Genomic DNA, 230,686 nt, shown 5'->3' with positions numbered 1-230,686 from the left:
ATCCTATTATGTATTTTCGGTATTATCGCACTCATTACAATGTTTGATTTAGCAAGACGTGAAAAACGTGAACGTCTTAGTGTAAAATAATAGTTTAGCAAAAGAGTTGTAAAGCAATCGATCATGTGCTTTACAACTCTTTTTTTAGTTATGAGAGGAAATGCGTTTTGATGATGGTTTCAAGTATTAACGGTAACTCTTCATAAGCACTTTTTTGATGAAGACGTTCGGTTACTTTATGCGCATCTTTACCAATAGGACCACAATTGATTAATGGTGCTTGAATACGTTCGATGGCTTCAAAAGGGATCGTATACGTTTGATTGAACACAGGTGTATTCTCTTGGTAGGCATCAAATTGTGAACCAGCTGGTGATGGTCTGACATAGCTAAGGTCACTAATCCCGTTAAAGTAATGTATTCTTTTTGAGGTGCGATTAAACTGATCTTGAAGTGTCTTTTCAATGGTTTGTCCGATAGACACAATTAACGGATGGGAAGATGTATTTGTTGCCGGATAATAAGGTGGTGCGAAAAATGTCACAACAGTAGGTCCAAGGTCACGGCATAGTTTCATGAGTTGATCAACAATACTAATTGATTGTAGATGTGGCTCATGCTCAACCGTTGTAGCATGATGTATGATGTGGTGAACTTGGGAACTAGAGTAGTGGTTGAAAGCGTATGAAAGGAGTTCATGATAAGTCATGACATTGATGTTAAACTGTGGTGTGATCCCTTCGCTATGCAGACGTGTTAAATAGGCGTTGAACCCTTTATCAACTGCCCGTTGAACGGCTTGATTAAATTGGGCGAATATCGCATTCGCATGTTGTTTAAATAAGAAAAGATTGAACAAAGCGACAGAACGGAAGGGAGTTTGGACATCATAGTGATGCTTAATATCCTGAACTAACAGACTCACAGGAAACGGCGTTGATTCACCGTCAAATGACTCCTTAAATGTATCGCTGTATTCAATTTCTTGTTGGATAAAACTTAAAATATAGTTTGAACTTAACCCATTTGCAGGTGTACCTACATGTGTTTCTTTACCATAAACTAAAACACCGGGCATAATTTTACCAATAGACCCTGTATAGTAGTAATGATTCATGTCATTACCGGCTTGTTGAAATGTCGGTTCACTATTAAGGTGAAGTTTAATGTCTAATTCATGTGTGTTTCTTAATCTATCTAAGCAAGCTACCGCAGCTAACATACCTTGAGAATTTACTTCTTCATCTGGGACGGTCATCAATACTAAATTAATATCCCACTGCTCGATGATCGCTTGTTCAAGCAATGACATATGTAACATAAGGCCGGGTTTCATATCCATTGCCCCACGTCCAAAAACATAGTCACCGGACTTTAAATCCTTAAGTGCATCTTCATTTAAATAAGCTGGGTGATTGCGAAAGGTATTTGTAATCTCCTCCATATTAAATGCGAGGTGTTGATAAGAACCATAATCCTCAACGCCAACTGTATCGTAATGACTGATTAAAGTGATAGTTTGTTTAGAAGTAGGCGCTTTGTACAGTGCGACTACAGCGTGACGTTCATCTTTTGTTGGAGCTAATTGAAGGTGTTCAGGGTGGTGTTGGAAATAGTCCAACGTCATTAACTCATCTTGAATCATATAAGGAAATGTTTTTTCACCTGATGAATGTGTGATGCTTGCATGAAGTACTAATTGCTTAAGTAGTTGTTCTCGAGTAGATGCTGATTGCCATTTCTTAGTCATGATTTCTCTCCTTTATAAACATGATTTGGATGGTTCTTTTTACAATTGTAAGGGCTTTCATATAAAAGTGCAACTCAATATAAAAATATTTGAATATGACGGTTGTGTGACGACAATTCCTCTTTTATTAGAAATCCTCCATTTTATGATAAGATGAGAAAAGTAAAGATCTTGATTTGGAGGCACAATACACATGCTAAAAAAAATACTTGGTTTTATCTTAGTTGCAATTGTTTTATTTATTTTAGTTGCAGCCGGCTTTTTTGGATTTAAAGCATTTCAAAAAAATCAAAATGTAAAAATGATCGATCAATATATTTCAGAAAATAAGTTAGAAGATAAAATCATTGAAGAAAAAGTAGACTATGACAATCGTAAAGGTATTTTTTATAAAGAATTAACGTTAAAAGGAGATAAAAAAAATACGTATATTGCGCAACCATTGAGTTTAAGAAAAGGGTTCTTTTTACAAGGGTTTGATAGTGAATCAAAAGAAATGGACGACGATGCGCCATATAATTTCTTTGATGATAAGTACAAATTAAAATAATAGCATAATGAGATGTTAGGTTATTCAAAGAGTGAGAAGTTCGAAGTGGATTTCTCGCTCTTTTTTGATAGGGAGAAGGTAAATTTGTAATGACGTTATACAATCATATTTTAAAAGAGAAGTGCCAATCACGACATTAACGGTGAAAATTTGATATTATAGTATTAATTTGAAGTGAAGGAGGAGAATCATGGTGAAAGATGCAAAACAATTATTAAAACAACTTACAGATATTGATGGAATTGCTGGACATGAATATGACGTTAAACAAACAATGAAATCATTGCTTGAACCTAACAGTGATGAGATGATTTATGATAATTTAGGAGGCGTATTTGGCAAGAAAACATCCAATACAGGTCAACGATCCATCATGATTTCTGGGCACCTTGACGAAATTGGCTTTATGGTAACTAATATTACTAAAAAGGGTTATTTACAATTTACGCCTGTCGGTGGTTGGTGGAATCAAGTGATGCTATCTCAAAAAGTAACCGTAACCACAGATGAAGGGCGTAAAATAAGAGGGATTATTGGCTCAAAACCACCTCATGTTATGAGTCAAGAAGTACGTAAAAAACCAGTTGAAATTAAGCATATGTTTATTGATATTGGTGCAAAAGATAAAGAAGAAGTTGAAGCGGCAGGTATTGAAATTGGCAATATGATTACACCATATTCAGAGTTTGAAACACTACTGAATGAGGATTATATTAGTGCTAAAGCAATTGATAACCGTTATGGTTGTGCGTTAACAGTGGATTTACTTGAACGTATTAAACAAGACAATTTAGATATCGACGTTTATGCCGGCGCAAATGTTCAAGAAGAGGTTGGCTTACGTGGTGCAAAAGTAGCAGCACACAAAATCAAACCAGATTTAGCTATTGCTGTAGACGTGGGTGTGGCATTTGATACGCCAGATTTAGAAAATGAAGGCAATGCAGTAATTGGCGATGGCCCTGTCGTTTTAAATCTTGATGCTACAAATATTGGACATGTGGGCTTTATTCGTCATATTAAACAAATTGCGAAAGCACATAATATCGACATTCAATTTGATTCAATGCCAGGTGGCGGTACAGATGCTGGATCCATTCATACGTCATTAGATGGCGTGCCTTCTGTTGTGATTTCAGTGCCTTTACGCTATATGCATTCAAATGTGTCTGTTATTAGCATTAAAGACTACGAAAAAGCAGTCGAATTAGTGACAGAAATCGTTCGTTCATTAGATGATGAAACAATTGATCAAATTATTTGGTAATAAGATTGAAAGAGTGGGGCAAAACAAGTGGATACGTCAATACTAGATTATGACGTTTGGGACATTTCAGTAGGTCCCACTCTTTTTTATATGGGCTGGTATATAAAGCATTAATGCATTGGGAAACCTATTAACGGTGTCCCAAAAGCAGGATTTTCGGCAGAAAGTTCACGATTTGCCAAAATTTGACGGATTATAAATGATCAAATGTGCTTTGATACATTTGTAAGAACGACTAACTAAACGAAGTCGTTCTGTATTTCGTTTACTTCTGCTCAAATCCTGAACGCTGTTGTTCCAACCGCTTTAAGTAACGTTTGGTAGAGTAAGGCAACAAAGGATGGTGAAGAAAATGAGTCATTCTAGAAGCATACATAAACGATGGATTGGTTACATATTGGTCATTATTGGCGCAACATTCTGGGGAATTGGTGGCACCGCTTCTCAATGGTTATTTCAATACGCCAATCTTGATGTAACTTGGTTTGTCTCTGTCCGTTTAGTGATATCTGGTTTGTTATTAATTGTGATTGCGTTCATTACTCAAGGGAAAAAAGTATTTATCATTTGGTGGGATAAACACGCAAGATTAAAAATTATAATATACGGATTATTGGGGATGTTAGCGGTCCAATATACATTTATGTCCTCAATTAGTCATGGTAATGCAGCGGTCGCGACGTTATTACAATATTTAGGGCCTATATTGATAATGCTCTATTTAGTCATCACAAAAGTTACAAAAATGGGACGAAAAGAAGTGATCGCTGTCATTTTAGCATTAACAGGCACTTTCCTGTTATTAACTAATGGTCATATTGCTAACTTACAGGTTCCCTTATTGGCACTCTTATGGGGGCTGGCTTCAGCTGTAGCATTAGCTTTTTATACGTTGTACCCAGTTAAACTTTTAGCGCGATGGGGTTCCTTAAATGTTGTGGGATGGGCAATGCTCATTGGCGGACTAGTTTTATGCCTAATTCATCCACCATGGCAAGTCGATTTATCTGTTTGGACATTGGAAACACACGTTTATTTTTGGTTTGCAATTATTTTTGGCACGATGTTTGCCTTTTGGTTTTATATCGAAAGCTTAAATTATATATGGCCTCATGAAGCGGCGCTATTAGGCACACTCGAACCTTTAATGGCACTCTTAACGTCAATTATTTGGCTGAATGTTTCATTTGGATGGTGGCAATTAGTAGGTGTGCTATGCATTATTATGATGGTTATAGTGTTGTCAGTCATGAAAAATAAAGATGGATGATATTGGCAGAAAAAGAGGTCGGGGACGCTATTTAATACATTTAGCATAGCCCAACCTCCTAAATGGGTTTAATGAGACATGTCCATATCGTGAATTTTCATCATTAAACCATGTGGAATGTCGTCGTGCTCGACAACTTCTTTTTTAGTATAGTTATTGTCATCGCCTTTATTGGCTACTAATTTTACAAAATCACCTTTTTGAGGTTGAAACTGATCATCAGTAGGGATTGTGACATTTTCTTCAACTTCTTTTGAAGATTCACTAATCACTTTCTCTGCTGTATTGTGATCTTTCATATAACCGTAATATGTTTCTTTTTGCCCAGACATTGCAATGGCAATCACAATTCCGATTGTAATGACGAGCATCACAACAATTAAAATGATGCCAAGTGTTTGTTTTTGTTTCATATTATTCGGCTCCTTTTTTATAAGTTGAGTTTAGTTTAATAAATTCTGATACATGATTGAAGTCATTTCCTATTAAAAAATGTGACAGATTCATGTCGATTAGCCGTATGCTATTAACGGTAGGACTGTGAGAGCGGTTATAAAATGTTAAAGGACGTCTTTATGAGTTGAAAAAGTACGCGTGAGGAGTGATGAAATGGAGAATTTGCATCAAGACTATAAAATTCAACATAATTGGTTGCTTGTGATTGGTATTATTTTAATTGCCTCAACATTGCGAGCACCTTTAACTGCAGTGGGACCAGTTATTGATCAGATTAAAACGGATTTAAATATTAATAATGCCATTGCGGGTATGATTACTACGATACCGCTTATTATTTTTGGGACAGTATCACCCTTAGTGTCGAAAGTCATGACCCGTATTACGATGACACACATTTTATGCTTTACACTCATTTTAACGCTGATTGCACTTGTTATAAGAGTTTCTGGAGGAACAGCATTCTTTTTTATAGGGACAATTTTGCTAGGTATTTCAATTGCATTTGCGAATGTGACACTACCTGCTTATGCTAAGTGGCGTTTTCCTTTACAAATTGGCATTATTACAGGCATTTATAGTGCTGTGATGAATTTGACTGCTGGTTTAGGTGGTGGTCTAAGTTATCCATTATCCACGATGACACCAATGAATTACCGCTTATCTTTAGTGTTTTGGGGTATATTCGCACTCGTTGCGATTGTAGTGTGGTTACCGCAATTAAATAAGACGAAAGAGAAAGAACAGGAGACAGAACACACACGTACAAAGGTGTTTACGTCAAAAATGGCATGGGCCGTGGCTTTAACGATGGCATTTCAAAGTATGATGTTCTATAGTATTGTCGCTTGGTTTCCATCCTTACTCGTAAGCAAAGGGATAGATCCAGAAACAGCGGGGTATTTTTTAATGATCAATCAGTTTGCCCAGTTACCGATGACCTTTACGTTTCCGATTTTAGCCGCTAAAATGAAAAATCAACGTATATTAATTGTTATCATTATTGCGCTAATGATTAGTGGCTTTGTTTTACTATTTAGTACACAACATTGGATATTAATTGTATCAATGATTTTAACAGGGATGGGTGTAGGCGCTTGTTTTAGCTTGTGCATGACACTGTTTTCGATTCGCTCACGTACAACGAAAGGCAGTTTATCGTTGTCAGGATTCGGGCAATCCATAGGCTATTGGATTGCTTCGATAGGCCCATTATTACTAGGATTAACGTATGATTTTACCCATTCATGGAATATAGGTATTGGCTTATTTATTGCAATGGCCATTGGATTATGTATTGTAGGTTTATATGCCGCGCAACCAGCCTATATTGAAGATAAATAATTTCAATTAAAAAGGCACATCACAATCAGGTTTGAACACTGGTTGTGATGTGCTTTATTCTTTTAAAGAAGTAATTAGTGTTGGTTTGATTGATAGTCGTCTAATAAATCCGTCATATATTCTGCGATAGCCTCTTTCATAGAAGGATCTTTTAATGCAAAACTAAGAGTGGTCTTCACAAATCCAATTTTTTCACCGACATCATAGCGTGTGCCTTCAAATTGATAAGCGTAAACTTGATCGTCTTGATTTAAACGTTCAATGGCATCGGTAAGTTGAATTTCTCCACCTGCACCGATTTCTTGGTCATCTAAGTAGTTAAAGATTTGCGGTGTGAGAATATAGCGTCCCATAATGGCTAAGTTAGATGGGGCTGTGCCAGCTTTTGGCTTTTCGATAAATTGATTTACTTCATATAAACGTGAACCTTCGCTTTTAGGTTCTACAATACCGTAACGTTCAGTTTCATCGTATGGCACTTCTTGAACGCCTATAATGGATTTTCCGGTTTGTTCATATTGTTCCATCAATTGTTGAATAGCAGGTTGGTCAGATTCAACAATATCATCACCTAGAAGGACTGCAAAAGGTTCATTGCCGAAAAATTGTCTTGCTGTCCATATGGCATGGCCTAATCCTTTTTGTTCTTTTTGACGGACGTAAAAAATATTAGCAAGTGAAGCGGAATGTTGAACTTTATTGAGTAGCTCTATTTTATTTTTCTCTTTTAGTGTCGTTTCTAGTTCTTTTTGATTGTCGAAATGATCTTCAATCGCCCGTTTATGTTTCCCCGTTACAATGATAATGTCTTCAATTCCTGCTTTAGAAGCTTCCTCTACAATATATTGAATAGTAGGTGTATCTAAGATAGGTAACATTTCTTTAGGCATTGCTTTTGTAGCTGGTAAGAATCGTGTGCCAAGCCCTGCAGCAGGGATGATGGCTTTTTTTATTTTAGACATTCAAAAAATCCCCCTATAAAAGTTCAATGTTAAGCACATTATAATATAAAATAGCAATAATTTCTAAACGTGTCGTAACATCGACTATGTTAAAGGAGAGAACGAGGAGGTTAATCGATGGTCCTGTCTCGTTCATTTATCCTTACGATTCTAAATCGTATCGTAAAATGGCTTTATCTTTATAAATTTTTAATAGTTTAATATCGCCTTTATTTAAAGAGATTGTTAAAGGCGTTTGGTTGAAATGATGAATATTCAATTGCAACTGTAAATGATTGGTTTTATTCACTTCGTCGATATGTTGACTAGGAATATAATAATGCTGCACATCTGACGGTATAATATGTTCGACATTAGATAATGTGCGATGATAATGATAGGTTGCCACGATATTTTCAGAAAGTGACTCGGTTGAAAGAATTTGAAACTGCATTTTTTGTGGGTCAGGCCACTCTTTTTTCATAATCGATGCATAAGGCTCAAACAACAAAATATGGTAAGCGTTTGATGTTTCATTAATCAAGTATTGATTTGTTTGTAATATGAAATGATTTTCAAATGGTTTAAAAAGTTCAAAAATTAAGTTTAAAGATGTTTTATTACCATACTGATTATAATATGACAGGCCATAATGTTCTGTCATAAATGGTAAAGCAAACCCATTTATAAGATGATTAAACTTAAATAAAAAGTACATAAATAGTTCAGGATGTTTTAAAAAACGTTCTTCAAATAATGTATTAAACACTTTTTCAGTAATATCTGAAAAAATAACTTTGCTTTTTTGATGTTCTGAAAGTGTATTGATAAACGTATTAATCATTGTATATAAACGCTCTAGGTAAGTAGACTGCGTCGTTGGTTGACCAAGTTGACTAAAATCAAGTTCTTTAAAACTCAGCATAAAGTAATCAAACGTGATGCCTAAATCTTGAAGTTGATGTAACGTTTGATAAGTATGGTTTTTAATCGGTAATGGAATCAACAAGGTATACTGACAACTAGGTAACAACAAAGATAAATGATGTTTAATATAATGAATATCGTTGATTGATAATGTATTCATATCAAGGACGATATTTAAATTGAGTATTGAGTGACTAAGATAAGTTGTTTGGTACGAAATGACTGAAATCATAGGCTTTAAAAAATCATTTTCAAAGCGTTTGAACAGCGACAATGAATCAATTTTAAAAGCGAAACGAATCGGTTTAGATGAAATCTGTTGATATAGCCAATCGATTTCACTGATATCTTTAAATTTTAAACTCATTTGAGTGAGCTCATTAAAATAAAAATAAGCGGTCTCATCACTTGTAAAATCAGGTAATGACGCTGTGACTTGTAGCGCCTGAGTAATTGATTTGAAATGCGATGATTCTAAAAAGAGTTCAGTTGAATGAATATAGGTTGTATCTTCTAAATAATTTAATCGTATGGTCGTTTCTTGATCATTTGTCGTTGAGTTCCATTGCGTCATCAAATATTGATGAAAATGGGTTTGATCGTGATTTTGAATTTGAAGCGGTTCGATAGGTAATCGTTGTTGTTTCCGAAATTCTACTGGGCTCGAACCCACGAATTGTTTAAACAATTTCGAATAGTTACTGTAATGCGTAAAACCAAATTGAACTGCAATATTTTGTATGGTTTCATTTGAAATTAGCAACTTTTTTAATGAAAGGTTAATTTGCAATGAAACGATGAACTGTTTGAAATTAATATCTATATATTTGTTGAATAGAATAGAAATATAAGATTGTGAAACAAAAAAATGTGCAGCAATACTTTTAAGCGTAATTCGTTCAGTATAGTTACGATTAATATAGTCAATCACATGTGTTAATAAAGTATTTTGTGAACTAACCTCTGGAATATAAAACTGTTCGGTAGGGACATATGCTTCTTCATAAAGGATGGCAATCATATCATCCATTAGTATATTTTGTTTTTTGACATTATCTTCTATAAGCATGCTACGAATCAGCATTTTAATATGTTCATCAGACGTTAATTGATCTCTATCAAAGTACCCTAAAAAATAATTACTTTGATATTTCGAGAAAAAATGTAACGGAATATGAATAATAACGACCGATGTGCCATTTAGACCTTTAACAATGTCATTTTGATTCAAAATCGCGATTTTATTATAAAAATGTGTGCTTTTGCCATTAATTTTTAACTGAAGTGCATTTTCATATGAAAACACGAGTTGCACTTCATTAAATATGCGGTGAGTGTTTGTTTGATAATGTTTCATTAATTCAATTGTGACACCTTGCATAATAAACCTCTTTCAATGATGTGCTTTACACTGTCATGTAATAATTTGAATCAATTATAAAGTTTGAGTTTGCTTGAGTACAATGGGGCTGAGGCTTTTATAAAAATAGTGGGATAAGAACAAAATAAATGTGATTTTAAATGAAATAAGATTGATAAAATTAAGCATATAGATAAAAAAACAAGATAAACGATTAAAGAATAACCATATATATAAGAGGGTGTGTTAAAAAATGAACATATTACTCATGCATATTAAGGGGATATCTTTTTTGGCTTTAGAGGTGTGAATGTTGGATTCAGTGGGTGATATATAGGGGTGTATTTTATATTAAGGATTGTCCAGCCCTTTGACAAGCTACAATTGTATTGAGCTTTTCTATCAAATTGATTACAAATGTGAGCGGATAGAAGTAATTCTTTAAACTTTCAAATGGGCTTCGGAATAAAAGAGTGACATATCAAAAAAAGCTGGCGCTCACTTGTAGGAGCCCCAGCTTTGGATGTAATGCGTTTATAGTTTTTTACTACGCCATAAAAATGTGAACATAATAACTACAAGGACAAATGAAATAACGAGAATAATCAACCAAGATAACATGCTTTCTGTATCAATAGGTAAAGGTACGTTCATCCCAAAAAAGCTGAAAACGAGTGTTGGTAAAGTCAATAGTACCGTAAATATCGTCAATGTTTTCATAGTTGTGTTTAACTGATTTGACAGCAATGACGCATAGGAATTGGTCATACTTTCTACGATACGCAAATAAAGGTTGGTCGTCTCTACGGCTTGTTGATGTTCATTTTGTAAGTCTTCTAGTAATTCCTCATCTTCGTCAAACCGTTTAATAGCAGGTAATCTAAATAAACGACGAATCGTGGAGGAGTTCGTTTCTAAAGAAGCTAAGAAATACACTAAGCTCTTCTCAATTTCACTTAATAAATACAATCGTTTGTTCGTTACACGATGCTGTAAATTATATTCCACTTGTCGGCGTTCTTTATTTAATAATCTCAAACTGCGGTTATATTGTGCAGCCATATCGTACATTACATTCAGTGCGAACTGACTTTTAAATTTTAAATTAATCCGTTGTTTTGTAAGGTGCTCAAAGTAATGAAAATCAATAGCGCATACTGTCACAATAATGTCTTTGCCAATAATTATACCAAGTGGCAAGGTCGTAAAACTTTTAAGCTTGTAGGTGCCTGATTTGGTGATAGGAAAGTCACTAATTATCAGTGAGTACCCACTATCGTCATCGTATTCAATACGCGAACTTTCTTCACTATCCAAAGCATCTTCTAAAAAGTCTTTAGGGAAGCCATAAGTTTGAATGAGGTCGTTAACTTCTTCTTGTGTGGGTTTAACGACATTAAGCCATTGCGCCGCTTCCCAATCATCTATCGTTTGTACGTTTAAATCTTGATCATTTCGGTATGCAGTAATCAACGTTTTTCTCCTTCGTCAATATTGTGTTTTAAATGGTGAATATCTTTATAACCCTGGCGATATGCGGCGAAACCTTCCATAATATCGTACCAATCTGTGCCTTTTGATTCTTTAATCTGATTGAAAAGTTCACTTTGGGCATAATTCAGTTTTTGAATTAAGGCTGTGCCTTCGCCGGTAGGAAAGAGACATTTTAAACGTCGATCATTTTCATCTGGACGTTCATAAATATACCCTTTTGCTTTTAATAATTTTAATGTTGCATGTGAACCTTGTTTGGAAATTTCTAGGTTCTCTAATAATTTTTTAGTAGTAATCCCTGGTAATTTATTGATAAAAAATAAAAAGCGGTGATGTTGTCGGCTCAAGCCATATTGAGCGATAATGTCATCAGCTGTTTTAGTAAAAGTTTGATAAGCGTAATAGAATAAAAACAATTCATAATCATTATTTTGAGACATATGACAACTTCCTTTAAACTATTGTTTTTATTATTATAATAAACAATACCCATTGTGTCATGGGGGGATAACAATATTATAATAATAATGATAGAGTAATCATTTGTAAATATTGATAAGCGGTAATAAGTGTTTTAAAATAAAACAAGAAAATTAATAAAGCGTTAGATAAGGTGTCGTAATAAATAAAGCGTTTACAGTAAAGAAAATTAATCTTTTCTTAACATTAAATTTACATTTATACTTCATAATCTAAAGTGAACTCATTTGAATATGGGGATGGGACATGAAGATGGAATGCCCTAGGAAATCGATAAGCGATAGTCCTAAGTAAGATTTTTAACAAAAAATTTACAAGTGTGTTTCGTTTGCATACATAGGAACGATTAACTCACTCGAGTTTAAATGTTTCCTACATGCCTTTGTCTCAGCCTCTTCACATACATTAATTGAGGTGAAAAAATGGACATGTCAGTGACAGAGATCGTTTTCTCATTTTTAGGTGGTCTCGGTATTTTCTTATACGGATTGAAAGTAATGGGAGACGGTCTACAAGCTTCTGCAGGAGATCGGCTTAGGAGTATATTAAATAAATTTACATCTAACCCTATATTAGGTGTTATCGCAGGGATGGTCGTAACGGTTTTAATTCAAAGTAGTTCCGGTACGACGGTCATTACCATTGGTTTGGTAACTGCAGGATTTATGACGTTAAAGCAAGCAATTGGCGTTATAATGGGGGCAAACATTGGTACAACAGTAACGTCATTTTTAATTGGTATTGAATTAGGCGATTATGCGATGCCAATTCTTGCGTTAGGTGCCTTTCTGATTTTCTTCTTTAAACGTTCGCAAATTAATAACATCGGACGTATTTTATTCGGTTTTGGTTCTTTATTCTTTGGATTAGAATTTATGGGTGGTGCCGTTAAGCCACTCGCTGATTTGCAAGGATTTAAAGATATTATGTTAGATATGTCTTCAAATCCACTTTATGGTATTTTAGCTGGGGTTGGATTAACAGCATTAGTACAAAGTTCAAGTGCCACAATCGGTATTTTACAAGAATTTTATGGCCAAGGATTGGTTGATTTAACAGGTGCGATTCCTGTACTGTTAGGTGACAATATTGGGACAACAATCACAGCGATTCTAGCGTCTCTTGCTGGCTCAATTGCTGCCAAGCGTGCTGCATTTGTACACGTGATTTTTAATGTGATTGGTGTTATTATTTTCGCTCTCTTCTTACCAATTGTTATTAATTTAGTAGAATGGCTACAAGATGCATGGAGCTTGAAACCAGCTATGAGTATTGCATTTGCACATGGTGCGTTTAATATTACGAATACATTAATTCAATTACCATTTGTAGGCATACTCGCATGGATTGTTACAAAATTAGTTCCTGGTAAAGATGTGACTGAAGATTATAAACCACAACATTTAAATAAAGATTTAGTTTATCACGCACCAGGTGTGGCTTTACAAGAAACACAAAAAGAATTACAAAATGTCGGACAAATTGTAGAGTCAATGCTGAATGATGTTAAAAATCCAGCACTCATTGACAAAAAGTTATCAAAAACATTAGAACAAAAGCACCAAGCAGTTGAAACGATTAACGATAGTATTAGCAACTATCTAGTTCGTATTTCAACTAAAGATATCAATAAAAAAGATGTCGAGCGTCTTGCGGTAATGTTTGATGTTAACCGTTCAATGCTTAAAGTGTCAGATTTAATACGTGAATATTCTAGACTGATTGAACGTAAAAAACATAAACAAATTGAATTAACAGATGATGCATTACGTGGTATCGATAAGTTATTTAATTTTGTCGATGAAACGTTTAATAAAGCGCTCGAAACATTAGACGTTTATGACACAACGAAGAAAGATGAAGTGGCTGAACGCAGTCAACAAGCGTTTAATATTGAACATAAGTTAAGAAAAGGCCACATTAAACGTTTAAATCGTGGAGAATGTTCAACAGACGGTGGTTTGTTGTACATAGATGTCATTGCTGTATTAGAACGTATTGGGTACAATGCGCGTAACATCTCAGAAGCAATGGTTGGATTAAATGATGATGTGTCTACAGAAGAGGAAGAAATTGTATAGAGGGTTGAGTCGCTGTTAATCGGTTGCTTAGCGCATTCATACTAGGTCTCAACTCATTGGATATAAGCTAAACTCAAGTAATTATTGAGTTTAGCTTTTTTTTTTATAGTGCGCCCGGCATGGGTAACATCTTGACGGTGAAAGTCCGTTACAGGCTTGTTAGTAGGAACTGTTAGCGAAGGACAAGGGTGTCCACTGCGAAGTGGAATCTGAAGGAAGTCGGACGCAAACACTCGCACTGACGAACAGAAACATCATACTAAGGCTATGTAGAATGGATGAATCTGCTATACAAGATAAAGTCCTATACTACCCGAGTTCTATATAGTAAATGATGTGGTGACATGAGTGGAAAGAGGTTACACCTTACCCGGGGAGGTCTCATAAGCGATTCGTAGAATCGTAGTAACAACGAATTATGAGAAATCAGCAGAAGTCATAGTAGGTATAAACATATCGAAGGACTGAACAATATTAAATACAAAGTAAAGAATGGAGGTTATAGATTTACGGTGTGCAGAAAACGGTTTATACCGGCAACTTATAGAAAGATAAGTAGTGGAACGAAAAAAGGATATATAAGTGTGTACAGTAAATCTTAGGTGAAATGAAAGAAATGTATCGTGAGTCTCCATCTTTGATGGAACTTGTTGTAAGACCAAACAACATTGAAAAAGCAATTAAGAAAGTGAGAAAGAACAAAGGTGCACCTGGAATTGATGGTATGAGTGTTAGTGACTTGAATAGGCACTTCTCGCAGTACTTTCCTCAAATTCGAAAGAAACTGCTTGATGGTACATACAAACCACAAGCAGTAAGGAAAGTTGAAATCCCAAAATCAAATGGGAAAAAACGAGTGTTGGGTATTCCTGTCGCAAGAGATAGAGTTATCCAACAAGCCATTAAACAAGTCATTGAACCTAAAATTGACCGTACATTTTCAAATCACAGTCATGGTTTCAGACCAAATCGTAGTACAGGTACTGCATTGAAGCAATGTGCATTATACTATGAAGAAGGTTATTCAGTCGCAGTCGACTGCGACTTAAAACAATGTTTTGATATGTTAAATCATGACAAGTTAATGTATCTATTTGAGCGTCATATCCAGGATAAAACTATTTCTAAGTTCATTCGTAGAAGTCTACAAGTTGGTGCCATTGACCTCAATGGTAACTACAAGAATAAAGAAATCGGTGCACCGCAAGGTGGCGTTATATCGCCGCTATTATGTAACATCTATCTGCATGAATTAGATAAAGAACTGGAAAAACGTGGACATCGTTTTATTCGCTACGCTGATGACTTCGTCATCTTTGTGCGTTCAAAACGAGCAGGCCAACGTGTTATGGAGAGTGTGACAAAATTCATCGAAAAGGATCTTAAACTTATTGTAAATAAGGAAAAGAGCAAGGTAGGTGCAGTCACACGTTTAAAGTTCTTGAGTTGTCTAATGACCAAAGTAAATGGCATTTATCGTTTCAGACCGACTATGGAAGCAAAAAGAAGTTTAAAACGCTCCTTAAGACGTCTAACGAAACGAAATAGACCAGGTACCTTCAGACAGATTATAACAGAAATCAATCAAGTGACTCGAGGGTGGATAAATTATTTTGGTAGAGGGTTTATTAAAGGCTTTTTAACAAAAGTACAATCATGGTTAAACCGTCGTATTAGACAACTGATTCTTAAAAGATGGAAGAAAACGAAAACAAAATACAAAATGTTACGTAAATATGGACTTGACCATGATAGCGCAATGAGAGTTTCACAATCACGTAAGAAGTATTGGCGACTCTCAAGTGTAAAAGAAGTCCATCGTGCGCTTACAACAAAACAACTCTACGAGTGGGGACTAATACCTTTAGTCCACCTCGCAGAGCTGGCTTACGCAAGATATTGAACTGCCGTGTACGGAACCGTACGCACGGTGGTGTGAGAGGACGAATAACCAAATAATGGTTATTCTCCTACTCGATTTATCAGGTATAAAAATTTAACTTTGACAATTATTTGACATTCAAACAGTTGTATTGTTTTTTGAACGCTTTTTGATATCATTTTTTAATATGAATATTATGGAAAGTAGAGGTGTTTTTGGTGTTCAAAGTGAAATATGGGGTATATCTCACTTTATTATTTGTTATTATTGGGAGTTTATTTGGTGCGCAGTGGAACGAAGCGTCAGCGCATGCGACGTTACAAGCGCAAACCCCTGCAGCTGATAGTACCGTTCAAGAAGTGCCAGATGCGATTGAGTTAGAATACAATGAGCCCGTCTATACGGAATATACAACGATAACCGTATTTGATGATGAAGGCAACGAAGTCGACACGCTTGAACCAAATGAATCGGGTCAATCACAAAAACTTACGTTTGATTCAAGTAGTTTAGAAGATGGTACATATGCTATTCAGTGGGATACAGTGTCTTTAGACGGCCATAATATCAGTGGAGATTATCAATTTTCAGTCGGGGAAAGTACAGCAGGATCAATTGATATGTCTACACCTATTTATGCACAACCCTTTTTCTGGTTTGGCTTAATTCGTTTTGTTTTTCAAGGGGCATTGCTCATATTAACAGGACTATTTATTGTAAACCGATTTATGTCACGTAATGATGCACCGACATATGAATTGATTCCAAAATATCGGAGCGCGTTATGGCTATTAGTAATGACAGCTTTTTCAGCAGGTATCGTTTATTTAATGACTTTACCCAATGATGTCATTGATAAAGTGCTTAGCCTAGATTTTAGTATTTGGATACAATTTCCATTTGTCATTTCCGCTACCGCTATTATGGTTGTACTGATTTTAATGTCATTAAGAAATATGGAATCGATCTGGTATGTATTAATGGCGATATTGCTCTTTGTAGGATTAGCTGTTTCAGGTCACGTATGGACGCAATCTGTGCCAGTTTATTCAATCATTATTCGTACATTACATTTAGCGGGTATTTCTGTGTGGTTAGGTAGTTTTGCCTATTTAGTCGCATATATATTTAATAAGCCCGACTACCATGCTAATCTTACAACGATTAAACATACGATATTTAAATTAAATGTGACAGCGGCCATTGTTATTATCGCGACTGGATTATTAATGTCTATCGATGCGACAACCATTACAGCTATTGTGACACAACCTACGACGTACACCTTCTTATGGTTCAGTAAGATCGCTTTAGTGATTGTGTTAATGTTGTTAGGCGCATATCAAACTTATCAAGCCATGGGCAAAAGACAAAAAGTTAATCGCAGTATTTTATATATTGAAGTCGTGTTGGGATTATGTTTAATCTTAGCTGGCGTCATTATGAGTCAAATTGAAATCCCGTTATAAAAAGAAAGGAAGAATCATTATGACAGTTAAAAAATTAGTGTTAAGTTTAGTAGCTATGTTTGCAATGCTCAGTGTAAAGTACACGGCTGATGCACATGTCTCTTTAAATCCAGATAGTAGTGAACCTGGTTCAAGGGAAGAATATAATGTGCGTGTCCCAGTCGAACAAGAGGATAATACCGTAAAAGTAGAATTAGAAGTGCCAGATGGTGTCAACGTTGCGAATGTACAACCAGTAGCTGGCTTTGATAATCAATTTGAAAAAGATGACCAAGGTAATATCACTAAAATTACTTGGGAAGCAACGGAAGATGGCATTGGACCTAATGAATTTATGAACTTCCCAATTACAGTCAATAATCCTGATGAGGAAGGGTCATTTAAGTGGAATGCAATTCAAACATATGACAATGGCGACGTTGTAGAGTGGACAAGTGACGATGAAAACAGTGACACACCTGCACCTGTAACAGAAGTTAAAAAAGGTGCCGGTGACACAGAAGGGGATTCAACCTCATCTGGTAGTACGACTGCTTTATGGATTGTAAGTATTGTGTCATTAATTATTGCGTTAATTGCATTATTTAAACGCAATGTTCCTAAAAAAGACAAATAAATCGCATTGACATCTATTATTTAAATCTAGATAATAAAGTAGATTTGAATAATTGATGGAGTGTGAATGATTGTGAAACGAATTTTATATGCTTTTATTGTTTATACGTCATTAGGACTTGTAAGTGGTTTTTTATATCGTGAACTCACGGTGCATTTTAATTATACTGGCGAAACGCAAATGAGTGTGATGCACACCCATTTATTAACATTAGGGATGTTTATGTTTTTAATGTTAATCCCTATAGAGAAATTATTTAAAATAAGCAGCTATTACTTATTTAATTGGTTTTACATCGTTTATAATGTGGGTGTCGTTGTAACGATTGGAATGCAGTTTACAAAAGGATATATGCAAATTGCAGGCCAATCTATCTCACCCTCTATAGCTGGTTTTGCCGGTATGGGTCATGTGATTATCACAGCTGGATTTATACTATTATTTATATTACTAAGACAAGCCATCATTAAAAATCCTAGATAAATAGAGTCTAGGTAATTGCTATTGATGTCTGACAAAGCGTACAAAAAGACGGTTACCCGAAAAGGGAACCGTCTTTTTAATAATTTATCAAGTTTATGCTTTGCGTTTACGTAAATCGGCTTCAATTTCTTCTAAGCTTCTACCACGTGTTTCTGGTAAGAATTTAATCACAAAGATTAATGCGATAATACCGATAACTGCGAAAATAAGGAAGACTTGTTGCACTTTTAAAACTTCGACTAACATAGGGAATAATTGAGCGACAAGTAAACTTCCGATGGATAACACAAGCGCTGCAATACCTGTTGCGGCACCACGCGCACGCATTGGGAATAGTTCTGGTAACATTACCCATAATACAGGGCCCCATGAGATACCGAAGAAAATAATAAATGCTGATAAACAAATCATTATAATCCATACAGCACTATTCACACCGATTAACCAAATCAGTAAACTCATCAGTAGTAATGAGGCTACCATACCGATGTTACCGATGATGAGTAATTTTTTACGATCAATTTTATCGATAATGAAAATCGCTACAATTGTAACCAATACGTTGACCGTACCGATACCGACCGTACTTAAAATTGAAGCGGAATCTTCTAAGCCAGCTTGGGCAAAGATTGACGGTGCGTAATAGATAATGGCGTTAATCCCAATTAATTGTTGTAATAACGCAAAAACACTACCGATGATAATAGTTGATAAGAGCCATGGTGATTTTAAAACAGTCCATGTACTTTCTGAAATATCATTAATATGTTTCATATGACTGATTTCATTGTCGATTTCATTTTCAGGGTAAGTGAGTTTCATCACTTTACGTGCAGCTTTTTCACCACGTTTTTCTAATAACCAACGCGGACTTTCTGGCATAAAGATAACACCAATCATTAAAATAAGTGATGGTACTACAGCTAAGCCAAGCATCCAACGCCAACCTTCAATTGGAGCAAAAGCAGAGTTTACTATATAAGACGATAAAATACCAATTGTAATCATAAGTTGATTTAGTGAACTCAATGAGCCACGTGCTTCAGTTGGTGCAAGTTCTGATAAATAAACTGGCACAATAGCAGTTGAACCACCGACAGCTAATCCAATAACGAGACGTCCTATCACTAATACTTCCATTGTTGGTGCGAATGCTAAGATTAAAGCACCAATGATAAAGATAATAGAGATGACGAATACGAGACGTCTTCGTCCAAATTTTTCGGAAAGTGGGCCACTAAAGCCAGATCCGAAAATGGCACCAATTAGCATAGATGATACAACTAAGCCTTCTGTAAATGCAGTGAGTGGGATATCTTTTTCTAAGTATAATAAAGCTCCAGAAATGACACCCATGTCATACCCATACAGTAGGCCCCCAAGTGCACCAATGAAGAAAATTAATTTTTTATTGATTTTCATTAGGGAAACCTCCTCAATATATTGCACATTTAGTATACGCTTTCATGAATCATACGTAAATAAAAATAAACTGTAAATATTGTGAACAAAATTTAAATTAAACGCAAAAAATTGCTAGATTTGATAGGTGACAAATCTAGCAATCAAAGCATTTGTGGGTAATCACGATAGAAAGTTATTCCACTTCCATATCGATAATAATTCTGCCACGATGTTGATTGTTGTGAAGCATTTCAAATCCTTTTTCTAAGTCTTTGAATGGAATGACAGTTTTAACATCATGTAATTGATCCGGCTTAATATCAGTCGCTAAACGACGCCAAATATGCTGACGACGTTTCATAGGGAAGTAAGCAGAATCTACCCCTAGAAGACGTACGCCACGTAATATAAATGGGTATACAGTAGAAGAAAATGTTTCTCCACTCACATTACCACTTAATGCAATTGCGCCTTGTGGTTGAATATATTTAACTACATCGCCAATCGTTTCCCCACCTACAGGGTCAACCACTGCTTGCCAACGTGTCTTTTCCAGTGGTTTTTGGCTATCAGAAATACGTGGAATGACTTCATCTGCGCCAATAGAGGTTAAGTAATCTTTTTGGTCTTGTTGTCCCGTACTAGCAATCACCTTGTAACCGATTTGATTTAACATCATTGTAGCCATTGAACCAACGCCACCAGTGGCGCCTCTAACAAGGACTGGACCATTCGTATTGGCAATTTTGTTATCTTCTAAAAGTTGTATTGATAATGCAGCTGTAAAGCCAGCAGTACCAATAATCATGGATTCTTCTAATGTTAATCCTTCCGGTAATGGAATCAGCCATTCACTTTTTAGACGGATGACTTCGCTATAACCACCGAAATAATTAACCCCTAAATCGTAGCCAGTCGCAATCACTTTATCGCCTTTTTCAAAAGAAGGGTTATCAGAACTAATCACTGTACCAGCAAGGTCAATACCAAGAATCATAGGATAAGAACGGATGATTTTATTGTTCGGTTTTGTAGCTAGATAGTCTTTATAATTCATACTTGAATAATGAACACGAACTGTGACATCGCCTTCTGGTAAATCATCTAAAGTTAATTTTTTAAAGTCAACATGAAATTCTGAGTCTGTTTGCTGTGCGAAATAAGCGTTGAATTGTTCCACAAACGTAGACCTCCTTATTTATAATATGTAGTGTAAAAAGAATAGCAATTGTGGAAATATGTTTGCAACTTTTCGGATTAGATTGTAAGAAAAAAGGTATATGATTAAATAAAGGAGGCCACAATGTATCAAATTCAACATGTCGATCAATCTCAAATTCAAGCACTTAGAACAATAGGTAGGGAAACATTTGCGGTGAGTTATCAAGACGATTATGACCCCACTGTACTTGAAAACTACTGTCAAAATGCATTTAGTATAGCAACATTAGAAGAAGAACTCTCTGATGACAATGTATATTACTATTTTTTAAAGAAAGGCTCTGAAATTTGCGGTTATTTTAGATTAAATGTCGGTGAAGCGCAAAGTGAGCCATTTGATGATGATTATGCAGAAATACAGCGACTTTATGTATTACCGCAGTTTCAAGGTCAAAAACTGGGAGAATTAATAATTCAAAACGCATTTGATATCGCTAAGTCATTAGGGAAAACGAAAGTTTGGTTAGGCGTTTGGGAAGAAAATCATGGCGCTATTGCTTTTTATAAAAAACAAGGACTGGTCGAAACAGGGGACCATGAATTTGTAATGGAAGGCATAGTAGACCGAGATTTAATATTTGAAAAACATTTATAAAGCGATCACTCATTATTTATATACGATGTTTATAAAATGGAGAAAAGTGAATAAAAAAGTAAATCCCATTGTAAAATAAAGTTATAAAAAATTCACAATCTTAGTAACGAATATGATACGATGAACTTGAGTCTTGTATCATAAAAAATAAAAGGAAGTGAATCGCATGAAAAAATTATTTGCAAGTATGTTAATGTTTAGTATTGTTTTATCAGCATGTTCGGCTAATAACGATTCAAGCGACAATGGTCAAGATGAAAGTAACAATGATTCACAAACGCAACAATCGAAAGATAACGAACAGAAAGATAAAGATCGTAAAAGCAATGACTCAGACTCAAAAGACAATGACAAAGCATCTAACGACAAAGCATCTAATGACACAGATTCAAATGATGATGAAGCAACTCAAAATGACTCAGCATCATCTTCAGAGCAAAATGACAATCAAGACGGAAATAACGCTAACATGGATAACCAAGCCTCATCTGCAGGAAATAATGATCAAGCATCAATGAATAATGAAGGCACTAATAATCAACAAGTAGCAGATGGTAATCAACAAGCGACAATGAACGGTGGCGCAAGTAATAATCAAAATGCGACAAATAATCAGGGATCATCTCAAGCTCAAAATAATGTCGCAATGAATGATCAAAGTAATAATGTTGACTCAACACAAACGTCATCATATGTTGCACCTTATCAAGGTCAGAATGTCGTACCTGTTGCACAAAATCTTGCACGCCAAGAAGTAAATCAACAAACTGCATTGCAACAATTACCTAATTTTGAAACATCTTTAGAAGCGGCAACTGCTGAAGCTAATCAATTAAACGGAGCGAATAATCCGTACAATGATTATGCTATTCAAGGTGAAGATGGTAACTACACATATATGTTTAGTTTTATTAATCAATCTAACCCTGGCACATATATGCTTGTAACAGTAGATTATACTGGTCAAGCCAAAATTGTGGATCCAGCTTATCAACAATAAACGCAATATGAAATAATACACTAGAGGTTGAGACAAAAGCGCTCAGGATTTAAGCAGAAGTGAACGAAATAAAGATCGACTTCGTTTAGTTGGTCGTTCCATTTATCATCCGTCAAATTTTGACGAATCGTGCACTTTCTGCCGGACATCCTACTTCTGGGACACCGCTATTCGGTTTCCTAGAGCATTAATGCTTTAAGTCTCAACCTCTATTTTTTTGTGTATTAGAAAGCCTCGTCGTAAGGTTTACTTAAAATGTTGTTTTTAATGTGAAGTTTTTCACTATTTATTGAATTAAACGGATATTGATGGTACTATTTATGTGAAATAAATCACAATATCAAGTGGTTAATTTGATAAAAAATTGAAAGTAGTGAAGAAGATGTTAGTAACAAGTTTTGACCCCTTTAACAACATTGCAATATCTGCACTTATTGCAAGTATTCCTATTATTTTATTTTTGCTATGTCTTACGGTTTTTAAAATGAAAGGGATTTATGCTGCATTAACTACTTTAGTGGTAACTATTTTAATTGCGGCGATTATCTTTAAACTACCTTTAAGTATTGTTACTGGAGGTATTGGAGAAGGATTTTACCAAGGTATTTTACCAATCGGGTTTATTGTTTTTATGGCGGTTTGGTTATACAAAGTGACAGTGGCTACTGGCCAATTTACAGTGATGCAAGATAGTATTACCTCTCTATCTGAAGATCAACGTATTCAATTATTATTGATTGGCTTTTGCTTTAATGCCTTTTTAGAAGGTGTAGCCGGTTTTGGCGTACCTATCGCGATTTGTGCGGTTTTATTAATTCAGCTGGGCTTTGAACCTCTTAAAGCAGCGATGTTATGTTTAATTGGGAATGGGGCAGCTGGGGCATTTGGTGCCATAGGTTTACCTGTTTCAGTGATCAATACATTGAACTTATCAGGAAATATTGAAGTGCTTGATGTTTCACGTGCAACGAACCTTAGTTTGCCGATATTAAGTATTTTAACACCGTTTATATTAGTATTTATTTTAGATGGATTGAAAGGGATTAAAGAAACACTACCATTTCTTTTAGTAGCTGGTATTCCTTTTGCGATTTTACAGATTATTTTTAATCAAATATCAGGGCCAGAGCTAGTGGATGTCATTCCACCTTTAGTATCTATGGCAGCATTAGCGATCTTTTCGAAATATGTTCAACCTAAACATATTTTCCGAATACAAGGTGATGAGCAACCGACATCTACTACACCTAAACATACACTTAAAGCAATTTTATACGCATGGAGTCCTTTTGTGATATTAACCATTTTAGTATTAATTTGGAGTTCCCAATTCTTTAAAGGTTTATTTGCAGAAGGTGGCGCATTATCGTTTATGAATGTTACATTTAGTCTCCCTGGTACAGAAAATAACGTCACAGGCGAGCCAATTATATTGACTTTTAACATTCTCAACCAAACAGGCACTGCTTTATTAATTGCCGTTGTTATTACAGTCATTATGTCGCGCAATGTGCACTTTAAAAAAGCTTTGAGCTTATTAGGTGAAGCATTTAAAGAACTATGGTTACCGATTTTAACGATTTGTTTAATTTTAGCGATTGCTAAAATAACAACATATGGTGGTTTAACGAATGCGATGGGTGAGGGCATTGCTAAAACAGGTAGCATTTTCCCATTATTATCTCCTATCTTAGGATGGATTGGTGTCTTTATGACAGGATCAGTAACGAACAACAATGCTTTATTTGCACCAATTCAAGCAACAGTAGCACCTCAAATTGGCACAAGTGGTGCCTTACTCGTTGGCGCAAATACAGCAGGGGGTGCAATTGCTAAATTGATTTCACCCCAATCTATCGCAATTGCGACCGCTTCAGTTAAACAAGTAGGTAAAGAATCAGAATTACTTAAAATGACGTTAAAATATAGTATTGGTTTACTCGTCTTTTGGTGTATTTGGACATTTATCTTATCGTTTATTGTTGGAGCATAAGGATAGTAAGGAAAATAAGAATCAAGAGGGTTAGGGATATAGCATGATGCCTAATCCTTTTGTTATATTTAACAATAAAAAATCGAACCTATGGCATGCATAGGTTCGATAAATATTAAAACGATAGGTTGGATTTTAGTTAAGAATTTCTTTTGCTTTGTCATCTCTAACAAGTAAGAATACTTTACCTTCATCCATTTTTTCTTCATATTCAGAAGCTTCTTCTTGTGTTAAGCCGATTTCTTTAAGTTTGTCTCTAAGTTCGTCACCTTGTTTGTCATATGTTTTGCCAGTATCTAGGTTATTATAATCAATTTTGTCGTAATCAGTGTTTTCTACAATTCTAGCTGTACGGTCATCGTCGTGTGATAATACAAAAACATCAGATGCTTTAACGCCTAAATCTTTTAATTTGTTAACATCATTTTCTAAAGTTTCATCATTATTAAAACTTTTTACTACAACCATAAAAAACTCTCCTTATTTTTTAGTATTATCAAATGAATGTACATTAATCTATACCACCAAATTTTAGGAGTAAACAAAAATTAGTTAGTTCTACTAATTATTTTTGGGGTTGTATTATTCAAAAGTTGTTTTTATATGCTCATGATGTGATGTAAAGTGTCCTTACCGTGTTGGTATGATAGTTATATTTATAATGTTTCTAACATGTTGTTAAATTGGCGATAGATATCGTCTGGTTCATATTGAGATACAGTTTGATAGGCTTGTTGTATTATTTGTTTGATTTCAGGTGAATGACTGTATTCTACAATGTCTAACAATTGATGAGCGAGTGCTTCTGGATGTTGATGGGGTACTAAAAAACCATTGCGTTGATGGTTAATGAGTGATCTTGGTCCGACGTTACCATCAAAACTTACAACGACACTGCCTTGATTCATTGCTTCTAAGATGGTCATACCAAATCCTTCATTTCGTGAGGGCACACACGTGATTTTACTTTCAGCGAGTAAAATACCGACATGTTGTGTGGCAGGTTTAACAAATACTAAATCCTGTAAACGAAGGATGTTAATTTGTTGAATGAGTGCTTCTTTTTCGCGACCTTCTCCGTAAATTTCTACAACGTATCCATAGTCTCGTAATTCCTTTTGTATCTGATTAATCGCTTCAATTAATAAATCAAATCCTTTTTCATATTCAAAACGGCCCACAGCAATAATTCTTTTTTGTTTCATGATGTGGTAACGCTTTTCGTCAATCATATTTGGGAGAAGTGATACAGGGATGTTAAGTTTGGATTGATAACATTGTTGATCTTCGACAGTTAATGTTGTGACACCATTGAGTTGGTTGTAATACTTTAAAATATCTTCTTGTAATGGTTTAGAGTGAGCTGTAAAGTTCATATGTTCCATACCTACAGTAGCCTGGTTAGGTGATGCAAAGCGCGCAATTAAAATATTATGACTTGCTCGTGTACCAATTAAAACATCGGAAGTTTCGCTTTGAATGGCACGGATAATATAACGTTCAATGTAGCTAGAATATTGCTTAATACCTGGTTCGTGCTGTGTGATGTATTTTGGTTTTAATAAAGGGGTATATTTACGGATGCGATTGGCACTTAACGCGATCCCATTGCGTAACTTTATGCGATAATCAATCAAGTGTTCGACCCGGATACGTTCATCAATATGAAAATAAGGTGCTTTTTTCGTTTTGAAAATGGAAATAAGTTTAACTTCATGACCTTGTTTAACGAGTTGATTCGCTAGATTAGTAATGGTTTTAACTGTCCCCCCGACAGCGTAGATATTATGCATTAAAAAGGCGATTGATTTCATAATAAATCCCTCAATATAATCTATTTTTAATAATTATAGCATTCTTATGGAATGAATGTTTAAAATTTGCAAGTAAGCATAGTATTGTCATCCTATCATAAATCATGAACCTATGTATGCGCTTTTAATCTCTTTATGAAAACGTTTAAATAATTGTCATGAAATCCCTTTTTTATTATGAGATTTAAGTATATAATTAATATGTTACACATTTTGGAAAGTATATACTTCGTCAACGCAAAGGGTAATATCCCAATATTGACAAGCTTTAATTTGAAAAGGGGGACTGTATTGTTATGAACAATTTACATAACAAGACAGATGTTGTGCTTATAGGTGGCGGTATCATGAGTGCGACATTAGGCGTATTATTAAAGGAATTACAACCAGAGTGGGATATCAATGTATTTGAAAAACTGGATGCGTGTGCTAAAGAGAGTTCTAACGTGTGGAATAACGCGGGTACTGGGCATTCAGCGTTGTGTGAATTAAATTATACTGGTGAAAGAAACGATGGCTCTATAGATATTACTAAAGCAATTAATATCAATGAACAATTTCAGGTTTCAAAACAATTTTGGTCTTATTTAGTTAAAAACGGTAAGTTACCAGAACCTGAAGCGTTTATTCATTCAGTGCCACATATGAGTTTTGTGACTGGTGAGCAAAACGTCAAATTCTTAGAGGCGCGTGTTAAAGCTTTAAGAGAAAATGTGCTTTTTAAAGGCATGGATTTAGCGAGTGATGTTGAAACTTTAAAAAAATGGATCCCGTTAATGATGGAAGGTCGATCTGATTCAGATGAGCCAATTGCGGCGACACGTGATCAATCTGGTACAGATGTTAACTTTGGTGCGCTGACACGTCAATTAATCAATCATTTAGATGAGCAAGGTGGCTCTATTTACTATGAACACGAAGTTATCGACTTAAAACAACATAAAGATGGTTCATGGACGGTTAAAATCCGTGATTTAAAAGAAGATAAGGTTTTAACGGTTGAATCAAAATTTGTGTTTATTGGCGCAGGTGGGGCAAGCTTACCACTCCTACAAAAAACAGGCTTACCTGAATCTAAACATATCGGAGGTTTTCCAGTCAGCGGCTTGTTCATGGTTTGTAAGAACCAAGAAGTCGTTAATCAACATAAAGCGAAAGTCTATGGTAAAGCAGAAGTAGGCGCACCACCAATGTCAGTGCCGCATTTAGATACACGTTATATTGATGGGGAACGTGCATTATTATTCGGTCCTTTCGCAGGCTTCTCACCTAAGTTCTTGAAAACAGGTTCATATTTAGATTTATTTAAATCCGTTAAGCCAAATAATTTAACAACAATGCTTGCTGCAGGCTTAAAAGAAATGGATTTAACAAAATATTTGATTTCTCAATTGTTATTATCTAATGATGAGCGTATGGATGATTTAAGAAAGTTTGTTCCAGAAGCGAAGAACGAAGATTGGAAGGTCGTTGTAGCAGGACAACGTGTCCAAGTTATTAAAGATACTGAAGCAAAAGGAAAAGGCACATTACAATTTGGAACAGAAGTGATTACATCTAAGGATGGCACAGTAGCCGCATTACTTGGTGCGTCACCTGGTGCTTCAACTGCAGTGGCAATCATGTTAGATGTTATAGAGCGCGCTTTTCCAACGCAATTTAAAGAATGGGAACCTAAAATTAAAGAGATGATTCCTTCATTTGGCGTACGATTAACAGATGAAGTAGACCTATTTGAAAAAGTAAATAAAGATGTGTCACGTCAACTAAAACTAGATAACGATGGTGCATTATTAAGTTAATCAACTTAATTGAATCAATAAAACGCTGAAAATGAACTCATTTTCAGCGTTTTTTTAAATTATTTAAATGGATTTTTAGGTAAGGTAATTTGGAATATAGTCCCTTCATTAACTTGACTCTTCACGTCAATCGTTCCATGATGTCGTTGGATAATGGATTGTGAAATGGCTAGACCTAAACCATTACTATCGGAGGATTGGCTATGTTTATAAAATCGCTCAAATATGTGTTTAACGGTTTCTTCAGACATTCCCGGACCATCATCTTCAATCGTAATTATGATATCATCGTCATTTTGTTGTAGCTGAACATTGATCATCCCATAATGCGGAGTATATTTAATCGCGTTACGTATAAGATTGCTAATCGCTTGAATAAGTAATCGCGCATTTCCTATAGACGTTACAGGTGCTAACTCATAGACGACGGTTAAAGATTTAGAATCAATCGTATAAGCTTCCTCATGTAAAATATCTTGAATGAGTTGATCTAAGTGACATGTATCTTCAAATTTTAAATGTGCATCGTTATCAAGCTCAGATAATAGTAGTAATTGTCTGGTCAATTGACTTAAACGATGCGTTTCACTGTAAATTTGATCAATATACTCTGTACGAAATGATGGAGGTAACGTCCGTTGTAATTGGGTTAATAGATGATGTATATGGGTTAAAGGTGTCTTCATTTCGTGTGATACATTTTGTACAAAGTGTTGACGCATATCATCAAGTTGTTTTAGTTTGGATCTCATTGTGTCAAAGTGTTGTTGTAATGCACCGATTTCATCTTGACGTGTCACTGCGATAGGGGTATTGAAATCGCCATTCATCATGCGTCCTGTCGCGTGTTTTAATTGTTGTACAGGTTTAACAAGGGCATACGTAGACCAAGTCACTAACCCAATTGAAATAATAATTAACAAGCCTAATAATACCAGTAAAAATAATCTAAATTCGCCAAAAGCATGACCGATATCTGGTCGCATAAAAACTGCATATGTGCCGTTATCAGTATTGAATGTAGTGCCGACTGTATTACGTGTTTCATTATCAAAAAAACCTGTAATAAAAGGGTTGAACGGGCGGTTGCGAATGCCGTGATAATTTTGACCTGCTAATACATCATCAATAGCGTCCGCTTTTAAATTGTCTTTGCGAAAAGATTGACCATAATAAGATGGGTGATGCTGTTCATCATAAGTGACGACTTGAAAATTCAAATCACCTAAAAGTTTCATATATTGTTCGAATGATTGTTGATCTTGTACTGAATGATAGGTTTTAGCTTTTTGCAATGTTTGCATAATCTTTGTATCATTACGTTCTTTCAATTCAAAGTGATAATATACATTGGTAATGAGAAAGCTGATTATTGCACTTAGGGCCATGACAGTAATAGTATAAATAGCTAGACGAGAATAGAGTGTTTTAAACATAGTCTGTCACCTTATACCCAACACTACGTACTGTTTCAATTTGAATCGTGGCACCTAACGTTTTAAGTCGAGCTCGTAGACGTTTGATATGAACATCTAATGTGCGCTCATCTCCTTCGTAATCAAATCCCCAAATTGATTCTATTAAACGATCGCGTTCAAATACTTGGCGCGGATAAGTGAGTAACAAAGATAATAAAGCAAACTCCTTATTAGGTAACATGACCCCCTTATCGCCAACTTTCATTTCAAGTTGAGCTTGGTCCACAGTCACATTACCAAGTGTCATCGTCGTTGATGTTTGAATTTGGTATCGTCTTAAGACGGCTTTAATACGGAAGATGAGCTCTGCTACTTCGAATGGTTTTGTCACATAATCATCAGTGCCAGCTAAAAAAGCTCGCTCCTTATCACTGAGTGCATCTCTCGCTGTAAGCATAATCACAGGGTAGTCATAATCGTATTTTAAAGTTTGACATAGCTCGAACCCATCCATGCCTTGCATCATAATATCGACAATCGCAATATCAATGGTGTGTGTCTTAAGATAATCTAAAGCGTTCTCACCACTAGATTGTGTAATTGCATCATAACCCTCTTTTTGAATACGTGATGCTACATACTCCAAAATGGTGGGGTCATCATCCACTATGAGACAACGAACTGTCATAGGCTAACACCTCTTCTTTGGTTAATAATAGATTAGTTTCATATTAACATAGCATATAAGATTTAAGTTTTAAAAATGAACACGAGTTCATATTCAGTTCACATTGGGCCTTTATGATATAGACAATGAATCAATGAGAAAGGAGTTACAACAATGAAATTGGCATGGAGTGAACTGAAATTTTATAAATTCAAGTATTTGTTAATTACATTTATTGTCATATTGTTGGCTAGTATGGTGCTCTTTATTACAGGGTTAGCCAAGGGATTAGCGCGTGAAAATATTTCGTTGTTAGATCAATTTAACTCAGAACAATTTGTGATTCAAAAAGACGTGGATCAACAACTTGAAAAATCAAATATTTCACCCAAAGCGCAACAACAAATAGAAGATATTATAGATGGTCAACCGCTTAAAATGACGATGGCTACAGCAGAATATAAAGATCAAAAAGGAGATTTATTATTTGCTGATATTCCTAAAGGGGAACGTCCTGCATTAGAAGAAGGGGAATTGCCGACTACAACACAAGAGGTCGTATTAAACCAAAAACTTAAAGGTGAAGGCGTGAAACTGGGAGATACGATTCAACTTAAAGACCAAGATCAACAATTGAAAGTCGTTGGCTTTTTCGAAGATGCCATGTATTCTCATACCAACGTTGCAATGTTGACGTCAGAAGGTCTAAATGAAGTGACAGACGGCAAAAGTGCTGTTTCAATGTATTTCTTAAAAAATACGTCACAACAACAAAAAGACGAGTTACAGCAAATAGATGATGTTGAAATAGTGAATATGCAAGATTTAGAAGATGCAATACCAAGTTATCAAGCAGAACAGGCACCATTGAATATGATGATTGTTAGTTTATTTGTCATCACAGCGATTGTGCTCACTGCCTTTTTCTATGTAATGACGATACAAAAAACATCTGAAATTGGTATTTTAAAAGCGATTGGTATTAAAACAAGTCATTTATTAGGCACATTATTATGTCAAATATTATTTGTGACGATTTTAGGTGTCCTTATTGCGACAGGTCTCATCTTTTTACTATCAATGGCTTTACCGTTAACAATGCCATTTCATCTGACAGGTACGATGATGTTACTAGTTATTGTTGTTTTCATGATTGTAGCTATTATTGGGGCGTTACTTTCATTACAACGTGTCTTTAAAATTGATCCGATAGAAGCAATTGGAGGTGGCAACTAATGAGTTTAATTGTGAAAGATGTGTCGAAATCCTTTGGTAAAGGAGAAGCCAAGACGAACGTACTTAATCATATTAACTTTAATGTAGAACCAGGGGAGTTTGTGATATTAAATGGGGCCTCTGGGTCAGGTAAATCGACGTTATTAAGTATCATTGGTGGCTTATTAACACCAAGTGAAGGCGTGATTCAACTTGGTGACGAAGATTTAAGTGGTTTAAGTACAAAGGCATTAACAGAAAAACGATTAAAAGATATTGGCTTTATTTTTCAAGCCTCTCACTTGTTACCTTATCTTAAAGTTAAAGATCAATTGATTTTAGTTGGAAAAGAAGCGGGGATGTCACGTAAAGAAGCAGACCAACGTGCAGTAGCATTGTTAAATAAGATTGGGCTTAATCACCGTATTGATGCTTATCCCCACATGCTATCAGGCGGAGAAAAACAGCGTGTCGCTATTATGCGTGCATGGATGAATGCTCCGAAACTATTACTAGCCGATGAACCTACTGCGAGTTTAGACGCTAAACGTGCGATTGAAGTTGTTAAAATGATTAAACAACAAGTTGCTCAAGAACAGACAATCGGTATGATGGTTACACATGATGAGCGTTTATTTGAATATGCTGATAAAATGCTTTATTTAGATGAAGGACAATTAACCACACGGTACAATGATTAATTTAAATGATATTAAAGGAATGGGTCATATTTAAAAGTGACAATTTCCATAAAAAGACGATTCGACAGGCGTAACTACCTAGCTTGTCGAATCGTTTATTTTATATATACATCAAGATAATAAAGATACTATAAAGAATCCATGTGATTGGGTATTGAAAAAGAATGCCGCAATAATCTCTAATGAGCGCACGCGCACGAAATGAGAAAGGCGAAAGGGAACCGTACCCAATGCTTTTAATTTGGGCTCGTTGCGCAAGGCGTAATGACCTTAATACATGAAAATCACTTGAAACAATGACAGTGTGATAAGTAGATGGTAAATATGACTTAGAATAATGCATATTTAAAGCGGTATTTGTCGATTGATCTTCCATACTAATTTGTTCTGGTGAAATACCTTGTTTTAGAAGATAACGTTGCATCGCTAAAGCTTCTGGAATGGGTTCATCAGGTCCTTGGCCACCACTGACAACAAAATGAATAGGATATGCTGATTGTTTTGAGAGATAAAGTGCCGCATCTAAACGTTGTCTTAACATAGGTGTCACCTCTTCAGTGAAAATGCCAGCTCCTAAAATAAGCAATGTGGTTGGCTTTGTCAGTTTTGGAGGGACCCGTGTAAGTTGTGTCATTAATAAGTAAATCACCCAATTAGCTAACCAAACTAATGCTAAAAATGTAAGTAGTCTAAAAGGAAGGATAATCGGATAGGGCATAAAACTCCCAACGATATAACTCCCAACTGTTAAAGCAGTCACCGATAAGCTATAAGTAATGATTTGTTTTATGACTTTAAAATGTTGCTTCATGGCCTTACTTATTATTAAGATGATTGTTAACAAATGGGGGATAAGTACCCATGGAAGTAATTCGAAGTGCCAAACAAAGTGTAAAGTTAAAAATAAAGCCATATTTATGATCATTAAAATGTAAAATGTATTAATATGGTTAAAATAATTTGGAAATAGTTTTAAAGATAATATTAAAATAAAATAAAATAATGTTAGAATTATCAGTGTAACCATGACGTATATCCTTTTCTCATTTCTTTTGTATATCAATCATACTAGAAACTTTACTCATTTTCGCTTAAAATGGTTATTTCATTCTATTCAAAGAGTTGGTATGATTAAGTGGATATGAAATAGATGGATGTGAAAGTAATGAATGAATCAAATTCTCAAAAGGTGAACGATCATATTAAGTTTATGGGCGAGTTTTTGACTAATATTAATGCTTTAACCACGCGTTTATTAAGAGATTTGCGTGCAAAATATGGCATTTCAAATGAGCAATCAAGCGTTATGTTGATGCTAGCCCATGAAAAAGCGCTCACGCTGACTGATATTACACTACTTCAAGGTGTAAATAAGGCGGCTGTTAGTCGTCGCGTAAAAAAATTGGTCGAACTTAATCTTGTAAAGTGGGTTAAAATGGACTATGAAAAGGATAGACGTTTTAAATATATTACGCTCACTGAAAAAGGATTGGAATATATTGTTGCGTCTAGAAAGTTAGTTGCGGATCTTGCGACAAAAATGTTATCGGATATTTCGGTACAAGAATTAGATAATACTGTCGAAGTGCTCGAACAAATTGATCAACGAGTGACACAACAGCTCAAACATCTTTAAACCAACGCGGAATCTCCAACTTACGAATGATGAGATAGCCTATAAATTAATTTAACATTAAGAGAAAAGGAATGTATTGATGGCAATATAAGGAGGTGCGATTGTGAATACTTGTCCCTATTGTAAGCAAAAGTTGAATGACTCACAGTATTGTCAGTCATGTCGTATACAACTATCTTACGCTAAAGAGGCCAAAAAACAACCTAAAAATACAAAAACACAAAGTTCAAAACAATGGCCATTGAAAAAGATTATCCCATTAGGTATTGTGGGGTTTATTCTTATTTTGTTAATCATACTATTTTTATTATTGAGAAATTATAATTCTCCGGAAGAACAAGCGCAAATCCTTGTAAATGCCATAGAAAATAATGATAATTCTCGTGTTTCAACCATTTTAAGTTCCAAAGACAATAAGGTAGGTACGAAAGAAGCGGCGACTTACATTCAATATATTAAAAACGAGATTGGTATGAAGACGTTTGATCAAAAAGTAGAAGATACCGTTAAAAATCTTGATCAAAAAACGTCAGTCGCAAGTTATGTAAAAACCAATGATAACCAAAATGTATTAAGAATTAGTAAAAATGGACGACGTTATTTATTTTTTAGTAATTTAGGCTTTCAAGCGCCAACGAAACAAGCAGAAGTGAAACCTGATGAAAGGGCCACTTTTGAATACAAAGTAGATGGTAGTACTAAAAAAATTGTAGCTGACAAAGGACAAGCAGTATCGCTCGGTAACTTTATACCAGGCACGTATGCTATTGATGCTAAAAAGACAACAGAACGAGGCACATATAATGGCACGTTAAAGTTTGATACGACAGCAAGTAAAAATAAAGTCATGAAGGTGACTGAGGATTTTGAAGAAGCTGCTGTAAAACCAAATCTGAAAAATACGGAAGGTTTAGATGAAGACAGTTTAAAAGTCGTTATAAATGATGAATCCCTGGATTATTCAAGCGGAAAGACTTATCAACCATTTCCATTTGATCAAGATTTAAAAGTGTATGCAACAGGTCAAACACATGGAAAAACATTTAAAACGAAAGAACAAGTCATTTCTAAAAACGATATTCAATCAACAAATAGCGTGCAATTAACATTTGATAAAGCAAAAATCGATGCCTTTAATGAGGAAGAAGAAAAAACGATTTTCAGTAAAGTGGGCGACTTTGTGAAAGAGTATGTTTCTTCTTTGAATAATGCGACGGAAAATAAAAATTTTGATTTAGTCTCTAAATATTTGGGTGATAACTCGCCGGTAAAGTCGTTATTGCAACAACAAGTAGAACAACAACAAACGACTAAATACATTAATACAGAAGTGACCGACGTTCAACAAGATGATCAGTTATATTATATTAATGCGGAAAATGAAACAGAGGATAACATCATCAAAAATACACAATATGTGATTCAAGGTAATGATGATGGTGAACAGTTGAAAATAGTGAATTATGCTAATCAATAAGTCGAGAGATGAGAGGTTGGGACAAAAGCGTTCGGAATTTGAGCAGAATCGTGAACTTTCTGCCGAAAATCCTGTTTTTGGGACACCGTTAATCGGTTTTCCAGAGCATTAGCGCTTTATGTCTCAGTCTCTTATATTTTAAGTTTGAGCAATACTTTATCTCGTGTGAATTAGATGAAGTCGAATATTAAAATTCAGAATTTTTCAATAGGTTTGTTATGCTATGTTTTGTTTTAAATAACTTAACAATATTTACGATTGTTTGCGTAAAATAAAGCGGTTGAATTTTAAATTTATATTGTAAATGAATTTAGAAATAGATTATAATTAAATTGATTTAAGGGGAGATATCAACTTAGTGCAATCACCATTTTTTGAGAAAGGTGACATATTTGTATGGATAAACAAGATTTACGAATTAAGAAAACACTCGCTAAACTAACACAAGCACTTTTAGAATTATTAGAAAGAAAGTTTTTAACTAAAATTACGGTTAATGAAGTTTGTATTCACGCTCAAGTACATAGAACGACGTTTTATAAACATTTTAATGGAAAATGTGATTTGTTTGAATATGCATTTCAAACAGTTTTAACACCTTTTTTCGATTTGACGTTCCAATCGCGTGTGCAATCTCCTTTTAAATGCATTGAAGCCACGTTTACAGATCAAATGTTCAGAGTTTTAAATTATCAAAAAGATGATCCTGTATTTTACGATATTGCGCTAAATCTATTTTCAAAGATTTTTTCGGAAGAGCTATATGAAAATAAAGAGGACTTACCATTTGAGGACTCATTACCGATTGAATTATTGAGCTTTGTTTATGCGTCGATGATTAATGCGATGAATCAATGGCGGGTGGATCATGACGTGAATTTTGACCCACCGATGTTAGATATGTTTTACCAGTCAATGTTAAAAGCGAAAATGATTTCACATTAATCACGAATCCTTGAATGTATGATTAAATCATGTCATTGTAACAATAAGGAGGAATGATGATGGTTAAATTTACAGATCGATTATTTGAACGTGTGAAGCCTATTTGGGACAGCTATTTGGAACATCCATTTGTAAAGGGGATTGGACAAGGCGATTTAGACTATGAAAAGTTTAAACATTGGTTGAAACAGGATTATATTTATTTAATTGATTATGCACGATTATTTTCTGTCGGTGCCTTAAAATCTGAAAATCTTGAAATGATGACAATGTTTATAGATTTAGCTTATGGTACCTTACATACAGAAATGGAACTACATCGTAACTATGCTGCTCAGTTTGGTATCTCAGAGGAAGCATTAACAGCCACTAAGCCAGCTGCGACTACAACAGCCTATACGAGCTACATGCTTAATCTTGCACAACGTGGTGGTATTGAAAATGTCATTGCAGCGGTATTAACATGTACATGGAGTTATCATTATATTGGAGAAGCATTGAATAATATTGAAGGTGCCAGCCAACATGAGTTTTATGGCGAGTGGATTCAAATGTATAGTTCAGAGGAATTTGCGTCATTTAAAGAAGACGTCATGCATATTATGAATCGTATTGCAGAAGGAAAGACTGAGGCACAACTTCAAGCTTTAGAAGATATTGTAGTATATACAAGTTATTACGAGTATATGTTTTGGGATATGGCAGAAAATTTAGAGACTTGGCCAGTGCCCCATGAATAAGGAAATATGGTCGTTAAACCTCATATCGATTTAGTTGACATTCAACCTATGAAGTAAAAATGCTCTGGACACGATTAAGGTAGTGTTCAGAGCATAAAATTTAGCTGACCTATTTTTTAAGAATTGAATATTATTTAATCTTTGGACGACGATTACGGAAAAATAGTGATACTAAATAAAGTACCGCTGCAATACTTGTGAAGATAATACCATTGTGGATGGCATTAGATTCAACCAAGATCGCAGTGGGTTCAATTTGTCCAAGAAACTGAGATAGTTGTGATGAAACTTGTGACGCTACTTCGCGAATAATATATAGAAAACCGACTGGAATAGCCACAAGTACAATCGAAATGATAAAGTTAATAACTTTGATTATTGTACGATTAAAAATTAAGGTAAGAATACTTAATATAATATTGATAATACATAGGATGAAAAAGACATTCAGTACCATTAATAGTTGTGATAAGCGTTGTTCCAAATCTGATAAATCGATAAACGACTGACTGCTTAACTGCTCTGTGAAGACTTTAAATTGATCATATGTAACATTTTGATCTAAGAAAACAGTTGAAAATAGACTTTCTGTGTACATGCTATAAGCGGCAATAATGATGAGCACCATAGCAATGAATGTCAAAATAAAGCTAACCCAAGAGCGTTTCTTTTTACCGTAGCGCTGGCCACGGTGAACCGTTTCGTATTTGAATTGTTCTTCAAATTGTGGTTGTGTCGCATGTGATGATTCCATATGTAACTCCTTTCAGCAGGGAAATAGTGGGTATAACAGTTGAATTTTAAAAATAAACATGTGACCATTGTAGCCATCTAAGTTGTATATTTAACTTTTTAACAATAGATGCTAATAAACAGATTATATTATATGTCTAACACTTTTCAAAGAGGTAATATTTTTAATAGGGAGATAGAGCATGGTACATCAATTATCAAGTCTTTCAGAATTTAAAACATTGATTCACACGCATCCATTAGTCATCATTCAAGTATCTAGACAATCCTGTTCAGTCTGTCATGCGGTTTTACCTAGAATGGAAGCATTAGTACAACAATATCCTGAAGTGAAAATGGGTGTAATAGATGCAGAGGCAATACCGGAAATCGTGGGTGAATTATCTATTTTTACGGTGCCGGTCGATATCATATTTTTTGAAGGAAAAGAAATGCATAGAGAAGGTCGTTTTATCGATTTTCAACAATTTGAATCACAACTTCACAAAATTTATGAAAGCATTTATGGGTAAAACGTATTATAATATGATTCTCATTTTATTAAGTAACAAAGTGAGGGATAGAGTTGAGACGAAATGTCATGAGCCATCTTATGGGACGTTATTTATCACATCAGCGTCATATTAAGTTTAATTCACAAGAAGAAATCAATACATTTTTAGAAAAACGTCGAGCTTTAAATAAAGAAAAACATAAACAACCTGAACAAATTAATGTGAAGTCTAATTTGGTGAAAGATTCATTCGATGAAATGCAAGTTTTTCGATTTAACTTTGGGCATCATATCAAAAATAAAATTATTTATATTTATGGTGGTACATTTGTATTACAACCCTCTTCTTTCCATTGGAGATTTATGGATAAGTTAGCGTATGAAACGTTACATGAAGTGGTGTTACCGATCTATCCTAAAGCGCCAGAATATACTTATATCGAAACACATGATGCCATTGAACGTGTCTATAGACGGCTACTTAAAGAAACGGAAGCTTCAAATATTGTCATTATGGGGGATGCTTCAGGTGGTAATATGGCACTGAGCTTTGTACAATCGTTGATGCAACAAGAAGAATTGCCGTTACCAGGTAAAGTCTATCTTATCTCCCCTTGGCTGGATTTATCTTTATCGAATCCAGATATCACGGATCAAGTACAGAAGAAAGATCCAGTGCACAATGTCTTTAGTTTACAAAGCATTGCTAAAGTATGGGCTGATGACTTAGAGATGAAAAACCCTAAAGTTTCACCGATGTACGGCCCATTAAGAGGACTACCACCTGTTTATATGTTTGGTGGTACGAGTGACATCTTTTATCCAGATATGTATAAATTAGTCGATTACTTTAATGCTGAGCAACAGCCTATTCATTTTTACGAATATAAAGATATGGTGACATCTTTTCCACTTTATCCAATTGTCGAATCTCGTAAAGTATTGAAAAGAATTCGCAAAACAATATCAGATGAGTAATGACTCTAGTAGAGAGGTTGGGACAGTTATGCCCGAAGCGTATGTATCATGTCTCAATCTCTTTTTGTATTAAAAGTACATTTTGACTTCCCTGTATTAAAGTCATTTGTTTATTTCAGAGATACAATTAAAAATGTTAAATCACGATAATCATAATAGTTGAACAAAAAATATTTTAAATATTCAAAACTCATGAACGCTCACAATGAACAAACTTTAAAAAATTATAAAAGTTCCGTGCAAGATAGTTTGTATTTTAGTAAAATTGAAATTGAGTTTAATTTTACTATTGAGTGAGTTATTCTAAACAATTGGAGATCTTTTCATCCATTGAAAAGACAAAGGGGTTGTGAGAATAACAGGAAGGGGATTGAAATGGATTTAATTATAGGTACAGTTTTTTTATTACTGGTACTCGTTGTTTTTACACTTTTTACATATAAAGCGCCAAACGGTATGCGTGCCATGGGTGCTTTAGCTAACGCAGCAATAGCGACATTCTTAGTAGAAGCCTTTAATAAATATGTCGGTGGACAAGTGTTAGGGATTAAGTTTTTGGAAGACTTAGGAGATGCAGCCGGTGGTTTAGGCGGTGTGGCCGCTGCTGGATTAACGGCTTTAGCAATCGGTGTATCACCAGTGTATGCGCTCGTTATCGCCGCAGCATGTGGTGGTATGGATTTACTGCCAGGATTTTTCGCAGGTTACATCATCGGTTATTTGATGAAATACACTGAAAAATATGTACCCGACGGTGTGGACTTAATTGGGGCTGTGATTATTATTGCGCCATTATCACGTCTGATTGCATTTGGACTTACACCAATCGTTAATAATACATTACTAAAAATTGGGGATATTATTCAAAGCTCAACGGATACAAATCCAATTATCATGGGTATTGTTTTAGGCGGTATTATTACTGTAGTAGGTACAGCGCCACTAAGTTCAATGGCCCTTACAGCTTTATTAGGTTTAACGGGCATTCCTATGGCGATAGGTGCAATGGCAGCCTTTAGTTCAGCATTTATGAACGGTATGTTATTCCATAAATTAAAACTTGGAGAACGTAAAGATACAATTTCAGTAAGTATCGAACCCTTATCACAAGCAGATATTGTATCAGCGAACCCAATACCAATTTATGTGACAAACTTTTTGGGCGGTGCCACAGCAGGATTAATTATGGCATTATCTGGTATGATTAATGACGCGACAGGTACAGCAACACCAATTGCAGGATTCTTAGTGATGTTTGGATTCAATAATTGGACGACGGTAGTATTATACGGTGTAATCATGGCAATTGTTGGACTTGTTTGGGGCTTCTTAGGCTCTATTATCTTCAAAAAATATCCAATTGTAACGAAGAGTGAAATGCAAGCAAAAGGTGCAACAGATTAATGATGCATTTTAATTGAATAAACGATCAAAAAGATTGGGAGACCGATAGCGTATAGGTCTCCCAATTTTTTTATGATTTAGGAATGGCGATACGATGGCCAAGTTGTTGAGGCCATTTTCTTTGTGGCTGTGAATCATAATACGTTTGGACAGATTGGTAAATATCATCAGGATAAGGTGCAGATTTGCCAGTTTGACGACTAATCCCCATCATCATTGTCTCGGCAGTTGCAACACAGTCGTTCGTGTGCTCATTAATCAATTCTAAGAAAAAGTGCGTTCTTTTATAATCAAGTTGATAGATTGAAATTTGCACTTTAAACGGCGTTTTAGCTGGCAATTCTTTTAAATAACTAATGTGTGTTTCTAAAGTGAATACAGTATACGCTCTTTGGTCTCGAGCTTCATTAGTAAGACCGATTTGATCATGAAACGCATCAATCGCTAAACTGAAAACACGCGCATATTCTGCATCATTCATATGCTGATTACGATCAATCCACTCATCGTGCACAGTATCGGTATAAAAATAAGGAAATGTGAGCATGAGCGGTACCTCCTTTGTTTAATAAATTGTATACACTTTTGTATCATAACATGAGATATGAATAAAATACTTTGAAAATGTGGTATAGTCAAAGTAATAAGATGAAAAAGGGGAATAATTATGAGTCATAAAAGAGAACAACGAAAAGATGAACATATGTCTTTAGCATTAAATCAACGTCAAACGGTGCAATCAGACTTTGATCGTGTTCAGTTTGTTCATCATTCTATCCCTTCAATCAATGTTGAAGACGTTCAATTAAAGTCTTCATTTCCTGACCTTGAGGTTCCGAATTTAATCTATATTAATGCGATGACAGGCGGTTCTAAATGGACAGGTAAACTGAATGAAAAGTTAGCTTATGTGGCGAAAGAAACGAATAGTGCGATGGCGGTTGGCAGTATGCATGCAGCCATTAAAAATCCAGAAGTAAGTGACACGTTTAAAGTAACACGCCAAGTGAATCCAGAAGGGCAAATATGGGCGAACGTCGGAGCGGATGTAGAAGTGGATCAAGCTAAGCAAGCAATAGACTTGATTGAGGCCAATGCGCTGCAAATTCACGTAAATGCGCCACAAGAGCTAATTATGCCTGAAGGTAATCGTCAATTTGATCATTGGCTTTCTAATATCCAAACCATAGTGGAAACTGTAGATGTGCCAGTGATTGTTAAAGAAGTCGGTTTTGGGATGAGTTATGAAACCATCGAGTTATTAAAACAGTGCGGTGTTAATTATGTGGATGTTAGTGGCAAAGGTGGCACTAATTTCGCGATGATTGAAAATGCAAGACGCCCTGCGCATGAGATGGATTACTTGTATGAGTGGGGACAATCTACAGCAGTGTCCCTTTTAGAAGCTAGAAACTTATACAATCAAGTCCATATTTTAGCAAGCGGCGGTATTCGTAACCCTTTAGATGCCATCAAAGCTTTTCGATTAGGAGCTGAAGCGGTGGGCATGTCTCGTAATGTTTTATTAAAAGTACAAAATGACGGTGTCGAAGCGGCGATCAAGTATCTTGAAGACTTTAAAATGCAAATGAAAAAAATCATGACAATGTTAAATGCGACATCCATTCGTGATTTGCGTCAAAGTTCGATTGTGTTAGATCGGGAACTTAAAAATTGGATGGAGCAAAGACAATTGTAAATGTGAGAGGGTTGAGACAACATCTAGTTTAAAGTCTCAACCTTTTTGTTATATATAAAAGCATTAAAATTAGTCATTGCAATGAAAAAGGAAAATAGTATATACTTTAAATCGTAATAATTTCGATTTAAAGGAGAGGTATTATGTCTAAAATTCCAGTAACAGTATTAAGTGGTTACTTAGGGTCAGGGAAAACGACATTATTAAATCATATTTTAAATAATAGAGAACATCGTCGCATTGCGGTCATTGTTAATGATATGAGCGAAGTCAATATTGATAAAGATCTCGTTGCTAATGGTGGTGGATTATCACGAACTGACGAAAAACTAGTGGAATTATCAAACGGATGTATTTGTTGTACATTGAGAGAAGATTTATTAAAAGAGGTAGAGCGCATTGTAAAACGAGGAAGCATAGACCACATTGTAATTGAATCGACAGGAATATCTGAACCTGTGCCAGTCGCACAAACTTTTTCTTACGTTGATGAGGAACTCGGTATTGATTTAACTGAGTCATGTCGCCTTGATACGATGGTGACAGTCGTAGATGCTAATCGTTTTATCAAAGATTACCAGTCAGGTGATTTGTTAAATGATCGGAATCAAGGGGTCAGCGATCAAGATGAACGTACGATTGCAGATTTATTAATTGATCAAATTGAGTTTTGTGATGTCCTTGTATTAAATAAAGTTGATTTAGTATCGACAGAAGATGCAGATCGTTTAGAAGCCATGTTACGGAAGCTACAACCTTCAGCTCAAATTCTTCGTACTGTAAATTCGGAAGTGAATTTAGAAGATGTATTAGATACTGGACGATTTGATTTTGAGACTGCGAGTCAGTCTGCGGGGTGGCTACAAGAATTAGAAGCAGGCGGCCATGCAACGCACACGCCAGAAACGGAAGAATATGGTATTCGTTCATTTGTCTATAAAAGACGTTTACCGTTTCATGCTACACGTTTTAATCAGTGGTTAGAAGAAATGCCTAATAATATTGTACGTGCTAAAGGGATTGCTTGGTTAGCACAGTATAATGAAGTGGCTTGTCTCGTCTCACAAGCAGGAACTGCAGTCGATATTCATCCAGTAACGTTCTGGGTGGCTACGATGCCTAAAGCGGAACGTGCAGCTATTTTACAAGAAAGAGCAGATGTTAGAGCGGATTGGGATCCAGAATACGGCGATCGTCATACACAGCTTGTTATCATAGGTGTTGATTTAGATGAAGCAGCAATCACAGAAGCATTGGATCGTTGTTTAATCAATAGTGAAGAAATCAATCAAGATTGGGCCCAGTTAGATAACCCATATCCATGGCAGATTACAAAACAAGTTTAAACAAAACAAAAGCGTTTGAGCCTTGATTATTGGGCTCAAACGCTTTAATGTTTTTAACTAAAAATATTAATGAAAGTTGTAATAATTGGTACACCGAGTAAGTCGACCAAAAAGGCACCTACAATCGGTACTACTAAGTAAGCACGCGGTGAGTTACCAAACTTTTTCGTAATAGTATCTAAGTTGGCCATCGCATTTGGCGTTGCACCTAATCCGTGACCGATAAAGCCACCAATCATCACTGCGGCATCATAGTTTTTACCGAGCAAGCGGAAGACGATAAAAATTGAGAAAAGCGCCACGAAGATAATTTGACAAATCACGATGATAAGTAGTGGTAAAGCTAAGTTATAAACTTCTGTAAGTTGAATACTCATTAACGCAATTGATAAAAAGATACTTAACGAAATGTCACCGATTTGATTTGTTAATTTTAAGTCAATTAAATTTAAATTTCCAAATTCTGAAATATTTCGAATGATCACCGCGATAAACATAGATGCGACATATAACGGGATATTAATTCCAGTTAAGTCACTAAAGAGATTACCTAAAAATGTACCGAGCGCCATACAGAATAAAATGATTGTGATTTGAATAAAGAATACTTCATTTAAAGAAAAGTTTTTCTGTAAACGTTTATTCACATCAATTTCAGAGTAATCTTTTTGTTCAGATTGCGCATCAATTGGTTTTAAATCATATTTTTTAATTAGAAAACGTACAATTGGACCACCAATTAGCCCACCAGCTACAAGACCAAGTGTTGCAGCAGCTAACGCAGCAGTGACTGCAGAATCAATACCTAAGTCTTGAATTGTTTGACCATAAGCTGCAGCATTACCATGTCCACCTTCCATTGACATCGCACCTGCAGTAAGACCTAATAATGGATCGATATGTAATACTTTGGCTAAAGAGACGCCGATTACGTTTTGAAAAGTTGCGAGTACACCACATAAAATCCAATAAACAATTAAAACTTTACCGCCTAATTTTAATAATTTAAAAGAGGCACCTAAACCAATTGTGGTGAAAAAAGCTAACATAAAGAAATCTTGAAAAAACTGACCATCTAATTCTATTTTTAATACACCTGTTGTAGATAAAATAGCTGAAATAATCGCAAAAATAAGGCCGCCGATAACAGGTGACGGTATACTTAAACGATTGAAAATACTAACTTTGTTTACAATGGCTTGTCCTATGAGTAGTAATAAACAAGCTAAAAATAATGTAGTAACACCATTTAAAGTAATCAATGATTGCTCCCCCTTTAATCATGATATAAGAAAGGGTTTCCATTCCCCATATTATCCCATTATACTTATTTTATCACTAAAAAGCCATATATATTTAAAATAATTTCTTCAACCTTTTATCGGTTTGTTATTTTTGCGGTATTGCGATACAGAAACTCCATAATACGCTTTAAACGCTTTTGAAAATTGTATGGGATCTTTGTAGCCTACTAAATAAGCAATTTCTTGGCTTTGTTTAGAGGTTTCTTTTAAGCATAACGCAGCGTGATACATTCTTAAATGAACTAAATATTGTTGAGGAGATTGGTCTACATGTTTGATAAATAATTTATATAGATAACTTCGACTCATATTAACATGGTCTGCAACGTCTTGAATTTTAATTGGATTCATGTAATTTTGATTCATAAAGTGAATGGCTTTACGAACATTAGAATAGATCTCATTTTCAACCGGTTTAAAGGGTTTAGGAAACGATTGATGAAGCAGATAAAAGAGTTGGTATAATTCTTGCATATGCACGATATCGTCGGATGCATGAATGTCATATGAAATCGAACGTTGACACATTTTATAGATGAGTTTTGTAATCTCTGAAGTATCACGATTTTGAACAATGGGGTGTGCTTCAAGTGTGGTACGTTTTAAATAATCATTTGCTAACTTGCCACTAAAGCCTACCCAATAATATGTCCACGGGTCTTCAATAGCTGAGTAATAATGTACATCCATCCCTCGTTTTAATAAGAACAGATCCCCTTGGTTAAGATGATAGGTTTGATGATTATAGACAATTGTGCCAGTCCCTGTCATGACGACATGTAAAACATACGGTTTAGTCACAACGTATTGGTAGCCTGATTGTGGGGTCCCGATTTCAATACCGCATTCATCGATATTGGCTTCTAATTGGGCTTTTTTAAATATTTTCCATAGTAATTGCATGGTATGTGCTCCTTCGACTTGAGTTGGAAACATTTTACCATGTTTTGTATTCATAAACGTATAACAACTAAAAAAATAATATGATAAATTATCAATAATTATAAAAATTATTGATAAAGGAGAAAGCAACCAATTGGAGTTAGCAATAAATGAAAAATTTATACCGTTTTCAAGTCAAAAGGAGTATCAGCAGAGAAGAAAACCGCAACATCTTCATGCGATAACCCCTTTAAACAAACCAATAATAAAAAGTTGGTGTTCATATCAGTCTCAAAATATGAATGATGAGGCTTTACGGTCAAACAACCCATTCCACTTTTTAATGACACCCTCACTACTGATACCGTCTTATCAACAGACTTATTTGTATCGCTGGGATGTGTTGTTTACAGATTATGATTTTTCAAAAGATTATTTTTTATGTGTAGGGTCTATTCATGGAACTTATAGCATTAAAGTGAACGGCACCTTAATAAAGGCAAATGATAAAAAGCCCTTATCTCGTTACGATATTACGACGTTATTAACGGGGAAGGACGACGTCATTGAAATATACGTTCATTTACAACAAGGAGCTGTGCATCAAACAATGAATGCGCCTTATATCATTGAACGCGCAAATGATCGCATTGAAGATTTTAGTATTCATTTAAGGTATTGTAATCAAAAGCAGTTAGCAGAAGTGGAAGTAGAGATTTTAAATATTGAAGGAACGCCATTTATTGCTTATGAATTAATAGATGAGAAAGGGTATGTAATGACATCTGGGATTATCGCTCACGATGAGCGCAATCATATTTCGTGTCAGCATAGTCCTGAACATAGTCCTTACATTTTATTTTTAGAAACTGAGGATGAAACAATAGCACATCTAGTTAAATAATGATTGAAAGAGGTTGAGATATCGAGCGTTTTGCTTTATATCTTGGCCTCTTTTTATAAATGCGAAAAACAGAACGACATTTAACATAGTACCTTGTATTATTTAGTACCGTATTATATACTCTAGTTAAGTATTATACATTAAACAGTAGTGAATTTATTTATGTGAGGTGAATCAATGAATATTCAATTTAAAAAAGGGGCCCTTGAGATGATTGTGTTGTTAATCATCAAAAAGGAACCACAATATGGTTATTCTTTAGTTCAACAAATTTCGAATCGAATGACCATAGCTGAAGGAACGGTTTATCCCATTTTACGACGGTTAGTCAAAGACAACGTATTAAGTACGTATTATCAACCCTCTCGGGAAGGTCCTGCACGTAAATATTATGAATTAACGACAGAAGGAGAAGCACGTTTAGCAACATTAATGAAAGAATGGCATGAATTTGCAGACATAGTCACGTTATTTATAAAGGAGAGTGAAATGTGATGACTAAAAAACAATATCTGCAAACATTATATTTGTATTTAAAACATTTACCTGAAGCAGAACGCAACGATATTGTTGGAGAATATGATCGACATTTCATTGAAGGTATAAAGGATGGACGGTCAGAAGAAGAAATTGCACATATGCTTGGTGATCCCAAAGCACTCGCACGAGATATCTCGGCAGAAAATGCAGTGTACCATGCTGAGGTCAATCAAAGTTCGAATAACTTGTTTAAAGCAATATTGTCAGTCTTAGGATTAAGTATATTAAATTTTATTTTAGTGATGGGACCACTAATCATCTATATTGGGATTCTTATTGGATTACTGTTTACGACTTTAGTAATGCTAGCAGCGCCTATTTTACTATTGATCAAACAAGCTAATCCTCAATGGGGAGAAGTCGTAATGACGGATTGGTTTGCTGCTTTAGGCTATATCGGTGTAGGTTTAATGCTTATCGTGATTACGATACTTATCATCAAATGGGGTTATATCGCAATTGTGAAATATCTAAAATGGAACGTTAAAGTTGTTAAAGGGAGTGTTCGATTATGAAGAAAGCACTTTTAATTTGCTTTATCATCGGATTATTGTGTTTTATCGTTGGTGGCGTTGGCACATATTATTATACGTTTGTAGATAATCAATATGAGGAAAATCAACAGAAACAACATACATTTGATGATCAAAATATTAAACAACTTGATATTAATGCTAAAAATATTGATTTAACGATTCGAAAAGGTGATCAATTAACATATACAGCCGATTTTGAGAAAGATGGCGTGACACTGAATCATGATAGTAAGTCTGGAAAAGCACAGATTAATATGAATAATAATAACGAAAATAAGCCAGAAATTAATTTGAATCCCGTCCGTCCCCTTGAGAAAAATAGATTGGTTGTTGAAATACCAGAACAGTTATTGTCACAACTTAAGATTAACGGAACACGTGTTAATGCGTTAGTTGAAGATATGTCTGTAAAACAACTGAACACAACACTTATAGATAGTAATATAATGCTAAATGATAGCAGTATAGATGAGTTGAGTGGCCAAATTGAAAACGGAAATTACGAACTATCGGACGTCCAATTAAAACAGGTGAAAATGAAAAATAAATGGGGGTATATTGATATATCAGGTATTCACAATGATATTCCTATGACATTAGATAATCAAAACGGCACAATTTATATGGAGTATAACCCGACACTCAGCAATACTAAATTCAATGTGACTAATCAAGAAGGAACAGTCGATTTAGACGGTGTTGAAGAGTTAGATGAAATGAGTCACCAAGTTGGTAACGGCGAAAATGAGGTAAAGATTAATAATAAAAAAGGAGACATTACAATCATATCTGGCATAGAAGGTTAAGTAGGTAGGAAGTGGGCGATTGTTTCTTTAGTGATTAGCGTATCTTATAATGAATTTGAGTAAACATCTTGTCAAATTGTTTTTAGCGTGTATAATTCATATAACGATACTAAGAATTGAGGAGACCGAATTATGTCCGAAGATTTAAGAAGTCAAAAACACTATGGGGCTTTAGCTTTACTTCCTTTACTTATTTTTCTTGTGTTGTATGTTGGCGTAGGATTATTCTTTACATTTCAAGGTGCGGACGATGCTTTCGATAAGTTACCCCGACATGTGGCTATTTTCGTAGCGATTATCATTGCTTGGTTAGCTTATGATCGTAAAACACCCGTAACACGTAAAATTAAAATATTTACAGAAAATGCGGGTTCTTCTGGTATTGTTCAATTAGGATTGATTTTATTATTAGCAGGGGCATTTGCTAGTGCAGCTTCTGCAATGGGCGGTCAAGAGGCGATGGTCAATATGGGGCTATCGATTATTCCACCTAGCTTATTGATTCCTGGCATATTTATTATGAGTGCGTTTGTCGCAACATCACTAGGGACTTCAACTGGAACACAAGCTGCTTTTATTCCAATTGGGGTTGCCGTAGCACAAGCAGCTGATTTAAATGTTGCTGCTGCCGCTGCTGCAGTGATTGCAGGGGCTTATTTTGGAGATAACTTATCCATTATTTCAGATACGACAATTGCGGCAACAACAGGTGTAGGTGCCAAGATGAAAGATAAGTTTAAAGCGAACTTTTTCATTGCACTGCCTGCTGCGGTGATTACCTTTATTATTTATGCAATCATTGGTGGTACAGGCAAAATTAAAGGCGATTTATCGTATAACTTTATTGATTTATTACCATATTTATTTGTATTAGTCGCTGCTATTGCTGGAATGAATGTGATGCTCGTCTTAATCTCTGGCATTGTCCTAACTGGTATTATTGGCTTATTAAGAGGAAACATTTCATTTTTCGAGTGGACGACAGAAATTGGAAATGGCATGGAAGATACTTTTATGATTTTCTTAATCGCCTTTTTAGTGTCTGGATTAGTGGCGTTAATTCGATATTATGGCGGTATTGATTGGATTATTGAAACGCTCAAGAAAAGAGCGAATGGTACAACGAGTGCAGAATACTCTATGGGGATATTATCAGGTATTTTATCAGCAGCTCTTGTACATAATGTTTTAGCAATTATTATTTCTGCCCCAATTGCTAAAGAGATTGGTGATACGTATAAAATAGCACCAAAACGAATGGCAAGTTTACTTGATATTTTTGCAGCTAGTGCCTTAATGGTCTTGCCGCATGATAGCGGAATGTTGATGGCTGAACAATTTGGTGATGTATCATACCTTGAGGTATTAAAATATTCATACTATCCATTGATATTAGTGATTTGTACAATCATTTCAATTCATTTAGGTATGTTTAGAAAACGAAAAACAACTGAAATAGAATAAGCATGAGGTAGAAGTGCGTTAATTGGCTTTTCAAAGTATTAAAGTTTTGTAGCTCAACCTCATAAATAACAACCCCCAGCAGTTAAAAGTTATCATTTAACTGCTGGGGGATTTTGTATAGATTTAGTGCGTGATTTGTTGCTAAGGAAAGGTTCGCCTGCTCACCTTCGTTCGCATGCATAACGTACACTACCTCACTTTGTTCGAAGTGTACGTAACTTTTTATTGCCATGTTTGTTCTTGTGGTTGTCTGTCTTTGACGCGCATGTGTGAGACGTATGGGTTGCCTTTGACTGTAAATCTGAGGGGTTCTGTGGTCCATGTGCCTTTGTTTGGAATGCCGATGCGTTGGCTTTCGACAATTTCGCGCGGGTATTTGCGTTGTGTAGTGTCGATTTTGAGCGCGCCTTCATTAATTTTTAAGCCATCTATTGAACGTGGGATGTCCATTGCGATGGTTAATTTTCCGGGGCCATTTGTAACTTCGTACCCAGTTTTGCCTCGGTTTTCAAGCATTTGTTCAAGACCTTCTTCAGGTTCAATTGCTCGAATTAAAATGCCTTCAGGTTCATCTTGTTTTTGAGTGACGAAATTAATCAACAATTGACGGTGCATCATATGACCATAAATTGTGCCACCTTCTTGATAAAGTGATTCAACGCGAGGTGTGCGTTTACCATTAAAACTATGCGATGCTTGATCTTTAACGCCTAAATAAGCTTCTGTTTCAACAATATAACCTGTGTATATTTGTGAATCTGATTCATAAATTAATTTCACACCAAGTAAATCTTTAGCAATTTCGGGTGTGGGACGGTGTATAAAATCCATAGTTACCTCCATACGTATACATTCATTTTATCATTATATTAGCATTGATACTTTGAAACATCCAAACAGTCTATAATTTAATAATAAAATTTAAATTTGGCTTTCAAATAAGGTGGAATATGATACACTGAGAAAAAATACAATTAAGGAGGCTGAAAGATGTACGAATTACCTAAAGTAGGATTTTTAGAAGCTTACATATTATTTTGGAAAAATTATATTAATTTTAAAGGAAGAAGTCGTCGAAGTGAATACTGGTGGACAGTATTATGGCATGTCATTGTATTGATGGGTGGAAGTATTGTCTCTATTTTATTTTTATTTATTCCAATAATAGGGCCAATTATTACAGTCATCGGCATGGTTACCGTATCGTTGATTTATCCGCTTGCGACCTTGATTCCTAATTTTTCATTACTCACACGACGTTTTCATGATAGAGGGTTCTCAATGCTAGTTCCTCTGATTTCATTCATATTAAGTATTTTAATGTCAATTTCAAGTGTTGTAACACAAACTCAAACCATCATGGAAAATCCAGAAAGTAATGTGACGGTGTATGAAACAACAGGTTTATTTGGCTTTTTACCAACATGGTTAGTGGTCATAGTTGGTTTAATATCACTCGCTTTAACTATTTTTTCATTTATCATTACGTTACTTAATAGTAAAAAAGAAACAAACAAATATGGTCCTTCTCCTAAGTATATAAGTAATCAAGCACAACAACCTATACATGAGTAAGACAATCAATAGATTTGTAGGAGTGAAAGTGTCTATGAAATGCACTAAAGAGCGTACAAGTAATATAAATAAGAGAAAAGCACAATACTTTATCTTTACTTATATTGTCTTGATTTTGATAAGTTTGCTGTCTGTTTCGCTAAATTTTCAAGAGACACAATTATCGTTGATATCAATTGGCGGTCCTTTATTAATAATCATCATTGGGATGCGTTTGATTACGGTTCTTGGTGGTGGAGATTGGCAAAATCGGAAAATAAAAGTAGGTTCACATAGAGAACTAAAGAAAATGACGCGATTTTTATTAATACGTCATATGATAACCTACATTATCTTTATCCTATTATTTGTTTTAGTGGTGTATTTCATACCGCTATTTATTTTAGATAAACCATTAGCATTCCCTTCCTTTGGTCGATTGATTAGCTTATTTGGAATGATTTTACTAGGATTCCTGTATTTATGGTTTGTGACACAACGTAGTGTCGAGTTGGTCAATGAGGGGGAGACTGATGCGTAATTATAATTGTTTAAACATCTTAAATGGTGAAATGTACAAAACTAGTTCAGAAATACAACACTCAAGAAAGGAATTAGGGAAAAGTCTCTCTTGGCTTTTTTGGGGGACATTAATCGTGTTGAATATATCTATTTGGTTCAAACTATTAATGAACCAAACGATGATGATTGAACTTATAGCTATGATCATATTTTTAGTGTTAAGCGTGATAGGTGCGATAATGATACCTCTCAATACAAAAGGTCGACGGTATATTTTTTGGCTATTATCAGCGATGGTTAGTATTGTAATTGTCGCGATGGTGTTAAGCCTATGGAATGGGAAGGTTACTTGGATAGCTATAAGTGAAAGCATGACTACTGCATTTAGTAGCATTTCAGTTTTATGGACACTCCTTTATTTTATAACTTCATCTAGAGTTTAAGTTTAGGCGGGAAAGACAATTTCGTTAGTAAGAGGTTGTCAATTCCCGCTTTTATTATTGCTTAGTATGTGTATAATAGAAGTATCTTAAAAAATCAGTATTTTCAGAAAAAAAGGGGATTAATTATGAAAAGACTAAAACATTTAAAGATGCCGCACACATACGCTTTATTGATGATCGTCATCGTTGTTGCGAGTGTGTTAACTTATGTTATACCATCAGGGGAATTTGATCGTAAAGAAGAAAATGGACAGACGATTGTAGTTCCCAATTCTTATGAAACGTTTGCTTCTGAACCGGCACACTTTTTAGATATTTTTAGAGCAATACCTGACGGACTGATTAGTGCTGCAGATATTGTTTTTTATGTATTTCTAGTTGGTGGTGCATTTGGGATTATTCATCAAAGTGGTGCTATTGAAGCTTGTGTCAATAGTGTGATGAGACGACTAGGTCAATTTAAAATAATGATGATTCCATTAACAATGGCAGTATTTTCATTACTTGGTTTTTCGATTGGTTTAGCTGAAGAAGTGATTATATTTGTGCCGATTGGTGTTATTATTGCAAGAACATTAGGTTATGATGCGTTAACAGGTGCTGCTATGGTCATCTTGGGTGCAGCAAGTGGGTTTATTGGAGGAATGCTCAACCCTTTTACAGTAGGAGTGGCGCAACAAGTTGCTGAATTACCACTATTTTCAGGTTGGGGTTTACGAACACTGATTTATTTGCCTATTCTTTTCGTTGCAATCGTACTAGTCATGCTTTATGCATTAAAGGTTAAAAAACACCCGCATAAAAGTATTGTTTATGAATTAGAGCGTCAAGAAAAAGATAGCTTTCAGCCTGCAGAGGCGCAACATGCTTCTAAAAGACAAGTAGCGAGTTTAATCATTTTAGTGCTAGCCATTGTGTTTAATGTATTTGGCATTTTTCGATACGATTGGTCTTTTAATGAAATGAGTGCGAATTTTTTATTAGCAGGAATTATTGCGGGTTTTGTGGGTGGATTAGGTTTTAATGGCACATTTGATGCATTAGTTAAAGGGATGCAGAAAATATTATTTGGTGCGATGATCGTTGGATTTGCCAAAGGGATTATTGTCATCTTAGAAAATGGAAAGATTATTGATACAATTGTATTTGTGATGTCTTCATTTTTAGAAGGCTTACCACCGCTTATTACAATTATCGGCATGTTTGTCTTTCAATTTTTTCTTAATTTTTTTATTCCTTCAGGTTCGGGCCAAGCATTAACAACAATGCCGTTACTCGTACCGATATCGGATTTATTAAATATTAATCGTCAAATTACTGTACTAGCGTTTCAATATGGCGACTCGATTAGTAATAGTTTATTCCCGACATCAGCTGTGTTGATGGGTGCGCTTGCCGTAGCAAATATTTCATACATTCAATGGTTAAAATTTGCATGGCGTGTCATTGCGTTATGGGTGGTTATTTGTATGGTAGCGATGTCTATTGCTTTTTTAATTGGTTATTAATATAAAGTGCTAATGCTATGGAAAAGCGATTAATGGTTCCCAACCTCTTCTGAGTATGAATAAAGGGTTGTTTTTAATTTTTTAGTGCTTAATGAAAAAATGATTTTATAAAATATTAGGAGAAATCGTGTTCCATTTAACTGTTGAATAGATTAGAATAAAGAAAGAGCATGTTTTTAAAAATTAAGAAGAGGTGTTGGGATGACATTAAAAGTTAACGCCGTCTCCAAACGTTTTAAAGATTTTTATGCTGTAAAAAATGTTACGTTTGAATTAGAAAAAGGCAAAATGCTAGGTTTCTTAGGACGAAATGGAGCGGGAAAAACGACCACATTTAGAATGATTTTAGGCCTGATAGAACCAACTGAAGGCACGGTGACATTTGAAGGTAAACCGATTGATGACTCAAAGTACAATCAAATTGGTTATTTACCTGAAGAAAGGGGTCTCCATCCTAAGTTAACCGTCGCTGAAGAATTAAAGTATTTGGCTACATTAAAAGGGATGAAACGTTCAAACATCAATCAAATTATAGATGATTGGTTGGCGCGTTTTAAAATAACAGAAAATAGAGATAAAAAGATCGAATCCTTATCAAAAGGGAACCAACAAAAAGTTCAATTATTAGCAAGTATTATTCACGAACCTAAATTACTTATATTGGATGAGCCATTTAGCGGCTTGGATCCTGTTAATGTGGAACTACTCAAAAAAGCTATTATTGATTTAAACCAACAAGGTGCTACGATCATTTTTAGTTCTCATCGTATGGAGCATATCGAAGAGTTATGTGATGATGTTTGTATTTTAAATCACGGTGAAATCGTAGTACAAGGGCCGATTGGTAAGGTTAAATCTCAAGTTGGCTATAAACGTGTCGTTATCGATGCAGATTATGATGTATCGGATATTGGTACATTAGAGGGCATTCGTCAAGTCGAAGAGATTAAAGGACAGACTTACTTTACAATAGAAGAAGAAGCTGTAGCCGAAACAATATTTGAGAAGATTCAGCAACGAGGATTTGTGAAGCGATTTGAGGTAATGGATCCTACTATTAATGAAATCTTCATTCAAGAAGTAGGTGATATTGATGAGTAAATTTTGGGCCACATTTAAATTAACTTATAGTAAGAAAGTAAAAGCAAAAGCATTCATCATTACGACAGTATTAATGATATTAGCGATTTTATTAGCGGCTAATTTAGACAAAATTATCAATATGTTTGACGACGATAATCGTGAAGTGGGTATCGTGGTTCAAGATAATAATGTTTATAAAGCGGTTAAAGCGCAAAGTGAACAGTTAAATGATGATGTTACATATGAAAAAATGAGTTTGAAGGAAGCTGAGAAAAAGGTTAAAGATCAAACCATTGACCAAGCTTATATCATTTCAAAAAATGATGATGATGGTTTATCTGCTCAAATTTTAACTCAAGATGAAACCTCATCTACAGATAAAGCAGAATTAAGCTCAATTTTAACACAATTGAATATTCAACAAGTGGCTGATACGTTAGGATTAAATGGTAATGATCTTCAAAAGTTACAAGCACAAAGTAATGTAGAAGATAAAATCGTAACGGATGATTCAGAAGCGAACCAATCATTGAGTAGTGAAGAGGACGTTATAAGCAAAGTGATTGTCATGGCAGGAACATTTGTTATGTTCTTTATTATTATGACGTATGCCCAACAAATTGCTATGGAATTGGCTACAGAAAAAGTCTCACGCGTATCAGAGATGATTATTACAAGTGTGAAGCCAACGATGCACATTATAGCTAAAATTTCAGCAGTGTTGGCAGTTGCAGTAACACAAATGGTTATTTTAGGTGTTACGATAGCCGTTGCATTTTTCGCCTTTGATGTAGGTAATCAATTTGAGGGCTTTAGTTTCGAGATGACACCATTCCTTATTCGATTAATTGTATTTGGCGTTATTCTCCTTATTTTAGGCATATTAGCTTACGTTATTTTAGCGGCTATTTTAGGTAATATGACATCTCGTATTGAAGATATGGCGCAATCATTGATGCCAGTGACGTTATTATTAATTGCAGGATTTTATGCAGGGTATTTTGGTGCCTTTTCACCAGACCATGTCATTCTGAAAATATTAACGTATGTGCCTTTCTTTTCACCATTTGTTACGTTTACGCGTTTATCATTAGCGAGTACACCACTTATTGAAGGTGTTATCGCAGTAGTGATTCATATTGTCTTAATTGGTGTTTTATTATGGATTGCTGCGCGTACTTATCAGACAGCAGTCTTAACATTTGAAAAAGGCATTATTCCATCAATTAAACGCACATTTCTTAAAAAAGGAAAGTAAGTGATTATGACAGCAGTTTAAGTTTGCAGCATTTAAGGGGGTTAAAGTTGCAAATAATTGCTTTAAATGAACCGTATCCGTGCATACGGAAATTTCGAATTCTGTAAAAGTGATGGTATACTATGTATATTAGGGATGCAATAGGTTGTACTATCAATAGGGGAAATCGGGAGTGTTAAAGGAGTTAAAACAATGAACATCAACATTGAAAAACAAACAAACGGTATCGAACTAATCAAAATTGAAAATACTTCTAGCAAAATCGTATTTACGAACTATGGTGCACGCATTGTCAGTTGGAAATTGGGAGATAACAACATCGTATTAGGGAACGAAGTTGAAGCGGATGAATTTTATCCAAACAATCCATTCTATTTTGGCGCGACAGTTGGACGTTTCGGCGGTCGTATCCAAAATGGACAATTTCAACTAAATGATAAAACAATACAACTTGAAACGAATGATGCGCCTCATCATTTACATGGGGGTGTAAATGGTCTGTCGTATCGCTTATTTGATTATGATATTGAGGAGCATGATCAAGAAGTCAAAGTTATTTTTCAAACAACCTTGAAAGAAGCGGATGACCATTTCCCAGGTAATATGGAGGTTAAGGTTGTTTTCACATATGATGAAACAAGTACGTGGGCGATCGAGTATTTTGCGAAATCAGATAAAGATACGCTATTTAACCCTATGAATCACGTGTATTTTAATCTTAATAATGACAATAAGGTGATCGATAATCATGTCCTATCAAGTGACAAATTACAACTATTTCCATTAGGTGATGACCAATTACCTGTATTGAAACCTATTGATTTAATTCAAACTTTTGGACAAAAAGAAATTATGCTTAAAGATCTTTTTAATGTAAAAGAAGGTCCATTAGCTGATCAAATTCATTCAACTCAAGGATTAGATCATCCATTTGAAGTTCAAGATGGGGCGTTTACGTTATCTAATGAAGCATTAACATTACATGTTCAAACGGATACACCTCAAGTCGTTATTTTTACTTTGAATGACACAAGTGATTGGGATAGTCCTATGAATATTTATAAAGCACATTCAGGTATTACTTTGGAAACACAAAGTATGCCAAATGATATTCATCTATTCGGTGATCAAGCATATTCTATCTTAAAAGCGGATAAACCATTTTATTCTAAAACAACATATCGCATTGAATCACACTTGCAATAACCACATACATGACTATTTGACAATGGGTTGGGGCTAAAACTTGCTGTTGTAACATCTCTTTTGAGACGTTCGACATATATAGTTTAAGGTCTCAACCTTTTTGTTATTTCTTCTATTTATTTAATGCCATTTAATGTAAAATGAGAGTGAATACTACTGAGGTTTTAAACTTAAAGGTGGGGAAAATCATGGATATTCAACAGTTAAAACAGAATACGATAGAAGATGCCATTCAATATATTAAGGATGGTATGACGCTTGGCATTGGTACAGGAAGCACGATTGAATTATTGGTCCCTGAAATAGGTAAACTGATTAAAGATAAAGGCTATCAATTAAAGGGTGTGTGTACTTCTGAACGCACTGAATATCAAGCAAAATCTTGGGATATTCCAATAGAACATATCAATGATGTCTCAAAAATAGACCTTGCCATTGATGGGGCAGACGAAATTGACCCTAATTTGAATTTAATTAAAGGTGGCGGTGGTGCGCTATTTAGAGAAAAGGTAATTGATGAATTCGCAGACTATTTTATCGTATTAGCAGATGAAACAAAAATGGTGAATCGTTTAGGTGAAGGATTTAAATTACCAGTTGAAGTGGATCGTTTTAATTGGTTACAAATTGCCAAAAAGATCGAAGCTTATTTTAAAAATGATGTACAAAGACGTATGGTTGAAGATACGCCTCTAATTACAGATAATGGGAACTATATTTTAGACTGTGTACTACCATCAGATGTCGATCCATACCAAGCACATGAATATTTAATACATTTAACAGGTGTCCTTGAAACAGGGTTCTTTTTAGATAGTGTGGATAAAGTCATCGTAGGTACAACGACAGGCAATAAAATCATTGAGGCATAGAGGTTGGGACACCGTTAATCGGTTTTCCAGAGCATTAACGCTTTATATCTCAGCTCTGTTTTTGTAACGAAACTTGTATTAATAAAGAACGGTGAAGCCTACTATTCAAGTAGTGTGCTTCACCGTTCTTTTCATTATTTTGAGTCATGATTTGATTCAATTGAGGATACATCAGTTTGTGCATCTGACGTATGAGTCATTGTGTCTTTGTCACTCTCTGAAGGAAATTCAGATACATCGTCTGTTGTTTCCGGTGACGCTACTTCTTCATTGGCAGATGATGGGATGCCTTCTTCTGCTTGAGTTTCAGCATCAGTTTCTGTCGTATCCATGAAGATTGGTGTATCATCATCTTCACCTTTACGACGTGGTGTGAAGATACTGATTAATAATCCTAAAACAATGACAACAATAGCTACACCTGCAGTCGCATAAGCTAGTACTTTCATTGAAAATACATCGCCGAGCTCTTCGCTAAAGAAAAAGACCTTAGCAAATGTCATGGCTGCGTGGAAAATAGTAACAGCGTAAATAGCACGACCGCCTGTTCCTTTGACAAGTTCTCCTGCAATCATTGAAAAAGAGAAAACAAAGATAGCGCTATACATAGTGTATGGCATACCGAAAGCTGTATTAATGTCCCAAACTAAATAAAGCACACTGACGATAATATTAGCGAATAAATGTGGCACTTTTGATTCCACAATGTTAAATAAGTAACCTCGGAAACCAAACTCGATGAAAAAGGCCATAAGTATGTGACCAATTAAGATTGCCCAAATAGTTTCTGATAAATCTTTAGCTTGTAAAAGAATGAAACTATCAGAATACGTATTGAAGGCGTACATACCAATAATAAAAATCACTAATGGAATGATTAAAGCGAGTAAGATACGCTCAATAACCTTTAAATTAATCGAAAATTTTAAACCAAAAAGTTGTTCGTTTTTATGTTTGAAAAAGAGTAAACATAAAAGTGCTGCGATAAACGGTCCTAAACTATTTAATGAAAAAACAAAAGATTTTAGACCGGATGTTTCTTGAAAATCTTGTAAAATCAAAGGACTAGCATAGGATAAAACAAAAAATACAAAAATTGTCATAGCCCATTGAAACCCTGAAATGCGTGTCCGATTCATAACTCATCCTCCGTAGTTTGCAAAAGTTCTTAACATATGACATATTGCGTTAATTAAGTATGTTTTGACAAAGTTCACTTATATTAACTGTATATGGTCTCATTTTATATGAATTATACGCCCTATTATAACGAGATATTGAAGATAAATAAATTGATTATACGAATTTATAATGTAAATGTAATAAAACGTCATATCTAGACGGTGACATAAAAACATGATTCACTTTGTGTTCACAAAATTTCCTAAAAGTTTGTTGATGTCATTTTAGGATATAATGTATAGTGAAAAATGAACTCACATGAATTGATTAGAGAAAAATGCGTGATGTGATTAGAGGAGGAAAATTATGTATATTCAACCAGATGAGTCATTATGGTCAGGACGTTTAGATAGTGAGACAGATCGTGCATCTTTTCGTCACTTTCAAACAATTCAATTGGGAGATATTAATAAAGTAGAAAACAACCCTAACGGGATTGCGATGCTAGGCTATGCCATTGATAAAGGTGTAGAATTAAACCAAGGAAGAGTGGGCGCAAAAGAAGGCCCTAATGCGATTAAACAAGCTTTCGCTGGTTTACCTGCAGCAACTGAAACGAATATTATTGACTATGGTAATGTCGAACATGATCATGAAGCATTAATAGACACGCAACGTGAATTTGGTCAATACGTATCACAATTATTACAAAACAATCAACGTACATTTTTATTAGGAGGCGGCCATGATATTGCTTATGCACAATATTTAGGTGTGCGTGAAGCCAACCCTAATCAATCCATTGGTGTAATTAATATTGACGCTCATTTTGACAATCGTAAAGAAGAATCATCTACATCTGGTACAAGTTTTCGTCAAATGTTAGAGCAAGATGATCAATTAGATTATTTTGTATTAGGTATACAAAAACCAGGCAATACACCAAACTTATTCGATTACGCTAGAAAAACAGGCACAGAATTTGTTTTAGCCGAAGAAATGATCGATAACATTCATCCACGTATTAAAGATAAATTAGATCAATTTATTAACCAACATGATATTATTTTATTTACAATTTGTATGGATGTAGTAGATAGTGCCTATGCCCCTGGTGTAAGTGCTAATGCAGTATTTGGTTTAACACCATTTACTGTTTTAGAACTAGCTAAACGTATCTTAGAATCTGATAAAGTAACATCAGTCAGCATCGCCGAAACAAATCCAAAATATGACATCGACCAACGCACAGCCAAACTCGTCGGCCACATGTTAACCCACTTCATACACTATCTATAAAAAGTGCGGACAATTGCGTTCAGGATTCGATGTAATACCTAGGGACAAGCGAAAATCGCTCTTTGATTTTAGCGCGTCACGTAGTATTATCGAGAATCCTGCAATTGGGAGCCGGATTACAATAGAGTGCGGAAGAAAGCGCTTTGGCCCCGAGCAAAATCGCCCAGGAGGCAAAAATTGGTTTTTCAATTTTTGTGACCTGGGCGTTTTTTATGATTTAATATGTTGCCAATAATGTTGACATAGTTTAACTAATTCGAGAACTTGTTGGTTGTACTGACGTTTACGTGAATAATTAATATAAATTTGGCGTTTCATATTTGGGCGAATTTGAATCGCATTTAAAGCATTCGTGTTAAACGATTGATAATACACTCTTGGAATCACTGCATAACCCATGCGTTGGCGTACAAAGTTGGCCGCCACTTCAAACCGTTCCACTTCCATAACAATATTGGGTCTAACATTTAAACGTGTAAAGTAATCATCGATATGTTTGCGCACTTGATAACGACGATTAGGAACAATTAGTGGTAAGTGTTTAATGGAAATGGATTTTTGGTGTTGATACTCATCTTTCGGTGTAAGTAAAACGTAATCTTCTTTATATAATGGGACCGACACAATGTCTTCATGTTTGATTTCATCATTTGATAACCCAATATGAATATCAAAATTCACTAATCGTTGCGTGAGTTGTTGAGGGTCTAGTATTTCAAGAATTTGATAGTGTTGATCAGGATTATTGAGGTTATGCTGTCTGATTAACACAGAAACCCAATGTGCTGTTGATTCAAGAATGGACATTTTAATTTTAGGTGTTTGACTTAATTTTAAATCGTACATTTTTTCAAGCGTCTGGTGATACTGTTGAACGAGATCGACGGCATGATTATAAAATTGAATGCCTTTTTCCGTAATTGAAATTTCTTTTGTCGTACGTTTTAACAATGGATAACCTAAGTCTTCTTCCATTTTTTTAATAGTCGCTGTTAGAGATGGTTGACTAATATGAAGTGCGTTGGCTGCTTTAGTAAAACTATTATGGTTAACGACTTCGATAAAGTATTCTAATTGGATGATTTTCATAGGATTCCCCTTCATTTATAACTTGAAACTATTAATAATTAGTTTATTTATATTGGTTAATAATAGCATATCATATTATAATAGAAGTGTTGATGGACAACGCTTCATCTAACGTGTTAAAGAGATGGGAGAAAGAAACATTGGATGATGGGGCATTCAATGTGAACGTTGCACGGTGAAAATTGAATAACAGTGTATGGCCAATAAATATGTATTATTTATACGATTAATTATCAGTTTTTTCTAAATTATTAAAAATGAATTGTGGACGGTTGATTCGTTTCAACAATGAAGCACGACAACCGAACACTATGACACATATTTTATTGGTTTGAACTAAACAAAGGGGTGTTCAAATGACATCACAAGAGAAATCAATTAAAGGTAAAAATATGTGGCAATTTTGGCTTTATAGTGCTTTAGGGATTATTTGCTTTTTTGTGCCTGTGACGATTAACGGGACAAACACAATTCTTGTTGATCATGCACATTTAGGCATTAGGGCAATGTTAGGCGCGGCTATGCCATATGTTGCACTATTAATGATAATATTCGGTGCAGTTTTACCTATCATACGTCTTGAATTTAAAAAATCATTTACAGACTGCGTTATTGTGATTTTTAAAGTGTTAGGTGCCATTATTGGGTTTATGTACGTATTTAACATAGGACCTGCAATCTTGTTTAATCCTGATTACGGTCCATTCTTATTTGATAAGTTAATGTTACCATTAAGCGTCTTAATTCCAATTGGTGCGATCGCTTTGTCCCTATTAGTTGGTTATGGGCTATTAGAGTTTATCGGTGTAATTATGGAACCAGTGATGAAACCTGTGTTTAAAACACCAGGGAAGTCTGCGGTAGATGCGGTTGCATCGTTTGTAGGTAGTTATTCTTTAGGATTGCTCATTACCAATCGTGTCTATCGTGATGGTATGTACAACAAAAAAGAAGCGGTGATTATCGCGACTGGATTTTCGACAGTGTCGGCCACTTTTATGGTCATTGTTGCACGTACTTTAGATTTGATGGATCATTGGAACTTGTATTTTTGGACTTGCTTAGTCATTACCTTTGCTGTAACAGCTATTTCGGCGCATATTCCACCGATATCACTTGAATCTACAAAATATTATGGTGGACAGGAAGGTCAAAAAGAAGTCCAAATCGAAGGGAGTCGCCTTCGAGCAGCGTGGGATGAGGCTAAAAAACAATCTCATCAGTCTTTACCTTTACTTAAAAATATATGGGTAAATGTGAAAGACGGATTGGAAATGACGATTGCGATATTACCGTCAATTTTATCAATTGGATTTATAGGATTACTACTCGCAAATTATACGCCAATTATTGATTGGGTGAGTTATATCTTTTATCCATTTGTATATATTTTTCCAATTCCAGATCAAGCTTTATTGGCTAAAGCTTCGGCTATTTCAGTTATTGAGATGTTTTTACCATCATTACTTGTGGCTCAAGCGGCTATTCAAGTTAAATTTGTGGTCGCGATTACGAGTGTCTCAGCAATCATTTTCTTCTCGGCATTGGTGCCATGTATTTTAGCAACAGAAATTAAAATACCAATTTGGAAATTGATTGTGATTTGGTTCATTCGTGTCGCAATAACATTATTAATTGCTATACCACTTAGTTTATTATTATTTTAATCGAAGGAGCGATGTGAGATGTCTAGAGAAATTAAAGCTAAAAAAGGGTTAGAAATTGAATGTAAAGGATGGGAACAAGAAGCGGTTCTAAGAATGTTATACAATAACTTAGATCCAGAAGTAGCAGAACATCCTGATAAACTTGTCGTTTACGGCGGAATTGGTAAAGCGGCACGTAACTGGGAAGCGTTTGATGCCATTGTGGATACGTTACGTCGTTTAGAAGATGATGAAACAATGCTTGTGCAATCTGGTAAACCAGTTGCGGTATTTAAAACACACAAAGAAGCACCACGTGTATTATTATCTAACTCTGTCTTAGTACCAAAGTGGGCAAATTGGGAACACTTTAATGAACTAGATAAAAAAGGATTAATGATGTACGGTCAAATGACAGCTGGTAGTTGGATTTATATTGGTTCACAAGGTATTGTGCAAGGTACATACGAAACATTTGCAGAACTTGCTAACCAACATTTTGATGGTTCATTAAAAGGAACAATTACATTAACTGCTGGTTTAGGTGGTATGGGAGGTGCTCAACCACTTGCTGTAACGATGAACGAAGGTGTTGTAATCGGTGTAGACGTTGACCCTTCAAGAATTGAAAAACGTATCGAGACTCGTTACTGTGACATCATTACACACTCACTTGATGAAGCGTTAGAAAAAGCTGAAGAAGCTAAAAATAAAGGGGAAGCATTAGCGATTGGTTTAGTAGGTAATGCTGCAGAAGTACATCACGAAATCATTAAACGTGATTTCAAAATTGATATTGTAACAGACCAAACGTCAGCACACGACCCATTAAATGGTTATGTTCCTGAAGGTTATTCTTTAGAAGAAGCTGACAAATTACGTGAAGACAATCCAGAAGAATATGTGAAGTTATCAAAAGCATCAATGAAAAAACATGTTGATGCGATGTTACAACTTCAACAAAAAGGTGCGATTGCATTTGACTATGGTAATAACATTCGTCAAGTTGCTTTCGATGAAGGTTTAGAAAATGCGTTTGATTTCCCTGGTTTCGTACCAGCATATATTCGCCCATTATTCTGTGAAGGTAAAGGACCATTCCGTTTTGCGGCATTATCAGGTGATCCAAAAGACATCGAGCGTGCTGATGAATTAATGCGTGAACTATTCCCAGAAGATGAAAAGTTAAATCGTTGGTTAGATATGGCGTCTGAAAAAATCTCATTCCAAGGTTTACCATCACGTATTGCATGGTTAGGTTATGGCGACCGCGCTAAAATGGGTGTAGCACTTAACGAATTAGTACGTAAAGGTGAAATTTCAGCACCAATCGTTATTGGTCGAGATCATTTAGATTCTGGATCAGTGGCGTCACCAAACCGTGAAACAGAATCAATGAAAGATGGTTCTGACGCTGTAGGTGACTGGGCTATCTTAAACGCATTAGTGAATACAGCAGCAGGTGGCTCATGGATTTCTGTACACCATGGTGGTGGTGTAGGTATGGGTTACTCACTTCATGCTGGTATGGTTGTCGTTGCAGATGGTACAGATCGTGCAAAAGAAAGATTACAACGTGTATTAACGACAGATCCGGGTATGGGTGTAGTAAGACATGCTGATGCAGGTTATGAGACAGCGATTGAAACGGCAAAAGAAAAAGGTGTCGATATTCCAATGATTACAGGTAAAGGTGATGAAAAATAATGAATGATTTATTGATTCAAAATATTAAAGAGTTAGTTTTACCCAAATCCACAGATCGCCCATTAAAAGGGGATGAGTTGGATGAATTAAATATTGTTGAGAATGGAACAGTAGTCGTAAAAGATGGAAAAATTGTTTATTCTGGTCCATATACAGACGAATATGAAGCAAAAGAAACAATTGATGCTTCTGACAAAGTCGTGTCTCCTGCGTTAGTTGATGCACACACGCACCTTGTCCACGGTGGTTCACGTGAACACGAAATGAGCTTAAAACGCCAAGGGGTATCTTATTTAGAAATTCTTGAACAAGGCGGAGGCATTTTATCAACAGTAGAATCCACTCGTAAAGCAAGTGAAGATGAGTTATTTGAAAAAGCTGAACATGATTTACTAACAATGATTCATCATGGTGTCCTTGCAGTTGAAAGTAAGAGTGGTTACGGCTTAAATAAAGAAAATGAACTTAAACAATTACGTGTGTCACGTCGATTACAAGACAAATATAATTTAGATATGCGTCATACTTTCCTAGGGCCACACGCTGTACCTAAAGAAGCAGAATCAAACGAACAATTTTTACAAGATATGATTGATTTATTACCAGAAGTAAAAGAATATGCAGACTTTGCGGATATCTTCTGTGAAACAGGTGTATTTTCAATAGAAGAATCGAAATGCTATATGGAAGCTGCTAAAGAACAAGGATTCCAACTTAAAATTCACGCTGATGAAATCGATCCTTTAGGTGGCTTAGGTTTAGCAATTGATGAAAATGCGATTTCTGCAGATCACTTAGTGGCATCTAGTGACGAAGACAAAAAGAAATTAGATTCATCTAATACAGTAGCTGTACTATTACCAGGAACAACATTCTATCTAGGTAAAGAATCTTATGCAGATGCAAGAGGCATGTTAGACAACAATGGTGCCATTGCATTGGCAACAGACTTCAACCCAGGTAGCTGTGTAACAAACAATTTACAAATGGTAATGGCGATTGCAGCACTTAAATTAAAATTATCACCAAATGAGATTTGGAACGCGGTCACTGTTAATGCAGCGAAAGCAATTGATGTCGATGCAGGTACAATTAATGAAGGTGACAAAGCGAACATTGTTGTATGGCATGCACCAAACCATGAATATATTCCTTACCACTATGGTATTAATCATGCTGAAAAAGTAATTAAAGATGGTAAAGTGATTGTTAATCGCGACTTATCACTTTCATAAGTCTTAGAAGAACTATAATAATAGGTTGAGGCACAAGTGCTCATGCTTGATGCCTCAATCTTTTTTTATGCGTAGCTTGTCAAACAAGTAAAGACATCCTACACTAAAGGTATATTAAAATAATTTGAATAGTATGACAAAAGGGGAGTGGATGATAATGGCAGATTTAACTGAGCAACTTAAAAATTGGCGTCGTGAATTTCATCAAACACCTGAAACTTCCATGAATGAATATCATACGACGACTAAGCTAAAAGGTATTTTAAATGATTATGATATTAATATTTTAGATGCACCTTTAGAAACTGGATTTATCGCAGAGATTGGTCAAGGGGAGAACATGGTCGCCGTTCGTACAGATATTGATGCTTTACCGATACAAGAGGCAACGGATTTATCATTTAAATCACACAATGAGGGTGACATGCATGCTTGTGGACATGATATACATATGGCGTCAATTCTTGGTACCGCAATACGCTTAAAAGCACAGGAAGAACGATTGAACGGACGCGTGCGTTTTATTTTTCAACCAGCGGAAGAAATCGGTTATGGTGCCGTTAAATTAGCAGAAACAGGTTTATTAGACGGGGCTAAAGCGATTATTGGTTTTCATAATGATCCGGATTTAAAAGTGGGTGAATGGCGCGCAAAATCAGGCCATATGACCTCCAATGTAGACCGTTTTACAATTAATATTGAAGGTGTAGGGGCACATGCTGCAATGCCACAGGATGGCAACGATCCACAAGTGGTCGTAGCACAATTGGTTTCAGGATTACAAACCATTGTGAGCCGTAATATTGCACCATATGAAGAAGCGGTAGTTACCATTGGTCGTATTGAAAGCGGTCATACATGGAATGTTATACCGCAATCAGCTGTTTTAGAAGGGACAGTTCGGTCATTTGAGGCCGGTGTAAGAGATAAAATCGAAGCACGTATGGAACGTATTTGTAATGGGATAGCCCAACAATATAATGTAGACGTTCAATTGAATTATCAACGCATTACACAATCAGTCGAAAATGACGCAGATTTGCAAGAAATGGCAATAGATGTCGCGAAATCAGTGGGTTATAATGCTGAAGTACTACCACGTGCGCTAGCTATTGGTGAAGATTTTTCAGGGTATCAGAGCGTAGCACCTATTCACTTTGCGATGATTGGTTCAGAAAGTGACTATGCTTTACATCATCCAAAATTTAATCCCGATGAAGCGATATTAGATAAAGTGCCAGATTACTTTGTAACATTCGTAAATCGTTTATTAGAAGATGCTTAAAGTGTTTGACGCATTGCATGTTTTAGTGTAATGTTTGAATAGTATAATCAAATACTTCATATCAAGAGAAGTGGAGGGACTGGCCCGTTGATACTTCGGCAACATGATAAGCGTGTGCCAATTCCAGAAGTAATCATTATTTTAAAGGATGGTTACTGAAGATAAGAAGTGATATAAACCGAGATGCGAATTGAGGTCTTAACTTTTTAGAATGGAATGGTAACGCATTAATCTAAGAAGTAATTGATCTCAATTTTTTTATAAGGAGTCATTTCATGTCAGTTCAGAGCGAGAAAGAAAAAGGTCATGCATGGGGGTTAATTCCCTTAATCGTATTTATAGGTATTTTTTTAGGAGCAGGGATTATTACACAAGATTTTACGTTTATGCCGTTAAACGTAGCAGCAATTATTGGCGTTATTGTGGCTTTATTACTTAAACCAAAAACAAAATTTACAGATAAAGTGGAAGTATTTGCTAAAAGTGCAGGGCACCCTAATATCGTATTGATGATGTTAATTTTTATTTTAGCAGGTGCCTTTTCTCAAACAGCTGAAGCGATGGGTGGCGTCACATCTATCGTAAATTTAGGATTATCATTTATCCCTCAAAACTTTTTAATTGTGGGTATCTTTTTAATTTGTATGTTTATTTCGATCTCTATGGGGACTTCTGTTGGTACTGTAGCAGCGATTGCACCAGTAGGCTTTGGTATTAGCCAAGCAACTGACATCCCATCTGCATTAACAATGGCCACAGTAGTAGGTGGTGCGATGTTTGGCGATAATTTATCAATGATTTCAGATACAACCATTGCTGCGGTTAGAACACAACAAACAAAAATGAGCGACAAGTTTAAAGTGAATTTTCGAATTGTCATCCCAGGTGCGATTGTGACAATGGTGATTTTATGGTTTTTAACATTTAATAACCATATGGACACAGCTAAAAGTTATGACTTTGATATTATTAAAGTCATTCCGTATTTACTCGTTTTAATTTTAGCGATTATTGGTATTAATGTTATCTTAGTATTGCTGGGCGGTATTTTCTTATCCGGTTTAATTGGCTTATTGAAGCATGATTTTAATTTAGCCGAATTTTTAAAAGCGGCTTCAGAAGGTATTATTGGTATGGAAGATATTGCCATCATTGCTTTGTTAATTGGCGGTATGATTGGTTTAGTTGAATATTACGGTGGCGTAACATGGCTGCTGAATTTTGTTAAAAATCGTATTCAAACTCGTCGTGGTGCGGAACTTGGTATTGCGGGATTAGTCAGTGTAGCAGATATTTCGACTGCAAATAATACCATTTCAATATTAATGACTGGCCCTCTTGCGAAAGATATAGCAGAAGAGTACGATATTGATCCGAGAAAGTCGGCAAGTATTTTAGATATTTATGGTAGTGCATTTCAAGGGTTTATTCCGTATAGTCCTCAATTAATTGCGGCTGCGGGTGTTGCAGGCCTTTCGCCAGTTATGCTGTTACCTTATTCAATATATCCAATTATCCTTGCAATATGTGGTTTGGTCGCAATATTTTTTAACCTTCCTAAGTTAAAACGCTCAAATCAAAAGACCGATAACGTTAAATCATAAAGGATCTATGTGAATGTGCGCCAATAAATAATACGCTTGTACTGCCAAATGACTAGATTTTGCGATACAATAGTTATAACAACTTTTGTAAAGAACTGAGGTGAATACATTGCAACCTATGGATAACGAATGGGTAGAAATTAATATTGTTCGATTAATGAAGGCAGCTCCTTCTCAAGTATATAATGCATGGCTAGAGCCGGCTTATTTAAAAACGTGGTTTATGACTACGCCTAGAACAAATCAAACAGCGCATAGTGACATGAGCGAAGGTGGCCACTACAAAATTGTTGATCAAAGAAATCATAAAGAAATTGTTATTACTGGAACTTATGCTTCATTAATACCAGATTTTGAAATTATTAAAACCATTCAAATGCCGGAATTAAGTGACGAAGTGGATCAAATTGAAGTACACTTTGAAGAAAGAAGTCCTGGCATTACTGAAATGAACTTTACTTATAGAGGCGTTATACGTAAAGAGCGACGTTTAACTAACCTAGAGTATAAACAAAAGAAAAAAGAATATCATGACCATACCGCTCATGGATTTGAATTGATGTTTGATCGATTACAACATCAACTTGAATCGAGCGAAGAAGAGGTTTAAAAAATAAGGTGTTTCAATGATAGAATGCAGAACATGCATGCTACAATGAAACACCTTTTTTAACATGATAAAACATTATTTTGGAACCCTCTTAATGGCAGACTAGCGTGATAAATATCAATATGGCTAGTTGCAAGTTTTTGAATCAATAAACCGAAAGTCTTAGGTTCTGTAGTGACTTTTAAAACATGATTTGAAAAGCTATATTGAATCTCTCTATCTTTAAAGCTATTTAAGACATCAATCACTTTATCTTTAATAAATAGATCACTTAAGCCATCAATCAAAATGTCAAAATGCTTCTCAAAGCTATTGAATTTTGAAGAAGATAACATTTTGCGCTCATGTTTCGTTAATATGATTTGATTAAAAATGAAATTATGAAAGCTTAAAAAACTAATTAAGTAAGGTAGTGCTTTTTTAGGCAAATCAACGCGTAATAAATAATATGTTTGAACTTTAATAAATTCAGCATTGAAATGAAATTGTGATTTAAGTTGAGCAAGTAATTTAAGTATTTTTCGGCGTGTAAAAAAATGAGCAGCTTGGTCAATATGTAACGTATAGGATTCTAATTTATCAATAATCATTATAATTCCTCATCTTAAATTTTTGTTATATATATCTTATCACTAAGTACTAAAAAAAGCAGTAGGTCTTAAGATCGAAATACCAATAAAGTGTGGACAATTGCGTTCAGGGTTCGATGTAATACCTAGGGACAAGCGAAAATTGTTTTTTAATTTTTGCGCGTCACGTAGTATTATCGAGAACCCTGCAATTGGGAACCGGATTAAACAAAGTGCGGAGTGCTGCGGTCAGAACTCGAGCAAAATCGAGCGCTGAACTCAAACCGTTCTTTGGTTTTAGTGAAGCGTCTCATTTTGTTGAGAGTTTTGCAGCACGTAGCCGGATTATAAACAAAGTGTGGACAATTACGTGCACTTCGAACGCAGAGAGTTAGTGCACGTTATGCATGCGAGCGAATAGCGAGCAGGCGAACCTCAATTAACTTCGAACGCAGAGAGTTAGTGCCCGTTATGCATGCGAGCGAATAGCGAGCAGGCGAACCTCAATTAACTTCGAACGCAGAGAGTTAGTGCCCGTTATGCATGCGAGCGAATAGCGAGCAGGCGAACCTCAATTAACTTCGAACGCAGAGAGTTAGTGCACGTTATGCATGCGAATGAAGATGAGCAGGCGAACCTCGATTAACTTCGAACGCAGAGAGTTAGTGCCCGTTATGCATGCGAACTTTTCGTTTTGAACGATTACAAAATCGTTTAAAACGACTATTTTCTATTATTCTTTAAAAAGGATATTGCTACGACTAACTAATTATGTTAATATTCAGATTATTAAGAAAATGGGAGTGTTTCAAATGCTTGTTAAAGTCAGTCAATTTGCATCGAAAACATTTGTGTTATGGATGTTAGTCGTTAGTGTTTTTGCATTTTTAGTGCCGAGTACATTTGTAAGTTTCGGACCATTTATTCCGTATTTACTAGGGGTCGTTATGTTGGGAATGGGCTTAACAATTCGGTTAGAGGATTTTAAGTTAATACTAAAGCAACCTAAGCCGGTAGTGATCGGCGTAGTTTTACAATATACGATTATGCCTTTATTAGCGTTTGGTATTGCTAAAGGGTTTCAACTTCCTCCAGAGATTGCGATAGGAGTGATGCTCGTAGGATGTTGTCCAGGTGGTACGTCAAGTAATGTAGTATCTTATTTAGCAAAAGCGAATGTCGCATTGTCGGTTACGGTTACCTCTGTCTCAACAATGTTGTCACCGATTCTGACGCCATCATTAATGTACTTATTCGCAAATCAATGGATGAGTGTCTCATTTTTAAGTTTGTTCTCATCTGTTATTAAGGTAGTCATTGTACCGATTATCATCGGACTTGTGATTCAAAAGATTTTTAAAAAAGCTGCTGAAAAGAGTGAGGATATTTTACCTATTGTATCAGTCGTTGCGATTTCTATTATTTTAGGAGCAGTGATTGCTGGTAGTAAGGAAATGTTATTTCAAACAGGCGCATTAATTTTTCTAGTTGTGATTTTACATAATCTGTTAGGTTATTTCATCGGTTATATTTTATCGCATGTCTTTAAGTTAAATACGTTTGATAAAAAAGCAATTTCCATTGAAGTGGGTATGCAAAATTCTGGCTTAGCAGCGTCTCTAGCCACAGTTCATTTTAATCCGCTAGCAGCAGTTCCGGGGGCAGTCTTTAGTTTTATTCATTGTATTAGTGGTCCGTTACTCGCTAAAGTTTGGACATCAAACCTATTTCGTAAAGCTCGTAAAGAAACAGCATAATTTTTTAATAGCGCAAGGGGCTGGTATTTAAAGCATTAATGCATTGGGAAACCGATTAACGGTCTCCCAAAAGCAGGATTTTCGGCAGAAAGTTCACGATTCGCCAAAATTTGACGGATTATAAATGATCAAATGTGCTTTGACACATTTGTAAGAACGACTAACTCAACGAAGTCGTTCTTTATTTCGTTCGCTTCTGCTCAAACCCTGAACGCTTTTGTACCAACCTCTTTTTAACGTGTTAATTTACAGTTGGGTTAGGTTGTGCGAAAATAAAGTTTAAAATAACCATTTTAAATTTAAGCGTACGGTTAAAAAGGGGAGTTAACATGGCGAAAGTTTTAAATCAATACTTTATGACAGTCGTTTTAGGGGTAACTTTACTGATTTTATCTGTAGGTTTCAACACAGCTTATCATTTTCATTTCAGCTTTATTATTACGTTAATTCTTTGTGTCACTTTATTTAATTTTTTAATTGAAACGAGCCTACAACGTCTACAGCTTTCTATGTTAAAACGTCATTTAATTCAAAGTATTATTTTTCCTATTAATATTGGTCTAATTGCACTTATTTTAGGGGTATATTATCTATGTGTTTAATGTTAAGCAAAAAGATTGAACATTAACGGTATAAAAATTATACTTAAAACTATAAAAATACGTTTAAAGGAGAGCATTTATATGACGCATATTACAGGACATCATCATATTTCAATGTATACAAAAGATGTAGATGAAAACAAAGCTTTTTACATGGATGTACTTGGTTTGAAGCTGGCAAAAGAAACAGTCAATCAAGATGACGATCAAATGGTTCACTTGTTTTATGGCGATAATCGAAGCTCAGTAGGCACATTACTTACATTTTTTGAAATTCCTAACGCTGGTATGATGCGTAAAGGCACAAATATGATAGCACGGATCGGTTTATTGGTTCGAGATGAAAATGCGTTAGATTACTTTGAAAAAAGATTGCAAGATAAAGCGCAAAATATAGAAAAAGGTTATTATTTAGGTCAACCCGCACTTTATTTTGATGATCCAGAATCTTTATCTTTTGTGCTGATAGCTAATCAAGATGCTACTATACCAGAAACTTGGGAAAACCCTACGCAAAGTGACATACCTGAGGCGTATCAAATCTTAGGCATGGGGCCTATTGAAATACACGTTCAAGATCCTGCAAAAACAACGACTTATTTAACAGAAGAACTGGGCTTTAAATTAAAATATAAAGATGACGAAACGGTCTATACACTTGATGAACAAGGGTATTACTCTGATGTAGTAGTTATTCAAAAAGATGGACCAAACGTAAGACCTGGTAGAGGTTATGTGCATCATCATGCTTTTGCGACAAAAGATGAAGATCATTTAAATCAATTAGTCCAACTTCATGATCAACTGCCAGGTAGACATTCAGGTATGATTGATCGTAAATGGTTCAAATCTCTGTATTATCGTCAAAATAAAATTATGTTCGAATTTGCGACGCTTCAACCGGGTTTTGAATAATTTCAATGAATTGCTCAATAAGATTTGATACACTAAGGGCAATTCGCATCTTAGGAGGTCAAATCATGTATCGAGCAGCCATTTTTGATTTTGATGGTACGATTATTGATACTGAACAACATTTATTTGAAACGATTAATCAACACCTTACTGAGGATGGGCATGAGCCGATTACGATTGAATTCTATCGCTCGAATATCGGTGGACGTGCATTGCCATTGCATAGATATTTAGTTGATTTATTAGGGGAAGATCATGTTTCCCGAATTTATGAAGCACATCATCAAAGTGCTGCCCATCTACCTTTACGTCCAGGTGTATTAGAGTTATTAGAGACCTTACATGCTCGACATATTCCGATTGCGGTTGCTTCAAGTAGTAGTCGTGAGCAAGTCCAAAAACATATTGAATCATTAGGGATTGGTTCTTATATTTCTGTCGTTAAAGGACGTGAAAATGTGGAAGCGGTAAAGCCTGCACCAGATTTATATTTAACAGCGGTTCAAGCATTAAATTATAGCCCAGCTCATTGTTTAGCGATAGAAGATTCAGTAAGAGGCGCTACTGCAGCGGTAACTGCAGGATTAGATGTTATTGTTAACACCAATGCAATGACACAAGTTAATGATTTTTCACATTTACCAATTAAAGCAAAGGATATCGATTTATCTACTGTGGTTTCTCGATATTTTAATGGGATGTAGTTATGAGTAGTGAGATGATTGTATTATTTATCGTTGGCCCACTCATTATTCTGTGTGGCAACCTTATACTTGCGCCACGTTTTCAAAAACACATACCGATGAAAGTTCATATTCGTTCGGCAATCATTGGTGTGGTGTTGTATTTATTAGGTGCAGTACTTGTATATTACTTTTTTCTACAAGGTAAAATATAACAAAAAAGTAGCATTGAGTATTAAATGACTCAATGCTACTTTTTATTCATCGTTTTAATAATGTGCGCTATAACATAAAGTAAAGGGCTACTATAATAAGAACAAGTAAAATACCATCGACACCGACCATTAACTTATAGCGGGTATTTGGTACGCCTTCTTTAGTGGCTTTGTATGCCATGATTGCGTTAGGTATAAAGCTGATTAATAAAATAACAATAATGATAATGCCTAAAGTTAAAGTATTCATAATAAGCTCCTTTATTTACGACCACGAATATAGCCTATCAGTAAACCAATGACGATGCCAACTAATGCGCCAATAAGTTCTAAGTTTAACCAAACCCCTGCCAAAATCCCAAGAATGACACAAATCATAAGAGGCGGTCCATATTGTAATTTACGTTGTTCAGAACTTAGTAAACTAAATACTAATACATACAGTACAATAAAGACAATCGCAATTAAAATAGATTTGGTAATTAAAGGCATAAGCGGTGTGGTTTGACTCATCCAATTCGCGAAGAAAAAGATGAGCCCTAAACATATTCCGATAAATAGGCCTTTGATAAGACGTTGTTGAGTCATAAGTCGCTCCTTTTTAAATTAATGACCTTATTATAGCATATTAGATTTCTTATTTTTCTTAATCAATTTAAATTGTCCATGGTCATTGAGATAAGCATAAAATAATCCGATCACTAGACCCCCGCCTATATAGTTTCCGATAAATGCGGCGATAATATTTTTAATGACATGACCCATTTCAAGGGAAGGCAAATTATAAAATAATGTGCCAATAAATAAACAAGCGTTATAAACGACGTGTTCATAGCCCATAAATGCAAAAATCGTTACACCAAACATCATGACAAACATTTTAGCGAAGACGTCATCAATTTGCATAGCAATAACTAAAGAAATGTTGATAAAGAAATTGGCAAAAATAGCTCGAACCAATATATTTTGAAAGCTAAACGTAACTGATTTCGTATGCACAGTGTCCGTTAACATATTAATCATATCTGGTGTCATCACGTTTGTTAATCGCATTAAACCAAATAAAATAACGGCACCTAAAATGTTGCCGAAAAAGCATAATAAAAATATTTTAAGAACACGGCCTGGCTTTATGAGACGATAATATAATCCTACTGTAAAATACATAAAATTACTTGTTAATAATTCGGAATTAGTGAAGAGAATTAACACAAGCGCAAAACTAAATGCAATTGAGCCCAATATGTTCACTAATCCAGGTGGTAAATCAGGTGCTAAGCTTGATTTAACCATTAATACAAACACGGTAATGATGCTAATAATAAATCCGGCCATCATCGCACGAAAAAGATAACGTTTGAGATAAAAACTTTGTAATACATCCTTTTTATTAATTGTGTCTATAATATTCGCAACCCATTCTCTCCCATAAAAAATACTATCCCATTTAATGTTCTTATGTTCCATAACTCGATATTTCCTTTCTAACGTAATATATCTATTATAAAAAAGGTGATATTTATTGTGAATAGATTCACAATAAATTTTTATGACTATATTATGACATTTTTCAGCAAATATAAATATTTCCTTCATTACATGAAAAATGCGGTGATTCAACAAGAATGATGTAAATATAAAATAATATCTTAATTAATTTGGAAAGCGTTTACATTTTTTTACTGAAAATGCTTCTATTCTTTTCGATTTGTAGTATAATAGCGCCATGTAGTTTTAATATTTTGAATAGGGGTTCAATAAGAGATGGAGGATTGTTATGGAAAACAATGAATTACACAGAGGCCTCAGTTCACGTCAGATTCAAATGATTGCACTTGGCGGCACAATTGGTGTTGGCCTATTTATGGGGGCATCAAGTACAATCGAGTGGACAGGTCCATCAGTTATTTTCGCTTATTTAATAGCGGGGTTATTTTTATTCTTAGTGATGCGCGCGATGGGAGAGATGGTTTATCTTTATCCAACAACAGGTTCGTTCGCTAACTATGCAACAGACTACATTCATCCAGTAGCGGGGTATATTACATCTTGGGCGAATATATTTCAGTGGATTGTAGTTGGTATGTCTGAAGTTATTGCAGTTGGAGAATACATGAAGTTTTGGTGGCCAGAATTACCGTCTTGGGTACCAGGTATTATCGTTATAGTATTATTAACAGCAGCTAACGCGATTTCAGTTAAAGCATTTGGTGAGTTTGAATTTTGGTTTGCAATGATCAAAATTGTCACAATTATTTTAATGATTATTGCTGGCTTCGGTTTGATTTTCTTCGGATTAGGGAACGGCGGAAATCCAATCGGGTTAAGTAATTTAACTGAGCATGGTGGCTTTTTACCAAATGGTTGGATTGGCTTTTTCTTTGCGTTATCTATTGTTATTGGCTCATATCAAGGGGTAGAGTTAATAGGGATTACAGCTGGAGAAACGAAAGATCCACAAAAGAACATTAAGAAAGCGGTAAACGGTGTTATTTGGCGTATTCTTATTTTTTACATAGGCGCTATTTTTGTCATCGTTACAGTTTATCCTTGGAATGAACTACAAGATATTGGTAGTCCGTTTGTGGCAACATTCGCTAAGGTAGGTATTACAATCGCGGCTGGTTTAATTAACTTTGTTGTGATCACTGCAGCGATGTCAGGATGTAACTCAGGTATTTTCAGTTCAAGTCGTATGATTTTCACTTTAGCTCAAAACGGTCAATTACCAAAAATATTCACAAAAGTTATGAAAAATGGAGTACCATTCTACACAGTTCTTGCAGTATCCATTGGTATCTTTATAGGGGTTATTTTAAATATTGTGTTACCAATGATTATTGAAGGATCTGAAAGTATTTTCGTTTATGTATACAGTGCATCAATCTTACCAGGTATGGTACCGTGGTTTATGATTTTAATCAGTCATATTCAATTTAGACGTAAATATCCAGAAAAAATAGAAAATCATCCATTTAAAATGCCAGGAGCGCCGTTTACAAACTATTTAACAATTGTCTTTTTACTACTTGTATTAGTAGGGATGATTATTAATGTTGAAACACGCGTATCTGTGATTATCGGATTTATCTTCTTAGGATTTATGTCAGCATTTTTCTTTATGCGTGGTTATCATAAACGCGATAAAAAAGATTTAATGTTATAAGTTAGAGCCTTTAGAGGTTAAGACTAAAAGTACGTTGAATCATGCAAAGCTTGTACTAAGCGATGCATATCAATGCGCTAAGTCTTAACCTCTATTTATTTTGAAAAAATTATTGAGAGAGTGAAAGGTGCTGCTGTGCGGTTTGTATCACTGTAATATATCCGCGATTAACGAGGGATTGATTGCCATAATCAATACGAATGAGAGGGTTGTGATAAAGATTGTCTAAACATTGATAGTACGCTTCATAAAAATAGGGTGGTGTGAAGTTCAATGTATCAGGACGGGGTGCTTGTTGATAATAACTTGAAACAAGCTCGTGAAGTTGATCGAGTGCAGCGCGATCATCAAATGATGTTGATAAATAGTGTAAATCAAAAAAAGTAGCTTGATGCAGTAATTCAGCTAAATGCTTTATGGCTTCAGAATAAGTAGGAATAGAGTGTAGATTCATAGTTGTCATCCTTTCGATTAATATATTATAGTATAACACATGAGATAGAATTTTACTTAATTATCTGAAAGTTAATATATTAAAGGAGAGTGATTTTATGACAGCTTATCGTTGGAGAGATATAGCGTGGAGAGATTTATGGTTAATTCCGATTGTGCTTGTCTCACAATTTGTTTTAGCGTTTATCTTTTTCAGTATATCTATTGGCACCACACTTATAAATGGTGGTGAGATAACAGAAACTAGTTTAACATATGGCATCGTACTAACGATGGTAGTTTCTGTAATAAGTTATTTACTTGTTATCCTGAGTTTTTGGTTATTACACTTAAAAACGATGAAGACACGTTTTTTAGCAGGTATAGAAGGCATTAAAACATATTGGAAATGGATTGTGGGTGTGTATATTATTACATATGCCGTTTCAGTACTTTACAATGTTTTAAAACCATGGTTGCCTGAACCATTTCAATATGCCGAGTCTGAAAATGAAATGATTATTAATGAAATGATTAATAATACAGCATTGCTTCCATTAAGCTTTGCATTTATCGTCATTTTAGGTCCAATTGTTGAAGAAATCTTTTTCCGTCATATACTTATTGGTGAACTTGGCAAGAAATTCAATTTTAAAGTGATGGCGGTTATTTCGGTTGTGGGCTTTGCGGCTTTACATATTTTAGGGGCGCAGTCTCCTTTTGAAATAATTGATTACCTTATCTTAGCAGTCCCTATCGTATGGCTATATTTAAAAAGTGGCCGTAATTTAGGTGTGACAATCGCCTTCCACGTATTGAATAACTTTATTTCGTTTTTATTAACCTTAATATTTTAGAGAGAAAATATGTTGTTCCGCGTGAGCAGGTAAGCGAAGACCACAAAATAGTTTTAAATTAAGAAAGAAAAAGTTTTAGAAAGCGTTTACAATTATTTTAAGGTGTGGTATAGTTAATTTAGTTGCTAGGGGGATGGTACGATATCTATTCAAATGAGGGGTAACTATCATGGCGATAGTGTTTGAAATGGATGAGTTGTACTAGTTCTAGTTTTAACATCTTCAATATTTATTACTTACTTTCCTTTCTATACCGGTTGACTCGAGTCATCCGGTTTTTTTATGATTGTTGGTTATTATGTATATCAGTATAATATAATCAAATGGAGGAGAGATGTTATGATTTCAGACAATCAATTACATAATATTGATAAACAGATTCATGAGTGGCTTAAAACATTAGATACACTCATCCCAGAATTAATGAATACTTTAAAAACAGACAATAAAGGCAATCGTTTTGACCTTGTGACAAATGTAGATGAAACGATAGAACAACAGTTTGAAACATTTTTAAACCGCTATTATCCAGATCATCAACTGTACGGTGAAGAGTTTCATCATGATACCGATACATTAAAAACAGGACACACTTGGTTAATTGATCCAATAGATGGGACTGCTAACTTGGTAAAACAACAAAATGATTTTTGTATTATTATAGGTTATTTTATCGATAGTGAACCTGTCCTTTCATACATATATGATTATCCACGAGGTCACATTTATAAAGCAGTAAGACATCACGGTGTATTTATGAATGACCGAAAGATAGCACCACCAGCAGTGCAACCATTAAAAGATGTCATGATTTCCTTTAATAATAAAGTGATGAACGACCACACGATTCACGATTTATTAGATGCTTCATTCGGCTTTCGTTTGATGGGGGCTTGTGGTTTAGATTCTCTAAGAGTCATTACAGGACAATTTGGTGCGCACATTCATACAAACGCAAAACCTTGGGATATCGGTGCACAATTTTTATTTGCAAGCGAGCTTGGGCTCAAAATGACTAATTTTGATAAGGAACCGATTGATTTTACAAAAGGTGGTCCTTTTATTATTAGTAATCCAGGCTGCTATGAAGAAATATTAACAATTTTAAATAAAGATGGCGGTTACCAAAAAAATTAATTTGCGTCTTAAGGCGGATTTCATTTTATAAAAAATTGGATAGAATATAAAAATAAAAGAGTAGGGGTTGAGATATCAAGCATTAATGCTCTGGGAAACCGATTAACGGTGTCTCAACCTCTCTTCACACACGTATGGCATATTGACTAGCAAATGAGATAAAGACAATAACTTAATGTAACGCATTGATGTTGAAATGACTAACAAGCCATAATTAAGGCTTCCATCGACGTTAAGTGTAGTGTCTTTCTCTTTGATAGACACCTTATAAAGAATGGAGTGGGCTGTGTGGAATATAAAAGAGTAAAGCAAAAGAAAAATCCGATTGTTAAAGCTTTATTATGGATTGTAGGTATTTTATTTATTTTAGCAATTATTGCGATCGCTTATTTGGCTTTTAAAATTTTTGCAGTAGGTGGTGCAATTCATAATCCATTAGATCGCAACTATTCAGAATTACGATCTAAAGAGGTGGATTTAGATAAAGGAGAACCTTTCTCTATTGCATTATTTGGTGTCGATTCGGATTCGGTACGTGAAAGTGAGGGAAGCGGTGAACGTAGTGATACAATTATGCTATTATCTGTGAACCCTAAAACGAAAACGACTGACATGATTAGTATACCGCGTGACACACAAGCAGAGATCGTAGGGCAAGGAACGACTGAAAAAATAAATCATGCCTACGCTTATGGTGGTCCTGATATGGCAGTAAAATCATTAGAAAGTTTAATGAATGTACCTATAGATCATTATGCGACAGTGAATATGGATGGTCTAAAAGAAACTATTGATACGTTAGGTGGCATTGATGTCGTTAGTAATGCAACATTCTCAGTTAATAACCATCAATTTAATGAGGGTGAACAAGTGCATTTAGATGGTGAAGAGGCCATGGCATTTATTCGAAGCCGTAAAGAAGAAGGGGCCGGTGGAGACTTTGGTCGTCAAGAGCGTCAACAACTTGTACTACAAGGGCTTGCGAATAAACTTTCTGGCGTTTCTTCTATTACGAATTTCAATGCATTAATGGACCAACTTGGCAACAATGTAACGACAGATTTATCACTAGGAGAACTTAATACCATTCGCAGTAAGTATAAGGATGCGAATGATACAGTAAATCGTCATACACTAGAAGGTTCTGGTGGTATCCAAGATGATGGGGTATATTACTTCATCCCTGATGAAAATAATAAACAAGAATTAGTACAAATGTATCGAGATAATTTAGGTATTTAAAACAAAGTGCGGACAATTGCGGTTAGGGTTCGAAGTAATACCTAGGGACAAGCGAAAATCGCTCTTTGATTTTTGCGCGTCACGTAGTATTATCGAGAATCCTGCAATTGGGAGCCGGATTATACAAAGTGCGGAAGAAAGCGTTTAGAAATTGAGCAGAATCAAGCAAGAAGCGAAGATTGTTTTTTTAATCTTTGCGCCTTGCGTAGTTCTGTTGAAATTTCTGCTTTCTGAAGCCGGATTAAAAACAAAGTGTGGAAGAAAGCGGTTTGGCCCGAACAAAATCGCCCAGGAAGCAGCAATTGTTTTTCTAATTGATGCGTCCTGGGCTTTTTTCGGGCGTTTTGCAGCACATTAGTGTCACTTTTTTAGTTTAATTAAGCAATAAATTCATCCATTAAATTTAAAATTTTAAGATTATTCCAACAAATTTGGTATTTATTATTGTATGATAATGACACAAGGGGGGATTTGATGGAATGGCTTAAATTAATAGGTATTGTCATTATCATATTAGGATTTTATTTTAAATGGGACACAATCGGTACAGTGCTTATTGCTGCAGTGGTAACTGGACTTGTCTCTAATATGAATATCATGAACATCTTAGATACATTAGGAGGTGCGTTTGTAGATAGCCGCATGGTAACCCTGTTCATATTGACATTGCCAATGGTGGGTATGATTGAGCGTTTTGGCTTAAAAACGCAAGCAACCCGATTGATACATAAAATTCAAGGCATCACAGCAGGGAGTATTATGTCGCTCTATTTATTGATTCGCGAGATTGCTGGTTTAGCTTCTATTCGGATTGGAGGACATCCTCAATTTGTCCGTCCATTAATGAATCCGATGGTGCAAGCTGCAGCGAAAACAAAATATAAACAGAAGTTGGAAACAAAGGATGAAGAAAAACTAAAAGCACATATTTCTGCGATGGAAAACTATGGTAACTTTTTTGGTCAAAATTTATTTGTCGGTGCGTCGGGTGTATTACTCATTGTTTCAACCTTTGATTCCTTGAATATGGATGTGACTGCCGTTCGAATCGCATTATATTCTATACCGATCGCAATCGTTACTTTAGTTATCGGGGTCGTTCAAAATATTTTATTCGATCGTCGACTAGCCAAAAAATATGGTAAGAAAGTAGGTCGAAATGATGAGTGAAATGACAATTAATAAGATATTAGAACTGTTTTACATTTTAATCGGATTGCAGTTTTTTTATACAAGTTGGCGTGTTATTCGATTGAAACAAAATGATAAGCGTATCGGTACTGCGCTATTTTGGTTCATACTTGGATTTACGTTTATCGCTGGACCTTACATACCTAATTGGGTGAATGGCGTATTGGTTTTAGCGATGGGGTTTTTAACGATCACTAAAAACGTGAAATTAGGTCGTATTGTGGAAGTTGATGCGGAAGAAGAAGCGCAACATGCTTCTAAATATGGACTGAAGTTATTTATCCCAGCTATTGTATTGGCTTTAGCGGCAGTATTAATTTCAACATGGACTCCGCTTGGAGGAGCCATTGGTATAGGCCTTTCTTCTGTCATCGCGTTGTTTGTCGCTTATCTAGTATTGAGACCAAAACCGAAAGTAGGATTGTACGATAGCGATAGATTAGTGCAGCAAATTGGAACGGTTGGGATTCTACCCCAATTTTTAGCAGCACTTGGTATTTTATTTACAGTGAGCGGAGTAGGCGAGACGATTTCAAAAGGGATAACAGGCTTATTACCTGAAGGCAATGCCTTAATCGGTTCAGCGGCCTATATTATTGGTATGGTTCTTTTCACGATGTTAATGGGGAACGCCTTTGCAGCCTTTACCGTTATAACAGCAAGTATCGGTGTACCTTTTGTCATTGCAATTGGAGGCGATCCGGCAATTGCTGGTGCGTTAGCGATGACAGGTGGCTTTTGTGGTACGTTATTAACACCAATGGCCGCTAATTTTAATACATTGCCTGTCGCTTTATTAGAAATGAAAGATGAATTAGCAGTGATTAAAGCACAAATACCTATGGCACTTATTTTAATAGTGGTGCATATTGTATTGATGTATCTTTTAGCATTTTAAATAAAGGGGGAAGAACAATGAAGGTATTAGTAACAGGTTTTGATCCGTTTGATGGAGAGACAGTGAATCCAGCGTGGGAAGCGGTTAAACATTTACCATCCAACATTGAGGGGCATGGAATCGACAAATTAGAAATTCCAACGGTTTTTGACGAAAGTATTGAAGTGATTAAAGCACATCTCGCTAAACATCACTATGATATCGTCATTGCAGTAGGACAGGCTGGTGGAAGATATGGTATCACACCAGAGCGTGTGGCGATTAATATCGATGATGCACGTATTCCAGATAATCAAAAGCAACAACCGATTGATGTACCGATTCAAAAAGATGGTGCTGCGGCCTATTTTTCAAAGTTACCAGTGAAAAGAATGGTGGAAGCGATACGTGACTGTGATATTCCAGCGAGTTTGTCCAATAGTGCTGGAACGTTTGTATGTAATCATATCATGTACCAATTGGCATATCTTGCTGAAACGACTTATCCGCAGTTAAAAACAGGGTTTATTCATGTGCCATTTGCGCCAAAACAAGTAGTGGATAAACCTGGCAAGCCATCGATGTCTGTCGCATTGATGACTAAAGGGTTAGAAGCAGCCATTAAAGTATGTTTAAAGTTTGATGAGGATAATAATATTGCGCTCGGCTCAACCCATTAAATAAGGAAATTAACCCTTTAATAGGCAAAAAAATACTATATTTAAAAAATAATTAAACAAAAATGGTTAACAATTTGAGAAAAAGGGTTTAGAATGATAAGTACTAAGAATGTGCGGGCATCCTTAGGCATAAATTTGTTAAGGGGGAAATAAGATGCAGGAACATCTAGTTGTTACTTTAGATGGTAAAGATTATCTTGTAGAACCAGGAAAAAACTTGCTCGAATTCATCAAAGAACAAAATACGTTTGTACCTTCTATTTGTTATAACGAATCATTAGGACCAATTCAAACGTGTGATACATGTGCAGTAGAAATAGACGGAAAAATTGAACGTGCGTGCGGTACAACAATCGATCGCTCAATGGTCGTGAATACACAAGGCGATGACGTTCAATCTTCTCAAAAAGAAGCATTAGACCGTATTTTAGAAAGACACCAATTATATTGTACGGTATGTGATTATAATAATGGTAATTGTGAGATTCATAACACGATGGATCAGTGGGGGCTTGAACATCAAAGCTATGAATACAAACCAAAACCATATGAAGTAGATTTTGGACCTTTCTACCGTTATGACCCAAGTCAATGTATTTTATGTGGTCGTTGCGTAGAAGTATGTCAAGACGTCCAAGTTAATGAAACATTAACAATTGATTGGGAACGTGAACAACCACGTGTTATTTGGGATAATGACGTTTCAATCAATGAATCATCTTGTGTAGGCTGTGGTCAATGTGCAACAGTTTGTCCATGTAACGCAATGATGGAAAACAATATGGTTGGTAACGCTGGTTATATGACAGATATTGAACCAGGTTCATTAGCTTCAATGATTGACTTAACTAAAAAGGCAGAAACAGGTTACGGCCCATTATTTGCTGTATCTGACTCTGAAGCTGCAATGCGTGAAGAACGTATTAAGAAAACAAAAACAGTTTGTACATATTGCGGTGTTGGATGTAGCTTTGATGTATGGACAAAAGACCGTGAAATCCTTAAAGTACAACCATCACATGATTCACCAGCAAACAAAATTTCATCATGTGTTAAAGGTAAATTCGGTTGGGACTATGTCAACTCAGAAGAACGCTTAACAAAACCATTGCTACGTCGTAACGGTCAATTTGAAGAAGTAGAATGGGACGAAGCGATTGCTCATGTTGCTAAACGTATGGGGGATATTAAAGAACAATATGGTCCTGAAGCATTAACATTTATTTCTTCTTCAAAAGCAACAAATGAAGAATCCTACTTAATGCAAAAATTAGCTCGTCAAGTTATTGGTACAAATAACATCGATAACTGTTCTCGTTATTGCCAAGCACCAGCTACTAAAGGTTTATTCCGTACAGTAGGTCATGGTGGTGACTCAGGTTCAATCGAGGATATCGGTAATGCGGACATGGTTATCACAGTCGGAACAAATACTGCAGAAGCACACCCAGTTATCGCCTCTCGTATTAAACGTTCTCATAAATTATTTGGTCAAAAACTTCACGTATTTGATATTCGTAAACACGAAATGGCAACACGTGCAGATGAATTCTATCAACCACTACCAGGTACTGACCTAGTATGGTTATCTGCTGTGACAAAATATATCATCGATCAAGGTTGGCATGCACAATCATTTATCGATGAATGGGTAGACCATTTCGATAAATATTATGAATCATTAAAACCATTTACAATGGAATTTGCGGAAGAAACAACAGGTATTCCTAAAGAACGCCTTATTAACTTAGCAAAAGAAATTGTAAGTGTAGATACAGTTGCAATTTGTTGGGCAATGGGTGTTACGCAACAAGAAACTGGTTCTGACACTAGTACAGCAATTTCTAACTTATTACTTGCAACAGGTAACTACATGAAACCAGGTGCTGGATCATATCCATTACGTGGTCACAACAACGTTCAAGGTTGCTCAGACTTCGGTAGTATGCCAGACAAACTTCCTGGTTATCTAGGCGTACAAGATGATGAAGCACGCGGTAACTATGAAAAAGCTTGGGGCGTTAAGATTCCTAGCGAACCAGGTTTCGACAATCATCAAATGATGGATCACATCCATTCAGGTGAAGTGCACAGTATGTTTATCTTAGGTGAAGATACTGGTATCGTGGATTCAAACATCAATTACGTACAAGCTGCATTAGAAAAAGTTGACTTCTTAGTAGTACAAGATGAATTCTTAACATTTACAGCAGAATATGCAGATGTTGTATTACCAGCGAGTCCATCATTAGAAAAAGAAGGTACGTTCACAAACACTGAACGTCGTTTCCAACGCTTATATCAAGCATTAGAGCCACTTGGTGATTCAAAACCTGACTGGCAAATCACACAAATGATTGCGAAAGAAATGGGCTATGATTGGGGTTACACTCACCCATCAGAAATTATGCATGAAGCTGCTTCATTAACACCAATGTTTGCTGGTGTACATTATGACCGCTTAGAAGGTTATAATAGCTTACAATGGCCAGTTAATGCAGATGGTACAGATTCACCATTATTATTTACAGAAGGCTTTAACTTTGATAACAATAAAGCGAAATTCTATGCTTTAGAATTCAATAACTTCTATAAAACAAATGAAGAATACGATTTACACATCAATAATGGTCGTGTGCTTGAACACTTCCATGAAGGTAATATGACTTACAAAGTACCAGGCTTACAATATAAAATGCCAACTGCCTTCGTTGAAATCTCACCAGACCTTGCTGAAGAACGTGGTATTCACGAAGGTGCAGCGGTTAAGTTAATTTCTGAAACTGGTGAAGCGACAGTACATGTGCATATTACTGAACGTGTGAAAGGTAAACAAATCTATTTACCATTGAACGATAGTAGTGAAGGTGCAATTAACTATCTAACAAGCAGTGTGACTGACCCAGATACGCATACACCTGCTTATAAATCAACATGCTGTCGTATGGAAGTATTAAGTAAACGTGGTAAATCACCACTTAACCCAACAAACTTCCGTAACCAAACACGTAATCCGCAATATAGTGTTGCAGTTGAGAAAAAATGGGCAAGACCTGACTATGTCTTCCCAGGGGATCAGGTGATGAAATAATGGCAGAACGTATTTCTAAAATTAAACGTATCGAAAAAACAGACGCAGAGCTCAAAGCAGAAAGTTTAAGCGAAGTGACAGATGCAATTGCGGAAAATAAAGACAGCATCTTAAAAGCCATCAAGCTTATTGGCACTTTAGATGAAGCTAAAATTTTAGATGCTTTAAACGGTGCAGTGAAGCAACGTGGTGCTATTACTGAAAAAGTTGTGAGTGAAATTAACAAAGAGCAATATGCTGGTATTATTCACAACATGGGTCAAATGTTATTCTTATTAGGTTCTTTAAACACGGAAGAACTTAGTGTTTTCCTTAACAAAGTTACTAAAGGTATACATGTAGCTAATAGAGCAAACCCAAATGCGCGTTCCTCTGTTTCAGGTTTAATCAAAGTGTTAAAAGACGATGAAATTAATCGTAGTTTAACGTACTTCTTAACTATGTTAAAAGGAATGTCTCGTTAAATTGCCTATTAGTGAGTGAGGTAGCATGAGCTGCCTCACTTTTTTCATGTCAAAATGAGATAAGTGTTAGTAGGGAATATGGAAAATGACAGTGATTACATTGTGTTTTCATGATAAAATGTTAGCAGTATAGGTGGTGAAACGACTTGGATTCAAAGCAAATTAAAAAAGTAAAAACATTAGGTATTATTTCAAATATCATTCTTGTATTAGGGCTTATATTTTTATTTATGATGCCAATTGTCTCACTCATCTGTTTTATCGTTACATTAGGAATGAGTTTGATTATATTTAACATGATTTTCAATGGGAAAAAAATTATTCGTATTGCAGTGAATATCTCTTATGTCATCGTATTGATTTTGATCATTGCAGTCATGTTAAGTTTTAGATAAAGCATTAAGGGGAGCGTCGATTCATGCAATGGATAAAAAAGAAACCATTAACTACACTGGTTATTGTTCTTTTAATCATCATTGGGGTATTGTTTATTGTTAATGAAACACGGTTATTTACAAATGATATTAATTATACATTTAAAGAAGCCGTTCAAAAGCAGACAGCAGGAGATGCATTACATACCAAATCAGAGGGGCCCAAATTTGTGGAAGCTTCTAAAAACGACATTGCTGATGCAATGAAAGTTGAAAATGATGATTCAGATTTGGAATATATGGATATTTCTGAACCGGTTAATATGTCTGAAGAAGAAGTCAATGAAATATTAAAAGGTAAAGGGATTTTAGAAGATAGAGGTCAAGACTTTTTAGATGCACAAGATAAGTACGATGTGAACGTGATTTATCTTATCAGTCATGCAAATATTGAAACAGGCGAAGGACAGTCTGAACTTGCTGAAGGATTGAAAGAAGGTAAGAAACGGTATTACAACTTTTTTGGTATCGGTGCGTTCGATAGCAATGCATTAAAAACAGGCTCTACTTACGCACAACAAGCCGACTGGACATCTCCTAAAAAAGCAATACTTGGTGGGGCCAAATTCATCAGACAACAATACTTTGATAACCATCAAATTTCGTTATATCAAATGCGTTGGAATCCAAAAGAACCCGCAACCAATCAGTATGCCAGCGACATAGACTGGAGCGCCAAAATCGCCAGTCAAATGGAAAACTATTATGACCACTACGGCCTCAAAAAAGAAAACATTAGAAAAAATTATTACAAACACTAAGAACGAAAGTGAGTTAGTGTTTGTTATGCATGCGAGCAAATAGCGAGCAGGCGAACCTTTCCTTAGGAGCAAAATCGAGCGCTGAACTCAAACCGATCTTTGGTTTTAGTGAGGCGTCTCATTTTGTTGAGAGTTTTGCAGCACGTAGCCGGATTAAACAAAGTTACAAACCTTACGAACAATCAGATGAACCTAATAAGCAATAAATAGTCATTTGTGCTTTTTATAAAGTTAGTAAAGGAGTGAATAATGATGAAAATTGGAATTATTGGTGCAGGCATTGGTGGATTAACACTTGCAACAATGCTTAAAGATCAAGGCCATCAAATTGAAGTATTTGAAAAGAATCCAGCAATTCAAGAAGTTGGTGCAGGTATCGGTATTGGTCACAATGTTCTTGATAAATTAGGAGACCATGATCTTGCAAAAGGTATCAAAAACGCAGGCCAAATCATAGAGGGCATGCATTTCTTGGATGATGAAGGCCGTCAATTAAATCAAATGACCATGTCTTCGAAACAAACAAATGTTACTTTACTACGTCAAACTTTAGTGGAGTTGATTGCAAGTTATCTCCCAGAAGATATGATTCATTTTCAACATGAGGTTAAACAAGTGGAAGTGAAAGATGAACAAGCGTTTATTCATTTTGAAAAGCAATCCTCTCGCCATTTTGATTTTGTAGTTGGCGCGGATGGTGTTCATTCAAAGGTTAGACAATCAGTTAATCCTAAAGCTAAAGTATTATATCAAGGTTATACTTGTTTCCGTGGCGTTGTTGATGATATGGAAGAACTACCGCGAATTGGAATGGAATACTGGGGCAGAAAAGGGCGATTTGGTATCGTTAGCTTATTGAATGGGAAAGCCTATTGGTTTGCGTCAATTAATGCTAAGGAAAATGACTTACACTTTAAACAATTTAATAAACCTTATTTACAGGCGTACTTTAACCATTATCCGGACCCTGTAAGACGTGTGTTAGATAGACAACCTGAAACAGAAATATTACATCATGATTTATATGATATGAAACCATTAAAAACGTTTGTATATCAACAACGTGTTGTATTGTTAGGTGATGCTGCTCATACGACGACCCCTAATATGGGACAAGGTGCAAGTCAGGCTATGGAAGATGCTATAGTATTAGCCAATGTGCTCAATAAATATGAGCGTTTAGAAGATGCCTTGAAACGTTATAATCAATTAAGAGTAAAACATGCTGCAAAAGTGATCAAACGCTCTCGCAAAATTGGTAAAATCGCGCAAAAAGATGGGCGCATGAGTACTAAATTACGTAATGCGTTCTTCAAACGATTACCAAGTAAGATGTTAAGTGGACAAACGAAATTTTTATTTAAAACTAAAAATCAATAAAAAAGATGACCTATGCGGGAATCATTTAGAATGTCATGCATAGGTCATTTATTTTAGTAATCTATTTATTGACGATAAAGTCAGGTGTTTCACCATTAGCTTTTTTAATTAAGTTATCAGCTACGATATCTGCCATCATATCACGCGCTTCAAATGTTGCGTTACCAATATGAGGTGTAATGACGACGTTATCAAGTGATTTTAAACCTTCCGTAATGTCTGGTTCAAATTCGTAAACGTCTAAAGCAGCACCTTCAATTGTTTTATTTTGAAGTGCTTCCAGTAATGCTTCTTCATGGACAATTGGACCACGTGATGCATTAACTAAGTAAGCTGTTGGTTTCATGCGTTTTAATGCTTTCGCGTCAATCATGTGTTTCATATCTGGATTATACGCAGCGTTTAATGTGACAAAATCTGCTTCTTCCAGTAATGTGTCTAAATCGACGTATTTTGCACCTAAAGCTTGTTCTTTATCTTCTTTACGATGAGGACCTGTATATAAAATGTCCATGTCAAATGCCTTAGCTCTTTTGGCTACTGCACTACCAATTTCACCAAGACCTACAATACCAATTGTTTTACCAGAGACTTCACGGCCTCGGAAGAATAACGGTGCCCAACCATTAAATCCTTCATGGCGCATAAGTTGGTCACCCTCTGGAATACGACGTGCAACAGCTAATAGAATCCCCATAGTTAACTCAGCTGTGGCGTTTGTAGAAGCTTTTGGTGTATTTGAAACATCAATATCTTTAGAACGTGCATAATCGACATCTACATTATTAAAACCAGCACCATAATTGGCAATGAATGCTAATTCTTTACCACTATCAATGACTTCTTGATCAACATTTGTAGAAAGTAAACTGACAAGTCCAAATGCATCTTTAATAGAAGATTTAAGTGTTTCTTTGTCGATAATACCGTCGCCTTCGTACATATCAACTTCAAAATGTTCTTTTAATTTTTTAAGACCAGTTTCAGGAATAGGACCGGCTACAAATACTTTTTTCATCGTTACATTCCCACCTTTCAATACAAGTATAGGAAACCCCTTATTAAAACTCAAGAACTCTAATTACACAATGAGTTTGAGACCGACAACTGAAATAATAATTAAGAAAATAAAAAACACCCGGGAAATGTGTTTTGATTCATTATAGACAATCATGCTCAAAATGGTACCACCCGCTGTACCAATACCTGTCCAAACCGCATAAGCTGTGCCCATTGGAATAACACGCATCGCAAGTGATAAAAAGGCTAAACTTAAAGCGAATGTAATTGCTAAAAATACAATAAATCGTTTTTGAACTTTGAGGGCGTATTGATTAAGCCAATGTACTCCTAATACTTCAAAAAGCCCTGCTATAATAAGTGAAACCCATGCCATTATTGAGCACCTTCTTTCTCTGAAGTAAGTTTAAGTCCAATCACTCCAATTAATAGTGTTACAATTAAAATCAACTTCAGTATACTAACCGGTTCGTTGAAAAAGATCATGCCAACGATGACTGTACCTAATGTGCCAAGACCTACGAACACAGCATACACTGTCCCTACAGGTAGATAGCGTGAAGCAGATAACATCATCCAAAAGCTAAAGATAATACATAGTAGGGTGAGTAACCATTCAAACCAGTTTGACGCATGTGTAATGCCGATAACCCATAAGACCTCTACAAGACCTGCAATAAAAACTTTTAGCCACTGTCTACTCATAATGACCTCCTTTAAAAAAGTCCATAATGGCTCCATTATAATAGTTTTCTTGAAAGTAAAAAAGAGAAGGTGCTTATAAAAATAAAAAAATAGCGACTAGGTTCAAGAAAGCAATCACATGGAAGCTTTCCTTTATACCTAGACGCTAAATAGAATGAATATTTGATTTATAAGTGAATGTAGTTGTATGAAGATGCTTCAGAAGCTGAAATTGTACGTTCACTTACTGAGAATGGTCCACCATTATAGTTCATTTCAGATACTGTCACTGAACCGTCAGAACCAACAGATTCAACGTATGCAACGTGACCCATTGCACCCATATCAGATTGTAAGATAGAACCTTCTTCAGGTTTGTTATTTACAGTGTAACCATCAGCCATTGCTGCGTTATCCCAGTTGTTTGCGTTACCCCAAGTTGAACCGATTTGACCGCCAACTTTGTCGTACACGTACCAAGTACATTGACCAGCTGTGTATAAGTTACCTGCACTTGTTGAACCAGATGATTGTGTAGAAGTTGAAGTTGTTGTTGTGTTGATATCATTTGAGTATGTTTGACTGTTTTGTGATTGGTAAGAATAGTCTGTATTACCATTTGCGTTTGTATTGTAGTTATATTGATAATTGTAGTTATATTGTCCTTCTGCTGCGTCAGCTTGATTGTGGTCTAATCCTAAGTAAGCCACTCCTAATCCTGCTGTAACTGAAGTGATTGTAGCAATTTTTTTAAACATAAAAAAGTTCCTCCTTAGTAATTTGAACACTATATATAAATTGTTTTGATTTTCGATTTCCATAAGTCTTGTTTTCAACGACAACGACAACACTATCAGAAAATGAGTAGTTTGTGGGGAATGTTACAACTTTGTAATTGAATTAAAAAAGCGACGCATCATCTTGTAATAAGATGACAAGCCGCTAAGTAAAATAAAACGATAGTCATAATCCGTTTTTGAAATAAGCCCGTATATCAAACGAGATTCAATATATTACATCAATTGTAATAATTAGAAATCCAAAATAAATCATAGGTTGTTTAATGCATAGATAATATATGAGTCTTACTACTACTTATTTAAAAAAGCGAATAGAAAGAGGTGGTAAGTAAACTTCACCTTTATAAGCTTTAACGATACCAATGATATGAAAAATAAGGCCAAGTAACATAACAATCGGTAAGAGCACAAAACCAATTAATACAACCATTAAGATGGCTGCGATAGTTGACCAAATGATATATGATATATAAAAGTTAAGGTAGTTTTTGCCAGTGATATCGACAAAAGGTGAGTTATCTCTTTTAAATAGCCAAATAATTAAAGGCAAGATGAGTGAAGTAAAAAAAGACGTGACATAAATCAATGTAGCCATGAGTTTATCATCACTTGATGGGCCGTATTTTTGTGGTATAGAATTGTTCGTCATAGTTTTCCTCCAATTTAAAATATATCGTGAATTAGTTTTATTTAATCAAATAGCAGTAGTACTTGCAACTCTTATCATTAAAAATAATTAATTAGGGTACTAAATATAAAAGTTTATTTTAAGCAAAAATGGATGTTCCCATTTGATGAGACTTTTGTTAATATCTTCATGAGACATCACTAGTTAAAAGAAAGAAGGGATAAAATGAAAATTGCAGTTGTTGGCTCAGGAAATGGTGCGGTAACCGCTGCTGTTGATATGGTGGATCAAGGACATGATGTGAAATTATACTGTCGTAACCAATCAATCAACAAATTTGATAAAGCATTTGAACAAGGTGGATTTAACTATAATAATGAAGGCCAAGAAACATTTATCGAATTTACAAACATTAGCGATAATATGGAAGAAGTTTTAAAAGATGCCGAGATTATTATGCTTGTCATTCCGTCTTCATTTATTGAATATTATGCCGAACTTATGTCTTCCTATATTAAAGAAGATCAAATTATTTTCTTTAATATGGCTGCTGCAATGGGTTCAGCTCGTTTCATTAAAGTGTTGGAAGAATACAAAATTACAACACGCCCAATCTTTGCTGAAGCGAATACGTTAACGTATGGTACACGTGTGAATTTTGATACTGCTTCTGTGGATTTATCTTTAAAAGTAAAAAAAGTTTACTTCTCTACATTTGAAGAAAAAGATTTAATTTCAACATTTGATAAAGTAGAACAAATTTATCCTTATATTGTTAAAGAAGAAAGTTTATGGCGTACTAATCTGGAAAATGGTAACCCAGAAGTACATCCAGGGCCTACATTATTAAATGTTGGACGTATTGATTATAGCGACGAATTTGCATTATATAAGGAAGGAATTACTAAACATACTGTTAAATTACTTCATGCTGTTGAAAGAGAACGCCTTTCTTTAGGTCGTAAATTAGGTTTCGAATTAGAAACAGCTAAAGAAGCGAGAATTGAACGTGGTTATTTAGAGCGTGAAATGGAAGATGAACCATTAAATAAAATTTTTAATCACAGTCCTGTATTCTCTCGCATTCCAGGTCCAAATAAAGTAAACAATCGTTACCTTACTGAAGATATTGCTTATGGACTTGTTTTATGGTCAAGTTTAGGAAGAGAAATTGGAGTGCCAACGCCTAATATTGACTCAATCATTCAAATTGCTTCAACTATCTTAGAGCGTGATTTCTTTGAAGAGGGGTTATCTATTGATTATTTAGGACGTGAAAACGTCGGATTAATTTCATATTAATTTTAGGGGAAAATAAGGAGTGTGTTGCGTATGAAAAGACAACCGACATTAATAGAATCTATTTCAACTATAGTAGTAATGATGATTATGGTATGTGTAGGATTTATTGTTTTTGAAATTCCAGTACAACCCTTGTTAATTATCTCAGCAGCGTATGCTGCATTCATTGCGTGGCGTGTTGGTTTACGTTGGAAAGACTTGGAAGAAGGAATCACCGACCGTTTAGCGACTGCCATGCCCGCTATCTTTATTATTTTGTCAGTGGGAATTATTGTTGGCTCATGGATGTATGCCGGCACAGTGCCCGCACTCATCTATTATGGTTTGAAATTTTTAAGTCCTAGTTACTTTTTAATTTCTGCATTTATTATTGCAGCGATTTGTTCAGTGGCGACAGGTACAGCTTGGGGTTCAGCTTCTACAGCAGGGATTGCACTGATGGCAATTGGCTTACAGATGAACATTCCAGCTGGCATGGCGGCCGGTGCTATTATTTCCGGTGCGGTATTTGGTGATAAAATGTCACCATTATCAGATACAACGAACCTAGCAGCGCTTGTAACGCGTGTAAATATTTTTAGTCATATTAAACACATGGTATTTACGACAGTACCTGCGTCTATTATTGCTTTAATTGTATGGCATATCGCATCACGAGGTTTTGATGCAAATATCAGTACTAAAGACATTGATATCATGTTAAATGATATTTCAAAAATGTATGATATTGGCTTTTTCGTGTGGATTCCGATGATTGTTATCATCGTTTGTTTAGCGTTCAAAATTTCGACGGTACCATCGATGTTGATTTCTAGTGTTTCAGCGATTTTAGTCGGCTGGCTTGTTAATGGATTTAAATTACAAGATGGTTTTATTGCGACATTTGAAGGCTTTACACCAGATATGATTACACGTAATATTGAAGGATTATCAGATAAGGCGCTTTCTCTTGTAGAACAGGGCGGTATTATGAGTATGACAGAAATCATTGTAACGATATTCTGTGGTTATGCCTTTGCTGGTATCGTGGAAAAAGCAGGCTGTCTCGATGTGATGTTACATAGTATCTCTAAAAATATTAAATCACGTGGTCAGTTGATTTTAGCTACAGTAATTAGTGGCTTAATTATGGTACTAGCGGCCGGTGTTGCTTCTGTTGTGATTATCATGGTTGGTATTCTACTGATGGAAATGTACGACAAGATGAATCTCGATCGTGTGAATTTATCACGAACATTAGAGGATTCTGGCACAATGGTGCTACCGCTTATTCCTTGGGGTACATCAGGTATTTATTATACACAACAACTTGGCGTAGGCGTCGGAGAATTCTTTGTTTGGGCGATTCCATGTTATCTCTGTGTCATTATCGCCATTATTTATGGATACACAGGTATTGGAATTAAAAAGCGTCAAAGTAAGGAAGCCTAATTAATTAGAAAGACAAATATTAAATAAACTTTATTTATAGGTTTTAATGACTGATAAGTTGGTTATATATTTAGTAAGAAAGTAATCTCAAGAAAACATAAAAGTTTTTGTAGCGATGGACTATTATGTGATGAGCATTACTACATCAACAACGAAACACATCGATAATAAAGTTCTTCCTTCAACGAAAGGGGTATCACGATAAGATTAAGTATTGTGTAGCGATGGTACTTAATCTCAGTGATACCCTAAATTTATATTCAAATGAATCACTATATTAAAAAGCAGGGCCTCTCGATTGAGAAACCCTGCTTTTATAATTGTTTGTATTAATGAATGAATTGATAGTTTGCAGCTTGATTGGCTGAAAGTGTACGAGTTGTAACAACACCAGGACCATGACCATAATTCATTTCTGATACAGTAAATGAGCCATCAGCGTTAACAGATTCTACATAAGCAACGTGACTGAATGCACCAGCTGATGATTGCATAATGGCACCTGTTGCAGGTTGTTGATTCACTGTATAACCAGCATTTGAAGCGGCATTTGCCCAGTTATTAGCATTACCCCAAGTTGAACCAATTGTGCCACCGACACGATCGAATACATAGTAAGTACATTGACCCACTGTGTATAAGTTCATGCCTGATGTTCCTGTAGAGACTGAACGATAACCAGAAGATTGTGGTGTAGCAGTAGTTTGTACTGGTGCTTCTATAGTTGTTACTTGATATTCGTTAGATGTACGTGGTGCTACTGCAGTAGTTGTTGTCATCTCTTGAGGTTGTGAAGCATACGATGTTGTTGGATTGTAATAGTTTGGTGTTGTGTATGATTGTGAAGACGTCGTGTTAAAAAATTGATCTGGTGACCAATTGCCTTGCCAATCAAAGTGATATTGGCCATTTTGATCAATTGTGTATGTATAACTGTAAGAAGTCGGATCATTTGCGTCGTAGCCTGAATACTCTGCTGCTTCTGCATCGTGACCTTGTACTAAAGTTACAGCTGCAATACCCATTGTAGCGAAAGAAGTTGTAGCGATGATTTTTTTCATTGTAAAAGTCCTCCTGAATCTCATAATGAATTTGTACTCATTTTAATAATTTTTTTATAAGCGTTTTAACGACGCTAATTACTCTATCAAAATTGAATCGAATTGTATATAGGATTTTAAATTTGTAATTTTTTGAGTAAACCTCTTAAATCATATCGATATAATATGAATAATGAGTGGTATCGATGGGCGCGCGACTCATTGACGCTGTATATAGTATCGACTTAATTTTCAGATAGTATTTGTAATGTCTTTGTAATATTTATGCAATAAGATATGGGTAATCATGAGTTGGATAGCCTTAAATATGTAAGTGTGATCTTTACATTGTTTGAGAATTGGTAAAAGGTGAGTCTCTTCGCAATCTATATTGTCATTGTTATAATTAAATTAACGATATTTGAAAGGAGTTATAAAATGATTTTAGATCGAGTGAATCCGGAAGACTTATTTCCAACTGAAAAAGAAGGGCCTTCTGTTTTAGGCACAATTGAATATGAAGTCCAAGGTCAAAATGAATTTGAAGGTGCCTATGTCGCTACTAACGAACGTTTAATTATGAATGTAGATATGAATGGTCAATTCTATTACAGAAATATTCCTTATAATGAAATTAGTAGTATCGAATTTGAAGATGATCAATTAATTATGGGATTTGAAGTCGGTAAAGTAGCGATGAAATCGATTCAAAAAGGAGATATTGATCGTTTTATAGATTACGTTAAAGAAAAAATTGGTTAAGTGATATATGTCGAAGTAAGGTGTGGCTAAAGAGGAAAAGGGAGTTAGTCGACGAAGTATAATGTTCTTCTTTAGCTGATATTGAAGGGTAAAGCGGCAATATTGACAACCATGAAAGGGCTCATTATAATATAAGTATAATTTTTATACTGATTAAAAGAGGTGACATTATGAAAGTAGAAATAGGACTAACTTCCTTTGCGGATAATCATGAAATTCATACAGAAGAAGGTGAATTTCCAGCTATTCCAAGTGATGAACGTATTCGTAATATCGTAGAAGAAATCAAGTTAGCTGATGAGGTTGGATTAGATATCTATGGTTTAGGAGAACATCATCGTCCAGACTATGCTGTATCTAGTCCAGCAACAGTACTTGCTGCCGCTGCATCTCAAACGAAACATATTCGTTTGTCTTCTGCAGTGACTGTATTATCTTCAGACGATCCAATTCGTGTGTATCAACAGTTTGCTACATTAGATGCACTATCCAATGGTCGCGCTGAAATTATGGCTGGTAGAGGTTCATTTATCGAATCGTTTCCATTATTTGGATATAATTTAAACGATTATGAACAACTGTATGATGAGAAATTAGAATTACTCATGAAAATTAATAAAAATACCATCGTTAACTGGGAAGGAAGTTTAACTTCAAATATTGAAGGACGTGGTGTTTATCCAAGAGCAGTTCAACAAGAAATTCCGATTTGGCTTGCGACAGGAGGTACGCCTGAATCATCATTAAAAGCTGGTTCATTAGGTTTACCAATTACGTATGCGATTATCGGTGGCGATCCAAAACGATTTTCACGTAATGTTGCGATGTACAAAGCCATTGGTGAATCTCATGGTTATAAAGCAGACGATTTAAAAGTGGCGTCTCACTCTTGGGGTTATGTCGCTGAAACAGATGAAGAAGCACAACGTGAATATTTCCCTTCAGCACGTGCCCACCACAATATCATCGCTAAAGAAAGAGGCTGGCCACCATTTACAGTGGAACACTTCCAACGTGAAATTGGACCAAAAGGTGCAATGTATGTAGGTAGTCCAGAAACGGTCGCTCAAAAGATTATTGATACAGTAGAAGCACTTGGATTATCACGTTTTATGTTGCATTTACCAATAGGGTCAATGCCACATGATAAAATTATGAAATCGATTAAGTTATACGGTGAAAGGGTAAAACCTATTATCGATGAACATTTTAATAACAAATAAAGGGGAGAAACAAACATGATCTTAAGATATGTCACAAATTTAAAAGTAGCAAAAGCATTATTCGACGCAGCTAAACCAAAATTACAAAATGCAGATAGTATGAAAGAAGTATTTTCAGGTTTTAACTTACCTAAAGAACTTGTTCCGGTTATCGGTGCAGTAGAAACAACTGCTTCTGTATTTATGGTGTTAAGTATTTTCAACAAACGTATTTCACAAATTGCATCTATTTTAACATTAGGTGTCATGGTAGGTGCTATTACAAACCACTTTAAAGCTGGTCAAGGTAAAAAAGGTGCACAACATGCCATTGATGTCTTTACAATGTCAGGTTTAAGCCTGTTAGACACACTTGTTGAAAAGAAAAAATAAGACATTAGAGTAACGCATTCATCTAACATTAAGAGTAGCTTATACCACTAAGGTATAGGCTACTTTTTTTATGTTTTATTTAATGTTAGATGCGAGATATATCATTCATATATTATAGTCATCATGAAAACCATTCATTTCAGGGGTCTTAATACATCACCTAAATTTATTAGTATACAAGAAAATAATAAGACGTACGAAAGTTAATGTGAAATAGTCTGAAATTTTATACGAAAAAGAATTGAAATAAATTTGGATACAGTTTAAAATTATGATTGAAAATAAATTAAATTTCCAAGTTAATTTAGTTGGACGCAGAATTATAATTGGAACTAGTCATCTTGGAGTACCGCAATAAGGGGTGGAATTTATGGAAAAGTACAACATCAAAGATATGCAAGAATTTATCAAAATAAGTTATACAACCAAAGAACTTTACGCTAAAATTAAAAAAGAATATGGTTTAGGCTATGAAGAGTTATTTATTTTAACATTTTTACATGAAAAGCGACAATCAGATTATAATGTGAAAGATATTATTAAAGCCTCGAATTTTAAACCTTATTATATTACAAAAGCAGTGCAAAAATTAAAAGAACACGATTATTTAACGAAACGTCGTAACGAAAAAGATGAACGCACTGTGATTGTTGAAGTTTCTGATCAACAGTATCATCAAATCGATGAGACATTCGAAAAGATTGAAAGCTTTTTTGTTTCATAGATAATTAATGAAAGCCATATCGATTAAAACAAGGTTAGATAGGAAAATGGATAACATTTATAAAATCCTATATAACCTTGTTTTATTTTGTGTTGAACCACACACGTTAGTCGATGATGTTAGTGTATGAATCTTTAAAAGTTAGGATTATAAAGGATTTTGTATTATAATGTTGAGTGAAGAACTAAGAAATATAACGTTTCAGGAGGTATAATGATGGAATCTGTATTAATTCACTCCGATATTCAACGTGAATGGCTTGAAAAGTTGGAGCAACAACGTGAGGCATTTTCAAACTATGCCCAATCAAATGATATCAATGCCAGATTTCCTTATGAAAATATTCAATGGCTTGTCGATTCAGGCTATACTCAATTAACGCTACCTAAAGCGTATGGGGGAGAAGCGGCGACTGTAGAAGATATGGTCGTGCTTCAAAGTAAGTTAGGTTCTATCGATGGTGCTACCGCATTGTCTATTGGTTGGCATGTTGGTTTAGTTGGGGAATTATTTGATAAACAAAGTTGGCCAAAAGAAGTATTAGAAGAATTTGCTGAAGCGGTGAAAAACGGTGGTTTAATTAATCGAGCAGTCAGTGAAGCTGAAACAGGTAGTCCTACGCGTGGCGGCAGACCAAGCACTCATGCTGAACGCGATGGAGAGGATTATATTATTAATGGTGTTAAAACCTTCACATCAATGAGTAAAGGATTAACACACGTTGTAGTTGCAGCATACGTGACTGAACTTGAGAAGGTCGGCTTTTTCTATATGCCAACGGATATTGATGGTTTAGAAATTGCAGATAACTGGGACATGTTAGGAATGAGAGCCACAGAAAGTCATGACTTAATACTGAATGATGTGCGCGTCAATAAAAAATATTTAGTAGAAATTAAAGGTGAGGGTCCGCCATATCAAAACGGTTGGATCTTACACATACCAAGTACGTATCTCGGTATTGCACAAGCTGCAAGAGATTATGCAGTAGAATTTGCGCGTACTTATCAGCCTAATAGTATTGATAGTCCGATTGGGACACTACCCGTCGTACAACAAAATTTAGGTAAAATGGAAACTAAATTAATTACAGCACGCCATCTGTTATGGAGTACTGCACGAGCTTACCAAAATATGGGTGAAGCGACAATTGCTAGTGAAACAGCAGCAAGTAAAGTCGTTGTGATGAATGAAGGTTTAGATATTGTCGATTTAGCGATGCGTATTGTAGGTGCTAAAAGTTTAGAAATGGAACGTCCATTGCAACGCTATTATCGTGATATGCGTGCAGGCTTGCATAATCCGCCAATGGAAGATTTAGCGTATTCATCCATTGCGCGTCGAGTGATTGAAGACGAATAGGTTGAAACGACATTAATTGATACAAAAAATGGTACTTTTCTGTGACATCATAATATATTTAAAAAATACATTTGAATCGTGACCAAAAGGACTATATAATGAAGTAAATATTACACAAAAGGGCGTTATTCAAATGCGTTATATTTTAATCGGTGTAGGAAGTCTATTTACAATCTTAGGCTTTTTAGGAGCGGTGCTGCCTTTGCTACCAACTACACCATTTTTACTTGTGGCAGTACTTTGTTTTGCGAAAAGTTCTGAAAGGTTCCACGAATGGCTAGTTCGTACAAAGTTGTATCAAGCTTACGTTGAGGATTTTAGAAAATATCGTGGTTATACGATGCGTAAGAAAATACAGCTTTTAATCAGTTTGTACATTGTTGTGGGATTTTCTTTTTATATGGTGGATATCACAATGGTTCGTGTTATGTTAGTCATTATGGTGATGTTACAAACCATTGTATTATTTACATGGGTTAAAACATTGCCTAAGACACATGATGCACGTCTATAAATAGATTATGTTATATTACACCCCTAAAGTTGAACGTTAAAATTTAACTTCAGGGGTGTTTCATTATGCGTATCAATTAGACACTTTCTCTATTCACTTATACGTGTTAATTCATTTCCATACCGCCAGATACAGGAATATATGATCCTGTCATAAAGTCACTTTGGTCACTCGCTAAAAATAAAGCAACCTGTGCAATATCCTCAGTTTGCGCAATTCTACCTAATGGTGTATACATGGCAACCTTTTCTTTTTCTTCAACAGGTGTATGTTTTGTGGCGTCAGTTTCTACCATGCTAGGCGCTAACGTATTAGCTGTAATGTTATAATCGCCTAATTCTTGTGCTAGATATCTTACAAATGAGTTGATTGCTGCTTTGGCAGTGCCATGTGCAATAAAATCAGGCATAGGGTTGTGGCTTAAACCACTTGATATATAGATTAATTTACCATTTTTCTGTTTCTTCATCATTGGCAATACTGCTTTGGTTGAGTTAAACGCTGCTTTTAACTCATCATCCATTTTAGCTTTAAATTCATCCCATGCCATGTCAGAAAAGGATTTCATGGCAAAATTGATAGCGGCGTTGTTAACCAATACATCTATCTTTCCATAATGTGTAACAGTTTGATTTACAAGGGCCGTCATTTGTTCTTGATTTCTAACGTCAGCTTGAATAGCGATAGCCTCTCTATCCATGTCATGTATGTCTTTCACTACACTTTCAGCCGCTTCTACATTATTAACATAATTCACGACTACTTTAGCACCATGCTTAGCAAATAGTTTTGCTGTAGCCGCACCGATACCTCGACTTGCTCCTGTGATAATAACGACTTTATCATTTAACATATTTTGAACTCCTTTACGAATGAGATTTATTATTACAATACTTTGTAAACTTCAAGAGGTTGGGAGATTGTTAATCGATTTCCTAAATTATTCATATCTTATATTTCACCCCCCCTTAAATATATATATCCAAAATGGCAAAAGTTTAATGTGATTTAGGATGCTCAACAGCACATTTTTTTATAGAATGCATACCAAATTATTTACGAATGGGAAGTGAAACATTAAAAGGGGGATTAAATGTACAAAACCCCTAAAGTTGAACGTCAACATTCAACTTCAGGGGTGTTGTATTATGCATAAACATTGAGTTTAGTGTTTACTTCGATATGTGATTTGACCGTGTTTATCAAAAATAGTTAAACCTGAAATGTCTTTTTTAGGTGATGGTAAAATGAGACTTGCGATATAAGCAACAATAAAGGCAAGTGCAAAAGCAATGATAGATGTATAGAATGGTGATCCTGCGCCACCGACACCTTGTAAGAAATAACTTGCGATTACAGCTACAATAATACCTACAATTACGCCTGTACCAGTTGTACGTTTGGTAAAGATACCTACCGCAAAAATACCAGCAATCGGTACACCAAATAATCCAGTAATTAAAAGGAATAGATCCCATACATCACTTGAGTCTGCCGCGATTAAATAGAGTGAAGCAAGTAAACCGATAATGCCAACGACGATCGTAATAAGTCGGGCAAATTGTACTTCTGCTTTTTCATCTTTTTTACCAAAGAAGCGTTGTTTAATATCGACAGAAAGACAAGCAGCAATTGAGTTTAAGCTTGACGAAATAGTTGATTGTGCAGCCGCAAAGATCGCCGCAATTAATAAACCTGCAACAAATGGTGGCATTTCAGTTAAGATAAAATACGGTACGATAGACGATGTATTAAACGATTCTGGTAGTGGTGAATGTGTAGAATAGAAAACGAATAACACTGTCCCCATCCCGTAAAATAATGGGGCTGAAATTAAAGCCAGGATACCATTTGTCCAAATTGATTTTGATGTTTCCTTGATTGAATCAGATGCTTGATAACGCTGAACGACATCTTGACTTGATGTATATTGTTGAAGGTTATTGAAAATACTACCGATAAAAATAATCGGAATGGCAGCAGCAGCGGCATTCATTTTCCAGTTGTCAGCACTGATGAACTTTTTATTTTCAACTGCATCAGCAATGACTGTAGAAAAACCACCATCAATATGTGACACACCAATTAATATAATGACAAGTGCGCCGCCGAGTAAGATAACTCCTTGAATAAAGTCACTCCATACCACACCTTCAAAGCCACCTAAGAAAGTATAAATAATACATAGAACGCCGACTAAACTTGCAACTACGTATGGATTAATATCTGAAACCGCTGTAATTGCAAGTGTTGGTAAGTAAATAACAATAGCGACACGTCCGATATGGAACAAGACAAATAATAATGAACCTATCACACGTACAGCAGGATTGAAACGTGCTTCCAAATATTCATAAGCTGATGTAACACGTAATTTTTTGAAAAACGGAATATAGAAATAAATGAGTAATGGAATAATTGCAACAATCGCAATATTACCAGCGATATAAGACCAGTCTGTTAAATAAGATTTTTCTGGCGTTGACATAAACGTGATAGCACTTAAAGTTGTGGCATAAATAGAAAACCCAACAACCCATGACGGTAACTTACCGCTTCCTTTAAAGAAACTATCAGCGTTACGGCCAGCACGTTTTGTAAAGAATGCCCCAATACCAAGCATTAGTAATAAATAAAGAATCAATGCGATCCAATTCCAAAAACCAAATCCAATTGAAGTCATCATAACTCCCCCTTAAAATAATCAATAATAAGAAACCGCTTACATATTATGGTAAAAAGATTTATTTACGTCATAACTCTACTAATCTCTCTATTTTAATAGGATGGAAAAGGTGCATTTTAAAAATGGATGCATAGTCCTCCTATGTATGACGATTTAAATACAGAGATTGAAACATAGTGATATGAATTCCACAGATGCAATATGATGTTGAAACTAGCATATATGTCTCAATCTCTAAACACTAAAATAAATTCAACTGATTAAAGTTGATATGTTTGCATTAATTGTTTCAGTTCAGGACGTAACGCTTCGTTAAATGGATGGAAAGGTGCTTTAGGCACTCCAGTATCAATTCCTTTTTCATGAAGCATTGCTTTTAATGTTGGGTAAAGTCCCATGTTAAGCACGGTTTCAATAATTTCATTTGTTTCATGTTGAATCTCATAAGCGTGTTGTACATTGCCATTTTGAGCTTCTTCAAAAATTTGACGTGCACGTAAACCATTTACATTGTATGTGGAGCCGATTGCACCATCGACACCTGAAATGGCTGCTTGAACAAGCATTTCATCAAAACCTGAGAAAATTAACTTATCAGGAAACGCTTTACGTAAACGTTCTAATAAGAAAAAGTCAGGAGCCGTATATTTTACGCCAATAACTTTGTCATTTTGGAATAATGCCTCAAACTGTTGAATTGAAATATTAACACCTGTTAATCCTGGAATAGAGTAAATAATCATATTATTTTGTGTCGCTTCGATGATTTTAAAATAATAATCACGAATTTCTTCAAACGTAAACGGATAGTAAAAAGGTGTGACAGCAGATAAACTATCGTATCCAAGTTCAGTGGCGTATTGTCCTAGTTCGATGGCTTCATTTAAATCTAATGAACCCACTTGAGCGATTAATTTAATGTCAGATTGTGCTTCGTCTTTAGCAATACGAAATACTTCTTTCTTTTGAGAGGTATTCATTAGGAAATTCTCTCCAGAACTACCGTTCACATACAGTCCGTCTAATTTTTGGACGTCAATGGCATTACGTACGATTTGACGTAATCCTTCTTCTTTAATTTGACCTTCTTCGTCGAATGGAACCAGTAAAGCGCCGTATAGTCCTTTTAATTCCTCTTTCACAAAAAGCCCTCCAGTGTATTGTAATATTGGTCAGACCAATTTATAATTTAATTGTAAGCGTTATCAATTGTGTGGTCAATCATTATTTTAAAATTAGTGATACTTTATAGAAGCATATTGATGTCTCGTTCATGGTTTTTAAATCAAAATATTATATTTAAACGAAGTATGGTAAACTTAACCCAAATTATTGTAGGAGTAGATTTCTATTGGCAGAACAAGCTAAAAATACAAATTTGAAGCAATTGGTTGTGGAACAAATTAAAAAATATATTTTGGATCATCAGTTGGGAGTAGGGGACAAATTACCTACGGAGCGAAAGTTTGCAGAACTTTATCAAGTAAGTCGGTCCGTTGTACGTGAAGCGTTAAGTTACTTGGAAAATACTGGAGTAACTGAGAGTGTCCAAGGGAAAGGGACGTTAGTTAGAGAACAAGACATTACGCCATTGATAGATGGATTTTTGTTTAGCTTTCAAGTATCTCAAGGAAGCATTAGAGATTTATTGATGTTGCGTTTGACATTTGAGCTAGCGGCGATTGATGTGATTGAGCGCCAACAGCTATCACTTGCTAACATTAAAGCGGCGTTAGAGGATGATCCTCATCATTTTACTTCTGATAGTGATCAAGCTTTCCATCAAAGTATTATCCAGACTGTGCAATCAACATTGTTTAAACAAATGAGTGCAGTTGTCCAAGCCTATTTTTATCGCAACTCCTTAACTACATCTGTTGAAGAGAACCAACAAAGTATTAAAGATCATCATGCTATTTATGAAGCGCTAACACAATCAAACTATACCGAAGCTAAAACATTACTTACTAATCATTTACTTAGGGGGATGAAATACGATGATTAAAGTTGGATTTGATATTGGAGGAACATACATTAAATCAGCACTAATTCAACCTGATGGTACGCTTAAAGATTATCAAAAAGTTGAAACACCGACGAATGAAAATAACGCCATAATTCATGTTTTACAAAGTCGACTACAAGAGATAACGTGTCATTATCCAGAAGGAAGCATTCATGTAGGTATTTCTACAGCAGGTGCTGTTAATCGTCATAAGAAAATGATTGCGTATGCCAATGATAATATATTAAATTACACTGGAACGGATTTTGAACTACATTTAAAAGAGTTTGCCGAAAGTATTAAAGTATACAATGATGTGGATGCAGCGTTGTTAGGCGAACTCACTCATCACAATAATCGTCAAAAAAATATATTTTGTTTAACGCTCGGTACAGGTATCGGCGGGAGCTACTATCATAAAGATTATGGATTAGTGACAGGTCATCGTCACAGACCTCATCAAATTGGTTACTTATTATATCATCCTGAGACGAATACAAATTATGAACAACGCGCTTCAACGAATGGATTAAAGAAAATGCTTAAACACAATGGCTATCCTCATAGCGATATTCCAACTTTATTTGATGAAGCGGCTGAAGGTCACACAGAAGCGCAACACTATTTAGAGGTATGGGGTTGTGAAGTAGCCAGAGGGATTGCAGAAGTTCAAATTATGTATGATCCAGAAGTCATCATTATAGGAGGCGGCATTTCAAAACAAGGGGAGCGTTTGCTTCAATATATTGAACCATCCATTTCAAAATACTTACCTAGAGATTATGGTCATGCTGTGATTCAATGTGCAACGTTCCATAATCATGCAGCTTTAATTGGTGCAACGAGTGAATTGTAAACTAATGTAGAAATATGATTTACATAAGTGGTATAATCGAAAACGGAGTGGTATTTGAGCGCATGATATGAATGTTTAGAGCTTCAATAGAGGTTGTAAAACATTATTATTTTAGGGAATGTGACCACTACTCCTTAAAGCAAAAAGTGATAGGGGGATTTACAGTTGCAAACGCGTAATTTAGTTTATACAGCGCTAATGACAGCGATTATTGCGGTAATGGGATTTGTACCTGCCATTCCACTACCTTTTATTCCGGTTCCGATTGTACTTCAAAATATAGGGATTTTCTTAGCAGGTATTTTATTGGGGCGTAAATATGGTACGTTAAGTGTGCTGATCTTTTTATTATTAATATTAATTGGTGCCCCATTATTGTCAGGAGGAAGAGGCGGTTATGGCGTTTTCTTCGGTCCAAGTGTTGGATTTTTAATTATGTATCCAATTTCTACATATTTTATTGGGTTATTCAGAGATCGTCTATTTAATCGTTTAGATTTTAAACGGATACTGTTAATTATCTTATTGTTTGGTGTTGTATTATTAGATTTAGTTGGCGCAATTGTGATGGGACTTGTCATTCATATGCCAATTGCTGAAGCTTTATGGTTATCTCTAACATTTATTCCAGGGGATGTCATTAAAGCAATTATCGCATCATTCATTGCGGTGGTATTGATGAAAAATCCTGTTACAGCGCGAATAATGCGAAGTTTTACTCATTAAAATGAAAGCGAGCGAAAAGAAATGATTTCAATGTCGGATATTCATGTTGATGGCACAATCGCGTTTGAGTCACAACGTTTAACCATTTATCAAACGCCTAGGTATCCATATTTTTATGATGCAAATAAGTGGGTCTACCAGGAAATGCCTGACTTACTTACATTGCAAAACGACATGTTAGCACAACAGAAAAGTCATCAAAAAATAGGCGCACATCATGTATTGTTCGACTTTCCAGAAAATCATAAGCCAGATGCTAAAGTGATGCAATGGTTGCGTGCGCATCAGTTTCAACTTGGATGTGTTGAATTATATGCCATAGAAGGTAAACAACTTGCTTCGTTGACTGATATGTTTATTACATTAAAACAAGTTGACAAAGACTCAGTAAAAGATTATTTTCAATTATTTAATACAATGAGCCAAGTGTACGGTGAGGATTATGTTAAAGAATCGAATAAACGAATTGAAACTAATTTAGCACATGGTACGCTCAATTATTATGTCGCTTATGAAAATAAGCAACCCGTCGGTATTGTAAATTTAATTGAAAAAGAAGAGAGTATTGAAATAGATGGGTTTGCGGTTGATGAACGTCTTCAAAAGCAAGGAATCGGTCGTAGAATGCAAGCTCAAATTGGTAAAATCGCCGGGGATCGGCCGGTCATTTTAGTGGCTGATGCGGAAGATACTGTCAAAGACATGTATGTCAAACAGGGATACACTTATATTAGTTTTAGATATAGTGCATTGTTAGAAGAAGCATGAAATCATTTTAATTATCTTCATGATAGATGAGATCATTTAAACCACATTGCTATGAGGTTGGGACAAAAGCGTTCAGGGTTTGAGCAGAAGTAAACGAAATAAAGAACGACTTCGTTTAGTTAGTCGTTCTTACAAATGTGTCAAAGTACATTTGATCATTTATAATCCGTCAAATTTTGGCGAATCGTGAACTTTCTGCCGAAAATCCTGCTTTTGGGACACCGTTAAGCGGCTCCCAGAGTATTAATGCTTTTATGTCCTAGCCCCGGGAAGCAGTGTGGTTATTTATTTATAAAGGCTTAGGATTCATCTGAATGGTCAGCATGGATACGTTCTGGATGACTATAAATATTAAAATGACCCTCTCTTACGAAGCCAATCGCTGTGATATTTAAATCGTCGGCTAATTGAATGGCTAACGTAGTAGGTGCTGATTTAGAAATGATCATCCCTACTCCTATTTTTGATGCCTTAATTAATATTTCTGAAGAGATACGACCACTAAAGATTAAAATTTTATCTCTCACTGAAATATGGCGTTGAATGCAATAGCCATATAATTTATCTAATGCATTGTGACGTCCTATATCTTGTCGATGAATATAAAAATCTTCTCCATCGCTAATGGCTGCATTATGCAAGCCGCCAGTCGCATGAAACGTACTGCTTGCTTCTTGTAATTGAGCCATCATGTGTAACACTTGTTTGGGTGTAATTGATATTGTTGAAAGTGATGTTTTAGCTACTGCTGCATCATTTTGAAAGTAAAACTCTCGACTTTTACCGCAACATGAAGCGACTAAACGCTTCGTTGATAGTTGCATACGATCATTGATATCAGTAGTGAGTTCAACATGGGCATAACCGCGGCTATCATCAATATCAACTTGTTTTAACTCGCTTCTTCTTAAAACAACACCCTCTGAAGCAAGAAAACCAAGCACCAATTCTTCGAGGTGGTTGGGACTACAGATGACTGTGGCGAACTCTTCTTTATTAACATTAATCGTCATTGGAAACTCTGTCACATAATGGTCAGTCGTTTCAAATAATTGTCCATTTTCATAACGAGTAATGGTTTGATTATAGCGAATATCGCGGTTCATACAAATACCCCCATTAAAATTACAGTTTTTATACCTTGGAACTATAGCGAAAGTTATAAAAACAAGTCTATATTATTTTAATTCTTTTCTAGTCATATGAAAAGTGTTTGAAATGAGAGCTACTTCTAGGTATACTATCTTTAGTAAACATTAGTAAACAAGGTAGGTGTAACGTAATGGCGAGTGTTCGAGAGATTGCAAGACAAGCTAATGTCAGTCCTGGCACTGTATCGCGTGTACTCAATGACGATCCATCTTTATCAGTGAGTCAGGCGACAAGAGATAAAATAAACCGTATTGCCCAACAATTAAATTATACAAAACAAGCACGACAATCCCGTCAAATCCAAATTGTGACACATGCTTCTAAAAAGAAAGAAATGGCGGACCCGTACTATAGAGAGTTAAGACTTGCCATTGAGCAAGAAGTTAAAGCGCTTAATTTAACATTAAAAAAGACCATTCGTACTGGAGACGTTCATTCATTTGAAGCACTTGAAGAAATCACAAAAGCTGGAGGTGTGATCGTTATAGGTCCATTTGAAGCGTCGGTCATTCAAAAACTGCATGATTTCAATTCAAACTTAGTATTAATCAATCAGTTAGAAGCCCCTCGTCACATTGATGCGGTTTCCTCCGACCTTTATTCGGCGATGTTCGATGTATTGGATGAATTGCATCAACGTCAATTTTCGCGCATTTGTTATATCGGAGGCGAAACGAAAATTAGACAAATTGGAGATCAACATTTGATTCGTCAAGATATCCGACTGAAAGCTTTTAAAGAGTGGTCTCATCAACACGAAATTGAACCCAATTATTATACGACAGATTGGAATAGAGAAAGTGCGCAAAACATTGTAACGACAATTTTATCGCAAAAGGCAATGCCGGAAGTAATCATTGCCGGAAATGATATGTTGGCCGTTGGTTTATTACAAGAACTTCAATATCATCATTATAAAATCCCTGAGCAAGTAAAAATCGTAAGCTTTAATGATTCAGAAATTGCTCAATATACAGTGCCTATGTTGACGAGCGTGCGCATTCCAATAGAAGAGTTTGGTCGACAAGCGGTGAAACTGATTCAAGATCGCATGAAATATCAAAGAAAAGTAGGCATTCACATGGTATTAGATACATCGATACATTATAGAGATTCATTACCTCTTAATAAAAAGAAAAATTGACAAATCATGTTAATAAACAGTAAACTATAAGTAGTGTTTACTTAATAGAAGAATTGGGGTGTAGGAAATGTCTAAATTAACAGACGTGTTTAAAAAAGAATTTGAGCAAGCACCAACTGTGTCTGCTTTTGCACCAGGACGAATTAATTTAATTGGAGAACATACAGATTACAATGGTGGGTATGTTTTTCCAGCGGCTATCGAATTAGGGACTTATGGCGTAGCAGCATTACGTGATGATCAAACAATTCATTTATATTCTTTAAATTTTGAAGAAACAGGCATCATGACATTAGATCTCAATGAATTAGCGTTTGATCAAAAGCATCAATGGGCGAACTATCCTAAAGGGATGATTAAGTACTTGAAAGAGCGCTATCCTGAAATCAATAAAGGATTTGATATCGTAATTGAAGGTAACATTCCTAATGGCGCGAGTTTGTCGTCTTCCGCTTCAATTGAGTTATTAACTGGTTTTATCGTAAGCCAATTATTTAATATCGATATTGATCGTTTAGACCTTGTAAAAATGGGCCAACGTGTTGAAAACGACTATATTGGTGTTAATTCAGGAATTATGGACCAATTTATCGTCGGTTTTGGTATGAAAGACCATGCTATTTTATTAGATACAAATTCTTTAGAATATCACTACGTACCTACTGAATTTGGAGATTACAAAATTTCAATTATGAATACAAATAAGCGAAGAGAATTGGCAGAATCAAAATATAATGAAAGACGTAGTGAGTGCGAAGAAGCGCTCAGTTTATTACAACAACGTTTAGATGTAGAGACACTTGGTGAAGTTTCTGTGGCACAATTTGAAGCAAATCAAGACGTGATTGAGAGTGATGTATTACGACGTCGTGCTAAGCATGCTATTACAGAAAACGAAAGAACAAAACAAGCTTATCGTGTATTACAACAACATGATTTTGAAAGTTTTGGGCAATTACTTAACGACTCTCATCGTTCTTTAAAAGAAGACTATGAGGTGACAGGCGTTGAATTAGATACATTAGCAGAGTCAGCGCAACGTGTTGAAGGTGTGTTGGGTGCACGAATGACAGGTGCGGGATTCGCAGGATGTGCGATTGCTTTAGTACACAAAGATAAAATAAAAGATTTAGAACGAGAAGTTACTGACAAATATGTTGAGACAGTAGGCTATGCGCCATCTTTCTATCATGTCGATATAGCTGATGGTGTAAGAACGCTTCAAAATTTATAAAGAGGTGAATGAATATGTCAATGTTAGTACTTGGTGGCGCAGGATATATTGGAAGTCATTGTGTCGATCAATTGATTGAAGAAGGCCATGACGTCATCGTTGTAGACAATTTAGTGAAAGGTCATAAACAAGCGATTCACTCAAATGCGACATTTTATGAAGGGGATGTTCGCGATAAAGCCTTTTTAACCAATGTGTTTGAATCTCATGACATTGAAGGTGTATTTCACTTTTGTGCGTATTCTTTAGTAGGTGAATCAGTAAGCATTCCGTTAGATTACTTTAATAACAACGTATATGGACTACAAGTGTTACTTGAAGTGATGTTAGCGTTTGATGTAAAAAATATTGTATTTAGTTCAACAGCTGCAGTATATGGAGAACCTGAATCTATTCCGATTACTGAAGAAGATGCTAAACATCCTACAAGTCCATATGGTGAAAGTAAATTAATGATGGAAAAAATGATGCATTGGTGTCATGAAGCGTATGGAATGAATTATGCAGCGTTACGTTACTTTAACGTAGCTGGGGCTAAAGAAAATGGCGCAATTGGAGAAGACCATCATCCAGAAACACATTTAATTCCAGTCGTATTACAAGTAGCATTAGGTCAAAGAGAAACGCTCAAAATGTTTGGAGACGACTATCCAACACCAGATGGCACACCAATTCGTGACTATTTACATGTCACTGACTTAATTAAAGCGCATATTCTTGCACTTAATTATCTGCAAGAAGGTGGAGAAAGTGGTGCTTTCAATTTAGGTACAAACCACGGTTTTTCTGTTAAAGAAATTTTAGATGCGGCGCGTCAAGTTACAGGAGAAACAATTCCAACTGAGGTAGCACCAAGAAGAGCAGGAGATCCAAGTAAACTTGTTGCTTCTAGTGATAAAGCACAACGATTATTAGGTTGGCGTCCACAACATGACGATATTCACGAGATTATTAATACAGCATGGTTATGGCACAAAAATCATCCGAATGGTTATGAAGCGTAAGGAGGTTTATCATGGCAGCACAACAACATGTTCAACAATTTGCTCAGTTTGCAATCGCTTATGGTGATTTCGACGCACAAGATAAGCGATACGTGACCAACCGTATTTTACATTTATTACAAGCAAATGATATTCAGCTCACACAAACACAACAAGACGTCCTACCGTCTAAACCGATAGAATTAGCGTGGTTATTAATTGAAGATGCGATTGAACGTGGTGTGATTGAAGATGTACAATCTGAGCGTGATCAATTAGAGTCTGCTTTAATGGATTTATTAACACCTAAACCATCAACAGTGAATCGTGAATTTTATAAACGCTATCAACTTTCTCCTGTTGAAGCAACGGATTATTTCTATCAATTAAGTCATGCTAACCATTATATTAAAAGTGAAGCGATTGCAAAAAATATTGAATATAAAGTACCTACTGAATATGGCGATATTGAAATTACAATTAATTTGTCTAAACCTGAAAAAGATGCCAAACAAATTGAAAAAGAAAAGAATGCACCAGCAACGCATTATCCTAAATGTGCCTTATGTATGGAAAATGAAGGCTACTTTGGTTCAGCGACGCAAGCAGCTCGCTCTAACCATCGCATTATTCAAATGACTGTTAATCAACAAAACTGGGGCTTTCAATACTCACCGTATTTATATTTTAATGAACATAGTATTTTACTATCAGAAAAGCACGAACCAATGTGTATCAATCGTCAAACATTTGAAAACTTAATTGACTTTGTGAAACAGTTTCCACATTATACCATTGGTTCAAACGCTGATTTACCAGTAGTCGGTGGATCTATTTTATCGCACAATCATTACCAAGCTGGTCGCCACGATTTTCCAATGGCATTAGCAGAAGTAGAAAACGCCTTTTCATTAGCGCAATTTCCTGAAGTGGAAGCGGGCATTTTACATTGGCCAATGAGTGTCATTCGTCTAACATCTTCAAATGCACAACAACTTATAGAGGCTAGTGAGCATATTCGTACGGAATGGAATGCTTATTCTGACGAGAGCGTGAATGTTAAGGCGTTTAGTCAAGATGGCGAGCGTCATCATACGGTAACCCCTATTGCTAGATATCGTCATGGGGCTTACGAAATGGATATCGTACTACGCGATAACCAACGTACAGAGGATTATCCTGATGGTTTATTCCATCCGCATCCAGATGTACAACATATTAAAAAAGAAAATATTGGCCTCATTGAAGTGATGGGTACAGCTATTTTACCGGGACGTTTGAAAAAAGAGTTAGCAGAAGTTGAACAATATGTATTAGGTGATCATAGTGTTGATATTGGCGTTCATAAATCATGGGCTGACGATATGAAGCAACGTTATCAATTTGATCAATCAAATGCACAAACAATTATTCGCCAAGAAGTAGGGTATAAGTTTGAGCGTGTGTTACAAGATGCAGGTGTATTTAAACGGACAGAAGAAGGTCAACAGGCATTTCAACAATTTATAACACACTGCCAAAAATAATAGAAAGACTACACTTTAATCCTCTAAGTTTGATAAAATAACTTAGAGGATTTTTAAGTTTGTATTAATATATCGGAAAGAAGGGCTTACATGAAACGAAAGTTAAGTGTGTTGTTAATTTTTGCTATCATGATCCTAGCAGCTTGTGGAAATGACTCTTCCTCACAATCGAGCGAAGACGAAACATTAACAATATCTGCAGCTGCAAGTTTAACAGATGTTACAAAAGAGTTAGAAAAAGCGTTCAACAAAGAACATTCAGATGTAGATCTTCAATTTAATTATGGAGGCTCTGGCTCGTTGAGAGAACAAATTGAAAAAGGCGCACCTGTAGATGTATTGATGTCAGCAAATACAAAAGACGTCGATGCACTTAAGGATGCGAACAAAGTTAACGAGACATATGACTATGCGCAAAACCAACTTGTTTTAATACAGAAAAAAGGCAATGACTATCAGAGCGTTGAAGATTTAAAAGCGGATGGCAAACTTGCGATCGGAGAAGTGAAATCAGTGCCAGCTGGCCGTTATGCCCAAGACTATTTAAAAGAAAATCAACTATGGAATCAAGTGGAAAACCAAACAGTTTATGCAAAAGATGTGAGAGAAGTATTAAATTATGTCAATAAAGGAAATGCTAAACTTGGATTTGTGTATAATACTGATTTATATGTTGGTAAAGATAAACATGAAGGGGTTGAAAAAATTTCAGACGCAAAACTGAAAGATCCCATCATTTATAGAATGGGTGTCGTGTCAGATAAAAAAGCTGCTAAAGAATGGCAAGACTTTATGAAAAGTCAAACTGCAAAAGACATTTTAAAAGAGTACCATTTTGAAGTTTAGGTGAGCATTTATGACAGATTGGACACCGTTTTGGATATCGTTACGTGTTGCCATAATCAGTACAGTGATTGTTGTGATTTTAAGCATTATCTGTGCCAAGGTCATGTATCAAAAACATAGTAAAATAGCACAATTTATTGAGAGTATTGTGATGCTACCCATTGTACTACCGCCAACAGTCATGGGATTTTTACTCTTAATTGTATTTTCTGGAGATGGCCCAATCGGTTATTTTTTAACGCATTATTTAGGTGTCAATGTTATTTTTACATGGATTGGCGCAGTGATTGCATCCGTCATTGTTAGTTTTCCATTGATGTACCAACATACTGTACAAGGTTTTCGCAACATAGATGCAAAAATGTTAAATACTGCGCGAACGATGGGCGCAAGTGAGCAAAAGATTTTCTACAAAATTACATTGCCACTCTCTAAAAGAGCGATGATTTCAGGAACCATGTTAGCTTTTGCTCGCGCGATTGGAGAATTTGGTGCTACGTTAATGGTGGCCGGATATATTCCGGGTAAGACGAATACATTACCTTTAGAAATCTATTTTCTAGTCGAGCAAGGTCGTGAAAATCAAGCGTGGTTATGGGTATTGGTATTAGTGGCATTTTCAATTACCATTATAGGAACAATGAATATGTTGAACCGTGACCGTTTTCGTGAGGTGAAGTAGTATGCTCCATATAGAACTTGAAACAACCATTAATCAAAAACATATCGCATTTCGAATTAAGTCAGAAACACCTAAGATTTATGCACTGCAAGGTGTCTCTGGCATTGGCAAGACAACATGTTTAAATATGATTGCGGGTATTCGTCAACCGGAAAAAGGATTAGTAAAGATTGACGAGCGTGATCTCTTGAACACTGAGCAATCTACCAATGTGCCAATTCGTTATCGCAATATCGGTTACTTATTTCAAGATTACCAGTTGTTTCCTCATATGACGGTCATGCAAAACATTACATTTATGGCAGGAGATAATGACCATGTACGTTCACTCCTTCATAAACTTAAAATCGAACATTTAAAAGATAAGTATCCTAACCAATGTTCAGGTGGTGAAAAACAGCGTGTCGCATTAGCACGTGCATTAAGTACAAAACCGCAATTATTGTTGCTAGATGAACCATTTTCAAGTTTAGATGATCAATCCAAACAAGAAGGGATTCAATTAGTTCAAGCCATTTTTGAATCATGGCATATTCCGATTATTTTTGTTACCCATTCACAACAAGAAGCGTTACAATTAGCGCAAGAAACGATTATATTAGAGTAAATAAAGCATGAGATGAAATGTTGAGAGGCTGAGGTCTAAAGTAGTATCCAAGTCTTCTTAAAATGAACATCTCATGTTTTTTGGATTGAGCACATGATTTTAATTAGGGGAAAAAGAACCACTGATTTCTATAAATCCTGATTGTTTCACTCGCAGACATCGGTTTTAATTAATTGAGTAGAACTTAAAAGGTTCGTATAATGGAAAAAAGATTACATTAGAAAGGCGTTACAATATGACGAATCATCGCTATTCTAGACAAGTATTATTTCAAAATATTGGGCAAGATGGCCAACAAAAAATCAATCAAAAAACGGCATTGATTATTGGTATGGGTGCACTTGGAACGCACGTTGCAGAAGGATTGGTGCGGGCTGGCATACGGAAGTTGGTCATCATTGACCGTGACTATATAGAACATTCCAATTTACAACGACAAACGTTATTTACCGAACAACAAGCTGAAGAGAGTATTCCTAAAGTTGTGGCAGCTCAACAAGCGTTACAAGCGATTCGCAGTGATGTAGCCATCGAAGCTTATATTGATTCGGTAGATGCTACATTTTTATTAAAACAAGTTCCCAAAGTGGATGTAGTGATTGATGCCACAGATAACTTTGAAACTCGGATGTTAATTAATGATGCAGCCTATTATCATCAAACACCGTGGATATATGGTGGTGTTGTCCGAAGTACTTATGTAGAAGCAGCGTTTATCCCAGGTGTCACACCTTGTTTTCAATGTTTAATTCCTCAAATTCCTACAATGAATTTAACGTGTGATACGGTCGGCGTTATACAACCTGCTGTGACTATGACGACAAGCTTTCAAATTAGAGATGCACTTAAAATTTTAACTGAAACAGAATTTACGCCAAAATTAACGTATGGTGATATTTGGGAAGGGACACACTTTACCTTTGGCTTTAGTAAGTTGAAAAATGAAGCATGTACGACGTGTGGAAACGAGCCAAGTTATCCATATTTAGAGGCAGAGCCACCACGGTTAGCTTCAATGTGTGGCAGAGATAGTGTGCAATACCAACATCCAGCGTTAGATGATAACCAATTACGAGCGTTTTTAGAGGAAAGAGGTATTAATTATCGCTCTAATGGTTACCTGTTACAGTTTAATTTTGAAGGGCATCGAATCATTGGATTTCAAAACGGACGATTATTGATTCACGGCATGACGAATGTGAACGAAGCGCAAACATTGTTAAATAAACTATTTGGTTAAAGGGTGAATAAAATGCATACAAACGTAAAGTTAGAACGACCAATTCAATGTGCAGTACTGACTGTGTCAGATACAAGAACAGAAGAGACGGACAAAGGCGGACAACTTGTCCAAAGCTTACTTAAAGATAGTGAAACGGATATTGAAATTGCAGACTATGTGATTGTAAAAGATGAACAAGAACGTATTCAATCAGTCATTGAGCAATGGTTAACCAAAGAAGTCGACGTTATTATTACAACAGGGGGTACGGGTATTGCACCGAGAGATGTTACAATTGAAGCAGTCCGTCCCATGTTGACGAAAGAAATTGAAGGATTTGGCGAATTATTTCGCTATTTAAGTTATACAGAAGATGTAGGCTCACGCGCATTATTATCGCGTGCAGTTGGTGGCACAATTGGTAAACAGCTAATATTTAGCTTGCCTGGTTCGACGGGCGCGGTAAAACTTGGCATGACTAAATTAATCTTACCGGAACTTAGTCATCTTGTTCATGAAATGACTAAATAATAGTATAGAAAAAATGAGGTTAGGATACGGTTAGAATGTATTAGAACATTCTGAGGGCTGAGACATAAAGCGTTAATGCTATGGTCAATTAAATCCTGACCACTTTTGTCTTAACTTTTTGTGTACCTTAACCTCATTTAATAAAGGATAAATATTTTTGCACTAAATTAGGCGTGTATTTGAAAATAGGTTGTTAATCATTGTGGTTATAATCAGACTTACCACCTGTTTTTTTAAGCAAGTAAGTTTGGCCAATAATCATCCCTTTATCTACTGCTTTACACATGTCATAAACAGTTAACGCAGTAGCTGAAGCGGCAGTGAGGGCTTCCATTTCTACGCCAGTTCGACCTGTTGTAGAAACAGTTACTTGAATATTTAAGATATAGTCATCTTCTTGTGATTCCCATTCAAATGAGACATCAACACCTGAGATAGGGAGTGGATGACACATTGGGATGATTTGTGACGTTTGTTTTGCTGCCATAATACCAGCAATTTGTGCAGTATTCAGTACATTGCCTTTTTTGGCAGTATTTTGAGTGATTTGTTGGTATATTGTAGGGTTAACTGTAATACTTGAATGTGCAATGGCAGTTCGTTTTGTAATTTGTTTTTCAGAAACGTCTACCATTTTGGCATTGCCTTGTTTATTAATATGTGTAAATTCAGACATGCTATTCCTCCTTTAAAACTACATGGATAGTATAGCATGATTATTAATATTTGTTAGGAGTGAGTGATGATGCCTGTTGAAAAAAGACATCCAATTCCATTATATGAAGCAATTAATCGCGTGGTGTCACAAAATATTAAAATGACACCAACGGAAGTTAATATATATGAAAGTGAAGGCTATATTTTAGCGGAAGATATTGTGGCGACTTATGCCATTCCTCGATTTGATAAATCACCATATGATGGCTTTGCACTACGTAGTCAAGATACAGAAGGGGCTAGTGGTGAGCATCGTATTTCATTTAAAGTTGTTGACCATATCGGTGCAGGTAGTGTATCCGATAAAACACTTGAGCAAAATGAAGCGGTGCGCATTATGACAGGAGCGCCGATTCCAGAAGGTGCAGATGCGGTGGTCATGTTAGAACAAACTACTGAAACAGAAGACGGCTTTACAATTCGCAAACCTTTTGAAGCGCTTGGAAATATTTCTCGAAAAGGGGAAGAAACAGAGGTTGGCGACGTTGTCCTTCAAAAAGGTCAGTATATTAATGCGGGGGCTGTTGCTGTATTGGCTACATTTGGTTACGTCGATGTACCAGTATATCAAAAACCTACTGTAGCGATTATTGCGACAGGTAGCGAATTATTAGATATTGATGAGCCGCTTCAACCTGGCAAAATTAGAAATTCAAATGGACCTATGATTCATGCCCTATGTCAGAAAGAATCGATTGAAGCATCCATTTTTAAAATTCAAGAAGATGATTTTGAAAGTAGTTTAAACGTCGTCAAAGAAGCGCTAGCTCACCATGACATGGTCATTACTACAGGTGGTGTATCTGTCGGTGATTACGACTTTTTACCAGATATTTATCAATCTTTAAATGCAGATGTGTTATTTAATAAGGTAGCTATGCGACCAGGTAGTGTGACAACGGTAGCGGTTGTAGGTGACCAGTATTTATTCGGTTTATCTGGTAATCCGTCTGCTTGTTACTCAGGTTTTGAATTATTTGTTAAACCAGCCATCTATCATGTGATGGGGGCTAATAAGGTGTATCCGGCAATGGTTCGAGCAACATTAATGGAAGATTTTAAAAAGCCAAACCCATTTACACGTCTCATTCGTTCACAAGTACAATTAACAGGACGTGAAGCGACCGTAGCACCAGCAGGGTTTAATAAATCCGGTGCGGTTGTATCAATTGCTCATAGTAACAGTATGATTGTACTGCCAAGTGGTACACGAGGCTTTGCTAAAGGTCATCAAGTCGATGTGATGCTTACTTCTTCTGAAGCATATCAAGAGGACTTATATTTATGATTTTGCAAGTGGTTGGGTTTAAGGATAGTGGCAAAACACATTTGATGACCCAAATGGTGGCGCAGATTAAAGCATTAGGTTATCACGTCACAACGATTAAACACCATGGTCATAAAGGCGAAGAGATTCAATTGCCGAATGAGAATGTAGACCATATGAAACACTTTAATGCAGGTGCAGATCAAAGCATTGTACAAGGCCATGCCTATATAGAAACAATTAAACGTGATACCAAGGCCACTTTAGAGACTTTGATCGCTGATTATGTTACGATGGACAACAGTGTCATTTTAGTTGAAGGATATAAACAAGCGCATTACGATAAAGTAATTGTGTATCGTAATGATGCAGAATATCAACAATTAAGACACTTAACAAATGTAGTTTATGCATTAGATAATTCAAGAAAAGAATCACAATCACTCGATTTTGAACGTTGGTTGCAAAATTGGGTGAATCGTCATAAAGGGTGAGTAAGGTTGAAACAATTTGAAGTAATCACTGAACCAATCCAACCCGATCAATACCGTGACTTCACTTTGAATGAAAATCAAGGTGCAGTTGTCGTGTTTACTGGTCATGTTAGGGAATGGACAAAAGGCGTTAAAACGGAGTATTTAGAATACGAAGCATACGTTCCAATGGCAGAGAAAAAGCTCGCTGAAATTGGACAAGAAATTAATGAAAAATGGCCGGGTACCGTAACGGCGATCGCACATCGAATTGGCCCGTTAAATATTTCGGATATTGCGGTGTGCATTAGCGTGTCATCTCCTCATCGCAAAGATGCCTATCGTGCCAATGAATACGCAATTGAACGTATTAAAGAAGTGGTACCAATTTGGAAAAAAGAAATTTGGGAAGATGGCGCAGAATGGCAAGGGCATCAAAGAGGATATCATGATGATGCACTCGAAAAGGAGAATCAATAAGATGAAGATATTATATTTTGCAGAAATTAAAGAGATGTTGGACCGCTCAGAAGATACTTTCCATTTTGATTATGAAGTAACAGTGGATCAACTTAAGCAACATCTTTTTAGCACTTATCCTGCAATTCAAGGGAAAAAGTTTCAAGTGGCTGTGAATGAAGAATTTGTTCAGCTAGATGAGACTGTACGTCCTAATGATGTTGTGGCGTTAATCCCACCAGTAAGTGGAGGTTAAAGAGTGATATGAAGGCAATTATACTAGCAGGTGGTCAGTCACGTCGATTTGGATCACCTAAAGCATTCGCTCAAGTAAATGGGCAAACATTTTATAAAAAGTTGATAGACATGTTAGAAGCAACAAATTTATTTGAGGATATTATTGTGAGTGCCAATAAAGACATTGATCACAAATTTGAAGGTATCCCGCGTGTTGTAGATTTAAAAGAACACGAGGATAAAGGACCACTTGCTGGTATCTATAGTGTAATGAAACAATATAAACCATCAAATGATCTCTTTTTTGTCATTTCCGTGGATACGCCCTTAGTTACACAAAAAGCAGTGAGTCGACTATATCAATTTATGGTTGATAATTTAATTGAAGAACAGTTAGATGTAGCTGGTTATATGTCAGAGGGGTACCCTATTCCAACCATTGCATTTTATCATCAAAGAACATTACCAGTGATTGAAGATGCATTAAATTCTGATGATTTCAGTATGAAACATGTTTATCAGCAAGTATCGGCAGATTGGTTGGATGTGAGTGAGATTACCCAACCACCCAATTGGTATCAAAATGTCAACTATCAAAGTGATTTAGATAAAATAGAAAATGAAGTGTGAATAATAGTTTAAAAGGGGGGCGCAATATGACAGAACAAATGTTAGACAAGTTAGGGAGACCTATACGTGATTTGCGCATTTCCGTAACCGATCGTTGTAACTTTAGATGTGATTATTGTATGCCGAAAGAAATTTTTGGAGATGACTTTGTATTTTTACCAAAAGATGAGTTGCTATCATTTGAGGAAATTGTACGTGTCACTCAAACTTATGCTCGGCTTGGTGTGAAAAAAGTGCGTATTACTGGTGGAGAGCCTTTATTACGACGCGATTTACACCTTTTAATCGAACGTATTAATCGAATCGAAGGCATTGAAGACATTGGTTTAACGACGAATGGCTTATTATTGAAAAAGCATGGTCAAAAATTATATGACGCTGGTTTAAGACGATTAAATGTGAGCTTAGATGCGATAGAAGATAAAGTCTTTCAAGCTATCAATAATCGTAACATCAAAGCAGCGACTGTATTAGACCAAATAGATTATGCGATTTCTATTGGATTTGAAGTGAAGGTCAATGTAGTGGTTCAAAAAGGAATTAATGATGATCAAATTATCCCAATGCTTGATTATTTTAAAGATAAAGATATTACCATTCGTTTTATTGAATTTATGGATGTAGGTAATGATAACGGATGGGATTTCAGTAAAGTTGTAACTAAAGATGAGATGTTAAAAAGGATTGAAGCGCACTATGACATTGAAAAAGTACCACCAAAATATTATGGTGAAGTCGCTAAGTATTATCGACATGTAGGCGCACGTTCTAAATTTGGTCTTATCACAAGTGTTTCGGATTCTTTCTGTTCTACATGTACACGTGCAAGATTGTCATCTGACGGTAAGTTTTATGGTTGTTTATTCAGTTCTGTTGAAGGCTTTGATATAAGAGCGTTATTGAGAAGTGGTGCGACAGATGAAGAGGTTGAAGCGCAACTGAAAGCATTGTGGCATCAAAGAGATGATCGTTATTCAGATGAACGAACAGAACAAACTGTAGCCAATCGTCGTAAGAACAAAATTAACATGAATTATATTGGTGGATAATGATAAAAAGCAGGATGAGGTTGAGAAGTATGTCTAACCTTATCCTGCTTTTTATTGTAGTAAGTGATTTATCGTTTGCGTTTAAGACGAGGATATTTAAAGAGTAAAATAATGCCTACAATCAGTAGTGGTAATCCGAGTATTATGCCAAAGGTTGCAAAACGTTCTCCTGTAGAAGGAAGGGCTTCATTTTCTTTTTTGGCTTTAGTAATAGCATCGTCAATTTCACCGAATGTTTCTGCATTAGAGACTTGGGCTTTATAACGATCTTTATCTGTTTGCGGTAACGGTTTAAGTTGTTGTATAAAATACTGACCGTCTGATTTTTTCTGATCAATGACAGGCGTTGTATTTTTTGATGCATTTGACGTATCATCATGATTTGATTGTGTTGCTTTATATTCTCCAAAATCAATTTGTGCTAATAAAGGATCATGATCGCTTGCACGACCAGCTTGTTCAGTAAAATCGCTGTTAACGTGGACCATATCTAACGTCGTATACGGTTGAATCTTATCTGACACTAAGATATGATCTAACGTTTGGCTATTCCCTTGGAAGACGTAGGAATAACGTAAGGATGGGTCTATTGTATTGACCATGTTATATAGCCCATGGGAGGTTAACGTTTTGAGTGCGTTAGACCATTGGAAATCGTTATAATCTCCTACTGATATGATATGAGCGTTAGCATTATCTTGTTGCACTTCATCTACAAAGCCACCTACAAGCTCTGCAATTTGACCCCGTTGTGTTTCGCTTGAAAGTTGAGGGAGTTGATGTTTACCAAATAACGCATCATCTCCACCTTTAGAGTTCCAGTGATTAACAATAGCAATGACTTGTTCCCCATTAAAATCAAACTGTGCAGCTAACGGTTTACGTGAATCATCAAACGCCTCATCATTTGGACTAATACGTCCTGGATTACGTGTTAATTGACCCTCTTTATAATGCACAGCAGTGGTTGCATCTCCAGCTTTAATATCATCATTAAATGTCACTCGATTAGGGTTATATAGAAAGCCAACACGAATGTTAGCATCAGGTTGTCCACCGTCTTGATTGTTTTCAGGATCGATATTTACATAGTCATAAGTAGGTCCGCCTTGCTTTTCGATCATTTGAATAAGACGTTCATAAGATTCATTGGCAGAAGCGGTGCCTTCATCTGGTCCATTATTATCTTGAACTTCTGTCACACCAATAATATCAGGTTTTTTCAAATGCGTGACTATACCATTTGCCAGTTGTTTCGCTTTCTGATCTGATGTAGAAGATGTATTATTTGAGAAATTCTCTAAGTTATAAGATGCCATTGTTAGTTTTTGTTGCTCAGGTGTAATTTGTGTGCCTTTTTGTACTGTTTTGCCATCTTGATAAGCTTTTTCCATTTGTTGAGTATCAATTAAAACTTTATAATTTTGAAAGCCATAGCCTACGTGACCGATAAGTGGCCCGTGAAATTGATCTCCTGTTTTAACATCAAAATGATCGTCTTGTTTACCCATTAATTTGAAAGGGATACGTTGGCCGTTAGAATCATTTTTTTGAAGGCGGATACCGCCATTTTGTGTTTCTTTTTTATGTTGGTTCAGTACTGTAAAAATATCACCATGTTCTTCAGGGCCTACACTTCGAACATCTCCAATTTCAACACGCATACCTTCTAAGGATTCCCAAAAATCGATGGCGTATTGATCTCTATTAAATACATTAAAGTGATCATCTGAGGCAATGTTCGAAGGGACATGATTAATTTTAATTGCCTTTGGTAAAGGTTGGTGAGAATCAATCACATCAATGGCACCATTTTGCTCAGCGCGGGCATCTAGTTCAGTGATAGGTAAGTCTGTATCTTGACGATCATTGTAGCCTTCGATGGCATATTCAGTGATAAGACCTGAAATATGAACGAGGTCGCCTTTTTGAACATCTGGTTTGTCTTTACCAGTAAAGACAATTAAACCTTCTGATGTGTTGGGATCATCATCGACAGCATCATCAGGCGTTTGAATATGTATATAGTGTTGTCCGTTATTTTCATATTGATAGGTTACAATGCCTTCCACATTGTCGACGTGTTGTTGATTGTAAGGAGATAGATGGGCATCACCTTGGATATCATGTATAGATAAGTCAGAAACCGCCATTGCTTCATTATCTGGTAAAGCAATGCTAATGACACTTACAACAAAAGGAATGGCTATAAGTGCTTTGAATATGTTGTACTTCAAAATAAATCCTCCTAAAATACAGTGGTTTAAAGTAAACTTTGATTGAATAGATATTAAATATGTTCAATCAGTGCGTCATATACTTGATCTAAAATGCGGATGGTTTGGTCGAGTTCTTCCTCACTTAACTGAAGCGTTTGAAGCACTTGTTTTTGAACCTCCCCAATAGCCTCTTTAAGTTGATGATAGATGGCTTCCCCTTGATGGGACAGGCTCAGAAGTTTTTGGCGTTTGTCCTCACCAGGAGTAATGTTTAACCATTGACGCTCATGTAAAACTTTTAAAATTTTACGAGTGGTTGGTTTTTCGATCGATCGACGTTTGGAAATTTGCACTAACGTTGTATTGGGGTGAGTGGCTATATCTTTTAAAATAAGCCATTGTGCAGGATGTAAATTGTAGTCGTCTAAAATGGGTTGGACGATTTTGATGTATGGACGATAAAGTCTAGTAAAGTTATCAAAAAGTAATGACTTATTCATAATCTATTCCTTTCATTTTATATTACAGTGAAATGACCATATCGTGGAAATGTTATTGAGTGCAGGTGAGAAATCGTTTTCTGACAGCCTTTCCTCCTATATGGCGTCTACATTTCATGTTGTTTAACAAAGTATCTTTCACAAGATAGTATATCATTAATTCAAAGTAAGAATGTAGTAGTTTAAAAATCATTAGGAGATGTTGTTTTCAAAATAATCGCTTGCGATGGATTGTGGGAAGATTTAAAGATGAAATTTTGATAAAATGATAGTAATGACATGAATGTGGGAAAGGAGAATTCATGATTGATATCAAATTTGACCATATTATCCATTATATAGACGGCATTTCACACTTTGAATTTCCCGGGCAATATTTACAAATTCAAAACGGTGGTCGCCATGATCAGCTAGGTACTTTTAATCGATTAAGTTATATCGATTTAAGTTATATTGAATTGTTAGATCTATTTGATAAAGATCGTTTAAAACAGCAATCTAAAAGTGAAGTAGGTCAATATTCTTTTGCATCGAGTATTATCGAAAGTGATGGAAAACAAGGGTTTAAGAAAGTTTGTTTTCGCACTACAGATATGATGGCCTTAAAAAAGGAATTGAATGCTCGAGGTGTAGAAACCATTGGACCTATTGAGATGTCGCGTCGCAATAAAAAGGAACAAACGACGAAATGGCAACTTTTATATATTAAGACAGATCAAAATCCTATTTTAGCGCCGTTTTTTATTCAATGGGAAGCATCAGATGAATCAAGACACACACAGTTAGAAAACTATTTTCAAAACCATTTGACGATGGATATGATTACATTTCGTACATATCAAAAGCAATTAATGATAAAGCATTGGCAAAAGTGGTTTGATATGTCTATATTAGAAGAGACCAATGCTCATACCATCCTTTACAGTCCTTCAATGAATATGAAGTTTAAAATTAAAGAAGGGCAGGATGATATGATTGAAAAGTTAACATTAGTTGATGATACAATCTCAGCACCGATTATGATTCGAATTAAAGGTGCAAGTTATCAATTTATTCCACCAAATCATCTTGAACACAGTATTAAAGGTCGAGATTGACAGAATAAACCGCAAAGTTGACATAAACTTGTCTATCAAAAGGAGTATTATAAAATGAAGTTAATGAATATTACAGATCAAGAACATGATGAATTTGTAAAAGGGCATCCTAATGGGGACCTTCTACAATTAACTAAATGGGGTGAAACAAAGCAATTAACTGGTTGGTATACGAAACGTATTGCAGTAGGAGAAAATGGTGAAATTAAAGGGGTTGGACAATTATTATTCAAAAAAATCCCTTACCTACCATACACATTATGTTATGTATCAAGAGGATTTGTCGTTGATTACTCAAACTTAACTGCAGTTAAAGCGTTATTAAGTGAAGCGATTAAATTAGCTAAGCATGAAAAAGCCTGTACCATTAAAATTGATCCTGATGTTGAAGTGGATCAAGGCATGACCGCGGTTAAAGCGTTAAAAGAGATGGGCTTTCGTCATAAAGGATTTAAAGAAGGTTTAGCAAAAGATTATATTCAACCGCGTATGACGATGATCACTCCAATTGATAAAACAGATGAAGAGATATTGAAAAGTTTTGAAACACGTAACCGTTCAAAAGTGAGATTAGCCTTAAAACGAGGTACTAAAGTAGAACGTAAGTCTCGCGAAGATTTACCTATTTTTGCAGAATTAATGAAAGAAACTGGAGAACGTGATGGCTTTTTAACAAGAGACTTATCTTATTTTGAAACGATTTATGATGCGTTACATCCAGACGGTGATGCAGAGTTATTCCTTGTGAAATTAGAGCCGACGCCAGTCCTTAAGTCTATAAGAGAAGACCAAGAAGAGTTAAACCAAGAAAAAGAAACCTTACAACAGAAAAAAACATCAAGTAAAAAAATTAGAAATAAAATTAAAGATGTGGAAGCAAAACAAAATAAAAATGCCGAACTGATTGCTGATCTCGAAACGTTAGAGCAAACACATCCGGATGGTATTTATTTATCAGGTGCTTTACTGATGTTCTCTGGTCATAAATCATATTATTTATATGGTGCCTCTTCTAATCATTATCGTGATTTTCTACCAAATCATCATATGCAATTTGAAATGATGAAATTTGCACGAGATAAAGGCGCTAAAACATATGATTTTGGAGGAACAGACAATAATCCAAGTAAAGATTCAAGTCATTATGGTTTATGGATCTTTAAAAAAGTATGGGGTACACGTTTAAGTGAAAAAATTGGAGAATTTGACTTTGTACTAAATCCAATTATTTATAAAGCCGTTGAACAATATAAACCTCAACTAACACAACTAAAAATTAAAATTGTACGTAAACTAAAGTCAATCAGAAATAAATAAAGTATTAATCGCGATAGGATAAAACGTCAGATTTAAAAGCATTATGCAATAGATGGCTAGAACAGGTTGGTACACTCAGAAGTGGTTTGATAGCACTATGGGTACCAGCGCTTGCTCTTCCATCAAACGTCACGTTTTATCCTAATTTTTTAAACCTTTTAATCTAATTGGAGGAAAAGAAATGGTCAAAAAGTTGATTGATTTTTCATTATCTAATAAGTTCGCCATTGTATTAATGGTTTTATTGGTTATTATTGGTGGCGTCTATTCAAGCATGAAGATGCGACTAGAATTATTACCTGATGTAGAACCTCCAATGATGACAATTACAACCTCAATGCCAGGTGCTACTTCAGAAACGGTGATGGAAGAAGTCAGTGACCCTATAGATGAGCAGCTGAGGGGGATGTCAGATGTTGAGAGTGTTAAATCAGAGTCTCTAGCCAATGCCTCTATGGTCACACTTAATTTTGATGAAAAAGCAGATTTAGATAATATTGAACAACAAATTCAAAAAGAACTGCAAAAAATAGATTTTGATGATCGGGTAGAAGATCCTGACATTCAAAGAAATTCAATGAATGCTTTTCCAATTGTGGCTTATTCTGTATTAGAAAAAGATGATAACGTTAAAGCGTCTACAAGCAAAGTGGAAGAGGATTTAATACCGAAATTACAAGAAATTAATGGTGTTCAAAAAGTAGATATGAATGGTCAAACTGAACGAAAAGCAACGATTCAATTTGATCAAGAAAAGTTACAAGCTGCTGGTTTAAATGAACAACAAGTCGTTGATTACATAGAAAATGCGACTAAAGAAACGCCAATGGGGCTATTTCAATTCGGAGATACTGAAAAATCCGTCATAGTTGATGGTCAATTTACTTCTGTAGACGCATTAAAAGAGATGACTATTCCGGTTGCGATGATTCAGCAAAGTAATAGTACACCATCAGAAGGTAGCGATGACTCGCAAGGTGATGACTCAGAGAGTACGCCGCCATCAATGCCATCAACGTCAGGAGATGCATCTAGTGGCGAGGCTGAGGAAGTAAGCTTAGATGATTTAGCTGATGTCCAATTACTAGATGAACGTGAGTCGATATCACGTACTAATGGTCAGGATGCAGTAGATGTTCAAATTGTTAAAGCTCAAGATGCGAATACAGTCGGCGTGGCGAACGAAGTAGATAAAGTCATCAAAGACTTCCAATCGGCCAATCCAGATTTAGAAACCGTAAAAATAATGGATACGGCTAAACCGATTCAGGATTCTCTAGATACAATGATTGAAAAGGCATTACTCGGCTCGATCGTTGCGATTATTGTGATTATGTTATTTTTACGTAATTTGCGCATGACAGCAATTTCATTAGTGTCTATTCCATTGTCATTACTTATTGCAATGGTTGGCCTTAAATTAATGGATGTATCGTTAAATATCCTAACGCTCGGTGCCTTAACTGTAGCCATCGGACGTGTCATCGATGACTCGATTGTTGTTATTGAAAATATATACCGGCGTTTAAGTAAAAAAGATGAACAATTATCAGGAGATCATCTTATTGTTTCTGCTACAAAAGAAGTCTTTATTCCAATCATGTCTTCAACATTAGTGACGATTGTGGTTTTCGCACCACTTGCTTTTGTAACTGGTGCAGTAGGAGAAATGTTTAGACCGTTTGCTTTTGCAGTATCATTTAGTTTATTAGCTTCTTTACTGGTATCTATTACAATCGTGCCTGTACTAGGTTCAACCTTCTTTAAAAAAGGATTAAAGAAAAAGTCGCATAACCAATTAGGTGCTGTTGGACAAGGGTATCGACGCATTTTAAATTGGAGTTTAAACCATAAATGGATTGTATTGATATTAAGTACCTTGATTTTAGTCGGTAGTATCGTTTTAGGTGCGATGAAAGTAGGAACGAGTTTTATCTCTACAGGTGAAGATAAGTTTCTTGCTTTAACATATACCGCTAAGCCTGGAGAAACTGAAGATACTGTGCTTAAGAATGCAGAACAAGTAGAAGATTACTTACAAAAAGATAACCATGTTAAAAATATACAATACTCTGTTGGGGGCGCTTCACCAGTTGATCCAACAGGAGATACGAACAACATGGCTTTAATGGTTGAGTATGACACGGATACACCAAATTTTGATGAAGTCCCTGAAAAAGTATTAAATGATGTTCAAGGTTATAACCATGAAGGTGAATGGAAGCAATTGGACATGGGTACTGGGGCAACAAGTAATGAATTAAACGTTGAAGTCACAGGACCATCTACAAATGCGATCGAGGGTACTGTTAAAGACGTTGAAAAACGCATGCAAGAGATTGACGGACTTACAAATGTTAAATCAGATTTAGCTGAAACATATGATGAATATCAAGTCAAAGTTGATCCAGACAAAGCGAGTCAATATGGTATGACAGCAGGACAATTGGCACTATTATTAAATCAAAATATACCAGAGACGACGGTTTCAACGGTTAAAGATGAAGATCAAACGTATGATGTTACTGTCAAACATGAAAAAGAAACAGATTGGACGGAAGACAAACTTCAAAATACACCATTACCAACACCAACTGGAGATAATGTAACGCTAGCGGATGTGTCATCTATCGAAAAAACAACGACACCAAGTACCCTTGTTAAAGATGGTGGCGATTATATCAGTACTGTGACAGCGAAGGTTTCAGGCGATGATGTCGGTGCCGTTTCAAACGATGTAATGACAGCATTGAATGAATTAGATACACCTAATAATGTCGATACGTCATTAGGTGGTACAAATGAAGACATTGAAGATGCCTTTACCCAATTAGGTATTGCAATGTTAGCAGCAATCATTATCGTATATTTAGTACTTGTATTGACGTTCAAAGGCGCATTAGCACCATTTACGATACTTTTCTCTTTACCGTATACTGTCGTAGGTGTCGTACTTGCACTTGTCATTACAGGTGAAACATTGTCTGTACCTAGTATGATCGGGGTATTAATGCTCATTGGTATTGTAGTAACCAATGCCATCGTATTAATAGATCGTGTGATTAATAATGAAAAACAAGGTATGACGATGAAAGAAGCGTTATTAGAAGCGGGTGGTACGCGTATTAGACCAATTCTAATGACTGCTATTGCCACAATTGGTGCGCTGATTCCTTTATTATTTGGTCAAGACAGCTCAGTATTAATTTCTAAAGGATTGGCAGCAACTGTCATCGGTGGTCTATTATCATCAACATTATTAACATTAATTGTAGTACCAGTTATTTATGAAATACTCTTTACTTTAAAACACAAAGTAACCAAACGACATCGTACAAAATAAAGTGTTTAACAACCGTCATATCAGAAAATGTTTAAAAGGGTAAGGTCATCTATGAATAACGAGGGGGATGGAATATGACTTATACAACGATTTTAGAACAAATACCTGATAGTTATTTTGCAAAAACGATGGGAAGAGAGGTGGTGCATGGGCCTTTGCCTTTAATTAATCTAGCAGTGGGTATTCCAGATGCAGATACACCACCTCGTATCCTTCAAGCTTTAAGTGAAGCGATACTAAAACCAGAAAATCAAAAATATTTGGCGTTTCAAGGTAAAGCCACATTTAAACAAGCAATTGTAGATTTTTATAAACGGCATTTTGATGTGGTACTAGACCCAGATAAAGAAGTTTGTTTGTTATATGGCACTAAAAATGGACTTGTGGCATTGCCTACGTGCGTGATAGAGCCAGGTGAGGAAGTACTACTGCCAAATCCAGGTTATACGGACTATCTTGCAGGGGTATTGCTAGCTAAGGGGGAACCACATTCGCTAGATTTGTTACCAGAACATCACTACCTTCCTCAATGGGATGATATTGATACTGCGAATACAAAGTTGATTTATTTAACGTATCCAAACAATCCAACTGGTTCTGTGGCGACCCCTCAATTTTTTCAAGAGACTGTAGATCGCTTTAAACAGGCTCAAACAAAAATTGTACATGATTTTGCATACCAAGCTTTTGGCTTTGATCAACCTAACCCAAGTATTTTACAGGCAGAAGGAGCAAAGTCATGTGCCATTGAAGTATTTTCATTTTCTAAAGGATATAATATGTCCGGTTACCGCGTAGGCTTTGCGGTAGGTAATGAAGAAATGATTGCTAATTTACAAAAGTATCATACGCATACACAAGCAGGCATGTATGGTGCTTTACAAGATGCATGCACGGTTGCACTCAATGAATGTGATGACGCGTTATTAACCCAGTCACGTATTTTTGCAAAACGACGTGATCTCATTGAAGCGGCGTTAGAACAAGCGCAACTACCGCATGAACCCATAAAGGGAGGCATCTTTTTATGGTTAAAATGTCCACCTGGGTTTACGAGCGATGCATTTGTTGATTATTTGTTGAAAGAATTATCCATTTTAGTTGCACCTGGTCATCCTTTTGGGCATCGCGGGGAAGGTTATGTAAGGGTGTCATTTGCCATTGATGAAGCACAGTTAACAGAAGCATTGAACCGCTTAAGTACGCTTCAATCTTTATACAAGTAAAAATGAAATTAAAAAAGCCGGGAGTGCATACCTCCTTATGTTGAATAGTGAATGCAACGTAAGGGTTTGATACACTCTCGGCTATTTATATTAATGAATTAGATAAGTACAAAGGCTAAAATGATATAAATAACGGTAATCAATAAAGTCATTAAGTTTAAAATTCGAACACCTTTTATATCTCCTTTAGCATGCTTAAAGGCAGTAATTTCGATATTGGCAATAAGCAGTAAAAGAACGACAAATAACCACCATGCTGATACAGGGTAATAAGCAAGGGATGTTGCTACAACAATAATCAGTAAAATACCCATAATACCTCGTAAAATTTTAGGAAGTTTCATGTTCATTTTAAAGATACTGATATACCCTACAATTAAATACATTAATGGCAAGAGTATGAGGTAAATTAACATATGTACATCCTTTCTATAACAATATAAATAAACGATTGTCTATGATTAATTTTGATTCATTTTAGCACGTATATCTGCAATTTCACGTTCGATGGTTTCAAGTTGTTTAACGAGTGGGTCTGTATCTTGAGAAGTCGATTCTCGTTTTTCCAAGTCGCCTTGCAAACGAACGTAATCCATTTTAAGCTCTTGTAATTGAGATGCTAAGTCCATAATTGATAAGCCTCCCTTAATTTTCAATAACACCTATTATAGCACGACCAAAAATATGTTTAAATAAATTCATTATATGAAAATAGGACAAAATCTATTTGAAGTCCATATATCAGTTGTTTTCATTATTGGTATCAACTAGCTTAAACTTTTTATATTCTGAAGAAATGTGAAATCCGAGTTCATGAAAACGATCAACTAAACGTTGGTTTTTACTGCGTATTTTAAAATAGATACGGTCGATATCCTTACCTTTTAAAGAATAATGAATAGCATGTTGAATCAAATCAAACGCAATCCCTTTTAAACGATAATCCGTATGGGAGGAAAAATATTTAATTTCTGCATGGTGATGTGCTGTATCGAAAATTAAATATAAGTAACCTTTTAAAATACCTTCTGCCATATATAAAAATAACTGATGTTGTTCATCTAATGAAGCTTCAATTTCAGCGGCAGTCATATCGTGATGCTTAAAAGTGCTTTCATGTAATTTTTGAAATGAACGAAAATACGCTTTTTGGTAGTCAACGATGTGATGTAAATTCTGTGACTCACCAATATCTTGTGTCGCTTCTAAATGATAATCTGTGAAAGTGTATGAGGCGCCGATTGACTTCATAAAGGGTTTAATATACTCATTATTAGACGCAAAAGCGAAATAATAGGTTGAGCCCTCGTTATGTTGTGCAGTCATTGCGTGAAATAAAGCGTTAAATTCTGTGCCTGTTGGGCGATACGATGCTTGGATAATAGGACCAATCACTTTATATCGATCTTTAAAATAAGGATCACAAGTCATCACCATTTGGATAGCCCCTTCTTTTTTAAGCGCAAAAATACCAGTAGTATCCATTAACTCTTTTAAAAATGTATAAAGTGCGTCATCATCTAATGGTAATTTATTGGTATATGATTGGTCAGACTTGGCATTCGTTTGAATCAGTTGAACGATGTCTTCTACGGTTTGAACTCGAATAATCTCCATTATAAACCTCCTATGTTCACTGCTTAGCTATATTATAAGTGGTTTCTTAATGAATGAAAAGAAAACACTAAAGTGAAATCATAGTTATTAACAAAGGTGTAGTCAACTTAGGCAACGTGTTACAATTTAAACAGACTTAATAGACGAAAAAAGGAAGAATACATTATGAAATCATTAATATTAGCCGAAAAACCATCCGTTGCTCGCGACATTGCGAAGGCACTAAATATCAATCACACTCATAAAGGTCATATCGAAAATTCAAAATATGTAGTTACGTGGGCGTTAGGGCACTTGGTGACAAATGCGACACCCGAAGAATATGATCAAAAATTTCAGCGTTGGCATTTAGACGATTTACCAATTATTCCTAAATACATGAAGACAAAGGTGATTGGTAAAACACGAAAGCAATTTAATACTGTACAACGTCTTATGCAACGTAAGGACTTGAAGGATATTATTATTGCAACAGATGCTGGAAGAGAAGGGGAACTTGTGGCCCGCTTAATCATTGAAAAAGCACATGTCAAAAAGCCAATTAAACGATTATGGGTAAGTTCTGTTACTAAAAAAGCAATTTTAGATGGTTTTAAACATTTAAAAGATGGGCGTAAATTTAATAACTTATATCAAGCAGCATTGGCGCGTAGTGAAGCGGATTGGATTGTAGGGATTAATGCAACGCGCGCGCTAACGACTAAGTATGATGCACAACTTTCACTTGGTCGTGTTCAAACTCCGACCATTCAACTCGTAGCTTCGAGACAACATGAGATTAAACAATTTAAACCTAAAGATTATTATACGTTATCAATTAAAGCTGCGAATTTAACGTTTAACTATGAGCATAAAGCACGTATTTTTGATAAGGAAAAATTAGAAAAGATTGCGCACCAACTTAAACATCAGCAAGCGAAAGTGATTGAAGTTAAAGAGAAACACAAAAAATCATACCCAGGCCAACTATATAATTTAACAGACCTACAACAAGCTGCATATCAGCGGTATCATTTAGGCGCTAAACAAACACTTAATGCTTTGCAACAATTATATGAACGTCATAAGTTAGTAACTTATCCAAGAACGGATTCTCAATATTTAACATCAGATATGGTAAGCACTTTAAAAGAGCGTATTCAGGCCACAATGGCAACAGAATTTAAAGAAGAAGCACGTGACCTTTTAAACCGCACATTTTCTACAAAAGCGAAATATGTGAATGACGGAAAAGTATCTGACCACCATGCGATTATTCCAACCGAAGTGAGACCTAAGTTAGACACACTATCTAATACAGAACAAAAAGTGTACGCATTGGTTGTGCAACGATTTTTAGAAGCATTATCATCACCGTATGAATATAAAGAAAAAACAATCATATTAAAGGTAAATGATGAAACATTTAAACATAAGGTAGAAGAACCTGTCGCCTTGGGTTATAAAGTGTTTCAACACGGCACTGCGAAGGTTCAGTCAGTATCCACACCTCAAAAAGGTGCTACTTTAAATATAGAAGAGGTCTCTGTTCACAATCATCAGACGACACCACCACCTTACTTTAATGAAGGAACGCTACTTAAAGCAATGGAGCGTCCAGATAAAGAAATACAATTAAATGATCAACACTCAGCAAAAACTCTACAACAAACGGGTGGTATTGGGACAGTGGCAACACGAGCGGACATTATTGAAAAATTGTTCAATATGAATGCTTTAGAAAGTCATAACGGTAAGATTAAAGTGACTTCCAAAGGTCAACAAATTTTAGAATTAGCACCTGAATCACTCACATCGCCTTTATTAACTGCCCAATGGGAAGACAAATTATTAAAAATTGAAAAAGGACAATATCAACGTCAACAGTTTATCAATGAAATGAAACAGTTTACGCATGAAATTATTCAACAAATAAAAGAGAGTGAAGAAAAGTATAAACACGATAATCTAACCACAGCGCAATGTCCAACGTGTGGAAAATTCATGTTGAAAGTAAACAAGAAAAATAGTTCAATGTTAGTTTGTCAAGATCCATCATGTAAGACGAAAAAAGATGTTCAAACAAAAACAAATGCGCGATGTCCAAAATGTAAGAAGAAATTAACGAAATTTGGCACGGGTAAAAATGCAGTTTACCGTTGCGTATGTGGTTACACAGAATCTCAAAAGCAGATGGATGAGCGCTTTAAAAATAAAGGTAAAGATAAAGTTTCGAAAAAAGATATGAATAAATATATGAAAGAAGATTCACTTGATAATAATCCTTTCAAAGATGCTTTAAAGGGATTGAAATTATAAGTGAGCGGTTTCGGAAGTAGGTAATTCGTTGAAAGCATATTGAACTGTACCTGAATTCATATTAAAATGTTTAAGTATTTTAAATAAGAGGAGACAATAACGGTGAAACGATATTTTCAATTTGATGAGCACCGCACGAATTATAAACGTGAAATTTTCGGAGGGCTCACTACCTTTTTATCAATGGCCTATATCCTAGCTGTAAACCCTCAAGTGTTAAGCTTGGCTGGTGTTGACGGGGTTCCGGCTGATCAAAAAATGGATCAAGGGGCTATTTTTGTCGCGACGTGTTTAGCTGCTTTTGTAGGATGTTTATTTATGGGATTGATCGCAAGGTATCCCATCGCACTTGCACCTGGAATGGGATTAAATGCTTTCTTTGCATTTACAGTCGTACTTACTATGGGTATTCCTTGGCAAGTCGGCCTAACAGGTGTCTTTTTCTCAGGATTTATCTTCGCTATTTTAACAGTGACCGGATTAAGAGAAACCATTATCAATGCCATTCCGTATGAAATGAAAATGGCAGTATCGGCCGGGATCGGTTTATTTATTACTTTTGTTGGTTTACAAAGTTCAGGTATTATTCAAAATGAAGATGCCACATTAGTGACTTTAGGAAATATTACGAGTCCTCAGGTATTGCTTGCTATTTTCGGTATTATTATCACAGTCGTGTTATATACTAAAAAAGTACCTGGCGCTATTTTTATTGGAATGGTGATTACGGCGATTGCAGGATTGATTACATCTCAAATCGCACCACCAGAAGCAATCGTAGGTGAAATTCCAAGTATTGCCCCAACATTTGGCGCTGCATTCGAAGCATTTCAAGATCCTGCACAATTGTTTACGATTCAGTTTTTAATTGTCATTCTGACATTTTTATTCATCGATTTCTTTGATACAGCAGGTACAATTGTAGCGGTAGCATCACAAGCAGGATTTATGAAGGATAATAAATTACCAAGAGCAGGACGTGCATTATTCTCTGATTCACTTGCTACAATGGTAGGTTCTATCTTTGGTACGACAACAACAACGTCTTATATTGAATCAACTTCAGGCGTGGCTGTCGGAGCGAGAACAGGTTTTGCAAGTGTGATCACAGGGATATGTTTCTTATTAGCACTATTTTTTAGTCCACTCATGTCTGTGGTTACGCCAGCAGTAACGACACCAGCACTTGTTGTAGTAGGTGTCTTAATGGCTTCAAACTTAGCGGAAATTAGTTGGAAAAAGTTTGAAGTGGCTGTGCCAGCATTTATTACAATTATAATGATGCCATTATCTTATTCCATTGCTACAGGGATAGCATGTGGTTTCATCTTTTATCCAATTACAATGTTACTTACAAAACGACATAAAGAAGTACATCCAATTATGTACGGGTTAATGATTATTTTCATTTTATATTTCGTATTCGTACATGGATAATTAAAAAACACTTTTGCAGACGTTGCAAAAGTGTTTTTAGTCTATTTAATGATTATTTACGATCCTCTTCATAGATTACTCTAGCGTCACGACTTGAAAGATAAACTGGCGTAACAAATAAAACAAATAATAAAAAGATAAGTAAAATAACCATTAACCAATGAAGTAACATACCGATAAACGGTACAATAGCTAAGCCATTTGCGATAATACCGACGATAGGAATCACTAACATTGGTTTAATTGAATTTTGACGATCGAAAATAAAGATTAATAAAATCACGAGATAAATAAACGCATTAAAAGCAAGTATTTGCCAACCAGATGCCAAAATGAAGATGCCACCTAAAAGTGGGAATCCAGATATAAATTCTGAAATTAAGGCAATGATTGCTAAAATAATTAAGGCTGTCTTAGAACCCTTTTTCAATCTTAATAGCCCCTTTCAATAATATTGTTCTATCTACATTAAAATAGAAAATAATGAAATGAGATAGATACTACTTATCTTTAATTATAATAAGAAAATTGTAAAACAACAAAGCTCATGATTTAATAAGAAAAATTTTCCTAAAAAGGTTGAACTTCAGCATGATTTAAAGTAAAATAACAAGGTATGTGATTAGACATTAGAAAAGTTCTTGGAAAAGGGTTGACTAACTGATTTCAAGTCGTGTAAGATGTCTAATGTTGGACTTTTAAATGCGATGAAGCGAAAGGTTACTGACACACCCGGCCGCTTTGCCATGGCGCTGTGTGAGATAGTTTTCGTGGAGAAGTCTATCACTTCAATGAAGACGTATAAGGAGGGTAAATGATGGCAAAACAAAAAATCAGAATCAGATTAAAAGCTTATGATCATCGTGTAATCGATCAATCAGCTGAAAAAATTGTAGAAACTGCAAAACGTTCTGGAGCAGATGTTTCTGGTCCGATCCCATTACCGACAGAAAAATCTGTTTACACAATTATTCGTGCGGTTCATAAATATAAAGATTCTCGTGAACAATTCGAACAACGTACACACAAACGTTTAATCGACATTGTAAATCCTACACCAAAAACAGTAGATGCTTTAATGGGTCTAAACTTACCATCAGGTGTAGACATCGAAATTAAATTATAATAATAAATTTTAGGAGGTGGACTTTCGATGACCAAAGGAATCTTAGGAAGAAAAATTGGAATGACTCAAGTATTCGGTGAAAACGGAGATTTAATTCCAGTTACAGTAGTAGAAGCAAAAGAAAACGTAGTATTACAAAAGAAAACTGAAGAAGTTGATGGCTATAACGCTGTTCAAATCGGTTTTGAAGATAAAGAAGCATATCGTAAAGATCGTAAAACAAACAAATATGCTAACAAACCTGCTGAAGGACATGCTAAAAAAGCTGAAACAGCACCTAAGCGCTTCATTCGTGAATTCAGAAACATCAGTGTTGATGAATACGAAGTAGGTCAAGAAGTCTCAGTTGATACATTTGAAGTTGGAGATGTTATTGATGTAACAGCAACTTCAAAAGGTAAAGGTTTCCAAGGTGCTATCAAACGCCATAACCAAGCTCGCGGACCAATGGCACACGGTTCTCACTTCCACAGAGCACCAGGTTCTGTAGGTATGGCTTCAGATGCATCACGCGTATTTAAAGGACAAAAATTACCAGGCCGTATGGGCGGTAATACTGTCACTGTTCAAAACTTAGAAGTTGTTCAAGTAGATGCGGAAAACAACGTTATTTTAGTAAAAGGTAATGTACCTGGCCCTAAAAAAGGTTTTGTTCAAATCCAAACAGCAGTAAAAGCTGATAAATAATTAGCAGCGAAAGGAGGAAATGCATAATGGCAAATTATGATGTATTAAAAGTTGACGGTTCAAAAGCTGGTACAGTTGAACTTAACGACGCTGTTTTTGCAATTGAACCAAACAATAGTGTATTATTCGAAGCGATTAACTTACAACGTGCGTCATTACGTCAAGGTACTCACGCGGTTAAAAACCGTGCAGCTGTACGTGGCGGTGGACGTAAACCTTGGAGACAAAAAGGTACAGGACGTGCACGTCAAGGTACTATCCGTGCTCCACAATGGCGCGGCGGTGGTATTGTATTCGGACCAACGCCAAGAAGTTATGCGTACAAAATGCCTAAAAAAATGCGTCGCTTAGCATTACGTTCAGCAATTTCAGCAAAAGTTCAAGAAAATGAACTTAAAATTGTTGATAACTTCAATTTAGACGCACCAAAAACAAAAGACTTCAAAACGACATTAACTAATTTAGAATTACCTAAAAAAGTATTAGTCGTAACAAACGGTGAAGATGTAAACGTTGAATTATCTGCACGTAACATCCCAGGTGTTCAAATTTCTACACCAGAAAGCTTAAATGTATTAGACATTACAAATGCAACAAGCATTTTAATCACTGAAGAAGCAGCTAAAAAAGTTGAGGAGGTGCTCGGATAATGGAAGCTAGAGATATTCTAAAGCGCCCCGTAATTACTGAAAAATCATCTGAAGCAATGGCTGAGGATAAATATACTTTCGACGTAGACGTACGTGCTAACAAAACGGAAGTTAAAAAAGCGGTTGAAGCAATTTTTGAAGTGAAAGTTGCTAATGTGAACATCATTAACTACAAACCTAAGAAAAAACGCATGGGTCGTTATCAAGGATACACAAACAAACGCCGCAAAGCGATTGTGACATTAAAAGAAGGTCAAATCGATTTATTTAATTAAAAACTATATACCAATAAGGAGGTAAGCGACAATGGCTCTTAAACATTATAAGCCAATTACTAATGGTCGTCGTAATATGACTACATTAGACTACGCTGAAATTACTGAGTCTAAACCAGAAAAGTCATTATTACAACCGCTACCGAAAAGAGCGGGTCGTAACAACCAAGGTAAATTGACAGTACGCCACCATGGTGGAGGTCACAAACGTCAATACCGTGTCATTGATTTCAAACGTAATAAAGATGGAATTAAAGGTAGAGTAGATTCTATCCAATATGATCCAAACAGATCAGCAAATATCGCATTAATTATCTATGCAGATGGTGAAAAACGCTACATTATTGCTCCTAAAGGATTAGAAGTAGGACAAATCGTAGAAAGCGGTTCTGATGCGGATATTAAAGTAGGAAATGCTTTAGCATTAAAAGATATCCCAGTTGGTACTGTTATTCACAACATCGAATTAAAACCAGGTCACGGCGGACAAATCGCTCGTTCAGCTGGTGCAAGTGCACAAGTACTTGGTAAAGAAGGTAAATACGTATTAGTTCGTCTTCGTTCAGGCGAAGTTCGTATGATTCTTTCTACTTGCCGTGCTACAATTGGTCAAGTTGGTAACCTTCAACATGAACTTGTAAATGTTGGTAAAGCCGGTAAATCAAGATGGTTAGGTAAAAGACCTACAGTTCGTGGTTCTGTAATGAACCCTAACGATCACCCTCACGGTGGTGGTGAAGGACGCGCACCAATCGGACTTCCATCTCCAATGTCACCATGGGGTAAACCAACGCTTGGTAAGAAAACACGTCGTGGTAAAAAACGTTCAGACAAACTTATCGTACGTAGACGTAAAAGAAAATAAAATTAACTTATTTGGGTGTGCGGCGTAATCGCTGCACGCACATAATAAGAAAGGAGGCGCCACAATGGCTCGTAGTATTAAAAAGGGACCTTTTGTCGATGACCACTTAATGAAAAAGGTTGAGGCACAAGGTGACAGCGAAAAGAAACAAGTAATCAAAACATGGTCTCGTCGTTCAACAATTTTCCCAAACTTCATTGGACATACTTTCGCAGTATATGACGGACGTAAACATGTACCTGTATATGTAACTGAAGACATGGTTGGACATAAATTAGGTGAATTTGCTCCAACACGTACTTTCAAAGGACATGCAGCTGACGATAAGAAAACTAGAAGATAATTAATTTCTTTTAAGTAGAGGAGGAAATACGAATGGAAGCAAAAGCGGTTGCTAGAACGATCAGAATCGCACCTCGTAAAGTAAGATTAGTATTAGATCTAATCAGAGGTAAAGGTGTAAGAGAAGCAGTAGCAATTTTAAAAGTTACAGATAAAGCATCTTCACCTGTAATCGAAAAATTATTAATGTCCGCTTTAGCTAATGCAGAGCACAACTATGGTATGAATACTGACGAATTAGTTGTAAAAGAAGCATATGCTAACGAAGGACCAACATTAAAACGTTTCCGTCCACGTGCTCAAGGACGTGCAAGCGCAATTAATAAAAGAACTAGTCACATTACAATCGTTGTAAGTGATGGTAGAGAAGAAGCTCAAGAAGCTTAATAAATTTTAAGGAGGGAATACCGTGGGTCAAAAAATTAATCCAATCGGACTTCGTGTTGGCGTTATCCGTGATTGGGAAGCTAAATGGTACGCAGAAAAAGACTTCGCATCACTTTTACACGAAGATTTAAAAATTCGTAAGTTCATTGATAAAGCATTAAAAGATGCTTCAGTATCTCACGTAGACATTGAGCGTGCAGCAAATCGCATCAATATCGCAATTCACACTGGTAAACCAGGTATGGTAATTGGTAAAGGCGGATCAGAAATTGAAAAGCTTCGCAATAAATTAAACCAATTAACTGATAAAAAAGTACACATCAACGTAGTTGAAATTAAAAAAGTTGATTTAGATGCTCGTTTAGTTGCTGAAAACATTGCACGTCAATTAGAAAACCGTGCTTCATTCCGTCGTGTTCAAAAACAAGCAATCGGTAGAGCAATGAAATTAGGTGCTAAAGGTATCAAAACACAAGTATCAGGTCGTTTAGGAGGCGCTGACATCGCGCGTGCTGAACAATATTCAGAAGGAACTGTACCACTTCATACTTTACGTGCAGACATCGATTATGCACATGCTGAAGCAGATACTACTTATGGTAAATTAGGTGTTAAAGTATGGATCTATCGTGGAGAAGTTCTTCCTACTAAGACAAATAGTGAAGGAGGAAAATAATTATGTTACTACCAAAGCGTGTAAAATATCGTCGTCAACATCGTCCTGACACAAAAGGTCGTTCAAAAGGCGGTAATTATGTAACTTTCGGCGAGTATGGTCTTCAATCAACAACAACTTCATGGATCACTTCTCGTCAAATCGAATCAGCTCGTATTGCAATGACACGTTACATGAAACGTGGCGGGAAAGTTTGGATTAAAATCTTCCCTCACACACCATATACTAAAAAGCCTTTAGAAGTACGTATGGGTGCTGGTAAAGGTTCAGTAGAAGGCTGGATCGCAGTTGTAAAACCTGGTCGTATCTTATTCGAAGTAGCAGGTGTATCAGAAGAAGTAGCGCGTGAAGCATTACGTTTAGCAAGTCACAAACTTCCAGTTAAAACTAAGTTTGTAAAACGTGAAGAATTGGGTGGTGAATCAAATGAAAGCTAAGGAAATTAGAGACTTAACCACTTCAGAAATCGAAGAACAAATCAAATCTTCAAAAGAAGAGCTTTTTAACCTACGCTTTCAATTAGCTACAGGTCAATTAGAAGAGACTGCTCGTATTAAAACGGTAAGAAAAACAATTGCACGTCTTAAAACTGTTGCACGTGAAAGAGAATTAGAACAAGGTAAAGCTAATCAATAATTAATTGAAAGAGGAGGTTACTAAAGTGGACGAAAGAAATAATCGTAAAGTTTACGTTGGTAAAGTTGTTTCAGATAAAATGGACAAAACTGTTACTGTTTTAGTTGAAACATACAAAACACACAAACTATATGGTAAACGTGTAAAATACTCTAAAAAATATAAAACACATGATGAAAACAATTCAGCTAAACTAGGGGATATTGTTAAAATCCAAGAAACACGTCCTTTATCAGCGAAAAAACGTTTCCGTTTAGTAGAAATTGTCGAAGAATCAGTAATTATTTAATGAACAATAGAAGATAAAGGAGGTTCAATCATGATCCAACAAGAAACACGTTTAAAAGTAGCAGACAACTCTGGTGCTCGTGAAGTACTTACGATCAAAGTATTAGGTGGATCTGGCCGTAAAACAGCTAACATTGGCGACGTCATTGTAGCTACTGTTAAAAATGCTACACCTGGAGGCGTTGTTAAGAAAGGCGATGTTGTTAAAGCTGTTGTTGTACGTTCTAAATCAGGTGTACGTCGTAAAGACGGTTCTTATATCAAATTTGATGAAAATGCATGTGTTGTCATTCGTGACGACAAAGGACCACGTGGTACACGTATCTTCGGTCCAGTAGCACGTGAATTACGTGAAGGAAACTTTATGAAAATCGTTTCTCTTGCACCAGAAGTACTATAATTCAGTCCTAAATTTAAATATAATTCCAAGGAGGTGCCCACACATGCATATCAAAAAAGGTGACAACGTTATCGTTATCGCAGGTAAAGACAAAGGTAAAACAGGTACAGTTGTAGCTACTGAACCTAAAAAAGACCGTGTCGTTGTGGAAGGTGTTAATGTCATTAAAAAACACCAAAAACCAACTCAACTTAATCCAGAGGGTGGAATCTTAGAAACTGAAGCAGCAATTCATGTTTCTAACGTACAAATTTTAGACCCTAAAACAAATGAACCTACACGCGTAGGATACAAAATGGTTGATGGTAAAAAAGTAAGAATCGCAAAAAAATCAGGCGAAGAAATCAAGTCTAATAAATAATATTAGGTGAAAGGAGGATCCACTTTGAACCGTTTAAAAGAAAAATTTAACTCAGAAGTTACAGAGAACTTAGTGAACAAATTCAACTATAGTTCAGTAATGGAAGTACCAAAAATCGAAAAAATTGTTGTGAACATGGGTGTTGGTGATGCAGTTCAAAACTCTAAAGTATTAGATACTGCTGTTGAAGAATTAACTGCAATCACTGGTCAAAAACCTTTAATCACTAAAGCGAAAAAATCAGTTGCGACATTCCGTCTTCGTGAAGGTATGCCAATTGGTGCTAAAGTAACTTTACGTGGTGAAAGAATGTATGAATTCCTAGATAAATTAATCTCAGTATCTTTACCACGTGTACGTGACTTCCGTGGTGTATCTAAAAATGCATTCGATGGTCGCGGTAACTACACTTTAGGTGTTAAAGAACAACTTATTTTCCCTGAGATTGACTATGATAAAGTGTCAAAAGTACGTGGAATGGATATCGTTATCGTTACAACTGCTAACACTGACGAGGAAGCTCGTGAATTGTTAACTCAATTCGGTATGCCATTTCAAAAATAATCTCTGAAGGAGGCTAACTAAGTGGCTAAAAAATCAATGGTTGCTAAGCAACAAGGTAAACAAAAATTCCAAGTTCGTGAATATACTCGTTGTGAACGTTGTGGACGTCCACATTCTGTATATCGTAAATTTAAACTTTGCCGTATTTGTTTCCGTGAACTAGCTTACAAAGGTCAAATCCCTGGTGTACGTAAAGCTAGCTGGTAAAATTTAATTCTCGAAAGGAGGCAACAAACTATGACATTGTCAGATCCAATTGCAGATATGCTTACTCGCGTAAGAAATGCGAACATGGTACGCCATGAAAAATTAGAATTACCTGCATCAAACATTAAGAAAGAAATTGCTGAAATCCTTAAAAATGAAGGTTTCATCAAAAATGTAGAATATATTGAAGACGATAAACAAGGTGTTATTCGTTTATTCTTAAAATATGGTTCAAATAACGAACGTGTTATTACAGGATTAAAACGTATCTCAAAACCAGGATTACGTGTTTATGCTAAAGCAAACGAAGTACCTAAAGTATTAAACGGTTTAGGTATTGCATTAGTTTCAACTTCAGAAGGTGTTATCACTGATAAAGAAGCAAGAAAACGTAACATTGGTGGAGAAGTACTAGCATACATTTGGTAATATTAAATAAGGAGGTGCCATAACATGAGCCGTGTCGGTAAAAAAATTATTGAGATTCCTAGCGACGTAACTGTTACTATCGATGGTAATACAGTTTCAGTTAAAGGACCAAAAGGTGAATTATCACAAACATTAAACGAAGAAATGACTTATAAACAAAATGAAAACACACTTGAAGTTGTTAGACCATCAGATTCAAAAGAACACAGAACTGTTCATGGTACAACTCGTGCGTTAATTAACAATATGGTACAAGGTGTATCTAAAGGATACGAAAAATCACTTGAACTTGTTGGGGTAGGTTATCGTGCTCAACTTCAAGGTACTAACCTTGTACTTAACGTTGGATACTCACATCCAGTTGAAATCGAAGCTGCTGAAGGTATTACTTTCTCTGTAGAGAAAAACACAACAGTTAAAGTTGAAGGTATTGATAAAGAATTAGTTGGTGCTACTGCATCAAAAATTCGTGATGTACGCCCACCAGAACCTTATAAAGGTAAAGGTATTCGTTACCAAGGTGAATATGTACGTCGTAAAGAAGGTAAAACTGGTAAATAATAAATAAACTCTACAGAAAGGAGTATTGAGATGATTAGTAAAATTGATAAAAACAAAGTACGTTTAAAAAGACATGCACGCGTTCGTACGAAATTGTCAGGTACTAGCGAAAAACCTCGTTTAAACGTATACCGTTCAAATAAACACATTTATGCTCAAATCATTGACGATACTAAAGGTGTTACTTTAGCTCAAGCATCTACTAAAAATGGTCAAGTTGAAGCAACATCAACAAAAGTTGAACAAGCATCACAAGTCGGCGAAGCAATTGCTAAAGCGGCAAGTGAAAAAGGCATTACTGATGTAGTATTTGATCGTGGTGGTTATTTATATCATGGTCGCGTAAAAGCATTAGCAGATGCTGCTCGTGAAAATGGACTTCAATTTTAATTTAAAAGGAGGGACAATTTAAATGGCTCGTAGAGAAGAACAAGTTAAAGAATTTGAAGAACGCGTAGTTACAATCAACCGTGTTGCGAAAGTTGTTAAAGGTGGTCGTAATTTCCGATTCACTGCACTTGTAGTTGTAGGTGACAAAAACGGACGCGTTGGTTTCGGTACTGGTAAAGCACAAGAGGTACCAGAAGCAATTAAAAAAGCAGTAGAAGCTGCGAAAAAAGAACTTATCACTATTCCACGTGTTAATGGAACAACACCACACACAATTACTGGACGTTTCGGTTCAGGAAGTGTTTTAATGAAACCAGCAGCTCCTGGTACAGGGGTTATCGCAGGTGGTCCAGTTCGTGCCGTATTAGAACTTGCAGGTATCACTGATATCTTAAGTAAATCATTAGGTTCAAATACACCTATTAATATGGTTCGTGCGACGATCAATGGTTTACAAAATCTTAAGAATGCTGAAGATGTTGCACGTTTACGTGGCATTTCAGTAGAAGAATTATATAATTAAGGAGGGAAATAGTTAATGGCTAATATCGAAATCACCCTCAAAAAAAGTCTTATTGGACGTCCAGAAACACAACGTAAAACTGTGAAAGCTTTAGGTCTTAAAAAAGTAAATTCAACAGTAGTTGTTGAGGACAATTCAGCAATCCGTGGACAAATCAATAAAGTAAGTCACTTAGTATCAGTAGAAGAAAAATAATTAAGGAGGTGCCGAAATGAAGTTACATGAGTTAAAACCATCAGAAGGATCACGTCACGTACGTAACCGTGTAGGTCGTGGTGCAGCAACTGGTAACGGTAAAACTAGTGGTCGCGGCCAAAAAGGTCAAAAAGCACGTTCAGGTGGTAAATTAAGACCAGGATTTGAAGGTGGACAATTACCATTATTCCGCCGTATCCCAAAACGTGGTTTCTCTAACATTAATCGTAAAGAATATGCTATTGTTAATTTAGACCAATTAAACAAATTTGAAGATGGTACTGAGGTTACACCTGAATTATTAATCGAAACAGGCGTTGTTAAAAACGAAAAATCAGGTATCAAAGTATTAGGTAATGGTTCATTAGAGAAAAAATTAACTGTTAAAGCACACAAATTCTCAGCTTCAGCTCAAGACGCAATTGAATCGAAAGGCGGAGCATACGAGGTGATCTAATGTTTCACACGTTTATGAACTTCTTTAAAACTAAAGATGTTCGAAACAAGATACTCTTTACGCTTGCAATGTTAATTATATTTAAAATTGGTACGTATATTCCAGCACCTGGTGTAAACCCAGCAGCTTTTGATAATCAACAGGGTTCTCAAGGCGTCACTGATTTACTGAATACATTCGGTGGAGGTGCCTTGAAGAACTTCTCCATATTTGCAATGGGGATTATGCCTTATATCACTGCATCAATCGTTATGCAGTTGTTACAGATGGACATAGTACCGAAGTTTTCTGAATGGGCAAAGCAAGGGGAAACAGGACGTAAGAAGTTAAACACGTTTACACGTTACTTCACGATTGTACTTGCTTTCATTCAGTCTATAGGTATGTCTTTTCAATTTAACACTTATTTAGATGGTGCCTTAATTGTAAATCAATCCGTATGGACATATCTGTTAATTGCGATTGTATTAACAACAGGTACTGCCTTTTTAATGTGGCTAGGTGAACAAATTACGCAATATGGTGTTGGAAATGGTATATCAATTATCATTTTTGCAGGTATTTTATCTACCTTGCCATCATCTCTCATTCAATTCTATCAACAAGAATTCATTGGACAAGATGATGTCACTTTAGCGTGGTTAAAAGTAGCCGGCCTTGTAATTGGTATGATTTTATTAACTGTAGGTGCGATTTACGTGCTACAAGCAGTTCGTAAAATACCGATTCAATATGCCAAAAAACAAGCTAATATGCGTCTTGGTTCGCAATCAACGTATTTACCTTTAAAGGTTAACTCAGCAGGGGTTATTCCAGTTATCTTTGCGATGGCGTTCTTCTTATTACCTAGAACGCTAACGTTATTTTTCCCAGATGCAGACTGGGCTCAAAAAGTAGGACAATTAGCTGATCCATCAAATAATATTGGGATGATTGTTTACGTCGTCTTAATTATCTTATTTGCATACTTTTATGCGTTTGTCCAAGTTAACCCAGAAAAAATGGCTGAGAACTTGAAAAAACAAGGTAGTTATGTTCCTGGTATTCGTCCAGGCGAACAGACAAAAAAATATATTACTAAAGTCTTATATCGTTTAACTTTTGTAGGTTCTATTTTCTTAGCAGTGATTGCGATATTACCAATCTTAGCTACGAAATTAATGAATTTACCTCAAGCCATTCAGCTTGGTGGTACAAGTTTATTAATCGTTATTGGTGTTGCAATTGAAACAATGAAAAGTTTAGAAGCACAAGTGAACGAAAAAGAATATAAAGGCTTTGGTCGACGCTAATTTATAGGAGGGCATTTATGAATATTATCTTAATGGGATTACCTGGTGCTGGTAAAGGAACTCAAGCAAGTGAAATTGTTAAGAAGTATCCGATTCCTCATATTTCAACGGGAGATATGTTTAGAAAAGCTATCAATGAAGAAACTGAATTGGGGAAAGAAGCAAAAACTTACATGGATCGCGGTGAGTTAGTACCGGACGAGGTAACTGTAGGTATTGTAAAAGAACGCATTTCTGAAGACGATGCAAAAAAAGGTTTCTTACTAGATGGATTTCCTCGTACTATAGATCAAGCTGAAGCGCTTAATTCTATATTGAAGGAACTAGACCGCTCTATTGATGTTGTTGTGAATATTGAGGTCCCTGAAGAAGAATTAATGAATCGTCTAACAGGTCGTCGCATTTGTGAGACTTGTGGCGAAACATACCATCTTGTTTTCAATCCTCCAAAGGTTGAAGGGGTTTGTGATATCGATGGTGGTAAACTTTACCAACGCGAAGATGACAATCCAGAAACAGTAGCTAATCGTTTAGAAGTAAACGTTAAACAATCTAAACCAATTTTAGATTTTTATAGCAAACAAGGTGTATTGAAAAATATTGATGGTTCTAGAAACATTGATATGGTCACTGATGATGTTATTCAAATTCTAGAATCGTTAAAATAGTAACGACTTGGAGTAAATGACTTTTAAAGTCGTTAATCTTGAAGTTAGTTTTAACCAAGTGACAAGTATAACGATATGCTTTAGAAGTTAATCATCCAAGTGCCGACTATCGACTTGATATTCTATTATCCTTACAACTGAAAAGGAGGAGTTAATCAATGGCGAAACAAGATGTAATTGAAGTAGAAGGTACAGTGCTAGACACTTTACCAAATGCAATGTTTAAAGTAGAATTAGAAAATGGTCATGAAATCTTAGCGCATGTAAGTGGTAAGATTCGTATGAACTATATTCGTATTTTACCTGGCGATAAAGTAACAGTAGAAATGTCTCCGTATGATTTAACACGCGGACGAATCACATATCGTTATAAATAATTGTCACTCCATCACTGAAGGAGGTATAAAAATGAAAGTAAGACCATCAGTTAAACCAATTTGCGAAAAATGTAAAGTCATTAAACGTAAAGGTAAAGTAATGGTAATTTGTGATAATCCAAAACACAAACAAAAACAAGGTTAATTAAAAGAGAGGTGTAAAAAATATGGCTCGTATAGCAGGAATCGATATTCCACGTGAAAAACGTGTTGTCATTTCATTAACTTATATTTACGGTATCGGAAAAAGTACAGCGCAAGAAATCGTTGAAGCTGCAAATGTTTCAGCTGATACACGTGTAAAAGATTTAACAGACGATGAATTAGCTCGCATCCGTGAAGTAGTAGATGGATACAAAGTAGAAGGTGACTTACGTCGTGAACACAACTTAAACATCAAACGTTTAATGGAAATTTCATCTTACCGTGGTATCCGTCACCGTCGTGGCTTACCAGTAAATGGTCAAAAAACTAAAAACAATGCGCGTACGCGTAAAGGCCCAGTTAAAACTGTTGCTAACAAGAAAAAATAATAGGTAAAGGAGGCAAATTAAACTATGGCACGTAAACAAGTATCTCGTAAACGTAGAGTTAAAAAGAATATTGAAAATGGTGTTGCGCATATCCGTTCAACATTCAACAATACAATCGTAACTATTACTGATGAATTTGGTAATGCGTTATCATGGTCATCAGCTGGTGCACTTGGATTTAAAGGTTCAAAAAAATCTACGCCATTCGCAGCTCAAATGGCTTCTGAAACAGCTTCAAAATCTGCTATGGAACATGGCTTAAAATCAGTAGAAGTGACTGTAAAAGGCCCTGGACCTGGTCGTGAGTCAGCTATCCGTGCATTACAATCTGCAGGTTTAGAAGTAACAGCGATTAAAGACGTTACTCCAGTACCACACAACGGTTGTCGTCCACCAAAACGTCGTCGCGTATAATATTAATTTTCATTATGTCACTAAACACCGAAATTTTTAGTTTATGCAAGTCGACGTTCTTAAGGAGGATATATAAATGATTGAAATTGAGAAACCTAGAATTGAAACAATTGAAGTTAGTGATGATGCTAAATTCGGTAAGTTTGTTGTTGAACCATTAGAACGTGGTTATGGTACTACACTAGGAAACTCCTTACGTCGTATCCTACTATCATCATTACCAGGTGCGGCTGTGAAATATATCGAAATTGAAGGTGTTTTACACGAGTTCTCAGCAATTGATAATGTTGTTGAAGACGTTTCAACGATTGTAATGAACATTAAAAAGCTTGCGCTGAAAATCTATTCAGAAGAAGATAAAACACTTGAAATTGATGTAAAAGAAGAAGGCGAAGTTACTGCAAAAGATATTACTCACGATAGTGATGTAGAAATCTTAAATCCCGATCTTAAAATTGCTACAGTTTCAGCAGGCGGTCACTTTAAAGTACGCTTAGTTGCGAACAAGGGTCGTGGATATGCATTAGCTGATCAAAACAACTCAAGTGATATGCCAATTGGTGTTATTCCGGTTGATTCACTTTATTCACCAGTTGAACGTGTAAACTATACTGTTGAAAATACACGTGTTGGTCAAAGTTCAGACTTTGATAAATTAACATTAGATGTATGGACAGATGGTTCAATTACACCTCAAGAATCAGTATCACTTGCAGCAAAAATTATGACTGAGCATTTAAACATCTTTGTTGGATTAACTGACGAAGCTCAAAATGCTGAAATCATGATTGAAAAAGAAGAAGATCAGAAAGAAAAAGTACTTGAAATGTCTATTGAAGAATTAGACTTATCTGTACGTTCTTATAACTGCTTAAAACGTGCTGGTATTAATTCAGTACAAGAACTCGCTGACAAATCAGAGGCTGATATGATGAAAGTTAGAAACTTAGGTCGTAAGTCTCTTGAAGAAGTAAAATACAAATTAGAAGACTTAGGTTTAGGTCTAAGAAAAGAAGATTGATAAAGGAGGTTAACTCATGGGTTACAGAAAATTAGGTCGTACTTCAGATCATCGTAAAGCAATGTTACGTAACTTAGCGACATCTTTGATCGTTAGTGAACGTATCGAAACAACAGAAGCTCGTGCAAAAGAATTACGCAGTGTTGTTGAAAAATTGATCACTTTAGGTAAAAAAGGTGACTTAGCATCTCGCCGTCAAGCAGCTAAAACGATTCAAAACGTTGAAATCTTAAACGAAGATGAAACGACTCAAACTGCTTTACAAAAATTATTCGGTGAAATCGCTGAACGCTACCAAGACCGTCAAGGTGGTTACACTCGTATTCTTAAAGTAGCGCCACGTCATGGTGACGGTGCACTTAAAGTTATTATTGAATTAGTTTAATTTTAAATACACTCTACTACATTTAAAGCAAATGAGTGCAACGATAATGTTTGCCACATACAGATATTGTCTAGCTCAGAGTACCCCATCCAACTTAATATTGACGACAAAGCGTGAACTCAATAGGATGGGGTGCGCGCTTTTTTATTGAGTTTGTATTTTTAACAATAGCATCATTACTAATAAATAGACCTGCCACTGTGTAGGTCTAGTTTTATACATACAGATTTTAATTAAATCCTCACTGAAACTAACTTTAAAGTTGAATTTGTGATAAATAACTTGTTTAATATAAATACATACATTGTTAATAAAGATTAATCGTATAGGAGGAGAAGACATATGACGACGACTCATCCATTAGTACAGTTTGACGTCGATTCATTTAAATATGATAGCGATGGGCCATCTATTTTAAAGGATGTACGTTTTCAAGTTGATGCTGGTGAATGGGTTTCGATCGTTGGTCATAACGGGTCTGGTAAATCAACTATTGCGAAACTCTTAGCAGGGATTGAACAAGACTTCGATGGAGACATTTTAATTGAAGGTGAGTCAATAAAAGGTCAGAGTTTATCCGCATTTCATCACCATATAGGCATGGTTTTTCAGAATCCAGATAATCAATTTGTGGGTTCTACCGTAAAATATGATGTGGCGTTTGGATTGGAAAATAAAGCAGTACCACCTGAGACTATGCATGGGATTGTGCAACGGGTTTTAAAAGATGTAGATATGTACGACAAACAAAACCATGAACCTACTGCTTTATCTGGTGGACAAAAACAACGTGTCGCGATTGCTGGTGTATTAGCACTTCAACCTAAAGTGATCATTTTAGATGAAGCTACTTCCATGTTGGATCCACAAGGTAAAAGTGATATCTTTAATTTAATTAAAATGCTCAATCATGATTTTCAAACGACAGTCATTTCAATTACGCATGATTTAGCAGAAGTGGTCGAATCAGATAAAGTCATTGTTATGCACAATGGTCATATTGAGATGAGTGGTGATGTTGAAACTTTATTTAAAAATGGGACAAGATTAGTGGAGCTTGGTCTTGATTTACCATTTGAAATGCGTATCGCTCAAAAGTTAAATCTGACCGATCGCTATTTAAATTATGAAGAATTATTGGAGCGTCTTTTATGATTCAATTTGAAGAAGTGTCCTATATTTATCAACAAAAAACACCTTATGAATATCAAGCGTTAAACAGCGTCACTACTGAATTTAAACCTGGCTACTATTATGCTATTGTCGGTAAAACGGGTTCTGGAAAGTCCACATTAATTCAACATATGAATGGCTTGTTAAAACCGACTAAGGGATTAATGAAGTTTTACGATATTACTATTTCGTACAAAACAAAAGATAAAGTGATTAGACCTATACGTAAACAAGTAGGAATGGTTTTTCAATTTCCTGAATCGCAATTATTTGAAGAAACTGTGGAAAAAGAGATTTTATTTGGACCTAAAAATTATAACCAAGATTTAACAGTTGCTCGTGAAAAAGCAATAAAATTATTGACGCAACTCGGTTTTGACGCAGAAGAAGTAATGCAACAATCTCCTTTTTTATTATCAGGTGGACAAATGCGAAAAGTCGCTTTAGTGGCTATCTTAGCGATGAATCCTGATATTTTGATATTAGATGAACCGACAGCAGGATTAGATCCAAAAAGTAAACGTCAATTGATGACTTTGTTCAAACAACTCCAAGAAGAAGAGCATAAAACCATTATTCTCGTGACACATGACATGAATGATGTGGCAGAATATGCGCAGTACATCAAAGTAATGCAAAAAGGGATGATTGAATGTGAAATGACCCCAACTGACTTTTTTAATGATCCAGAAAGGGTGCGTGCACTTCATTTAGATCTACCTGATGTTGTCACTCTCCAAAAGGATATTGAACATCGATTAAATACAACATTTAAGCGTTTAGCCTTAACTGAGGATGACTTTGTCTCATTGTATGAAGAATGGAGTTCGCATCATGAAAGATAAATTAATTATTGGAAGATATTTGCCACTCAATACGTCAATACATCATTTAGATCCTAGAGCGAAGTTAATCTTTTTATTCTTTTTCATCATCGTTATTTTTATGAGTCATGCTTGGCTATCATACTTATGGCTAGCGATTGTACTGTTTCTCATTATTAAATCAGCACGTATTCCGCTTTGGTTTTTAATTAAGGGCTTATTACCTATTTTTATTTTCCTTGGCTTTACGTTTTTAATGCACTTGTTTTTAACTAAAGGGGGTACCCGTTTAATTGATTGGGGCATCATTACTATTGATACAAATGGAATCAATGAAGGTTTGTTGATTGTATTTCGACTCTCCTTTATTATGATTGCATCAACAATTTTAACGTTAACAACAAGTCCATTAGATTTAACAGATGCTTTTGATCACTTGTTTAAACCTTTAACATACATTAAAGTACCTGTGACAGCGTTAAGTATGATGATGTCTATTGCATTACGTTTTATCCCGACTTTAATGGAAGAATTAGACAAAATCATTTTATCTCAGAAATCCCGAGGTTCAGATATAAGTTCAGGGTCAATTGGTCAAAGGATTAAGGCGTTTGTACCTCTACTCATCCCATTGTTTATTTCAGCATTTCAACGTGCAGAAGAGCTTGCGACGGCCATGGAAGTGAGAGGGTATGATGCCCAAAAGAAACGCACGAATTACCGTACTCTAAAATGGGAATGGAAAGACACTCTAGCGGTTGTGCTTGTTATCCCGATAGGGGTGATTTCTATACTTGTTAAATCAATATATTAAGAAAGAGAAAGGAACTCATATATGCAAAGAGTGCTTGTGAAAATAAGTTATCATGGTGGTCAGTTTTTAGGATTCCAAATACAAAATCAAGGCCGAACGGTACAAGGTTATTTTGAAAAGATTTTAAAAAGAATGCATAAACGTCATGTGCGCATTCATCCTTCGAGTCGAACTGATCGTGGTGTCCATGCTAAGGCGCAATATTTTCATTTCGATACAGAATTGAATATCGAACCAGAACAGTGGCAATATGCGATGAATCGTGCATTGCCAGATGACATTTATGTACATGAAGTTACATTTGTATCTGAAGATTTTCATTGTCGTTATGATTGTGTAGGCAAAACTTATCGGTATTCCATTTATCAAGCACCACATCGTGATCCTTTTAAAGCCCAATTACAATTATGTGAATCACACACATTAAATATTAGTGACATGCAGAAAGCTGCGTCTTACTTTATAGGGACGCACGACTTTACTTCCTTTTGTTCACAAAAAACAGAAGTAATAAGTAAAGAACGCACCATTTATGAAAGTCGTATTAAAGCAACAGAAGATGGTATGGATTTCATTATTACAGGTTCAGGTTTCTTATATAATATGGTCAGAGTAATTGTAGCGTTCTTATTAGAAGTAGGAAAAGGGCGTAGAGATTATAATGAAGTACCTGAGTTATTAGAAGCGAAAGATCGTAACCTTGTACCACACACCGCACCAGCAGAAGGATTATATCTTGAAAAGGTCTATTTATCTGATCAATCTTTACAAGAAGACTTTGGAGAAGAGATTACAATTCATTATAAAAAATCCTTACAAAATTCTTCTAAACACATTGACAATTCAGGGTAAAAATTATATCATAGTTAACGGTATTGTTTTATATCACCCCACGATAAGCCCCGGAAACTTATTGTGTTACAAGATATAGAAGCAGGACAGATCAACAGTTAACAGAATAATAGTCTGTTTAAAATTGTTAATGCAACATTTAAAAACTAAGCATTATGTATTCACTAGGAGGACAATATTATGCGTCAAACATTTATGGCTAATGAATCAAACATTGAACGCAAATGGTATGTTATTGATGCTGAAGGTCAAACATTAGGACGTTTATCATCAGAAGTAGCAGCTATCTTACGCGGTAAAAATAAAGTAACTTATACACCACACGTTGATACAGGTGATTATGTGATCATCATCAACGCTTCAAAAATCGAATTCACTGGTAATAAAGAACAAGATAAAATGTATTACCGTCACTCAAATCACCCAGGTGGTTTAAAATCAATCACTGCTGGTGAATTAAGACGTACAAATCCAGAACGTTTACTTGAAACTTCAATCAAAGGTATGTTACCAAGTACACGTTTAGGCGAAAAACAAGGTAAAAAATTATTCGTATATGGTGGCGCTGAACATCCACACGCTGCACAACAACCAGAAAACTACGAGTTACGTGGTTAATTAGAAGGAGGAAATTACATTGGCACAAGTTGAATATAGAGGCACAGGCCGTCGTAAAAACTCAGTAGCACGTGTACGTTTAGTACCAGGTGAAGGTAACATTAAAGTAAATGATCGTGACGTACGTGACTACTTACCATTCGAATCATTAATTTTAGACTTAAACCAACCATTCGATGTAACAGAAACTAAAGGTAATTATGACGTATTAGTTAATGTTAACGGTGGCGGTTTCACTGGACAAGCACAAGCAATCCGTCACGGTATTGCACGTGCATTATTAGAAGCTGACCCTGAATACAGAGGTTCTTTAAAACGCGCTGGATTACTTACTCGTGACCCACGTATGAAAGAACGTAAAAAACCAGGTCTTAAAAAAGCACGTCGTTCACCACAATTCTCAAAACGTTAATTGTGTATTTCGACACAAAAAGCACTTCTCGTTATATACGAGAAGTGCTTTTTTATCGTTAATACACTTATTTGACGTGGCTTTTAAGTACTTTATAGCCTAATTTTTCGATGGATTGTTGAATTGATTCTGGCGTAACGATGCTTTCATCATATGTCATTTTAGCTTTACTAGCATTGAATAAGACTTTAGCATCTTCAACCCCTTTTGTTTTATTTAATAATCCTTCGATAGATGCGATACATGATGGGCAAGTTAAAGTTTCAAGTTGTAATGTAAGTTGTTTCATTTTAATTTCCTCCTTATTGATTTAGACAAATTGCTTGTTCATTGGTTTATGAGCTACCTGATTTTTAGGTTGTTCTTTTGGATGTGATTTAAATGGTATTAAGCGCATGGCGTTAAAGATCACGATGAGTACGCTCATTTCATGAGCAAACATACCAATTGCTAAGTTCACACCGCCGAGTATAATTCCGATGAGCAATAGGGCTACTGTTAATAATGCGATCGTAATATTTTGTTTTAAGATACGCATTGTACGTTTGGCTAAATTGAATGCGTGTGCGTATTGAGATAAAGCATCATTCATGAGTACTAGGTCAGCTGTTTCCATTGAAATGTCTGTGCCACCTTGACCCATAGCGAGTCCGATATCAGCGGTAGCTATTGCCGGTGCATCGTTTACGCCATCTCCAGCCATAGCGACTTTTTTGCCTTTATCGCGCAGTGACTTAATCACTGCTAATTTATCTTCTGGTAACAGTTCTGCTTTGAAGTCATCTAATCCTAATTGGGTACTTACGGCTTTAGCTGTCCGGTAGTTATCTCCTGTTAACATGATGATTTCTTTCACACCGAGCTGACGCATTCGATTTAAGGAATCGACAGCATCGTCTCTAACAGCATCTGCAATGGCGATTAATCCACTATGTTGACGATCAATAGCAATATTGATGACTGTATTTCCAGCTGCTTCAAGGTGTTGCGCTTTATCCATTATTGCGTCAGATAGTTGGATGTTATTAGCGTTCATGAGTTGTTTGTTACCAATCATAACGTGGTGATGATTGACTATACCTGTAATACCTTGTCCCTTAATCGTTTCTACATCCTCTGTTTGATGAGTAGGGATTGTCGTGTGTTGAGAAGCATAGTTAACGACTGCACGTCCAAGGTGATGTTCAGACATCGCTTCTAATTGAGCAGTAAGACTTAAAATAGTATCTTCCGAAAAGTGAGTTGATGTGTTTTCGAAGGCAGTGACTTCAGGTTGTCCTTTTGTTAATGTCCCTGTTTTATCAAAAACAAGTGTATCTATTTTTGAAAGTGTATCGATGACGTCGCCACCTTTGATTAATATACCATTTTTAGCACCATTACCTATACCAGCAACATTTGCAACAGGTGCACCAATAACGAGAGCACCAGGGCAAGCGATAACTAAGAAGGTAATCGCTAAGTGTAAGTCTTTTGTAAATAGCCACACGATGATCGATAAGAGTGCAATACTTGGTGTATACCATTTCGCAAAGCGATCTAAAAATTGTTCAGCTGGTGATTTCGCATCTTGTGCTTCTTCAACAAGTTCAATAATTTTAGCAAAGGTTGTGTCTTCTGCCACTTGTTCGGTATTGACCTCTAAATAGCCAGCGTCAAGGATAGTACTGCTATATACTTTATCATCTACCGTTTTTGAAACAGGGACAGATTCGCCTGTGATTGAAGCTTCGTTAATTGTTGCTTCTCCTTTTAGGATTGTACCGTCAACTGGAATCGTGCCACCTGCTCTAACGATGATACGGTCGCCAATATCGACGTCATCCACATCAACCTTTTCTCTTTCGCCATCTTTGTTGATACGAATCGCTTCTTTTGGAGACATTTCAATTAATTGGCTAATAGAATGTCGTGTTACCTTGAGTGTTCTTGCCTCTAAGTAACTACCGAATAAGAACAAGAACGTAACGATTGAGGATTCCGTATATTCTTGAATGATGAGTGCGCCAATAACGGCGATAGTGACTAATAACTCAATGGAGAACACTTTAAGTTTGAGTGATTGATACGCTTTTAACACAATCGGAATCATGGCAATGAGTGTCGCGATGATTAACAAACTATTACTCAGTGTATTATAAGCAGTCCATTTAAGAACTAAGCCACTAATGAGAAAAACGAATGTCACAAGTGTAAATTGATTAACGTGTTGATAAATAAAACGTTTCATCTTAAAAAATCTCCTTTCGTAATAAGTGTTTTCTTTTCACTTATTATGATAGGAGATAAAGGGTAAATAAAAATTGATCTAAATCAATTTTTCGAGATCTTTTTCTAAAATTTGATATGTTTTATGATTAATCCGCTTAATCAAATTTTCGTCTTCTAACTTTTTGAACGTTCGTGTTAAAGTTTCAGGTTGCATACTTAAATAAGAAGCAATATGTTTTTTAGCAAGTGACAACTCCAATTGATCACCTTCTCGATAGGTTTGAATGTATGTTAGGAGTTTAGCACGACTATCGAGTAAGCTAATATTAGACGTTTGATCTTCTGAAGCAGACAAGCGTCGTGCGAAAGCTTCAAGAAATGAAATGCTAATACTTGGATATTGTTGCATAAGGTGATAGATATCTTCTCTCGTGATAGAACATATATCGGCATCTTCTAATATTTCAGCATAGGCTGTGTTATTTAAAGAAGGATCAAACAATGCGATTTCACCAGTATAATCTCCATGCGATAAAATACGTAAAAGTTGTTCCTCACCATTATCATTTAATCGATAAATACGAACACGTCCATGATGCACGACAAATAATGAGTCGAGTACATCACCTTCCATATATAGCATAGTGCCTTTTGGATAATGACGATGTGTGACTTTTTCAAACACTAATTGAAGTGTATGATGAGGCAAGTGACTAAAAATAGGGACCTGGCTCACACAAAGCTCATGACTATGATGACATTGCATAAAAATATCCTCCTCTATAATGAAGCGATTTGACCTAATATAATGATTAATTAAAGCGTACTATGTTAAAAGAGCCTTGTCCAATTTAGTTATGTAGAATGAAAGACGGGTTTTACAAATTTTATTTAATAAGATATTATAATCAATAAGGGAAGAATGAATTAGGGAATGAAAATGATATTTAGATTATGTATGAAATCAGTAGACTATGATGGAGGAGAGCACTATGTTAAGAAATTTTGCGAATTCAATTCCAGGTCAGGTCGTTTCTTTAATCTTATCAATAGCTTTTGTCGTATTATGTTTATTTAATATTTTTTCAGTTACTACTGATGTAAAGGTCATTTTAAGCATTATTTCATTAATGATTTTTACCATCGGTTTTGTAGTTGCATTGCACAATATCTTTCAACTTAGACAAAAGCGTTAATCTTCGTATTCATAAAGAGGTTGGGACAAAAGCGTTCAGGATTTGAGCAGAAGCGAACGAAGCGCTAAAATTGTTTTTTCAAATTTTGGCGAATCGTGAACTTTCTGCCGAAAATCCTGCTTTTGGGACACCGTTAATCGGTTTCCCAGAGCATTAATGCTTTATGTCTCAACCCTTTTTTTATGATAATTGTTGATTTTTGTTGAGATATAACCCTTTTTTGTTTAAATTTGCTGTCTTTTGTAGTAAGTTATTATTAATATTAGAAAGAATGAATAATACTTTTAAAATTTAAAACCTCAAAATGATGGTGTAACAAAAAGGTGTGAAGCATTTGAATAAATATGAACGATTAGATGAAATTGCGCGTCGTGTTAATGAAAAGGGAACGATTCGTATTACAGATATTGTGGAAGACTTAAATGTTTCTGATATGACGGTAAGACGAGATTTAGTGGAGTTAGAAGAGCAAGGTGTGTTAACAAAAATACATGGTGGGGCACGTAGTAATGCAGCATTTCAGTATAAGGAAATGTCACACCATGAAAAACATACACAAAAAAGTAAGGAAAAATTTGAAATTGCTAAGAAAGCTGCAGACTTAATTGAAGAAGGAAATACAATCTTTTTAGGACCGGGGACGACAGTAGAAATGTTAGCTAAAGAAATTAATAATGAACGTTTGTCAGTAGTGACAAATTGTTTACCGGTATTTCAAATCTTACAACACAAGCAATCAGAAACGTTCTCTGTTTATTTGATTGGAGGCGCTCAACGTAAACTAACCGAATCATTTGTTGGAGAGATGGCGAATACATTACTTGAAACGATGCGTTTTTCGAAAATCTTTTTCAGTGCAAATGGTATTAAAGGCAATGAAGTGATGACTTCTTCATATGAAGAGGCGTATACACAAAAGATAGCCATTGCCCATTCCAACGAAAAATATATTTTAGCGGATGACTCCAAATTAGGTAAGGAAGATTTTGTGTCATTTTGTGATTTGAAAGATTTAACAGCGATTGTCACGAATACTTTAAATGAGGAACAATTATCAACGCTACAACGGTATATTGAAGTGATTTAATGAAATAGCATTTTATCTATAAATTGATCAACACTAGACCTATAAAATGATCTAGTGTTTTTTTGTGTTTAAATAACTGAAATACAAACAATTTATGTTGAAATATTGTTTGATAATGTGTATAATTTAAACATAAACAAAGATGAAAGCGTTTGTAATGATGTTTATATCAACATAAAATTTGGGAGGATGATGATGAATGGCTGTGATTATTGGGGCAGATGAACATGGTTTACAACTGAAAGAACATATTAAAGCATTTCTAACTGACCTTCATTATGAAGTGATTGATGTGACAAAAGCATCGCATAATGATTTTGTTGATGTGACTTTAGCAGTGGCTCAACAAGTTCAACAAAATGATACACACTTAGGGATTGTGATTGACGAGTATGGCGCAGGGAGTTTTATGGTTGCTACAAAAATTAAAGGCATGATTGCAGCTGAAGTGTCAGATGAACGATCTGCTTATATGACCCGTAGTCATAACAATGCCAAAATGATAACACTCGGGGCAGCATTAGTTGGCGAAACATTAGCAGAAAATATTGTTAGAGGATTTATCGAAGGTGATTATGATGGTGGGCGTCATCAAATTCGTGTCGATATGCTTAATAAAATGGGGTAATAGGAGGAATTCAAAATGAAAATAGCAATTGGTTGTGACCACATTGTTACAGATACCAAGATGGAAGTCTCTCAATTTTTAAAATCATTAGGCCATGACGTAATAGATTGTGGCACATATGACTTTACGCGTACACATTATCCAATTTATGGCAAAAAGGTAGGAGAAGCTGTTACACGTGGAGAAGCGGATTTAGGTGTTTGTATTTGTGGAACAGGTGTTGGAATTAATAACGCAGTGAACAAAGTCCCAGGTGTGCGATCTGCTTTAGTAAGAGATATGTCTTCTGCTTTATATGCGAAAGAACAATTAGATGCCAATGTCATTGGATTTGGAGGCAAAATTGTTGGAGAGTTATTAATGTGTGATATCATTGAGGCTTTTATTAATGCAGACTATCATCCGACAAAAGAAAATCAACAGTTAATTGAAAAAATAAAACAAGTTGAAACAAAAAATGATCATCAAAATGAGGAAGATTTTTTCAATGAATTTTTAGAAAAATGGGACAACGGTGAGTATCACGATTAATAATAGCAATTTAGATGTATCACATAACATGATAAAGAGGTGTCTTTTATGACAACAAAACAAGAATTATTAGCACAAGTTAGTAATGAAAATGGCATTATTTCAGCACTAGCATTTGATCAACGTGGGGCATTAAAACGTATGATGGCAAAGTATCAAACTAGCGAACCTGACGTGAAAGATATGGAAACACTTAAAAAATTAGTATCTGAGGAATTAACGCCATACGCATCATCAATACTTTTAGATCCAGAATATGGTTTACCGGCTACACAAGTGCGTCATAGTGAAGCTGGCTTGTTACTTGCGTATGAAAAAACAGGTTATGACGTCAATGCAAAAGGGCGTTTACCAGATTGTTTAGTAGACTGGTCAGCTAAACGTATTAAGGAAGCAGGAGGCCAAGCTGTTAAATTTTTACTTTACTACGATGTAGATGATGACGAAGAAATTAATAATCAAAAAGAAGAATATATTGAACGAATTGGTTCAGAATGTATTGCTGAAGATATTCCATTCTTTTTAGAAATTTTAGCGTATGACGATACAATTGCTGATAATAAAGGACCAGAATATGCCAAAGTGAAGCCACATAAGGTCATTGAAGCAATGCGAATTTTTTCGAAAGCACGTTTTGGCGTCGATGTTTTAAAAGTAGAAGTGCCAGTAGATATGAATTACGTTGAAGGCTTTGGAACTGGTGAGTCTGTTTATACACGTGACGAAGCGGCTCAGTATTTTAAAGAACAAGATAAAGTAACACAGTTACCTTATATTTATTTAAGTGCAGGTGTATCTGCAAAGTTATTCCAAGAAACGTTGCGATTTGCACATGATTCAGGCGCTAAATTTAACGGGGTGTTATGTGGCCGAGCGACATGGGCAGGTGCTGTTCAAGCTTATATCGAACAAGGGGAAAATGCAGCGCGCGAATGGTTACGTACAGAAGGATATGCAAATATTAATGCATTGAATCGTGTACTTAAAGAAACTGCAGTCTCATATCAAGAAAAAGCGTAAATTACTTAATGGAAATTGGAGGAGATTTCTATGAATAGAGAAGAAGTTGCAATGCTAGGGTTTGAAATTGTCGCATATGCGGGAGATGCACGTTCTAAATATTTAGAAGCTTTAACCGCTGCCCAAGAAGGAGCATATGATAAGGCTGAACAACTCATTGAAGAAGGTAATCAGTGCATTGTTGAAGCCCATAATGCACAAACGAGTTTACTTCAAAAAGAAGCAGCCGGAGATGATATTGCTTACAGTGTCACAATGATGCATGGACAAGATCACTTAATGACGACGATATTATTAAAAGATATGTTGAAACACATCATAGCATTATACAAAAGAGGGAGCTGACCATCATGCAAAAACTGATTGGATTCATTGAAAAAGGAAAGCCATTTTTTGAAAAACTCTCTCGTAATATTTATTTAAGAGCGATTCGTGATGGTTTCATATCAGCCATGCCGATTATCTTGTTTTCAAGTATTTTTATATTAATTGCCTATGTGCCGAATATTTTTGGTTTTACATGGAGTAAGCAAACTGAAGCGTTAATTATGAAACCTTATACTTATACGATGGGTGTGGTGGGGTTACTTGTTGCAGGAACGACAGCAAAAGCATTAACAGATGCTTATAACCGAAAACTGGACAGTACGAATCAAATTAACTTTATCTCAACCATGCTTGCATCTATTTGTGGATTCTTATTCTTAGCCTCAAATCCTATTGAAGCGGGTGGATTTGATAGTGCTTTTATGGGCACAAAGGGACTATTAACAGCATTTTTATCAGCTTTTATTACAGTCATTGTGTATCACATTTGTGTTAAAAATAACGTCACGATCAAAATGCCTAAAGAAGTCCCACCAAATATTTCTCAAGTATTCAAAGATTTAATTCCGTTTGGTCTAGTCATTTTAATTTTATATGGATTAGATTTGTTAGCTCGCACAGTTGTAAATACAAATGTAGCAGAAGCTATTATCAAATTCTTTGAGCCATTATTTACAGCTGCAGATGGTTGGGTTGGGATTACAATCATTTTTGGAGCGTTTGCATTATTCTGGTTCGTTGGGATTCACGGTCCTTCTATTGTTGAACCAGCTATTGCAGCAATTACGTATGCAAACTATGAAACAAACTTTAGATTAATTCAATCTGGGGAACATGCTGATAAAATTTTAACACCAGGTACGCAAATGTTTATCGTGACAATGGGCGGTACGGGGGCAACATTGATTGTGCCATTCTTATTTATGTGGCTGTCAAAGTCAAAGCGAAATAAAGCAATTGGCCGTGCTTCAGTTGTACCAACATTTTTTGGTGTAAATGAACCCATTTTATTTGGAGCGCCTATCGTGTTAAATCCAGTATTCTTTATTCCGTTTATTCTAGCACCAATCGTCAACGTGTGGATTTTTAAATTTTTCGTAGACTTTTTAGGGATGAATAGTTTTAGTGTCTTCCTACCATGGACGACGCCTGGACCTCTCGGCATTATTATGGGGACTGGATTTGAAATTTGGGCATTTGTCCTTGCGGTTACTTTGATCGTAGTCGATGTCATCATTTATTATCCATTCTTTAAAGTATATGATAAACAAATTTTAGAAGATGAATTAAAGGGTGTAGACAGTTCGGATGAGTTGCGTTCAAAAGTAGCTGATAACTTTGATACGACAAAAGCCGATGCAGTGATAGCCTCTTCTGTGGGGACTTCAACTGCTCAAGAAGTAGCGCACCAAGACGAAACTCAACATATCAATCAACAGACGAACGTCCTTGTACTATGTGCAGGTGGCGGTACGAGTGGATTGTTAGCGAATGCTTTAAACAAAGCGGCAGCAGAACATAATCAACCGGTTACAGCTGCAGCAGGTAGTTATGGAGCACACATGGATATTATGAAAGAATATGATTTAGTTATTTTAGCTCCTCAAGTTGCTTCAAATTATGAAGATATTAAACAAGATACTGATCGTTTAGGCATTCAATTAGCCAAAATACAAGGTGCAGAATATATCAAATTAACACGTGATGGAGAAGGCGCATTACAATTTGTGAAAGACCAATTTAAATAAAAGGAGCTTGAATCAAATGAAGAAGTTACCAAAAGACTTTATTTTCGGAGGCGCAACTGCTGCTTATCAGGCAGAAGGTGCTACACAAACGGATGGAAAAGGTAGAGTGGCATGGGATACTTACTTAGAAGAAAATTACTGGTATACTGCAGAGCCAGCAAGTGATTTTTATCATCGTTATCCAGTAGATTTGGAGTTAAGTGAACGATTCGGTGTGAATGGCATTCGAATTTCAATTGCATGGTCGCGTATCTTTCCAAGAGGATACGGGGAAGTAAACACACAAGGCGTAGATTACTATCATCGTCTATTTAAAGAATGTTTAAAACGCAATGTTGAACCGTTTGTAACATTACATCATTTCGATACACCCGAAACATTACATTCTGATGGTGATTTTTTAAATCGTGACAACATCGAACACTTTGTTGATTATGCGGCCTTTTGTTTTAAAGAATTTGATGAAGTGACGTATTGGACAACATTCAATGAAATTGGGCCTATTGGAGATGGTCAATATTTAGTAGGTAAGTTTCCACCAGGTATTCAATACGATTTTGAAAAAGTCTTTCAGTCTCATCACAATATGATGATTGCACATGCAAAAGCAGTAAAGTTATATAAAGATTTAGGGTATAAAGGAGAAATTGGTGTAGTCCATGCCTTGCCAACAAAATATCCTTATGATGCCAATAATCCAGAAGATGTTCGTGCAGCAGAGCTTGAAGACATTATTCATAATAAATTTATTTTAGATGCCACATATCTTGGTCGTTATTCAGAAGAAACAATGGCAGGTGTCAATCACATATTGGAGGTTAACGGAGGCACATTAGATTTACGTGAAGAAGATTTTAAGGTGCTTGAAGCGGCAAAAGATCTTAATGACTTTTTAGGTATTAACTATTACATGAGTGATTGGATGCGTGGCTTTGACGGGGAAAGTGAAATTACGCATAACTCCAAAGGAAATAAAGGTGGGTCTAAGTATCAATTAAAAGGTGTCGGACAACGTGAGTTTGATATTGATGTACCTAGAACCGATTGGGATTGGATGATTTATCCAAAAGGATTGTATGATCAAATTATGCGTGTTAAAAAAGATTATCCTAACTATAAAAAGATTTATATTACTGAAAATGGGTTAGGGTATAAAGATGAGTTTGTCGATGGCACAGTCCATGACGATGCACGTATTGATTATGTAAAACAACATTTAGAAGTTATCGCTGATGCGATTGAAGATGGTGCCAATGTAAAAGGGTATTTCATTTGGTCACTTATGGATGTCTTCAGTTGGTCTAACGGTTATGAAAAACGTTACGGCTTATTCTACGTTGATTTTGATACTCAAGAACGCTATCCGAAAAAAAGCGCATATTGGTATAAACAATTAGCCGAAACACAAATCATTGAATAACAGGCGAAAACCCTGCGACAAATTGATGTCGTAGGGTTTTTAATTTATATTTTAATACAGGAATTTAAATGTGGTATATTGAATAACAGATACATATAGCATTAACTTAAAGTGGTATAGCACGCTTTAAAAGGAGTTAATAGGAAATGAAAGCACTAATTATAGAAGATGATATTGAAATAGCACACATTTTATCATTAATGTTAGCTAGAGAGAATATTCGTTCTGTTATTGCATATAGTGGGGAAGAAGGTATTTCGGTTTTTGAAGAGGTACAATTTGATATTATCCTGTTAGATTTAATGTTACCTCAATTATCTGGTCAAGAAGTGTTGGATTATATCCGTCAAAAAAGTAATGATAAAGTCATTGTCATATCGGCAAAAAATGATGTGAAAGAAAAAGTAGCATTGTTATCAGCTGGAGCAGATGACTACATTACGAAGCCTTTTGATCAAGAAGAGGTCCTCGCTAGGGTGTTTGTACAATTACGAAATGTTCATCCCGATGATACAAATGAAGTAAAAAAATGGAAAGCTTTAGAAGTAGATGTTTCAAAAAGAGAAGTGACGCTTGAAACACAACCTGTGCCTTTAACTAATATTGAATATGATATTATTAAGTACTTTATTTCGCATCCCGAAAAGCCATTAAGTAAGCAACAAATATACGAACAATTGTGGACTGGGCCATATTTAGGAGATGACAATACAGTAAGTATGCATATGTCTAATATCCGAAAGAAATTCTCGAAAATCACTCAAGAACCTTATTTTAAAACCGTATGGGGCATTGGGTTTATGCTCATTTAACTTTATGAATTCTTTATACTTTACTTAAAGTTTCTTTGAGTACAACAAAGTACAATAAAAGTTATTAAAGTAAAGGAGGTTCTAATATTGGAAACTGTGATTCAAAGTCATCAATTGACAAAGGTGTATCGTCATCAAAAGGTGTTGGATGCATTAGATTTTCAAGTGAATAGTGGAGAGATATGTGCAGTTATAGGGAAAAACGGCGCAGGTAAATCAACTTTATTTAAACTAATAGCCAATGAGATATTTCCCTCGTCGGGGGAATTAATGATTTATGGCGAGAAGCACTCAAACACATTAACCAAAAGACGTTTTGGTTTTTTAATTGAGAAAACGCCATTTTTTGAAGATTTATCAGCTTTAAAAAATTTAACTTATATTGCTAAATTAAGGGGAGTAACAGATAAAAAAAGAATTGATCAAGTGTTACATACAGTAGGATTATCAAACGCTAAGCATAAAAAAGTGAAAACTTTTTCTGTCGGTATGCATCAACGGTTAGGTATTGCTCAAGCCCTTTTACATAATCCTGATTGCTTAATATTAGACGAGCCAATTAATGGATTAGATGCTCAAGGTATAGCGGATATTCGCTACTTATTAAAATCATTAAATAAAGAATATGGAATGACGATTTTAATTTCAAGTCATATTTTGTCTGAACTTAAACTAATAGCAGATCGATTTATATTTCTAAAAAATGGACGGATCTTAGAAGCGTTGACAAGTGAAGCGTTAGAAGCAAAGTCGACTAAATATATTATTCTTAAATCTGAAGAACCTTCAAAAGCAGTTAGGTTATTAGAAAGCCATTTTAAAGATATACAGTATTCAGTACTCCATGATCAATCAATTAAAATTGACAGTGATATAGAACGTATCAATGAAATTAATAAACTACTTGTGAATCATAATATCACTATTAAAGAATTGAAATTAGCACAGAGAAATATAGAAGACTATTTCTTTGAGTTAGAGGGGGAACAAGATAATGTATAATATTTTTTCGAGTGATTGCTATCGTATTAGTCAGAAAAAATCGTTATGGATACTCGCCTTTATCAGTATTGTTCTCGTTTTCTTAGCAGCTTGTACGTTACTTTATTTTGGTCACAAAGATGCATCGTTTCGATATTTTCGCTTTGATTTTTATGTAATGAACGCAATTAGTCTTAACCTTGTCACGTTGTTAATTACTTACTTATTTGGGGTAACACTTTTATCTGCTAATGACTACCATGTAACGCAATATGCAATTGATTTTGGTTACCATAGAAGTGACATTTTTTTAGGGAAGTTGAGTGTCTCATTAATAACTTATCTTATATATTCAGGTCTAATTTTTATAGAAATGATGTTATTGGGGGCCTTATTATTCCCTGACTTTCAGGATAAGTGGCTCGTTACACTCAAAGCAGTGACGAATATGGTTCCGATTTTTTTATCAGTGTTGTGTGTTGCATTTTCTTTAGCCATCATTCGAGTGTCTTATATTGTGACTATTTTTGTGATTGCTTTCATTTATTTATTATCTGAAAAAATGATGTACCAGTTGGGGAAATATAATCAAATTTTTGAGATGCTTCATCAATTTACACCTGGTGAGTTATATTTACATAACTTAGATGGGTATTACAGTCAAAATCTCTCGTTTGAAGCCTCATACTGGCTAGTCGGAATATGCATTTCAATTATATTTTTAACATTTAGCTACTTTATTTATCGAAGAAAAGAAATTTAATTTAAAGGGGTAGAGTATGTGGTGGTTATTCCTTATTAGTATATGTTTGATGATATATCTACTTGTGAAATGGTTATTGATAAAAATGGAAATCAATCGAGTGACGCGTCAACTCAATTATTTGAGAGCACATCGATTTAGTAATCGTGTCATTGAATCTTCGACAGATCGACAATGCGTTTCATTAATCAATGAAATCAATGCATTACTGACGCAACAAAAGGAAGAGCGAAAAAAATACATTTTAAAAGAACAAGCGATTAGAGAGGAAATTACAAATGTTTCTCACGATTTTCGCACCCCTCTCACTGCGATTAAAGGTTATGTTCAGCTTTTAGAATCAGAAGGTGTGAATAGAGAGGAACAAAAAGAAACGTTGAAGATTATTAATCAAAAAGTAGATATTTTAACACAATACGTAGATCAATTTTATGATATAACTTTACTTCAATCACGAGATTATCCAGTTAACCTATGTTATGCCTCTTTAAAACAAGTGTTAGATGAGGTATTACTATCATATTATACTCAATTAGAAGCTCATCATATTATTCTTCAAAAGTATGAGGTCACAACGCAACATGTATTTATGGATATCAATCATACTAAACGTATTTTTAATAATCTAATGGATAACATACTTAAATACTGTAAAAGTTATGTGCTCATCGAAATGAAAGTAAAAGAAGATGCTGTTAACCTTTATCTATCGAATGATGTATCTACAAAGAAGGAGATAGAAGTTGAAAAGTTATTTGAGCGAACATATACGACGGAGTTAAATCGTAAAAATGGGGCAGGTATCGGATTATATCTTGTACGCTCATTAATGGGGTTACAAAATGGATCCGCAACTATAGAACAACATGATGCACTGTTTACTGTGTCCTTAAAATTTAACATTCATCATTAAGGTAAAAACGAGGGTGGGAAACCTATTCACATTATCCCATCCTCGTTTATTACTTCATCGATGTTAATCTTCTTTATTATCAAAGTTACGTCCTTCAAGCCCTGCTAATTCTTCTTTTGAGGCTTTTGGTGCTTTCATTTCAAATATTTCGTCAACAACCGTGTAATCATAATAACCTAATCGCGCAATTGGACGTATAGATTGAATATCTAATTTTCCATTGTCTAGAATCACTTCATCATCAATATGAACTTGAGCAACGCGACCGATGACAATATCAACTGTAGAGACTGGATCCCCTGTAGGAATGCGAACTGTTTGAACATACTCACACTCAAATTGGACGGGTGATTCTTTTACGCGATAACCTGGCGCTTCAATACAATCTTCTTTAGTTACGCCTGCAAATTCGAATTCATCTTCTTCTGGTGGTAAGGCTTTGGATGATAAGTTCACCGCTTCTCTTAAGTCATACGTTGCCATGTTCCATACGAACCAACCTGTTTCTTCAGCATTTTTAACGGTATCTTTACGTTCATGATCCCCTAATACCGATTGATTCGCTGCAAACATAACCATTGGTGGATCCCAAGTTAAGTTTTGATATTGACTGTATGGTGCTAAATTGTCGTGACCGTCTTTGGATTGAGTAGAAATCCATCCAATTGGCCTAGGTACTGTACTACTTTTAAATGGATCGTGAGGTAATCCATGACTTCTTACCCCTTGTTTTGGTGAATAATGCATAATGAATGTGCCCCCTTAAAAATAATTTTAATCAACATGCATATTGATAATAATAAAATTTAAAAAATGCTTAATATACTTATTCACTATTAGGGTAGGGGGCTAAACATTAAGTTTAATAGTCAGTCGCTAAATCAGCGGTGCGAGCTGTTTTAAACAATTTTTTCTATTTTCTTCACCATAGAGTTGTGGTAATACGAGTAGTTCGTCGGCTTCAAAAAAGTGTTGAAGGTGATGCAATTGTTCTCGTACAGCAGTTGGCGTACCACTCACAACACGTTGAGCATTGTGTTGACGTTTCGTTTGTTCTCTTGTCGACCAATCCTTTGTTGCTAAAGAGTCAGGCGCATATAACGTGGATGGTTGTTTTAAATAATGAATACGCTGTAACCAGTAGTGTAAACTGTCTTCAAGTTGGTTACGAATGCTCTCGTTTTCATGTGTAAGGACAAAAGTAGATACTATCACATAAGCTTTACGCTCAGGGTGATAGTGTTGAAATGTTGTACGATATTGTTGAATCACTTCTTTTTTACTAGAAGTTAATTGGCCAAAAGGGGCAAACACAAAGATCGCACCTAAACGCCCAGCTCGTTCTGCGCTTTCTAACGATGAGCCAAGTATAGCTATTTGTGGCATGGATGAAGTATGTGGCATTGCTTTTAAAGTTTTAAAGCGATGTGTTTGTGTAGTATCTTCAGTGAAATATTTATATAAATCGATTAATTGTTGATCAAAATCAACCATTTCTGTTTTACCTTCATTCAGTGCTTCAAATACGTTTTGATAACTTTTTGAATGGCCCAAAGCAAGATCGGTCCGATTGGGGTATCTTGCTTCTAGCATTTTAAATGTTTCAGCGACTTTGTAAGCACTATAATGAGGAAGCATTATACCACCAGCGCCAACTCTTATTTTAGATGTATTTTCAAGAATCATCGTTGCTAAAATTTCTGGTGCACTTGAGGCCACGGAATTGACTTTATGATGTTCTGATAACCAATATCGATGAAATCCTAATGATTCTGCATATTGAGCAAGTTCAATACTATGCTGTAACGCATCATTTGCCGTACGTTCTTCAAAAATAGGACTATAATCTAAAATACTTAAACGCATATTGGTCTTCCTTTCATATGATATACTACAATTATTAAAGAAAGTATTAAGAATCTCGAGTAACTTGCTTACATTAAAAAAGGGGGAAACGGTATGACATCTATTATTGCGACACAACCGTTTGAATTATCAGAGGGGAATTTATTTCAAACAAAATCATGTACGCAACCTACTGTTAAAGGAAAGGAAGTATTAATTAAAGTCCAAGCTTCTGGTGTGAATCCGATTGACACTAAAACGCGCAAGACACCAATTCAAGGTGACCACCGTATTTTAGGTTACGAAGGTGCTGGTATTGTTGAAAAGGTGGGAGAAGCGGTTGAACATTTTCAGTCAGGTGATAAAGTAATGTATGTGAGCGCACCGAAGTGGCAAGGGTCAAATCAGACGTATCAAGTGCTAGAAGAGGATTATATTGCGCTCATGCCAGATCATTTATCCTACGTTGAAGCGGCCAGTCTTCCATTAACTGCCTATACGGCTTACGAAACGTTATTTGATATTTTTGGGATTCATCAAGATCCAAATTTGAATCAAGGCAAGGTACTTTTAATTATTAACGGTGCCGGGGGTGTCGGATCTATTGCGACTCAAATTGCAAAAGCATATGGATTAACAGTCATAACTACTGCGTCAAGAGACGAGACAATTGAATGGTCCAAAAAGATGGGAGCGGATGATGTATTAAATCACCGCCACTCTTTAGAGGAACAATTCGAAGCATTACCATTTACACAACCTGATTATATTTTCTGTACATATGATACGGACCATTATTATCAAACAATGATTGATTTGATTAAACCACGTGGTCATATCGCAACCATCGTGGCATTTAAAGAAAATCAAGATTTAAATGCATTAAAAGCTAAGAGTGTAACATTTACGCATGAATCAATGTTTACACGTTTAACATATGGGATTGAGACAGAGCGTTATCGTGAGTATTTACAAGATGTAACATTGAAATTGCGAGAGGGCACATATATCCCAACTTTAACGGAAGTGTTAGAAGGATTAACGAGTGAGCACGTATTTGAGGCGCATCAAAAAATGGAAGCACAAGCCCATGTCGGTAAGTTAGTCATCAACGTCAACGATTAAATCATGTCGGATAGGGAAAATGATGGAAAACAAATACTGAGGTGTATAAAGGATGCAAAAAAGAAAAGTCGGCACAGTATTTTGGGTCTCACTCATTTTATGTGCTGTATTCGTGTTATTAGGGGCTATTTTCCCGAATAATATGGAACGCATCACACAAGATATCACCGATTGGATTTCTAAATATTTCAGTTGGTTCTATTTACTACTTGTGCTTGCGTTATTTTTAGTATGTATTTATTTATTGTTTTCTCGCTATAGCCAGATTACGTTAGGAAAAGAAGGAGAGGCTCCTGAGTTTTCATTAAAATCTTGGTTTGCGATGTTATTTAGTGCAGGTATGGGGATTGGTTTAGTGTTTTGGACAACGGCTGAACCGATTTCACATGCGTATACAGCAACACCAATTCATGAAGCGGGCACACAAGCTGCTATTAATGATAGCTTTCAGTTTGCTTTTTTCCACTGGGGCATTCACGCGTGGGCTGTATATGGTATTGTAGCCTTAGTTTTTGCTTATTTTAATTATCATAAAGGATATGCAGGCTTAGTTAGTGCTACGTTGACGCCACTATTTGGTGAAAAGCGGATGCAAGGGCCACTGGGTCGTGTGTTAGATATTTTAGCGGTGATTGCTACAGTAACAGGGGTAGCCGCAACATTAGGATTTGGTGCCTTACAAATTGGTGAAGGTTTACATTTCTTATTTGGGATTCCAGCTAATTTTACGACTCAAATTTTAATTATTATTGTGGCTACTGCTTTATTTACATGGTCCACATGGTCAGGTATTAGTAAAGGGATTAAGACGTTAAGTAATATTAATATGGGTATTGCATTTATCGTCTTACTAGCTGTGTTTATTATTGGTCCAACACTGTACATATTAAATACATTTACGAATGGTTTAGGTAATTATATCGCTAACTTCTTTGATATGAGTTTACGTATGCCAATCAACAATGATGACAAGTTTGAATGGATGCGTAAATGGACAGTGTTTTATTGGGCATGGTGGATTTCTTGGGCACCTTTCGTAGGTATTTTCATCGCACGTGTGTCAAGAGGTCGTACGATTAAAGAATTCATTGTCGGCGTATTATTTGTACCCGCATTCGTCTGCTTTATCTTCTTTGCGGTGTTTGGTGCAACGGCCGTCTATCTTCAAGATAATGGCATTGCCAATATTGCGAAAGAAGCGACTGAGACAGCGACCTTTGCGACGTTATCGCATTTTCCATTTGGCTACGCAATTAGTATTTTAACGCTTGTAGTTGTGATGATTTTCTTCGTAACATCAGCTGACTCAGCCACATATGTATTAGGTATGTTAAGTACGAAAGGGGATCATAATCCATTAAGTGTCGTTAAAGTAAGTTGGGGCATTATGTTAGCCTTATTTGCATTAATTATGCTATTAACTGGTGGTACACAAGCGATACAAAACTTACTTATTATCGCTGCCTTACCGTTCTCCTTTGTCATCATCTTTATGGTGTGGTCCTTATTTAAAGCACTCGCCAAAGAGCGGCCAAGGTTAAAAAAATAATGAACGATTAGAAATGAGGTTGGGACAAAAGCGTTCAGGATTTGAGCAGAAGCGAACGAAGCGCTAAAATTGATTTTCAAATTTTGGCGAATCGTGAACTTTCTGCCGAAAATCCTGCTTTTGGGACACCGTTAATCGGTTTTCCAGAGCATTAACGCTTTATGTTTCAACCCCATTTTGTTATGCCAAAAGTTATTTCAGACTATCGCTATATTATTTATCCAAATATGAAGTGATAAAAAAATATAAAATTATAAGAAAACACCATCCTTAATGCGTTTTTTATTTAATTGAATAGGGTATAGCTAAATGTAAACGATAAGAATGCGAGGTGACTTGAGACATGAAGCGATTGAAAAACTTTATTTTAGGTATTTTAATTGTCGTGATTGTAGGCTTCTTACTTTTTATGTACATAGATTATAGTCCAATCACACAATATCAAAACTATTTCTATCAATTTAACTGGTTCCAACCATTATTGATAGGTTTAGCTGCTTTATTAATTTTAATAGGTTTAATCTTATTCTTTAGCACATTTAAACCAACGCATCGTAAACCAGGATTGTATCAAGTTTATAGTGATGGACATATCTATGTATCACGTCGATCTATTGAAAATACGGTGTATGACACAGTTAAAAAATATGATGATATCCGTCAACCAAACGTGGTATCCAAATTGTATAATAAGAAAAGTAAAAGTTTTATCGACATTAAAGTGGATTATTTAGTACCATCTGATGCAGTTAATATTCAAACTTTAAATCAAAATGTCCGTGAAGATATCAAACAAAGCGTTGAGCGTTTTGCGGAATTACCAGTACGTAAGCTTGAAATTAATGTTCGTGATCAACGAAAAAATCCAAATTCACCACGTGTCGTATAAGGAGGGAATCGCATGGCTCAAAATGATAAAGAACGTCAAGATTCAGTAGAACAATTAGCAATGATTTTTAATCAATATAAATGGCGCATTATTGGGTTTTTCTTTTTCTTAATTATTGCGATTTTGTTCTTAACACTTGGCTTTTGGAAGACAGTATTAATCGTTGTCTTATGTTTAATCGGAATTGGTATAGGGTATATTAAAGACCGTACACAAGATTTCTTGAATTTTCTTAATCGACTTAGTTAAATGATGTAAAATTTAAAATGTGAATTAAAATTAAATTCATAAAAAAAGGAGTTTTGAACAATGGCTAACCAAAATAATAATGTAAAAGAAGCTTACAACAATCAAACTGGTGTTAACGAAAAAGAACGCGAAGCGCAACAATCACAACAACAACCTCAATTCAAAAATAGCTTAACTTTCAACGATGAAGTTGTAGAAAAAGTAGCAGGCATTGCTGCACGTGAAGTTCAAGGTATTTTAGATATGAAAGGCGGCTTCGTTGATAGCATCAGCGGTTCATTCTCAAGTGGTAATAACGTAACACAAGGTGTAAGTGCTGAAGTTGGCGAAAAACAAGCTGCAATTGACTTAAAAGTTATTTTAGAATATGGCGAATCAGCACCAAAAATCTTCCGTAAAGTAACAGAAGTTGTTAAAGAACAAGTTAAACACATCACTGGTTTAGATGTTGTAGAAGTAAATATGCAAGTTGATGATGTGATGACTCGTAAAGAATGGCAACAAAAAAATGAAAAAAACAGAGACAACAATGAAAACAAAGGATTACAATAATCCACAATAAATGATTAAAGGTTGGGATAAGCTCCCAACCTTTTTTACGTATGTCGAGGTTTTAAAGTAAAGACAATAATCAGTGCAATGATGCCTAAAATAGCAGAAATATAAAGCGTAGCAAATAAACTAATAGTTGAAACAATCACACCACCTACTAATGCTCCAAAACCAATTCCTGCATTAAGTATGGACATATTCCAACTCATAACTTGACTGTGATCCCCTTGGACTTCATCAATTAAACCTGATTGAATCGCAGGGTTGGTACTCCATTGAATGATATGCCATAAAAATAACACCAATAATAATAAGATGGTCGCACTCCACAATTGATTGAGGACTAAGATTACTACGATGAAACAGGCGATACTAATCAGTAACCATAGTTTAGGAGATAAACGATCCGTTAAATAACCTCCCATCGCGGTACCAATCATACCAGCAACCCCAATGAGTAGTAATGCAAGAGAAACAAATTGAATAGTGTGACCTCCAGATAAAATTAAAGGATTGATGTAAATATAAGCTAGTGAATTAGCAGTTAATATTATAAATGTGATCGCTAATAACTTAACAATTTGCGCTTTACTATGAATGGTTTGTGTCATAGATGATGTAGAGGATTCAGATTGCATTGTAATATGTTTAGGCAGATAAATACTTAATAGAATCCCTGCAAGCACACCAGCAAGCATAATCATTCCAAATGTATAGCGCCAACCTAACCAGTCTCCAATGAGCGTACCAATCGGGACACCAAATACATTTGCGCCACTAAAACCAGTATAAACAATACCTAGCATTTTACCGCGGTTTTCTGGACGGGTTAAAGCGACCGTTACGGCTAAAATTTTAACCACAATTAAAGCAGCTGCCGCAGAAGAAAGAATACGGCCAATGATTAAAATGATAAAGTTTGGCGATATGGCAATCATAAGATTTCCTATTACAAATGCTGCAATCGTCCACAACAACACATAGCGAGGGGAATAGTTTTCAGTGAGTTTTACTAAAATAGGACCTGAAATCGCAAACGTAAATGCATAAATGGTCACGAGTTGTCCGATCCACGCTTCAGATACGTTCAAATCTGTACTCATCAAATTCATGACACCTGCCACGACCATTTCTACCATGCCTACGATAAACACACTCAACATAAACGTAAATGTTCGCATAACCGTCATATGCCGTACCTCTTTTCAAACAAAATTTATAAAAACTTTAATCAATCATTTAAATATATGAAGAAGCTTCAAATGATACTTTCAAAGTGTACCATAATCATTCAGAGGTGTCGAAGTTTGATAAGGGGGCTATATACGGTTATGCGATGACATCAACTACAGTGGATTATTTACTTTTATATAAGTGTATTCATGCGCTTCATCTAATAAACGCATCGTTGTGACACATTTGTAATCAATGGTTTCATTAAAGAAAGTAGATTCAATGCGTTGAATACGTTCTTTATTTTGAGTGTCTTCATAAAATAAAGAGAATAGAGATTGAATACGATCACTTACATATTGCCAAAGATGTGATTCTAAGTCTTGGTATGAATAATGTTTAACAATCGTTGCGACGAGTTCGCCTAAGTGATTTTGAATGGTTGAATAAAAAGCTTTGTTAAATACTGTTGTTTGACTATCTGTTAAAATACGAGATTTTTCATGAAAGTCAGTGGTATCGTAACCTGCTTTATTTAATTGTTTGACATCGATACGTAATCCTTCAAAATCACGAATAAACATTTTATTTAAACTGCCGTCATTTTGATTGAAAACAGCAATACTATTTTGTAAGTGTGCTTCTAACGCAATACTATATTTAACAAGTAGTGGTACTACAAAATCAACGAGTGCTGTCGCATAATCTTTAAACCAAGATTCAATAGCGACGAGTTCATCGAGTTCTGAATGTGCGCGCATATAACGTTCGATGAGTTCGATCATTAAAGCTTGCTCGTTGCCATATGATACAACCAGGCTTGATGCAATAACGGGCAGGTCATTTGATTCGACATAATCATAAATATTTTGACGATATAATGTACCGAGTTGTTCACTACGACGTTCTTGATGACTATCGTCATCGTATGAGGCATAAAAATGAGCGCCAGCTAATTCTGGAATATGTTGGGCTGCAACGGTATCAAACCAGTGATCTTCCTCCACGATTGAATCAAGTATACGGCTTACAAGTGGACCGTTGTGAGTGGTCTGTTCTGATAATGTACGAATTTCTCCAGTAATATGCACATTTGTAGATAATTTTATATGTGGTGAACAATCCGGCAACTGTGGCATCAGTGTACGGAATGATAAACCAGCATAATAAGTATGTGTATAATCTAAAGGAATAAGATAATGTTGGTCGAGTTCGTTTTGATAATCTTCATGCATGACGTGATCATATTGCCATGGATGGATAATCATAATGGCATAATCTTCTAATGTTGCCTCATCTTCTAATGCTTCAACTGCTTGTTGTTTTAGACCGTCAAACATGTTGAAAATGACTTCTGAATAATCCTCATTAGGACTTTGCACACGCACGATATCTCGGTGTACTAAAATAAATTTCAATTGAATTGGTTGCGCATATTCTGACGCATATTGAATGGTCTCTAAAGTGGTCATTCCTTTACGGAGCTTAGCGCCAGGATGAAGCGGGTGACCTTCAATGACATTTTGTTCTGAAGCTAGGTAAGGATCTTGATGTGTTTCAAGATGATGCAGTATAGATTGATGAGATAAATGATGACGTTGATGATAACTTAGGGCCATTGTCATGTTTGCAGCACTGTTTTCAAGGTCATCATAAAATTGTTTCGCATTTTCACCATCTAATTGTTTATCTTCTTGAAGAATCACTTTTAAAATGTCGTTTGGGTGTTGAATACGTTGATACGTATGACCATCTTTCCAATAAAATGGCCCCGCGACATCGATACGATTAAAGGCGTGTTCTCCTACAACTTTGGCACAAATCGTGCGTTGAGTATATGTAAACGTAATTGTGACGACGTTACCTGATTTAAAAGGACTGTTAACGAGTTGATGGGCACCATATAAATGCGCATGATCAAACCCATTAACTAAATTTTCTCGATAGATTGAGCTGATAAGTCGCGCAGAAATTTGATCGCGCCCTTCATAGACTGTCTCTAAAAATGTTTGAGCCCACTCTGAATTATATTCCATTAGTGTTTCATAACATGATGTTTCATCTTTAGTGAGCATTATATTATTTTTATCTTCAATTTCACTTGAATACATTAAAGCACCTCATTCTTTTTATTTTACAAATGCAATGATGATTCGTATAATCCATAATATCGGAAATGAGAATGATTATCAATTAAAGAGGGTGAAAAAATTGGCCAAATGGTTTTTTCCGAGTTCTTTTTTTCTATTTTTAGGTAACTGGATAGGGCAAATTGCGCTAAACTGGTATGCTTTCCAAATTAATCACAATGCGATGGATTTGGCATTTATCAACTTTTTTCGCTTAGCCCCTATCTTTTTATTAAGTGTATGGGCGGGAGTGATAGCTGACCGCTATTCACGGAGTACATTAATTAAAATCACGGTTTCAAGTTCATTCATTACCACAGCCATATTAACAGGTATGATTGTGTCACTTGGAAGCGTATCGATATATGTATTATATGTTTATGCATTAATTCGAGGTACCATCAGTGCGATGGAGACACCTGTGCGTCAGGCTGTCTTACCGGATCTTTCTCAACGATTATCTGTTTCAAAAGCAGTCTCTTATCACTCTTTTATTTTAAATATTTGTCGCTCTATTGGACCAGCAGTAGCCGGCTTTTTAATCGGTTTAACAACAATACAATGGGCATTTATTGCTCAAACTGCTTGTTACATTGTAGCAGTGGGCATGAGTTTACCACTTAAATTACGTTCACAATACGTTAAAGAGAAAAAAGGCTTCTCTTTACGTGTAGCATTAGACTATTTTAAGACGCATCACTTAGGAAGACGGATGATGTTTACTTCATTTTTAATTATGGCTACAGGGTATTCATATAATACTTTAATGCCGATATTAACGGATTATCGCTTTCCAAATAATGCCTCGGTCTTCGGTACGGCGATGACAATTAGTGCGATTGGTGGTATTATAGCAACTTTATTAATTCCAAAAATTTTAAATCATTTCAAAGCATCTAATTTATATTTTATGAGTTCAATTATTTTTGGTTTATCATTAATATTGATTGAAGTATCAGGCATTTATACATTATTTGTTGTAATTTTCTTGGTAGGCTTATTTGGGCAGTTTGCTCGTACATCAAACCGTATTTATTTTCAAAATGATACGGCACCTGAACATCGCGGTAAAATATTAAGTATTGTCATGATGGATAGAGGTATGATTCCATTTGGTGCGATGTTAATGAGTGTCTTTACAGAGGCGATTGGGATTGTTCAAACATTCTTATTAATGGGTATTGCCACAATGGTCATTGCAATAGTGGGGTATCTTATTCAAATTCTATTTAATGGAGGCGTAAAACATGAGCATTAATAGTCAAACGCAAGCAGATCAAAATATACAATATCGCGTATTTTTAGCGTGTGTAAAAGAACAGTTATTTCCCGAGGACACTGACGTTCAAATAGGTTCCAATCAAATTGAAGTGCGTCGCCACCAATATTATTTAGCTGTCCCATTTCAAACAGCGAGTGCGCTTTATCAGTTTACATTTAATGGACCGATTACATTTAAAGCGACTACGACGACAACGATTGAAAGTTTAGGAGAATTGATTGATATTTTAACGACATATTTTGATATTCCGTTTCATCAACGCTTAATTGATGAGTTGGATTCTAGTTCAAAAGGACTGGCTTTAAGTTATGAGCAATTGCATCAACGTCAAACAACCATGCAACACTCATTAAAATTCTCGAAATTACCTAATACGTTGAATTTCTTTTCTTGGTTAATACATATGAATGGAGAGCGTACGTTTTCGGGCCTTGGTTATACTGAAGGAATGGTATGGGAAGGTCACCCGTCCCATCCATTAACTAAAACAAAATTGCCTTTAACACAAGAGGAAATACAACGTTATGCACCGGAGTTTATGAAAATTATTCCGCTTCGCATTGTACTGATTCATCGTGATGATTTAATTGAAACTACAATGGAGCCAGAGCAACAATTTATCCTTAACGAGATCATTCCAGAAAAGAAATCTGAGTTGAAACGCTTCCTCGAACCATTAAATGCAACGCTTGATCATTATCGAGTTATGTTTGTTCATCCATGGCAATATGACAATGTCATTACGGAAGTCTTTGCAGACAAAATTGAAACTTTACGTCTTATTCCGACACCATTTACAGTAGACAGTCGTGCGACTTTATCTTTCCGTACGATGGCACTTGTCGACAAACCTTATCACATCAAATTGCCAGTTAACGTTCAAGCAACAAGTGCGGTGCGTACCGTTTCAACTGTAACAACAGTAGATGGACCGACATTAAGTTACCAATTACAAGATATGCTTGAGCGTTATGATTCCTTAAGGGCGGCCAAAGAACCCTATGGCGCTTATATCAATGTGGATCAAGATACCGCGCGTCAATTAGCAATGATTGTACGTTTTGCACCAAATTCCAAAAATGAGGATGCTTTACAGGTCGTAACAGCAGCTTTAACACAAATCAATCCTGTTGATCATCAAGTCACAGTAGATAGCTTAATCGAATATTTATACGACAATATTAATAAAGACAGTATCCAACAATTTGTTCGAGACTATGCTAGTCAGTTGATTCCGCCATTAATTGCTTATATTCAATCATATGGTATTGCATTAGAAGCGCATCAACAAAATACTGTGTTAGAAATTCATCCAACCACTCATGCGTTTACTTTTATGGTAAGAGATTTAGGTGGTGCGCGTATCCATCCAGAGACCATTAAACAATCAGTGCCGAATATCGACATCACTAATAAAAGTCTAATCGCAGAGGATATTACGGATGTGGTTGCTAAATTTCAACATGCTGTGATTCAAAATCAATTTGGTACATTAATTCATCATTTTCATCATGCACATGAAGTGTCAGAATCCACATTATATACCATTGTCCATGATGTGATTAAAGAAGCCATTGATGATCGATTGCCACATGCCGAAACGTTACGAGATATTTTATTTGGAGAAACGTTGACTGTAAAAGCATTACTGAATATGCGTTTAAAACAACAAGTAAAAAAATACGTTCAAATTCAATTAGATAATCCCATTAAAGATGAGGTGTAACAGGTGGCTCATTTAAATATTAATGTGAGTAAATTAAAATATAACGTGATCGTGTTAAAACATTTATTGCGTTTAAAAGGGATTAATATGGTTCCTGTTACAAAAGCGTTAGCAGGCGATCAAAACCTTTTAAATACGTTAAAAGAAGTAGGTATCGATTTCGTAGCAGAGGCACGCCCAGAATTACTCCATCCAGAGAATCATTTAAAATATATGATGATAAAGGCGGCGAACCCTAACACTGTTAACCAAGTCATTCAATTAAGTGATATAAGCATTCAAACAGAAATGAGCACGATTTTATCATTGAACGAATTAGCTATTGAACAAGGACAGACACATCCTATTTTAATTATGGTGGACTGGAAAGATGGCAGAGAAGGCGTATTAACATATGAATTATGCGCTATGATACAAGAGGTTAGTCAATTAAAAGGGATCGAACTTAAAGGATTAGCTTTTAACTTCATGTGTTACCGTCCCTTACCTCCAACCGAAGAAGATGTGCATTATATTAATCATTTTATTCAACATATTGAAGAGAAAACGAAGCATCAATTAGAGATTATTTCAGGCGGCAATTCAAGTATGTTAACGTTATCTATGTATTATGATTTAGGAAGAATTAATGAACTGAGAGTAGGCGAGGCGTGGTTGCGTGGTTATGAAACATCTTATAATCAACGCGTACCAGCCCTATATGATGACGCATTTTTATTAGAAGGTGCTGTATTAGAAGTGAAGCCGCGCTTAAACTTACAAACACAACAACCCTATATGCAAGCGTTAATTGATATTGGCCAACTTGATACTGATATTTCCGGTTTAACACCTTTAGATAGAAGATTGAAGATTATTGGAAGTACAAGTGATATTTTAATGGTGAACTTAGGCACGGCAGATGATTATCAAGTAGGTCATCGTGTCACGTTTAAGATGTCCTATAATGCGATAGCTCAAAGCATGCATATGAGCACCATATCTAAGTCTTATCATCGAGATAATGGTATTGAAGGACTAGTACATTATGTTGAACAGATAAATTACCAAAATTTCTCAAAACAATATTGACAATGAGAATCGTTATCAATTAATATGAGTATGTAGATAATTTATGATAAAAGGAGAGGCAAGACGTGAAAGGGAAAAAATTTTTAGGTCTTATATTATTAGTAGCAGTCATGCTTGTTGTAGCTGCTTGTGGTAGTGTGAGTGATTCAGGTAACTCTAACAAATCTGATTCATCAGATCAAAAAGGTGAGGGTGTCACAATTAAGCATGATGGTGGCGAAACGGAAGTACCGAAGTCACCAAAACGCGTTGTTGCATTAGAATATTCATTTGTAGATTCACTTGTTGCATTAGGTGTTAAACCAGTGGGTATTGCAGATGATGGAGATGAGGAAAACTTAATTGAACCGCTTCGTGATAAAGTCGGCGATTATGAATCTGTAGGTGCACGTAAACAACCTAACTTAGAGGTAATTAGTGAACTTAAACCTGATTTAATTATTGCTGATAGTAACCGTCACAAAGGCACTTACGATCAATTAAATAAAATTGCACCAACAATTATGTTACCAAGTTTAGATTCTGACTATAAAGATAATATCGAAGCATTCAAAACAATTGGTAAAGCTTTATCTAAAGAAGATGAAGCGGATCAACGTGTGAAAGAACACGAAGAAAAAATTGATAAATACAAACAAGAAATTTCAATGAATAAAGACTTGAAAGTATTGCCAGCGGTTATTTCACAATCTGGTGTTTTAGCTCACTCTGACAAATCATACGTTGGTCAATTTTTAAATGAATTAGGATTTGAAGAAGCGTTAACTAAAGATGTAGCTGATCAATTACCAGAGTATTTAGATGCACCATATTTAAATATGAACTCAGAACAACTAAAAGAAGTTAACCCACAACGTATGTTCTTAATGGTTAATGGTGAAGATGATCCATATTATGCTAAAATGAAAGAAGACCCAGTTTGGAATACACTTGATGCGGTTAAAAATGATCGTGTTCACGTTGTAGACCGTTTAACTTGGTCAAAATCTCGTGGATTAATTTCATCTGAAGAAATTGCAAAAGAGCTTGTTGATATTTCAAAAGAAGAAAAATAAGTGCAAGTATAGGAGAAACACGTTAGGTTTGATTGTTAAGTCATCACATCCTAGCTTGCCTCTAAATAAAGGTGATTTCTTATGTCAAAACCTAAAATAGAATTTCATGACGGACGTCACCAAAGAAAACGTAATACGCTCACATTTGTTGTGAGCGTATGTTTTCTTATTTTTGCAATGTATTTAAATCTTGCAATAGGTTCGTCAGATATACATTTTCAATCGATTCTGGATTATATCTTCAATTTAAAAGATTCGGATGAAACATTTTTAATACATAATGTACGCATGCCGAGAATGTTAGGTGCATTATTACTAGGTGCTGCACTTGCTGTAGCAGGGGTATTAATGCAATCGATTACACGGAACCCACTTGCTTCGCCGCAAATTTTTGGTGTCAATGCAGGGGCTTCTTTTATGGTTGTTTTAATTACTGTATTAGTGCCTAGCTTAGCTGCGAATTCCGTTATTTTTGCGTTTATTGGTGCATTTTTAGGTGGTTTAGTCGTGTATCAACTCGCAAATACGACAAAAGGGATGACGCCTGTTAAATTGGCTTTAGCAGGTATGACGATTCATCTCTTTTTTACAAGTTTGACACAAGGTATCATCTTACTTAATGAAGATGCCACAACTACAGTTATGTTTTGGTTAGTAGGGGCGATTCATACGATTAAGTGGCCTAGTATTATTCATGTTTTACCGTGGATTATTGGTGGGCTTATTGCTGCGTTATTATTAGCGCGTCAACTTGCTGTATTAGATTTAGGTGATCAATTGGCGACTGGTTTAGGTCAGAATACGAAATTAATTCGTGCATTAGCTGGCGTGATTGTTATTGTACTTGCAGGGGCGAGTGTGTCTGTAGCAGGGCCAATTGGTTTTGTAGGGCTAATCGTACCGCATATTGTTAAATATTATGTCAGTCGTAATTATTTATTGATTATTATTTTATCAATGATTATAGGAGCGGATTTATTGTTAATTTCAGACGTTATCAGTCGTCTCATTGCTTATCCGTTTGAATCTCCAGTTGGTATTGTAACCTCATTTGTTGGGGCATTATACTTCCTATATATTACGATGAGAGGAGTGAAATCACGATGATGATTAACTATAAAAAACGTTATGCAATCGTCATTTTGCTACTCATCGTTTGTGCGATTTTAAGTTTAGGTGCTGGTGCGGTGTATTTATCCCCGATGCAAGTGCTATCTGAACTTTGGACAGGCGGTAACTTTATTTTACAAGAATACCGATTGCCTCGAATGTTATTAGGCGTTTTAGTCGGGGCGGCATTATCGATTTCTGGTGCAGTGATTCAAGGGGTTATACGTAATCCACTCGCTTCTCCAGACGTTATTGGGATTACAAAAGGTGCTAGTTTAACCGCAGTCATCGTGATTATTGTATTTCCTACCGCACCCTTATTTGTTTTACCAATTGCCTCATTCATAGGGGCTGTAATTATTAGTATTATTTTATCTTTATTAATTAGTTTTAAAGGTGTTAAAGGATCACAATTAGCACTGATTGGAATGGCGATTGGTGCCATTGCCATGGCGCTAGTGCAATACTTATTAATTCGAAATCCAATGGAAGCTAATATTGCATTAGTTTGGTTGACAGGTAGTTTGTTTGGTCGTTCGATGCAACATGTTTATACCATTTTACCTTGGTTGATTGTCGCGATTCCTGTCATTATTGTATACAGTCGTAAATTAGATATTTTACATTTAGGTGAAGATGTCGCAACAGCGATAGGGACACATGTTAACCGAACTAAGATGATATTATTACTTGCTGCTGTTATGTTGGCTGGTGCAGCGATATCCGTTGTAGGTGGACTAAGTTTCTTAGGTCTGATTGCACCGCACATTGCACGTAGTATTGTTGGCCATAAACACTTGCATATCGTATTAATGTCCGGTTTAATTGGAAGTTTATTAATGGTATTTGCAGACGGTCTTGCAAGGATCATTGCACCGCCAATTGATATACCAGTTGGTGTCCTCATTGCCATTATTGGAGCACCTTACTTCATCTATGTATTACGAAAAATGTAGTTGTTAATATACAAAATAATGTATTGATATTCGATTTCTTATTGCATAATGTCTCTTTCCTTTGTATAATAATGTAACAAAGAAAGAGACATTTTTCATATCTGTTTATGAAAGGTGAGACAAAAATGGAAAAATTAACAAAAAAACAATGGCGTATTGGTAGAGTGAAATTTGTTTTACTTTCATTAATAGGTATTGTTTTATTTTTAGTGCCAATTCCAGTTTCAGAAGATGGCCAAAACACAACAACATTACCCATTGCGTTTTTAGCTTCAGTATTTAAAGACTTATTAGGGCCAGCAATGCCATGGGTCATTATCGCCATTGTCACAATTTCAGGCTTGTTGACAGTGGTCTATAGTTTTATATTACCTAAAGCACAACGTCAAAGTTTTATGACAAATACATTTCAAGTGAGTTGGATTTGGGCAATTGTACGAATACTTGCTGTCATTTTTGTTTGGCTTACTTATTTTAAATGGGGATTTGAATGGATATACTCTGATGATACAGGAAATTTAATTTTCTCCGATTTACTTCCCACATTGGTTGCTGTATTCTTTTTTGCTGCAATATTTTTACCACTTTTATTAGAATATGGATTATTAGAATTTTTAGGACCGATTTTCAAACCGGTTATGCGCCCGTTATTCACATTACCAGGTCGTTCAGCTGTCGATAATTTAGCTTCGTTTATTGGTGATGGCACTGTAGGCGTGATGATTACAAGTAAACAATATGAAAAAGGGTTTTATACACGAAGAGAAGCCACTGTCATTGCGACAACATTCAGTGTAGTTTCATTAACATTTGCGATTGTTATAGTAGATACACTTGGTCTGATGGATTATTTTATTCATTTTTATGGAACAGTTATTATAGCTTGTTTTGTGGCTGCTTTAATTATGCCGAGAATTTGGCCACTACGCCAAGTTGAGGATCATTATGCAGGTGGCACTCAATCAAAGAAACAAAATCAAGATAAAATATCGTATAAACAAGCAATACAAGATGGATATGTAGATGCTGTTAAAACAGGTTATCAAGCACCTCATTTTAAATCGTATGTTCAAACTGCGATTAAAACGGTCTTAGATATGTGGTTAGCAGTGATTCCTGTAGTTATGGCAATAGGAACGATAGCTACTATTCTAGCGACATATACGCCTGTATTTTCTATTATTGGCGCGCCATTTGTGCCATTATTAGAATTACTACAATTGCCAGAAGCTGCTCGAGCATCTGAAACAATGATTATTGGTTTTGCAGATATGTTCTTACCATCTATTTTGATTCAAGATGTTCATGTAGAGCTCACACGTTTTGTAGTAGGGGCGTTAAGTGTATGTCAATTAATCTATCTATCAGAGGTAGGCGGTGTCATTTTAGGATCTAAAATTCCAGTTAGTTTATGGAAATTATTTGCGATCTTTTTAATTCGTACGCTAATTACCTTACCAATTATTATTTTATGTGCGCACATCATATTTTAAATATTAGTGTCGATAAAAAGAACGGGTTGGAAACTTTATGTTCCAACCCGTTTTTTTCTTATTTTGTAACTTCGTTGTATACCTTTTTATCATTAAATGTATAAATGATGTATTGATGGTCGTTCGTATCAATAATAACACGGTTTGTTTTACCGAATGTTGAACCAATGCGTGATACTTTTTTATTTTGATCTTCAGGTACAGCGTGAATGTCTCTATCTTCTGTAACATTTACAATTTCGTTATTTGGAATGTGAATATCTGCAACTCTCCATTGAATGTGTACTTCGTTATCATTTTTCTTAACAGTCATTGCCATAATCTCGCCACTTCCTTTTTTAAATTCTTAACATGAGTATAACCGATGAACGATAGTTTGACAAGTAATGTGAGATACTAATTTTATTAATGTGTCATACTAATTAGATAAGCGAAAATACGTTCGTATTTAACGTACATCTGTGCTATAATATTTTGGGAAAGAAAGGAGATCACAATGACTGGTAAGACGCATTCGGCAGCCGGGATATTAATAGGCGCTGTCGTTTCTAGATATTTTGATTTAGATTTATTTGAAACAGTAACCACAATCGTATTGTCAGGTGTTGGTTCTATCTTTCCTGATATTTGTCACACTCAAAGTAAGATAGGACGTCATTTTCGATTGTTGAGCTTATTTATAAAACATATGTTTGGTCATAGAACGTTGACTCATTCTTTACTCTTTTTAGCTGTGATTTATTTTCTTTTACATATTCTTCAAACACCACTTTACTATATGATTGGCATTATTTGTGGTATGCTTTCACATATAATATTAGATATGTTGACACCAAGAGGCGTAAAATTATTTTTTCCTTTACCCATAAAGGTAAGGTTTCCGCTACGCTTTAAAACAGGTGGTGTAGTTGATATTTCACTTGCATCATCATTTAGTATTATGACATTAATTGTTTTATTTGAATCATCAATGAAACATGTTGTAAGATATTTTTTATCTATATGAGGGTATTGGTTTGAAGGGGAATTATTTAACTTGTCCTAGCTTTGATTAAAGGAGAGAATATCAAAATATGTTAGATAAAAATAAGCTTGAAAAATATAATCAACAACATTTGACTGAGTATGAAACCTTAATGTGTACTCATGAAAAAGAACGATTAAGAACTAAAATTAAAGAGCTTGATTTAGCAAAAATTAAAGAATTATATGAAGACGTATATCTTAACAAAGAAACAATAGATGATATTTCTGATATTCGTGAGATTAATTTCGAAAGCAAGGCTGAGTTATCACAAGAAACAGCTCAGTTTTATGCTGATCAGGGAATAGAAGCCATTAAAGAAGGTCAATTTGCTGTATTGTTATTAGCTGGTGGCCAAGGTACGCGTTTAGGCTATCACGGTCCTAAAGGTTCATTTGAAATCGAAGGGGTTAGTTTATTTGAACTTCAAGCACGTCAATTGCTTGCATTATCAAAACAAGCAGGACGCTCGATTGATTGGTATATCATGACGAGTGATATCAATGATGAAGCAACCCGTGAGTATTTCGACAAACATCATTATTTCGGTTATGATCCTGAACATATTTTCTTTTTTAAACAAGATAATATTGTTGCTTTAAATAAAGAGGGGCAACTTGTATTCAATAAAGATGGCTTAATAATGGAAACACCAAATGGTAACGGCGGCGTGTTTAAGTCGCTTAAAAAATCAGGATACTTGCAACAAATGAGTGAACGCGGCAATGAATATATTTTTATGAATAATATCGATAATGTACTTGTGCGCGTTTTAGATCCTGTGTTTGCTGGTTTTACAGTTCATCATCATAAAGATGTCACAAGTAAGTCTATTGCCCCTAAAATAGACGAAAGCGTAGGACGTTTAGTGGTGAATGATGGTAAAGATAGAGTACTAGAGTATTCTGAACTGGAGCCAGAAGTTGCGAACCAATTAAAAAATGCAAACATTGGTATTCATGCCTTCCGTGTACCATTCATAGAAAAGGCAGTCGACAAACCATTGCCATATCATTTAGCAATCAAAGAACTTGAGCAACTTGATGAGGATTTTGGCGTAGTAAAATTACCGACATTAAAATTTGAACTATTCTATTTTGATATATTTAAATATGCGAATTCTTTTATCACATTACAAGTACCGAGAGAAGAAGAGTTTAGTCCTTTGAAAAATAAAGAAGGCAAGGATAGTGTAGAAACAGCAACGGAAGATTTAAAACGTATGAATATGATTGAATAGGAGTGACACCATTGAACGTCACTAAAGTAAACAAAACAAAAACCATCCACTCTTTTAAAAATATCGCCCCTTTATCTTTTGGCGAAGAAATTGGTAACGCAGTTTCACACGGTGTGGCTGCGTTACTCATGTTATTATTATTGCCTTATGCCGCAGTTTATAGTTACGCGCAGCAAGGCGTATTAATGTCGTTTAGTGTTTCTATATTTGTAATTAGTCTCTTTTTAATGTTTATGTCATCCACTGTATATCACAGTATGCAACAAGCGTCGCCACATAAATATGTATTAAGAATTATAGACCATAGTATGATTTATATCGCAATTGCTGGGACGTATACGCCTGTTTCTATAGTGCTAGTAGGAGGCGTGTTAGGTTGGACGATTATGATTGTATTATGGGCTACGACTATTTGGGGGATTTTGTATAAAGCTATTGCTACCAATGTTAACCCTAAATTAAGCTTGTTTATTTACTTATTGATGGGATGGGTAGGTGTGATTTATTTACCCATTATTATTTCAAGAGGACTATGGTGGTTTTTATTATTTATCTTTTTAGGTGGCGTCGCCTATACAATAGGGGCATGGTTTTACGCACAAAAAGATAAGCCCTATTTTCATATGATTTGGCATATTTTTATTTTAATTGCTTCGTTATTTCATTTTATTGGTATTCTTTATTTCATGTAAGTTGGTGAAAAGATGTTATCTCAATATCGATTAATCATGTTTGCATTTATCGTCTTTATTTTGTTCCAATTTTATTTTGCGTATTATTATTTATTAGGCGAAGGAGCACGTACGTCTTCACATATTTTAGGATGGATTTCTTTTGTCTTTGGTTTCGTATTGATTATAATGATGATTGGTGTACGCCATTATTTTAAAAAGCATAAATCTTAAAACGTCGAATTATTATGAGTGAAATCAGTGAGTAATAATTCGATTTTTTTATATGTGGTTTTGATGTGAATACATAAAATAGAAAGGTAGAAAGTCATGAATTTTAAGCAGTTTAGTATTATTTTTTCACTTGTACTTATTATGTTTATGTCTGCCATTGAAACATCGATTGTTTCGTTAGCGCTGCCAACTATGCGTGACGATTTAAATGCACAACTACCCATTTCACTTGTGTTTACTGTTTATTTTGTAGGTGTTGTCATTGTTATTCCGTTTTTAAGTGAATTAATGTCACGCTTTAAAATCATTTATGTTACAATCGTCGGTCTTTTATTATTTATCGGTGGCAGTTTATTATCAGGGATGAGTATTAATTTTGAAATGCTTGTCATTTCAAGATTTATTCAAGGGGTTGGCGCAGGCGTTAATATGTCCTTATCGCAAATAATCCCTAAGTTAGCCTTTCAAATACCATTTCGTTATAAAGTAATGGGTATCGTTGGCAGTGTTTGGGGTATATCCAGTATTATAGGCCCATTTTTGGGAGGCATTATTTTAGAAGTGTCTACTTGGCACTGGTTATTCTTTATTAATATTCCTATTGGGTTAATCGCATTAGGCTTTGCGCTATACTCTTATCAGTTTGACGAAGAGTCTACGGCAAAACAACGTATCGATTATCGCGGTATGGTTGTGTTTTATGTGATGTTAGGATTAATTTTAATCGCCACATTATTCTCAACGACAATTTGGTTCGTGATCATATTAGTCGTTTTAGCAATTTTGGCGTTATTGTATCTTATCCGTTATTCGAAAAAGCCATCACCCGTGTTTTTCCCAATTAAGGAGTTTAAACCATTAGTGCGTTTAGCATTTATTACAGACTTTTTAGTGGCTGCAGTATTGATTGCATTTAATGTCTTTGTTCCGACTTATTTACAAGATGTTTTAGGTTTAAGTCCATTACAGAGTGGATTAGTGATTTTTCCAGTGTCGATAGGCTGGCTCATCCTCAATTTTACATTGGATAAAATTGAAGCGCGCTTATCCGTTAAAGGGTTGTATATTGTCGCGTTTAGTATTCTTGTATTAGGAAGCTTAATTCTTATTTTCAATGCTTTCCATCCGATTATTATGGCCATCACACTTTTCTTTATCGGTATGAGCTTTGGTACAGCCTATACTAAAGATAGTGTGTTGGTACAAGAACATTCATCAAACGAAAATATGAAGAAAATGATGTCATTATTTACATTAATGAAAAATTTAGGTAATTCTATTGGTTCAGCAGTCATTGGTTTTATTTATGCGTTAAATGTATCGTTTACAAAAGTGCCACTTCAAAATATCATGTTATTTAGTGTCATTGTAATCGGTATATTATTAGTGATTTGGGCTACAAGAAATCGGAAATCATTAGATTCTTAATTAAAAATACATGTTTCTTTAATATTTTTATGATTAAAATGAAAATAGGAGGGATGAATAATGAAGGGAAAGTTTAATTGGTTTAATCTAGTATCTTTATTAATCATTCTTTCTATTTTTATTATTTCAGGCGCTTTTTTTCTAAGTATGCTTGCATTAGGGTTATATGGTTTAAGTCGTATTCTTATCTATTTTGACTTAGGGTCTTTTACTTATAATAAAAGTTTTTATGATGATCTTATATACTATGGTAGTTATATTGTATTTGGATACTTTGTGATTTTTGCGGTTGAATATGTAATGGATTTATTTAGAAAGAAATTACCACATACTCCATATTTAAAAGGTATTACGTTTCATTTATTGACTTATAGCTTAATTATTGTCATGTTTTATTTCATTATTCATATTCATTATGATCAAATTCACATCGATTTATGGGTGATTATGATCATTATCGGTTTTCTATATTTTTGTAAAGAGGTTTTTTATCCAGATTCGGAAAATTTAAATAAAAAGCGTTAATATTAGGCGAAAGATAGGAAAAACATACTGATCATCCTAATAATATTAAAAGTTAAAATAAGTGAGGCATATATTTTGCCAAGCTAACCATATCGTCGTAAAATTAATGACTATGATTAAAAGAAAGTTAGGAGGATACGTATTTGAGTAATACAGTAATCGATAAAAAACAACGTAACATTATAGTTGCTGTGATGTTAATCAGTGCCTTTATTGCAATTTTAAACCAAACCTTATTAAATACTGCACTGCCAAGTATTATGAGAGGGTTAGGAATACAAGAAAGTACTTCTCAATGGCTTGTTACTGGCTTCATGCTTGTTAACGGTATTATGATTCCATTAACAGCTTATTTTATGGACCGAATTCCTTCGCGTAAGTTATATTTATCCGCAATGGGGACGTTTCTAGTCGGTTCCATTATCGCAACACTCGCTCCGAATTTTGGTGTTTTAATGACTGCACGCGTGATTCAAGCGATGGGTGCAGGGGTTATTATGCCACTTACTCAATTTACACTTTTTACATTGTTCCCGAAAAATCAACGTGGTTTTGCGATGGGGCTTTCAGGCCTAGTTATTCAATTTGCGCCCGCAATTGGACCAACGTTATCAGGTATTTTAGTTGATAATATGTCGTGGAGAGCACCTTTAATTGTCGTAGTAATCGTAGCTGTTATTGGCTTCATTTTTGGTTCGATTTACATGAAGGACTACAGCCAAATTAAAGATGTTGTGCTAGATAAATCATCAGTAGTTCTATCTACATTAGGCTTTGGTATTATGCTATACGGCTTTAGTGTAGCTGGTACAAGAGGATTCAATGATATGCTTGTTATAATGAGTATCATTGTGGGATTAATTATTGTAGGTATTTTTATTTTAAGACAATTACGTATCAATAATCCTATTCTTAACTTACGTGCGTTTAAAACACCAACCTTCGCATTAACTTCAATTTGTTCTATGATTGTATTCACATCAATGGTTGGTCCGGCTTTACTTATTCCAATGTATGTTCAAAGTTCATTAGGTCTATCTGCCTTTTTATCAGGGTTAGTTGTGTTACCTGGTGCCCTTATCAACGGCATTATGTCCGTTGTCACTGGCCGTTTATATGATAAAGTCGGTGCTAAAGTGTTAGTGATACCAGGATTTATTATCTTATTAATTTCAACATTAATGATGACAATACTAACAGCTCATACCTCATATTTATATGTCATCATTGTATTCACAATTCGCCTATTCTCTATCTCTTTATTAATGATGCCATTAAATACAGCAGGTATAAACTCATTATCTAATGACCTTGTTTCACATGGTACGGCGATTATGAACACATTACGTACTATTTCTGGTTCAATGGGTACTGCTATTCTTGTGACATTGATGTCTTTAGGTGCATCTATTTATCAACCAGATGCAACCGTTGCACCAAATTTAATTGCTCGTGAAGCTATGGCATCTGGTGTTAACCTTGCATTTGGGGTAACATCTGGTTTCTTATTCATTGGGCTTATCATTAGTTTCTTTATTAATGAACGCAAAAAAGATGCTACACGTAAACATGTAAGAAAAATGAATTAGGTCTTAGAAATAGATTTAAAGGTCAGGACAAGCGGTAAGCTTAAAGTCCTGGCCTTTTTTGTAGTATTTGAAGCGGTGTCAGTTAATGGTTTTTGAAGAAAAAAGAAAAAAATCAATCTAAAGCGCATTAATTGTCATATGATGAAATAGGCCTTAATGTAGAAAATAACAATAAACTCAATAGAAATTAGGATTTTATCTTATGCAAGTATGCGCAATTTTGATAAACTAGTAATAAATGTGTATTAAAGGAGATGTCGTAAGTGTTAACAGTTGATCAAGTTGAACAGCTAGTTGGGGAAATAAATGATCCGATTTTAAACGTTCCATTAAAAGAAACTAATGGGATTGTCAATATTTCAATAAAAGAAGAAAAAGAACATGTCAGTGTTAAGGTGGCTATTGCGAAATTAGGTGGCCAAACACAATTAGATACACAAATGGCAATTGTTGAAAAGTTAAAAGAAAATGGCGCTAAAACAGTAGGTATTCGCTTTGAAGAATTACCACAAGAACAAGTTGAAAAATTTGGCGGTCAGCAACAACAAGAACAACAAACGATTGAGTCTTATTTATCAGGAGATAACGACTTAGAATTTATCGCCATTGCTTCTGGTAAAGGTGGCGTTGGTAAATCAACAGTAGCCGTTAACTTAGCTGTATCTTTAGCTAGAGAAGGTAAACGTGTAGGTTTAATTGACGCTGACATTTATGGTTTCAGTGTGCCAGATATGATGGGCATTGATAAAAAACCTGGCATTGAAGGAAAAACAGTAGTACCTGTGGAACGCCATGGTGTTAAAGTAATGTCTATGGCCTTTTTCGTGGAAGAAAATGCACCGGTAATATGGAGAGGACCAATGTTAGGAAAAATGCTGACAAACTTCTTTACAGATGTGAAGTGGGGAGACTTAGACTATCTTGTTTTAGACCTACCACCAGGTACTGGAGATGTCGCATTAGACGTGCATACAATGCTTCCTTCAAGTAAAGAAGTCATTGTAACAACACCTCACCCAACAGCCGCATTTGTTGCTGCAAGAGCAGGTGCAATGGCTAAGCACACAGAGCATTCTATTTTAGGTGTTATTGAAAATATGTCTTACTTTGAAAGTAAAGAAACTGGTAATAAAGAATATGTATTTGGTCAAGGTGGCGGTCAAAAATTAGCTGATGAATTACAAGTTGATTTATTAGGTCAATTACCATTAGGTCAACCAACATGGCAACCAACTGACTTTTCACCGTCTATTTACCAACCAGAAGATGAAATTGGAAAAATATACCAATCAATGGCACAAAAAATTATCGATAAAACAAAGTAAGCGTATAGTTTGAAAAGCAAGATGTTATTACTGAAAAGGTAGCGATGTTTTAAATTATAAAAGGGAACCGATAAGTGGATTGATTTTAGTAATTACACTTCGGTTCCCTTAATTGCCTACCTGAAAAGATTCAGTTGCAATGACGTCTTGCTTTTATTTTTGAGTATATTTCATCAAGTATCCTCTTTATTTTAATTGAGCTACAAAAAATTAAAAAAGGGGGTTGCATTTTCTCGTGTAGTTATGTAGAATAATTTCTTGTGAGCGAGAGGAAGTACTTGCCACATAAAAAATAATTAAATTTATTGTTGACAGAAAAACAGTAAATTGATATGATATAAAAGTCGCTGAAATGAAGCGGTATACTTTAAAACAAACACACACAATAGTGTAAAATTAACTGTTGAAAAGTTTTAAAGAAAGCATTAAAATAATAAAAGTATTGTTAATGACTTGTAAAGATATTAACGATATGTTAAAGTAAATCAAGTCGAAACATGAACATTGAAAACTGAATGACAATATGTCAACGTTAATTCCGATAAAATAGTGTTGAAACACTAAAGTGTGATTGACTTAATCAATCAACGAGCTAAATCAAGCTTACTCTAATATGGAGAGTTTGATCCTGGCTCAGGATGAACGCTGGCGGCGTGCCTAATACATGCAAGTCGAGCGAACTGACGAGGAGCTTGCTCCTTTGACGTTAGCGGCGGACGGGTGAGTAACACGTGGGTAACCTACCTATAAGACTGGAATAACTCCGGGAAACCGGGGCTAATGCCGGATAACATGTTGAACCGCATGGTTCTACAGTGAAAGACGGCCTTGCTGTCACTTATAGATGGACCCGCGCCGCATTAGCTAGTTGGTAAGGTAACGGCTTACCAAGGCAACGATGCGTAGCCGACCTGAGAGGGTGATCGGCCACACTGGAACTGAGACACGGTCCAGACTCCTACGGGAGGCAGCAGTAGGGAATCTTCCGCAATGGACGAAAGTCTGACGGAGCAACGCCGCGTGAGTGATGAAGGTCTTCGGATCGTAAAGCTCTGTTGTTAGGGAAGAACAAATGTGTAAGTAACTGTGCACTTCTTGACGGTACCTAACCAGAAAGCCACGGCTAACTACGTGCCAGCAGCCGCGGTAATACGTAGGTGGCAAGCGTTATCCGGAATTATTGGGCGTAAAGCGCGCGTAGGCGGTTTTTTAAGTCTGATGTGAAAGCCCACGGCTCAACCGTGGAGGGTCATTGGAAACTGGAAAACTTGAGTGCAGAAGAGGAAAGTGGAATTCCATGTGTAGCGGTGAAATGCGCAGAGATATGGAGGAACACCAGTGGCGAAGGCGGCTTTCTGGTCTGCAACTGACGCTGATGTGCGAAAGCGTGGGGATCAAACAGGATTAGATACCCTGGTAGTCCACGCCGTAAACGATGAGTGCTAAGTGTTAGGGGGTTTCCGCCCCTTAGTGCTGCAGCTAACGCATTAAGCACTCCGCCTGGGGAGTACGGTCGCAAGACTGAAACTCAAAGGAATTGACGGGGACCCGCACAAGCGGTGGAGCATGTGGTTTAATTCGAAGCAACGCGAAGAACCTTACCAAATCTTGACATCCTTTGATCGCTCTAGAGATAGAGTTTTCCTCTTCGGAGGACAAAGTGACAGGTGGTGCATGGTTGTCGTCAGCTCGTGTCGTGAGATGTTGGGTTAAGTCCCGCAACGAGCGCAACCCTTAAACTTAGTTGCCATCATTAAGTTGGGCACTCTAGGTTGACTGCCGGTGACAAACCGGAGGAAGGTGGGGATGACGTCAAATCATCATGCCCCTTATGATTTGGGCTACACACGTGCTACAATGGACAATACAAAGGGCAGCGAAACCGCGAGGTCAAGCAAATCCCATAAAGTTGTTCTCAGTTCGGATTGTAGTCTGCAACTCGACTACATGAAGCTGGAATCGCTAGTAATCGTAGATCAGCATGCTACGGTGAATACGTTCCCGGGTCTTGTACACACCGCCCGTCACACCACGAGAGTTTGTAACACCCGAAGCCGGTGGAGTAACCATTTGGAGCTAGCCGTCGAAGGTGGGACAAATGATTGGGGTGAAGTCGTAACAAGGTAGCCGTATCGGAAGGTGCGGCTGGATCACCTCCTTTCTAAGGATATATACGGAATATCACCTTCAGGTGATAAACGGATTAACGTGACATATTGTATTCAGTTTTGAATGCTCATATTAATGAGGATTCATGATTGTACATTGAAAACTAGATAAGTAAGTATAGATTTTACCAAGCAAAAACCGAGTTACAAGCGAACGCTTGAAACAAACAATTATCGCTAGTCGTTGAAAAACGACTCACATAATTAATAACTGGTGATGATAACGTTTGGCATTGATAGATGAATGTTTTTAACCCCAAGAGGTGATTGAAAGCGTTTGTCAGTCAGCGAATTTCTTGATGAGCGAAGTGAAGTTTACTTATTGTAAATGAGCAAGTGAAGAAAGAAATGAGATAGAATGCGAACGCTTATCAACACATCTTAGATTAAGTTATTAAGGGCGCACGGTGAATGCCTTGGCACTAGAACCCGAAGAAGGACGTTACTAACGACGATATGCTTTGGGGAGCTGTAAGTAAGCTGTGATCCAGAGATTTCCGAATGGGGAAACCCAGCACGAGTCATGTCGTGTTATCTATGTGTGAATTCATAGCACATGAGAAGGTAGACCCGGAGAACTGAAACATCTTAGTACCCGGAGGAAGAGAAAGAAAAATCGATTCCCTGAGTAGCGGCGAGCGAAACGGGAAGAGCCCAAACCAACAAGCTTGCTTGTTGGGGTTGTAGGACACTCTTATGGAGTTACAAAAGAATGAGTTAGACGAATAACCTGGAAAGGTTAATCAAAGAAGGTAACAATCCTGTAGTCGAAAGCTGATTCTCTCTTGAGTGGATCCTGAGTACGACGGAGCACGTGAAATTCCGTCGGAATCTGGGAGGACCATCTCCTAAGGCTAAATACTCTCTAGTGACCGATAGTGAACCAGTACCGTGAGGGAAAGGTGAAAAGTACCCCGGAAGGGGAGTGAAAGAGAACTTGAAACCGTGTGCTTACAAGTAGTCAGAGCCCGTTAATGGGTGATGGCGTGCCTTTTGTAGAATGAACCGGCGAGTTACGATCTGATGCAAGGTTAAGCAGGAAATGTGGAGCCGTAGCGAAAGCGAGTCTGAATAGGGCGAATGAGTATTTGGTCGTAGACCCGAAACCAGGTGATCTACCCTTGGTCAGGTTGAAGTTCAGGTAACACTGAATGGAGGACCGAACCGACTTACGTTGAAAAGTGAGCGGATGAACTGAGGGTAGCGGAGAAATTCCAATCGAACTTGGAGATAGCTGGTTCTCTCCGAAATAGCTTTAGGGCTAGCCTCAAGTGATGATTATTGGAGGTAGAGCACTGTTTGGACGAGGGGCCCCTCTCGGGTTACCGAATTCAGACAAACTCCGAATGCCAAATAATTTAACTTGGGAGTCAGAACGTGGGTGATAAGATCCATGTTCGAAAGGGAAACAGCCCAGACCACCAGCTAAGGTCCCAAAATATATGTTAAGTGGAAAAGGATGTGGCGTTGCCTAGACAACTAGGATGTTGGCTTAGAAGCAGCCATCATTTAAAGAGTGCGTAATAGCTCACTAGTCGAGTGACACTGCGCCGAAAATGTACCGGGGCTAAACATATTACCGAAGCTGTGGATTGTCCTTTGGACAATGGTAGGAGAGCGTTCTAAGGGCGGTGAAGCATGATCGCAAGGACATGTGGAGCGCTTAGAAGTGAGAATGCCGGTGTGAGTAGCGAAAGACGGGTGAGAATCCCGTCCACCGATTGACTAAGGTTTCCAGAGGAAGGCTCGTCCGCTCTGGGTTAGTCGGGTCCTAAGCTGAGGCCGATAGGCGTAGGCGATGGATAACAGGTTGATATTCCTGTACCACCAACAATCGTTTTAAGCGATGGGGGGACGCAGTAGGATAGGCGAAGCGTGCTGTTGGAGTGCACGTCCAAGCAGTGAGACTGAGTGTTAGGCAAATCCGGCACTCATAAGGTCAGGCTGTGATGGGGAGAGGAAATTGTTTCCTCGAGTCGTTGATTTCACACTGCCGAGAAAAGCCTCTAGCTAGATATTTGGTGCCCGTACCGCAAACCGACACAGGTAGTCAAGATGAGAATTCTAAGGTGAGCGAGCGAACTCTCGTTAAGGAACTCGGCAAAATGACCCCGTAACTTCGGGAGAAGGGGTGCTCTTTGGGGTTCACGCTCCGAAGAGCCGCAGTGAATAGGCCCAAGCGACTGTTTATCAAAAACACAGGTCTCTGCTAAACCGTAAGGTGATGTATAGGGGCTGACGCCTGCCCGGTGCTGGAAGGTTAAGAGGAGTGGTTAGCTTCTGCGAAGCCACGAATCGAAGCCCCAGTAAACGGCGGCCGTAACTATAACGGTCCTAAGGTAGCGAAATTCCTTGTCGGGTAAGTTCCGACCCGCACGAAAGGCGTAACGATTTGGGCACTGTCTCAACGAGAGACTCGGTGAAATCATAGTACCGGTGAAGATGCCGGTTACCCGCGACAGGACGGAAAGACCCCGTGGAGCTTTACTGTAGCCTGATATTGAAATTCGGTACAGTTTGTACAGGATAGGTAGGAGCCTTAGAAGCGTGAGCGCTAGCTTACGTGGAGGCATTGGTGGGATACTACCCTAATTGTATTGGATTTCTAACTCGCAGCACTGATCGTGCTGGAAGACAGTGTCAGGCGGGCAGTTTGACTGGGGCGGTCGCCTCCTAAAGTGTAACGGAGGCGCTCAAAGGTTCCCTCAGAATGGTTGGAAATCATTCAAAGAGTGTAAAGGCATAAGGGAGCTTGACTGCGAGACCTACAAGTCGAGCAGGGTCGAAAGACGGACTTAGTGATCCGGTGGTTCCGCATGGAAGGGCCATCGCTCAACGGATAAAAGCTACCCCGGGGATAACAGGCTTATCTCCCCCAAGAGTTCACATCGACGGGGAGGTTTGGCACCTCGATGTCGGCTCATCGCATCCTGGGGCTGTAGTCGGTCCCAAGGGTTGGGCTGTTCGCCCATTAAAGCGGTACGCGAGCTGGGTTCAGAACGTCGTGAGACAGTTCGGTCCCTATCCGTCGTGGGCGTAGGAAATTTGAGAGGAGCTGTCCTTAGTACGAGAGGACCGGGATGGACATACCTCTGGTGTACCAGTTGTCGTGCCAACGGCATAGCTGGGTAGCTATGTATGGACGGGATAAGTGCTGAAAGCATCTAAGCATGAAGCCCCCCTCGAGATGAGATTTCCCAACTTCGGTTATAAGATCCCTCAAAGATGATGAGGTTAATAGGTTCGAGGTGGAAGCGTAGCGATACGTGGAGCTGACGAATACTAATCGATCGAAGACTTAATCAATTTTAATAACTCAGGCGATTGCTTGAAAAATCTACTTACTATCTAGTTTTGAATGTATAATACATTCAAGTTTATCTGGTGCCAATGGCAAAGAGGTCACACCTGTTCCCATGCCGAACACAGAAGTTAAGCTCTTTAGCGCCGATGGTAGTCGGACTGACGTTCCGCAAGAGTAGGACGGCGCCAGGTAATATTATTAATCCACAGTAGCTCAGTGGTAGAGCTATCGGCTGTTAACCGATCGGTCGTAGGTTCGAATCCTACCTGTGGAGCCATGGCTCCTTGGTCAAGCGGTTAAGACACCGCCCTTTCACGGCGGTAACACGGGTTCGAGTCCCGTAGGAGTCATTATATGGAGAATTAGCTCAGCTGGGAGAGCATCTGCCTTACAAGCAGAGGGTCGGCGGTTCGAACCCGTCATTCTCCACCATTTATTAATTAAATGAACATATCGGAGGGGTAGCGAAGTGGCTAAACGCGGCGGACTGTAAATCCGCTCCTTCGGGTTCGGCAGTTCGAATCTGCCCCCCTCCACCATCATCATTGGGCTATAGCCAAGCGGTAAGGCAACGGACTTTGACTCCGTCACGCGCTGGTTCGAATCCAGCTAGCCCAGCCATTTTGAGCCATTAGCTCAGTTGGTAGAGCATCTGACTTTTAATCAGAGGGTCAGAGGTTCGAATCCTCTATGGCTCATCTTTTACCTTATCTCAGTTTGGGATAAGGTTTTTTATTATATAATTATAGATTTGTCATACATATTGTGACGAGATACTGTTAACTTGTTATAGTGAAAAAATATGGTCGATCTTATCGATTAACTTTAAAAATATTTCAAGTCATATATGACAAGGACCACTATTGCTTGATATAATAAAGCTTATGGGAATAGATTACCGGAGGAGATGCTATGGGAATTTCAAACCTCTTTCAAAATTTAAGTACACTTGAGGTCATAACTGGTATTCTAGATTTATTAATTGTTTGGTATGTTATTTATTTACTAATAACAGTTTTTAAAGGGACTAAAGCAATTCAACTTTTAAAAGGTATTCTGTTTATTTTAGTAGGTAAAGCGATTAGTGAATATTTACAGTTAACGACAACATCAAAGTTATTTGATTTAGTGATGCAGTGGGGATTTTTAGCAATTATTGTGATATTTCAACCGGAGATACGTCGTGCGTTAGAACAACTTGGGAGAGGGAGTTTGTTCAAACGTTACTCTATGACGTCTTCAGTAGAGGTTCCGAAACTTGTTGAATCTGTTTCTAAGGCAGTACAATATATGGCTAAACGCCGTATTGGTGCTTTAATCGTATTTGAAAAAGAAACAGGTTTACAAGATTATATTGAGACTGGAATTCCTTTGCATTCAGAAATTTCGCAAGAATTATTAACGAACGTTTTTATCCCTAATACACCATTACATGATGGTGCTATGATTATACAAGGCGATAAAATTGCTACAGCAGCTAGTTATCTTCCTTTATCAGACAGTCCTAAAATTGCTAAAAGTTTAGGGACGCGTCATCGAGCTGCCGTTGGTATTTCGGAGGTTTCTGATGCGTTCACAGTTGTAGTCTCTGAAGAAACTGGATCTGTGAGTGTGACTTTCGATGGCAAGTTACGGAAAGATATTAGTTCAGATGTATTTGAGGAATTATTAACAGAACATTGGTTTGGTACACATCTCTCAAGGAAGGGTGTGAATTAAATGTTTGAATCTAAATGGGGATTACGTTTTTTCTCATTTATTTTGGCTTTGCTATTATTTTTATCAGTTAATAATGTATTTGGAAAAACATTTAGTACCGAGAATATTTCGAGTGATGGTACAAAAACAATTAAGAATGTACCTGTCGAAGTGATTAATAAAAATGATGACCTCTATGTCTCTGGTGCACCCGGCAATGTAGATGTTGAGCTGAGTGGTCCACAGTCTAAAGTGATACAAGCTCAAAAAGCAGAGGACTTTAAAGTTGTTTTAGATGTAGCTGATGTTAATCCAGGTGAACGTACAATTGAATTTCAAGTTAATGGATTAAATAAAGATATCAATTATCGGGTATATCCTAAAGACACCACTTTATCTATAGAAGAAAAGAAAACAAAAGAAGTCACTGTCGAGCCGAATATAAGTCAAAATGCATTAGCGTCAGATCAAGCAGTAGATAAAGCTATCGTTTCACCTCAAACAGTTAAAGTGATTGGTGGAAAAGAACAGCTTGATCGTATTGCCTATGCAAAGGCAAGCTTTAGTGATGATTTTCAATTGTCAGATGATATCACAGGCAATGCAAATGTAGCAGTCTTTGATAAAAACATGAATAAGTTAGACGTTCAAGTGGAACCGTCTAAAGTGAAGTTAAATATAAAATTAAAACCTTATTCAAAAACAGTGAAGGTTGACTTGAAAACGAGTGGTGAACCTCAAAACAAACAAGATGTCTCAGATATTAATTTAAAAAATGACACTGTTAAGTTGTACGGTAATCGAGATGATTTAGCAAAAATTGATAAGGTTAATGGTGTGGTCGATTTGAACAACGTCTCTTCTAATACAACACGTGATGTTCAATTAGACATACCGGATAAGGTTGAAAAAATGGAACCAAATAAAGTAGAAGCAAATATTACATTAAGTTAAAGGAGAATGAATTATGGGTAAATACTTTGGTACTGATGGTGTAAGAGGTGTTGCCAACGAAGAACTGACACCTGAACTTGCATTTAAACTCGGTCGATATGGCGGATATGTTTTAGCACATAACCAAGATAAATCACATCCACGTGTCCTTGTAGGAAGAGATACACGTGTATCAGGAGAAATGCTAGAAAATGCATTAATTGCCGGTTTAGTATCAATCGGTGCAGAAGTTATGCGTTTAGGTGTTATTTCTACACCGGGTGTTGCTTATTTAACAAGAGAAATGGAGGCAGAATTAGGTGTAATGATTTCTGCTTCTCATAATCCTGTCGCAGATAACGGCATCAAATTTTTTGGCTCTGATGGGTTCAAATTATCCGATGATCAAGAACTTGAAATTGAAGCACTTTTAGATCAAGATCAACCAGATTTACCACGTCCAACAGGGACATCTTTAGTGCATACATCTGATTATTTTGAAGGCACTCAAAAATATTTAAGCTATTTAAAATCAACTGTAGATGTTAATTTAGAAGGTTTAAAGATTGCTTTAGATGGTGCTCACGGGTCTACTTCTATATTAGCACCGTTCTTATTCGGTGATTTAGAAGCTGATACTGAAACAATTGGTTGTAACCCAGATGGTTATAATATCAATGATCAAGTAGGTTCTACTCATCCTGAAGCATTAGCGGAAAAAGTCCTTGAAACAGAAAGTGATTTTGGCTTAGCTTTTGATGGTGATGGCGACCGTTTAATTGCAGTAGATGAAAAAGGTCAAATTGTAGATGGCGACCGAATTATGTTTATTCTTGGTCAAGAAATGAAGAAAAATCATGAACTTAACGATGATATGATTGTTTCAACAGTGATGAGTAATCTTGGCTTTTATAAAGCATTAGAAAATGAGGGAATTGCTTCTAACAAAACTAAAGTAGGCGATCGTTATGTCGTTGAAGAAATGCGTCGTGGTCATTATAACTTAGGCGGTGAACAATCCGGACATATCGTGTTAATGGATTACAATACAACAGGTGATGGTTTATTAACTGGTATACATTTAGCAGCAGTTATTAAACGTTCAGGTAAAAAGTTAAGTGAACTTGCTGCTCAAATGAAAAAATATCCACAGTCATTAATTAATGTACGTGTGACAGATAAACATGGCGTGACAGATAATGAACATGTTAAGTCAATCATGGCACGTGTAGAAGAGGAAATGAATGGAGAAGGTCGTATTTTAGTACGTCCTTCAGGTACAGAACCACTTGTACGTGTAATGGTAGAAGCTAAAACAGATGAAGATGCACAACGTTATGCGCAAACAATCGCTGAAGTAGTAGAAGAAAAAATGGGACTTGAATAAAACGCAAGAAAAACGATAGTATGCTTAGAAAGGGCATACTATCGTTTTATTTTGCGGAATTATAATGATTGATATATTTTTTCGATGTCTTGTGCTAAGTGGCTATCCACTTGAGCATGTGATTCTAAAAAGGATGCTACACTTTGATTTTGAAGTGATTCATCTTTTTCGACGCTTTCTTTATCATTTGTATCCTGATATTTTAAAGCGTAGGCAGCCAATGTAGATAATGCATGATGTGACATCCCTTTTTTATATAAATAATTAAGAGGTTTCATAATACGGTCATTTGGACCTAACTTTCGTAAAACACCTCGACCTACACGAGTAATATCATCTGATAAATGAGGGTTTTTAAAACGATTAATAATTGTTTCACGATAAGCTGCTAAGTCTTTTGTATCAAAATCATAACAACTTGCTAAATACTGACTTGTTTCTTCTAAAGTACTGTTTAAACCACTTTTAATCTCGGGATGACTAACTGCTTCCAATATTGTCTCTAAACCGTAATATTGACCTGCATAAGCTAGATAAGCGTGTCCTGTGTTAACAGTGAGCAATTTACGTTCAATATAAGGTGTTAATGAGTTAACATATTTTACACCTTCAAGACGCTTACCATACCAAGTAGATGCTTCAATAACCCATTCAAAAAATGGTTCAACTGTAACATCTAAAAGATGATCATGCTGTTGAATTGGTACGATACGATCTACGGCAGCATTAGAAAAATGGATGCTATCATCAAAAACACCTACTTCTGCTTCTAATGCCTCTCTTAACTGATCTGTTGCATTAATCGCATTTTCACAGGCTACAATATTAACGGGTTTTGTTCGTTGCTTGAGAGGTCGGGCAAGTGATTTTGCAATAATCGGCAAAATTTGTACACCAACTGCAGTAGTAATGACATCTGCTTCTAATATTGCTTTTTCAAGTTGTTTTTGGTCATCTTCGCTGTGTAGTGCATCAACCTCATTTACGGTGATCTTAGTTTGTTCATCGTTCGCTAATGTAACATCATAATGACGCTCTTGTTTTAATTGGTTTACAATTTTAGAATTAACATCAGCAAATGTTACATGGTAGTGGTTATCTGATAATATTAGGCCGATAAAACCTCGACCTATATTACCAGCACCAAAATGAAGAGCTTTCATTATGCATCGGCCTCCTCGAATACACGACGAATTGTTTCAGTATCTTGAGCGTTTACTATAGTATCAACATTCTCCTCTTCACTAAATGCAATGGCAATTTGTGAAAGTAAATCTAAATGTTCACCATCTTTTCCTGCAATACCAATAACTACATTTACTGTTTCACCATTCCAATCGATACCATTCGGAATTTGAATAAATGATAATCCAGATTGTAATACTTCATTTTTAGCTTCATCAGTACCATGAGGTATTGCTAAGCCGTTTCCCATAAAAGTAGAAACAACTTGTTCACGTTCTTTCATAGCTGTAATGTAATCTTCTGTAACCGCGCCGCTTTTAACAAGCAGTTCTCCAGCTTTTTCAATCGCTTCTTCTTGTGATTGAATTGTTTGATTTAATAACATTGTTTCATCTTTTAATAATTGTTCCATGATTATCGCTCCTTAAATTGTTTTGATAAATTGTACGATTTCTTCCGAGACTAATTCATAAAGTTGAAGATCAGTTTCATAAGATGTGATTTGATCTAGTTGTAAAGCAAGTGATCCATAAATATTACTCATCAAAGGTTGTAATTTAGATGAGTAGGGGAGAAATGCACAAAGTAATGTAGAAATATCATGATTTTCCTCCATTTTGATAGGTGTCTCTAATTGAATAATTAGAATGGTTGGTATTTGTATTGAGTTATGTGTTAAATGAGGAATCGCTATAGAATAAGGTGATATTATAAATGACTGTTTATTATGCTTAGAAACGAGAGCCTCATAAATCACTTGATCTTCATTTAAGTTTATTCTCTGGTGATTTTTTAAAAGTTCTACAATTGTTGTTGCCCAATTTGTAGTCATGTCAGTTTGATGAATAATAATGTTGTCTGCCAATTGAATACTATGCTTCATTAATTGAAGTTGATCATTTACCCCAATGTTAGTGTCACTCTTATTAGGCAATGAGTTAGAATTCGTCTTTGCTTGTTGTTTAGAAAACTGTTGCTGTAAAAACTCAGAAGTTCTTTCAAACTCATAAGGTGGTAATAACGGGTTAACCGTTAAGTATGGATAATCTATATCTAAATCTACAGTAGATATAATTGCGTCGTAGTCACTTAATGACATTTGATTTAACTCACCCACTGAAATTTGTTTTATGTTGGTGATATTTGAAAAACTTTCATATAAACGATTGGCTAGTATTCGACTTGTCCCAATACCGCTACTACATACTACTAGTAAGTGTCTTCCTTGAGGTTCTTTAGTCATTGCACCACCAAAATGCAAGACAAGAAAAGCAATCTCGTGTATTGAAAACGAATAAGTTGGCCAAATCTTTGAAACGCCTTCCTTAACTGCTTCAAAGAGTAAAGGATAACTTTGACGTATTCTTTGAGTCATTGGATTATAAGTTTCTATATTAAATTGAATACGATTAAGTGCAGGAGTGATGTGTAACTGTAAGCCTTCAATCAGAGCTTGTCTATGATGAAAGTGTGTTTTTAATGTGCTTTCAACTGATTGCACTAATTGATGAATAGCAATAAATGTATCTTCTAAATTATCTTCTGATTTTTCAAATTTACGTTTGGCACTTTGTAAGTGAATCGTGATAAACGTAATTTCTGCTGTGTTTAAATGAACGTCATAGACATTTGATAATTGATTAGCAATAGATGTTGCCACTTGAAACTCTAGAGAATCCTTAACGCTTTGCACAATCGACTGATCAATTGAAACATACTCGTGACCTTTGACACGTTCTATGCTTAATGAAATGTGAATTAATAAATTTAAGTAGCTAGATTCAGTTAGAGAGTAGGGAAGATTGTCTAAATCATCCATTAACAATCTTTCTACTTGGAAAACTTCTTTTACATCAATCATTGGTAAACGCTCGTGAGTGATTGATTGAAATACAAAATGATCTTCTATGACTGAATAAACACTTAAACTATCGAGTCTTTCCATCATGAGCTGACTTAGTAATTCACGCTTATTCATCTCACTACCATGGATAGAAACGCCTACACCGCGTTTACGAACTAACGTAATTTGAAATTGTGTTAAATCTTTTTCTAAGTCATCTAATATAGCACCTAATTGTTGTAAAGAAGTTCCAATTTCACTTGCTAACCCAATTTGTTTAATCGGTTCATTTGCTTGAATTAATGCATAGAGTAATATGACTTTACGTTCTTCTAAGCTCAAATTATTTGGAACTTCTGAGGCTATATGTGTTTTTAATGTTTGAAAAGCATGTGAATCGCCGTTTAAGAAAATGCCTTTCTTCTTTTCGCGAATGAGATGAATATCAAATGATGACAAACTGTCTTTCAGTCTTTTAAGTTCGCGATGTACAGTTCTAGAAGATACTGCTAAATGCTGTGCAATATCATAAATACGAAGTGGAATATCACGATTTTTTAGCAGTAACTCTAAAATTTGGCGTTCGCGATTAGAGAAATACGTAATAATCATCACTCCTTTCTTTCAGTGAATAGACAGTTAAATTATTCATTATCAGACTGAAAACTTTGAATAAGTTCTTCATATCTTGGTGAATTTAAGAAATTATCAACTGAAATATGAATGCCGTTAGGTACTTGTTTGATTGCGCGATCTGTTAGCTTTTTCTGAGTAATGATAAGTTCAGCATCATCTGTGAGTTGATTAATGGCTTTATTTGTTACATCAACATTCTCTATACCTGCTTTTTGGAATTTTTTACGTAACATACTTGCCCCCATTGCGCTAGACCCCATACCGGCATCACAAGCAAAGATAATATGATGAATATTTGAATAGTCATGGGCTTCTACATTTTCAGTATCGTATTTTTCAAGTAAGTGATCAGTATCATCTTCTGTATCTTGGGCATTATCAGATGTTGTACTGTCATTCTGAGCTTGAGTATTTTGAACTTGATCATTGTTGTCTGAAGCCACTAATGTATCTTTTACTCGAGAAGGTTTCCCTTTGTTAGATTCCATTTTGGCCGTTGCATCTTCTAGGCTTGTTTTTGATTGCTTCGTGAATTTTAAAATAAGTGATGCTACGGTAAAACTTACAATGGTAGAAAGTATTACACCTAATATCATTACTAAATAATTTCCTTTAGGTGTTACAGCAAAATAAGCTAAAATCGAACCAGGTGAAGCGGGACTTGTTAAACCAAAATCAAATAAACTAAACGTTGCAACACCTGTCATCCCACCAGCAATGGCAGCTAGTGCTAATAACGGACGTGCCAATACATATGGGAAATAAATTTCGTGAATACCACCAATAAAGTGGATAAAAGCTGCGCCATAAGATGTAGCTTTTTCAGTTCCTTTACCAAAAATCATATAAGCAATTAATATACCTAGACCTGGTCCAGGGTTAGATTCTAATGTATATAAAATTGAACGTCCGAGTTCACTTACTTGTTCTGTAGCCAGTGGTGTTAAAACACCGTGATTAATAGCGTTATTTAAAAATACAATTTTAGCTGGTTCAATAAGAATACTGACTAAAGGTAATAATTGCATTGAGATTAAAAAGTCAACGCCAGCACCTAGTAATTTCATTAAACCTTCAACTAATGGTGCTAATAATTGATAACCTATTAGAATTAAAAAGAAAGAAAGAAATCCTGCTGAAAAATTGTTGAATAACATCTCTAAACCATTAGGTGTGCGTGGTTGAAGAAATTGATCAACTTTTTTCATTAACCAACCAGCTAATGGCCCCATAATCATTGCACCAATAAGCATAGGTGTATCTGGAAATGCTACAATAACCCCCATAGTTGCTGTAGCACCGACAATACCACCACGTAAATCGTGAACTAAACGCCCACCACTGTATGCAATAAGTAATGGGATTAAATATTTAATCATTGGATCAACAATAGAAGCGAAATTTTCGTTAGGTAACCACCCATCTGGAATAAATAACGCTGTAATTAATCCCCAAGCGATAAAAGCACCAATATTAGGCATAATCATGCTGCTTAAAAAAGAACCGAATGCTTGGACACTGCGTTGCATACGTTCTTTAGTCGTCATTTGTGTTGTATCTTGCGACATATTGTGAAGCCCCCTTTTGTGTAATGTATTGCTACCTTCGTGATAGGAGGCGATAAGTTGAATAACAATATAAAGAAAATGTGACTTTGTCATCATTAATATGACAAATTGTTATTTGTCACAAATTGACATAGTTTTTTTAAAATTGAAAACGTTTTCTGTTTGGTTTCATTTGCAAAGTATTGTTACAAAAGGGTAAAATAAGTTATGTTGTTTAAAAGGAGGATTAGTTATACAACATATAAAGCGCCAGCACAAATCACTCATTTAACATTAACTTAATGAGCTAATAACAGGGTTGATTAAGGTTAGATGAACGGTTTGTAGACGAGGAAGATAGTGATCGAATGATTTCGGCGGATGCTATCTCGGATGTGGCTCATTCGTTAGCTTATTAATTAAATCGATAAGGTGACTTATCGGACAAAGTTAATAAGATCGCCAGAATAAAAATATATTAAACAAGCGACACTAAATAACGTATCTGTGTCATCACTAATAACAGAGTGAAAGTAACAGATTTTAACGTGTTTTGGTACCGTTTGATTTGTAATGGAGGAATTTAATTATGTGCGGAATTGTCGGATATATTGGATATCAAAATGCAAAAGAATTATTACTTAAAGGATTAGAAAAGTTAGAATATCGTGGTTATGATTCAGCAGGGATTGCAACACGTGATGATCAAGATATTACAGTAACTAAGGAAAAAGGTCGTATTGCAGATTTAAGAAAAGCAGCAGATAACGATATTGATGGTACAGCTGGTATTGGTCATACACGTTGGGCGACACATGGTGTGCCAAACTATGAAAACTCACATCCACATCAATCATCAAATCATCGTTTTACACTTGTACACAATGGTGTTATTGAAAACTATGAAGATTTAAAACAACAATATATTCCAGAAGTAGAACTTGTATCAGAAACAGATACAGAAGTGATTGTGCAATTAGTAGAACATTTTTCAAATGAAGGATTAGCTACGGAAGATGCTTTTTCTAAAGTTGTAAGCTTACTTCATGGTTCATATGCTTTAGGTCTTTTAGATCGTGAAGACAATGATACAATTTATGTTGCTAAAAACAAATCACCTTTATTAGTTGGTATTGGTAATGACTTTAACGTTATTGCTTCAGATGCACTTGCAATGATTCAAGTAACAAAAGAATACAAAGAATTAAAAGACCAAGAAATTGTACTTGTAAAACGTGACGAAGTTATTATTAAAGATTTAGATGGTAACGTTGTAGAAAGAGAAAGTTATATTGCAGAAATTGATGCGTCAGATGCTGAAAAAGGTGTTTATGATCACTATATGTTAAAAGAAATTCATGAACAACCTGCTGTAATGCGTCGTATTATTCAAGAATATCAAGATGACAATGGTGATTTAAAAATTGATCCTGCCATTATAAAAGATGTTCATGCAGCGGATCGTATTTATATTATTGCAGCTGGTACGAGTTATCACGCAGGCCTTGTCGGTAAAGAGTTTATTGAAAAATGGGCAGGCGTTCCAACAGAAGTTCATGTGGCATCTGAATTTGTTTACAACATGCCATTATTATCTGAAAAACCACTGTTCATCTTTATTTCCCAATCAGGTGAAACAGCAGACAGTCGTGCGGTATTAGTCGAAACAACAAAATTAGGTCATAAATCACTTACAATTACCAATGTAGCAGGTTCTACATTATCTCGTGAAGCAGACCATACATTACTATTACATGCAGGTCCTGAGATTGCGGTTGCATCAACAAAAGCGTATACAGCACAAATTGCGGTACTTTCTATTTTATCTCAAGTTGTGGCGAAAGAGCGTGGACGTGAAGCGGAAATTGATTTACTTCGTGAACTTGCTAAGGTAACGACAGCCATTGAAACAATTGTGGACGATGCACCGAAAATGGAACAAATTGCAACAGACTTCCTTGAAACAACACGAAATGCATTCTTTATTGGTCGTACAATTGATTACAATGTCAGCCTTGAAGGTGCTTTAAAACTTAAAGAAATTTCATATATCCAAGCAGAAGGTTTTGCTGGAGGAGAATTAAAACACGGTACGATTGCATTAATTGAAGATGGTACACCAGTGATTGCACTATCAACACAAGATAATGTGAACTTATCTATTCGTGGTAATGTGAAAGAGGTTGTAGCAAGAGGTGCTAACCCTTGTATTATTTCTATGGAAGGATTAGAAAGAGAAGGCGATACGTACGTTATCCCACATGTACATGAGTTATTAACACCACTTGTGTCTGTCGTAACATTACAATTAATTTCTTACTATGCTGCATTACATCGCGATTTAGATGTGGATAAACCACGTAACTTAGCAAAATCAGTAACAGTTGAATAATTCAAATAGGTGATATAGGCTGGCACAGCAACCACGAGTTGTTGTGCCAGCCTTTAATTTTATGTTTTTTGAAGACGTGATAAAATTCAACGCCAGAGAGCGTATCTTATATTGCTAATTTCTATGTTTAATGCCACACTATAGATAAAGTATGTGAAAGGAACGTTGAAAATGAAACAAGTAAAAGCAATATTTTTAGATATGGATGGGACTGTTTTGCGGGAAGACAACCGTATGTCTTCTTTTACAGCTGATACAATAGCATCACTAAGAGAAAAAGGTCTTAAAGTATTTTTAGCGACGGGTCGTGCATATGAAGAAATTGAAATGTTAATGCCTAAAAATGTCGAATTTGATGGTATGATTTCTTCTAATGGTACAAGAGGGCACATACAAGGAAAAGTCTTATTTGAACATGATTTAAGTGTGAACACTGTTCAAAACATTGTGCAACAAGCACAGCAATTAAATATCTACTATGAAGTGTTTCCTTTTTCAGAACCTAGATTTGCTTTGAAGAAAGATCAAGATTGGATGTTAACATTAGTACAAGGTGAGAAACCATCAACAGTTTATGAAAGTGAATGGTTATCTCGATTAGAAGCGATTGAGCATAAATTAACATGGCGTGATGATATCCCAACAGATATAGGTTATTCTAAAATGTATCTATTCCATCCAGATTTAACCAAAATTGACAAGTTTAGAACGCAAATGCTTGCGCAATCTGAAGACTTGAAAATTGAAGTATCAAATTCTACTCCAAATAACGTAGAAACAATGGCCTATCAAATCAATAAAGGTACGGGGATTCGAGAGATGTGTGACCATTATGGTATCGACATTGAAGAAACATTAGTGATGGGTGATAGTGACAATGATCGCGCTATGTTTAAAGTTGGCGAGGTAACGGTAGCTATGAACAACGCGTCTGCTTCAATTAAAGCACTCACGACTCATGTGACAGAATATGATAATAATCAAGATGGTGCAGCTCAATTTTTACGTGGTCAATTTTTAGAAGAGGCATAATGTGTTGAAATATAAAAAAGTGGAACAAGTCGTTAAACGGCTCATTCCACTTTTTTATTATGATTCTGTTGTTTTTGATTCTTCTTTTTGTCCGTATTGTAAATAATATTGAACGATTGTTCCGATAATCATAAAGAAGATGAAATAACGGATAAGGAAAAAGACAACACTTAAAATGTTTGCGATGATGGATGCAGCATTTTGTGAGATGCCTGATAAACCAAGGAGAATCAATGTATAAACAGGACCATAAGCTAAAATCACGATTAAGTTTGATAACATAATACCAATGAAAAATTTGAAAAATGTATGTTGTTTATTTTTCATATGACGCCAAGCATTTTTTAAATGTACTTTTACAGGTTCTTCTGGTTCATGTACAAGAGATGTTGCTGCATTCGTAATATAGATGACTGAAAGCCATGTTAGAATGCTTGTAATGACTGGAATGATTACAGAAATAATTAATGAGTACACGAGCATATTATTAGGATCTGTAATAGAAATAGATGATTTTTGTACGATCCATTGTGCCAGTGTTGAAATACCTGAGTTAATAAAGTAATTAATGAACTGTGTCACAATAATAATTAAAAGTGCTACAAGTCCAATAACAAGAGCTTTACGCCATACTTTTCCTTTAAAACTACTAAATAAATCTTTAAATGAAACAGTTTTATTTGGTAATAATGCATTTCGATATGTTCTTACTGACCCAGTGTATAGTGGTAAAATAACCAAAAGGAATAGCAATAATATGAGTAAGACTATACCAATTGTAGCAATGATGAGTGTGGCCATATTACCTTGACCTGTAAACATGAACATGAGCCACATGTTCATAATCATTTGTACTGGGAGTAATGAAATGGTAAAGAGTAATAACATAATAACCAAATTAATTAAATTGGCTACTAATAATTTACCTTTTTGAGGTGTGGCATTACGCCAGAATAGTTTTGTAAAATGAAACAACGAAGAATCCTCCTTTCAACATATAAATCACATTATCAAAAAGTTGTTCATTTGAAAATCAAAAAGGTGAAAATCAGGCTAGAGTCCTATGGAAATCGCATCGTATGCAATTTTTAATTTTTGAAATCTAATCATTTGAGCGAACCTCATTAAAATAAATATAAATAAATCACGATTTATGGCCAAGGAGATTGTGTTATTTGATAGAATATAAAAGGAAAGTTTAGGAGGCCGACTAATGAAAATTTCAAGTCAAAAAATATATGAGCAAATTGCAGATTTACTCATTCAACAAATTGAACAAGGGAAATTACAAGTGGGGGATCGACTGCCCTCTATACAAAAGTTATCTGAGGAGTACGGTGTTAGTAATGCTTCCATTCGTGAGGCGTTAAACGCATTGCGTATGATCGGGTTGATAGAAATCAAACAAGGCTACGGGACCTTTATTAAAGCGAACCACCCTCAATTATTCGATTTTTCTTCGCAACAACTTACTAAAGAACGCGTTCAAGAAATATTAGAATTACGTGAAGTTGTTGAAATTTCTACCGCTCAATTTGCATCTAACAGAAGAAGTGAAGAAGACATTGAAGCGATGAATTTAGCGCTTAAAGAAATGAATGAAGCTATTGGTCAACAACGGTCTGGGGAAGAAGCGGATTTAAAGTTTCATCTTGCAATTGCAAAAGCTTCTCAAAATCGCCTATTGTATGAGTTATTAAATAATATTTCTGATTTAATTCAACAAACGATGAAAGGTACACGCAGAATTTACATTTATAATCGCCAAAAAACGATGGAAAAGTTAATGGAAGAACATATAGCGATATTGGAGGCCATTCAAAACAAAGATGAATCACAAGCTGCTAAAGCAATGACACAACATTTAGCTGAAATTCGTCAAACATTAATTGATAATTTTATTGTTGAATCAGAGGCTGAGACATAAAGCGATAATGCTCTGGAAAACCGATTAACGGTGTCCCAAAAGCAGGATTTTCGGCAGAAAGTTCACGATTCGCCAAAATTTGAAAAAACAATTTTAGCTCTTCGTTCGCTTCTGCTCAAATCCTAAACGCTTTTGTCCCAACCTCATTATGCTATAAACGCCTATTAATTTTTACGGTACTTTTCGTTCAGATATGATACAATCACAATAGATTTAATTGCACGTACAATCGACAGTGAGGTTAGGGTATGAATGAATAATGACCCGCCTCATAACCTTAATCAAGACTAAGAGGTGAAGCACCGATGCCATTAATTTTTGAACCTGTATTTAAAGAGCGACTTTGGGGTGGAACGCACTTAACACAATTTAACTATGAATTACCTAATGATCATATTGGAGAAGTATGGGGGATTTCTACGCATCCAAATGGAGCGAATCGTATTTTAAATGGGCCATATCAAAGTATGACATTAGATGAAGTTTGGACGAAGTATCCAAAGTTATTTGGAGAGTTCCCATCGGAAAAGTTTCCTTTATTAACAAAAATTTTAGATGCGGCGGACAAATTATCTGTGCAAGTCCATCCTGATGATACATATGCTTATGAACATGAAAATGGTGAATATGGTAAAACGGAATGTTGGTATGTTTTAGATGCTGAAGAAGGTGCGGAAATTATATATGGAACGCATGCCCAAACTCAAGAGGAATTAAATTACAAGATAGACCATCATCATTTTGATAGCTTGTTTAAACGTATTCCTGTCAAAAAAGGGGATTTCTTTTATGTGCCTGCGGGTACGGTTCACGGAATAGGTAAGGGGATTATGATACTTGAAACTCAACAATCTTCGGATACGACCTATCGTATTTATGATTATGATCGTGTGAATGATCAAGGAGAACTAAGACCCCTTCATCTTGAACAAAGTAAAGATGTGATTAATATTAGTGATGAAAGTCCAAATGTGATTCCGCATACAGAAATGATAGAAAGTCATAAATGTACGACATTTGTTTCCAATTCCTTTTTTACTGTTACAAAATGGAGTATTAGTGGCACACTGAACTATATGAAGCCACGTGAATTTGTACTTGTTTCAGTGATTGAAGGTGAGGGACAGTTGATTGCAGATGGTGAAATCTTTAAAATTCAAAAAGGAGACCATTTCATCTTAACTGCAGAGGATTTAGATAATGTTTTTGAAGGCGAAATGGACGTCATCATTAGTTATATTTAAGGAAGATTAAGGAGAAGATTCAATGAGGATAGGACTTTATATCGCGTTAATTTGCGGCATTCTTTCAGGTGTCTCCACTTTTTTCTACGTCGACTTATTTCCGTCTTTAGTATTTCCAATTATTATTGGTTTGATAGGCATTATTGCGATGATTTGGACTTTTCCTAATCAGCATATTAGTAAAATGTTAAAGGTATTTGGTATTTTAATTAATGCATTTCCAGTGCTTGCTGGAATACTTCAAATAGTTACACAATAAATGAATGTGAAATTTTATTTAAAGATAAATCAGTAGCATTTCGTTCCCATTCGATATCAATACATCAACGACGACGATATTATGAAAAGGAGATTTAGTACATCATGTCGGAAGAAACAAATTATTTTTGGTTAAATTGTGGTTACAATCGATGGAATCATAATGAACCATTAGTTGGGCAAACAACAGTTTTTGAATCAGGTGCACAGTTTAATCCAACACAAGGGTTTCGTGCTTTTAAACAAGCCCAAGTTGGCGATAAGGTGATTTTTTATCAAGTCCAAACTGATGCTGGCCTATTAGGGTGGGGCGAGATTACAAGTGTTATGACAGGTGCACAGAACAAAATTCATGTTCAATTTAAGTTTAATGAAACGTTAAAACCATTAACGATTGATTATTTAAAACGAAGTGAAGCATTAGAATTTCGTATGACGAATATGAGGGAATCACTTTTTAATAAAATTTCAGAAGAAGAATTTGATATTATTAAAAAGTTAGGTACAGGAGAAATGCCTATTCCGCGTTATTTCTTCATGGCTGAAACAGAGAATTTTGAACCTGGAGAGACTTACACGATTTTCACACACACAAGAAATGGTATTAAACGCAATGGCTACCATTATTACACACAACTTGAAATCGGCGACCAAATCATTATTTATAATAAATATGTGAATCAGTCAGTCATTGGGCGAGCAGAAGTAGCACATCATATACAAACTTTACCGCCTCAACCTGGACGCACAAATACAACAGCTATTCAAATTAAGTATCTTGAGGATATTCAGCCTGTCTCATTGATGACATTAAATAAACACGCTAAATTGAAAAATTTATATTTCTTACAGGAAAATGCGAAACAGGCCATTGCAAGTTTAACGTCGACGCAATATGAAGCAATTATGGATATGAGTCAAAATGGTGGCGTTAAAGGTCAATTTGAAACGATTTCGACTGAAAATAATCCAAAAGATGAAGATATTAAACCGTTTATATTATTAATTGCGGACGATAAAGAAGAAGGTTTAAAAGCGGCAGAGTCATTAGTTGAAAGAGCAAACGCTTCTTCAGTCATTACTGTAGGGCATCCGGACTTTTCAGAAGAAATGCTTTATGGCCGCTACCTACCAAATGAAGCAGGGGCGTTATATTACAGAGAAGGTTTTATCACAGATTTAATGCCTAAAAGTGAACGTCAATATTTAGTGATTGATCAATTTGAACGTATTGATCCAGATATTTTTCAAACGTATATCAATGTACTTGAAGGCTACGAAGTGACTTTACCAAGATATAATAAAGACGGTAGCATGATTAAATGGAGTCGCGAAAAAGATTCATTTTATCGTTTTAATCCAAATTGGCACATTGTAGGTGTGACATATTTAACACCAAAACAAGTGAAAGAACGTTATTCAGATCAGTTTTTAAAATATGCCAGAATTATTCAAGTGAAACATTAATATGAAGTGAGGTTGTGACACTATTAATTGCTTTCCTAAAGCCTTAATATTTTATGTCTCAGTCCTCAATAAGAGAGAGAAACCACATTTTCTACTTTGAAAATGTGGTCCTTTTATTATATTATAAAAAAATAACGTTTATAGTGAGACTACTGTGTGAGGTTTATAGAGGTATCCTTTAAATTGTTAGAATATACAAAAAAGTGTTGAAGGTTACATAGATACATAGTAATATAAATGTAATCGTTTACATTACACTTTAAACAAAGGGAGTGCACATTATTGAAAAGTAAAACTCGTGAGAAGAAGGAAATCAATGTTTGGTATGCACTATTAACATTAGCGATTATGATAGGTACGATGCTATATACGGTCGTGGTTTTACAGGTAGCACCACATATACCGTTATTAATTGGTACATCTGCAGCGATTATCATTACGCTACTTCACGGATACAAATGGGATGAAGTTGAAGAGATGATGTATAAGGGGATTAGACATGCGCTACCAGCCATTGTCATTATTATGTTGGTTGGACTCATTATCGGTGCATGGATAGGTAGTGGTGTTGTTGCAGCGATGATTTATTACGGTTTGAAGTTAATTTCACCTACTTATTTTTTAGCGGTTGTCGTGTTAATCTGTGGGATTGTAGCATTGGCAATTGGAAGTAGTTGGTCTACAATGGCCACAATTGGTGTAGCTTCGATGGGGATTGGTATTAGTATGGGGTTATCGCCAGGAATGGTCGCTGGAGCAGTAATATCGGGTTCTTATTTTGGGGATAAAATGAGTCCGTTATCAGATACTACTAACCTTGCTTCAGGCCTAACAAATGTAGATTTATTTGAACATATTAAACACATGTTTTTTACAACCATTCCAGGTTTGATTATTAGTTTAATTGCATTTTTCATTTTAGGTCAGATATATGGTAGTAACAATTTAAATCAGGAACGCATTGACACCATTATGAATGCGATCGATGACTCATTTACGATTTCGCCGCTATTATTAATTGTACCGGTTATTGTTATTGTCATTGTAGCGTTAAAAGTGCCCGCTATTCCAGCAATAGTAATAGGGGTGGTCCTTGGCTTTTTCACTCAAATTTTCTTCCAAGGTGATTCATTATTAGATGCTGTTACAGCCTTGCAGACAGGATATGAAATCGATTCAGGCAATGAAACGATTGATGAACTCTTTAATCGTGGTGGGTTAGAGTCTATGTTCTATACCATTTCTTTAACTTTAGTAGCAATGACATTTGGTGGATTGTTAGAATATTCTGGCATGTTAAAGGCACTTATCAATGTAGTGTTGAAGTTTGCTAAGAGCACAGGTTCTTTAATTGCATCTGTTATTGTGTCTTGTATCGGTACGAACGTTACATGTTCTGAACAATACATCTCAATCATTGTGCCATCACGTATGTACGTGTCTACGTTTATTGATAAGGGACTACATCCTAAGAACTTATCTAGAGCACTTGAGGATGGCGGAACATTAACGTCTGTATTTGTACCTTGGAATACTTGTGGTGTGTTTATTGCTACAACACTAGGTGTTTCAGTAGCTCAGTACGCACCATTTGCTATTCTGAATATGGTGGTGCCAATTATTTCAATCATTTATGGCTTTATTGGCTTTAAAATTATTAAGCTCTCAAAAGAAGAAAAACGTTACTTCCAACAACAAGAGGCGTTGGAATAATATTCACATAACGTGATTTTGAAACTTTTTAAACAGGGTAAAGATAAGAAAGCTGTTTAAGGAGGATGGATATGCCAATTATTTATTATGATGATCATTGCATCTATTGTTATAATTACGCAATATGGCTTATTCGCAATGGCTTACCGAGAAATTATGAGTTTATTCCGTTAAAAAGTGCAGCTGGTGATCAGTTGCGTAAGGACTACCCTGAAGTAGATTCATATAATAGTGTGGTGCTTCAGGAAGGTGACCATTTATATTTTGAATCAAAAGCGATTATCAAGCTCATTTTTAAATTGAAAAAGTTTCAATGGCTAGCTGCATTAATGTGGCTCGTACCTAGTCCGGTTCGAAATATAGGTTATCGATTATTTGCGAATAATAGAGATAAAATGTGGAAAACCACTTGGGCAAAGCCAACTGATGAGGAGCAACGCTTTTTCTCAGATTCAGATCAAAATAAAACCATTTAGACATAAAAAAACGAGTAGCAGTACCATGCATTGAACTTGCTACTCGTTTTTCTATGTTTATTCAGCGATTTCTAAAGCGACTTCCATCATTTGTGTAAATGAGTTTTGACGTTCTTCAGCTGTTGTTGCTTCATCGCGAAGTAAGTGGTCACTTACAGTAAATATACCTAAAGCTTTTTTACCTGCTTTGATGGCATTTAAATATAAGCCTGCAGATTCCATTTCGACACCTAAAATACCCATGTCGATCCATTTTTGGTTGAAATCTGGGTCTGCGTTGTAGAATGTGTCAGAAGATAATACATTACCTACGTGTGTACGTGCACCGATATCATCAGCTTTATTTTTAGCTTGTACGATTAAATCAAAGTCAGCTAGGGGTGCAAAATGACCTGGAATTTGATATTGATCAACGTAATTTGAATTTGTTGAAGCGCCTTGTGCAATAATAATGTCATATAAATTGACATCTTCCTGCATTGCACCACAAGAGCCAATGCGAATAATCGTTTCTACACCGAAAAAGTTGTATAGCTCATAAGAATAAATACCAATACTTGGAATACCCATACCTGAGCCCATTACTGATACTTCTTTGCCTTTATATGTACCTGTATAACCGAACATGTTACGTACTTCATTAAACTGTTCAACATTTTCTAAATAGTTATCCGCGATATATTTAGCGCGTAATGGATCCCCAGGCATTAAAACCGTTTTTGCAATTTTTGTCCCATTTGGTTGAATATGAGGTGTCCCTTGAGTCATAGAAATCTCTCCTTTTAACAATAGATATTGTCATTAATCTAAAGATAACAGATGACCCTTTAAATGTCGACGAAAACCTTAAGAAGCGGTACTAAAAGGAGACACTGTTTAAAGCATTATAAATTTACCATTGTTTCATAAATAGGTATAATATAGGTGAATAGTTGAGGAATAAATAAGTATTAGAAAAGAGGGACAGCTATGAGAATGGTAGATATTATTTCCAAAAAAAGAGATGGCTATGCTTTAACAGAAGAGGAAATTCGTTTTGTGGTTGAAGGCTATACTAATGGTGATATTCCTGATTATCAAATGTCGAGTCTTGCGATGGCGATTTTCTTCCAAGATATGAACGACGAAGAACGTGCTGCTTTAACAATGGCAATGGTCGAGTCTGGTGATCAAATTGATTTATCGAATATTAAAGGCATCAAAGTGGATAAGCACTCAACTGGGGGTGTTGGTGATACAACAACACTTGTATTAGCGCCGCTAGTTGCATCACTAGGTGTACCAGTTGCTAAAATGAGTGGTCGAGGATTAGGTCACACAGGTGGTACAATTGATAAATTAGAAGCTGTAGAAGGATTTCACGTCGAATTATCAGATGAATCATTTATCCAAAATGTGAACGAACACCAAATCGCAGTTATCGGACAAACAGGTAATTTAACACCTGCGGATAAAAAGATTTATGCCTTGAGAGATGTGACAGGGACTGTGAATTCAATCCCACTCATTGCTTCTTCAATTATGAGTAAAAAAATTGCAGCGGGTGCGGACGCCATTGTGCTAGATGTTAAAACAGGCAATGGTGCATTTATGAAAACCGTAGAGGAAGCGGAAGCCTTGGCGCATGCAATGGTTCAAATTGGTAACCAAGTGGGTCGTCAGACAATGGCAATTATTTCGGATATGAGTCAACCTTTAGGCTATGCTATTGGGAATGCACTTGAATTAAAAGAAGCAATAGATACATTAAAAGGTGAAGGACCAGAAGATTTAACAGAACTTGTACTTACATTAGGAGCTCAGATGGTCGTTTTGGCTCAAAAGGCAGAGACATTAGATGAGGCACGTCAAAAATTACAGGAAGTGATCGATAATGGTAAAGCGCTTGAAAAGTTTAAAACATTTTTAGACATTCAAGGCGGCGATGCTTCTGTAGTTGATGATCCTACACGTTTACCTCAAGCACAATATCAAATTGAGTTACCAGCAAAAAAATCAGGTGTCGTGTCAGAGATTGTTGCTAATGAGATTGGCATTGCTTCTATGATGTTGGGCGCAGGTCGTCAAACGAAAGAAGATCAAATTGATTTAGCGGTCGGCCTTAAATTGCATAAAAAAGTGGGAGACACTGTGTCTGAAGGAGAAAGTTTGTTAACGATTTATGCTAATCGCGAAAATGTTGAAGATGTAAAGCAAAAATTGTACGATAATATTGCGATTCAAGATACGACAACATCTCCAGATTTAATTTATAAAGTCATTACAGAATAAAAAGGATGGTAAAATGAAGCGTTTATTAAGAATTGTAATGGGTCTTGCCTTTGGTATGATTGGTATTTTACATTTCACAAGAGAACGACAATTTCGTCGTATCGTCCCGCACTATTTGCCGCTTCGTAAAACAGCGGTACTTGTCACAGGGGTATTTGAAATGATGATTGGGTTAGTTTTAGTGTTTAAACGCCCTTCATATATGTTTAAACATGGGATAATCGCCTTTTTATGGGCAGTTTTACCAGCAAACATTTATATGGCGCGTAAACAGCTCCCATTAGGTGACAAACATTTACCGAAATCAGTGCTATACGCTAGAATACCAATGCAATTTGTCTTAATGGCAATCATTCGTAAATTATAAAAATAGCCCTTGAGTTCACACTAGGTTATGGAACTCAAGGGTTATTTTATTGAATATTTATCATGGTGTAGAGTTATTTGCCATTACCATAAATATCATGCCATTGATCGCGATGATCTAAAAAACTTTGAGCAATCTCTTTTGCACCTTCTAAAGAATGTGATGCTGCCCAGCCACATTGTACTTCGTTGCATGCTGGTACTTCTGATGCATTAAGTACATCGTTTAATGTTTTTTCTACAATATCTAGCACATCATCGTAGTTATCATGGTTAATGAATGATACGTAGAATCCAGTTTGACAACCCATTGGACTTAAATCTACTACTTTGTCAGTATGGTTGCGAATGTTTTCAGCCATTAAGTGTTCTAAAGAATGAAGTCCCGGCATTTCCATATGTTCTTTGTTAGGTTGTTTAAAGCGAATATCATATTTATAAATTTCATCGCCATTTAATCCTTCCATTTTACCTGCAAGGCGGATAAATGGTGCAACAACTTTTGTATGATCTAAGTTAAAACTTTCAACGTTCATTTTAGGCATTCAAATCAACCTCCTATATCTTTTAATTTCATTTTAACATATTTTAGTCTAGATAAAACATCTTAAAGATGAGTATTTAACTCTGATTTATTAATAGATATATGAAAATTTAGAATATTGAATGACAAATCGTGTTAAATCGGTTAAACTGTTTAATAACTTAATAAAAATTTATCAAGAGTGGTGGAGGGACTTGGCCCTACGAAACCCCGCAACCTCATCGACATACGATAAAGGTGCTAAATCCAACAGCGTTGAATGCTGAAAGATAAATAACGACAAGATGTTATCAACCTTATCTCATCACACTTGATATAACAGGTGATTGAGTTTACGGTTTGGTAACTTTTTTTATTTGGAAGGGGAGAAGAGAATGGTTACAACACAACAACATATTTTAGACTATATTGATAATCATCGACTCACATATATTGATATGAGTCATCAAATACATGAACGACCTGAAGTCGGCAATGAAGAATTATTTGCATCACGATTATTAATCGACCACTTAAAAAGTCATCAATTTGAAGTTACAAAAGATATTGCCGGGCATGCAACAGGATTTATTGCAGAATATGAATCCTCTAAAGAAGGTCCGACAATTAGCTATTTAGCGGAATACGATGCGTTACCTGGGTTAGGGCATGCGTGTGGTCATAATATTATTGGGACAGCTAGTGTGTTGGCAGCTATAGCATTAAAACAAGTGATTGATGAGATTGGAGGTCGAGTGGTCGTCTTTGGTTGCCCTGCTGAAGAAGGTGGAGAAAATGGCAGCGCCAAAGCGTCTTATGTTAAAGAGGGGCTATTTGATGAGGTGGATGTGGCATTAATGGTGCATCCAGGCAACGAAACGTATCCTACCATTCCTACATTAGCTGTAGATGTATTAGACATTAAATTTTTTGGAAAAAGTGCACATGCGTCGGAAAATGCTTATGAAGCGCGAAATGCACTAGATGCTATGCTAAGTTTTTTTAATGGCATCAGCCAACTAAGACAACATATCCGTCAAACAGATCGTGTACATGGTGTGATTTTAAACGGTGGAGAAGCGGCGAATATTATTCCAGATTTTACACACGCTCGTTTTTATACGAGAGCAATGTCTCGTAAAGAGTTAGATGTACTTACTGAACGTGTCCATCAAATTGCCAAAGGTGCAGCAATTCAAACAGGATGTCGTTATGAATTTGATCCTATTCAAAATGGGGTGAACGAATTTGTTCGTAATACACAACTTGATTTATTGTTCGAAAAGCATGCGACCACTTTAGGCGAAGAAGTTAGTCATGATGACTTCGGATATGGGTCTACTGATACAGGCAATGTCAGTCATGTCGTACCCACGATTCATCCACATATTAAAATTGGGCCAAGAAGCTTAGTAGGACATACCCATCGTTTTCGAGAAGCAGCACAGAGTCCAATGGGAGATAAAGCGTTGATAAAAGGTGCTAAAATTATTGCAACAATGGGGGCAGAATTAATTCAAGACGAGGCATTATTGACATCTATTCAAGCGCACCATCAAAAGTTAAAGGAGAAATTATAATGATGATGACATCTCCGAAAATGACGATGGGTGAACTGTATGATTCAAATGTAGTGTATACGTCGCGTCCTTCTTATGTGTCTAACCCTTGGCTTGAACCGGATGAACATCAATCTAACTTTTTAACTGGACGGGAGTTATTGATTTCAGATCTTCCAGTGATTGTGCATGAGGCAAGTATTACGTCAAAGTTAGAGACATTATTTAAGTTAGTCGATCAAACTGTGCCGCAAAATTTATACACCTTTAATAATCAAGAAAGTTATGAAACATTATTAAAGACTTTAGTGAATGATGAAGATCAACGCATCTATTTTCAATATGTGCATGGGGAAGATATTGTAGCTGATAATAAATACGCTATTAATAAAGATCTTTTTGTTCAATTGAATAATAAATCGAATATTTCTAAATGGACAAATGGTAAGTATTTACCAAAGCGTCAAATTGTCAGTGTAGATGCATTTGAAAGTGAAATCGCACATTGGTCTTTACCTGTTGTGATTAAACCAGGTGATGAATTGCCTACAGCAGGGGGATATGGCGTCATGATATGTTATACAGAGGAAGATTTAGCAAAAGCGAAAGCACGTATCTATCACGCTAAAGAAGCCACACAGACACTCATTATTGAAGATTGTATTGAAGCGGTAGACAATTATTGTGTCCAGTTTGCACGTCATCCTGAAGAAGGGATCGTATATATAGGTTCAGCCAAACAGTTGACGAACGCGTATGGATTTTATAATGGCAATATTAATGCCCAAGATGTACCGGAAAAAGTCATTCAAGCCGGGAGAGAACTCATGCAAAACGCAGTAGATGAGGGATTTATCGGTATTGCAGGATTTGACTTATTAGTAGATGATAAAGGGGACGTTTATGCAATAGATCTAAATTATCGCCAGAATGGGTCGACAAGTATGTTGTTATTAGAACCTGTGTTAAATGGTAACTATCATAAATTTTATAGTTATTTTGCAAATGGTGATAATGAACGATTCTTCAACGCCATTAAGGAATTTGTTCAAAAAGGGGTGTTGTATCCACTCTCTTATTATGATGGTGATTGGTATGAGGATGAACAAGTGCAATCTAGATTCGGTGGTATTTGGCACGTCAATAGTGAAACAGAATTGAATAAATATGAACATGACTTTTTAGAAAAAGCTGGTCTTTAGAAATTTAAATAGAGTGTCATAATGATTCTCCATTCATTGACGAAAGATGAAAACTAGTTTATATTCAAAATTAAGTTGATATGGTAAAGGAGCTTAATTATGTCATATAAAAATGAACGCTTTTATGAAGACATTTTGACAAATGAACAATTTTATTTTGCAGTAAAAGACAAAAAGATTATTAAACATGACCATAACGGGAAAGATTTAGTTTGTTTTTGGACACGAACATCTTTAGCAGAAGCTTATTTAAAAAATCTAGAGATTGAATATGACAAAATTAAAAAAATGGACATTGATCGATTTGCAACATATGAATTAGATGAGATGTTTGACGAAACTGATGAAGCGTTAGTGAATGTGACGGAAAATGCGGAAGGGCATGAAATTAATATTTTTGATGCTTTCAATGAGATTATGTCTGATTTAGATCGTATTCGAATTCGAGAATTTGTTCAAGACATCGCTAACACTGATACCGTTTATGGTTTAACACAAAAAGGATATAAACAGTTTATGATGGTATCTGATGAGTATGATCATTTTTTTGTGCCTGTTTGGAGTTTAAGCAAACGAGCTGAAAAAGTAGCTAATGAAGACTTCGAATCTTTCGAGCTCATCGATGTAGAAGGTGAAGTTTTTTCAGATTGGCTAGATGAACTAAGAGATGATAATCGATACGTGGCTATCGATATTAAACCAGGTGTCATTGGCACAATTGTTTCCGCACAAAAATTAGCAAATGAATTAACAATATAATCAGTAGAGGAAAAGGGCTAGGATAAGAACCTGGTCAAACATAAAAGTAGAGGAGAATCATTAAATGATTTTTCTCTACTTTTTATAGTGCGCCCGGCATGGGTAACATCTTGACGGTGAAAGTCCGTTACAGGCTTGGTAGTAGGAACTGTTAGCGAAGGACAAGGGTGTCCACTGCGAAGTGGAATCTGAAGGAAG

At 35.8% G+C, this 230,686-nt stretch carries 237 protein-coding genes, 6 tRNA genes, 3 rRNA genes and 2 riboswitches (1 of these 248 running past the window's edge); of the genes, 189 read left to right on the top strand and 57 right to left on the bottom strand.

The features are described 5' to 3' along the window. Positions 1-90, top strand: the final stretch of a protein-coding gene (locus tag ACEE93_RS08395; protein WP_449155917.1) for a nitrate/nitrite transporter. Its footprint begins 1,083 nt before the window's first position; 90 of the gene's 1,173 nt are visible here — the last part of the coding sequence; its start codon lies off the left edge, out of view; its stop codon occupies positions 88-90. Positions 91-148: 58 nt separating this feature from the next. Here the strand turns inward: ACEE93_RS08395 and ACEE93_RS08390 are convergent, their stop codons facing one another. Next, the gene (locus ACEE93_RS08390; RefSeq protein WP_449155918.1) at positions 149-1,750 is read right to left on the bottom strand and encodes a M20/M25/M40 family metallo-hydrolase; all 1,602 of its coding nucleotides are present in this window, start codon (positions 1,748-1,750) and stop codon (positions 149-151) included. A 193-nt stretch (positions 1,751-1,943) separates the two neighbouring features. On the opposite strand from ACEE93_RS08390, the gene ACEE93_RS08385 reads away from it, so the two are divergent. From ACEE93_RS08385 to ACEE93_RS08375, 3 genes are all read left to right on the top strand, one after another. Further along, positions 1,944-2,300, top strand: a complete 357-nt coding sequence (locus tag ACEE93_RS08385) for a DUF3139 domain-containing protein (protein ID WP_449155919.1) — start codon at positions 1,944-1,946, stop codon at positions 2,298-2,300. 193 nt (positions 2,301-2,493) lie between these two features. Continuing rightward, positions 2,494-3,567: a M42 family metallopeptidase gene (locus tag ACEE93_RS08380; RefSeq protein WP_449155929.1), complete on the top strand. Its 1,074-nt coding sequence runs from the start codon at positions 2,494-2,496 to the stop codon at positions 3,565-3,567. Between the two features lie 352 nt (positions 3,568-3,919). Beyond that, positions 3,920-4,837: an EamA family transporter gene (locus tag ACEE93_RS08375; protein WP_449155920.1), complete on the top strand. Its 918-nt coding sequence runs from the start codon at positions 3,920-3,922 to the stop codon at positions 4,835-4,837. 68 nt (positions 4,838-4,905) lie between these two features. On the opposite strand, the gene ACEE93_RS08370 is transcribed toward ACEE93_RS08375, so the two are convergent. Next, a complete protein-coding gene (locus tag ACEE93_RS08370; protein ID WP_449155921.1) occupies positions 4,906-5,250 on the bottom strand; it encodes a DUF4889 domain-containing protein in 345 nt (114 codons plus the stop codon). A gap of 196 nt (positions 5,251-5,446) precedes the next feature. On the opposite strand from ACEE93_RS08370, the gene ACEE93_RS08365 reads away from it, so the two are divergent. Then, positions 5,447-6,637 carry a CynX/NimT family MFS transporter gene (locus tag ACEE93_RS08365; RefSeq protein WP_449155922.1) on the top strand — a complete coding sequence of 397 codons (1,191 nt, stop codon included), beginning with the start codon at positions 5,447-5,449 and terminating at the stop codon, positions 6,635-6,637. A 74-nt stretch (positions 6,638-6,711) separates the two neighbouring features. Here the strand turns inward: ACEE93_RS08365 and galU are convergent, their stop codons facing one another. The 4 genes from galU to ACEE93_RS08345 all read right to left on the bottom strand — a co-directional run bounded on the left by galU (position 6,712) and on the right by ACEE93_RS08345 (position 11,799). Beyond that, positions 6,712-7,599: a UTP--glucose-1-phosphate uridylyltransferase GalU gene (galU, locus tag ACEE93_RS08360; protein ID WP_449155923.1), complete on the bottom strand. Its 888-nt coding sequence runs from the start codon at positions 7,597-7,599 to the stop codon at positions 6,712-6,714. 142 nt (positions 7,600-7,741) lie between these two features. After that, complete coding sequence (locus tag ACEE93_RS08355) at positions 7,742-9,886, bottom strand: helix-turn-helix domain-containing protein (RefSeq protein WP_449155924.1); 2,145 nt, start codon at positions 9,884-9,886, stop codon at positions 7,742-7,744. A 513-nt stretch (positions 9,887-10,399) separates the two neighbouring features. Next, positions 10,400-11,338, bottom strand: coding sequence for a magnesium transporter CorA family protein (locus ACEE93_RS08350; RefSeq protein ID WP_449155925.1), 939 nt, complete (start codon positions 11,336-11,338; stop codon positions 10,400-10,402). Further along, positions 11,335-11,799, bottom strand: coding sequence for a MarR family winged helix-turn-helix transcriptional regulator (locus ACEE93_RS08345; protein WP_449155926.1), 465 nt, complete (start codon positions 11,797-11,799; stop codon positions 11,335-11,337). Before ACEE93_RS08345 ends, ACEE93_RS08350 begins: the two co-directional genes overlap by 4 nt. Positions 11,800-12,267: 468 nt before the next feature. On the opposite strand from ACEE93_RS08345, the gene ACEE93_RS08340 reads away from it, so the two are divergent. The 5 genes from ACEE93_RS08340 (at position 12,268) to ACEE93_RS08320 (ending at position 18,370) form a co-directional block, all read left to right on the top strand. Then, positions 12,268-13,920, top strand: a complete 1,653-nt coding sequence (locus tag ACEE93_RS08340; RefSeq protein ID WP_449155927.1) for a Na/Pi cotransporter family protein — start codon at positions 12,268-12,270, stop codon at positions 13,918-13,920. 616 nt (positions 13,921-14,536) lie between these two features. Further along, on the top strand, positions 14,537-15,823 hold the full coding sequence (gene ltrA / locus ACEE93_RS08335; RefSeq protein ID WP_449156320.1) for a group II intron reverse transcriptase/maturase: 1,287 nt from the start codon (positions 14,537-14,539) through the stop codon (positions 15,821-15,823). A gap of 206 nt (positions 15,824-16,029) precedes the next feature. Continuing rightward, entirely contained in the window at positions 16,030-17,271 is a 1,242-nt protein-coding gene (locus ACEE93_RS08330) for a copper resistance CopC/CopD family protein (protein WP_449156494.1), read from the top strand. A gap of 19 nt (positions 17,272-17,290) precedes the next feature. Further along, positions 17,291-17,887, top strand: coding sequence for a YcnI family copper-binding membrane protein (locus ACEE93_RS08325; protein WP_449155009.1), 597 nt, complete (start codon positions 17,291-17,293; stop codon positions 17,885-17,887). 72 nt (positions 17,888-17,959) lie between these two features. Then, positions 17,960-18,370, top strand: a complete 411-nt coding sequence (locus ACEE93_RS08320; RefSeq protein ID WP_449155010.1) for a DUF2871 domain-containing protein — start codon at positions 17,960-17,962, stop codon at positions 18,368-18,370. A gap of 93 nt (positions 18,371-18,463) precedes the next feature. Here ACEE93_RS08320 and glcP read toward each other — a convergent pair whose 3' ends face one another. Continuing rightward, positions 18,464-19,792 (bottom strand): glucose transporter GlcP, encoded by a 1,329-nt coding sequence (gene glcP / locus ACEE93_RS08315; protein ID WP_449155011.1) that lies wholly within the window; start codon positions 19,790-19,792, stop codon positions 18,464-18,466. Positions 19,793-19,967: 175 nt separating this feature from the next. Further along, on the bottom strand, positions 19,968-20,954 hold the full coding sequence (locus tag ACEE93_RS08310) for an oxidoreductase (protein WP_449155012.1): 987 nt from the start codon (positions 20,952-20,954) through the stop codon (positions 19,968-19,970). 123 nt (positions 20,955-21,077) lie between these two features. On the opposite strand from ACEE93_RS08310, the gene ACEE93_RS08305 reads away from it, so the two are divergent. The 3 genes from ACEE93_RS08305 (at position 21,078) to ACEE93_RS08295 (ending at position 24,583) form a co-directional block, all read left to right on the top strand. Beyond that, on the top strand, positions 21,078-21,590 hold the full coding sequence (locus ACEE93_RS08305) for a GNAT family N-acetyltransferase (protein WP_449155013.1): 513 nt from the start codon (positions 21,078-21,080) through the stop codon (positions 21,588-21,590). Between the two features lie 166 nt (positions 21,591-21,756). After that, positions 21,757-22,590, top strand: coding sequence for a hypothetical protein (locus tag ACEE93_RS08300; protein WP_449155014.1), 834 nt, complete (start codon positions 21,757-21,759; stop codon positions 22,588-22,590). A gap of 382 nt (positions 22,591-22,972) precedes the next feature. Continuing rightward, on the top strand, positions 22,973-24,583 hold the full coding sequence (locus ACEE93_RS08295; RefSeq protein ID WP_449155015.1) for an L-lactate permease: 1,611 nt from the start codon (positions 22,973-22,975) through the stop codon (positions 24,581-24,583). Between the two features lie 135 nt (positions 24,584-24,718). Here ACEE93_RS08295 and ACEE93_RS08290 read toward each other — a convergent pair whose 3' ends face one another. Together ACEE93_RS08290 and ACEE93_RS08285 are read right to left on the bottom strand one after the other, a co-directional pair. Then, complete coding sequence (locus ACEE93_RS08290; RefSeq protein ID WP_449155016.1) at positions 24,719-25,051, bottom strand: general stress protein; 333 nt, start codon at positions 25,049-25,051, stop codon at positions 24,719-24,721. Between the two features lie 188 nt (positions 25,052-25,239). Then, complete coding sequence (locus tag ACEE93_RS08285; RefSeq protein WP_449155017.1) at positions 25,240-26,397, bottom strand: glycosyltransferase family 4 protein; 1,158 nt, start codon at positions 26,395-26,397, stop codon at positions 25,240-25,242. Between the two features lie 296 nt (positions 26,398-26,693). Between ACEE93_RS08285 and ACEE93_RS08280 the strand changes: the two genes are divergently transcribed. Then, positions 26,694-28,199 carry a malate:quinone oxidoreductase gene (locus ACEE93_RS08280; RefSeq protein WP_449155018.1) on the top strand — a complete coding sequence of 502 codons (1,506 nt, stop codon included), beginning with the start codon at positions 26,694-26,696 and terminating at the stop codon, positions 28,197-28,199. 59 nt (positions 28,200-28,258) lie between these two features. On the opposite strand, the gene ACEE93_RS08275 is transcribed toward ACEE93_RS08280, so the two are convergent. Beyond that, positions 28,259-29,635: an ATP-binding protein gene (locus ACEE93_RS08275; RefSeq protein WP_449155019.1), complete on the bottom strand. Its 1,377-nt coding sequence runs from the start codon at positions 29,633-29,635 to the stop codon at positions 28,259-28,261. Beyond that, entirely contained in the window at positions 29,628-30,305 is a 678-nt protein-coding gene (locus tag ACEE93_RS08270; RefSeq protein WP_449155020.1) for a response regulator transcription factor, read from the bottom strand. Before ACEE93_RS08270 ends, ACEE93_RS08275 begins: the two co-directional genes overlap by 8 nt. Positions 30,306-30,458: 153 nt before the next feature. Here ACEE93_RS08270 and ACEE93_RS08265 point away from each other — a divergent pair, with 153 nt between their 5' ends. Next, positions 30,459-31,520, top strand: coding sequence for an ABC transporter permease (locus ACEE93_RS08265; protein WP_449155021.1), 1,062 nt, complete (start codon positions 30,459-30,461; stop codon positions 31,518-31,520). Continuing rightward, positions 31,520-32,200: an ABC transporter ATP-binding protein gene (locus tag ACEE93_RS08260; protein ID WP_449155022.1), complete on the top strand. Its 681-nt coding sequence runs from the start codon at positions 31,520-31,522 to the stop codon at positions 32,198-32,200. The genes ACEE93_RS08265 and ACEE93_RS08260 overlap by 1 nt, the downstream gene beginning before the upstream one ends. Before the next feature lie 100 nt (positions 32,201-32,300). Here ACEE93_RS08260 and ACEE93_RS08255 read toward each other — a convergent pair whose 3' ends face one another. Beyond that, positions 32,301-33,011, bottom strand: a complete 711-nt coding sequence (locus ACEE93_RS08255; RefSeq protein ID WP_449155023.1) for a YdcF family protein — start codon at positions 33,009-33,011, stop codon at positions 32,301-32,303. 411 nt (positions 33,012-33,422) lie between these two features. Here ACEE93_RS08255 and ACEE93_RS08250 point away from each other — a divergent pair, with 411 nt between their 5' ends. From ACEE93_RS08250 to tenA, 4 genes are all read left to right on the top strand, one after another. Further along, the gene (locus tag ACEE93_RS08250) at positions 33,423-33,836 is read left to right on the top strand and encodes a MarR family winged helix-turn-helix transcriptional regulator (RefSeq protein ID WP_449156493.1); all 414 of its coding nucleotides are present in this window, start codon (positions 33,423-33,425) and stop codon (positions 33,834-33,836) included. 103 nt (positions 33,837-33,939) lie between these two features. After that, positions 33,940-35,313, top strand: coding sequence for a TcaA second domain-containing protein (locus tag ACEE93_RS08245; RefSeq protein ID WP_449155025.1), 1,374 nt, complete (start codon positions 33,940-33,942; stop codon positions 35,311-35,313). Positions 35,314-35,709: 396 nt separating this feature from the next. Further along, positions 35,710-36,258 (top strand): TetR/AcrR family transcriptional regulator, encoded by a 549-nt coding sequence (locus ACEE93_RS08240; protein WP_449155026.1) that lies wholly within the window; start codon positions 35,710-35,712, stop codon positions 36,256-36,258. 59 nt (positions 36,259-36,317) lie between these two features. Then, complete coding sequence (gene tenA, locus ACEE93_RS08235) at positions 36,318-36,998, top strand: thiaminase II (protein ID WP_449155027.1); 681 nt, start codon at positions 36,318-36,320, stop codon at positions 36,996-36,998. 130 nt (positions 36,999-37,128) lie between these two features. Here tenA and ACEE93_RS08230 read toward each other — a convergent pair whose 3' ends face one another. Then, positions 37,129-37,752, bottom strand: coding sequence for a hypothetical protein (locus tag ACEE93_RS08230; RefSeq protein WP_449155028.1), 624 nt, complete (start codon positions 37,750-37,752; stop codon positions 37,129-37,131). 181 nt (positions 37,753-37,933) lie between these two features. On the opposite strand from ACEE93_RS08230, the gene ACEE93_RS08225 reads away from it, so the two are divergent. The 3 genes from ACEE93_RS08225 to ACEE93_RS08215 all read left to right on the top strand — a co-directional run bounded on the left by ACEE93_RS08225 (position 37,934) and on the right by ACEE93_RS08215 (position 40,626). Further along, the gene (locus tag ACEE93_RS08225) at positions 37,934-38,263 is read left to right on the top strand and encodes a thioredoxin family protein (RefSeq protein WP_449155029.1); all 330 of its coding nucleotides are present in this window, start codon (positions 37,934-37,936) and stop codon (positions 38,261-38,263) included. A 53-nt stretch (positions 38,264-38,316) separates the two neighbouring features. Next, on the top strand, positions 38,317-39,222 hold the full coding sequence (locus ACEE93_RS08220; RefSeq protein ID WP_449155030.1) for an alpha/beta hydrolase fold domain-containing protein: 906 nt from the start codon (positions 38,317-38,319) through the stop codon (positions 39,220-39,222). Between the two features lie 375 nt (positions 39,223-39,597). Continuing rightward, positions 39,598-40,626 (top strand): PTS sugar transporter subunit IIC, encoded by a 1,029-nt coding sequence (locus ACEE93_RS08215; RefSeq protein ID WP_449155031.1) that lies wholly within the window; start codon positions 39,598-39,600, stop codon positions 40,624-40,626. A 70-nt stretch (positions 40,627-40,696) separates the two neighbouring features. On the opposite strand, the gene ACEE93_RS08210 is transcribed toward ACEE93_RS08215, so the two are convergent. After that, a complete protein-coding gene (locus tag ACEE93_RS08210; protein WP_449155032.1) occupies positions 40,697-41,173 on the bottom strand; it encodes a thioesterase family protein in 477 nt (158 codons plus the stop codon). 117 nt (positions 41,174-41,290) lie between these two features. On the opposite strand from ACEE93_RS08210, the gene fni reads away from it, so the two are divergent. Continuing rightward, positions 41,291-42,325 (top strand): type 2 isopentenyl-diphosphate Delta-isomerase, encoded by a 1,035-nt coding sequence (gene fni, locus ACEE93_RS08205; RefSeq protein WP_449155195.1) that lies wholly within the window; start codon positions 41,291-41,293, stop codon positions 42,323-42,325. A gap of 143 nt (positions 42,326-42,468) precedes the next feature. Then, a complete protein-coding gene (locus tag ACEE93_RS08200; protein ID WP_449155033.1) occupies positions 42,469-43,671 on the top strand; it encodes a GTP-binding protein in 1,203 nt (400 codons plus the stop codon). 53 nt (positions 43,672-43,724) lie between these two features. Here the strand turns inward: ACEE93_RS08200 and gltS are convergent, their stop codons facing one another. Further along, complete coding sequence (gene gltS, locus ACEE93_RS08195) at positions 43,725-44,933, bottom strand: sodium/glutamate symporter (RefSeq protein WP_449155034.1); 1,209 nt, start codon at positions 44,931-44,933, stop codon at positions 43,725-43,727. 108 nt (positions 44,934-45,041) lie between these two features. Beyond that, a complete protein-coding gene (locus ACEE93_RS08190; RefSeq protein ID WP_449155035.1) occupies positions 45,042-45,878 on the bottom strand; it encodes an AraC family transcriptional regulator in 837 nt (278 codons plus the stop codon). A gap of 133 nt (positions 45,879-46,011) precedes the next feature. On the opposite strand from ACEE93_RS08190, the gene ACEE93_RS08185 reads away from it, so the two are divergent. The 5 genes from ACEE93_RS08185 to ACEE93_RS08165 all read left to right on the top strand — a co-directional run bounded on the left by ACEE93_RS08185 (position 46,012) and on the right by ACEE93_RS08165 (position 50,107). After that, on the top strand, positions 46,012-46,761 hold the full coding sequence (locus ACEE93_RS08185; protein WP_449155036.1) for a hypothetical protein: 750 nt from the start codon (positions 46,012-46,014) through the stop codon (positions 46,759-46,761). A gap of 177 nt (positions 46,762-46,938) precedes the next feature. Continuing rightward, positions 46,939-47,256: a PadR family transcriptional regulator gene (locus ACEE93_RS08180; RefSeq protein ID WP_449155037.1), complete on the top strand. Its 318-nt coding sequence runs from the start codon at positions 46,939-46,941 to the stop codon at positions 47,254-47,256. Then, a complete protein-coding gene (locus ACEE93_RS08175) occupies positions 47,256-47,816 on the top strand; it encodes an HAAS signaling domain-containing protein (protein WP_449155038.1) in 561 nt (186 codons plus the stop codon). Before ACEE93_RS08180 ends, ACEE93_RS08175 begins: the two co-directional genes overlap by 1 nt. Then, a complete protein-coding gene (locus ACEE93_RS08170) occupies positions 47,813-48,643 on the top strand; it encodes a DUF4097 family beta strand repeat-containing protein (protein ID WP_449156492.1) in 831 nt (276 codons plus the stop codon). Before ACEE93_RS08175 ends, ACEE93_RS08170 begins: the two co-directional genes overlap by 4 nt. A gap of 132 nt (positions 48,644-48,775) precedes the next feature. Further along, positions 48,776-50,107 (top strand): Na+/H+ antiporter NhaC family protein, encoded by a 1,332-nt coding sequence (locus tag ACEE93_RS08165; protein WP_449155041.1) that lies wholly within the window; start codon positions 48,776-48,778, stop codon positions 50,105-50,107. A gap of 222 nt (positions 50,108-50,329) precedes the next feature. Here ACEE93_RS08165 and ACEE93_RS08160 read toward each other — a convergent pair whose 3' ends face one another. Next, complete coding sequence (locus tag ACEE93_RS08160) at positions 50,330-50,938, bottom strand: DNA-3-methyladenine glycosylase (protein WP_449155042.1); 609 nt, start codon at positions 50,936-50,938, stop codon at positions 50,330-50,332. Between the two features lie 159 nt (positions 50,939-51,097). Between ACEE93_RS08160 and ACEE93_RS08155 the strand changes: the two genes are divergently transcribed. From ACEE93_RS08155 to rpiA, 8 genes are all read left to right on the top strand, one after another. After that, positions 51,098-51,682, top strand: coding sequence for a DUF805 domain-containing protein (locus ACEE93_RS08155; RefSeq protein ID WP_449156491.1), 585 nt, complete (start codon positions 51,098-51,100; stop codon positions 51,680-51,682). Positions 51,683-51,716: 34 nt separating this feature from the next. Beyond that, positions 51,717-52,202 (top strand): hypothetical protein, encoded by a 486-nt coding sequence (locus ACEE93_RS08150; RefSeq protein WP_449155044.1) that lies wholly within the window; start codon positions 51,717-51,719, stop codon positions 52,200-52,202. Then, positions 52,195-52,626, top strand: coding sequence for a hypothetical protein (locus ACEE93_RS08145; protein WP_449155045.1), 432 nt, complete (start codon positions 52,195-52,197; stop codon positions 52,624-52,626). The genes ACEE93_RS08150 and ACEE93_RS08145 overlap by 8 nt, the downstream gene beginning before the upstream one ends. A gap of 125 nt (positions 52,627-52,751) precedes the next feature. Continuing rightward, positions 52,752-54,134 carry a YfcC family protein gene (locus ACEE93_RS08140; RefSeq protein WP_449155046.1) on the top strand — a complete coding sequence of 461 codons (1,383 nt, stop codon included), beginning with the start codon at positions 52,752-52,754 and terminating at the stop codon, positions 54,132-54,134. A gap of 201 nt (positions 54,135-54,335) precedes the next feature. Further along, entirely contained in the window at positions 54,336-55,235 is a 900-nt protein-coding gene (locus tag ACEE93_RS08135) for an ABC transporter ATP-binding protein (RefSeq protein ID WP_449155047.1), read from the top strand. After that, positions 55,228-56,475, top strand: coding sequence for an ABC transporter permease (locus ACEE93_RS08130; RefSeq protein ID WP_449155048.1), 1,248 nt, complete (start codon positions 55,228-55,230; stop codon positions 56,473-56,475). The genes ACEE93_RS08135 and ACEE93_RS08130 overlap by 8 nt, the downstream gene beginning before the upstream one ends. A gap of 192 nt (positions 56,476-56,667) precedes the next feature. Next, positions 56,668-57,681, top strand: coding sequence for an aldose epimerase family protein (locus ACEE93_RS08125; RefSeq protein WP_449156490.1), 1,014 nt, complete (start codon positions 56,668-56,670; stop codon positions 57,679-57,681). Positions 57,682-57,866: 185 nt separating this feature from the next. Beyond that, positions 57,867-58,553 (top strand): ribose 5-phosphate isomerase A, encoded by a 687-nt coding sequence (rpiA, locus tag ACEE93_RS08120; protein ID WP_449155196.1) that lies wholly within the window; start codon positions 57,867-57,869, stop codon positions 58,551-58,553. A gap of 134 nt (positions 58,554-58,687) precedes the next feature. Here rpiA and ACEE93_RS08115 read toward each other — a convergent pair whose 3' ends face one another. After that, complete coding sequence (locus ACEE93_RS08115) at positions 58,688-59,692, bottom strand: CPBP family intramembrane glutamic endopeptidase (protein WP_449155050.1); 1,005 nt, start codon at positions 59,690-59,692, stop codon at positions 58,688-58,690. Between the two features lie 349 nt (positions 59,693-60,041). On the opposite strand from ACEE93_RS08115, the gene hutG reads away from it, so the two are divergent. Next, positions 60,042-60,974, top strand: coding sequence for a formimidoylglutamase (gene hutG, locus ACEE93_RS08110; protein WP_449155051.1), 933 nt, complete (start codon positions 60,042-60,044; stop codon positions 60,972-60,974). A 210-nt stretch (positions 60,975-61,184) separates the two neighbouring features. On the opposite strand, the gene ACEE93_RS08105 is transcribed toward hutG, so the two are convergent. Then, on the bottom strand, positions 61,185-62,063 hold the full coding sequence (locus tag ACEE93_RS08105) for a LysR family transcriptional regulator (RefSeq protein ID WP_449155052.1): 879 nt from the start codon (positions 62,061-62,063) through the stop codon (positions 61,185-61,187). Between the two features lie 356 nt (positions 62,064-62,419). Between ACEE93_RS08105 and ACEE93_RS08100 the strand changes: the two genes are divergently transcribed. The 6 genes from ACEE93_RS08100 (at position 62,420) to ACEE93_RS08075 (ending at position 70,150) form a co-directional block, all read left to right on the top strand. Continuing rightward, positions 62,420-63,730, top strand: coding sequence for a YjiH family protein (locus tag ACEE93_RS08100; RefSeq protein WP_449155053.1), 1,311 nt, complete (start codon positions 62,420-62,422; stop codon positions 63,728-63,730). Between the two features lie 18 nt (positions 63,731-63,748). Beyond that, positions 63,749-65,416 (top strand): urocanate hydratase, encoded by a 1,668-nt coding sequence (gene hutU / locus ACEE93_RS08095; protein WP_449155054.1) that lies wholly within the window; start codon positions 63,749-63,751, stop codon positions 65,414-65,416. Continuing rightward, the gene (gene hutI / locus ACEE93_RS08090; RefSeq protein ID WP_449155055.1) at positions 65,416-66,651 is read left to right on the top strand and encodes an imidazolonepropionase; all 1,236 of its coding nucleotides are present in this window, start codon (positions 65,416-65,418) and stop codon (positions 66,649-66,651) included. The genes hutU and hutI overlap by 1 nt, the downstream gene beginning before the upstream one ends. A 157-nt stretch (positions 66,652-66,808) precedes the next feature. Then, positions 66,809-67,936, top strand: coding sequence for an amidohydrolase (locus ACEE93_RS08085; protein ID WP_449155056.1), 1,128 nt, complete (start codon positions 66,809-66,811; stop codon positions 67,934-67,936). 55 nt (positions 67,937-67,991) lie between these two features. After that, positions 67,992-68,104, top strand: a riboswitch (SAM riboswitch). A gap of 107 nt (positions 68,105-68,211) precedes the next feature. Beyond that, positions 68,212-69,540: a Na+/H+ antiporter NhaC family protein gene (locus ACEE93_RS08080; protein WP_449155057.1), complete on the top strand. Its 1,329-nt coding sequence runs from the start codon at positions 68,212-68,214 to the stop codon at positions 69,538-69,540. A 118-nt stretch (positions 69,541-69,658) separates the two neighbouring features. Further along, positions 69,659-70,150 carry an SRPBCC family protein gene (locus ACEE93_RS08075; RefSeq protein ID WP_449155058.1) on the top strand — a complete coding sequence of 164 codons (492 nt, stop codon included), beginning with the start codon at positions 69,659-69,661 and terminating at the stop codon, positions 70,148-70,150. A gap of 59 nt (positions 70,151-70,209) precedes the next feature. Here ACEE93_RS08075 and ACEE93_RS08070 read toward each other — a convergent pair whose 3' ends face one another. Next, positions 70,210-70,740: a hypothetical protein gene (locus ACEE93_RS08070; protein ID WP_449155059.1), complete on the bottom strand. Its 531-nt coding sequence runs from the start codon at positions 70,738-70,740 to the stop codon at positions 70,210-70,212. Positions 70,741-71,531: 791 nt separating this feature from the next. Between ACEE93_RS08070 and ACEE93_RS08065 the strand changes: the two genes are divergently transcribed. The 5 genes from ACEE93_RS08065 (at position 71,532) to ACEE93_RS08045 (ending at position 74,891) form a co-directional block, all read left to right on the top strand. After that, positions 71,532-72,476 (top strand): bile acid:sodium symporter family protein, encoded by a 945-nt coding sequence (locus tag ACEE93_RS08065; protein WP_449155060.1) that lies wholly within the window; start codon positions 71,532-71,534, stop codon positions 72,474-72,476. Positions 72,477-72,805: 329 nt separating this feature from the next. Continuing rightward, a complete protein-coding gene (locus ACEE93_RS08060) occupies positions 72,806-73,078 on the top strand; it encodes a hypothetical protein (RefSeq protein ID WP_449155061.1) in 273 nt (90 codons plus the stop codon). An 81-nt stretch (positions 73,079-73,159) separates the two neighbouring features. Beyond that, a complete protein-coding gene (locus ACEE93_RS08055) occupies positions 73,160-73,993 on the top strand; it encodes a VOC family protein (RefSeq protein WP_449155062.1) in 834 nt (277 codons plus the stop codon). A 65-nt stretch (positions 73,994-74,058) separates the two neighbouring features. Continuing rightward, entirely contained in the window at positions 74,059-74,697 is a 639-nt protein-coding gene (locus ACEE93_RS08050; RefSeq protein WP_449156489.1) for an HAD-IA family hydrolase, read from the top strand. Positions 74,698-74,711: 14 nt separating this feature from the next. Further along, positions 74,712-74,891: a hypothetical protein gene (locus ACEE93_RS08045; RefSeq protein ID WP_449155064.1), complete on the top strand. Its 180-nt coding sequence runs from the start codon at positions 74,712-74,714 to the stop codon at positions 74,889-74,891. 67 nt (positions 74,892-74,958) lie between these two features. Here the strand turns inward: ACEE93_RS08045 and ACEE93_RS08040 are convergent, their stop codons facing one another. Genes ACEE93_RS08040 through ACEE93_RS08030 form a run of 3 tightly spaced genes read right to left on the bottom strand, consistent with a single transcriptional unit; the run spans position 74,959 to position 76,358 of the window. Next, the gene (locus ACEE93_RS08040) at positions 74,959-75,141 is read right to left on the bottom strand and encodes a hypothetical protein (RefSeq protein ID WP_449155065.1); all 183 of its coding nucleotides are present in this window, start codon (positions 75,139-75,141) and stop codon (positions 74,959-74,961) included. An 11-nt stretch (positions 75,142-75,152) separates the two neighbouring features. After that, the gene (locus tag ACEE93_RS08035; protein ID WP_449155066.1) at positions 75,153-75,479 is read right to left on the bottom strand and encodes a hypothetical protein; all 327 of its coding nucleotides are present in this window, start codon (positions 75,477-75,479) and stop codon (positions 75,153-75,155) included. A gap of 30 nt (positions 75,480-75,509) precedes the next feature. Next, a complete protein-coding gene (locus tag ACEE93_RS08030; protein WP_449155067.1) occupies positions 75,510-76,358 on the bottom strand; it encodes a formate/nitrite transporter family protein in 849 nt (282 codons plus the stop codon). Between the two features lie 310 nt (positions 76,359-76,668). Between ACEE93_RS08030 and ACEE93_RS08025 the strand changes: the two genes are divergently transcribed. After that, a complete protein-coding gene (locus ACEE93_RS08025; RefSeq protein ID WP_449155068.1) occupies positions 76,669-78,057 on the top strand; it encodes an amino acid permease in 1,389 nt (462 codons plus the stop codon). Between the two features lie 109 nt (positions 78,058-78,166). Here ACEE93_RS08025 and ACEE93_RS08020 read toward each other — a convergent pair whose 3' ends face one another. Continuing rightward, positions 78,167-78,511, bottom strand: a complete 345-nt coding sequence (locus tag ACEE93_RS08020; protein WP_449155069.1) for a hypothetical protein — start codon at positions 78,509-78,511, stop codon at positions 78,167-78,169. Between the two features lie 97 nt (positions 78,512-78,608). On the opposite strand from ACEE93_RS08020, the gene ACEE93_RS08015 reads away from it, so the two are divergent. From ACEE93_RS08015 to ACEE93_RS07955, 13 genes are all read left to right on the top strand, one after another. Continuing rightward, on the top strand, positions 78,609-79,346 hold the full coding sequence (locus ACEE93_RS08015; RefSeq protein ID WP_449155070.1) for a CPBP family intramembrane glutamic endopeptidase: 738 nt from the start codon (positions 78,609-78,611) through the stop codon (positions 79,344-79,346). 339 nt (positions 79,347-79,685) lie between these two features. Next, positions 79,686-80,483, top strand: coding sequence for an inositol monophosphatase family protein (locus ACEE93_RS08010; RefSeq protein WP_449155071.1), 798 nt, complete (start codon positions 79,686-79,688; stop codon positions 80,481-80,483). A 288-nt stretch (positions 80,484-80,771) separates the two neighbouring features. Continuing rightward, positions 80,772-81,725, top strand: a complete 954-nt coding sequence (locus tag ACEE93_RS08005) for an LCP family glycopolymer transferase (protein ID WP_449156488.1) — start codon at positions 80,772-80,774, stop codon at positions 81,723-81,725. Positions 81,726-81,876: 151 nt separating this feature from the next. Further along, positions 81,877-82,083, top strand: coding sequence for a hypothetical protein (locus tag ACEE93_RS08000; protein WP_449156487.1), 207 nt, complete (start codon positions 81,877-81,879; stop codon positions 82,081-82,083). A 116-nt stretch (positions 82,084-82,199) separates the two neighbouring features. After that, positions 82,200-82,895 carry a DUF969 domain-containing protein gene (locus ACEE93_RS07995; protein WP_449155073.1) on the top strand — a complete coding sequence of 232 codons (696 nt, stop codon included), beginning with the start codon at positions 82,200-82,202 and terminating at the stop codon, positions 82,893-82,895. After that, complete coding sequence (locus ACEE93_RS07990; protein ID WP_449155074.1) at positions 82,888-83,814, top strand: DUF979 domain-containing protein; 927 nt, start codon at positions 82,888-82,890, stop codon at positions 83,812-83,814. Before ACEE93_RS07995 ends, ACEE93_RS07990 begins: the two co-directional genes overlap by 8 nt. Before the next feature lie 17 nt (positions 83,815-83,831). Beyond that, positions 83,832-84,473, top strand: coding sequence for a pyroglutamyl-peptidase I (gene pcp, locus ACEE93_RS07985; protein ID WP_449155075.1), 642 nt, complete (start codon positions 83,832-83,834; stop codon positions 84,471-84,473). Positions 84,474-84,627: 154 nt separating this feature from the next. Continuing rightward, positions 84,628-87,564 (top strand): formate dehydrogenase subunit alpha, encoded by a 2,937-nt coding sequence (fdhF, locus tag ACEE93_RS07980; protein ID WP_449155076.1) that lies wholly within the window; start codon positions 84,628-84,630, stop codon positions 87,562-87,564. Beyond that, on the top strand, positions 87,564-88,028 hold the full coding sequence (locus ACEE93_RS07975; protein ID WP_449156486.1) for a DUF1641 domain-containing protein: 465 nt from the start codon (positions 87,564-87,566) through the stop codon (positions 88,026-88,028). The genes fdhF and ACEE93_RS07975 overlap by 1 nt, the downstream gene beginning before the upstream one ends. Positions 88,029-88,174: 146 nt before the next feature. Further along, on the top strand, positions 88,175-88,423 hold the full coding sequence (locus ACEE93_RS07970) for a hypothetical protein (RefSeq protein ID WP_449155078.1): 249 nt from the start codon (positions 88,175-88,177) through the stop codon (positions 88,421-88,423). A 23-nt stretch (positions 88,424-88,446) separates the two neighbouring features. Next, positions 88,447-89,223 carry an N-acetylglucosaminidase gene (locus ACEE93_RS07965; RefSeq protein ID WP_449155079.1) on the top strand — a complete coding sequence of 259 codons (777 nt, stop codon included), beginning with the start codon at positions 88,447-88,449 and terminating at the stop codon, positions 89,221-89,223. A 29-nt stretch (positions 89,224-89,252) separates the two neighbouring features. After that, positions 89,253-89,429 carry a hypothetical protein gene (locus tag ACEE93_RS07960; RefSeq protein ID WP_449156485.1) on the top strand — a complete coding sequence of 59 codons (177 nt, stop codon included), beginning with the start codon at positions 89,253-89,255 and terminating at the stop codon, positions 89,427-89,429. Between the two features lie 46 nt (positions 89,430-89,475). Further along, positions 89,476-90,603 (top strand): FAD-dependent monooxygenase, encoded by a 1,128-nt coding sequence (locus tag ACEE93_RS07955; protein ID WP_449155080.1) that lies wholly within the window; start codon positions 89,476-89,478, stop codon positions 90,601-90,603. A gap of 61 nt (positions 90,604-90,664) precedes the next feature. On the opposite strand, the gene ACEE93_RS07950 is transcribed toward ACEE93_RS07955, so the two are convergent. The 5 genes from ACEE93_RS07950 to ACEE93_RS07930 all read right to left on the bottom strand — a co-directional run bounded on the left by ACEE93_RS07950 (position 90,665) and on the right by ACEE93_RS07930 (position 93,756). Then, positions 90,665-91,621 carry a 2-hydroxyacid dehydrogenase family protein gene (locus ACEE93_RS07950; protein WP_449156484.1) on the bottom strand — a complete coding sequence of 319 codons (957 nt, stop codon included), beginning with the start codon at positions 91,619-91,621 and terminating at the stop codon, positions 90,665-90,667. Between the two features lie 63 nt (positions 91,622-91,684). Further along, complete coding sequence (locus tag ACEE93_RS07945; protein WP_449155082.1) at positions 91,685-91,999, bottom strand: DMT family transporter; 315 nt, start codon at positions 91,997-91,999, stop codon at positions 91,685-91,687. Further along, entirely contained in the window at positions 91,999-92,328 is a 330-nt protein-coding gene (locus tag ACEE93_RS07940; RefSeq protein ID WP_449155083.1) for a DMT family transporter, read from the bottom strand. The genes ACEE93_RS07945 and ACEE93_RS07940 overlap by 1 nt, the downstream gene beginning before the upstream one ends. A 167-nt stretch (positions 92,329-92,495) precedes the next feature. Next, complete coding sequence (locus ACEE93_RS07935) at positions 92,496-93,065, bottom strand: CHAP domain-containing protein (protein ID WP_449155084.1); 570 nt, start codon at positions 93,063-93,065, stop codon at positions 92,496-92,498. A gap of 337 nt (positions 93,066-93,402) precedes the next feature. After that, on the bottom strand, positions 93,403-93,756 hold the full coding sequence (locus tag ACEE93_RS07930; RefSeq protein ID WP_449155085.1) for a DUF4870 domain-containing protein: 354 nt from the start codon (positions 93,754-93,756) through the stop codon (positions 93,403-93,405). A gap of 204 nt (positions 93,757-93,960) precedes the next feature. Between ACEE93_RS07930 and ACEE93_RS07925 the strand changes: the two genes are divergently transcribed. Then, the gene (locus ACEE93_RS07925) at positions 93,961-95,037 is read left to right on the top strand and encodes an NAD/NADP octopine/nopaline dehydrogenase family protein (RefSeq protein WP_449155086.1); all 1,077 of its coding nucleotides are present in this window, start codon (positions 93,961-93,963) and stop codon (positions 95,035-95,037) included. Between the two features lie 30 nt (positions 95,038-95,067). Continuing rightward, positions 95,068-96,468, top strand: a complete 1,401-nt coding sequence (gene nhaC / locus ACEE93_RS07920) for a Na+/H+ antiporter NhaC (protein WP_449156483.1) — start codon at positions 95,068-95,070, stop codon at positions 96,466-96,468. Between the two features lie 329 nt (positions 96,469-96,797). Here the strand turns inward: nhaC (ACEE93_RS07920) and ACEE93_RS07915 are convergent, their stop codons facing one another. After that, entirely contained in the window at positions 96,798-97,529 is a 732-nt protein-coding gene (locus ACEE93_RS07915) for a CHAP domain-containing protein (RefSeq protein WP_449155088.1), read from the bottom strand. Positions 97,530-97,946: 417 nt separating this feature from the next. Between ACEE93_RS07915 and ACEE93_RS07910 the strand changes: the two genes are divergently transcribed. From ACEE93_RS07910 to ACEE93_RS07885, 6 genes are all read left to right on the top strand, one after another. Further along, positions 97,947-98,270, top strand: a complete 324-nt coding sequence (locus ACEE93_RS07910) for a PH domain-containing protein (RefSeq protein WP_449155089.1) — start codon at positions 97,947-97,949, stop codon at positions 98,268-98,270. Positions 98,271-98,440: 170 nt separating this feature from the next. Next, complete coding sequence (locus ACEE93_RS07905) at positions 98,441-99,493, top strand: LLM class flavin-dependent oxidoreductase (RefSeq protein WP_449155090.1); 1,053 nt, start codon at positions 98,441-98,443, stop codon at positions 99,491-99,493. Positions 99,494-99,508: 15 nt separating this feature from the next. Then, positions 99,509-99,865: a DoxX family protein gene (locus tag ACEE93_RS07900; RefSeq protein WP_449155091.1), complete on the top strand. Its 357-nt coding sequence runs from the start codon at positions 99,509-99,511 to the stop codon at positions 99,863-99,865. Between the two features lie 370 nt (positions 99,866-100,235). Then, the gene (locus ACEE93_RS07895; RefSeq protein WP_449155092.1) at positions 100,236-100,589 is read left to right on the top strand and encodes a transcriptional regulator, SarA/Rot family; all 354 of its coding nucleotides are present in this window, start codon (positions 100,236-100,238) and stop codon (positions 100,587-100,589) included. Positions 100,590-100,805: 216 nt separating this feature from the next. Next, on the top strand, positions 100,806-101,951 hold the full coding sequence (locus ACEE93_RS07890; protein ID WP_449155093.1) for an acyl-CoA dehydrogenase family protein: 1,146 nt from the start codon (positions 100,806-100,808) through the stop codon (positions 101,949-101,951). A 133-nt stretch (positions 101,952-102,084) separates the two neighbouring features. Continuing rightward, positions 102,085-102,465: a YbaN family protein gene (locus ACEE93_RS07885; protein ID WP_449155094.1), complete on the top strand. Its 381-nt coding sequence runs from the start codon at positions 102,085-102,087 to the stop codon at positions 102,463-102,465. 106 nt (positions 102,466-102,571) lie between these two features. Here the strand turns inward: ACEE93_RS07885 and ACEE93_RS07880 are convergent, their stop codons facing one another. The 3 genes from ACEE93_RS07880 to ACEE93_RS07870 all read right to left on the bottom strand — a co-directional run bounded on the left by ACEE93_RS07880 (position 102,572) and on the right by ACEE93_RS07870 (position 106,293). Further along, positions 102,572-103,318, bottom strand: coding sequence for an SDR family NAD(P)-dependent oxidoreductase (locus ACEE93_RS07880; RefSeq protein ID WP_449155095.1), 747 nt, complete (start codon positions 103,316-103,318; stop codon positions 102,572-102,574). Positions 103,319-103,630: 312 nt separating this feature from the next. Continuing rightward, a complete protein-coding gene (locus tag ACEE93_RS07875; protein ID WP_449155096.1) occupies positions 103,631-105,148 on the bottom strand; it encodes a sodium:solute symporter in 1,518 nt (505 codons plus the stop codon). Positions 105,149-105,411: 263 nt separating this feature from the next. Next, entirely contained in the window at positions 105,412-106,293 is an 882-nt protein-coding gene (locus ACEE93_RS07870; protein WP_449155097.1) for an N-acetylneuraminate lyase, read from the bottom strand. A 209-nt stretch (positions 106,294-106,502) separates the two neighbouring features. On the opposite strand from ACEE93_RS07870, the gene ACEE93_RS07865 reads away from it, so the two are divergent. From ACEE93_RS07865 to ACEE93_RS07850, 4 genes are all read left to right on the top strand, one after another. Continuing rightward, positions 106,503-107,156, top strand: a complete 654-nt coding sequence (locus ACEE93_RS07865; protein WP_449155098.1) for a FadR/GntR family transcriptional regulator — start codon at positions 106,503-106,505, stop codon at positions 107,154-107,156. After that, positions 107,149-108,012: an ROK family protein gene (locus ACEE93_RS07860; RefSeq protein WP_449155099.1), complete on the top strand. Its 864-nt coding sequence runs from the start codon at positions 107,149-107,151 to the stop codon at positions 108,010-108,012. The genes ACEE93_RS07865 and ACEE93_RS07860 overlap by 8 nt, the downstream gene beginning before the upstream one ends. A 165-nt stretch (positions 108,013-108,177) precedes the next feature. After that, positions 108,178-108,738, top strand: coding sequence for a biotin transporter BioY (locus tag ACEE93_RS07855; protein ID WP_449155100.1), 561 nt, complete (start codon positions 108,178-108,180; stop codon positions 108,736-108,738). A 30-nt stretch (positions 108,739-108,768) separates the two neighbouring features. Further along, positions 108,769-109,506 carry a GNAT family N-acetyltransferase gene (locus tag ACEE93_RS07850; RefSeq protein WP_449156482.1) on the top strand — a complete coding sequence of 246 codons (738 nt, stop codon included), beginning with the start codon at positions 108,769-108,771 and terminating at the stop codon, positions 109,504-109,506. Positions 109,507-109,805: 299 nt separating this feature from the next. Here the strand turns inward: ACEE93_RS07850 and fdhD are convergent, their stop codons facing one another. Further along, entirely contained in the window at positions 109,806-110,612 is an 807-nt protein-coding gene (fdhD, locus tag ACEE93_RS07845) for a formate dehydrogenase accessory sulfurtransferase FdhD (protein WP_449155102.1), read from the bottom strand. Between the two features lie 176 nt (positions 110,613-110,788). On the opposite strand from fdhD, the gene ACEE93_RS07840 reads away from it, so the two are divergent. The 9 genes from ACEE93_RS07840 (at position 110,789) to ACEE93_RS07800 (ending at position 119,433) form a co-directional block, all read left to right on the top strand. Then, on the top strand, positions 110,789-111,802 hold the full coding sequence (locus ACEE93_RS07840) for a LacI family DNA-binding transcriptional regulator (protein ID WP_449155103.1): 1,014 nt from the start codon (positions 110,789-110,791) through the stop codon (positions 111,800-111,802). Between the two features lie 67 nt (positions 111,803-111,869). Beyond that, positions 111,870-113,036 (top strand): galactokinase, encoded by a 1,167-nt coding sequence (locus ACEE93_RS07835; protein WP_449155104.1) that lies wholly within the window; start codon positions 111,870-111,872, stop codon positions 113,034-113,036. Between the two features lie 14 nt (positions 113,037-113,050). Then, positions 113,051-114,040 carry a UDP-glucose 4-epimerase GalE gene (gene galE / locus ACEE93_RS07830; protein WP_449155105.1) on the top strand — a complete coding sequence of 330 codons (990 nt, stop codon included), beginning with the start codon at positions 113,051-113,053 and terminating at the stop codon, positions 114,038-114,040. An 8-nt stretch (positions 114,041-114,048) separates the two neighbouring features. Beyond that, on the top strand, positions 114,049-115,545 hold the full coding sequence (gene galT, locus ACEE93_RS07825) for a UDP-glucose--hexose-1-phosphate uridylyltransferase (RefSeq protein ID WP_449155197.1): 1,497 nt from the start codon (positions 114,049-114,051) through the stop codon (positions 115,543-115,545). A 90-nt stretch (positions 115,546-115,635) separates the two neighbouring features. Then, on the top strand, positions 115,636-116,391 hold the full coding sequence (modA, locus tag ACEE93_RS07820) for a molybdate ABC transporter substrate-binding protein (RefSeq protein WP_449155106.1): 756 nt from the start codon (positions 115,636-115,638) through the stop codon (positions 116,389-116,391). Positions 116,392-116,401: 10 nt separating this feature from the next. Next, on the top strand, positions 116,402-117,073 hold the full coding sequence (gene modB, locus ACEE93_RS07815; protein ID WP_449155107.1) for a molybdate ABC transporter permease subunit: 672 nt from the start codon (positions 116,402-116,404) through the stop codon (positions 117,071-117,073). A gap of 1 nt (position 117,074) precedes the next feature. Then, complete coding sequence (locus ACEE93_RS07810; RefSeq protein ID WP_449155108.1) at positions 117,075-117,680, top strand: ATP-binding cassette domain-containing protein; 606 nt, start codon at positions 117,075-117,077, stop codon at positions 117,678-117,680. 235 nt (positions 117,681-117,915) lie between these two features. After that, positions 117,916-118,920 carry a ThiF family adenylyltransferase gene (locus ACEE93_RS07805; protein ID WP_449155109.1) on the top strand — a complete coding sequence of 335 codons (1,005 nt, stop codon included), beginning with the start codon at positions 117,916-117,918 and terminating at the stop codon, positions 118,918-118,920. A gap of 12 nt (positions 118,921-118,932) precedes the next feature. Continuing rightward, positions 118,933-119,433 carry a MogA/MoaB family molybdenum cofactor biosynthesis protein gene (locus tag ACEE93_RS07800; protein ID WP_449155110.1) on the top strand — a complete coding sequence of 167 codons (501 nt, stop codon included), beginning with the start codon at positions 118,933-118,935 and terminating at the stop codon, positions 119,431-119,433. 193 nt (positions 119,434-119,626) lie between these two features. Here ACEE93_RS07800 and moaC read toward each other — a convergent pair whose 3' ends face one another. After that, on the bottom strand, positions 119,627-120,109 hold the full coding sequence (gene moaC, locus ACEE93_RS07795; protein ID WP_449155111.1) for a cyclic pyranopterin monophosphate synthase MoaC: 483 nt from the start codon (positions 120,107-120,109) through the stop codon (positions 119,627-119,629). Between the two features lie 69 nt (positions 120,110-120,178). Here moaC and ACEE93_RS07790 point away from each other — a divergent pair, with 69 nt between their 5' ends. From ACEE93_RS07790 to moaA, 6 genes are read left to right on the top strand one after another with little or no spacing between them, the layout of a single operon-like run. Further along, entirely contained in the window at positions 120,179-121,438 is a 1,260-nt protein-coding gene (locus ACEE93_RS07790) for a molybdopterin molybdotransferase MoeA (RefSeq protein WP_449156481.1), read from the top strand. After that, the gene (mobB, locus tag ACEE93_RS07785; protein ID WP_449155113.1) at positions 121,435-121,911 is read left to right on the top strand and encodes a molybdopterin-guanine dinucleotide biosynthesis protein B; all 477 of its coding nucleotides are present in this window, start codon (positions 121,435-121,437) and stop codon (positions 121,909-121,911) included. Before ACEE93_RS07790 ends, mobB begins: the two co-directional genes overlap by 4 nt. 6 nt (positions 121,912-121,917) lie before the next feature. Further along, entirely contained in the window at positions 121,918-122,370 is a 453-nt protein-coding gene (locus ACEE93_RS07780; protein ID WP_449155114.1) for a molybdenum cofactor biosynthesis protein MoaE, read from the top strand. 1 nt (position 122,371) lies between these two features. Further along, positions 122,372-122,605 carry a molybdopterin converting factor subunit 1 gene (gene moaD / locus ACEE93_RS07775; RefSeq protein WP_449155115.1) on the top strand — a complete coding sequence of 78 codons (234 nt, stop codon included), beginning with the start codon at positions 122,372-122,374 and terminating at the stop codon, positions 122,603-122,605. Between the two features lie 8 nt (positions 122,606-122,613). Further along, entirely contained in the window at positions 122,614-123,216 is a 603-nt protein-coding gene (gene mobA, locus ACEE93_RS07770) for a molybdenum cofactor guanylyltransferase MobA (protein ID WP_449155116.1), read from the top strand. A gap of 26 nt (positions 123,217-123,242) precedes the next feature. After that, positions 123,243-124,265: a GTP 3',8-cyclase MoaA gene (moaA, locus tag ACEE93_RS07765; RefSeq protein WP_449155117.1), complete on the top strand. Its 1,023-nt coding sequence runs from the start codon at positions 123,243-123,245 to the stop codon at positions 124,263-124,265. A gap of 68 nt (positions 124,266-124,333) precedes the next feature. Here the strand turns inward: moaA and ACEE93_RS07760 are convergent, their stop codons facing one another. Both ACEE93_RS07760 and ACEE93_RS07755 read right to left on the bottom strand, forming a co-directional pair. Then, positions 124,334-126,418, bottom strand: coding sequence for an endonuclease/exonuclease/phosphatase family protein (locus tag ACEE93_RS07760; protein ID WP_449155198.1), 2,085 nt, complete (start codon positions 126,416-126,418; stop codon positions 124,334-124,336). Between the two features lie 137 nt (positions 126,419-126,555). Further along, positions 126,556-126,984, bottom strand: coding sequence for a MarR family winged helix-turn-helix transcriptional regulator (locus ACEE93_RS07755; protein WP_449155118.1), 429 nt, complete (start codon positions 126,982-126,984; stop codon positions 126,556-126,558). 302 nt (positions 126,985-127,286) lie between these two features. On the opposite strand from ACEE93_RS07755, the gene ACEE93_RS07750 reads away from it, so the two are divergent. The 4 genes from ACEE93_RS07750 (at position 127,287) to ACEE93_RS07735 (ending at position 133,967) form a co-directional block, all read left to right on the top strand. Continuing rightward, positions 127,287-128,081 (top strand): VOC family protein, encoded by a 795-nt coding sequence (locus tag ACEE93_RS07750; protein WP_449155119.1) that lies wholly within the window; start codon positions 127,287-127,289, stop codon positions 128,079-128,081. Between the two features lie 54 nt (positions 128,082-128,135). Continuing rightward, complete coding sequence (locus tag ACEE93_RS07745; protein ID WP_449155120.1) at positions 128,136-129,398, top strand: peptidoglycan bridge formation glycyltransferase FemA/FemB family protein; 1,263 nt, start codon at positions 128,136-128,138, stop codon at positions 129,396-129,398. A 181-nt stretch (positions 129,399-129,579) separates the two neighbouring features. Beyond that, a complete protein-coding gene (locus tag ACEE93_RS07740; protein ID WP_449155121.1) occupies positions 129,580-132,741 on the top strand; it encodes an efflux RND transporter permease subunit in 3,162 nt (1,053 codons plus the stop codon). 74 nt (positions 132,742-132,815) lie between these two features. Beyond that, complete coding sequence (locus ACEE93_RS07735; protein ID WP_449155122.1) at positions 132,816-133,967, top strand: aminotransferase class I/II-fold pyridoxal phosphate-dependent enzyme; 1,152 nt, start codon at positions 132,816-132,818, stop codon at positions 133,965-133,967. 98 nt (positions 133,968-134,065) lie between these two features. On the opposite strand, the gene mspA is transcribed toward ACEE93_RS07735, so the two are convergent. From mspA to ACEE93_RS07720, 3 genes are all read right to left on the bottom strand, one after another. After that, positions 134,066-134,383 (bottom strand): membrane stabilizing protein MspA, encoded by a 318-nt coding sequence (gene mspA, locus ACEE93_RS07730; RefSeq protein WP_449155123.1) that lies wholly within the window; start codon positions 134,381-134,383, stop codon positions 134,066-134,068. 45 nt (positions 134,384-134,428) lie between these two features. Next, positions 134,429-134,596: an SE1832 family protein gene (locus ACEE93_RS07725; RefSeq protein ID WP_449155124.1), complete on the bottom strand. Its 168-nt coding sequence runs from the start codon at positions 134,594-134,596 to the stop codon at positions 134,429-134,431. A 112-nt stretch (positions 134,597-134,708) separates the two neighbouring features. Next, positions 134,709-135,584 (bottom strand): GNAT family N-acetyltransferase, encoded by an 876-nt coding sequence (locus ACEE93_RS07720; RefSeq protein ID WP_449155125.1) that lies wholly within the window; start codon positions 135,582-135,584, stop codon positions 134,709-134,711. 165 nt (positions 135,585-135,749) lie between these two features. On the opposite strand from ACEE93_RS07720, the gene ACEE93_RS07715 reads away from it, so the two are divergent. Next, positions 135,750-137,882: a DNA topoisomerase III gene (locus ACEE93_RS07715; RefSeq protein ID WP_449155126.1), complete on the top strand. Its 2,133-nt coding sequence runs from the start codon at positions 135,750-135,752 to the stop codon at positions 137,880-137,882. A 102-nt stretch (positions 137,883-137,984) separates the two neighbouring features. After that, positions 137,985-139,319, top strand: a complete 1,335-nt coding sequence (locus tag ACEE93_RS07710; RefSeq protein WP_449155127.1) for an NCS2 family permease — start codon at positions 137,985-137,987, stop codon at positions 139,317-139,319. A 52-nt stretch (positions 139,320-139,371) separates the two neighbouring features. On the opposite strand, the gene ACEE93_RS07705 is transcribed toward ACEE93_RS07710, so the two are convergent. Further along, positions 139,372-139,749, bottom strand: coding sequence for a hypothetical protein (locus ACEE93_RS07705; protein WP_449155128.1), 378 nt, complete (start codon positions 139,747-139,749; stop codon positions 139,372-139,374). Positions 139,750-140,136: 387 nt separating this feature from the next. On the opposite strand from ACEE93_RS07705, the gene rpsJ reads away from it, so the two are divergent. From rpsJ to rpsI, 35 genes are all read left to right on the top strand, one after another. Then, complete coding sequence (rpsJ, locus tag ACEE93_RS07700) at positions 140,137-140,445, top strand: 30S ribosomal protein S10 (RefSeq protein WP_001118667.1); 309 nt, start codon at positions 140,137-140,139, stop codon at positions 140,443-140,445. A gap of 27 nt (positions 140,446-140,472) precedes the next feature. Beyond that, positions 140,473-141,132: a 50S ribosomal protein L3 gene (gene rplC, locus ACEE93_RS07695; protein ID WP_449155129.1), complete on the top strand. Its 660-nt coding sequence runs from the start codon at positions 140,473-140,475 to the stop codon at positions 141,130-141,132. Positions 141,133-141,158: 26 nt separating this feature from the next. Continuing rightward, a complete protein-coding gene (gene rplD / locus ACEE93_RS07690) occupies positions 141,159-141,782 on the top strand; it encodes a 50S ribosomal protein L4 (RefSeq protein WP_449155130.1) in 624 nt (207 codons plus the stop codon). Next, positions 141,782-142,057, top strand: coding sequence for a 50S ribosomal protein L23 (gene rplW, locus ACEE93_RS07685; RefSeq protein WP_449155131.1), 276 nt, complete (start codon positions 141,782-141,784; stop codon positions 142,055-142,057). The genes rplD and rplW overlap by 1 nt, the downstream gene beginning before the upstream one ends. 31 nt (positions 142,058-142,088) lie before the next feature. Beyond that, a complete protein-coding gene (gene rplB / locus ACEE93_RS07680; RefSeq protein ID WP_449155132.1) occupies positions 142,089-142,922 on the top strand; it encodes a 50S ribosomal protein L2 in 834 nt (277 codons plus the stop codon). A gap of 64 nt (positions 142,923-142,986) precedes the next feature. After that, complete coding sequence (gene rpsS, locus ACEE93_RS07675) at positions 142,987-143,265, top strand: 30S ribosomal protein S19 (protein WP_014613216.1); 279 nt, start codon at positions 142,987-142,989, stop codon at positions 143,263-143,265. A gap of 32 nt (positions 143,266-143,297) precedes the next feature. Further along, the gene (gene rplV / locus ACEE93_RS07670; protein WP_449155133.1) at positions 143,298-143,651 is read left to right on the top strand and encodes a 50S ribosomal protein L22; all 354 of its coding nucleotides are present in this window, start codon (positions 143,298-143,300) and stop codon (positions 143,649-143,651) included. 22 nt (positions 143,652-143,673) lie between these two features. Then, complete coding sequence (rpsC, locus tag ACEE93_RS07665; protein WP_449155134.1) at positions 143,674-144,327, top strand: 30S ribosomal protein S3; 654 nt, start codon at positions 143,674-143,676, stop codon at positions 144,325-144,327. A gap of 2 nt (positions 144,328-144,329) precedes the next feature. Further along, entirely contained in the window at positions 144,330-144,764 is a 435-nt protein-coding gene (gene rplP, locus ACEE93_RS07660) for a 50S ribosomal protein L16 (RefSeq protein WP_449155135.1), read from the top strand. Further along, positions 144,754-144,963 carry a 50S ribosomal protein L29 gene (gene rpmC / locus ACEE93_RS07655; RefSeq protein ID WP_014613220.1) on the top strand — a complete coding sequence of 70 codons (210 nt, stop codon included), beginning with the start codon at positions 144,754-144,756 and terminating at the stop codon, positions 144,961-144,963. Before rplP ends, rpmC begins: the two co-directional genes overlap by 11 nt. 25 nt (positions 144,964-144,988) lie before the next feature. Then, complete coding sequence (gene rpsQ / locus ACEE93_RS07650) at positions 144,989-145,252, top strand: 30S ribosomal protein S17 (RefSeq protein WP_449155136.1); 264 nt, start codon at positions 144,989-144,991, stop codon at positions 145,250-145,252. 30 nt (positions 145,253-145,282) lie between these two features. Further along, positions 145,283-145,651 carry a 50S ribosomal protein L14 gene (gene rplN / locus ACEE93_RS07645; RefSeq protein ID WP_198617446.1) on the top strand — a complete coding sequence of 123 codons (369 nt, stop codon included), beginning with the start codon at positions 145,283-145,285 and terminating at the stop codon, positions 145,649-145,651. Positions 145,652-145,694: 43 nt separating this feature from the next. Continuing rightward, positions 145,695-146,012, top strand: a complete 318-nt coding sequence (gene rplX, locus ACEE93_RS07640; protein ID WP_449155137.1) for a 50S ribosomal protein L24 — start codon at positions 145,695-145,697, stop codon at positions 146,010-146,012. Positions 146,013-146,036: 24 nt separating this feature from the next. After that, positions 146,037-146,576 carry a 50S ribosomal protein L5 gene (rplE, locus tag ACEE93_RS07635; protein WP_449155138.1) on the top strand — a complete coding sequence of 180 codons (540 nt, stop codon included), beginning with the start codon at positions 146,037-146,039 and terminating at the stop codon, positions 146,574-146,576. Positions 146,577-146,597: 21 nt separating this feature from the next. Then, a complete protein-coding gene (locus ACEE93_RS07630) occupies positions 146,598-146,783 on the top strand; it encodes a type Z 30S ribosomal protein S14 (protein ID WP_198617449.1) in 186 nt (61 codons plus the stop codon). Positions 146,784-146,813: 30 nt separating this feature from the next. Continuing rightward, complete coding sequence (gene rpsH, locus ACEE93_RS07625; RefSeq protein ID WP_198617450.1) at positions 146,814-147,212, top strand: 30S ribosomal protein S8; 399 nt, start codon at positions 146,814-146,816, stop codon at positions 147,210-147,212. Between the two features lie 24 nt (positions 147,213-147,236). After that, on the top strand, positions 147,237-147,773 hold the full coding sequence (gene rplF, locus ACEE93_RS07620; RefSeq protein ID WP_449155139.1) for a 50S ribosomal protein L6: 537 nt from the start codon (positions 147,237-147,239) through the stop codon (positions 147,771-147,773). Between the two features lie 30 nt (positions 147,774-147,803). Continuing rightward, positions 147,804-148,163: a 50S ribosomal protein L18 gene (rplR, locus tag ACEE93_RS07615; RefSeq protein ID WP_449155140.1), complete on the top strand. Its 360-nt coding sequence runs from the start codon at positions 147,804-147,806 to the stop codon at positions 148,161-148,163. A 22-nt stretch (positions 148,164-148,185) separates the two neighbouring features. Beyond that, positions 148,186-148,686 (top strand): 30S ribosomal protein S5, encoded by a 501-nt coding sequence (rpsE, locus tag ACEE93_RS07610; RefSeq protein WP_449155141.1) that lies wholly within the window; start codon positions 148,186-148,188, stop codon positions 148,684-148,686. Positions 148,687-148,701: 15 nt separating this feature from the next. After that, positions 148,702-148,881, top strand: a complete 180-nt coding sequence (gene rpmD / locus ACEE93_RS07605) for a 50S ribosomal protein L30 (RefSeq protein WP_449155142.1) — start codon at positions 148,702-148,704, stop codon at positions 148,879-148,881. Positions 148,882-148,897: 16 nt separating this feature from the next. Next, entirely contained in the window at positions 148,898-149,338 is a 441-nt protein-coding gene (gene rplO, locus ACEE93_RS07600; RefSeq protein ID WP_449155143.1) for a 50S ribosomal protein L15, read from the top strand. Continuing rightward, positions 149,338-150,630, top strand: coding sequence for a preprotein translocase subunit SecY (gene secY, locus ACEE93_RS07595; RefSeq protein ID WP_449155144.1), 1,293 nt, complete (start codon positions 149,338-149,340; stop codon positions 150,628-150,630). Before rplO ends, secY begins: the two co-directional genes overlap by 1 nt. 17 nt (positions 150,631-150,647) lie before the next feature. Beyond that, positions 150,648-151,298 (top strand): adenylate kinase, encoded by a 651-nt coding sequence (locus ACEE93_RS07590; RefSeq protein ID WP_449155145.1) that lies wholly within the window; start codon positions 150,648-150,650, stop codon positions 151,296-151,298. A 158-nt stretch (positions 151,299-151,456) separates the two neighbouring features. Continuing rightward, entirely contained in the window at positions 151,457-151,675 is a 219-nt protein-coding gene (gene infA / locus ACEE93_RS07585; RefSeq protein WP_449155146.1) for a translation initiation factor IF-1, read from the top strand. A 31-nt stretch (positions 151,676-151,706) separates the two neighbouring features. Then, positions 151,707-151,820, top strand: a complete 114-nt coding sequence (rpmJ, locus tag ACEE93_RS07580) for a 50S ribosomal protein L36 (RefSeq protein ID WP_048792955.1) — start codon at positions 151,707-151,709, stop codon at positions 151,818-151,820. Positions 151,821-151,842: 22 nt separating this feature from the next. Beyond that, positions 151,843-152,208 carry a 30S ribosomal protein S13 gene (rpsM, locus tag ACEE93_RS07575; RefSeq protein WP_449155147.1) on the top strand — a complete coding sequence of 122 codons (366 nt, stop codon included), beginning with the start codon at positions 151,843-151,845 and terminating at the stop codon, positions 152,206-152,208. A gap of 24 nt (positions 152,209-152,232) precedes the next feature. Next, on the top strand, positions 152,233-152,622 hold the full coding sequence (rpsK, locus tag ACEE93_RS07570; protein WP_103208058.1) for a 30S ribosomal protein S11: 390 nt from the start codon (positions 152,233-152,235) through the stop codon (positions 152,620-152,622). 76 nt (positions 152,623-152,698) lie between these two features. After that, the gene (locus tag ACEE93_RS07565; protein ID WP_449155148.1) at positions 152,699-153,643 is read left to right on the top strand and encodes a DNA-directed RNA polymerase subunit alpha; all 945 of its coding nucleotides are present in this window, start codon (positions 152,699-152,701) and stop codon (positions 153,641-153,643) included. 16 nt (positions 153,644-153,659) lie between these two features. After that, the gene (gene rplQ / locus ACEE93_RS07560; RefSeq protein WP_449155149.1) at positions 153,660-154,028 is read left to right on the top strand and encodes a 50S ribosomal protein L17; all 369 of its coding nucleotides are present in this window, start codon (positions 153,660-153,662) and stop codon (positions 154,026-154,028) included. Between the two features lie 342 nt (positions 154,029-154,370). Next, a complete protein-coding gene (locus tag ACEE93_RS07555; RefSeq protein WP_449155150.1) occupies positions 154,371-155,183 on the top strand; it encodes an energy-coupling factor transporter ATPase in 813 nt (270 codons plus the stop codon). Beyond that, positions 155,180-156,046, top strand: a complete 867-nt coding sequence (locus ACEE93_RS07550; RefSeq protein ID WP_449155151.1) for an energy-coupling factor transporter ATPase — start codon at positions 155,180-155,182, stop codon at positions 156,044-156,046. The genes ACEE93_RS07555 and ACEE93_RS07550 overlap by 4 nt, the downstream gene beginning before the upstream one ends. Next, positions 156,036-156,839: an energy-coupling factor transporter transmembrane component T family protein gene (locus ACEE93_RS07545; protein ID WP_449155152.1), complete on the top strand. Its 804-nt coding sequence runs from the start codon at positions 156,036-156,038 to the stop codon at positions 156,837-156,839. The genes ACEE93_RS07550 and ACEE93_RS07545 overlap by 11 nt, the downstream gene beginning before the upstream one ends. A 21-nt stretch (positions 156,840-156,860) precedes the next feature. After that, entirely contained in the window at positions 156,861-157,691 is an 831-nt protein-coding gene (gene truA, locus ACEE93_RS07540) for a tRNA pseudouridine(38-40) synthase TruA (RefSeq protein ID WP_449155153.1), read from the top strand. Positions 157,692-157,871: 180 nt separating this feature from the next. Continuing rightward, positions 157,872-158,309: a 50S ribosomal protein L13 gene (rplM, locus tag ACEE93_RS07535; RefSeq protein ID WP_449155154.1), complete on the top strand. Its 438-nt coding sequence runs from the start codon at positions 157,872-157,874 to the stop codon at positions 158,307-158,309. A gap of 19 nt (positions 158,310-158,328) precedes the next feature. Further along, positions 158,329-158,721, top strand: a complete 393-nt coding sequence (rpsI, locus tag ACEE93_RS07530; RefSeq protein ID WP_449155155.1) for a 30S ribosomal protein S9 — start codon at positions 158,329-158,331, stop codon at positions 158,719-158,721. A gap of 67 nt (positions 158,722-158,788) precedes the next feature. On the opposite strand, the gene ACEE93_RS07525 is transcribed toward rpsI, so the two are convergent. The 3 genes from ACEE93_RS07525 to ACEE93_RS07515 form a co-directional block, all read right to left on the bottom strand. Continuing rightward, the gene (locus tag ACEE93_RS07525) at positions 158,789-159,010 is read right to left on the bottom strand and encodes a heavy-metal-associated domain-containing protein (RefSeq protein WP_449155156.1); all 222 of its coding nucleotides are present in this window, start codon (positions 159,008-159,010) and stop codon (positions 158,789-158,791) included. Positions 159,011-159,031: 21 nt separating this feature from the next. Beyond that, complete coding sequence (locus ACEE93_RS07520) at positions 159,032-160,951, bottom strand: heavy metal translocating P-type ATPase (protein WP_449155157.1); 1,920 nt, start codon at positions 160,949-160,951, stop codon at positions 159,032-159,034. A gap of 78 nt (positions 160,952-161,029) precedes the next feature. Further along, positions 161,030-161,698 (bottom strand): Crp/Fnr family transcriptional regulator, encoded by a 669-nt coding sequence (locus tag ACEE93_RS07515; protein WP_449155158.1) that lies wholly within the window; start codon positions 161,696-161,698, stop codon positions 161,030-161,032. Positions 161,699-161,924: 226 nt separating this feature from the next. On the opposite strand from ACEE93_RS07515, the gene ACEE93_RS07510 reads away from it, so the two are divergent. The 12 genes from ACEE93_RS07510 (at position 161,925) to ACEE93_RS07455 (ending at position 172,358) form a co-directional block, all read left to right on the top strand. After that, positions 161,925-162,128, top strand: coding sequence for a hypothetical protein (locus tag ACEE93_RS07510; protein ID WP_449155159.1), 204 nt, complete (start codon positions 161,925-161,927; stop codon positions 162,126-162,128). Positions 162,129-162,462: 334 nt separating this feature from the next. After that, entirely contained in the window at positions 162,463-163,215 is a 753-nt protein-coding gene (locus tag ACEE93_RS07505) for a DeoR/GlpR family DNA-binding transcription regulator (RefSeq protein WP_449155160.1), read from the top strand. Between the two features lie 199 nt (positions 163,216-163,414). Beyond that, positions 163,415-163,843 (top strand): galactose-6-phosphate isomerase subunit LacA, encoded by a 429-nt coding sequence (gene lacA / locus ACEE93_RS07500; protein WP_449155161.1) that lies wholly within the window; start codon positions 163,415-163,417, stop codon positions 163,841-163,843. A 15-nt stretch (positions 163,844-163,858) separates the two neighbouring features. Then, entirely contained in the window at positions 163,859-164,374 is a 516-nt protein-coding gene (gene lacB, locus ACEE93_RS07495) for a galactose-6-phosphate isomerase subunit LacB (protein WP_449155162.1), read from the top strand. A 48-nt stretch (positions 164,375-164,422) separates the two neighbouring features. Then, positions 164,423-165,394: a tagatose-bisphosphate aldolase gene (gene lacD, locus ACEE93_RS07490; RefSeq protein WP_449155163.1), complete on the top strand. Its 972-nt coding sequence runs from the start codon at positions 164,423-164,425 to the stop codon at positions 165,392-165,394. Between the two features lie 30 nt (positions 165,395-165,424). Beyond that, positions 165,425-165,739, top strand: a complete 315-nt coding sequence (locus tag ACEE93_RS07485; RefSeq protein WP_449155164.1) for a PTS lactose/cellobiose transporter subunit IIA — start codon at positions 165,425-165,427, stop codon at positions 165,737-165,739. Positions 165,740-165,741: 2 nt separating this feature from the next. Beyond that, positions 165,742-167,469, top strand: coding sequence for a lactose-specific PTS transporter subunit EIIC (locus ACEE93_RS07480; protein ID WP_449156578.1), 1,728 nt, complete (start codon positions 165,742-165,744; stop codon positions 167,467-167,469). Positions 167,470-167,485: 16 nt separating this feature from the next. Then, positions 167,486-168,889 carry a 6-phospho-beta-galactosidase gene (gene lacG, locus ACEE93_RS07475; RefSeq protein WP_449155165.1) on the top strand — a complete coding sequence of 468 codons (1,404 nt, stop codon included), beginning with the start codon at positions 167,486-167,488 and terminating at the stop codon, positions 168,887-168,889. Positions 168,890-169,035: 146 nt separating this feature from the next. After that, on the top strand, positions 169,036-169,701 hold the full coding sequence (locus tag ACEE93_RS07470; RefSeq protein WP_449155166.1) for a response regulator transcription factor: 666 nt from the start codon (positions 169,036-169,038) through the stop codon (positions 169,699-169,701). Positions 169,702-169,797: 96 nt separating this feature from the next. Next, positions 169,798-170,703: an ABC transporter ATP-binding protein gene (locus ACEE93_RS07465; protein ID WP_449156577.1), complete on the top strand. Its 906-nt coding sequence runs from the start codon at positions 169,798-169,800 to the stop codon at positions 170,701-170,703. Further along, a complete protein-coding gene (locus ACEE93_RS07460; RefSeq protein WP_449155168.1) occupies positions 170,696-171,445 on the top strand; it encodes a hypothetical protein in 750 nt (249 codons plus the stop codon). The genes ACEE93_RS07465 and ACEE93_RS07460 overlap by 8 nt, the downstream gene beginning before the upstream one ends. An 85-nt stretch (positions 171,446-171,530) precedes the next feature. Continuing rightward, the gene (locus tag ACEE93_RS07455; RefSeq protein WP_449155169.1) at positions 171,531-172,358 is read left to right on the top strand and encodes a sensor histidine kinase; all 828 of its coding nucleotides are present in this window, start codon (positions 171,531-171,533) and stop codon (positions 172,356-172,358) included. Positions 172,359-172,421: 63 nt separating this feature from the next. Here the strand turns inward: ACEE93_RS07455 and ACEE93_RS07450 are convergent, their stop codons facing one another. Next, on the bottom strand, positions 172,422-173,105 hold the full coding sequence (locus ACEE93_RS07450; RefSeq protein ID WP_449155170.1) for a flavin reductase family protein: 684 nt from the start codon (positions 173,103-173,105) through the stop codon (positions 172,422-172,424). A gap of 129 nt (positions 173,106-173,234) precedes the next feature. Next, positions 173,235-174,224 carry an MsnO8 family LLM class oxidoreductase gene (locus ACEE93_RS07445; RefSeq protein ID WP_449155171.1) on the bottom strand — a complete coding sequence of 330 codons (990 nt, stop codon included), beginning with the start codon at positions 174,222-174,224 and terminating at the stop codon, positions 173,235-173,237. Positions 174,225-174,317: 93 nt separating this feature from the next. Here ACEE93_RS07445 and ACEE93_RS07440 point away from each other — a divergent pair, with 93 nt between their 5' ends. The 5 genes from ACEE93_RS07440 to ACEE93_RS07420 all read left to right on the top strand — a co-directional run bounded on the left by ACEE93_RS07440 (position 174,318) and on the right by ACEE93_RS07420 (position 178,567). Next, complete coding sequence (locus tag ACEE93_RS07440; RefSeq protein WP_449155172.1) at positions 174,318-175,328, top strand: zinc-binding alcohol dehydrogenase family protein; 1,011 nt, start codon at positions 174,318-174,320, stop codon at positions 175,326-175,328. Positions 175,329-175,380: 52 nt separating this feature from the next. Continuing rightward, positions 175,381-176,877 (top strand): BCCT family transporter, encoded by a 1,497-nt coding sequence (locus ACEE93_RS07435; RefSeq protein ID WP_449155173.1) that lies wholly within the window; start codon positions 175,381-175,383, stop codon positions 176,875-176,877. A 343-nt stretch (positions 176,878-177,220) separates the two neighbouring features. Further along, on the top strand, positions 177,221-177,766 hold the full coding sequence (gene amaP / locus ACEE93_RS07430) for an alkaline shock response membrane anchor protein AmaP (RefSeq protein WP_449155174.1): 546 nt from the start codon (positions 177,221-177,223) through the stop codon (positions 177,764-177,766). A gap of 12 nt (positions 177,767-177,778) precedes the next feature. After that, complete coding sequence (locus ACEE93_RS07425; protein WP_449155175.1) at positions 177,779-178,015, top strand: DUF2273 domain-containing protein; 237 nt, start codon at positions 177,779-177,781, stop codon at positions 178,013-178,015. 60 nt (positions 178,016-178,075) lie between these two features. Continuing rightward, on the top strand, positions 178,076-178,567 hold the full coding sequence (locus ACEE93_RS07420; RefSeq protein WP_449155176.1) for an Asp23/Gls24 family envelope stress response protein: 492 nt from the start codon (positions 178,076-178,078) through the stop codon (positions 178,565-178,567). Between the two features lie 44 nt (positions 178,568-178,611). Here the strand turns inward: ACEE93_RS07420 and ACEE93_RS07415 are convergent, their stop codons facing one another. Continuing rightward, positions 178,612-179,757 (bottom strand): MFS transporter, encoded by a 1,146-nt coding sequence (locus ACEE93_RS07415; RefSeq protein WP_449155177.1) that lies wholly within the window; start codon positions 179,755-179,757, stop codon positions 178,612-178,614. Between the two features lie 156 nt (positions 179,758-179,913). Then, positions 179,914-181,851 carry an IucA/IucC family protein gene (locus tag ACEE93_RS07410; RefSeq protein ID WP_449155178.1) on the bottom strand — a complete coding sequence of 646 codons (1,938 nt, stop codon included), beginning with the start codon at positions 181,849-181,851 and terminating at the stop codon, positions 179,914-179,916. A 100-nt stretch (positions 181,852-181,951) separates the two neighbouring features. Here ACEE93_RS07410 and ACEE93_RS07405 point away from each other — a divergent pair, with 100 nt between their 5' ends. The 7 genes from ACEE93_RS07405 (at position 181,952) to ACEE93_RS07375 (ending at position 190,562) form a co-directional block, all read left to right on the top strand. After that, positions 181,952-183,127 carry an MFS transporter gene (locus ACEE93_RS07405; protein ID WP_449155179.1) on the top strand — a complete coding sequence of 392 codons (1,176 nt, stop codon included), beginning with the start codon at positions 181,952-181,954 and terminating at the stop codon, positions 183,125-183,127. Then, positions 183,117-184,877 (top strand): IucA/IucC family protein, encoded by a 1,761-nt coding sequence (locus ACEE93_RS07400; RefSeq protein ID WP_449156480.1) that lies wholly within the window; start codon positions 183,117-183,119, stop codon positions 184,875-184,877. Before ACEE93_RS07405 ends, ACEE93_RS07400 begins: the two co-directional genes overlap by 11 nt. 24 nt (positions 184,878-184,901) lie before the next feature. After that, on the top strand, positions 184,902-185,948 hold the full coding sequence (locus ACEE93_RS07395; protein WP_449156479.1) for an alanine racemase: 1,047 nt from the start codon (positions 184,902-184,904) through the stop codon (positions 185,946-185,948). A 65-nt stretch (positions 185,949-186,013) separates the two neighbouring features. Next, the gene (locus ACEE93_RS07390; RefSeq protein WP_449155182.1) at positions 186,014-187,003 is read left to right on the top strand and encodes an ABC transporter substrate-binding protein; all 990 of its coding nucleotides are present in this window, start codon (positions 186,014-186,016) and stop codon (positions 187,001-187,003) included. Between the two features lie 81 nt (positions 187,004-187,084). Further along, positions 187,085-188,110 carry a FecCD family ABC transporter permease gene (locus tag ACEE93_RS07385; protein WP_449155183.1) on the top strand — a complete coding sequence of 342 codons (1,026 nt, stop codon included), beginning with the start codon at positions 187,085-187,087 and terminating at the stop codon, positions 188,108-188,110. Continuing rightward, positions 188,107-189,069, top strand: a complete 963-nt coding sequence (locus tag ACEE93_RS07380) for a FecCD family ABC transporter permease (RefSeq protein ID WP_449155184.1) — start codon at positions 188,107-188,109, stop codon at positions 189,067-189,069. The genes ACEE93_RS07385 and ACEE93_RS07380 overlap by 4 nt, the downstream gene beginning before the upstream one ends. 125 nt (positions 189,070-189,194) lie before the next feature. Beyond that, complete coding sequence (locus tag ACEE93_RS07375) at positions 189,195-190,562, top strand: YjiH family protein (protein ID WP_449155185.1); 1,368 nt, start codon at positions 189,195-189,197, stop codon at positions 190,560-190,562. 58 nt (positions 190,563-190,620) lie between these two features. Here the strand turns inward: ACEE93_RS07375 and ACEE93_RS07370 are convergent, their stop codons facing one another. Further along, positions 190,621-190,881 carry a SunI/YnzG family protein gene (locus tag ACEE93_RS07370; protein ID WP_449155186.1) on the bottom strand — a complete coding sequence of 87 codons (261 nt, stop codon included), beginning with the start codon at positions 190,879-190,881 and terminating at the stop codon, positions 190,621-190,623. A 177-nt stretch (positions 190,882-191,058) separates the two neighbouring features. On the opposite strand from ACEE93_RS07370, the gene ACEE93_RS07365 reads away from it, so the two are divergent. The 20 genes from ACEE93_RS07365 to glmM all read left to right on the top strand — a co-directional run bounded on the left by ACEE93_RS07365 (position 191,059) and on the right by glmM (position 208,088). Further along, a complete protein-coding gene (locus ACEE93_RS07365) occupies positions 191,059-191,568 on the top strand; it encodes a metal-dependent hydrolase (RefSeq protein ID WP_449155187.1) in 510 nt (169 codons plus the stop codon). Between the two features lie 67 nt (positions 191,569-191,635). Beyond that, positions 191,636-192,826: a UTP--glucose-1-phosphate uridylyltransferase gene (locus ACEE93_RS07360; protein ID WP_449155188.1), complete on the top strand. Its 1,191-nt coding sequence runs from the start codon at positions 191,636-191,638 to the stop codon at positions 192,824-192,826. An 11-nt stretch (positions 192,827-192,837) separates the two neighbouring features. Further along, positions 192,838-193,518 (top strand): PAQR family membrane homeostasis protein TrhA, encoded by a 681-nt coding sequence (trhA, locus tag ACEE93_RS07355; protein ID WP_449155189.1) that lies wholly within the window; start codon positions 192,838-192,840, stop codon positions 193,516-193,518. A 12-nt stretch (positions 193,519-193,530) separates the two neighbouring features. Further along, on the top strand, positions 193,531-193,731 hold the full coding sequence (locus ACEE93_RS07350) for a hypothetical protein (protein WP_449155190.1): 201 nt from the start codon (positions 193,531-193,533) through the stop codon (positions 193,729-193,731). A 96-nt stretch (positions 193,732-193,827) separates the two neighbouring features. Further along, positions 193,828-195,159, top strand: coding sequence for a multidrug efflux MFS transporter SdrM (gene sdrM / locus ACEE93_RS07345; protein WP_449155191.1), 1,332 nt, complete (start codon positions 193,828-193,830; stop codon positions 195,157-195,159). A 60-nt stretch (positions 195,160-195,219) separates the two neighbouring features. Next, positions 195,220-195,684 (top strand): SepA family multidrug efflux transporter, encoded by a 465-nt coding sequence (locus ACEE93_RS07340; RefSeq protein ID WP_449155192.1) that lies wholly within the window; start codon positions 195,220-195,222, stop codon positions 195,682-195,684. Positions 195,685-195,827: 143 nt separating this feature from the next. Beyond that, positions 195,828-197,273 carry an MDR family MFS transporter gene (locus ACEE93_RS07335; RefSeq protein ID WP_449156478.1) on the top strand — a complete coding sequence of 482 codons (1,446 nt, stop codon included), beginning with the start codon at positions 195,828-195,830 and terminating at the stop codon, positions 197,271-197,273. A 263-nt stretch (positions 197,274-197,536) separates the two neighbouring features. After that, on the top strand, positions 197,537-198,598 hold the full coding sequence (locus ACEE93_RS07330) for an Mrp/NBP35 family ATP-binding protein (RefSeq protein WP_449155194.1): 1,062 nt from the start codon (positions 197,537-197,539) through the stop codon (positions 198,596-198,598). A 610-nt stretch (positions 198,599-199,208) separates the two neighbouring features. After that, positions 199,209-200,759: ribosomal RNA gene (locus ACEE93_RS07325) — 16S ribosomal RNA — on the top strand. A gap of 391 nt (positions 200,760-201,150) precedes the next feature. After that, positions 201,151-204,072: ribosomal RNA gene (locus tag ACEE93_RS07320) — 23S ribosomal RNA — on the top strand. A gap of 74 nt (positions 204,073-204,146) precedes the next feature. After that, positions 204,147-204,261 (top strand): 5S ribosomal RNA (gene rrf, locus ACEE93_RS07315). The 16S, 23S and 5S rRNA genes sit together here with 6 tRNA genes alongside, the layout of an rRNA operon. Positions 204,262-204,272: 11 nt before the next feature. Continuing rightward, a tRNA-Asn gene (locus ACEE93_RS07310) sits at positions 204,273-204,347 on the top strand. A gap of 1 nt (position 204,348) precedes the next feature. Further along, positions 204,349-204,420: transfer RNA gene (locus ACEE93_RS07305), tRNA-Glu, on the top strand. A gap of 6 nt (positions 204,421-204,426) precedes the next feature. Next, positions 204,427-204,502: transfer RNA gene (locus tag ACEE93_RS07300), tRNA-Val, on the top strand. A gap of 23 nt (positions 204,503-204,525) precedes the next feature. Continuing rightward, a tRNA-Tyr gene (locus ACEE93_RS07295) sits at positions 204,526-204,609 on the top strand. Between the two features lie 7 nt (positions 204,610-204,616). Next, a tRNA-Gln gene (locus ACEE93_RS07290) sits at positions 204,617-204,691 on the top strand. A 4-nt stretch (positions 204,692-204,695) separates the two neighbouring features. Beyond that, positions 204,696-204,768, top strand: a tRNA-Lys gene (locus ACEE93_RS07285). Between the two features lie 214 nt (positions 204,769-204,982). Beyond that, positions 204,983-205,789: a diadenylate cyclase CdaA gene (cdaA, locus tag ACEE93_RS07280; RefSeq protein ID WP_449156295.1), complete on the top strand. Its 807-nt coding sequence runs from the start codon at positions 204,983-204,985 to the stop codon at positions 205,787-205,789. After that, entirely contained in the window at positions 205,790-206,722 is a 933-nt protein-coding gene (locus ACEE93_RS07275; protein ID WP_449156294.1) for a CdaR family protein, read from the top strand. It abuts the gene before it with no gap. A gap of 13 nt (positions 206,723-206,735) precedes the next feature. Next, positions 206,736-208,088 carry a phosphoglucosamine mutase gene (gene glmM / locus ACEE93_RS07270; protein WP_449156293.1) on the top strand — a complete coding sequence of 451 codons (1,353 nt, stop codon included), beginning with the start codon at positions 206,736-206,738 and terminating at the stop codon, positions 208,086-208,088. Positions 208,089-208,147: 59 nt separating this feature from the next. On the opposite strand, the gene ACEE93_RS07265 is transcribed toward glmM, so the two are convergent. From ACEE93_RS07265 to ACEE93_RS07250, 4 genes are read right to left on the bottom strand one after another with little or no spacing between them, the layout of a single operon-like run. After that, positions 208,148-209,251, bottom strand: a complete 1,104-nt coding sequence (locus ACEE93_RS07265; protein ID WP_449156292.1) for a mannitol-1-phosphate 5-dehydrogenase — start codon at positions 209,249-209,251, stop codon at positions 208,148-208,150. Then, entirely contained in the window at positions 209,251-209,685 is a 435-nt protein-coding gene (locus tag ACEE93_RS07260) for a PTS sugar transporter subunit IIA (RefSeq protein WP_449156291.1), read from the bottom strand. Before ACEE93_RS07260 ends, ACEE93_RS07265 begins: the two co-directional genes overlap by 1 nt. Positions 209,686-209,697: 12 nt before the next feature. Beyond that, complete coding sequence (locus tag ACEE93_RS07255) at positions 209,698-211,728, bottom strand: BglG family transcription antiterminator (RefSeq protein WP_449156477.1); 2,031 nt, start codon at positions 211,726-211,728, stop codon at positions 209,698-209,700. Positions 211,729-211,760: 32 nt separating this feature from the next. After that, positions 211,761-213,320, bottom strand: coding sequence for a PTS mannitol transporter subunit IICB (locus ACEE93_RS07250; RefSeq protein WP_449156289.1), 1,560 nt, complete (start codon positions 213,318-213,320; stop codon positions 211,761-211,763). 568 nt (positions 213,321-213,888) lie between these two features. On the opposite strand from ACEE93_RS07250, the gene glmS reads away from it, so the two are divergent. Both glmS and ACEE93_RS07240 read left to right on the top strand, forming a co-directional pair. Beyond that, positions 213,889-215,691, top strand: a complete 1,803-nt coding sequence (gene glmS / locus ACEE93_RS07245) for a glutamine--fructose-6-phosphate transaminase (isomerizing) (protein ID WP_449156476.1) — start codon at positions 213,889-213,891, stop codon at positions 215,689-215,691. Positions 215,692-215,862: 171 nt separating this feature from the next. Next, on the top strand, positions 215,863-216,723 hold the full coding sequence (locus ACEE93_RS07240; protein WP_449156287.1) for a Cof-type HAD-IIB family hydrolase: 861 nt from the start codon (positions 215,863-215,865) through the stop codon (positions 216,721-216,723). Between the two features lie 57 nt (positions 216,724-216,780). Here ACEE93_RS07240 and ACEE93_RS07235 read toward each other — a convergent pair whose 3' ends face one another. After that, complete coding sequence (locus tag ACEE93_RS07235; RefSeq protein WP_449156286.1) at positions 216,781-217,698, bottom strand: hypothetical protein; 918 nt, start codon at positions 217,696-217,698, stop codon at positions 216,781-216,783. Between the two features lie 238 nt (positions 217,699-217,936). Between ACEE93_RS07235 and ACEE93_RS07230 the strand changes: the two genes are divergently transcribed. From ACEE93_RS07230 to ACEE93_RS07205, 6 genes are all read left to right on the top strand, one after another. Beyond that, positions 217,937-218,650 (top strand): FadR/GntR family transcriptional regulator, encoded by a 714-nt coding sequence (locus ACEE93_RS07230; RefSeq protein WP_449156285.1) that lies wholly within the window; start codon positions 217,937-217,939, stop codon positions 218,648-218,650. A gap of 305 nt (positions 218,651-218,955) precedes the next feature. Next, positions 218,956-219,894: a mannose-6-phosphate isomerase, class I gene (gene manA / locus ACEE93_RS07225; RefSeq protein WP_449156475.1), complete on the top strand. Its 939-nt coding sequence runs from the start codon at positions 218,956-218,958 to the stop codon at positions 219,892-219,894. Between the two features lie 22 nt (positions 219,895-219,916). Next, positions 219,917-220,153, top strand: a complete 237-nt coding sequence (locus tag ACEE93_RS07220; RefSeq protein ID WP_449156283.1) for a hypothetical protein — start codon at positions 219,917-219,919, stop codon at positions 220,151-220,153. A 104-nt stretch (positions 220,154-220,257) separates the two neighbouring features. Further along, the gene (locus ACEE93_RS07215) at positions 220,258-221,619 is read left to right on the top strand and encodes an EVE domain-containing protein (protein ID WP_449156282.1); all 1,362 of its coding nucleotides are present in this window, start codon (positions 220,258-220,260) and stop codon (positions 221,617-221,619) included. A 348-nt stretch (positions 221,620-221,967) separates the two neighbouring features. Continuing rightward, positions 221,968-223,332 carry a Na+/H+ antiporter NhaC gene (gene nhaC, locus ACEE93_RS07210; protein ID WP_449156297.1) on the top strand — a complete coding sequence of 455 codons (1,365 nt, stop codon included), beginning with the start codon at positions 221,968-221,970 and terminating at the stop codon, positions 223,330-223,332. Positions 223,333-223,403: 71 nt separating this feature from the next. Continuing rightward, positions 223,404-223,808 carry a thiol-disulfide oxidoreductase DCC family protein gene (locus ACEE93_RS07205; RefSeq protein ID WP_449156281.1) on the top strand — a complete coding sequence of 135 codons (405 nt, stop codon included), beginning with the start codon at positions 223,404-223,406 and terminating at the stop codon, positions 223,806-223,808. A gap of 57 nt (positions 223,809-223,865) precedes the next feature. Here ACEE93_RS07205 and deoD read toward each other — a convergent pair whose 3' ends face one another. Further along, positions 223,866-224,576, bottom strand: coding sequence for a purine-nucleoside phosphorylase (gene deoD / locus ACEE93_RS07200; protein WP_449156280.1), 711 nt, complete (start codon positions 224,574-224,576; stop codon positions 223,866-223,868). Positions 224,577-224,777: 201 nt separating this feature from the next. Between deoD and ACEE93_RS07195 the strand changes: the two genes are divergently transcribed. Next, positions 224,778-226,079, top strand: a complete 1,302-nt coding sequence (locus tag ACEE93_RS07195; RefSeq protein ID WP_449156279.1) for a pyrimidine-nucleoside phosphorylase — start codon at positions 224,778-224,780, stop codon at positions 226,077-226,079. A gap of 13 nt (positions 226,080-226,092) precedes the next feature. Continuing rightward, the gene (locus ACEE93_RS07190; RefSeq protein WP_449156278.1) at positions 226,093-226,446 is read left to right on the top strand and encodes a DoxX family protein; all 354 of its coding nucleotides are present in this window, start codon (positions 226,093-226,095) and stop codon (positions 226,444-226,446) included. 73 nt (positions 226,447-226,519) lie between these two features. Here ACEE93_RS07190 and ACEE93_RS07185 read toward each other — a convergent pair whose 3' ends face one another. Next, entirely contained in the window at positions 226,520-226,990 is a 471-nt protein-coding gene (locus ACEE93_RS07185) for an S-ribosylhomocysteine lyase (protein WP_449156277.1), read from the bottom strand. A gap of 168 nt (positions 226,991-227,158) precedes the next feature. Further along, positions 227,159-227,265: riboswitch (SAM riboswitch) on the top strand. Between the two features lie 98 nt (positions 227,266-227,363). Between ACEE93_RS07185 and ACEE93_RS07180 the strand changes: the two genes are divergently transcribed. From ACEE93_RS07180 to ACEE93_RS07170, 3 genes are all read left to right on the top strand, one after another. After that, positions 227,364-228,548: a M20 family metallopeptidase gene (locus tag ACEE93_RS07180; protein ID WP_449156276.1), complete on the top strand. Its 1,185-nt coding sequence runs from the start codon at positions 227,364-227,366 to the stop codon at positions 228,546-228,548. Between the two features lie 2 nt (positions 228,549-228,550). Next, positions 228,551-229,729 carry an L-aspartate--L-methionine ligase LdmS gene (gene ldmS, locus ACEE93_RS07175; RefSeq protein ID WP_449156296.1) on the top strand — a complete coding sequence of 393 codons (1,179 nt, stop codon included), beginning with the start codon at positions 228,551-228,553 and terminating at the stop codon, positions 229,727-229,729. 99 nt (positions 229,730-229,828) lie between these two features. Then, positions 229,829-230,488, top strand: a complete 660-nt coding sequence (locus tag ACEE93_RS07170) for a DUF2750 domain-containing protein (protein WP_449156275.1) — start codon at positions 229,829-229,831, stop codon at positions 230,486-230,488. Positions 230,489-230,686 lie beyond the last annotated feature (198 nt).

This window comes from Staphylococcus sp. 11262D007BW (genome assembly GCF_053547815.1).
This window is presented reverse-complemented; position numbering and strand designations above follow the sequence as displayed.

Bases quoted from the DNA above. Each gene is read 5' to 3' on its own strand.
- ACEE93_RS08390 (WP_449155918.1), bottom strand. From the start codon at position 1,750: ATGACTAAGAAATGGCAATCAGCATCTACTCGAGAACAACTACTTAAG.
- ACEE93_RS08385 (WP_449155919.1), top strand. From the start codon at position 1,944: ATGCTAAAAAAAATACTTGGTTTTATCTTAGTTGCAATTGTTTTATTT.
- ACEE93_RS08375 (WP_449155920.1), top strand. From the start codon at position 3,920: ATGAGTCATTCTAGAAGCATACATAAACGATGGATTGGTTACATATTG.
- ACEE93_RS08370 (WP_449155921.1), bottom strand. From the start codon at position 5,250: ATGAAACAAAAACAAACACTTGGCATCATTTTAATTGTTGTGATGCTC.
- ACEE93_RS08365 (WP_449155922.1), top strand. From the start codon at position 5,447: ATGGAGAATTTGCATCAAGACTATAAAATTCAACATAATTGGTTGCTT.
- galU (WP_449155923.1), bottom strand. From the start codon at position 7,599: ATGTCTAAAATAAAAAAAGCCATCATCCCTGCTGCAGGGCTTGGCACA.
- ACEE93_RS08355 (WP_449155924.1), bottom strand. From the start codon at position 9,886: ATGCAAGGTGTCACAATTGAATTAATGAAACATTATCAAACAAACACT.
- ACEE93_RS08345 (WP_449155926.1), bottom strand. From the start codon at position 11,799: ATGTCTCAAAATAATGATTATGAATTGTTTTTATTCTATTACGCTTAT.
- ACEE93_RS08340 (WP_449155927.1), top strand. From the start codon at position 12,268: ATGTCAGTGACAGAGATCGTTTTCTCATTTTTAGGTGGTCTCGGTATT.
- ltrA (WP_449156320.1), top strand. From the start codon at position 14,537: ATGTATCGTGAGTCTCCATCTTTGATGGAACTTGTTGTAAGACCAAAC.
- ACEE93_RS08325 (WP_449155009.1), top strand. From the start codon at position 17,291: ATGACAGTTAAAAAATTAGTGTTAAGTTTAGTAGCTATGTTTGCAATG.
- glcP (WP_449155011.1), bottom strand. From the start codon at position 19,792: ATGAAAATCAATAAAAAATTAATTTTCTTCATTGGTGCACTTGGGGGC.
- ACEE93_RS08305 (WP_449155013.1), top strand. From the start codon at position 21,078: ATGTATCAAATTCAACATGTCGATCAATCTCAAATTCAAGCACTTAGA.
- ACEE93_RS08300 (WP_449155014.1), top strand. From the start codon at position 21,757: ATGAAAAAATTATTTGCAAGTATGTTAATGTTTAGTATTGTTTTATCA.
- ACEE93_RS08295 (WP_449155015.1), top strand. From the start codon at position 22,973: ATGTTAGTAACAAGTTTTGACCCCTTTAACAACATTGCAATATCTGCA.
- ACEE93_RS08290 (WP_449155016.1), bottom strand. From the start codon at position 25,051: ATGGTTGTAGTAAAAAGTTTTAATAATGATGAAACTTTAGAAAATGAT.
- ACEE93_RS08285 (WP_449155017.1), bottom strand. From the start codon at position 26,397: ATGAAATCAATCGCCTTTTTAATGCATAATATCTACGCTGTCGGGGGG.
- ACEE93_RS08280 (WP_449155018.1), top strand. From the start codon at position 26,694: ATGAACAATTTACATAACAAGACAGATGTTGTGCTTATAGGTGGCGGT.
- ACEE93_RS08275 (WP_449155019.1), bottom strand. From the start codon at position 29,635: ATGTTTAAAACACTCTATTCTCGTCTAGCTATTTATACTATTACTGTC.
- ACEE93_RS08270 (WP_449155020.1), bottom strand. From the start codon at position 30,305: ATGACAGTTCGTTGTCTCATAGTGGATGATGACCCCACCATTTTGGAG.
- ACEE93_RS08265 (WP_449155021.1), top strand. From the start codon at position 30,459: ATGAAATTGGCATGGAGTGAACTGAAATTTTATAAATTCAAGTATTTG.
- ACEE93_RS08260 (WP_449155022.1), top strand. From the start codon at position 31,520: ATGAGTTTAATTGTGAAAGATGTGTCGAAATCCTTTGGTAAAGGAGAA.
- ACEE93_RS08255 (WP_449155023.1), bottom strand. From the start codon at position 33,011: ATGAAGCAACATTTTAAAGTCATAAAACAAATCATTACTTATAGCTTA.
- ACEE93_RS08240 (WP_449155026.1), top strand. From the start codon at position 35,710: ATGGATAAACAAGATTTACGAATTAAGAAAACACTCGCTAAACTAACA.
- tenA (WP_449155027.1), top strand. From the start codon at position 36,318: ATGGTTAAATTTACAGATCGATTATTTGAACGTGTGAAGCCTATTTGG.
- ACEE93_RS08230 (WP_449155028.1), bottom strand. From the start codon at position 37,752: ATGGAATCATCACATGCGACACAACCACAATTTGAAGAACAATTCAAA.
- ACEE93_RS08225 (WP_449155029.1), top strand. From the start codon at position 37,934: ATGGTACATCAATTATCAAGTCTTTCAGAATTTAAAACATTGATTCAC.
- ACEE93_RS08215 (WP_449155031.1), top strand. From the start codon at position 39,598: ATGGATTTAATTATAGGTACAGTTTTTTTATTACTGGTACTCGTTGTT.
- ACEE93_RS08210 (WP_449155032.1), bottom strand. From the start codon at position 41,173: ATGCTCACATTTCCTTATTTTTATACCGATACTGTGCACGATGAGTGG.
- ACEE93_RS08200 (WP_449155033.1), top strand. From the start codon at position 42,469: ATGTCTAAAATTCCAGTAACAGTATTAAGTGGTTACTTAGGGTCAGGG.
- ACEE93_RS08190 (WP_449155035.1), bottom strand. From the start codon at position 45,878: ATGCAATTACTATGGAAAATATTTAAAAAAGCCCAATTAGAAGCCAAT.
- ACEE93_RS08180 (WP_449155037.1), top strand. From the start codon at position 46,939: ATGAATATTCAATTTAAAAAAGGGGCCCTTGAGATGATTGTGTTGTTA.
- ACEE93_RS08175 (WP_449155038.1), top strand. From the start codon at position 47,256: ATGACTAAAAAACAATATCTGCAAACATTATATTTGTATTTAAAACAT.
- ACEE93_RS08170 (WP_449156492.1), top strand. From the start codon at position 47,813: ATGAAGAAAGCACTTTTAATTTGCTTTATCATCGGATTATTGTGTTTT.
- ACEE93_RS08165 (WP_449155041.1), top strand. From the start codon at position 48,776: ATGTCCGAAGATTTAAGAAGTCAAAAACACTATGGGGCTTTAGCTTTA.
- ACEE93_RS08160 (WP_449155042.1), bottom strand. From the start codon at position 50,938: ATGGATTTTATACACCGTCCCACACCCGAAATTGCTAAAGATTTACTT.
- ACEE93_RS08155 (WP_449156491.1), top strand. From the start codon at position 51,098: ATGTACGAATTACCTAAAGTAGGATTTTTAGAAGCTTACATATTATTT.
- ACEE93_RS08150 (WP_449155044.1), top strand. From the start codon at position 51,717: ATGAAATGCACTAAAGAGCGTACAAGTAATATAAATAAGAGAAAAGCA.
- ACEE93_RS08145 (WP_449155045.1), top strand. From the start codon at position 52,195: ATGCGTAATTATAATTGTTTAAACATCTTAAATGGTGAAATGTACAAA.
- ACEE93_RS08140 (WP_449155046.1), top strand. From the start codon at position 52,752: ATGAAAAGACTAAAACATTTAAAGATGCCGCACACATACGCTTTATTG.
- ACEE93_RS08135 (WP_449155047.1), top strand. From the start codon at position 54,336: ATGACATTAAAAGTTAACGCCGTCTCCAAACGTTTTAAAGATTTTTAT.
- ACEE93_RS08130 (WP_449155048.1), top strand. From the start codon at position 55,228: ATGAGTAAATTTTGGGCCACATTTAAATTAACTTATAGTAAGAAAGTA.
- ACEE93_RS08125 (WP_449156490.1), top strand. From the start codon at position 56,668: ATGAACATCAACATTGAAAAACAAACAAACGGTATCGAACTAATCAAA.
- ACEE93_RS08115 (WP_449155050.1), bottom strand. From the start codon at position 59,692: ATGAATCGGACACGCATTTCAGGGTTTCAATGGGCTATGACAATTTTT.
- hutG (WP_449155051.1), top strand. From the start codon at position 60,042: ATGTATATTCAACCAGATGAGTCATTATGGTCAGGACGTTTAGATAGT.
- ACEE93_RS08105 (WP_449155052.1), bottom strand. From the start codon at position 62,063: ATGAAAATCATCCAATTAGAATACTTTATCGAAGTCGTTAACCATAAT.
- ACEE93_RS08100 (WP_449155053.1), top strand. From the start codon at position 62,420: ATGACATCACAAGAGAAATCAATTAAAGGTAAAAATATGTGGCAATTT.
- hutU (WP_449155054.1), top strand. From the start codon at position 63,749: ATGTCTAGAGAAATTAAAGCTAAAAAAGGGTTAGAAATTGAATGTAAA.
- hutI (WP_449155055.1), top strand. From the start codon at position 65,416: ATGAATGATTTATTGATTCAAAATATTAAAGAGTTAGTTTTACCCAAA.
- ACEE93_RS08085 (WP_449155056.1), top strand. From the start codon at position 66,809: ATGGCAGATTTAACTGAGCAACTTAAAAATTGGCGTCGTGAATTTCAT.
- ACEE93_RS08080 (WP_449155057.1), top strand. From the start codon at position 68,212: ATGTCAGTTCAGAGCGAGAAAGAAAAAGGTCATGCATGGGGGTTAATT.
- ACEE93_RS08075 (WP_449155058.1), top strand. From the start codon at position 69,659: ATGGATAACGAATGGGTAGAAATTAATATTGTTCGATTAATGAAGGCA.
- ACEE93_RS08070 (WP_449155059.1), bottom strand. From the start codon at position 70,740: ATGATTATTGATAAATTAGAATCCTATACGTTACATATTGACCAAGCT.
- ACEE93_RS08065 (WP_449155060.1), top strand. From the start codon at position 71,532: ATGCTTGTTAAAGTCAGTCAATTTGCATCGAAAACATTTGTGTTATGG.
- ACEE93_RS08060 (WP_449155061.1), top strand. From the start codon at position 72,806: ATGGCGAAAGTTTTAAATCAATACTTTATGACAGTCGTTTTAGGGGTA.
- ACEE93_RS08055 (WP_449155062.1), top strand. From the start codon at position 73,160: ATGACGCATATTACAGGACATCATCATATTTCAATGTATACAAAAGAT.
- ACEE93_RS08050 (WP_449156489.1), top strand. From the start codon at position 74,059: ATGTATCGAGCAGCCATTTTTGATTTTGATGGTACGATTATTGATACT.
- ACEE93_RS08045 (WP_449155064.1), top strand. From the start codon at position 74,712: ATGATTGTATTATTTATCGTTGGCCCACTCATTATTCTGTGTGGCAAC.
- ACEE93_RS08040 (WP_449155065.1), bottom strand. From the start codon at position 75,141: ATGAATACTTTAACTTTAGGCATTATCATTATTGTTATTTTATTAATC.
- ACEE93_RS08035 (WP_449155066.1), bottom strand. From the start codon at position 75,479: ATGACTCAACAACGTCTTATCAAAGGCCTATTTATCGGAATATGTTTA.
- ACEE93_RS08030 (WP_449155067.1), bottom strand. From the start codon at position 76,358: ATGGAACATAAGAACATTAAATGGGATAGTATTTTTTATGGGAGAGAA.
- ACEE93_RS08025 (WP_449155068.1), top strand. From the start codon at position 76,669: ATGGAAAACAATGAATTACACAGAGGCCTCAGTTCACGTCAGATTCAA.
- ACEE93_RS08020 (WP_449155069.1), bottom strand. From the start codon at position 78,511: ATGAATCTACACTCTATTCCTACTTATTCTGAAGCCATAAAGCATTTA.
- ACEE93_RS08015 (WP_449155070.1), top strand. From the start codon at position 78,609: ATGACAGCTTATCGTTGGAGAGATATAGCGTGGAGAGATTTATGGTTA.
- ACEE93_RS08010 (WP_449155071.1), top strand. From the start codon at position 79,686: ATGATTTCAGACAATCAATTACATAATATTGATAAACAGATTCATGAG.
- ACEE93_RS07995 (WP_449155073.1), top strand. From the start codon at position 82,200: ATGGAATGGCTTAAATTAATAGGTATTGTCATTATCATATTAGGATTT.
- ACEE93_RS07990 (WP_449155074.1), top strand. From the start codon at position 82,888: ATGAGTGAAATGACAATTAATAAGATATTAGAACTGTTTTACATTTTA.
- pcp (WP_449155075.1), top strand. From the start codon at position 83,832: ATGAAGGTATTAGTAACAGGTTTTGATCCGTTTGATGGAGAGACAGTG.
- fdhF (WP_449155076.1), top strand. From the start codon at position 84,628: ATGCAGGAACATCTAGTTGTTACTTTAGATGGTAAAGATTATCTTGTA.
- ACEE93_RS07975 (WP_449156486.1), top strand. From the start codon at position 87,564: ATGGCAGAACGTATTTCTAAAATTAAACGTATCGAAAAAACAGACGCA.
- ACEE93_RS07965 (WP_449155079.1), top strand. From the start codon at position 88,447: ATGCAATGGATAAAAAAGAAACCATTAACTACACTGGTTATTGTTCTT.
- ACEE93_RS07960 (WP_449156485.1), top strand. From the start codon at position 89,253: ATGCGAGCAAATAGCGAGCAGGCGAACCTTTCCTTAGGAGCAAAATCG.
- ACEE93_RS07955 (WP_449155080.1), top strand. From the start codon at position 89,476: ATGAAAATTGGAATTATTGGTGCAGGCATTGGTGGATTAACACTTGCA.
- ACEE93_RS07950 (WP_449156484.1), bottom strand. From the start codon at position 91,621: ATGAAAAAAGTATTTGTAGCCGGTCCTATTCCTGAAACTGGTCTTAAA.
- ACEE93_RS07945 (WP_449155082.1), bottom strand. From the start codon at position 91,999: ATGGCATGGGTTTCACTTATTATAGCAGGGCTTTTTGAAGTATTAGGA.
- ACEE93_RS07940 (WP_449155083.1), bottom strand. From the start codon at position 92,328: ATGAGTAGACAGTGGCTAAAAGTTTTTATTGCAGGTCTTGTAGAGGTC.
- ACEE93_RS07935 (WP_449155084.1), bottom strand. From the start codon at position 93,065: ATGTTTAAAAAAATTGCTACAATCACTTCAGTTACAGCAGGATTAGGA.
- ACEE93_RS07930 (WP_449155085.1), bottom strand. From the start codon at position 93,756: ATGACGAACAATTCTATACCACAAAAATACGGCCCATCAAGTGATGAT.
- ACEE93_RS07925 (WP_449155086.1), top strand. From the start codon at position 93,961: ATGAAAATTGCAGTTGTTGGCTCAGGAAATGGTGCGGTAACCGCTGCT.
- nhaC (WP_449156483.1), top strand. From the start codon at position 95,068: ATGAAAAGACAACCGACATTAATAGAATCTATTTCAACTATAGTAGTA.
- ACEE93_RS07915 (WP_449155088.1), bottom strand. From the start codon at position 97,529: ATGAAAAAAATCATCGCTACAACTTCTTTCGCTACAATGGGTATTGCA.
- ACEE93_RS07910 (WP_449155089.1), top strand. From the start codon at position 97,947: ATGATTTTAGATCGAGTGAATCCGGAAGACTTATTTCCAACTGAAAAA.
- ACEE93_RS07905 (WP_449155090.1), top strand. From the start codon at position 98,441: ATGAAAGTAGAAATAGGACTAACTTCCTTTGCGGATAATCATGAAATT.
- ACEE93_RS07900 (WP_449155091.1), top strand. From the start codon at position 99,509: ATGATCTTAAGATATGTCACAAATTTAAAAGTAGCAAAAGCATTATTC.
- ACEE93_RS07895 (WP_449155092.1), top strand. From the start codon at position 100,236: ATGGAAAAGTACAACATCAAAGATATGCAAGAATTTATCAAAATAAGT.
- ACEE93_RS07890 (WP_449155093.1), top strand. From the start codon at position 100,806: ATGGAATCTGTATTAATTCACTCCGATATTCAACGTGAATGGCTTGAA.
- ACEE93_RS07885 (WP_449155094.1), top strand. From the start codon at position 102,085: ATGCGTTATATTTTAATCGGTGTAGGAAGTCTATTTACAATCTTAGGC.
- ACEE93_RS07880 (WP_449155095.1), bottom strand. From the start codon at position 103,318: ATGTTAAATGATAAAGTCGTTATTATCACAGGAGCAAGTCGAGGTATC.
- ACEE93_RS07875 (WP_449155096.1), bottom strand. From the start codon at position 105,148: ATGACTTCAATTGGATTTGGTTTTTGGAATTGGATCGCATTGATTCTT.
- ACEE93_RS07860 (WP_449155099.1), top strand. From the start codon at position 107,149: ATGATTAAAGTTGGATTTGATATTGGAGGAACATACATTAAATCAGCA.
- ACEE93_RS07850 (WP_449156482.1), top strand. From the start codon at position 108,769: ATGTCGGATATTCATGTTGATGGCACAATCGCGTTTGAGTCACAACGT.
- fdhD (WP_449155102.1), bottom strand. From the start codon at position 110,612: ATGAACCGCGATATTCGCTATAATCAAACCATTACTCGTTATGAAAAT.
- ACEE93_RS07840 (WP_449155103.1), top strand. From the start codon at position 110,789: ATGGCGAGTGTTCGAGAGATTGCAAGACAAGCTAATGTCAGTCCTGGC.
- ACEE93_RS07835 (WP_449155104.1), top strand. From the start codon at position 111,870: ATGTCTAAATTAACAGACGTGTTTAAAAAAGAATTTGAGCAAGCACCA.
- galE (WP_449155105.1), top strand. From the start codon at position 113,051: ATGTCAATGTTAGTACTTGGTGGCGCAGGATATATTGGAAGTCATTGT.
- modA (WP_449155106.1), top strand. From the start codon at position 115,636: ATGAAACGAAAGTTAAGTGTGTTGTTAATTTTTGCTATCATGATCCTA.
- modB (WP_449155107.1), top strand. From the start codon at position 116,402: ATGACAGATTGGACACCGTTTTGGATATCGTTACGTGTTGCCATAATC.
- ACEE93_RS07810 (WP_449155108.1), top strand. From the start codon at position 117,075: ATGCTCCATATAGAACTTGAAACAACCATTAATCAAAAACATATCGCA.
- ACEE93_RS07805 (WP_449155109.1), top strand. From the start codon at position 117,916: ATGACGAATCATCGCTATTCTAGACAAGTATTATTTCAAAATATTGGG.
- ACEE93_RS07800 (WP_449155110.1), top strand. From the start codon at position 118,933: ATGCATACAAACGTAAAGTTAGAACGACCAATTCAATGTGCAGTACTG.
- moaC (WP_449155111.1), bottom strand. From the start codon at position 120,109: ATGTCTGAATTTACACATATTAATAAACAAGGCAATGCCAAAATGGTA.
- ACEE93_RS07790 (WP_449156481.1), top strand. From the start codon at position 120,179: ATGCCTGTTGAAAAAAGACATCCAATTCCATTATATGAAGCAATTAAT.
- mobB (WP_449155113.1), top strand. From the start codon at position 121,435: ATGATTTTGCAAGTGGTTGGGTTTAAGGATAGTGGCAAAACACATTTG.
- moaD (WP_449155115.1), top strand. From the start codon at position 122,372: ATGAAGATATTATATTTTGCAGAAATTAAAGAGATGTTGGACCGCTCA.
- mobA (WP_449155116.1), top strand. From the start codon at position 122,614: ATGAAGGCAATTATACTAGCAGGTGGTCAGTCACGTCGATTTGGATCA.
- moaA (WP_449155117.1), top strand. From the start codon at position 123,243: ATGACAGAACAAATGTTAGACAAGTTAGGGAGACCTATACGTGATTTG.
- ACEE93_RS07760 (WP_449155198.1), bottom strand. From the start codon at position 126,418: ATGGCGGTTTCTGACTTATCTATACATGATATCCAAGGTGATGCCCAT.
- ACEE93_RS07755 (WP_449155118.1), bottom strand. From the start codon at position 126,984: ATGAATAAGTCATTACTTTTTGATAACTTTACTAGACTTTATCGTCCA.
- ACEE93_RS07750 (WP_449155119.1), top strand. From the start codon at position 127,287: ATGATTGATATCAAATTTGACCATATTATCCATTATATAGACGGCATT.
- ACEE93_RS07745 (WP_449155120.1), top strand. From the start codon at position 128,136: ATGAAGTTAATGAATATTACAGATCAAGAACATGATGAATTTGTAAAA.
- ACEE93_RS07740 (WP_449155121.1), top strand. From the start codon at position 129,580: ATGGTCAAAAAGTTGATTGATTTTTCATTATCTAATAAGTTCGCCATT.
- ACEE93_RS07735 (WP_449155122.1), top strand. From the start codon at position 132,816: ATGACTTATACAACGATTTTAGAACAAATACCTGATAGTTATTTTGCA.
- mspA (WP_449155123.1), bottom strand. From the start codon at position 134,383: ATGTTAATTTACCTCATACTCTTGCCATTAATGTATTTAATTGTAGGG.
- ACEE93_RS07725 (WP_449155124.1), bottom strand. From the start codon at position 134,596: ATGGACTTAGCATCTCAATTACAAGAGCTTAAAATGGATTACGTTCGT.
- ACEE93_RS07720 (WP_449155125.1), bottom strand. From the start codon at position 135,584: ATGGAGATTATTCGAGTTCAAACCGTAGAAGACATCGTTCAACTGATT.
- ACEE93_RS07715 (WP_449155126.1), top strand. From the start codon at position 135,750: ATGAAATCATTAATATTAGCCGAAAAACCATCCGTTGCTCGCGACATT.
- rpsJ (WP_001118667.1), top strand. From the start codon at position 140,137: ATGGCAAAACAAAAAATCAGAATCAGATTAAAAGCTTATGATCATCGT.
- rplC (WP_449155129.1), top strand. From the start codon at position 140,473: ATGACCAAAGGAATCTTAGGAAGAAAAATTGGAATGACTCAAGTATTC.
- rplD (WP_449155130.1), top strand. From the start codon at position 141,159: ATGGCAAATTATGATGTATTAAAAGTTGACGGTTCAAAAGCTGGTACA.
- rplW (WP_449155131.1), top strand. From the start codon at position 141,782: ATGGAAGCTAGAGATATTCTAAAGCGCCCCGTAATTACTGAAAAATCA.
- rplB (WP_449155132.1), top strand. From the start codon at position 142,089: ATGGCTCTTAAACATTATAAGCCAATTACTAATGGTCGTCGTAATATG.
- rpsS (WP_014613216.1), top strand. From the start codon at position 142,987: ATGGCTCGTAGTATTAAAAAGGGACCTTTTGTCGATGACCACTTAATG.
- rplV (WP_449155133.1), top strand. From the start codon at position 143,298: ATGGAAGCAAAAGCGGTTGCTAGAACGATCAGAATCGCACCTCGTAAA.
- rplP (WP_449155135.1), top strand. From the start codon at position 144,330: ATGTTACTACCAAAGCGTGTAAAATATCGTCGTCAACATCGTCCTGAC.
- rpmC (WP_014613220.1), top strand. From the start codon at position 144,754: ATGAAAGCTAAGGAAATTAGAGACTTAACCACTTCAGAAATCGAAGAA.
- rplN (WP_198617446.1), top strand. From the start codon at position 145,283: ATGATCCAACAAGAAACACGTTTAAAAGTAGCAGACAACTCTGGTGCT.
- rplX (WP_449155137.1), top strand. From the start codon at position 145,695: ATGCATATCAAAAAAGGTGACAACGTTATCGTTATCGCAGGTAAAGAC.
- rpsH (WP_198617450.1), top strand. From the start codon at position 146,814: ATGACATTGTCAGATCCAATTGCAGATATGCTTACTCGCGTAAGAAAT.
- rplF (WP_449155139.1), top strand. From the start codon at position 147,237: ATGAGCCGTGTCGGTAAAAAAATTATTGAGATTCCTAGCGACGTAACT.
- rplR (WP_449155140.1), top strand. From the start codon at position 147,804: ATGATTAGTAAAATTGATAAAAACAAAGTACGTTTAAAAAGACATGCA.
- rpsE (WP_449155141.1), top strand. From the start codon at position 148,186: ATGGCTCGTAGAGAAGAACAAGTTAAAGAATTTGAAGAACGCGTAGTT.
- rpmD (WP_449155142.1), top strand. From the start codon at position 148,702: ATGGCTAATATCGAAATCACCCTCAAAAAAAGTCTTATTGGACGTCCA.
- rplO (WP_449155143.1), top strand. From the start codon at position 148,898: ATGAAGTTACATGAGTTAAAACCATCAGAAGGATCACGTCACGTACGT.
- secY (WP_449155144.1), top strand. From the start codon at position 149,338: ATGTTTCACACGTTTATGAACTTCTTTAAAACTAAAGATGTTCGAAAC.
- ACEE93_RS07590 (WP_449155145.1), top strand. From the start codon at position 150,648: ATGAATATTATCTTAATGGGATTACCTGGTGCTGGTAAAGGAACTCAA.
- infA (WP_449155146.1), top strand. From the start codon at position 151,457: ATGGCGAAACAAGATGTAATTGAAGTAGAAGGTACAGTGCTAGACACT.
- rpmJ (WP_048792955.1), top strand. From the start codon at position 151,707: ATGAAAGTAAGACCATCAGTTAAACCAATTTGCGAAAAATGTAAAGTC.
- rpsM (WP_449155147.1), top strand. From the start codon at position 151,843: ATGGCTCGTATAGCAGGAATCGATATTCCACGTGAAAAACGTGTTGTC.
- rpsK (WP_103208058.1), top strand. From the start codon at position 152,233: ATGGCACGTAAACAAGTATCTCGTAAACGTAGAGTTAAAAAGAATATT.
- ACEE93_RS07565 (WP_449155148.1), top strand. From the start codon at position 152,699: ATGATTGAAATTGAGAAACCTAGAATTGAAACAATTGAAGTTAGTGAT.
- rplQ (WP_449155149.1), top strand. From the start codon at position 153,660: ATGGGTTACAGAAAATTAGGTCGTACTTCAGATCATCGTAAAGCAATG.
- ACEE93_RS07555 (WP_449155150.1), top strand. From the start codon at position 154,371: ATGACGACGACTCATCCATTAGTACAGTTTGACGTCGATTCATTTAAA.
- ACEE93_RS07550 (WP_449155151.1), top strand. From the start codon at position 155,180: ATGATTCAATTTGAAGAAGTGTCCTATATTTATCAACAAAAAACACCT.
- ACEE93_RS07545 (WP_449155152.1), top strand. From the start codon at position 156,036: ATGAAAGATAAATTAATTATTGGAAGATATTTGCCACTCAATACGTCA.
- truA (WP_449155153.1), top strand. From the start codon at position 156,861: ATGCAAAGAGTGCTTGTGAAAATAAGTTATCATGGTGGTCAGTTTTTA.
- rplM (WP_449155154.1), top strand. From the start codon at position 157,872: ATGCGTCAAACATTTATGGCTAATGAATCAAACATTGAACGCAAATGG.
- ACEE93_RS07525 (WP_449155156.1), bottom strand. From the start codon at position 159,010: ATGAAACAACTTACATTACAACTTGAAACTTTAACTTGCCCATCATGT.
- ACEE93_RS07520 (WP_449155157.1), bottom strand. From the start codon at position 160,951: ATGAAACGTTTTATTTATCAACACGTTAATCAATTTACACTTGTGACA.
- ACEE93_RS07515 (WP_449155158.1), bottom strand. From the start codon at position 161,698: ATGCAATGTCATCATAGTCATGAGCTTTGTGTGAGCCAGGTCCCTATT.
- ACEE93_RS07510 (WP_449155159.1), top strand. From the start codon at position 161,925: ATGTTAAGAAATTTTGCGAATTCAATTCCAGGTCAGGTCGTTTCTTTA.
- lacA (WP_449155161.1), top strand. From the start codon at position 163,415: ATGGCTGTGATTATTGGGGCAGATGAACATGGTTTACAACTGAAAGAA.
- lacB (WP_449155162.1), top strand. From the start codon at position 163,859: ATGAAAATAGCAATTGGTTGTGACCACATTGTTACAGATACCAAGATG.
- lacD (WP_449155163.1), top strand. From the start codon at position 164,423: ATGACAACAAAACAAGAATTATTAGCACAAGTTAGTAATGAAAATGGC.
- ACEE93_RS07485 (WP_449155164.1), top strand. From the start codon at position 165,425: ATGAATAGAGAAGAAGTTGCAATGCTAGGGTTTGAAATTGTCGCATAT.
- lacG (WP_449155165.1), top strand. From the start codon at position 167,486: ATGAAGAAGTTACCAAAAGACTTTATTTTCGGAGGCGCAACTGCTGCT.
- ACEE93_RS07470 (WP_449155166.1), top strand. From the start codon at position 169,036: ATGAAAGCACTAATTATAGAAGATGATATTGAAATAGCACACATTTTA.
- ACEE93_RS07460 (WP_449155168.1), top strand. From the start codon at position 170,696: ATGTATAATATTTTTTCGAGTGATTGCTATCGTATTAGTCAGAAAAAA.
- ACEE93_RS07455 (WP_449155169.1), top strand. From the start codon at position 171,531: ATGGAAATCAATCGAGTGACGCGTCAACTCAATTATTTGAGAGCACAT.
- ACEE93_RS07450 (WP_449155170.1), bottom strand. From the start codon at position 173,105: ATGCATTATTCACCAAAACAAGGGGTAAGAAGTCATGGATTACCTCAC.
- ACEE93_RS07445 (WP_449155171.1), bottom strand. From the start codon at position 174,224: ATGCGTTTAAGTATTTTAGATTATAGTCCTATTTTTGAAGAACGTACG.
- ACEE93_RS07440 (WP_449155172.1), top strand. From the start codon at position 174,318: ATGACATCTATTATTGCGACACAACCGTTTGAATTATCAGAGGGGAAT.
- ACEE93_RS07435 (WP_449155173.1), top strand. From the start codon at position 175,381: ATGCAAAAAAGAAAAGTCGGCACAGTATTTTGGGTCTCACTCATTTTA.
- amaP (WP_449155174.1), top strand. From the start codon at position 177,221: ATGAAGCGATTGAAAAACTTTATTTTAGGTATTTTAATTGTCGTGATT.
- ACEE93_RS07425 (WP_449155175.1), top strand. From the start codon at position 177,779: ATGGCTCAAAATGATAAAGAACGTCAAGATTCAGTAGAACAATTAGCA.
- ACEE93_RS07420 (WP_449155176.1), top strand. From the start codon at position 178,076: ATGGCTAACCAAAATAATAATGTAAAAGAAGCTTACAACAATCAAACT.
- ACEE93_RS07415 (WP_449155177.1), bottom strand. From the start codon at position 179,757: ATGACGGTTATGCGAACATTTACGTTTATGTTGAGTGTGTTTATCGTA.
- ACEE93_RS07410 (WP_449155178.1), bottom strand. From the start codon at position 181,851: ATGTATTCAAGTGAAATTGAAGATAAAAATAATATAATGCTCACTAAA.
- ACEE93_RS07400 (WP_449156480.1), top strand. From the start codon at position 183,117: ATGAGCATTAATAGTCAAACGCAAGCAGATCAAAATATACAATATCGC.
- ACEE93_RS07385 (WP_449155183.1), top strand. From the start codon at position 187,085: ATGTCAAAACCTAAAATAGAATTTCATGACGGACGTCACCAAAGAAAA.
- ACEE93_RS07380 (WP_449155184.1), top strand. From the start codon at position 188,107: ATGATGATTAACTATAAAAAACGTTATGCAATCGTCATTTTGCTACTC.
- ACEE93_RS07375 (WP_449155185.1), top strand. From the start codon at position 189,195: ATGGAAAAATTAACAAAAAAACAATGGCGTATTGGTAGAGTGAAATTT.
- ACEE93_RS07370 (WP_449155186.1), bottom strand. From the start codon at position 190,881: ATGGCAATGACTGTTAAGAAAAATGATAACGAAGTACACATTCAATGG.
- ACEE93_RS07365 (WP_449155187.1), top strand. From the start codon at position 191,059: ATGACTGGTAAGACGCATTCGGCAGCCGGGATATTAATAGGCGCTGTC.
- ACEE93_RS07360 (WP_449155188.1), top strand. From the start codon at position 191,636: ATGTTAGATAAAAATAAGCTTGAAAAATATAATCAACAACATTTGACT.
- ACEE93_RS07350 (WP_449155190.1), top strand. From the start codon at position 193,531: ATGTTATCTCAATATCGATTAATCATGTTTGCATTTATCGTCTTTATT.
- sdrM (WP_449155191.1), top strand. From the start codon at position 193,828: ATGAATTTTAAGCAGTTTAGTATTATTTTTTCACTTGTACTTATTATG.
- ACEE93_RS07340 (WP_449155192.1), top strand. From the start codon at position 195,220: ATGAAGGGAAAGTTTAATTGGTTTAATCTAGTATCTTTATTAATCATT.
- cdaA (WP_449156295.1), top strand. From the start codon at position 204,983: ATGGGAATTTCAAACCTCTTTCAAAATTTAAGTACACTTGAGGTCATA.
- ACEE93_RS07275 (WP_449156294.1), top strand. From the start codon at position 205,790: ATGTTTGAATCTAAATGGGGATTACGTTTTTTCTCATTTATTTTGGCT.
- glmM (WP_449156293.1), top strand. From the start codon at position 206,736: ATGGGTAAATACTTTGGTACTGATGGTGTAAGAGGTGTTGCCAACGAA.
- ACEE93_RS07265 (WP_449156292.1), bottom strand. From the start codon at position 209,251: ATGAAAGCTCTTCATTTTGGTGCTGGTAATATAGGTCGAGGTTTTATC.
- ACEE93_RS07260 (WP_449156291.1), bottom strand. From the start codon at position 209,685: ATGGAACAATTATTAAAAGATGAAACAATGTTATTAAATCAAACAATT.
- ACEE93_RS07255 (WP_449156477.1), bottom strand. From the start codon at position 211,728: ATGATTATTACGTATTTCTCTAATCGCGAACGCCAAATTTTAGAGTTA.
- ACEE93_RS07250 (WP_449156289.1), bottom strand. From the start codon at position 213,320: ATGTCGCAAGATACAACACAAATGACGACTAAAGAACGTATGCAACGC.
- glmS (WP_449156476.1), top strand. From the start codon at position 213,889: ATGTGCGGAATTGTCGGATATATTGGATATCAAAATGCAAAAGAATTA.
- ACEE93_RS07240 (WP_449156287.1), top strand. From the start codon at position 215,863: ATGAAACAAGTAAAAGCAATATTTTTAGATATGGATGGGACTGTTTTG.
- ACEE93_RS07230 (WP_449156285.1), top strand. From the start codon at position 217,937: ATGAAAATTTCAAGTCAAAAAATATATGAGCAAATTGCAGATTTACTC.
- manA (WP_449156475.1), top strand. From the start codon at position 218,956: ATGCCATTAATTTTTGAACCTGTATTTAAAGAGCGACTTTGGGGTGGA.
- ACEE93_RS07220 (WP_449156283.1), top strand. From the start codon at position 219,917: ATGAGGATAGGACTTTATATCGCGTTAATTTGCGGCATTCTTTCAGGT.
- ACEE93_RS07215 (WP_449156282.1), top strand. From the start codon at position 220,258: ATGTCGGAAGAAACAAATTATTTTTGGTTAAATTGTGGTTACAATCGA.
- nhaC (WP_449156297.1), top strand. From the start codon at position 221,968: ATGATAGGTACGATGCTATATACGGTCGTGGTTTTACAGGTAGCACCA.
- ACEE93_RS07205 (WP_449156281.1), top strand. From the start codon at position 223,404: ATGCCAATTATTTATTATGATGATCATTGCATCTATTGTTATAATTAC.
- deoD (WP_449156280.1), bottom strand. From the start codon at position 224,576: ATGACTCAAGGGACACCTCATATTCAACCAAATGGGACAAAAATTGCA.
- ACEE93_RS07195 (WP_449156279.1), top strand. From the start codon at position 224,778: ATGAGAATGGTAGATATTATTTCCAAAAAAAGAGATGGCTATGCTTTA.
- ACEE93_RS07190 (WP_449156278.1), top strand. From the start codon at position 226,093: ATGAAGCGTTTATTAAGAATTGTAATGGGTCTTGCCTTTGGTATGATT.
- ACEE93_RS07185 (WP_449156277.1), bottom strand. From the start codon at position 226,990: ATGCCTAAAATGAACGTTGAAAGTTTTAACTTAGATCATACAAAAGTT.
- ACEE93_RS07180 (WP_449156276.1), top strand. From the start codon at position 227,364: ATGGTTACAACACAACAACATATTTTAGACTATATTGATAATCATCGA.
- ldmS (WP_449156296.1), top strand. From the start codon at position 228,551: ATGATGACATCTCCGAAAATGACGATGGGTGAACTGTATGATTCAAAT.
- ACEE93_RS07170 (WP_449156275.1), top strand. From the start codon at position 229,829: ATGTCATATAAAAATGAACGCTTTTATGAAGACATTTTGACAAATGAA.